Raw genomic sequence first — 213,976 nt, forward strand, 5'->3', positions numbered from 1 at the left:
GTTCCTGTTCAAAAAATGATAATAAAGATGCTTTAGATACTAGCAATCAATCAAAGGAGAAAAAAATTGTTACCGTTACAACTTCATTTTTATATGATATGGTATATAACTTAGTTGGGGATAAGGTTGATAGGGAACTTATAATTCCTGCTGGCGAGGACCCACACCTTTATACTGCAAAGCCACAAGATTTGGAAAAGATTAAGAAGGCTGACCTTCTTTTATATCATGGTTTACATTTTGAGGGAAAGATGGTTGATGTTTTAGAAAAGAGAGGCTCTGCAGTAGCTAGAAGCTTTAAAAAGGAAGATGTTGGGGAGATGGAGCAAGATGGAGAAGTTGTAGTTGATCCACATTTTTGGTTTAATATAAATCTTTATAAGGAAGCAACAAGAAATGCTGCAGAAGATTTAGAAAAACTTCTTCCTGAGGAAAAAGAGAACATTGAAAAAAATTTAAAAGACTATCTAGCTAAGCTTGATGACCTGGATAAAGAAAATAAAGAAAAAATAAATTCTATTCCAGAATCTAGTAGGTTTCTGATTACCCCACACGATGCCTTCAACTATTTCTCAAGAGCTTATAATATTCCTGTCAAGGCACCCCAAGGAGTTTCAACTGATAGTGAAGTTGCGAACAAAGATATAGAAGATACTGTAAACTTTATTGTAAAAAATAAAATTAAAGCTATTTTTGCAGAATCAACTACTGATCCAATGAGGATGGAAAAGTTAAAGGAAGCTGTTAACGCTAAAGGATTTGATGTTGAAGTTGTATCAGGCCAAGGCAAGGAATTATTTTCAGATTCTCTAGCACCAGAAGGTCAAGCAGGCGACTCTTATATAGATATGTACAAACACAACGTCGATTTAATTGTGGAAAACTTGAAATAGGTGGCTTATGAAAGATGTAATTATTAAAGTAGAGGATATGACAATTGCATATGCAGATAAGCCTGTTCTTTGGGATAATGATATTGAAATAGTCAATAATTCAATTACAGCAATAATTGGCCCTAATGGAGCAGGAAAGTCAACCTTAATAAAGGGAATTTTAAATTTACAAAAAAAGTTATCAGGTTCAGTTGCTATTATGGGCAAATCTTTTGAAGAAGTTAAGAAAAAAATTGCTTATATACCTCAAACAGCATCTGTAAATTGGGATTTTCCAACAACAGTTCTAGACGTTGTTCTTATGGGTAGGTATGTCCATCTTGGTTGGCTCAAAAGACCGAGTAAGCATGATTATGATCTTGCAAGATCCGCCCTTAAAAAAATTGGTATGCACGATTTTGAAAACAGACAAATTTCAGAATTATCAGGCGGACAAAGGCAAAGAGTTTTTATAGCAAGAGCTATTGCCCAAGATGCTGATATATATTTCATGGATGAGCCACTGGCTGGTGTTGATAAGGTGACAGAAAAAGTTATATTTGACTTTATGAAGGATTCTCAAATGAAGGGAAAGACATCCATAGTTGTTCATCACGATTTAAACACTATAGAAAAATACTTCGATCATATCATAATATTAAATAAAAAAGTAATAGCTCAAGGTAAAGTCTCTGAAGTTTTTACAAAAGAAAATGTTGACAAGGCCTTTGTGAGGTAAGGATATGGATATTTTAAGAAATTATTCATTTATAATAGTAGCTTTAGGCACAATAATTCTAGCCATGGCTACTGGTATAATTGGTTCAATAAGCGTTTTAAAGGGGAAGTCTTTAATAGGTGATGCTATAGGTCATAGTACCTATCCTGGCATTGTCATTGCCTTTATGCTATCAATGGAAAAATCCCCAATCATACTTTTGTTTGGGGCTGCCTTTGCAGGTGCTATATCATTTTTCTTAATTGATATTATTTCAAACAACTCAAAAATAGACCTTGATGCTACTTTAGCCATCGTATTATCAAGTTTTTTTGGACTAGGCATGGTTTTAAAAAGTTTTATCCAAGGCAATCCTGACTATGCTGGAGTTTCCCAATCTGGTCTTAAAAACTATATTTTTGGACAGGCTTCTTACATTATGAAAAACGATGTAAAGATAATATTTATAGTATCAATTTTTTCAATCTTAATGCTCATAGCCTTTTATAAGGAAATAAAAGTCTATGTATTTGATGAAGTTTATGCAAAAACAATTGGAATAAATCCAGGGTTGATGAATACTGTGATTTTAATTGCGACTATGCTTTTGATTACAACAGGACTTAAACTTGTTGGAGCAATATTGATTTCATCCATGCTTATAGTTCCTGCAATTACGGCCCTACAGTGGACAGATAGGTTTCATATTATGTTAATAATTGCAGGAGTATCTGGTGGAATTTCTGCATTTATAGGTACCTATATTTCCACAGCCTATGACGGTATGAGTACTGGATCTACAATTATTCTGATAATGAGCTTTATATCATTATTATCAATGCTAGTTGGTCCAAGGGGGATGAGAAAAATGATTGTGAGGAAAAAATATGATTGATTTTCTAAGATACTCATTTATATCGAATTACCAAACCTTATTAGTGCTCTTAGTCACAGCTATAGCTTGCAGTATTATTGGAGTTTTCTTGGTACTGAGGAGGCTATCAATGTTAGCTGATGCTATAAGCCACTCAATACTTCTTGGTATTGTAATTGCTTATTTTATCGTAAAGGATATTAGCTCAGTTTACCTAGTTTTTGGGGCGGCACTTTTTGGAATAATAACAGTATTTTCTATAGAATCTTTATCGAAGACAAAACTTGTAAAAAATGATGATGCTGTGGGTATTGTTTTTCCAATGTTTTTCGCCTTGGCAGTTATACTTATAACAAAGTATGCGAGAAATGTCCACCTTGATGTGGACGTCGTCCTCATGGGAGAGGTCATAATGGCACCTCTAAATACTATGAATTTCTTTGGTTATGAAATTCCAAAATCCCTTTTTGAAATGTCTGTGATAGGGATATTAAACTTAGCCTTTATTATAGTTTTCTTTAAAGAGCTAAAACTAACAACCTTTGATACAGAATTTGCAAAAATTGCAGGATTTTCAGAAGTTCTTTTATTCTACGCCCTAATGACCCTTGCTTCATTTACAACGGTGGTCGCCTTTGAGGCTGTGGGAGCTATTTTAGTAATATCATTTCTAATAGCACCTGCCGCAAGTGCATACTTGATAAGCAAAAATCTAAGGGTCATGATCCTAATATCAGTCCTTTACTCAATAATAAATTCTGTTTTAGGATTTTTATTAGCCATGTATTTCAACCTATCCATGTCTGGAATGTCAGCAACCATGGCAGGGATTACTTTTCTTCTTACATTTTTATTTAACAAAAATGGATTTTTGATGAAAATATTAAGGCGTAAGAAAAATCATGTGGAATTTAAAAAGGATACATTTGTGATTCACGTTGGCAACCATCAAGAAAGAGCAAATGCAAGTGATGAGTTAGGACTTACAACAATCGCTAAGCATCTATCATGGCGAAAAGAAGATATAGAAAAATATAGTGAAATTTTGATATCAGAAAAAAAGATAAAAGTTGATGGAGACATTTATAAACTAACTGAAAAGGGTAGAATCTTATATATAAATTTGTTAAAAGATTACGCACTATGAGGTAAACTATGAATTCTATCAGGCAAGATTACATCCAAGCCATATACAGGCTTTCAAAAGATAAGGGATATACAAATAATAAAAGCATATCTGATTATTTTTCAATAAGCAGGCCATCTGTTAGTGAAATGATTAAAAAACTAGTAGAAGATGGCTTAGTAATCCAAGATAAAAACAAGATATATCTAAGTGACCTAGGAGATAGGGCTGCTAAGGAAGTTTTATCAAAACACAGAATATGGGAATTTTTCCTTGTTAATGTCTTAGGTCTTGATGGGGAAGTTGTCCATGACCAATCAGATTTATTAGAGCATGTCACAAGTGATGAAATGTTTCTTGCTTTAAATAAGTTTCTAGACTACCCTAAAAAATCTCCCAAGGGAAAAAGAATCTACACAAACGAGAATAAATAAAAATGTTAGAGGCAAGTTAAAATTTATGAATATAAACCTCTTGATTAGGTAAAGAGAGACTAATCAGGAGGAATTTTTATGCCAAGTAAAAAAACAGAAACAAGAAGAAGCAAAAAGACCACAAGCTATGACTTGCGGTCTTTTTGCCTTGATGAAATAATCAAGTAAAAGCTACTTAGAAAAGTCGATAGATTTTACTATATGATATAACATAAACATGATAATCCCGTATTAAATTGTTTGGGATAAATATGATAAGTTGATTAGTTTAGAACAAACATAAAAAGCTATTCTTTAAGGTATATATGTTGATTCCTGGGGAATAACAAAGTAAAAAGTATAATTTTAGAAATTATTTAAAGATTTGTTCAGTTATTGGATGCGTAAATTAAGATGGTATGGAGGCTGTAAGCTAGTATATGAAATTTTTAGATGAATTAAAAAATGTTTTGAGCGCAGATGACAGATTTGTTGGAGAAAAGAATCAGATAATAAAAACAAAAGTAGGAGATGCTGCAAGAAGTAATGACGAAAATTTATTGAAAGCACTTCTCGGTAACAAATTGTTGAAAGATGTTTTCTTTACAAAAGTTGATGATATATATGTATTTGATAAGAATAAATTCGTTTGGGTCCTAGAATCAAAAGAATTTCTCCCGGATTCTTTTACTATGTATAAAAATAAGATAGGTCTTGTTGATTCTAATAATAATTTAATTAGTCAAAAACAAGATGTTTCCTTGGTATGGCCTTACAAAGATTGCGTCCTTGAAGGTGGACAAACCAAAGAAGATCAAAAAAGAGATGAGATTTTTTTAATGAAACATTAGCCCCAGACCAGGTTAATAGGCTTCTTGCTCCAAAAGTTTTAGGTAATGCTAAGAGATACACCAATGAAGGAATAGAAGAAAATATAGAATTTAAAGAAGATGATAATTTAATTATAAAAGGAAATAATTTGCTTGCTTTATCGTCTTTATTAGAAAGATATGAGGGACAAGTGAAGTGTATTTATATTGATCCCCCATATTTGTTTAGAAAGAAAATTCAAGAGGATGCTTTTAAATATAATTCTAATTATCATAAATCTACCTGGTTAACTTTTATAAAAAATAGATTAGAGATGTCATGGAAACTACTTAAGGATATTGGAACTATATGGATTCATACAGGGGATGATGGACTTCATTATTTAAAAATATTATGTGATGACATATTTGGCGCTGAACATTTTGTAGCAACACTACCAAGAAAATCAAGAGATGGAAAATCAGACGTACCATTTAACCTTTCTCAAGACTTTGACTGGATTTTATTATATTCTAAGGGATTTGAGCGTGATTCTGTAGTAGGACGAAAAGTAGATAGAAAATACTATGAAACTGATGATTTCCCGGGAAGACCTTGGAGAATTGCAGATTTAACAAAACAAACGACTCCAAAGGAACGCCCTAATTCAAATTTCACTATGATTAATCCAAGAACTGGAAAAGAATATCTAGTGAATCCTAAAAGATCCTGGGCAATAACTAAAGATACATTTGACTATTATTATAAGTGTGGTGGGATAGGATTCCCTGATGACTATGAATTTATGTCAGGAGAACTCCCATTCAGACGAATTTTTAAAGAAGAAGATGATAGAAGAGGAAAGCCAACATCTGTAAATAGTGATTTTTTAATTAGAAAACTTATTGAAGATTTAATGACAAATTCTAAAAATAAATCTGGCAATGATGAAATTGATGCTCTATTTTCAAGAGATGAGTTTGGATATGCAAAGCCAGAAAATTTAATTAAAAATATTCTTGAAGTAAGCACTATAGAAAATGATATTGTACTAGACTTTTTTATGGGGTTTCGTGTCATAATAGTGATAGAGGCAAATAGTTATGTAAATACAAGGAGTTCAAGACTTATACCAAAGTTTAAAACTCAAAAAATAAAGAGTTGGTGTGCTGCTTAGAGTATCCAATTTAATGATGTGAATGTGAAATAAAAAGAGATAAGGAAAGTGAATAAATACAAGGATGAGTATCAATAAAAATGCAATTTGTAGGAAAGGAGTATGGGCAAGAATTTATGTCAAAAATAGAATCTAAAATACAAGAAAAAGTCATGTCTTTTCTGTTTCGAGGAAAAGAATTATTTAAGCCATTAAATACAGGATACATTGATGAGAGAGTAAGTTGTGTTAGAGAATATGTTGCTAATATTTATTTTTATAAAAAAGACGATCACACGATTATGATAGACGCAGGCTATAATTATGATAGGTTAGAAGAAAAAATTAAGTGGCTTAATATCAATCCAAAAGATATTCAGGAAATTTTAATTACACACCAAGACACAGACCATGTCGGAGCTATTGAAAAAGGCAGCGATGGATTGTTTAGCGAATCCACTATATATATTGGAAAAATCGAAAATGAATATTTAGAAGGTCGTAAAAAGCGTAAAGTATTTGGCGGATTAGTTAAACTGCCACAAGTTCGCATAGAAAATAAAAAAGTATTAGTTGATGATGAGCAGGTCTTTTATATTGGGAACATTAAGATAGAAGCATTTCTTGTACCAGGGCATACTTGGGGACATCTTGTCTATCTGATTGATGACGCATATTTATTTACAGGTGACACGATTTGGTTTGGAGCAGATGGTGGCTACGCATTTTTGAACATTCTTGCAGAAGATAAAAAATTACAAGTTAAATCCCTTAAAAAGTTAGAGGAAACACTTAGAAAGAGAAATTTAAAGTTAAAAATTATAACAGGTCATACAGGTTGGACTGATGGTATAGATTTTGCTTTTTCTCACACAGATGAGATCTGCAATGGGTTAAAAAGAAAACCCAAGGTCCATGACCCCAAAGCACCCTATGATGGCTATGATGAAAAAGACGATACAGAAGAGAATGCAAGGAATGTTTTACTAGAAAAGTGTTAAACAGATATGCTTACGGAAAGCAAACTACTAATCTAAAAATTTTAGACGATAGAAAGCAATAATTCTGTCGTCTTTTTTTATTTCAGAGAAAGGAGGTAAGAATGACTTTTGATTATTTTTATAATAGGCAATCTGAGATGTATAACTTCATTAGGTTACCTATGGTATTAATGAAAGATGAAATTTTTGAGGGCATTTCTATCGAAGCTAAAGTTTTGTATTCATATATGCTTAATCGAATGGGTCTTTCATATAAAAATGGCTGGATAGATGAAGATGGAAAAGTTTTTATTTATTACACAATGGACTCTATTAAAGAACAATTCAACTGTGCAAATGATAAAGCCTTAAAAATTATGAATGAACTTGATACAAAATCAGAAATTGGATTAATAGAAAAGAAAAGACAAGGACTTGGAAAACCAAATAAAAAAGATATGACTAGGGAAATCTAAAGGGAGTACCGAATAGCCACGCCCTTGAATACCTAAAAAAATAAGACTTTCGAAAAGCAGAAGTCCAGAATTTCGAAAATCGGAAATCCAGAATTTCAATAATCGAAATTCTGGAAAATACCAATGTAGAGAGGATATAAAATTGAAAAATGCAATATTTATGATATAATTAAAGCAATTAAGAGGTCAACTAGGCGCTTGTATGAATAACAAAAATAACATAGATAGGGTCCGTGATTATGCTTTTAATAGCATAAAAACATTGATGGATAAGGCAAGGAATGAAGTTGCAAGAGAAGTCAATAACATTTTGGTGCAAACTTACTGGGAGATTGGACGCATTATCGTAGAAGATGAGCAAGGACATTCAGAAAGAGCGGAGTATGGCAAAGAGATTATAAACGACTTGTTAAGACAACTTATAAGAGAATATGGCGGAGAATTTTCAAGGTCTAATTTACAGAATATGAGAAACCTATATCTGGCAAATTGACCCGGCCCCATTATTGCGAGCTCTTATCCATTAGCGATGAGAAAAAGCGAGTATCAATGCAAACTGGTCGGTGAGAAAACTTAAAAGGCAAATTAAAAACCTCCCTTTTTGAAAGATTGCTCTTATCTTCTGGAGAAGAAAACAAAGAAAAAGTCCTAGACCTAGCCTTAAAAGGAAATGAAATAAATAAGGCATCTGACCTTGTAAAAGACCCTTATGTGTTTGAATTTTTAGGCTTACCGAAAGAAAAGCCAATGATGGAAAGTGATTTAGAAAAAGCACTGATAGACCATATTGAAAAATTTTTGCTTGAACTTTGTAAGGGTTTTATGTATGTAGGCAGCCAACAAAGAGCAACCCTAGGAAACACTCATTATTATGTTGACATGGTATTTTATAATAAAATATTAAGGCCTTATGTCTTAATCAAGCTTAAAAAGAGCTCTATAGAAGAGTCATACAACTATTTTTGCAACAAGGCGGAAGATGTATTGAGACTAGTCATTAATATATTGGAGAAGCAAAGCAGCCCTACATGGAGGGCACAGCATCTATCAATATAGATCTTGACAATAGGAATGGTTTGACGCTTGCCATAGTGAACGTTTGTACTAAAGTTATCACACAAAAACTATTGGAATACGAGCTTTTAAAAGCTAAGGAGGACAAATGAGTAAATTAGGATTAATTATAGATACGGCCTGTGATGTGCCAAAAGAAGCATATCAAAAATTAAATGTAGCTATGCTGCCTTTGTGGGTTAACTTTTCGGATAAATCATACAGGGATTTAATTGATATAGAAAAGGATGAGTTTTATGACTTGCTTGATAAGGAATTTCCTAAGACAAGTACACCATCGCTATCAGAAGTAAGAGAAACAATTGATAAAGAATTTGCATCCGGTGTCGATGAAGTTTTAATCATCACACTATCATCAGATCTAAGCGGTACGAATAATCTTTGCAATCTTGTAGCTGAAGATTATGACGGCAAGGTGAAAGTTTTTGACACAAAAAACATTGCCATAGGCGCAGGTTTTTACGGCTACAGAGCTGCAAGCCTTAGAGATGAAGGTGACAGTGCTGATGATATTATTAAAATAATGACAGATGATAGAGACAATATGAGGTCTAAGACATATTTTGCTATACCGGAATTAACTAACTTAATTAATGGCGGCAGGATAGGCAAAGTTCGAGGGGTCATAGGTCAATTTTTAGATATAAAACCAATAATCACATGCAATATGGACGGCATTTATTACGCTATCGACAAGGTGAGAGGTTTTGTAAAGGCGCAAAAAAAACTTATTGAAAGAGTTAAGAAGGAACTTAGCGGCACCAAAGATTATTACTTAGCTATATGCCATGGATCAAATCCACAAGCATTGATGCTAGCCAAGGAAGCGCTTAAAGATGAGGTTGCGAGAGCAAAGATTTATGTTGAAGAGCAGATAGCACCGACATTAGCGGTACACACAGGCAGGGGTCTGTTAGGCCTTGCATATTATAAATTATAAGATTATAAGCTTAGGAGATGGACTCTTAAACTTTTTTTTGGGATTATTGGAGGAGAATATTTGCTTTTTATTAAGCAGTCTTATTTTGCGGGTATAAATTAAAAAAGGAAATTGCGAACAATGAAAAATAAATTTATGATTATAATTTTAGTGCTTGCGATTTTATTTGTATCTTGTAGAAGAAATCCGACAGTAAGACAAGAAAAAATGCTGATATAAAAACCGAATCGACAGGAGCAAAAGAGGATATTAATCCTGAAGACTTGTCTGCAATTTATTTTGATAGCGGGTGTTTCTGGGACATTGAGGCCTTTATTGAGAAGATATACGGCATTTATGATGCTGTGAGCGGTTATGCAAACGGAAAGACCGCAAACCCGATTTACAAGGAAGTGTGCACTGGTGAGACTGGTCATGCTGAAACCGTAAAAGTTTTTTATGATCCAAATAAAATTTCCTTGAACAAGCTCATCCGTTATCTGCTGATGGTAATTGATCCTACATCTGTGGATAAACAGGGCTATGACATTGGCAGCCAATATAGGACTGGGATTTATTATGTAGATGAAAGCGACAGGCAGATTATCGAGGACAGGCTCAAAAAAGAGCAGAAAAAATATAACAAGGAGATTGTAGTCGAGGTTAAAAAATTAAATAATTTTTATGAAGCTGAGGACTACCACCAAGATTATCTGGCAAAAATCCTGGCGGCTATTGTCATATAGATTTGTCAAAGGCAGACCAAGTTTTAATTGACAAGGAAGATTACAAGAAGCCGTCAAAGGAAGAAATAAAAAAGACCTTGACTGATGAGTAGTACAAGGTTACCCAGGAAAGTGCAACTGAGCCGGCTTTTAACAATGAGTTTTGGGATAATTACAAAAAGGGAATTTACGTTGATATTGTTACGGGCGAGCCACTTTTTTCTTCCACGGATAAGTTTGATTTTGGTTGCGACTGGCCATCATTTTTAAAACCCATTTCAGAAGGTGTTTTGAAATACAATACTGATACTTCTTTTAATATGACGAGGACAGAAGTAAAAAGCAGGTCGGGCGATTTCCATTTGGGCCACGTTTTCGAAGATGGCCCAAGGAAAGGGGACTAAAGTATTGTATCAACAGTGTGTCTCTGAGATTTATTCCCTATGAAGATATGGACAAGAAAGGCTACGGATATTTAAAACATTCGGTCGAATAAAATTTGTATTAAAAAAGCTATCCCCACGTGTTCCTGTGAGAGCACTGGGAGATAGTTTTTTCGTTTTATAAAAAAGTTTGTATAATTTTGGAGCTTATAATAACATCATATATTATAAAAATTTAATTAGGTGTATAACTAAAGTTTAAATAGGTGGAACCTAGGATATTTTTCTAATCATAGGTAAAATTTCTTTCTATGTTATTATAACAATATAGATTGTTGGTGATAGGGTGTATAATTAAATATAAAAATGAATTTGAAATAGAATTTAAAGCTGATATTTAAAATGAATTTGAAGTAGTTTTGAAATTTTTATCAGAAATTTTATGCTTTATTAGTGATGGAAATATAATTAAAATAGGATATAAAATAAAGTAGGGTTGGAGTTTTATATCAGACATCTATGAATTATTATTGATGGAAAAAAATTTAATATAAAAAATATGGAGTAAATGCTTGTTCATCACACAGAATTGAAACTAGGGATCTATATAATATTGTTCTTGAAGATATACAATATCATGGAAGTATGCCACTATCTGCTAAAGAAGACTTTGTAGAAAAGATAATAGAAAAGATTGAAGTAGAAAAAATTGACGAGGAAAACTTCTATGATCCACTAGCAAAAGATCTTGATAATGACGGAATACCAGATAGGTATGACAATGATTTTAAAGATAGTGATTACCTTGAATCAACTCATGATGTAGAGGATAATCTTCACGCAAGAGAAGAGAAACCATCAATATTGGGACAAATATCAAAATTCAAAGCGGAAGAAGAAAAAGATAAAAATCAAGAAAAAAGTGAAAAAGGACAAGAACGATAGAGGAGGGCGAAAGGCTCTCCTTATTTAGTACAAGGAGGAAAATATGGAGTACAAAGATATTAGAGAAAATTTAGAAGAAATGATGAATGATAACTACAAGGATTTTATAAAAGCACTTGTGAGTATAGAAAAAGGTGTCAATGATGAAAAAGCACTTGAAGAAGTCTATGTTTTATATATGAACAATGACACAACAGGTTTACTAAGTGATGACTTTGACTATATGATTGATGATATGAAAGAACAAGGTAAGATTGTTGAAAATGCCAGTGATATTGAAGAAAAAGACGATCTTATAAATCTCGTGGGTAATATAGCTGGCAAAGTAGAAAATCTTGAAAGAGAAAATGCTAATGGAGAAAAGTTTAAAGTAAGCAACTTTTCAATTGTGTCAAAAGATGACGATGGAAATAAAGTTTATACCAATTGCTCAACATATGGAGATAAGACAAAAGATATAGAGAGCCTTAAACAAGGATATTTTGTTAAAATCTTCGGACAAGTAAAAACAAGTATTGATAACAACGGAAAGGAACATAAGAACGTTCGTATTTTGTCTTCTAAGCTCTTAAAAGCAAAAGAACAAGTAAAGAGTCAAGACAAGGGTAAAAGTCCATATTAGGACAAATAAAAAGCTTTAAGACAGATGACAAAGCTAAGTCAAATAAGAAAGACTATAGCAAAGGTGCAGAAAGATAAATATCGGCAGTCTTCGGACTGCCTTTATTTTTTTGCTAATTTTTTATCAAATTTATACACACCAACACAAATATCTATGCATATCCATTTAAACTAACACAAGATATGGGTGTATAAATAAAAAAATTAGTTTAATCACAACAATCACAATTTAAATTGTGGTGCTCGCAAGCTAAACCACGAACCTCGCTAGGAAGTTTCCCCTTGTACCTTTTGTAATAAATGGAAAATTTGCTATGGGATGTGTACCCAACAGATTCGGCTATTTCCTTTATAGGAAGTTCGGTATTTAACAGAAGAGTCTCAGCCACATTCATTCTTTTTCTTTGGGTGTATTCTGTAATGCTTTGACCATATTTTTCTTTGAACAAATTTTTTAATTTTGTGCCGCTCATTTTAGATATTTTTTCAAGGGTTTCCTGATTTACATTCATGGCGAAATGATCATCTAAAAATCTGGCTACAACTTCAAGTGCTTTACTATCATCAGACTCAATTTTATATTTTTTTCTATTCAAGTAGGTATCTATTACTATACTTATCCACTCATTTGCCTTGGCTTTAAAGAAAAAATCAGCGGCAGGAGCGTCCATCTTACAATTCAATATTTCCATTGCCACTTTTTCTAGGGACTTTGTAAGTATTATTTGATTTGTTTGAAGCAAGACCCTATAAAATGATTCTGAATCAATATTAATGTCTAATAGGTGCTTTTCTAAAAGTTCTCTTTTAAATCCAATAGAAACAGTGAGATAGTAACTGTTCTCGTGTAATAAAAAAAGAAAGTCGTCTCTTATATTGTCGAAATCAAGAGTATATAATGAGTTTGCGGTTAATGTTTGATAAGGATTAAATTTTTCGCCATTTGCACTGACAACATAACTTGAATATATTGAAAGGTAGTCCGAGATACTATAAGTACTTTCTTTAATTAATTCTTCTTTTATGTAAAAATCATGGATATCAATAATAAATCCATCTCCCTCATAAAACCAGTAAAGTCCCTCTGCTTCTTTTAGATCATTTTTACTCCAACAAAATGTATGACCTGCACTTGAATATTTCTTATTGTTTTTACATTCTTCTACCTTCATATATTCTTTTACAAAATCATAATATGTCATAGCACACTATCCCTTTTAGACAATATTCCAATTAGCCTTATTAATTTAAGACCATTGTATTAGTAATTATGCCAGATATATAATAGAAAAGCAATGATAATTATTATCAGCTAAGCGAATTTATATCTAAAAGGAACATCAAAGAAAGGAGATATCATTATGAAGATTTATAAAAAACTATTTGCTTATGTGCAGGATAAAAAATATCTTGGATTTTTCGCTATAGTTTTTTCTGCTATATCTGCTGTACTTACGGTATATGGATTTTATTTAATCTACAAATTTCTGGATAATTTAATAATTAATTCAAATTTATCTGGTGCAGAGAGTTTAGCATTAAAATCTGTTATTACACTAACAAGTGGAGCAATATTTTATTCTGTTTCAGGAACATGTTCTCACATACTAGGTTTTAGGCTTGAAACAAATTTAAGAAAAAGGGGGATTGACGGCTTAGAGAAAGCAAGTTTTAGGTTCTTTGACTTAAATCCATCTGGTCAAATAAGAAAGATCATAGATGACAACGCCGCGCAAACTCATCAGGTTGTAGCTCACATGATTCCCGATAGTTCTCAGGCAATAGTTACACCCGTACTTGTACTAGCACTCGGCTTTATAGTAAGTATAAGAGTTGGCATAACTTTGCTTGCTCTTACCATAATCGGTGGCTTAATTTTAGGTGCAATGATGGGCGAGCAAGAATTTATGAAGATATACCAAGAAGCCTTATCTAAACTAAGTGCTGAAACTGTTGAATACGTAAGAGGAATGCAAGTTGTAAAAATATTTAGAGCAAATGTCGAGTCATTTAAAAGCTTTTACAAGGCGATAAAAGATTATTCAAAGTATGCTTATGATTATTCACTATCTTGTAAAAAACCTTATGTTTTGTATCAATGGTTATTTTTTGGTTTAATTGCAATTTTAATTATTCCTATAGTTTATTTTATGACTAGCTTAGGCAGCGCCAAGGTGATTTTACTTGAACTTATCATGATTTTATTTTTATCGGGGGTTCTCTTTGTTTCATTCATGAGAATGATGTGGTACTCTATGTACATTTCTCAAGGCAATTATGCAGTAGATACCTTAGAGGCTCTATACAAGGATATGCAAAAAGACAAATTAGTGCATGGTGATGTCAATAATTTTAAAAACTACAATATAGAATTTGACAATGTAAGCTTTGCTTATAACGATAAAGCTGTCATTGAAAATTTATCCTTTAAATTAGAAGAAGGAAAGTCCTATGCGCTAGTCGGTTCATCGGGATCAGGCAAATCGACTGTAGCAAAACTTATATCGGGTTTTTACAATGTTAATGAAGGAAGGATAAAGATAGGCGGCGTAGCAATAAGCGAATATTCTGACGAAGCCTTAATTAAAGCTATTTCCTTTGTTTTTCAAGATTCGAAATTATTCAAGAAAACTATTTATGATAACGTCGCTTTGGCTAATAAAGATGCGACGAAAGATGACGTTATGAGAGCCTTAAAATTAGCAGGATGCGATTTGATACTAGACAAATTCCCAGAAAGAGAAAACACAATCATAGGCTCAAAAGGAGTTTATTTATCCGGAGGAGAAAAACAAAGAATTGCAATTGCCAGAGCAATTTTAAAGGATTCCAAAATTATTATTATGGATGAAGCGTCAGCATCTATTGACCCAGATAACGAGTTTGAACTACAAAAAGCTTTCAAAAATCTTATGAAGGATAAAACAGTTATCATGATTGCTCACAGGCTTTCTACAATTAAAGACCTTGATGAAATTCTTGTAATGGATAATGGCAAGATAATAGAAAGAGGATCAGATCAAGAGTTAATATCAAAAGATTCAAATTATAAGAGACTGCAAGAACTCTTTAACAGTGCGAATGAATGGAGGGTTTCAAATGAAGGAGTTTTATAAAAAAAGATTTGCTCTTACAGATAAAGGAGCAAGAAATTTAAGTAAAGCAACACTGGCTTCATTTTTCGTTTATTGTATAAACATGCTTCCTGCGATATTACTAATGATTTTTGCTCAGGAAGTTTTGGAAAATATTGGTAGAAGCAAGGGATTTTATATAGCATTCTCAGTTTTTACCTTGATAGTAATGTATATTTTGCTTTCTATCGAATACGATAAATTATATAGCACAACCTATCAAGAAAGTGCGGACTTAAGAATAAGGACAGCAGAGAATTTATCAAAACTACCTCTATCATACTTTTCTAAACACGATATTTCAGACCTAGCGCAGACAATCATGTCTGATATTGAAGGTATAGAGCATGCAATGAGCCACTCGATACCAAAAGTGGGCGGTATGGCACTCTTCTTCCCACTAATATCCATTATGATGCTAGTGAGCAATGTCAAGATGGGTTTAGCTGTAATTATTCCATCACTTTTAAGCTTTATATTTATACCTTTATCTAAAAAACATTCAGTTAAGGGACATAAAAGATATTATGATATTCTAAGAAAAAACTCAGAAAGTTTTCAGGAAAATATCGAAATGCAAATGGAGATTAAAGCCTATGGCTTATCAGAGGAAATGAAAGAAAAGCTGTATGAAAAAATGGATAAAAGTGAAAAAGTCCACTTAAAGACAGAAATAGGACTTATTTTAACTATGTCTATATCTTCAATATTTAGCTTTATTTCCCTTGCTGTCGTAATATTTGTTGGGGTAAATCTAATTATTAATAAAGAGATAAGCGCCCTCTACCTTATAGGATATTTACTAGCGGCTATGAAGATAAAAGACGCTCTTGATGCATCTAAAGAGGGAATGATGGAGATATTTTATTTATCGCCTAAAATTGAAAGACTAAAAGAAATTCAAAATCAAGATTTACAAGAAGGCGATGACTATAATTTGAAAAAATTTGACATTGATTTAAAAGATGTTGAATTTGCCTACAATAAATACACAAAAGTTTTAAATGGTGTAAGCTTTAAAGCTAAGCAGGGAGAGGTAACTGCTCTAGTAGGCGCAAGCGGCTGCGGTAAAACAACTATCTTGAAACTTATATCAAGACTTTATGATTATGACCAGGGCCAAATCTTAATCGATGGCAAAGATATAAAAGAAATATCAACAGAATCTCTTTTTGACAAGGTGTCTATTGTTTTCCAAGATGTAGTTCTCTTTAATCAAAGCGTTATGGAAAACATCAGACTCGGTAAGCAAGATGCAAGCGACGAAGAAGTTAAAAGAGCAGCAAAACTTGCAAATTGCACAGACTTTATAGATAACATGGATAAAGGTTTCGATACAGTTATTGGTGAGAACGGTGCTGAGCTATCAGGAGGAGAAAGACAAAGGTTATCAATAGCCAGAGCCTTCTTAAAAGATGCACCAATACTAATATTAGATGAGATAGCAGCAAGTCTTGATGTTGACAACGAGAAAAAGATTCAAGAGTCTTTAAATAATTTGATTAAAGATAAAACTGTTGTCATCATTTCACACAGAATGAAATCCATAGAAAATGCGGATAAGATAGTAGTTCTTGAAAACGGAAAAGTAGAAAGCGAAGGCAAACATGAAGAGCTTTTACAAAAATCAAAAATTTACAAGAATTTAATAGAAAAAACAAAAATGGCAGAAGAATTTATTTATTGAAGAAATTAAAAATGAAACAAAACATGAAAGAACAGTTATTGACCAAGAAGCCATTGTCTTTAATGTTTCAATTATCTATACCAGCAGTAATTGGCATGGTGGTTATAGGTCTATATCCACTTATGGATGGAATATTTGCTGGACAAATAATTGGTGAGAATGCTATGGCGGCTTGCTCAATAGCTATGCCACTTACATTTTTTAATAATGGGATTGCAACGCTTATAGGGATAGGTTCGGCATCAATTTTATCAAGAGCCATGGGAAAGGGTGATAAAGATACTATAGACAAGCTTATGGGAAATCTTATCTATTGGATTATATTTTTTTCAACGATCATAACAATAGGAGGAATACTTCTAGGACCATATTTTTTAGATTTAATTGGAGCAACAGGAGAAATAAAGGCATTAGGCATAAGGTATTTAAGAATAATATTTCTAGGCTCAATTTTTGTAAACTTTACCCAGTCAGCCAATATGGTTATGCGTGGTGAAGGACTTATGAAAAGAGCAATGAGTATCATGGGACTTGGTGCCTTTATCAATATAGCTCTTGATCCAATACTAATGAAATTAATGGGTGATTATGCCATTGAGGGAGCAGCTATAGCAACTGTAACAGCACAAATAATTCAAGCAGTTATTACTCTTTATTATTTTAAGAGTAAAAGTGAAAATGTAAAAATAAAGAAAATAAAAAAAGAAAAAGATATATCAAAGGAAATGTTTGGAGTAGGAGTATCAGCTATGATCATGCAAGTATTTTTCATGGTTCAACAAACATTGCTTTATAGACAAGCTTTTAGATATGGAGGAGATCCAAATGCAATATTAATGTCGGCAACTTTGAGATTTTATGGATTTTCATTTATACCAATTTGGGGAATGAGTCAGGCGTTACAGCCGATTATTGGTACAAACTTTGGAGCAAAACAATACGATAGAGTAAAGGAAACTATGAAGATATTTTCTATAGGAGGAACAGTACTTGCAGCAATTTTTTGGTTACCAGCACAAGTATTTTCAAAACAGTTACTTGGTTTATTTAAAGTAAGTCAGGATATAATTTCAAGTGGAGTTAATAATTTCAGAATGTTCTATTCAGTATTTATTCTTTATGGAATTATGATTATGACAATAACTTTTTTCCAAGCGATAGGGGATGGAAAAAAAGCTGGAATGATTGTAATGTTAAGACAGCTAATACTACTTGTTCCAGCCTTACTTATATTTCCAAGAGTATTTGGAGCAGGGGCTGTTTGGTGGACAGAACCAGTTGTAGATTTTACTATGATAATGGTAGGTTTAGCAATGCAAGCAAAGGCTCTTTCAAATATGAATGTAAATAAATAAAAATAAAATAAAGAGAAAAACAAAAATGACAGAAGAATTTATTTATCAGGAGGACAGAAGCAAAGACTTGCAATAGCATCTGTTATGTGCAAGGATTCTCCATTTAGCTATTTCGAAGAACCTGCAAGTGGTATGGATTATTCCAATATGATAAAAATTGGCAGTCTTTGGACTGCCTTTATTTTTTATTTACTTTAACACAGCAAATCTTATAGTTGAAAAGAATCAACCTTATATGCTATAACTAAATCAATAAATGATAATTAATATCATTTAAATGAAAGAGGTGTTTAATTTTGACTTTGTACAAGAGTATATTAATTGGTTTTTTTGGTTCATTCTTAATGTTCTTGGGTGACATGACCTTATATTATGACCCTAATGATTACGATGGCAAGGATGCCATAAACAGTGTTATTGGCATAATGAAAAATGTCAGCATAAAAAGATTATACATTGGCGGCCTTTTAGGTCCAATATCTGCCTTTATATATTGTCTTGGATTTTATCATATAGTTTTGGCCATGCAAGAAAAGTATTTAACTATCGGATGGTTTATATTTTTAGTGAAAGTTTTTGGCATAATATTAGGAGGCTCTTTTCACATTCAATGTGCCAACCTAGGTCTTTTGTCAAGGCATGAAAACAAGGGAGCCTTAGATGAGTCTTTAAAATTTTTAAAACTCCAAGGAAAAATAGTTTTTGTAATTGCGGCTTTAGCAAACCTAGCATTAACTTTGGTAATTTTATCTGGACTTACAGTATTTCCAAAATGGCAAGTCCTATTTACACCTATGTTTCTTTTAATTCTCACTCCTCTTACTGAGAGATTGCCAAAGGGACTGCATATGATTATCTGCGGCGGTTGGTTTAACTTAATATATTTTATTTACTACTTAACCTTATTGATAAACTATACTAATATGAATTTATAAGCTTATAAGTCAGAGATTAAAATTATTATTTTTGTAGACAAAGCAAATTTTATAAAATTAATTATTTACAGGAGAAAATTTATGAAACAATTAAATTTTATAGATGACAAGAAAATAAGAGCTGACTATAAAAACTGGGTTCCTGAAAGCTTGTTAAAGAATTTAATCTTTGCAAGCCTTGCAGCTTTCATCCTATTTATAGCCTTTGGTGTCAGTGATTTTGTATTTAGTGGAAGAACTCGTCTAATATGTGCCCTTATTCTTGGGCTTGCAACGTTGATACTTATTTTCTTTGCAAGCTGGATGAGATTTTTATATAGGGCTTTTGATTACAACGGAAAAAGAAAGCTTGCCAAAGTCATAATAGAGGGGACTGCCGACTATGTAAAGATCCCAGATGGTGGCGTGGGTTTAGATGTAGGATGTGGTAGCGGTGCACTTACAATTGCTTGCGCAAAGAAAAATCCAAAAGCAACCATGGTGGGCTGCGATATTTGGGGTGGCTCATACAAAAGTGAATTTTCTAAGGAACTCTGTAAAAATAATGCAAAATTAGAGGGAGTAGAAAATGTTAGATTTGAAAATGGTAATGCAGTGAATCTTCCTTTTGAAGATGAAAGTTTTGATGCAGTAACTAGCAACTATGTTTATCACAATATAACGGGGAAAAATAAACAAAAACTTTTACTGGAAACATTTCGTGTACTAAAAAAAGGTGGAGTTTTTGTTATTCATGATTTGATGAGCAAGTCAAGATACGGTGATATGAATAAATTTATGGAAAAGCTTAAACAAGATGGCTACGAAGATGTGCAATTAATTGATACAACAAAGGGTCTTTTTATGGGTCACAAAGAAGCTTTATTGTTAGGACTTTACGGCTCAACCCTTCTTATTGGCAAAAAATAAAATAGCATATGAATTACTATAAAAAATTTTAGAAAGTTGATGGGGTGTGCAAGATGAAATACAAAGGTTTTTATTTCTTATTATTTAAAGGTCCAATGAAGAAAGTTCTTATAGAAAAATATAATAAAGCATATGCTTCAGAAATTATTAAAAAGAGCAAAAAAGTTTATCGAGAACTTGTAAAAAATATGGACGATATCGGCGAGGATAATCCCATGGCATACAATGAGATGTTCGCCCTTGTTTTTGTTGCTCCATATATAGCAAGTGAGAAAAAAATTCCGCCGGAGACCGTCCAGGAAATGATGCGTCGATCTCTTTATACTTTCAAATGGTTTTTTTCCTGGATTAATCTCAATACTAAAAGGGGAAAAGAGGCCAATAAGAAAAATATTCTTAAGTATTACAAGTGGTATACAGAGGAAAAAGAAAAGCTCTATCCCACATCTTTTAAAGTCGACTTCGAAGGTCAGCCCTATGAGGGTGCTTGTTATTATAGAATTACTCGATGCCCAATATGTACCTACACCAAGAAACTTGGCGTGTTTGAACTGATGCCACTTTTCTGTGAACTTGATGAGCTTATGATAAGCTTTCAACATGGAGTTTTACACAGAAAAGAAACTATCGCCAAGGGAGGAGACTATTGTGATTACTTCATCTTGGGAAATAAAGAGTAAGAGATAATTTTATTATTAGAGAGGATATTTTTACTTGCTTTTGAAAAAAATTAAATAATGAGGAATTAAATGAAATTTATTAGCTACGGAAATAGAAATAATAAGACAATATTATTTATCCATGGGCTTGCCTCTACTGCAGACCTATGTTTCAAAGCTCTTCTTCCTTATTTGCAAGACTATTTTGTAATTTTCTGCGAATTGGACGAACATTATGGGACTAATCCCAAAGATTTAACTTCAATGAAAGAAACCATAAATTCCATCGAAAGCTATATATTAAATGAAATGGGCGGGAGTGTGTATGGAATATGCGGATTTTCTATGGGAGCGACTATAGGAGTTGAACTAATTGGAAGAGGAAATATTTCTGCTTCGAAAGTCCTCTTAGATGCGGCGATTACTGCCGAGTTGGGTTTGATGGCAGCGCCTCTTACTTTTGCTTTTATCATTGGGACAAGAAGGATTAAAAATAAAAAACCCATTCCTAAATTTTTATTAGATAAGATTATGGGCAAGGATAATCTAAGCATAATAGAAATGATGTATCCGCAAATTTCAAAAAATACGATTAAAAACGCCTGCAAGTTTATCTATCATTACAAGCCTCCAAAAAATTTAAACAAGTTTTCAAATCCAGTAAGATTTTGGAGGGGAAGCGAAGAGCCTATCCCTGCAAAAAGTGAAAAGATATTAAGAGAGTATCTTCCACAAATGAAAACAGAAGTATTTGAAGGAATGGGTCATGGACAATTTCTCCACGATCATCCCAAAGAATACGCGGAGAAACTAAAAATCTTTTTGGAAAATAAATAAGGAGAATATTATGGATATAACAAGAGCAATATTAGATGGAATTGCAATGGCCGCTATCTTTAACGGTGCAGTGGCAGCTTTTGTACTGATTAACCCGAGATTTTTCTTTGATTCCTATCCAAAGAAAATACAAAATTCGGCTCCAGAAAAGATGACAAAAAAAGAGAAAAGAATAAATTTAATACTTACATTTATAATTTCAGGAATCGTATTTATATATGGAATGACCTCTCTTTTACATACGGGAATAAGAGGACTTAGAGATCTTTTCTGGATGAGCTATATTCAGTGGATAATATTAAACTTGGGAGATTTCCTTCTATTGGATGTACTTTTGTTCCAAGGAAAGTACAAGGATAAGATAGTAATACCAGGTACAGAAGGACATGAGGACTACGAATTTAGAAATTGGATGAAGCATTTGGCTATTAAAGAACATTTTATCTTGATGCCATTTTTACTAATTCCAATAGTATCCATAGTCCAAGCCTGGCTAGTGCTGCTACTGGGATTATAAAATAAAATTGATATATGGCAAAAGTTGTGACACATAAGAAGTGCGAGAAAAATCCTTTAAAAAAATGCAACTAATATAAGATAATAATTTAGAACCAGATAAATTTAAGCAAAAACACGAGGAAAATAATTTGATAGTTAGAAACATATCAAAATCAGATTTAGAAGACTTAGCAAGACTAATGGTGGATGTCTATAATGCTCCACCTTGGAATGATAAGTAGACAGCAGAGACAGCCCTGGAATCCTTAACCGATATTTCAGATTTTCCAAATTTTTTTTGGCAATGTAATTGTTTATGGAAATAAAATAATTGGTGCAATAATTGATCATATAAGAAGATATGCTACTGAATCAACTTTTTATATAGATGAGTTTTTTATTTTTGAAGACTATAGGGGGACTGGTCTAGCAAAAAAATTTTTACCAAACAAGTATAAAACAATCACAGCAAAGAGGTATAAGTGGAGTATTTTTTACTACTTTAAAAAACTCTCAAGCCTATAATTTTTATGTAAAACAAGGTACTTGGGATTTGGAAGATTCTGCATGCTTCTACCATAAATTTTAGTAGCTTTCCATCAAGTCGATAGGTATTTTTCTTTAAAAAATTCTTAGATAAGAGTATTATTGTAATTATTAATTTAAAACGAGGAAGTAAATGAAAAAATTTAATTGTTAAAGTACAGTGTGATATCTATATCTGGATTTCTATTTTTAATTGCTTGGTGTGTTTGTTATGGAATAGGAGAGGGAAAAGACAATATTGTTTTGGTGGTATGCCTAATAACATTTTTAGATTGCTTGGTAATTAGTTCAGTTATGCCATTAAATATAGCTACACAAGTATTTTTTCAAAAAACATTAAAAATGAATTTAGAAGTAGAATTATGTCAGTTTTTAGCATGTTTGCATTATCATCAATACCTTTAGGAAATATGTTTTATGGATTTTTGGCAAATATTATGCCAGCATATATATATATTTATTGCAAGGTTAGCTGTACTAATCACCCACCCACTTATTTTGTATATATCGAAAGATAAAAGTGTTAGGTAATTCAAAAAATATAGATAGATAATTTAAGTTAAGAGACAAATCTAAAGACGTGGAGAGGATATCTTCATCGTCTTTTTTATTTGCGAAAACAATAGATGGCAGAAATGTCGACGAATTTACTACCATCCAAATGACAGCAGTTTGTTCATGTGTTAGAGTTTTTGTTGAAACCTTGGCAGGACTTCCCATTTATTTATATAAAATAGGTTTATTATTTAAATTAGATAGGATAATAAAGGATGAAAATTATTCTAAATATTCCCATATGCGAGATTTTTGGAAAAAATCAAACATTATCTATACTTAGCAATTCAAGTTTAATTTTTATTTATTACTTGTGTCCATTTTATTTTATAGCCTATTATAAAAATAAAATATAGAGCCTTTGTACAAATACATCATCTTATAACATTACAAAAAAGAGCTATTTGAAAGGCTTTGAAAGTTAAGCCTGGAGTTTTAAAATGGGGAAAATCTAGCATTTATAATAATTTTAGATCAGAAACTTAAGGATATTGAAATCAAAAAGTTAAAGACAGAAGAAAATTTTTAAGGGTAAAAGTCTAGGATAAAAAAACCAATGCAATATGGAGATTTGTTTATTGAAGAGCTAAAGATATCATTTGAGTTTAAAATGGGACCCGTATTCTCTTAGAACTGATTTTTTGTAATTTTTATTTATATTTAGTCAGTCCTATGAGTAATACTTTTATATTAATCCCTCTTTTTTCATAAGGGATAACTCTCTTGAAAGGGCAGGCCTATTACAAGCTAAAAATTTCGCCAAATCCTCCCTAGATAATTTATTGGAAAATAAGTAGTATTTACCATATTTATCTATGCATTTATTAATTTTTTCCCTAATCTTAGGCTTAGAATATATATCTAATTTGTAGGTTAAGTATGAAATTTGCTCATTATACAATTTTATAATATTTTCCATAAAAATCGGTCTACTTGAACAGGACCTTTTATTTTTTTTAAAGATTTTGCTAACATCAAGGGACAAAACTTTAGAATCTTTTTTTGCAACCATAAATCTATCAGTTAGGGAGGAAAAATTTAAAGAAAAAGAATCTGAGGCCTCGTAAATTCTATCTATAATTTCCTTATCATCATCTACTGCAGATAGATCAATTCTTCCCTTCAAAACTATACCTGCCTTAAAGCCCTTAGAAAAATCATATAGATATTCGCCTTTACTAAAAATTAAGGTTTTATGATCAATACAAGAAAGTATGTGACGTATAGTGCTTTCGTCTAAACCATAAAATAATTTACTTTTCACAATAATTTCTTCCATAAAATCCCCTCTTGTTGCTTTTGCAACTGCAATAAAAATTATCTATACTATAATTATAAACGTAATGATAATTATTATCAAGGAGGAAGAGAAAATGGAAAAAAGTAAAATTATTTTTGGACATGATTTTTTAAAGATGCTTGGAAGAACAAGACTCAGACCAGGCGGCGGTCTTATGACCGATTGGTTGTTTGATCAGGTAGAGATTGATAAAGATATGCAAGTTTTGGAAGTTGCTTGCAATAGAGGAGATAATCTTATAAGAGTTTATACTAAATATAAATGCAAAATAATAGGTATAGACAATGACCAAGTTGTCATAGACCAAGCCCTAGAGAATATAAAGCTTTTAGGCTTAGACAAAGAAATTGAAGTTATGAATATGGATGCCTTAAAGTTGGATTTTGAGGATGAAACATTTGATTTAATAATTAATGAGGCAATGCTCACCATGCTTCCAAATGAAGAAAAAGCAAAGGCTCTTAAAAATTATCACAGGGTTTTAAAAAAAAGCGGCTATTTATTAACTCATGATGTGGCAGTGGAAAATGAAAGTGAAGATATAAGAAGGCAACTTTCAAAATTTACAAACATGGATGTGTATCCTCTAACCGTAGAAAATTGGAACAAACTGTTTATAGAAAATTCTTTTAGACCTTTTTCACAAAGGACTGGTAGGATGATTCTCTTAGACAGGGATACAATCATAAAAGATGAGGGCCCAGTAGGGGCTGCAAATTTTTATAAAAATGCTTATTCACAAGAAAATAGAGCAAGGTTTACAAAAATGCTAGAAAGGTCTAAAAGTTCAAGCATTTCTTATATAGTTTTAGCGAGTATAAAGGAGAGTTAGATGAAAGCTATAAAAAATATCATTAATTTCATGTCTACTAGTACTTGTCCTGGCAAGCATAACTGCTTGTGGCCACTTAAAAAGCAATCAAAAGCCAGAAGGTAAGGAAGTGGCTCAAACTGAGACAAAAGAAGAAAAGCCAGAAGAAAGTAAGGATAAAAGTAAAAAAACAAGGACCATTACAGACCATGCAGGTAATGAGGTAGAAGTTCCAGAGAAAGTTGAAAGAATAGTAATAGATCAGATACCTATCTTATCTACTTATATGGCTTATCACCACGGAAAGGCACCGTATATAGTGGGATATGCCGGTTCACTTAAGCAAGTAATTTCAAATACAGTATTAAAGGATATAGCTCCAGAGCTTCTTGATAGCCAAAATACAGTCCAAGGTCAATCTGACCTAAATATTGAGGAAATAATGAAACTTAAACCAGATGTTATTTTCTATAATGCCTCAAATAAAGAACACTATGAAGCCTTATCTAAAACTGGCATACCATGTGTAGGTTTTGCTACAGTTGGTACAAATGGACCTGCTGACCCAATAGATAGATATACACAATGGTTAAAACTCTTAGAAGATGTATTTGGTGAAAGCGGAAAGACAGATGATTTCATAAAAGCAGGTCAAGACATTGTAAAAGATGTTGAAGATAGAATAGCAAAAATAGATGATAGTAAAAAACCAACCGGTATGATTTTGTGGAAGTATGTTCAAGGTGTACCAATGGTTGCTGGGAAAGGTGTTTTTGGAGATTTCTGGCTAAAGAGAATTGGTGTCAAAAATCTAGCTGATGAAACAAAAGGTTTTGCCAAAGTTTCTATTGAACAATTTTATCAATGGGATCCAGATATACTTTATCTTGATGGACCTGGTCTTCTTGATATTACAACAAAAGATGTATTTGCAAATTCTGTAGAAGGTATCGATTTTTCAAATATGAAAGCAGTAAAGGATAAGAAAGTTTATAATACTAAGCTTGGTATGTGGAATTGGTTTACACCAAATCCAGACGGCCCACTCGTATTGGCTTGGCTTGCAAAATCAACCTACCCAGATGAATTTAAAGACTATGACTTAAAAACAATGATTAAAGATTATTATAAAACTTGGTATAGTTATGAATTAACCGATGAACAAATTGAGGATATGTTTGATATATGATTAAAGGAATCTTTATCAAAGATAAAAAAATAAAATTAAGCTCATATATAATACTTATAAGTCTACCCATATTGATTAGTGTTTTGGCGCTTGCCATTGGTAGGATGCCTCTTAGTATAGGAGAGATTATCGATTTTTTCAACACTTATCTATGTGGGAGAGACTTTGATCCTATGCTTGAATCGGTAATAATAAATGTAAGACTGCCAAGAATTATTACAGGTCTAATAGTAGGATCTGGTCTTTCCACAACTGGTCTTGCCTTTCAAGGGGTTTTTTCAAACCCCTTGGCAACTCCAGATATACTAGGCGTAAGCTCAGCTGCAAGTCTTGGAGCTGTAATTGGAATACTTTTATCACTTTCAGCTCTATCTATTCAAGTTTTTGCTTTAGCTTTTGGATTAATTGGCGTAGTTTTGACCTTATATATTGGAAAGATTAGGACTAGGTCATCAACTATAATGCTTATATTAGCAGGTCTTGTAGTTTCCTCATTATCCAACGCCTTGGCATCTTTATTAAAATACACAGCTGATCCTACAGACAAGTTGCCAGCAATCAGCTATTGGCTTATGGGTTCTTTTGCAAGATCATCCTACAAAAACTTGATGCTTTCAGCACCCCTAATAATTTTTGGCATAATTTTAATAAGACTTTTGATATTTAGACTAAATATTATGAGCCTATCGGAAGATGAAGCAAAAAGTTTAGGAGTTAATGTCAAAAAAACCAGACTCGTTTTTATATTTGCTTCAACACTTATTACAGCATCATCCATATCAATGTGTGGCCAAGTTGGCTGGATTGGTTTGATAATTCCTCACATGGCAAGGATGATGGTGGGAGCTAACAATACCCACACCCTACCCTTTAGTATATCTTTAGGAGCAAGTTTAATGGTATTAATAGAAGCCTTATCAAGAACAGTTTCTGTAATAGAACTACCTATTTCAGTTCTTACGGCAATTATAGGTGCCCCAATTTTTATAAGCTTAATTAGGAAAACTGGGGGTGGTTTCAATTAAATTAGAAGTCAAAAATGCAGGGTTTTATCATGATGAAAATCATGTATTATTTAAAAATCTATCTTTTTGCCTTGATCAAGGCCAGGTATTATCTATTTTAGGACCTAATGGAGTTGGCAAGACAAGCCTTATAAGATGTATATGTGATTTTGAAAAATGGAAATCTGGTAAAAGTCATTTGGATGGTAAAGATATTGCAAGCTTTAACCGAAGAGAATTATGGTCTAATATATCATATGTTCCACAAAAAAGGTCGTTTTCTTTTGAATATTCTGGCATAGATATGGTAGTCTTAGGCCTTGCTAGCAAGCTTGGTCCTTTTGCAAAACCAGGCCCAAAAGAGTATGAAAAGGCAGAAAATCTCATGAAAAGCTTAGCTATAGAAAATCTTAAAGATAAGTCATGTTCTGTGATGAGTGGAGGAGAACTTCAGATGGTTCTCATAGCCAGAGCCTTAATTTCAGATCCAAGCTTAATCATATTAGATGAGCCGGAAAGTGGTCTTGATTTTAAAAATCAGCTTAAAATAATTTCATTAATCAAAAAACTATCCAAGGTAGACAATATTAGTGTTATTATAAATACTCATTACCCGGCCCACGCTCTTGAAATAGCAGATAAATGTTTGATGTTAATGCACAATGCTAGACATAAAATAGGCGAAACATCTGATATTATCTGTAAGGAAAATATGAAGGAAGCCTTTGGGGTAGAGGTTATACTTGAAAAAATAAAAAAAGATAAGAAAGAATATAATACTATAATACCCATTAGCATAGCAGGAGATTAAAATGAAAAATATCAGCAAAGGAAAAATATTGACACTAGAAGAAGTCATACCAATAAAAGATAATCAAACTATAAGCAAGAAACTCATAGATTTATGTGATCGTCATATTTTGCTTATGAGCCTTGATCAAAACACCAGCATTTCCCCTGAATTTTATGCTGAAGAAAGAATATATTTTGTTTTAAAAGGTGAGCTTAAATTTAATAATGAAAGACTTATAAATAATGAACTAATACTTTTTGAAAAAAATAGACTTTTTGGCATAGAGGCAAGGGAAAAAAGTATATTTTTAGAAATCGCAATTAACCTAGAGGAGGAAGAAATGAAAAACATTGACAAGGGGAAAAAAATTAAACTAGTTGACTATTTAGATTATGTAGATGGAGGAATCGCAAACATTGACCTTGTATCAAAAGACGGGTTTAGGCTTGTTCTAATGGCCTTTGATGCAGGGGAAGGGCTAAAGCCACATAAGGCTCCTGGAGATGCTCTAGTTCTAGCATTTGAAGGTAAAGCAAAGCTTCTTGTTGGAGACAAAGAGGTTGAGATTGAATCTGGAGAACAAATAGTATTTCCGGCGAATGTAATCCATAATGTAACTGCAATTACAAGATTTAAAATGTTATTAATCTTATCTATAGATAAATAAAAAAAGATCTTGAATAATTTTTCAATCATAAATCTGAAACCTAAAAATTGGACTCAATACCAGAGTTTTGGCATTAAAGCTTACTCTGGTATTTATTTGTTATAAAGATATTCTTATTTCCATATCAGATTCTTGGAAGTATTTGAAAATGCAACTTGCAAGTACAACTTTTGATTTTAATAAATAGAATAACGTTTATTACCATGATGCAGACAAAGGTTATAGCCCATATGCTCATTTAGGACTATACAAACAAAAGAGCTTAAGATTAATAGCAAGGTGTGTGCAATAATTACTGGCGTAAAAAAGGTTGAGAGATTGAATATAAGGCTGAATTAGGTTATGTAACCAATGAACGTAATGATACTATTGCTAAAGAAATAGGAGATGTTTTTTACTATGGTCATGATTTAAAAAATTATAAGCATAAATATTTTTTATTGATAAATTTTATAAAACAGTCCTTGAAAAGGTATCCAAAGGAAGTTCAATGGGTCCAAAAATATTCGATTTAACAGAAATATTAAAAAGCGACAGCTTACCAGAAGTTAACTAAATAACAAAAATTTTAAAGGATAAGACATGGGAACAATTAAAAGCACCTACAAAAGTAGGTGCTTTTCTTGTAATTAGAATACCCCAATTGGACCGGGGGTTCAATTTAGCTTTATCGATGAAAAACAAACAATAAAAAGACCTCCATGTTAAAATAAATTTGTGGTTTACCAGAACACAAAAATAACACGAGGTTTTTTATGAATTTAAATCATACACATAGGCTACCACACACAAAATGGAATTGTAAATACCATGTGGTGTTTGCTCCGAAATATAGAAGAAAAGTATTTTACGGAAGTAAAAGATTATGGGTTCGCCATTAAGAGAATTATGCAATTTGAAAAGAAATGATATAATAGGAGCAGAAATATGTTCGGATTATGTGCATATATTACGGAAATTGTATGAGTAAATCTATAAAAAACATAAGTTGAAAACTTGGAAAAGAGCTCTAACATACAGAGCAATCTCTTATGAATCAAAAATTCTTCGGCTTTATAAAAAAGTATTGAAAGAATTTTGGATTGAAGATATCGTTAAAATAAAGGGCTGGTAAGGATATTTACAAAACAGAAAGAAAATATGGTTATAAAATGGGAACAGTAGGTTAAAAAGACAAAAAATATTATTAGGTATAAATATAGCAAGAAATTCAGATTTTGATTATATGAAAAATATTTGTAATATATGAAAAATATTTGTAAATAGAAGAAATGAAGCAAAGCTATGAAATAATAAAATGTTTGAACACATGATTTAAGAAGAGATATATATGGCGAAAAACATTGATCCGGAATTAAAAAAGATTGGTAATTATTTAGACTTAGAAGATACATCTATATTTTCAATTCCTGAATATCAAAGAGCATATTCATGGGAGATTAAACAATGTGATAAGTTATGGTAAGATATAGAAAATTTTATTGATAGCGGTGGTACTGATTCTTACTTTTTTGGCACTATTATTATTAATTGTCAAGACAATGATACAAAACTAAGCTTAATTGATGGTCAGCAAAGAACAACGACTTTTATTCTTTTGTGCAAAGCTCTTTTATTAAGAATAATTCAAGCAATAAAGGAGACTAAAAAAGATGAAGAATCAGAAGATCTTACTTATGGACTTATGAAAAGAAGAGACAGGATTATACAAATTCTTTACAAAGTAAGCGATAGTCAGATTTTATCTGTATTAAAGGATCTTAATAGCGCTCCAATAGGACAAGTTTTAGAGAATAATTCTATAAATGAACTCTATAAGAATGAATTACAAACGATAATTGAGAGTCCGGATTTTGATCTAGCAGAACAAAGGGTTGAAAAAATTAAATATAAGCAAAAAGACAATAAATATACTAATTTCTTTAAAAATTTCAAGTTTTTCCATACAAAGCTTGAGGAATTATCTCCCTCTGAAGCAAATGTGTTTTCAGAATATATTTTAGATAAATCGAGATTATTGAAATACGAAGTTGGAATGTTGAACAGGCTATAACTATGTTTAACTCTCTGAATTCTGATGAAATGCCACTGTTAGATTCAGATATTATTTCTGCAAAGCTTTACTCTAACTCTGGAGAAGATCGAGAGGATTTTAATACAAAATGGTCTGAATTCAAGAAAATTATTTTGAAACTTGAAGAAAGTAAAATTACGGACATTGACAGTGTTTTAAAGCAGTACATGTATATTAAAAGATCACAAACCAAAGAATATATTTCAGAAAAAGGCTCTGTTAATGTTACAACTCCAGGTCTAAGAAGATATTATACAGAAACTAACCAACAACTTCTTCAAAGTCCACTAAAGCTTACAGCTCAACTATTAAAAGTTGCCAAAATATGGCTTGCAATAAAAGACTATTCAATTATCGAATTGTGCTCTAAATTTAATGAGAATATAAATCTTTACTTGATATCCTATTTATTTAGGTTCGATGTGGATGAAATTACAGAAAGTCTTGTAACAGATTATGTGGAGAATTTACTAAGATTGTTTTCGATTTTAGAATTAGTTGACATAGGTTATTCAAGTTCTAAGTTTAAAACTTTCTTATTTGGTTTAAACATAAAGCTTGTAGATAAAAATATAAGTTTATCTGAAATAAAAGAAGAAATAAGTCGTCATATAAATAAAGAATGGGATAAAGAAGAAATTGAAATAGAAGCTAGAAATTATACTAAAAATCCACTAGTATTCTTAAATGAATATTTAGCTTGTAAAGAAAGTGAGCAAAAATTTATTCTCCCTGCAAAATATGAAATTGAACATATTATGCCTAGAAGTGGGAAAAATATTGATCGAATAAGAGAAGATGCTGGAATTATTGACAAGGAAGAGTTCTCGGAAATTGTTAATAAACTTGGAAATAAAATTTTACTTGAAGAGGATATAAATCGTTCAATAGGAAATGCATGGTTTAGAAGCAAAATTCAAAACTCAGTTAAGGAAAGAAAAGGATATAAAGATAGCAATTTTACCTTAGCAAAACAAATTATTTCGGATTTTGGAAATCAAGAAAATCCACTTTGGACTGTTGAAAATATAGAAGAAAGGACTAATAGAGAAGCTAAGAGGATTACTGATTTTATTTTTGGATAATTGGTGATTGTAATCAGTGTTTGATACATCCGTATCGGGATCGAGGCGGAACTAAAAATCGACTGGATTATGCTACAAAATAAAACAGAGCCATTATATTTGACTCTGTTTTTTAATTTCTTAAATTTTTATTTCATTAGTTTATCGATTGCTTTTAGAAGTATGTCGCAGCCTTCTACTATATTTTCGTAGCTGCTGGCATAGCTCATTCTTATATAGCCTTCTCCTGATTCACCGAAACAATTTCCGGGGACAAGGGCGATTTTAGCTTCATCAAGTAGATAATCAACTACTTCTTGAGAGCTTTTTCCAGTCTTTTTTATATTTATATAAACGTAGAAAGCACCACCTGGCGTTTTGCAGCTTAGGTAGTCTGATGAATTAATTGTTTTAACTATATAGTCTCTGCGTCTTCTATATTCCTTAACCATATCTTCAACTTCATTTTGTTCATCTCTTAGGGCTATATAGCCTGCGTGTTGAACAAATGATGTTGCACAGGAAGTATTGTGTTGGTGGATTTTGTTAAAGCCCTTAATAAGCTCTTCCGGTGCCGCTATATATCCAAGTCTCCAACCTGTCATTGAATATGCCTTGGAAAAGCCGTTAAGGGTAATAGTTCTTTCTCTCATACCGGGAAGGGATCCTATACTTAGATGTTTTTCATCATAGATGATTCTTTCATAGATCTCGTCTGATATTATATAAAAGTCTTTTTCTTTTGCAAGCTCTGCAATTTCTTTAATGGTATTTTCTTTTAAAACGCTGCCTGTAGGGTTGTTAGGAGAAATAATAAGCATGGCTTTAGTTTTGTCTGTTATTTTTGACTTTAAGTCTTCTATATCGATTTGAAAGTCATTTTCTTCTGCCAGCTTATAGTTTTTTATATTTGCCTTTAGAAGCTTTGTCACATTTAAGTAGTTTGCCCAAACAGGATCAGGAAGAATTATTTCATCTCCTTCATCAATAATTGAATAGAGTATATCGAAAACCGCTTCGGACAAACCTGCTGTTACCAGAATTTCGCTTTCCTTATAGTCCAGGTTATTGTCTTTTTTTAATTTTTTTGCAATTTCTTGTCTAAGTACAGGAATACCGAAATTAGATGTGTAAAAAACATCTCCATTGTTAATGGAATCTATACAGGCTTTTTTTATATATTCAGGGGTATCAAAATCAGGTCTGCCTATTTCAAAGTGAAAGATTTTTTCTCCTTTACGCTCCATGGCAAGAGCCTTTTCATTCACCTTTCTTATTCCTGAAGGAGCAAGTTGATTAACTTTTTCGGACAGTAGTTTTTTCATAAGTCACCTCTTGTATTTATAAATTCTTAAGTCATATATGCATCTAGAACCTAAAGGCTTATTTAATAAAGCGCTTTGGTAATTTTTGCAAATAATTATACTACCACCAGTATAAGACAGCTTACCATCATAGTCAAAGATTTAGTTTATATTCTTATTTATTTTAACAAGATAAATAATTTAATTGGGAATATAGGCTTTTATAAAGTATAATAAATTTAATAAATAAAGTGCTTTTTAACAAAACATTTTATGAGGTTGATAAGAAGGGAGAAAGAATTTCGGGGGGACCTTGATGCTAAAGAACCTAATGACCCTAAAAACCCTGGAGGCAACGGAATAAGAGACAGGGAAAATAATGAGCATTGGTCAAGTAACATTCAATCTATGGGAGTGGACTGATTTTTCCTTTAAGAGAAGCAAACGGTCTTTTGGATCCTGATTGCAAAATAAACTGGGATGAAGAAAAAAGGCTTGTAACTATAGAATTTAATTATGAGGTGAATTATGAGAAAAATTGAAAGAAAAGATTTTAAAACATCAGATTGGGCAGGAGGACAAACAGACGAAATAATAATAAATCCTCAAGGGGTAGACTTTAAAGAAAGAAATTTCAACTACAGAATATCAAGTGCAACTTGTAATCTTGACAGCAGTGAGTTTAGTCCTTATGGTGGTTTTACAAGATTTATCACTCCTCTTGATTATGAGCTTAAGCTAATCCACAAGGGGGAAAAGGTAAACCTTAAACCTTTTGAAGTTTATAAATTTAGCGGTAGCGACCAAATGAGCTCCTACAGCAAGGTAAGGGATTTTAATCTTATAGTGAAAGATGGATTGAAAGCCGACTTATATAGCAAAGAAGTTAAGGGAAGCTTAAAAATAAAAAATGAAGCTGAAAAGCTTTTAATATTTAATTACAATTTTGATTTAACTGTAAACAGTGAAGAGTTCTTAAAAATGAGCTTAATTGAGCTTGATCATGGAGAGAGTATTGAAATAAAAGGTGAAGGGAAACTTCTTATATCAGAAATTAAGTAATTTTTATATAGAGGTGGACTATGAAGGAATATGAAATAGTATATGATCTTTTAAAGTCTTTAAATATAGATTACAAGGTAGTGGAACACCCTGCAACCTACACCGTTGAAGAGGCTGACAAATACATTGAGGATTATGAGGGTACAAGGACTAAGACTTTATTTTTAACTAATAAGAAAAAAACTTCCTTTTATCTTCTTGTTATGAGAGGAGAAGATAGACTTGATATAAAGGCCTTAGGAGAAAAGTTAGGGGCTAAGGGTCTGAAATTTGTTTCAGAGGATCTTCTTATGGACACGCTTGGACTTAAACCTGGATTTGTATCTATCTTTGGACTTATTAATAATAAGGATAAGGATGTAAAGGTTCTCTTTGATGATAGAGCCTTGGAAAATAATATTATTACCTTTCATCCTAATGATAATACAAGAACAATGTTTATAGCTATAGAGGATATATTTAAGTACCTGGCTTATTTAGGTTATGAATATGAAGTAGTGGATATAAAAAAGTAGACCTTTTAGGGTCTACTTTTTATTTTCTTTTAGATATTCAATAATGTCATCTGATTCGTACATAATTTTGTCATCAATTAAAAGAGCAGGGACTTGCTTTTTACCACCCTTTTTAATAAGGTCCTCTGCATTTTTTTCATCTTTTTTTATATCCAACAAGTTAAATTCAATGCCGTTTTCCCCGGCGTATTTAAGAACCTTTTGACAAAAAGGACACTCAGGGAAATAGTATAAAGTTAAATCTTTCATAATTCACCTCAATTATTTTCTTTTAAATATTTAATAATATCATTTGATTCGTAAAGGGCTTTGTCATCTATAAAAAGACAAGGAACTTGTTTTTTGCCGCCCTTTTCCACTAAATAATTCCTATCTTCTGGACTTTTATCTATGTTTACTATGTCTATATTTTGGATTTTATTTTCATCTATAAACCTTTCAACTTTTTTGCAATAGGGGCAAAAGGTTCCTACGAATAATTTTAAATTGCTCATGCAATCACCTCACATTAACTTATTTACCCTTAAGAATAGTCTTCAATCATTTAAAAGTGAATCTATATTTGATATAATACACCTGTTAGAGGTGATTATATGAGTTTATTTGATGATCTTACAGACAATTTAAAGGACCTTAAAAGCAATATAGATGTAATTACTAAAAAGATAAAAGAAAACTCACAGGAGATAAAAAATCAAACTTCACTTAAATTGGAAATAGCTTCTGAAAAAAGAAAACTTTCCAAAACTTACCAAGAGCTTGGCAGCAAGCTGTATGAAAACTATAAAGAAGGAAAGATTGCAGATTACAATGATTATGTAAGTGAAATTGATAAAATGCTTTCAAGGATTGAGGGGCTGAATCTTAAGCTTCGAAATCAAAGCTACAATAGAGAATTTAACAAGGAAGAAACCCTTGATAATAATCAAGATATTATCTACATAAACGAAGAGGATTTAAACAAATAATGGAAAAGAAGCATCTTAATATCTTATCTACAAAAATTGCTTATCTGGAGCAAGGTGAGGGAGACCCGGTAGTTATTCTTCACGGCTGGGGTGCAAATATAGAGTCGGTAATGCCTATAGTTAACCTTCTGTCTGAAAGCCATAAGGTCTATGCCTATGATGCACCAGGCTTTGGAGAAAGCGATGATCCTAAAGAAGTCCTTTCTACTGAAGACTATTCTTCTTACCTTGAAGAATTTTTAAAGGCAAAGGAAATAGACAGAGCTGTATTTATGGGGCACTCCTTTGGAGGCAAGACTCTTGGAATATTTGCAGCAAAAAACCCCGACCTTGTGGAAAAACTTGTTTTAATAGATGCCTCAGGAGTAAAGCCTAAAAGAGGACTTAATTATTATTTAAAGGTTTATTCTTTTAAGCTTTTAAGATTTATTTATACAAGGCTTAATTTTTTAAAAGGTAAGGAAAAGGCTCTGGAAAATTTTTATAAGAAGTTTGGCTCAGAGGACTATCAAAATGCACAGGGTATTATGAGAAAGACCTTTGTAAAGGTGGTAAATGAAAACACAGATAAGTACTTTTCAAAAATCAAGGCGCCGACGCTTTTAGTCTGGGGAGAAAACGACGAAGATACTCCCTTGTATATGGCTAAAGTCCATGAAGAAAAAATTAAGGATAGCGGTCTTGTTATTTTAAAAGGGGCAGGGCACTATAGTTATCTTGATGATTACTACACATTTTCAGCAGTTATAAAATCATTTTTAGGTTAGGAGTAATATATGTTTTTTTATATTTTTGCATTAATTTTAGGTTATTTAATATTTACATTTTGTTCAAAAAGGGTGGAATATCCTTTAAATATGCTTCAACTTTCTGAATATAAAAATGATAAATACAAGGAATGGATTCAAAAAAACAAGTCCAAGGTAAAAAGTTTAAATTATTATCAAAAAGAAGAAGAAAAGACTCCTCTTGTTTGGACAGACAGGGTAAAAAGGCTAAAAAAGAAACATGACAGTGTAAATATAGTTCTTTTTCTTTTGGTGGTTTTTGCATCAGGACGGATTATTTATCTAAGCGGAAACAGAATTCTTGCCTTTTTAGCTTTGATTCTGATGTACTTTTTGATTTATTACTTTCAGTATCTGATTTTAATTTTATCAAACAAGTTTGCACTTCCTGAAGAGGTTAAAATAAACCAAGGCTTTTACAGTCAGGCTCAAGCTAAAATAAGAGATAATAAGGAAAAATTCGGACTTAAAGTTTTAGGAATAACGGGATCTTTCGGCAAGACTTCAGTTAAATTCATATCAAATACTATACTTAAAGAATCACTTAGAGTTAAAAACACCCCTTCATCCTACAATACACCTATGGGTTTATCTAAGGTTATAAATAATGACCTTGAAGATGATGTTGAAGTTTTTATTGCAGAGCTTGGGGCTTATAAACCGGGAGAGATTAAAGAGGTGGCAGACCTTGTACAACCGGATATAGGTATAATTACAGCTATAGGTCCAACCCATATGCAAATGTATAAAACTATAGAAAATATTATGAAAACCAAGTATGAGCTTATTGAATCCTTACCTAAAGATGGAAGGGCTATTTTTAATTATGACAATGATTATGTAAAAAAGCTTTCAGATAAAACCGACTTAAAAAAGATAAATTATGGCTTAGAAGATATAGAAAAGCTTGATGTTTATGCTAAAGACCTTGAAGTAAATGAAAGAGGATCAAAGTTTACCTTGGGAATAAAAGATCTTGGAGAAGTCCACTGCAAAACCGTCCTTTTGGGAAGACATAATATTTCAAATTTATTGGCAGGGGCATCAGCAGCCTATGCTTTAGGCATGGGCCTTGAAGAAATAGCAAGGGGAATCTCAAAGGTAGAGGCTGTTGAACATAGACTTAATTTAATAGATCCGGGAACCGGAGTCTTAGTAATAGATGATGCTTTTAACTCAAATCCTGTAGGATTTAAAGCTGCACTTAGCGTTATAGATGAATTTAAAGACTATAGGAAGTTTATAGTTACTCCGGGCATGGTAGAGCTTGGAGATATGGAAGAGGAAGAAAACTACAAAATAGGCAAGGAAATAGCCAAGACCTGCGACAAGGTTCTATTGGTGGGAAGTCATAGAACAGAGCCTATTTATAAAGGACTTAAAGATGCAGGCTATAATATGGATAATGTTTACCAGCTTAAAAATTTAAAAGAGGCGACTGAACTCTTGGGGCAATTAAATAGACCGGGAGATGTAGTGCTTTTTGAAAATGATTTGCCGGATAGCTATAGTGAGGACTAGGGGGAAAAGATGAAAAATATTGCAGTAATATTTGGTGGAAGAAGTGTAGAGCACGAAGTATCTATTATAACAGGAATGCAAATTATAGAGAATATGGACAAGACAAAATATAATCCCATACCGGTTTACATAACGAAAGATGGAAGATTTTTGTCAGGAGAGTCTATTAAAACTATAGTTGCCTTTAAAAACAGCGATTTTTCTCAGGCTGAGGAAGTATTTTTTAAACCTTATGCAGGAGATCACAACCTTTACACCATAAGATCAAAAAAAGCTTCTATTTTATCTAAAGAGTCAGATCAAGTTGAAATATTTGCAAAAATTGATGCAGTTTTTCCGGCAGTTCATGGAACAAATGGAGAGGACGGAACTCTTCAGGGACTTCTTGAGATGGTTGGTATACCCTATGTAGGTTGTGGGGTAATGAGTGCCGCAGTTGGAATGGATAAGGTTACTATGAAGGATGTTTATAAATCCCATGGGATACCTATGACTCAATACACTTATTTTTATAGATCAGATTGGCAAAACAATAGAGAAGAGATTTTAAAAGAAGCTGAAAAAATAGGCTACAATTTATTTGTAAAGCCTGCAAATTTAGGTTCTTCAATTGGAATATCCAAGGCTTGCAATAGAGAAGAGCTGATTTCAGCAATAGATATAGCAGTTAGTTATGACAGCAAGGTTGTAATTGAAAAAGCAGTTGAAAATCCAAGAGAAATAAATATTTCCGTTTTAGGCTATGAAGACAATCTTTCAGTATCCGCCTGTGAAGAACCTGTAAGTATAGAAAAGCTCTTAACCTATGACGAAAAATATATTTCCGGCTCAAAGGGCGGATCAAAGGGCATGAAGGGACAAAAAAGAAAACTCCCTGCAGATTTAAAAGAGGAGGTTGAAGAAGAAATAGAAAGACTTGCCAAGGAAGGTTTTAAGTCTATAGGAGCTTCAGGAGTTGCAAGAATTGACTTTCTTCTTGATAAAGACAAGGTTTACTTAAATGAAATCAACACTCTGCCTGGATCAATTTCCTTTTATTTGTGGGAGCCCACAGGATTAAAATTCAGCGACTTAATTACAAGACTAATTGAAATTGCAGAGAAAAAATATGAAGCAAGAAAGAAAAATATTACATCCTATGATTCTCAACTTTTAAATAAAACAAGTTATGGAGCAAAATTACAATGATTAGGGAAAAAATACTGGAAGCTCTAAGGGGCAGAGCTCCCATGAAAAAAGAGGCAATAGCCCAAAAATTTGATATTAAGCCAAAGGAAAAGAAAGACTTTTATAAGGTCTTAGATAAGCTTGTTAAAGAAGGAGACTTATATGAGCATAAGTCCAAGTATCTTGTAATAGATGGAGAAAGATACAGAAGAGGAATTTTTCAGGGCAATGAAAAAGGTTTCGGCTTTTTACTCCAAGAAGGCGAAGACGTTTTTATACCGGCTCAAGGAACATCAGGTGCTATAAATGAAGATGAAGTTCTTGTTAAGGTATCTGAGGAAAGTTCAGGACACAGCCTTGAAGGAAAGGTTATAGAAATAATAAAAAGGGGCAGGGATAGACTTGTAGGCACTTACCAAGCTAACAAAAAGTTCGGTTTTGTTATCTCCGATGATAAAAAATTTGCCTATGATATATATGTAGCAAAAGAAGATTCCCTTGAAGCCAAGGACGGACAAAAGGTAGTAGTAAAAATTACCAAGTGGCCCAAAAAAGACAAAAAGCCTGAAGGAAAGATTATAAAAATTCTGGGCTTTCCTAAAGAAAAGGGCGTAGATATATTAAGTATAGCCGCTCAATTAGATATTCCTATGGAGTTCAGCAAGGGGGTACTTTCCCTTGCAGCAAAAATACCTCAGGAGGTCGAAGAAAAGGATCTTGAAGGAAGACTTGATTTAAGAGATAAGACAATTTTCACTATAGACGGACCGGACTCCAAGGACTTTGACGATGCAGTATCTATAGAGATATTAGATGACGGAGACTACCTTTTAGGCGTTCATATAGCAGATGTTGCTCATTATGTAAAAGACAGAGACCTTATAGACAAAGAGGCTTATAAGAGAGGCAACTCAGTTTATTTAGTGGATAAGGTTATACCTATGCTTCCTGTAGAACTGTCAAATGGTATTTGCTCCTTAAACGAAGGAGTTGATAGACTTTGCTTGTCCGTACTTATGACAATAAACAAAAAAGGAAAGGTTAAATCCCATAAAATTGCAGAAACTGTTATAAGATCATCAAAAAGATTAGTTTATGGAAATGTTTCAGACCTTTACGAGAAAAATATTGTAGATGAAAGCTTAAAGGGTTTGGAGAAAGACCTTTTAAATATGTTTGATTTGGCAAAAAAGCTTAGAGAAAACAGAATGACAAGGGGAGCAATTGACTTTGACTTTCCTGAAAGCCATATAGATCTTGATGAAAACGGCAGGCCTATAAATGTAACAAGGGAAGAAAGAAGAAGTGGCAATAAGCTTATAGAAGAATTTATGATTATCTGCAACGAAACTGTTGCCGAGCAGTTTTACTGGATGGAGGTTCCTTTCCTTTATAGAGTACACGAAGAGCCGGATGAAGAAAAAATCGAGTCTTTAAATAAAATGATTAGACCTCTTGACTTGAAGTTGCCTACGCAAAATCTAAGTCCAAGATCTGTACAGGAGCTTATAAACAAGGTAAAAGGAAAGGACTATGAACTTTTTGTTTCATCTTTAGCATTAAGAAGTTTAAAAAAAGCCAGATACTCAGAGGTAAATTCAATTCACTTCGGTCTTTGTTCAAAGTACTATTCACACTTTACCTCACCTATAAGGAGATACTCCGACCTTGCCATACATAGAGTTATAAAAGATTCTTTAAACAACTCCTTAACAGCTAAAAGGTTGGGCTATTACGAAGGTATTATGCCAGAAATTGCAAAGCAAACATCAAGAACAGAAAGACTTTCACAAGAAGCCGAAAGACAAGTTGAATCAGTTAAATTTGCAGAATATATGGAAAGTAAAATTGGAGAAGAATACCTGGGTATTATTTCATCCATTACAAGCTTCGGCATATTTGTGCAGCTTTACAATACAATTGAAGGCTTAGTATCCTATGTTAGCTTAAAGGAATACTTTGAATTTAACGAAGATGAGCTTACAGCACAAAGCAGAGACAGCAACAAGACCTATCATATAGGCGACAAGGTAAAAATAAAAGTAGTTGGAGCAGACAGTATTAGAGGAAACATAGATTTTGAGATTGTAGGAGATATTAATGGCTAAAGGTAAGGATAACTCCCTTGCCACAAATAGAAAGGCAAGGCATGATTACTTTATAGAAAGTACTATAGAAGCGGGAATAGAGCTTAGAGGAACAGAAGTAAAGTCTCTAAGACAGGGCAAAGCAAATATTTCAGATGCCTATGCCGAGATTGTCGGTGGAGAGGTTTATGTAGAAAATATGCACATATCCCCCTATAAGCAGGGGAATATATTTAACATGGACCCCCTTAGAAAAAGAAAACTCCTTCTTCACAAATCTGAAATAAGAAAGCTTGACAGGGATCTAACTCTAAAGGGCTACACTTTGATTCCTCTTAGACTCTATTTAAACAGAGGTAGAGTGAAGGTTGAGCTTGCACTTGCAAGAGGTAAAAAACTTTACGACAAAAGGCAAAGCCTTGCTCAAAAAGATGCAAACAGAAAAATTGAGCAAGCTATGAAAGAAAGATATATCTAAAAAATAAAAACTTTTGTAAAAAAATATTGACATTGCAGAAATTTAATAGTAAAATATTCAATTTGACTTATGGGCATTAATATTGTATAATAACAAATGTAATTGTTTATTCTCATAAGAGGTGATGTCCATGGATCAAATGAATTTAATTAAAAATGAGTTAGAAGAGAATCTAGGCAAGAAAGTAATAGTCAAGGCCAACAAGGGAAGGAAAAAGTACGTTACAAGAAGGGGAATACTAAAATCAGTTTATCCCAGTATTTTTTCTGTGGACGTGGAAAACGGAGACGAGCTTACAACTTCCACTTATACCTACTCCGATGTTCTAACCCATACCGTGAGGATTACTATTCTTGATGATGAAGTGGAATTTGCTGATGTAGAAAAAATATCATAAGCGGAAATAGTGAGAGTGAAAGCTCTCTTTTTTTCTGCCTTAAAAAGTAAATAAATAGATTCAATTAATAAGCATATATTAAAATAACACAAAAGCACAGGAAAAAGAGCTTAACCCAATCTGTGCTTTTTATTTTAAAAGTGGTCGGGGTGACAGGATTTGAACCTGCGACCTCATAGTCCCGAACCATGCGCGCTACCAAACTGCGCTACACCCCGATTACTAAACAATAATACCCCAAAGGCATGTATTATTCAAGTTAAATTTACATGGAGAGATCTCGATTTTATAATAGAGATTTCTCCGCTCACTTCGTTCGGTCGAAATGACTGGGAGAAAGATTGTATTCGCCCCAGTAGAAATTAAGAAAAGTTATATAAGCTTTAAAATATAAAATTAACCATCTATAATCTTATTATAACCACCTATCGAGAATTGGTAGAAATCAGTTTTCGATTTTTCTATAATAAAATTGTAGAAGGGAGTATGTGGATAAATGCAAATTGAAATAAAGATGGATGAAAAATATACAGAACCTAAAATCATAATTATGACTGATAAAATGACTGATCAAGTCAATAACATTATAAAAAAACTATCAGATGAACAGCCACAAGTAATTGCCGGCTTTAAGGAAGATTGTGTTGAAATTATTGAACCTTCAAGTATTTATAGAGTCTTTGCCCAATCGGGCAAGGTGATTGCTGAAACAAATCACGGAAATTATACCCTTCGTCTCAGGCTTTATGAGTTGGAAGAAAGACTTGAAAAGTTATCCTTTGTGAGGATATCAAATTCAGACATTATCAATCTGAAGAGAGTAAAAAGCTTTGATTTGAGTTTTACTGGAACAATTTGCATTACACTTTCAAACGGGACCGTTACTTACGTTTCAAGGCGAACAGTTGCTAAAGTCAAAAAAATGTTAGGAATATGAGGTGGTAAAAATGAAGAAAAAATTAATTCAACGTGGACTTTTAGGTTTTCCTCTAGGTATTGCAATTGGATATATTATAACAATTATTATTTCAATTTGTATTGGAGATGGATTCTTTTATCCTGTTAATCCTGAGCTTATCAACACAAGTGGAAACGAATTGAAGGCTATTCTGATTCAAACGGCATTGTGTGGATTAATGGGTACGGGCTTTGCAATGGCTTCTGTGATTTGGGATATTGATTCCTGGAGCTTGGCAAAACAAAGTGGGGTTTACTTTGCAATTGCTTGCTTAGTTATGTTTCCAATCTCTTATTTTGCAGATTGGATGCCTCATTCAATCGTCGGAGTTTTGTCATATATAGGCATCTTTTTACTTATATTTGTTGTTGTTTGGCTTATTGAATATTTTGTGTGGAAAATTAAAGTCAAAAAGATGAATGAAAAGATTAAAGATAGTGAAAATTAAGGTCGAGTAAAACAAGAAAGCTGAATACTAAAGATTTAAGGAGATAGAAATAAAAAATCTATCGCCTTTTTTATTTAATAGGTATTTTTTATTTAATAGGTAAAAAGGAAGGGATAGCATGAATCAAGCTACTTGTCTCCTGAATACTTGAATCTTTTTATTCTTTTGCTAAAATTGAAAAAGAGAAGAATATTAGAAGTCTGATGGAAGAGGAAGAGCTTAAGGAAAATTCTAGAAGGTTTATAGAGAAGGCTATAGGCAAAGGATATGTTGAATATGCAGGGGATGAGCTTGACGGCATTATCCCTCCTACATCAAGAAGACATGGAGCCAGAGAAAAGAAAAAGGAATCTGTTTTAGATAAGATAAGAAAAATAGTGGAGGTTTTTGTCGGGGTTTAAGGATCTCGACTAAGGTCTATGTAAATGGAGGTAGCTATGGATATATTTTTAGGTAAGGGTGATAATAAATTTTACTTAAAGGCAAGTAAGCTTAATCAACACGGAGTTATAGCTGGAGCCACAGGCAGCGGTAAAACCGTAACCCTAAAGGTGATTTGTGAAGAACTTTCGCAAATTGGGGTTCCAACCTTTTTGGCGGATGTTAAGGGAGATCTTGTTAACCTTTCAAAACCGGGAAGCCCTAATGAAAATATTAATGAAAGGCTTTCTAATATAGGCATAGAGGATTTTGAATATACAAGCTATCCTGTAAATCTTTGGGACGTATATGGAGAGGCAGGGCTTAATTTAAGGGTTTCAATTTCTGAAATGGGTCCCTTGCTTTTGTCACAGGTTTTGGAGCTTAATGACACTCAAGAAGGAATTTTAAATATAGTTTTTAGGCTAGCTGACGAAAAAGGACTTTTGCTTTTGGATTTAAAGGATTTAAAGTCTATGCTTACTTATCTTTATGACAATAGGAGTGAAGTGTCAAAGAACTACGGAAATATATCAGCAGCATCTGTAAGTGCTATTCAGAGAAAGCTTTTAGTTTTAGAAGAGGAAGGTGGAGATGATTTCTTCGGGGAACCTTCAATTGATATAAGGGATTTTTTAGATATTGATCAATCTGGAAGAGGATATATAAATATATTAAATAGTAAAAAACTTATTAATAAGCCGAGACTTTATTCTATATTTTTGCTTTATCTTTTTTCTGAACTTTTTGAAAATCTGCCTGAGATTGGCAACCCTGAAAAACCTGTAATGGTATTTTTCTTTGATGAAGCACATTTACTTTTTGATAATATTTCCAAGGCTTTATTGGAAAAGCTTACTATGGTAGTCAGACTTATAAGGTCAAAGGGAGTAGGGATTTTCTTTATCAGCCAAAACCCTTTGGATATACCGGATGTAATTTCCTCTCAACTTGCAACTAAAATTATTCATCAGTTAAGAGCCTTTTCACCTAAGGAAACAGCCCTTGTAAAAGAAATAGCATCAGGGCTAAGAGAAAATGAAAGCCTAAATACTTATGAAGAAATTTTAAACCTGGCAACGGGACAAGCTCTTATTCAAACTTTAGAGGAGAAAAATATTCCTACAAAGGTGGAAAAAGTTTTAATCAGACCGCCTCACTCTTCCTTTGACGCTTTAAATAGTTCTGATTTTGATTATCTTGTTAAAGGCAACAGGTCTTACAAAAAGTATGTGGACCTAATAGACAGAGAGTCAGCCTATGAAGTTCTTAAAGAAAAGTTTGAAGAGGAAGAACTTGAAAAAAAGAAGAAGGAAATGGAAGAAGAACTTTTAAAGAAGAAAATGGAAGAGGAAAAGGAAAGAAAAAAGAGAGAAAAGGAAGAAGAGAAAAGAATAAAAGAGGATAGGAAGTACTTGGACAAGGGTATTGATTCCGTTTTCGGAACAATCACCAGAACTATAGGTAGAGAAATAGCAAGAGGAATTTTAGGTTCCATTAAAAAACATAGATAATACCGGAGAGATCCGGTATTTTTTATTGCAAGCTATAGATATAAATCAGCTAAAGATTTCTTAAAGCTTTTTTAGCCCTTTTATGGGTATATAAACATCAGGAGCTTGCAGTGGAAAAATCAGCTATTTTCCACTCCTAGGAATTGTATAAATTTTATTAAAAATTTTCAATAAAAGTTAAAAAATACTCTTTAAAAAAATTTATTTAGTGCTAATATAGGGTGTATCTTTGAAAGAAGGGATAGTATGAAAGACAGTATAGACAGAGTTTTAGATATAGATGAAAAAACCTCTGAATTGGTTAAGAAGAACGAAGAGGAAATTGAAAGTTTAAAGAATAAGCTTAGAGATGAACTTGACCTTATGGAGAAGTCTGCAAGAGAAAAAGCAAAGGAAATCTCCGACAATAAGTATGACGAAATTATTAATCAGGCGGAGAAAGATAAAAAAGCAGGAGAAGAGGATATTGCAAGAAGACTTAAAAGCATAGATGAAGAATTTGAAAAGCAAAAGGCAGATCTTATTAACAAGGCCTTTAATAAATTTGTTTTAGGTGAGTAATATGAGCTTTACAAGTAAGTTTGATGCTATAGATGCAAAGCTTAGTGCAATGAATGCAAAGCTTCTTAAGGATGAGGACTTTATAGAGCTTGCTCATAAGGACAATCTTCAAGAAATTTTAAATTATTTGAAGGATAAAGATTATTATAAGGAACTTAACAGTTTTGATAGCATTTATGAAGCTGAAGAAAAACTTAACCTTTCAAGAATAAGTAAAATAAAAAAACTAATTCATTATTTATCGGGTCCCTATAAGGATTTTGCCAAAGCCTTGCTAAGGGAGTTTGAAATACGTGATTTGAAAAAAATTATAAGGACCATATACTTAAATGAAGATATAAAGGATTTAAAGAATAGACTTTTAATTTTAGAACCTGGAGACCTTTCGGAACTTAAAGGCGGAAGCCTTGAAAGTTTTGTAAATTCTCTCAATGACAGTCTTTATTACAAGACTCTTAATCCCTACAAGGATATTAAGGAAGATGTGGTTCTTTTTTATATGGAAATGAATTTAGATAGACTATTTTATAGTGAGCTTTACAATATATCTAAGGATTTTTCAAAAAGAGATAGGGAAAACTTCAGCTTAATTTATGGACAGAGGATAGATCTTTTAAATATAAGATGGATTTATAGAGGTCTTAAATATTATGATCTTTACAGGGAGGAATTAATAAATTTCTCCATGCTTGGTGGCTACTATTATAACTATGACGATTTAAGAGAACTTTGTTATAAGGAAACTACTGAAGATTTTATAAATGAAGTAAAAAAATCTCCTTACGGTTTTTTATTTGAAGGAGATAAGGTGGACATCTATATGGATAGAAGAGCAGGTAGGTATCTTTACTACCTGGCAAAAAGCAATTTTACAAAAAAAGAGGGCTTTATCAAGTTTATGACCTTTGTATTTTTGCTTGAGTATGAGGTAAAGGACATAGAGGCCATAATGGAGAGCATAAGATTTAACTTAACCTTTGCGCAAACTCTTCAATATCTTTTCAGAAGTTATAAGGAAGTGAAATAATGGCAGTTGAAAAAATGAAAGCGGTTGACCTTATTGGTGACCTTTCGGTAATGGACCAGGTAATAATAGATATATTAAAAACCGGCAGCATGGAGTTTGTCGATGCTCAAAGACAAATTGACAACAATGCCTTTAACTTTAACCTGGAGGATGAGGAAAATTTACAGAGAACCATAGAGCTTAACTATGTAGAAGGCTTTGAAAAGGACAAGAACAAGGCAGAAAACCCTGAAAAGGCGGAAGAGATCATGGATTTCTTCGGGATTAATAAGGTAGATAACAGATATCTTAATAATATCTCAAATGTTGACGGTTTTAAGGATTTGTTTGTTAAGGTTCAGGACCTTATTTCCCAGTCAAAGGAAGTTTCTCAAAACCTAAAAATGATAAAAAGCCTTAAGGAAAATTACCTAATGTTTAAAGATGTAAATGTAGATTTTGAAAAGCTTAGCAACTTGGAATATTTTGATGTACGTTTCGGAATTTTAGATAAGGAAGCAAGGTATAAATTAAGAAAGAATTATGAAAATATTCTGGCGGTAATATTTCACACCGGAACTATAGATAAAAATGAAATTTATTTGGCAATCTTTCCTAAAGAGGTTGCAAATGAAATTAACACTATTTTAAGATCCTTAAACTGGCAAGATGTAAATATTAAAGGTAAATATAAGGGAACAGGTCAGGAAATTATAGAAAAAATATCCCTTGAAGAAAAGGAGCTTGAAGAAAAAGCCAAGAGTATAGGAGAGGAAAAAGAAGAGCTATACAAAAATAAAAAATCTGAAATAGAAACCATGATTTTAAAAATGCTTTTGTCTGAAAAGGTAGATGAAGCTAAAGAAAAAATGGTAAAATCTAAAAATTATTTTTATCTTTCAGGCTTTATAGCTAAAAGGGACGAGGAAAATTTAAAGGAAGTCTTATCAAAATATAAGGGCTTAGGAATTAATTTTAAAGATTTAAAGGATGCCAGGCAAAGCATACCGACAAAACTTAAAAATGGAAGGCTTTTTAAACCATTTGAAACCCTTGTAAAAATGTACGGAGTTCCCTCCTATAATGAAATAGATCCGACACCTTTATTTGCTATATCTTATATGATTTTATTTGGATCCATGTTCGGGGACTTAGGTCAGGGAGCGGTATTTTTCCTTGGAGGCCTTTATCTTTCCAAGAAGACGAATCCGGACTTTGGAGGACTTCTTACAAGACTTGGAATTTCTTCTATGATTTTCGGACTACTTTACGGTTCAGTCTTTGGATCGGAAGAAATTATACCTGCACTGTTTTTAAGACCCTTTGACAATATTAACAAGGTACTGGTAATAGCTGTAGGCTTCGGAGTAATTTTAGTAAGTATATCCTTTGTCCTGGGGCTTATAAATAAATTTAAAAATAAAGAATATGAAGAAGCCTATTTCGGGAAGGAGGGATTGGCGGGTTTTCTTATTTATCTGTCAATGCTTATTTTAGGTCTGTCAGCTATGGCAAATATTAACATAATAAACAAGAAGATTATAGCTGCAGTAATGATAGCTTCCCTTATTTGCTTAGTTTTTAAGGGACCTCTTGGAAAGCTTGTAGATGAAAATTCAAAGAATAGAGAAATAGATGCTTCCTATTATATTGAGTCTGCGGCGTCCCTTCTTGAAGCATTAATGAGTCTTTTATCAAACCTTATCTCTTTTATAAGGGTTGGAGCTTTTGCAATTAATCATGTGGGCTTATTTATGGCTTTTCAGACTTTAGGAGCAATGATGACCAGCAAGGGGGCAAATATCCTTGTGCTTATAGTAGGTAACCTGGTAATTATAGGCCTTGAAGGGTTGATAGTTTTTATTCAAAGCTTAAGACTTGAATATTATGAAATGTTCAGCAAATTTTACACCGGTGACGGCTACGAATTTAAACCGTTGAAATTAAACTAAAATATAAAGGAGATTAAAAATGGAAAAAGTATTAATAGCATCAATTATAGTAGTTGCAACGACGATATTTTCAGGAGCTTATTTTTATCTTAAGGGCACTGAAGCAACAGAAGGAAAACTTAGAAAATTTATAAAGATTAATTTAGCGTTTTTTATTCCTATAATGACCTTTTTCGCCATAAGTCTTACAGGTCAAACTGTAGAAGCTGCATCAGCCGGCGGTGACGGTTCAGGCTTAGGATTTATAGCTGCAGGAATTTCAACCGGCCTTGCAGCCCTAGGAGCAGGTATTGCAGTTTCATCTGTAGGATCTTCAGCAATAGGAGCCGTATCTGAAGACCCTAAGATTCTAGGAAAGTCCATGATATTTTTAGGCTTGGCTGAAGGAATTGCAATTTATGGTCTTATTATCTCCATAATGATTTTAGGTAGATTATAATGAGGTCTCTTTTACTTTCAAGGAGCCTTGATGTCCTTGCAGGTTTAAGACTTGCAGGTATAGAGGGAATTTTTTGCAAGGATGAGGATATGCTTTATGAAAACTTTATAAGCGCCAAGAAAAGGTCTGATTTAGGAATTATTATTCTAACGGAGGACGACTTTAATTTAATTAAAGAAGAGGTCATAAAGCAAAAGCTTTCTTCAGAGCTTCCTCTAGTGGTAACCATACCGGGCAGAGGTGGACTAAAGGACAAAAATTTGATTTTAAAATATGTAAAGGAATCTGTAGGAATAAAAATTGATTAGAGGGATACTATGATATTACTTGAAGATAAACTTGCAATCTTTAATAAAATGGTTTATCAAAAGAAAAAGCAGGAGTGCGATGAAAGGCTTGAAAGGGCAAAAGAAAAGTATTCTCAGGATATAGAAAAGAAAAAAATAGAGCTTGAGGAGATGGAAAGAGACCTGGTAGAGAGAAGGATCGCTTTGGCTAAAAAGAAATCATTTGAAATGGAAGCAAGTATTAATGAAAACAGAAGGGTTTTAGGACTAAAAAAAGACAGGGAATTTTTACAAAAGCTTATTGAAGACTTATATAAGAGGGCAAAAGACTTTACCGATACTGATGAATATAAGGATTTCATGATTAAAAATTTTAAGGAAGTTATTGAGGAATTAGAGGGAGATTATTATCTTGCCCTTACTGAAAAAGACAGGCATTTTAAAGATGATTTTCTTAAAATAGCAAAGGATAAAAAGATAAACTTAGATTTTATAGAACTGGACAAGGAATTTATAGGAGGCTTTAATATTTACGACAAGGACAAAACTTATAGAATAAACAGTTCTTTAAAGGCTAAAATTGATAATGCTGAATATGAAATAGGCAAACTCCTACACTTTACCCTTAGAAAAGAGGAATATAAAATTGAGCAAGGCGAAAATTAAATCTATAAACGGCCCTGTAGTGGAAGGGCTTGGCATGTCACAATTTAAAATGAGGGAAATGGTAGTTGTAGGAGATAAGAAGCTAATAGGGGAAATAGTAAAAATAGAAGGAGACTTGGGCACAATCCAAGTTTATGAAGAAACTACCGGTTTAAAAGAAGGAGAAGATATTATATCTACCGGAAGACCTCTTAGTGTTAAACTTGGTCCCGGCATGATATCAAATATATTTGACGGTATCCAAAGACCTCTTGAAAAAATAAGGGAGGACTATGGAAACTTTATGCCTGAAGGAATAGGGCTTATATCAATTGATAAAGATAAACTTTGGGATGTAAAGATAAAGGTAAAGCCCGGAGATGAAATTAAAGAAGGCCAAATAGTAGCCGAGGTAAAGGAAACTGAAATTATTACCCACAAAATTTTAGCTCCTATAGGAATAAATGGAAGGGTTAAATCAAGACTTGATGACGGAAACTACAACATAGAAACTGAAATTATAAAGGTGGAAACTGAAGAGGGAGATGTGGGCATTAAGCTTTATCAAGAGTGGCCGGTAAGGATTCCAAGGCCTGTTAGAGAAAGAATGCCTATAAGCAAGTTGTTGGTTAGCGGTCAAAGAGTTTTTGATGTGTTTTTCCCTATTGCCAAGGGTGGCACTGCTGCAATTCCTGGAGGATTTGGAACCGGAAAGACCATGACCCAGCATCAAATCGCCAAGTATTGTGATGCCGACATAATAGTTTATATAGGATGCGGTGAGCGTGGAAATGAAATGACGGAAGTTTTGGAAGACTTTCCTAAACTTATAGATCCTAACACCGACAAACCTTTAATGGACAGAACTATACTAATAGCCAATACGTCAAATATGCCTGTAGCAGCTCGTGAAGCCTCAATATATACAGGAGTAACTATAGCCGAGTACTTTAGAGATCAAGGATACCACGTTGCTTTAATGGCTGACTCTACATCAAGATGGGCGGAAGCTCTTAGAGAGATTTCAGGAAGGCTTGAAGAAATGCCTGCAGAAGAAGGCTATCCTGCTTATTTGCCATCAAGAATAGCACAATTCTATGAAAGAGCAGGTTATGTAAAAAATTTTGCCGACACAGAAGGATCAGTTACTCTTATTGGAGCCGTATCACCTGCAGGCGGAGACTTCTCAGAGCCTGTTACTGAAAATACAAAAAGATTTGTAAATGTCTTTTTGGCATTGGATAAAGACCTCGCCTATGCAAGACACTACCCCGCAATAAACTGGATAAATTCTTATTCAGGTTATGTAAGTATGCTTAAAAACTATTATGATATGAATCTTGACGGAGATCTTATTGCTCTTAGAAGTAAGTTTTTAGATCTACTTAATAAGGAAGCCAAGCTTAATGAAATAGTAATGCTTGTTGGAGAGGACGTTCTTCCTGATTCTGAAAGGTTAATACTTGAAATAGCCAAGGTAGTAAAGGTGGGATTTTTGCAACAAAATGCTTTTAACCCTGTGGACACCTTTGTACCTTTAAAAAAACAATATGAAATGTTAAAGACTATAGATCTTTTATATACCTGTGGTAAAGCTGCAGTGGAAATGCAAATACCTATTTCTAAAATAAAGGATCAGGACCTTTATCAAGAGGTTGTAAATATGAAATATAGTATAGAAAACAATGATCTTTCAAAGTTTGTAAGCTTAAATAATAAAATTAAGAGTTATTATCTTGAGTTGGAAGACAGTTTTAAGGATGATGAAAAATGAAAAAAGAATATTTAAAGCTTGATAAAATTGATGGATCTTTAATTGAACTTTCAAACCTTAAAGACGTTGCCTTTGAAGAAGTGGTAAATATAAAAATTCCGGGCAAGAAGGAAATGGTAGGCCAGGTAGTAAAAATAGATGAAGATAGAGTCACTATACAAGTTTTCGGAGAAAGCTTAGGCCTGTCTCTTGAAAACACCAAGGTAAGTTTTAGAGCGCAACCTTTTGAGATTCCTCTATCAGTAGAAATATTGGGTAGGGTATTTAACGGACTGGCAAGACCTATAGATAAGGGTGGAGAAATTTACAGCAATAAATTTTACAATATAAACGGTAGACCCATTAACCCGGCTACAAGAAAGTACCCTAGAGATTTTATTCAAACAGGTATATCTTCAATAGATACCCTGATGACCTTAATCAGAGGACAAAAGCTTCCTATATTTTCAGGCTCAGGTCTTCCCCACAATGAACTTGCTGCTCAAATAGTTCGCCAGGCAAAACTTAAAAATGCAAGGGAAGAGGACTTTGCCATAGTTTTTGCGGCAATAGGTGTAAAACATGACGAGGCTGACTATTTTATAAATTCTTTTAGGGAAACAGGGGTCCTTGACAAGGTAGCCATGTATATAAATTATGCTGATGATCCCATTATGGAAAGATTAATTACTCCTAAGTGTGCTCTTACGGCAGCAGAGTATCTGGCCTATGAAGAGCACAAGGAGGTTCTTGTAATAATGACGGATATTACAAGCTATGGTGAAGCCTTAAGAGAGGTATCATCTTCAAGGGAAGAGGTACCTTCAAGAAAGGGCTACCCCGGACACTTATATTCCGATTTGGCAGGCCTTTATGAAAGAGCCGGTATGATTAAAGACCTTAAGGGATCAGTTACCTTAATACCTATACTGACTATGCCTAATGACGACATTACCCACCCTATAGCGGACTTAACGGGATTCATTACAGAGGGTCAAATAGTTTTGTCAAGGGATTTGGATCAAAAGGGAACCTATCCGCCTATAAATGTTTTGCCCTCTCTTTCAAGACTTATGAAGGACGGTATAGGAGAAGGTTATACCAGGGAAGATCACGGAGATCTTTCATCTCAGCTTTTCGCTTCCTACTCCCATGTAGAAGAAGTTAGAGCTTTGTCGCAAATTATCGGCTCAGAGGACCTTTCAGAAGTTGAAAGAGAATATTTAAAATTCGGTGATGAATTTGAAAATAAATTTTTAAAACAAGGTTTTGATGAAAATAGGAGTATTGAGCAGAGTCTTGATTTAGGTTGGGAACTGTTAAGGTTACTTCCGGAAACTGAACTTGACAGAATAGATCCTAAGTTAAAAGAAAAATATTTAAAAGATTCAAGGAGTTGATTAAATGCCTAGCAAACTTGCACCGACAAAGGCAAATCTTATTTGGGCAAAGTCATCTCTTAAAAGGGCCAAGAAAGGCTATGAACTTTTAGACAAAAAAAGGACTATCCTTATAAAGGAAATGATGGACCTAAATAAAAGAGCCGGAGAACTTCAAAAGGAGATAGAAGATTCTTTTAAGGAGTCTTATGAAGCCTTGGAGGAAGCAACAATTACCATGGGTTCAGAAACCATATATGAAATTGCTAAAACTGCCAAGAGGGAGGAGCCTTATAAGATACAATTCAGATCTGTAATGGGAGTTGAGCTTCCTGAAATAAAATACTATCAAAATAGGTTGAAGGTTGACCATTCAATTCACAAAACAACAACAGCCTTTGACTTAGCTGAGGCTGATATGCACAAGCTAAAGGAATTAATCTATGAACTTGCCGAAGTGGAAACTTCAGTTTTTAAACTTGCAAGGGAAATTAAAAAGACAGGTAAAAGAGCAAATGCTTTGGATAAGATCCAAATTCCAAAATTTGAAAGCATAAAGACCGAGATAGACAATACTCTTCAGGAAAAGGAAAGGGAAGACTTCTTCAGGTTAAAAAAGGTAAAAGATAAAAAAAGTAAAGACTAAATTAAGCCCCGAGTCTATAAGACAAGGGGCTTTTTATATTGTAGAATTAATTTTAATTGTTATGATTTTTTATCAATGGTATAATTTTAATGTATAGTGTTAATAGGGTGTACTTGATAAATTATTTTATAAGCAAAAAGAAAGGGGCAGATTATGAAAATAACAGTAATCGGTGCAGGCAACACAGGAAAGGCCATGGCTATATTTTTAACTACTAAAGGCTATGATGTTTGCCTTTATGATAGAAAACAGGACAAGGTGGATTTAATTAATAAGGAAGGAATTAAAGATTCAGGCTCCTTTAATACTGAATGTAAGGTTAAAGCAAGTTCAGATTTAAAGGAAGCTGTAAGTGGAAGCGAAATGATTTTTGTAACTACTACATCAGACGGACACCTCGACGTTGCAAAAAATCTAAGGGACTTATTGGAAAAGGATCAATCTATAGTTATCTTTAATGGAAATTGGGGAGCTTATGAATTCTACGAAGTTTTAAAGGATAAGATTGAAGAATTAAATCTTGGACTTGCTGAGACAGGAGGTATGATTTTTACCTCTAAGTATATTTCTGAGAGAGAGGTTCTTGCTGCAAAGAAAGAATCTGTTGATCTTGGTATTTTAAATGGAAACAATACTGAAAAAATCTTAAACTTTTTTAATGATAACATGAACAATGTAACTGTTTTTGAAAATCTTGTTGCAGCTTCTTTAAATGCTTCTAATCCGGTGATTCACGTACCTATTGTAGCTTTTAACCTGGCAAGAATTGAAGCAGGTGAGGACTTTGCTTTCTATGGTCCTGCAGCATCACCTCTTGCTATAGATTATGTTTTAAACATTGATAAGGAAAGATTGGCACTTTGCGATAAGCTTGGAATTAAAGCTAAGGGAATTTTAGATATAATTAACGGATCATGGAAGATTAAACATGAAAATCTTTATGATGCTCTACATTTAAATGAATCCTATAAGCTTGCCAAAGGACCTAAGAACCTGCATCATAGATATGTTTTTGAAGACATACCCTATGGAATTTATCCGGTGAAGGTTTTATCCAACCAAATGGGTCTAAAGACACCTTATCTTGATGGTATTATAGGCTTTATGGGCAAGGCTGTAGATTGGCTTAATCTTGAAGAAGAAGGAGTTTATAACCTGGACTATAAAAAAGTTTTAAATCACGTGTCAGGTTTAGATAAGTAAAATTTTAATTTATAAGGAGGAGCAATGAAAAAAGAAAATCCTATACCTCAAGGTAAATATATACCTGCAAAAAGAATAGGAGATATGATTTATACTGCCGGTATGACTCCAAGAGACAAGGGAGTTTTGATAAAAACAGGTAAGGTAATGATTAATGATCCTATAGAGGATTACAAGGAGTGTGTAACACTTGCTGCAAGTAATGCCTTAACAGCTGCTGAAAATACAATTAATGATGGAGAGAGCCTTGAGGTCTTATCTATTTATGTATTTGTAAATGCTGAAAGAGGTTTTACTAAACATGCAAAAATAGGAGACTTTGTATCTGATTACCTTTATGAAAACTTAAAGGAGAGAGGAATTGCTTCAAGGGCTGCAGTAGGTGTTGAAAGTTTACCGGGAGATGCACCTGTGGAAGTTCAACTTGTACTTGCAGTTGTTAAATAATAAAATTAAGTAAAATAAAAGCTCCGCCTTAAAAAGCGGAGTTTATTTTATTTAAAACCACTATGAAAAGATAGGTTTTTATTTTTTATAGAAATTCAAAGCGCCTTGTAAAAGCAAAAGGTTTGTGGTTCTACCTACACCACCGGGAACCGGAGAGTATGCTTCTATTTTTCCTTCAACAGATTTTTCGTTAAGGTCGCCGCACATTTTTCCTTCCTTGTTTTTAGAAAGGCCTATATCTATTACTGTTGCCTTTTCACTAAAGTAGGAATCATCAAGCATTTCGGGAACACCCATAGCTGTAAATACTATATCAGCATTTTTGGTGTAGGACCTTAAGTCCTTGGTTTCTATATGGCAAAGACTTACTGTAGCCCACTTGGCAAGAAGTATCATAGATAAAGGTTTGCCCACTACATCTGAGTGGTTAATTATAACACAATCCTTACCCTTAAGATCATATCCGTGATGTTCAAGAAGCATTACTGCAGATTTAGGAGCAAGAGGTATAAAACCGTCAATATTTCCGGAATATACCTTTGCACGATTAACCGGGTTCATACAATCTATGTCCTTTAAAGGGTTTATGGCATTGTTTATTTTGTCCGGGTCAATGTGTTGGGGGAGGGGTCTAAAAATAAGTATACCGCCTACTGTATCGTCATTATTAAGCTTGTCAATAAGACTTAAAACTTCTTCCTCTGAAGCCTTTATGTCAAGCTCGTTAATATTAAGATCAAAGCCTAAAAGGGAAGCTGTTTTTTTAATACCTTTTTCATAGGCAAGGGCGGGAGCATCTTCTCCAAGCCTTACAATGGCAAGCTTGGGAGTAATGCCTAAATTTTTAATTTCTTTTTTAACATCTTCAATTAGTTTTTCATATAAACTTTTTGATTCTAGTATTTTAGTCACTATATCACCTCTTAAATAAAGTTTTACTAAACTTATAATATTACATTAACATTTTACCATGGAATTACATAAATTTTAATACTATAAATTTTATGAGTTGTGAAAAAGATGTGTATTTATAAAACTTGTAAACAAACTATGCTTTATAATATAATGATCCAAAGATAAGGAGGTTAATATGACAGCGAGATTAAAATTATGGTATGCAAATCACAAAAATGTTATTAGTATGACTAAGTTCACCTTGGTTTCATTTATTCTTTTATTTATAGTATGGCTAGTTGATGTAAAATACCCTTTTGTAAAGAAACACATTCCTGAGTTCTTTTTACTATCTTCTGACTTATCCAATTCTTTTTTATCATCTCTTTCCGGAGTTTTCTTAACGGTCACTACTTTTACTTTCTCAACAATTTTAACTGTAATGACTACTCACATGTCTAATCTTGCCTCAAGTATAATTCAAAAATTTATTAATAAAAGGCATGTTTTAAGTCTAATTGGGATATTCATTGGAGGATTTTTTTATACAGTTCTAAGTCTTTTTATACTTGGAGATATAAAGTTTGAACAAAAGGTTTTGGCAGGATCTTTGGGAATAGTCTACGCTATGGCAAGTATGATTCACTTTATGATATTTATTATGGTGGTAATCAGATATATCAAGGCGTCTAATGTTATTCAGGATATTTATGATGAAGGTATTGAGCTTGTAAAAGAAGAAGCTAAACGTAGAAAGGAATCTACTAGAATGTTTGATAAGGGTAAGGGAGAACTTATCCAAATATATTCAAATCAAACAGGCTATTTTTATGGAGTAGATTACGCGGGACTTTTTAATATTTTAAAAGACTTTAAGGGAACTATAGTTATAAAGAGACAAATAGGTGAGTTTATATCAAAGGGAATTTATCTTGCCGATTTAAGTCTTGTAGGGGATAGACAACTTAGCTCTTTAGATAAGGAAGAGAAGGTTGAATATTTAAAATCAATGTCTGAGTGTTTTTTGTTTAATGACGAAAAAAATGAAGACTTGGATTATCACAATGAAATTACAAATCTTGTTGAAATTGCAACAACAGCCTTAAGTAGCGGTGTCAAGTCTCCCAATGATGCTATAAGCTGCATTGAAAAGGTATCTAATATGATAGGGCAGCTTTTTTCAACTGAAAATCATTATATAATTATGGAGCAAAATGAAAATATACAGATAATTTATACATCTTATTCTATTGAGCAGGAAATGTATCTGGCCTTTAATCAACTTATACCTAAAGCAAAGGCTGATCCTTCAGTTTATAATGCAATACTTGAAGGCATATCTCTTATAAGAATGATAGCTGATGACTCTGTAAGAGGCGAAGTGGAAAATTTCTTTGATTACGCCTATGATATTTTCCATAAGGGTATAGATAATAACTACGATAAGAAGCTAATTGAAAACATAAGAAGCAATTTTTACTTTAGTAAAAATACTGAAGCTGATGAGGAAGCCATGAGAGAGGAAGAAGAATAAACTAAAAGACTTAATAAAAGCTCATTGAATTTTTAAAAAAGATGTGTTACCATTTTAAGGATAAAAAATTGCACTTATAAAAAAGGAGAAAAAAATGGAAAAATATCTATTGTATGACGTACATGAAAGACCAGCTTTTATTAAGTCCATGTTTTTAAGCTTTCAACATGTTTTTGCAATGTTTGGGGCGACGATTTTAGTTCCTCTTGTAGTGGGCTTGCCGGTTTCCGTTGCTTTGTTTTGTAGCGGTATAGGCACTATAATTTATCTTTTAATTACAGGATTTAATGTACCTGTTTATTTAGGTTCATCCTTTGCTTATATAGCTGCCATGCAATATGCCATAAAGGCTATGGATGGAGATGTCAGCGCCTCTCAAACAGGATTGATCCTTATAGGTTTAGTATATGTAACTGTTGCGATTATTTTAAAATTTACCGGTACCTGGTGGTTGGATAAAATTTTACCTCCCATTGTAATAGGACCTATGATTATTGTTATAGGACTTGGACTTTCTTCTACCGCAGTAAGTCAGGCGGGCTTTGTAGAAGGAGGCGACATGGTAAATATGTTAGTTGCGACGGTTACTTTTTTAATTACATCCTTTATATCCGCCAGGGCAAAGGGAGTATTTAAAATAATTCCCTTCCTTGTAGGAATAGCAGGGGGTTATATTCTATCAATGGCTTTGGGTATTGTAGAATATTCAGGAATTATAGAGTCAGTAAAAGGTGGAATATTTCATGTTCCTGAGTTTTATCTGCCCTTTAAAACAGAGCACTTTAACAGTTACAGATTTTACTTTGGTCCTGAAACTCTTGCCATACTTCCTGTAGCCTTTGTAACCTTATCTGAACATATAGGAGACCACACCGCCTTAAGTAAAATATGCGGCAGGAACTTTTTAAAAGATCCGGGACTTCCAAGAACTATAACAGGCGATGGAGTTGCAACTTTAGTGTCAGCCCTTCTAGGAGGACCGGCAAATACAACCTATGGAGAGAATACAGGGGTAGTTGCACTTACAAGAATTGCCAGTACCAGCGTTATTTTCGGTGCGGCTGTTATAGCAATAATACTTAGTTTCTTGGCTCCGGTTCAGGCAGTTATTATGTCAATACCGGCTCCTGTACTTGGAGGTATGAGTCTACTTTTATACGGAGTTATAGCAAGTAACGGTTTAAGTGTACTTGTTGATAACAAGGTAAACTTTAGAGAACAGAGAAATTTAATTATAGCATCAGCTATGATGGTACTCGGTCTTGGCGGAGCTGTCTTTCCAATAAGTCAAATTGCAAATTTGTCAGGTACTGCACTTTCAGCAGTAGTGGGAATTGCACTTAACCTTATACTTCCTAAAAGCCAGACTGAAAAATAAAAAATCAATTATTAAAAGGGATATGATTCTTTTATAACCATATCCCTTTTTTATTTTAAAAAAATTCAAGATCTTAACAAAATCATCTTAAGATAATATTTTTTATGAGCTTTATTCATCTATTTTATCTTTAATAAAGCTTCCATCACGAAGTTCTCTAAAGGCTAATTGCAATTCTTCTTCAGTATTCATAACTATAGGTCCACCCCAGGCTACAGGCTCCTTAAGAGGCTTTGATGCCATCCAGACAAGCTCGCAATCAGATAAAGCCTCTATAGTAAGAGAGCCTGAGGATAAAAGCGCGTCTGTCTTTTCAGAAATGGTGTCTTCATTTACCTTAACCTCTCCCAAAAGAGTAAATAGATGGCTGGTGTAGCCCACCTTTGATTCAAATTGAAGCTTTTCGCCCTTCTTCATCTCTATAACAAAATAGTCAAGGGGATTATATTTAGGCTTAAAGCCTTCTTTGTCAGCAAGACTTCCGCTGTAGATTTTGATTTTTGTACTGCCCTCTTCTAAAATAGGTATGTCCTTATCGGATACCTCCTTGTAAAAGGGGTGAGTCATTTTGTTTTCTTTTGGAAGATTTAACCAAAGCTGAAGTCCCAGCAGCCTATCTTCTTCAGCAAACATTTCTGAATGCATAATACCAGAGCCTGCAGTCATCCACTGAATCATCTTAGGGCCTATGGTCTTTTCGTTGCCCATGGAATCCTTATGTGTTACCTGACCCTTTGACAGGTAGGTAATAGTTTCTATACCTCTATGAGGATGAGTGGGAAATCCAGCTTTATAGTCCTCGTAATTTGTCGAATCGAAGCTGTCAAGCATTAAGAAGGGGTCATGACTTTCTATAGTTGATGTGTTTAAAATTCTTATAAGCTTTACACCTGCACCGTCTTTTGTTTCCTGTCCCTTTAATTTTTTTAATATTTTAGCTTTCATAATCTCTCCTTTTTATATTTGTTATATTTATACCCTATTGGTGAATTATTTTATATGCTTTTTATGGTACAATATCCATAATAAAAAAAGAAAAAGAGAGGCTACAATGGGACTTTTATTTATTGCAATTATATTAATAATGGCACTTTTCGCCATTAACTTATCAGATAAATCGGGAATACCCTCATTACTTTTATTTTTAACACTGGGCATTATATGTAAGCTTTTAGGAATCAGTTTTGATAATTACGAACTTGCAGAAGGTGTTTCCACCTTTGCCCTAGTTGTAATTATGTTTTATGGGGGCTTTGGTACCAATTGGAAAATGGGTAAGCCTGTTGTAAGGGAGGCCGTGGTTTTAGCATCTTTAGGTGTAGTTTCAACTGCCCTTCTTACGGGAGCCTTTGTGCATTTTTTCTTTAAGCTGCCTTTAATTGAAAGTATGCTTTTAGGTTCAATAGTAGGCTCTACTGACTATGCCTCAGTTTCAAATATACTGGCTTCAAAAAACCTTAACCTTAAATATAATTCAGCATCTCTTCTTGAGCTTGAAAGTGGTTCCAATGACCCTACAGCTTATACAATGACAATGCTGTTTTTGTCCCTTGAAGCAGGCAGTGATGTTTCAGTACCTCTACTTATTCTTAAGCAGTTTATTTTAGGAGCGCTTATAGGATTTGCCTTTGCCTATATAGTTTCAAAAATTGTTCTTAAAATTAATATGCAAAAGGACGGTCTTGCAATAGTATTTATGGCATCGGTGGCACTTTTAACCTATTCCTTTACTAATGTAATAGGAGGTAACGGATTTCTTGCAGCCTATATTTTTGGCATCTTTATAGGCAACAAGCCTTTTGTGGGCAAAAAGGATATAGTATTTTTCTTTGACGGTTTTACAGAGCTTATGAGTATAGGACTTTTCTTTACCCTTGGACTTTTGGCAAATCCCGAAAATATTTTATTAACTCTTCCCATAGCCTTTATTATTATGATTTTTATGACCTTTGTAGCAAGACCTTTGTCAGTTGTAGCCTTGATGCTTCCCTTTAAACTTAAAAGGAATCAATTGACAGTTATATCATGGGCAGGACTTAGAGGAGCTGCAGCAATTGCCTTTGCTATTATGGCGGTAAACAGCACAAGTAATTTGACTATCGATATTTATCATATAGTTTTTGGAATATGCTTCCTGTCCTGTCTTGCACAAGGATCCTTTATGGCCTATGTGTCTAAAAAAACCGATATGATCGATCCTAATGATACAGTTCTTAAAACCTTTAACTTTTATGTAGATAAAAGCGATATTTCCTTTATGCAAACCTTAGTTACTGAGGGCAGCAGCCTTATAGGTAAGAAGGTAAAGGATCTTGATATGGCCTTAGGCTTTATCGTTGCAAAAATTGAAAGGGATGGAAATACTATTGTTCCCAAGGGTAATACGGAATTTAAAGAGGGAGATGTTGTAATAGTTGCAGGAGAGGAATACTTTGACTATCAGGGAGAAGAGATAGTTGAATTTTCAGCAACGGGTCTGCATCCATGGATAGGTAAGAGAATAGTAGACCTAAATCTTAAACATAACAAACTTATTTTAACTATAAACAGAAAGGGCAAGTTTATAAGAGCCTCAGGAGATACTGTAATAAGTGATGGAGACAGAATTCTTTTAATGACTGATGATCATATAAACTTTGATAAGTAAGTGATTAATGAGGAGAATAATTTATAATTTTTTGTTGACAAGTTTTAAAGATGTAGTATACTAGCTAGTATAAACCGAAAACGAAGAATAGTAGGCGGAGATGGAAGTGCTAAGAGAGTGATACATTTAGGTGTGAGTATCTGCATTTCTTCCGGTGAATGGACTTCAGAGGGTGGGAAGAAATTTTTTATAAAGAGTAATGCCCAACGGAACCCTACCGTTATATTGGGACCAATATGATAGTATTGATGAGAGTGCTTAAAGCAAATTTGGGTGGTACCGCAGAAGTTACGACTTTTGTCCCATAGGGGATGGAAGTCTTTTTTTTATTCCATCCTTCTCATTCTATTTGTCTATTAGGAGAAAAATAAAAGGAGAGAAGAAAATGAAATTTAGAAAGTTATTGTTGGTATTAGCGATTTTTGCCCTTGTTTTTACAGCTTGCGGCAAGAAAGAAAGTCAAGAAAGTAAAGAAAACTCAGAAACTGCTTCAACAGAGGCTACTAAAAATGTGAAGATAGGTATTTTACAGTTTGCTCAACATGGATCCCTTGATAATTGCAGAACAGGTTTTATAAAGGGACTTGCTGATAACGGTTTTGTAGAAGGAGAAAACCTTACTATAGACTATCAAAACGCTGAAGCTGATATGGGTATTACAAGTCAAATTGCAAATTCCTTTGTAGCTAATAAGTATGACATGATAGTTGCAATAGCAACTCCTGCAGCTATGAGTGCCTACAATGCCGCAAACGGTACAGACATTCCTGTAATTTATACTGCAATAAGCGACCCTGTTGCCGCTCAGCTTGCCAATGAAGATGGAAGCTCAGTAGGTAACATTACAGGAACTAGCGACAAGCTTCCAATAGATGCACAGCTTAAAATGATTAGAGAGGTTTTACCTGATGCTAAGAAAATAGGTGTACTTTATACAACAAGTGAAGCTAATTCAATTTCCATGATAGAAACCTATAAGGAGCTTGCACCTAAGTATGATTTTGAACTTGTAACTGAAAGTGTAACAACAACTGCTGATATACCTCTTGCAACTGACAGTATCTTATCCAAGGTAGATGCTCTTACTAACCTAACAGATAATACTGTTGTAAATTCACTTCCTACTATAATGGATAAGGCAAAGGCTAAAAATATTCCAATTTTCGGTTCTGAAATAGAACAGGTAAAAATAGGTTGCCTTGCATCAGAAGGTATAGAGTATGTTTCCTTGGGAGAACAAACAGGAGCCATGGCGGCAAAGGTATTAAAAGGTGAAGCGAAAGCTCAAGATATGCCTTTTGAACTTATAAGCAATTCAAGCTTGTACTTAAACAAGGAAGTTGCAAAGGAGCTAGGTATTGAATTTAGCGACTCTCTTATTAATAGAGCCAGCGAAGTATTTGAAACTATAGAAGAACCTAAGCAAAAATAAGGTGGTTAAATGGATATAATTATTGGAATTTTTGAACAGGGCATGACCTATGTCTTCCTTGCCTTGGGACTATATATTGCTTATATAATTTTAGATTTTCCGGACCTTACAGTAGACGGCAGCTTTCCTTTAGGAGCGGCGGTAAGTGTCTTTTTAATAGTAAGGGGAGTGGATCCCTTAGCGGTTTTATTTATAAGCTTCTTTGCTGGAGCTATGGCAGGTATGATTACAGGCCTTATTCATATAAAGCTTGGAGTTAAGGACCTGCTTTCAGGTCTTATTATGCAAACTGCCCTTTATACAATTAATTTATTTGTAGCAGGCAAGGCCAATGTGCCTATATTTAATAACGACACTATCTTTTCCAATAAGTTTATAAATGGGATTATTCCGGAATCTTTGGTTAAATACAAGGTTTTGATTATAATGATTCCAATAGTTTTAATACTTAAATTTGCCCTTGATGCCTTTTTAAAAACTAAGGCCGGTTTTCTTTTAAGAGCCACAGGGGACAATCCCGTTCTTGTAAGAACCATGGCTAAGGATCCGGGCATGATAAAAATTCAAGGCCTTGCCATATCCAACGGACTCGTTGCCTTAAGTGGTGCTCTAGTTGCTCAAGAGCAGAAGTTTTTTGAAATATCTATGGGTACAGGTTCAATGGTAATGGGCCTTGCCAGTGTGGTACTGGGAATGAAGCTTCTTGAAAGAGTTACCTATCTTAGAGGGACAAGTAAGGTTGTAATAGGGTCCATACTTTATAAGGCAAGTATTGCCCTTGCCATTAGCATAGGACTTACGGCAAATTCCATGAAGCTTATAACAGCTCTTATATTCCTTGCTATACTTGTACTTGGAGATGGGGGACTTAGAAGAAAGAGGGTTAAAAATGCTTGAACTTAAAAATATAAATAAATATTACAACTTCGGGACCATTAACCAATTTCAAATTTTTAATAACTTTAATTTAAAAATAGATGACGGAGACTTTGTAAGCATAGTTGGAAGTAACGGTTCAGGTAAAACCACCATGCTTAACTTAATTTGCGGGTCTTTACCTATAGATTCAGGCATTGTTGAAATAGACGGGGAAGACATAAGTCTTAGAAGGGAACATTTAAGGTATAAGGAAATGGGAAGAGTTTTCCAAAATCCCGCCATGGGAACATCACCCTCCATGACCCTCCTTGAAAATATGTCCATGGCAGACAACAAGGGCAAGCCTTGGAACCTAACCTGGGGCATTAACAAAAAGAGAAGAGATTACTACAGATCTCTACTGGCACCTATAGGTCTTGGACTTGAAAACAAACTTGATGAAAAGGTAAATTCTCTTTCAGGAGGACAAAGACAGGCTGTGGCACTTTTAATGGCCACTATGACACCTATTAAGTTTTTAATCCTAGATGAACATACTGCAGCCCTTGACCCTAAAACTGCAGATATAATAATGGACATTACAGAAAAGATAGTAAGGGAGAAAAACCTTACAGCCCTTATGGTAACTCACAATTTAAGATACAGTTTAAAATACGGAAACAGACTTCTTATGATGCATGAAGGAAAGGTCCTTATAGATAAAAAAAATGAGGAGAAAGCAAATCTTAACATAGATGATATCCTTGACAGATTTAATCAAATAAGTATTGAAGTTGGAAATTCCGTTTAAGTCGGTGCTTAGGCATCGGCTTTTTTATTTGCCTTCCAGATATAATATAAGACTTTTAAGAAAAGATGACTTAATGTAAAATATTTATAAAGTTTAAAATAAAGATAAAATTTGAGAGGTCTATATGAATAGAGAAGCTATAAGCAGAAAAGAAATGATTGACGCTGATAAAAGAGCTATAAATTTTTATAAAATTCCTTCTATAGTTCTAATGGAAAATGCAGCTATGGCGTTTTTTAGTGAAGTTAAAGATATGTATCATAAATTCGTAGTTGTATCTTCTTGCGGCAACAATGGAGGCGATGGACTTGCCATTGCAAGACATCTTTACATAAGCGGAAGAGAGGTTAAGGTCTATATAGCAGGAAACCCTGACAAAATGACTGAGGACTGCAGGATTAATTATGAAATATTAAAGAATTTGGAAGTGCCTATAAACTTTTTAGAAGAAGATAAATTGGATAAATTTTCGGAAGCTATAAGAGATTATTTCCTTGTAGATGCAATTTTCGGCACAGGACTGTCAAGAGAGGTTCAAGGCTTTTATAAAGAGCTTATAGAAAAAATCAACCTTTGCTCCAAGGCAACCCTATCTGTAGATATACCTTCAGGGATAAATGCCGATACGGGAGAAGTAATGGGAGCAGCTATTAAAGCTTCCGAAACAATAACCTTTCATAAAATAAAAAAGGGACTTCTTAAAGCTCCAAGATACACAGGTGTCCTTAAAGTAAAGTATATAGGAATACCTAATAAGTAGCTGAAGTCGCAGAAGGAAAATATTTTTTAGAAGACCTTATTGTGATATAATCCTTTAGAGAGGTTGACATGGAAGAATTTATAAAAATCAAAAATTTAAGCAGAATTTACAAAATGGGCAAGGAAAAGATATATGCCTTAAACGGTATAAACCTTGACATTTACAAGGGAGAGATTCTGTGCCTTTTAGGAACTTCAGGAAGCGGAAAATCCACTCTTCTTAATATGATGGCAGGACTTGACAAGCCAAGCTCCGGAGAAATAATTATAGGAGGAGTACATATTGAAAAGTTAAATGAAGTTCAGGTTACAAAGTTCAGACAATTAAATGTTGGATTCGTCTTTCAATCCTACAATCTTATTTCATCTCTAAATGCTCTTGACAATGTAAGTCTTGGGCTTATCTTTAAGGGGCTTAAAAAGAAGGAGAGGGATGAAATGAGTAAAAACATACTTGAAAAGGTAGGGTTAGGTGAGCGTATTTATCATAAGCCGTCGGAAATGAGTGGAGGTCAGCAGCAAAGGGTGTCAATAGCAAGAGCCTTTGTAGATGCTCCAAAAATAGTTTTTGCCGATGAGCCTACGGGAAACCTTGACACCAAAACCTCCATGGAGGTAATGGACTTAATGTGTTCCATGGCAAGAAGGAATAACCAAACACTTATAATTGTAACCCACGATATTGAAACCTCTGTTTATGCTGACAGAATTGTAGATATGAGGGATGGAAAAATTACAGGGATAGAAAATAACAAATCAAAAATCCTGCTTTCAGGAGAGGAGACTATATGAAGAAACTATATTTACTATTAGCATTTTTATTATTACTGCCCTTTAGTGCAAGAGTAGAAGCTGGAGGTGAAGGGGAAACATTTAATATGAAGCTTGCCGTTTCGGCGCCCCAAACCATTACCATAGGCGAGGGAGGGGGAGCTGTTGTAAAAGTAGGTATTACTAACAACTCCCCAAATTCAATAAATAGACTTACAGCTACCGCCAAAATAAAGGATCCCGATAAGGTTTACATAGACGGTAAGGGTGAAATAATACCTCCTGAAAATAATTCTATATCAAGTAACGAAACAAAATCAGGGTATTTTAAAATAAGAACTGACGCGGACTTTACTTCCAAAACCATAGCAGTTGAAATTAATATGAGATACTATATTAAGGACGAACGGTTTATGGAGCAGAGTGAAACTATCTATGTAAGAGTGGAAGCACCGGATAAGCCGATTAATCCGTCAATTGAAATAAAGAAAATGCAGCTTGGCTGGATAGATTCAATAGAAGCCGGAAAAACCTTTCAAGTTCCCTTTGAAGTTATTAATACAGGGGATGCTCCAGCAAAAAATATAAAGCTGTCCCTTGATGGACTTGAAAACAAGGGGATAACTTTAGCATCAGGTCTTTCCACTATAGATATTACAAGACTTGGACCGGGAGAAAGAGAGTATGTAATTTTCAACTTAAAAACCGACAGATCAACTGGAGCCGGATCCCATATGCTTAATTTAAAATACACCTTTGTAGGGGAAAAGGAGACCTCAGCGCCTATTGAAGGCTCTTACCAGTTTACCATTGATATTTTAAAATCAAATGAAACATTATCAATGCTTCAGTTTGAAAATATAACCTTTCCCACAGGCTCCATAGGCAGAAACAAAACTGCAAGTATATCCTTTGACCTTATAAATACAGGAAAGTATAAGGCTGAAAATATAATTGTAACTGCAGATAGTCAAGACCAATCAGGACTTGCATCAAAGTCTGTTTCCAAGGTAATGGCAAAGCCTTTGGCACCGGGAGAAAGCTCTCACTTTACCTTTGACTTTATTACAACTCCTGCAGCTGAAACAAAAAATTATCCTGTAGAAATTAAAGCAACCTATACTGATGAAACTACAACAGACGCTTCCAAGGAGGCTAGCCAAATAGTAGGGGTCTTTGTAAAGGCACCTAAGGAGAAGGATCCTAATGCGAAGCCTGATGAAGGACCTGTACCTAAGCTTATTATAGAAGAATATTCTTTTTCACCGGAAATAATTGAGGCGGGTAAGCCCTTTAATATGTATTTAACCTTCTATAATACCAATGCCAACAAGGCGGTAAAAAATATTAAGATATTTCTAACATCAGACACTCAGGAATCAGCAACGGGAAATGGCGAACAAAGTTCTCAAGGATCTCAGTCTACAGCATCAGTATTTACTCCTAAGGGTAGCTCCAATACTTTTTATGTAGCAAATATTAATCCGGGAGAAAGAATAGAAAAAGAAATTACCCTTACTACAGTACCTGATACTGCAGCTAAGACTTATACAATAGTGGCAAATTTTGAATATGAGGATGCCCAGGCAAATAAGTACACCGCAACGGAACAAATAGGAGTTCCCGTAGTGCAACAGGCAAAGCTTGATGTAGGGGAGATAATTCCTCAAGGCGATTTTATGATGGGTATGGAAACTCCTTTGTCAGTTGAATTTTATAACACAGGCAAGGCCACCCTATATAATGTAATGGTTAAAATTGCAGGAGAGGGACTTAAATTTGATACTCCCACCTACTTTAAGGGAAACTTTTCTCCAGGCAGCTCCGATCAGTTTTCAGTTAATATAACACCTGAAAGTGAAGGTAAAAAGAAAATAAGTATAACCTTCAGCTTTGAAGACTCTACAGGAGAAAGTAAGGAGGAAGTAAGAGAATATGAATTTGAAATAATGGATCAAGGACCTACGGATGCCGACATGCCTTCCGAAGAACCGGGGCCAGGAACAAGTCCCATTGTTAAAATTCTTGGAGCTCTTATAGCCTTACTTGGTATTATAGCTGCAGCCATAATTCTTATAAGAAGAAAGAGAAGGAAAAATGAAGAAGATGAGGATATGAAATTATAATGAGGTCTAAAGATTTAATTCAAATGGCCTTTAGAAACCTAAGCAACAGAAAAACCAGAACCTTCCTAACAGTTTTAGGAGTAATAATAGGTACCAGCTCCATTATAGTTATGCTTTCCATAGGATTCGGATTTTCGAGAATTAACAGGGCCCTTTTGGGAAATGTAAATCTGAATGTGCTTAATTTGCAGCTCTATGATTATGGTAATGTGGAAGGAGACTCAAATGCCCTACCGAAAAAATCAAAACCGAGAAATGATACTGCTGTCTCTGAGGTGAAAAAGGTCCCTCATGTTAAGGCGGTAATGCCTATGTATTCAGGAGACCTGCAATTAGTAAGTGGAAGGCTCTCCGGGGGAGCTCAGTTTAAGTCAGTTGATCCGTCAGCTATGGAGGACTTCGGATACGAGGTTGAAGAGGGAAGACTTTTAACAAATCAAGATAACAAGTCAGGTATGGTCTTAGGCTCCTATGTAACCAAGGGTTTTTACGATCCTAAAAGGGCAAATGTGGATTCAAGCAATAAGGTAAAGCCTATGACCAGTAGAATTGAAGTTAAGGGTATGCAGGTTTATGATGAATCAGAAATGCGTTACGGACCATCTTCTCAAGAATCGGAAAGCCCTGTGGAGGAGCAGAAGGAATATAAGGAAAAAATTAAGGTTGTTGGAGTTCTAAAAGAGGATCAAGGGGACTGGGAAAATTCAAATACGATTTTTATAACCAATGACTATTTAAAAAATCTTTATAAAAACTATGCCAAGCCCGGAAAAAGTATAAAGGATATGCTACCAAAGGAATACAATGAGATAAAGGTCTTGGTAGATAAGGTTGAAAATGTTGAACAGGTTCAAGAGGACATAAGTAATTTAGGATACTGTCCAATAAACTACAGGGCCGAAAGTATGAAGGCACAAAATCAACAGCTTATTGTAGTGCAATTAGTTTTCGGTGCAATAGGGGGAATAGCCTTTTTAGTAGCGGCAATAGGCATATCCAATACCATGATAATGTCCATTTATGAAAGGACTAAGGAAATAGGAGTAATGAAGGTTATAGGGGCCTCCATAAAAGATATAAAAAAACTTTTCCTTGTAGAGGCGGGCTTTATAGGTCTTATTGGAGGAACGGCGGGTATTATTTTATCCCTTATCATTTCTTTTGGAATTAACTTTTTTACCAAGGGTTACTTCAGTTATATGGAAGAGATGCATATAAACCCTAAGCTTTCTTACATACCTTGGTGGTTAATATTTATAGCCCTTATATTTTCAACTATGATAGGAGTTTTGTCAGGATACCTTCCTGCAAGAAAGGCCATGAAAATATCAGCTCTTGATGCCATAAGAAGCGAGTAAGAAAAAAGCTAAGTCTTAATTTGACTTAGCTTCTTTTTTATTATTAATTTTTCTTCTTAGAATCCTTATAACATCTCTAATTTCTCTAACACCAAGAAGGTACATACATACTATATAAACTATCATAGCCAGACTAACTACAAGAATAAGAATTAAAAGCTTTATGACCTTGCCGGGTAGATAGCTTGATAAAAATCCCAGAAGTAAAATTTCTAAAGGATAGTAGCAAAAGGCCACAAGACCCATGGCGACAGAAGCCATTAAAGTTTTAATAAGGGCTTTAATGTAAGACCTTGCTCCGAAATGACCGATTTTCTTTCTAAGAAGTACAAAGGAAGCAAGAACGGCAATGGTAGTTGCTATACTTACTGAAGCAGCAAGTCCTCTTGTTCCGAATCTATGTGCCACTGACAGGTTAAGCCCCACATTAATAAGGACGTTAATAAGTCCTATATAAAAAGGAGTTTTAGTGTCGGATATTGAGTAATAGACCCTGTTTAAAACATTGCTTAAGGACATGGAGATTAAGGCTATAGAATAAAACCTTAAGGTTGCCGTTGTGTCTATGGCATTTTGAGCGGTAAATCTTCCATGGAAGAAAGCTATATCAACTATAGGCTCCGCTAAAATAAGCATACCTATAGTAGCCGGCACAGTTAGAAAAAGCACTGTTTTAACAGAGGCATTCATAACTCTTTTGCCTTGGATAATATTTCCTGTACCAAAGGCTCTTGACATAGCGGGAAATATTATTGCAGTAATTGCTGTAATAAATACTCCCAAAACCATAATATTCATTTTACTTGCATAGTCTATAACAGATGTAGAGCTTACCTCCATACCCATGGCAAGTCTTTTGTTGACTATTATATTTATATCGTTAATGGCGGTACTTAATAAAATAGGCAGAGCAAGTACCATAGCTTCCTTAACATAAGAGTCTTTAAAATTTATAACAGGCATAAATTTAAAGCCGGCTTTAAAAGAATCAGGCAGCAAAAATATTACCTGAGTAACAACGGCAAGCACTGATACAATTGAAAGTCCTACTATCCCGCCTTTTTCACTAAAGAAGTTAAGATAGATAATGTAGGTAATATTAAGAGGGATGGCAATTGCTCCTGCTGCAGCAAATCTACCTTCATATTGCAAAAATCCGGTAAAGACACCGGCCATAGCTGAAAAAATAATTACCGGAAGACCTACCTTAATAAGCTTGGCAATAAGGTCAAGCATTTCAGGAGTTAGTTTGTTTTTAGGTGCCACAAGAGCAGCCAAGTATTCCGAAAAGAACATTCCCAATCCCACTACAAGAGTGGATATAAGGATTACTATAAAAAGCATATTATTGGTAAATTTGAGCTTCTCCTCATGACCTAAATCCCTTTCAGCCTTTTGAAGGGCAGGTATAAAAGTAGTGGCAATAGCTGCCGTAATAAGCATTGATATAATTGATGTGGCAGATTGACTGGCAACATAGGCATCCATTTCAGCAGTTGCTCCAAAACGAGCGGCCCTTAATATTTCTCTATATAAACCCAGTAATTTTCCAATTAAAGAAAAAATAACAATGGCCAAGGTTGACCTGGCGATTTTTTTAGTAGTTTCCATGATCTCCTCCCTGTAGAAGTATATATTTATTAAATTTTAAAGTCAATAAAATATCTTTAAACTCTTTTTAAGTTAAGGATTCTTAAACTTGCCTGTAATTTTATTTTAATATAAAATTAAATCGGTGATTAAATGAAAAATCTTGACCTTATAAAAAGAGTAATGCCCTATTTTAAAAGGTATAAAAATATTTTATTTATAGATTTAATATGTGCAGCCTTTACAACTGCAGCTGAAATGATTCTTCCCTTAATTTTAAGGACTCTTACCAACAAGGGGCTTTACGATTATGAAGGTCTAACAGGCTCCTTTGTAGTAAAGCTTGCAGCCTTGTTTGCATTATTAAAGGTTATAGAGATTATTGCCTACTACTATATGGCAAATATAGGACACATGATGGGAGCAAAAATAGAAACGGACATGAGGTCTGATTTATACTCTCACCTTCAAACTCTAAGCGACTCCTTCTATAATGAAACAAAAATAGGAGTTCTAATGAGTAGAATAACCAATGACCTGTCGGATATAACGGAGTTTTGTCACCACTGTCCTGAGGAATATTTTATAGGAAGTATAAAAATAATCTTTTCCTTTATAATACTGGCGGGAATAAATTTAAAGATGACTCTTTTAATTTATATCCTTATACCTATAATGATATACTTCGCATCAAAGTATAATAAGAGATTAAGAAAGGCACAAAAGGATCAGAGAGTTCATATAGGATATTTAAACTCTTCAATAGAGGAGTCCCTTTTAGGCATAAGAGTAGTTAAGAGCTTTGCCAATGAAGATGTGGAAGCTAAAAAATTCAACAGGCAAAATTCCAAGTTTTTATCCATTAAGGGAGAATTTTATAAATCTCTTGCCGGTTTTATGGTAGTAACAAGGACTTTTGACGGCCTTATGTATCTTTTACTTATATTGTCCGGCGGCTATTTTATGATAAAAAAACAAATAGAACCCTCAGACCTTATAGTTTATGTAATGTATATAAGCTCTCTTCTTAATACTGTAAGAAGGATAGTTGAATATACTGAGCAGTTCCAAAAGGGCATGACGGGGATAGAAAGATTTGCCGAAATTATGGATATAAAGTCTGATATAGTCGACAAGCCGACAGCCAAGGACCTTAAAGACATAAAGGGCTCAATAGAATTTAGAAATGTAGACTTTAAATACGAAGAAGATACGGACTATGTTCTTAAAAACTTTAATCTAAAAATAAATCCCGGAGACAACATTGCCATAGTAGGTCCCTCAGGGGCAGGCAAAACCACTATATGTAATTTGATTCCAAGGTTTTATGATGTAAGCCAGGGCGAGATTTTAGTTGACGGCAACAACATAAAAGACCTTAAATTAAGATCCCTTAGAGATAACATAGGAATTATGCAGCAGGACGTTTATTTATTTTCAGGGACGGTTATGGATAATATAAGATATGGGAGGACCGATGCCAGTGACAAAGAAGTAAGGGAGGCTGCAGACCTTGCCGGAGCCACTGAATTTATAGATAAGCTTCCCCAAGGATTTAATACCTATGTTGGAGAGAGAGGAATAAAGCTTTCAGGCGGACAAAAGCAAAGAATATCCATAGCAAGAGTATTTTTGAAAAACCCGAAAATTCTTATACTTGATGAAGCGACTTCAGCCCTTGACAACAGATCAGAACAGGTAGTACAGGAATCCTTAGAAAAGCTTGCCAAGGGAAGGACTACAATTACCATAGCCCATAGACTTACTACAGTGCAAAATGCAGATGAGATTTTGGTAATGGAAAACAGAAAGATAATTGAAAGAGGTAGCCATAAGGAGCTTATGGAAAAGAGGGGAGATTACTATAAGCTTTACACTAAGGGCGGACTAATTAATGCAAATTGACAGATGTTATATAAAACATCTGTTTTTTTATTTTTAATAGTTTTAATTAAAGCTTACCTAAACACTATTTTATAATCTATTAAATGTTTATAAAAACAATATACAAAACTTTTAAATGTGTTATAATCTAGGTATCTGAAATTTCATTGCTAGATATTTTAAAACAATTTTATTTTAAACAGAGGAAATTCTACCTCTCCCAAAATTTTGGGGGGGGGGGTATTTCTGTTTTATGAAAGGAGGAAAAGAATGAAAGGAAAAATCAGAGCAGTGATGTTGCTTTCCATGGCCTTGCTGCTACTTCCTGTAAATGTTTTTGCAGAAGACGAATCTGAAGATCCGGGAAGTGTTCCTGATAAGACTGTTTCTGTAGAGTCTAACTTATCTTCTGAAGACTCTTCGGAAGACACTTCTGAAGATAAAAAACCTGCAAAGGACATGGGAGAATCTGAAATTTTGGAAGAGAAAGAAGATAAAAGCGAAACTACAATAAGCGAAGAAGACGAAAAAGAATTTTCAGCTGAAGTTGAATCTTCCGAAACAAATGATACTGATACTAAAAGCACAGAAAATATCCAAACTGAAGCTCCTGTTAAAGAATCTGAAAAAGAAACAGAGGTTTACGAAGACAAAGAGCCTGAAAAAAGCGAGAAAGAAAGTGAAGCTAAGGCAAAAGACCCTACAATTGCTAATGAAGCCGACCTTGAAATAGGAGAAGAATTTAATAGTGGACCTGTAAGAGATGGCGGTGGCAGCGGTGGCAGCATCCTTAACTTTTCACCAAGGGAATTGGAACCTAATAAGTTTGTTATAGTTAAGAAAGACGAAAATGGCAATCCCATGAGAGTCGCTTTTAAAATTACAGATGTGGACACGGGAGAAAGCCATATAGTTGTAACAGATGCTGACGGTGTATCCAATCCTGTTTTTCTTAATAGTGATACTTTAAAGCCTTGGGGTGGAGACGCTAACTTTTACTTATACGAAAATAGAATAAAGAATCTTATTGAGTCAGGAGATCCCCTTCCTAATGGAGAGAAGCCTGAAAAATCTGAATTATTCGGATCCCATGAGTCATTGGAACCTAATAGCGGATCCGGAAGCCCATCTAATGTAAATGACGGCTTTCTTACTCAACCGGAAAAACCTAATCCCTATAAATATAGCGATTTTTACAAAGACCAAGGAGCTTATTTTAAAAGCGCAGTAAACAAGGGCTATGTAAAAGTTGTAATTAGATATGGATATCGTAGTAAGAGCGAAAATAAAGATATTTGGGTGCATAAAGATGCCTTTGAGTATAAGGATCTACCTATAGATGAGGTACCTAAAATTTCTACTTATTTGGATAAAAATGGACAGTTTACTGAAGAGCTTAGGAAATTTGAAAAAACAGTAGAAAGCTTTTCAGAAAAACGCTATGCGGCTCTTGTTAAGGAAGGAAAATTAAAGCTTCCGGAAGGATTCGACTATGCGAGATCTGATATAAGTCTTGTTTGTTATCAGGACTTTAGTGAGCATACCTACACGGTGGAAGAATTACGTACAGATACAAATTTAAATCATGAACTTAAAAGCTTTTATATAAAAAGCACTCCAAGACCTATGTTATTAAGTGACTTAGAACCTCCTTCTCCGGAGGATATGCCTGACCCAAATCATCCACCAATTATACGTTTTAGTCCAGCAGGCTATGAATTGAAAATGGGTCCTAACATTAACAATATAAACACTCCCAGTATGACAATTGTAAGAGAAATAGAAAAAAAGGTTTATGTAGAACCCGGAGTTGTGATTACACCTGAGGGACCTATTAAGGAAGAAGGCGGATATAAGACTATAAAGGTTAAAGTTTATGATCCGGCCTTTGGATGTATAAACAAGAAATTTGTATTTAAAACCGAAGCATCTCACCCTGAAAAATCTGAAGAGAAGGTTGTAACTAGGGGAGAGAAAACTGAAGTTATAGATAAGATTACTTTTGACAAGCTAACTGAGGGTAAAGAATATAAATTTGTCGGTAGACTTATTAATAAGAGAACTGGTGAAGAAGTAAAGACAGAAGAACCTATAGTTTATGAAACGGGAAAACTTGAAAGCTCAAAGGGAGAAACTACTATAAAGGTAACTTTTGATTCAAGCATATATAATGACGGAGATGAATTTGTTTTTCTTTATAAGATTTATGAAGATGGAGTATATGCAGGTTATGAAGATGATTTAAATAACGCCGCACAAACCTTTAAAATTAAAGGCGAAGTTAAACCGCCAGAAGAAGAAACACCTCCACCGAAGGAAGAGACACCACCACCAGAAGAAGAAACACCTCCACCTAAGGAGGAGACACCACCACCGGTAGAGGAAACCCCTCCACCTTTAGTGGAAGAACCAAAGGAAGAAGTTTTTGTTCCTGAAAAACCGGCAGAACCTACACCTGCATATATGGCACCTAAGACCTACGATCCAGGCATGGGACTAAGTATGTTAACTGCCATACTAAGTGGTGCTGCTCTTGGATTCTTAAAGAAAAGAAAATAGTAATTAAAAAGGAACCTATCATAATTGACAGGACCTTTTCTTTTAGATTTATAACAATTATTAATTAAGTCTTTATATAAAAAAGGATTAGATATATTATCTAATCCTTTTTTTTACTTAGTAAGAAGCTCAATAAGCTTTGAGTTTCTAATAGGAGTTGTAAACTCATATTCACCTGGCTTAAAGCTGTAGTATAATTTCATTTCGCCTATCTTGTTTATAAGAGTATCTACAGATTCTATAACACCCATTTCTTTTAGTTTTGTTGCCACACTGTATCCGTCATCTCCATCTACAATTGTAATTGTATGTACCTCCTGCTTTTCTCCGGTTAATTTTAAAACTGTGTCCAGGATTTTAGTTCCTCCGGCAATTTCGTAACTTCCCGGTGCAAATTTGTTGTCAAGGCCCATATTGTAAACCATAAGCTTAAAGGCTTCCCTATCTGTCATAAGCTTCTTTTTTAGAAGCTCGTCTGCTATTTCATCTATACTTGCATCCTGAGGAATCCTTACAGTTATATAACTTTGTTCAATTACCTCAAGCTCGGAGGTTTTAGGTGTATCCTCTTTTTTATAATAGGCAATAAAATCCTTTTTAGTTTTTTCAAGCTCGTCAATCATAGTAAATTCAATTTCACCATCTGATACACTTTCCAGGTAGAGTGTGTCTGACTTCCATTTAATTATCATAAAAAGCAGACCTATTATTAAAACCACAAGAAGAAACCTAAAAAGCTTAAAGGTAAAATCAATTAATCCATAAAAAAATTTCAAGTAAAATCCTCATTCCTTTCATTTATAGAAACATTATAACACAATCTTAAGCTTATGTTTATTTATAAAAGAAAAGACAAGTTTACCTATTAAAAATTAAAATATGTTATTATCAAGATAGATTAAAAAAAAGAGATGATTTTATGAAAGAGATAAGTATAGAAATTAATGACGCGGGACAAAGAGTAGACAGATTTTTAAAAAAGTATTTAAAAAATGCCTCCCTGTCCTTTATATATAAAAGCTTAAGGAAGAAAAATATTCTTGTAAATGACAAGAAGGCAAAGCCTGAGGATATATTAAAGGAAAAGGATAAGATAAAAATATTTTTCAGTGATGAGACTTTAACTAAATTTATAGGAAAAGAGCCTGATTTAAGGTCAGGGAAATTCCCCAGGGTAATATATGAAGATGACAATATTATTTTGCTGGATAAGCCGGCGGGAATTTTATCTCACAATGACTCATCAGCCTATGTAAGAAATATGGTTGATATGATGGTGGACTATCTTATTGCCAAGGGGGACTACAATCCGAGACTTGAGAAAACTTTCAGACCCTCTATATGTAACAGACTTGATAGAAATACTTCGGGAATTTTAATAGCCGGCAAAAACGCTGCAAGTTTAAGAGAGATAAATGATTTGATTAGAAGAAATATCCTTGAAAAATATTATTTGGTCCTTGTTAAGGGAGAAGTTAAGGAGGATTTTAAAGACAGATCCTATTTAGTAAAGGATAGTAAAAACAACAAGGTCAGTGCTTTAGAATCAGGGGAGGAAGGAAAGCTTTCTTTAACGGAATTTAAAGTTGTGGAATCAAGCAAGGGCTATAGCCTTCTTGAGGTTAAGCTTATAACGGGAAGGACCCATCAAATAAGGACTGTCCTTAAATCAAGAGGACTTCCTATTTTGGGAGATATAAAGTATGGAAGAAAAGATTTAAACAAGGAGTTTGAATCTAAATACGGCTATAGGAATCAATTTTTGCATAATTATAAAATAAAATTTGCTGATGCTGATAACGACCTTGCTTATTTAAAGGGCAGGGAGTTTTACAGTGAACTACCTAAAAAAGAGCAGGATATTTTAAGAGATATTTTTCAAAAGGAGCTTTGGAGATAAAAATGAAAGTAGTCTATAAAACAGACCTTAATAAAGATAATCCGGACCTTAAAGAAATAATTATTAACTATTTAAAGGAAGATAAAAAGATTTTATATATTTGCCCCTCCATTGAATCGGCAGACCAAATGAGGGACCTTTATATTGAGGGCCTGAAGGGATTATCAGGTATAGATTTTTCCACCTTTGATTCTTTAAGGTACAGGACAAGAGATAAGCTGCCAATAGACAATAATATTATTAAGCAGTTTATCTTTGAAACCCTGTCTATGGATGGTTACAGTTACCTGTCAAAGAACAGAGGAAGCATAAATATGATTCTTGAATTTTTAAGAAGGGCCAGGGAGGATATGGTTGACCCTCTAAGTGAGCCTCAAGATCCTCTTCTTAATGAACTTTTTTTAGTTTATAGAAAGTATTTGGATTTCCTTAAAAATTATAATGTCACTGATTTATTGGAAAACTTTAAACTTAATGATAAGGCTTTTGATTTAATAATAATTGATGAGTTTTATTCAATAAAAAATTTGGACCTTGATTATATTTTAAATCTTGGAAATACTTGTGATGTCTTAATAAACATCCCCTATTTTCTAAAGGACCTTAATTATTCTGATAACTTATCGGATTTTTTTGCCAAAAAGGGTTTCCGGATAATTGATAAGAGAGAAAGCTCCTTTAATGAAATTAAAAGCCTTTATGAGAAGAAGATGTACTATCTTAAAGACTCAAACAGCTTTTATAAGAACAAGTCTGTTTTTAAGCTTTTAAAGCTTAATCCTACATCAACAGATATAATTAATCTTTCGGGAGAGGATCTGAATTATAATGGCCAGATGGCAGTGGAGGCTATTCATATTAATAATATTGAATCAACAGAGTCTAACGGACCTTTGATTCATGAATTCAGCATTTTTTTAGATTATTTAATTGACGATAGTAAAGGCAGGCTTATAAATAGGCTTAAGCTTAAATATTTTCCAATAACTGAAAAAATCGATGAGGCTGTGGCGGATTTTTCAAATATAGATTTTAAGGATTACTATGATCTTTATAATTCCACCAGAAGAGAGGTGGAGCTGGAGCATTTAAGCTTAAGTGAATTTTATGATATAGTTTCTGCCTTAAAGGTAGATGTTAAAGGAGCTTCAGATTTTACAGGTTATTCGGATTTTTTACTTAAAGAGCTTGAAAGTGCAAGGTCTTACATAGAAGACCATTATAAAAAGACAGCAAATGGTGAAATCTATGTTAGAGATAAGAATATCTATAATTCAATTAAAAATATACTTGATTTTTTTAAAAGCTATGACAGATATTTTGAAACAATAAGCTTTAAGCAATATGTTTCTCTCCTAAAGGACTACATGGGAAATATTACCTATAGGTTTAAGGATTACTATGCTCCAAATCTATATAATGCCAACAACTTTATAGGCTTAAAATTTAAAAATCTTGTAATTGAAGGACTTAATATAAACTATCCCAACTATGGAAAGGAAGATCCGGTTTTTAATTTTGAAAGGGAAAATGAACTTAGAAGCCTGGGCTTTAATCTTATTTCTTTTGAAGATACTTATCAAAGAGAGCTGTTAAAGTTTTTAAGACTTATAGGAAAATCAGAGAGGATTTATATAATAGGTCTTAAAAGTGAAGAGGATGATTCTTCGGTTTTTCTTAATTTATTTAAAAATATAGGAGAAATTAAAGTTAGGGACATATCTTCAGAAACTGAACTTCTTATAAATATTATAGATGATTTGGAGGAAGGAATTTTAAGGGAAGATATGATAAAAAAATATAAGAGCCTTGGGGATTATAAATCCATAAACAAAAGAAGTCTTTATGAAAATTTAAAAGGTATAAGACCTATGATTCTTTTAACAGACAAGGCACTTAATAAGCTCACTATGCTTTTAAAGGTAAGGGACTTTTACGCTACGGACTTTGATAAATATATGGAATCTCCCTATGAATTTCTTTATGAGACTCTAGTGGGTATAGGAGAGCTTATAGAAGATCGTGATACTTACTATATGGATTTGGGTAAACTTTACCACAAAATTTTAGAAAACTATATAAAGACTTACACAAAATTAAACAGAGATCTTTTAAAGGATATGATTGCCCGTGAGATGAGGATTAATGATCCTAACAAGGTAAGCTTTAATGCTGTTGACAAGGCCAAGCTTAACAATCTTACAGATACTCTTTTTAATTTTATTAAAATGGATATTGAAAATAGAAATGGTTATAGACCTGTTGAATTTGAATTACCCTTTAGTTTAGACCTTGGAGAATTTAAAATCAAGGGAAGAATTGACAGGATAGATGATTTTGAGGGCTTTAAAATTATTACCGACTATAAAAGCTCAAAAAGTGATTCGATAAAGGATATTAAAAATCTTACATCACTACAAATGCCCATTTACATGCTAAGTCAGGATAGCGTAGTTGAGTTAAGATATGGTCTTATAAATAAGGGAGAATATAAAATTGTTTTGTCAAATTCAGATATAAGGCCTGAGACTAAAGCATCAATGACAGGAGAGGAAATTAACGATTTAATGAAAGGTGCTTATAGAGTTTTAATTGAAATTTATGCAGATATAGCTTCAGGAAATTTCACCGGTGGAAACCTTACTAAGGAGATATATAGAGATTTATTCAGGGAGGCAAGGGACTAATGGAAGAGCTTAATGAGATACAAAAAATTGCTGCGGAAAACCTTCTGGACAATATTTCTTTAAGTGCCGGAGCAGGTACGGGAAAAACAAAAGTTTTAACAAGGCGTTATATTAATATTTTAAAAAATGCAAAGCTGACAAAGGGTAGAGAGATTGATGAAATTTTAGCAATAACCTTTACCAATAAAGCTACCGAGGAAATGAAGGCTAAAATAAAAAACGCCTTGCTTGCTGAAGATAATAAAGATTTAAGAGAAATTGGAAAATATTTTTCAAGATCACAAATATTTACTATACATGGTTTTTGTTCACAGCTAATAAGAAGGAGGGCCATTAGCATAGGAGTATCTCCGGATTTTGAAATATGCGAACCTGAAATAGCCAAAGCCATGATTTCAAAGGTAATGGATCAGGTTTTAGATGAGTATAAAAACGATCAGGAGGTCTACGATTATCTCAGAGAGACAGGAGAGTATTCTTTAAGAGGTCTGAAGAAAGAGCTTATAAATTTATATGATGTTATTAGAAATAAATCCATGACCATTGAAATGGTATCGGAATTAAATGACAGCTTTAATGGAACCTTAAGCTTTAAGGGCTTTGAAGACTTAATAAACCTTTTACATGAGTATGCAGCTTTAAATCCGGGCCCCACTTTTAAGAAATTTTATGTAAGTGAAGAATTTATTTTATTTTTAAATAATCCCTACTATGATTATCTTGGCACAATAGAAAACAACCTAGGTAAATCACAATCTGAAAAGGTAGTTGAAAAAAGAGAGGAAATTTTAAAGGAGATAATTTACTTAAAGGATAACCTGGAGATTCACAATTTAAAATACTATAAACTGATTCTTAATATTTTAAAAAGAGCGGATCAAGTTTATAGCTCTTTAAAAAATGAAAGAGAGCTTTTAGATTATAATGACCTTGAAGACTACTGTCTTAAAATTTTAAGCTTAGGCGTAAAGACGGACTATAAATATATATTGGTGGATGAATTTCAAGACACTAACCCAACTCAAATAGAAATTTTAAAAAGACTGACAAACAACCTATCGAAGGATACAAATCTTTTTGTAGTAGGAGATCCTAAGCAAAGTATTTACGGTTTTAGGGGAGGAAGTTTAAAGTCCTATAAGGAATTTACAAAGGACATGAAATACTTAGGAGCCTTGGATCTTCAAATGAAGGAGAATTACAGATCGTCAGCAAAGCTTGTGGAAAGTTATAATTTTATATTTTCCAAGCTTTTAAAGGAAGACTATAATCCTATTAATGCCAATGTTAAGGGAAATGAGAAAATTAAAATTCTCCATTATAATTCAGATGAGGAGCTTGCCGTTGCAAGTTATATTAAGGACCTAATAGATGGCGGAGCTAAAATGAAGGACATAGCAGTTATTTTCAGAAGGAAAAAAGACATAGATAAACTTGAAAATGCCCTAATAGAAAGGGGAATAAGGGTTAATAATACTTCTAAAAAGTTCAGTGATTTAAAAGAGGTAAGAGATCTATTAGTTTTAAAGGCTGCCGCTTCAAATAAAAAAGATATAATAAATATTTTGTCTTATTTAAAATCACCTATGGTGGGACTTGATGAAAATTCCATTTTTCTTTTGGCTTTAAAATTTAAGGAAAATGGAGATATTTCCTATAATGACAAAGATGAACTTGAAGAGGACATGAAGCAACTTTATGTTGAAGGTCTTGAAAGATTAAACAAGCTTAGAGAAATAATAAACTATTATAGCTTATCAGATTTTTATATAAAGGCCATTGAGCTTTTAAGCTACTATGAAATTGCAAGGCTCTGCTATGGGAAAAACGCCCCTATAAATATAGACAAGTTTTTAAGACTTGTAAGGGATTTTGAAAAGAAGGATATAAGATTTGATTTGGATTTTAAAGACTACTTGGAAGCCGGAGAAGTTGAGGAGGAGTTTGCAGAAGACGGTGTAAATCTAATGACTATACACAAGTCAAAGGGACTGGAGTTTAATCATGTAATTATTTGCGACTTTAATCTAAGAACTCCTATAAGTGCAGACACCAATAAGTTTCAAGTTGGAGAAATAGGCCTTGGTATAAATCTTGAAGGTAGAGATGCCAAGTATAAAATTATTAGAGAGTCCACTACTAAAGAGGAAATTGAAGAGGAAAAAAGAATTTTTTATGTGGCGGCAACAAGGGCCAAAGAAACCTTAACCTTCAGCATTTTCATTGAGGATAAGGATAAGCCGGAGCCTAAGCTTAAGAAAAACAGCTATGCAATGATGCTGAAGAGTACAGGATTTTCAGATTTGGACTATATCTTTAAAGAATCAGTTGAAAGTGGCAGGGCAAAGCTTATACTTATACCTGACCTTGATGATATTAAGAAGGACGACTGGGAGTGTCTTGAAGATGAATCTTCTTATCTTTTGGACAAGATCTTCTCTAAAAAGAGAATCTTAAAATATTATTCAGCTACTTCCTTTTTGCTTTATTTAAAAGATCCCGACCTATTTATAAAAAGATACCTTCTTGGAGATGAAGACGAACTATCCTATGAGGACGGAATGGATTCCAAGGCTTTTATTATTGATCCCAGGACCAGAGGACTTATTGTTCATAAGTATGCCGAGCTTGAGCCTTACGATACGGATGAATTTTTAAATAAAATGCTGAAAGTTTATGATTTAAGTAAGACAGAGGAGCTTGTAAAAGTTTTAAAAGACCACATTAATGCTTACAATAAAATAAAAAAGGGTAGCTTGTTATATAGTGAGTTTAATTTTCATTATAAGTTTGAAGATATAATTATTACCGGATCCATTGATCAAATAAGGGAGGTGGACGGAAAAATCGAACTTATAGATATAAAGACAGGCTCCTTAAATGAAGACCCGATTAAGTATTATTCTCACCAGCTTCATATCTATATAAGGGCCTTTGAGGCAATAAAGGGAGTAAAGGTAGATAGGGCGAAGCTTTTATCTACTGCAGATAAAAAAGAATATGACATAGATATAGGTGAGGATAAAATAAATGCAACTATGGAAAAATTTAAGGATTTTGTAATAGATGTAGAGAAAAATCTTATTAATATTAATTAAAGGAGCGTTATATGAAGGAAAAATATTCAATTACCGGCATGACTTGTTCAGCTTGTCAGTCTGCAATTGAAAAAAGTGTAAATAAGCTAGATATAAATGAAGTTTCAGTAAATCTTTTAACTAACAGCATGATTGTAGACTACGATGAATTAAAAACAAGGTCTGAGGATATAATAAAAGCTGTTAAGGATGCAGGATATGGAGCAAGTTTAAAGGGAGATAAGACAGAAGCTGAGGCAAAAAACTATGAGGATCCATTTGAAGAAGATTTAAAGATATTAAAGGCTAGGTTGACAAGGTCCTTAATATTTATGATTCCACTATTTTATATAGCTATGGGGCCTATGTTTAAGCTTCCTCAGCCGGAATTTTTATCGGGTAAGGAAAATGTCCTTATACTTGCTTTAAGTCAAATGCTTTTAACTATTCCCATAATGATAATCAATTCAAAATTTTTTACAGGAGGCTTTAAATCTTTATTAAAGGCATCACCTAATATGGATTCTTTAATAGCCTTAGGGTCATCAGCGGCATTTATTTATGGAATTTATGTAATTTATAAGCTTGCCTGCGGTTTATCCCATGGAGATATGAGTGTTCTTGATAGGTTCAGCCACGACCTCTATTTTGAATCGGCAGGTATGATCTTAGTTCTTATTAGTCTCGGAAAATACTTTGAAGCTAAAGCAAAAAAAAGAACTTCAGGAGCTATTAAGGCTCTTATGGATCTTACTCCTAAATTTGTTAACATTGAAGAAAATGGAATAGAAAGGTCCATACCTATAGAAGAGGTAAAAGCGGGGGATCTTATAATTATAAGGCCGGGAGAAAATATACCTGTTGACGGAGAAATTATTAACGGATCCACTACTATAGATGAATCGGCCCTTACGGGAGAAAGTGTTCCTGTAGAAAAAAATAAAGGTGATAAGGTAATGTCCGCCACTACAAATAAAACAGGATCTATAAAGTTTAAAGCAACAAGTGATTCAAAAAACTCAACTATTGCAAAAATAATAGAGCTTGTGGAAGAGGCCAATGCAGGCAAGCCTCCTATAGCTAAGCTTGCGGATAAAATTTCTTCTGTTTTTGTCCCGACAGTTATAGGTATATCCCTTATTACCTTTACAGCTTGGTTAATAACCTCCAAGAATCTTGAAATATCTTTAACAATGGCTATTTCGGTTCTTGTTATATCCTGTCCATGTGCCTTGGGACTTGCCACACCTGTAGCAATTATGGTAGGGACAGGTGTAGGCGCAAAAAACGGTATACTTTTTAAATCTGCTGAAGCTCTGGAAAACCTTCACGAGACGGACAAGATATTACTTGATAAAACAGGCACAGTAACTACAGGAGAGTTTTCAGTAAGGGACATAATTACAAGGGACATGAGCGAAGAGGAATTTTTAAAAATAGCCGCCGCTATAGAGTTAAAGTCCGAGCATCCTCTGGCTAAATCTATAGTAAAGTATGCAAGACAGAAGTCAATAGAAATAGAGGAACCTGAATCTTTTACAAGCCTATCAGGAATGGGTCTTATAGCAAGATTTAAGGGGAAAAGCTATTTAACAGGAAACATTAAACTTTTAAGGGAAGAAGAAATAGAAACCTTTGACTTTGAAAAAAAGGCACAGGAATTTTCCAAGGAGGCAAAGACTCCAATTTACTTTGCAGACGGAGAAGGAGTAATAGGCTTAATAGCTCTGTCAGATACCTTAAAGGATGATGCAAGGGAAACTGTCAGTGAACTTCAAAAAATGAATATAGATGTAAGTCTTGTAACGGGAGACAATAAAAATACTGCAGAAACCCTCGGAAAGCTTTTGGGAATAGATAAAATTTATTCAGAGGTTTTACCTCAGGACAAGGAAAAAATTCTAAGGGATGAAATAAACAAAAATAATAAAGTGGCTTTTGTTGGAGATGGAATAAACGATGCTCCGGCTCTTGCTGCTGCTCATGTAGGAATAGCCATAGGATCAGGAACAGATATAGCTATAGAGTCTGCCGATGCTGTTTTAATAAAATCAAATATGAAGGATCTTTTAACTGCTATAAAGCTTTCTAATGCTACAATTAAAAATATTAAAGAAAATCTTTTTTGGGCATTTTTTTACAACGTTATATGTATACCTGTTGCAGCAGGTGTATTTTACAAGAACTTTGGCTTAAAATTAAATCCTATGCTTGCTGCACTTGCCATGAGCTTTTCTTCCCTTTTTGTTGTAACAAATGCTCTAAGATTAAACAAGTTTAAAGCTTAAAGTCTCTTAAATAAAGGAGAAAAACAGACAGGTTATGTGATATAATCAGAAGGAATTTGTATTAATGTAAGGATAGGAGAGAAAATGGATTATAAAGAAAAATATCAAGAGAAATTAGTCAGTGCTGAATTTGCAGCAGGCTTAGTTAAAAGCGGCGACTATGTAGACTATGCATGGGCAGGACAAACTCCTGTAGCTATAGATGCCGCTCTTGCAAAAAGAGCCGGAGAATTGAAGGATGTTGTAGTTAGAGGAGGAGTAATTCTTAAAGCTCCTGAAATATTTGCAGCAGATCCAAATGGAGATGCCTTTATTTGGAATTCATGGCACTCAGGCGGATCTGAGAGAAAAAGAGTTAATGCAGGGGACGGGGGATTTTACAGTCCTTTAAGATATTCAGAGCTTCCAAGATACTATAGAGAAAATATCAAGGTTGATATAGCCTTTTTAGTAGTTACACCTATGGATGAACATGGTTATTTTAACATGGGACTTAACGCATCTCATTTAATGGCTGCCATTGAAAGAGCCGATAAGGTTGTAGTTGAAGTTAATGAAAAGATGCCTGTTGCCCTTGGCGGATTTGAAAATGTAGTCCATATAGATCAAGTTGATTATATAGTTGAAGGGGACAACAATGACATTTATACCTTGCCTGCAGGCTCCTTCGGAGATGTGGACAAGAAGGTTGCTGAACTTATAGTTCCTGAAATTAGAGACGGTTCATGTATTCAATTAGGTATAGGTGGTATGCCTAATGCTGTAGGCTCTCTAATAGCTGAATCAGATCTAAAGGACCTTGGAGTTCATACTGAAATGCTGGTAGATGCTTTTGTCGATTTACATGATAACGGAAAAATTACAGGGGCAAGAAAAAATATAGATAGATTCAGACAAACCTATGCTTTTGCAGCAGGAACTAAAAAGTTATATGATTTTGTAGACAACAACCCTCAATGTATGGCAGTACCTGTAAATTACACCAACGATGCCAGAGTCATTGCTCAACTTGATAACTTTGTATCTATTAACAATGCGGTAAATGTTGACCTTTTCGGACAAGTGTCATCAGAATCAAGTGGATTTAAACACATATCAGGAGCCGGAGGACAACTTGACTTTGTACTTGGTGCTTATTTATCCAAGGGAGGAAAGAGTTTCATTTGCTTGTCATCAAAATTCTATAACAAGAAGAAGGATAGAGAAGAATCAAGAATTGTGCTTAACTTCCCAACAGGATCTGCAATTACAGTTGCAAGACCTAACACCCATTATGTAGTTACTGAAAACGGAATCTTTAACTGCAAGGGTAAGTCAACTTGGGAAAGAGCGGAAGGTCTTATAGGACTTGCAGCTCCGGAATTTAGAGATGATTTAATTAAACAAGCTGAAGAAGCGGGACTTTGGAGAAATTCAAACAGAAGATAAAAATATATAAAGTAAAACCTCTGACACTTTAAAAGGTCAGAGGTTTTTTAATGCCTATTAATTTTTAGAAGGCAGGTATTACAGCGCCATCATATTTTTCTTCAATAAATTTTTTGCAAGCATCTGAGTTTAAAACTTCCATTAATTTTTTAAATTTAGGAAGATCCTTGTCCTCAGTTTTTACAGCAACTATATTTGCATAAGGAGAATCCTCATCTTCAATTAAAATAGAATCTGTAAGAGGGTTAAGGCCTGCTCCAATGGCAAAGTTTGAGTTAATAACTCCTGCAGCTGCATCCTTGTAAGTATTTGGAATGTTTTGAGCATCCATAGGTACGAATTTTAGATTCTTTGGATTTTCAGCTATATCATTTTCTGTAGATAGAAGGTTAGTGCTATCTTTAAGTTTAATAATTCCAGCCTTCTCTAAAAGAAGAAGTGCTCTTCCACCATTTGAAGGATCGTTTGGAATAATTATTTCATCTCCATCTTTAAGATCATCAAGAGAAGTTAAAGAGTCTGAATAAACTGCTATAGGTTCAATGTGAACATTTCCTATTGAAGTAAGGTCAAGTTTATTTTGTTCTTTAAATTCGTCAAGATAGGGTTTGTGTTGAAAATAGTTTGCATCAAGGTCTCCTGCTGCAAGTTGTTTGTTAGGTTGAATGTAGTCATCAAATTCAACTATTTCCACATCAAGTCCTGCCGCTTCAAGTTCAGGAAGCACACCCTTTATAATTTCACCATGGGGTACAGGGCTTACGCCTATTACAATTTTATTGTCTTCTTCCGGAGCTTGATCTGCATCTTTAGTATTAGCAGTTTGGGATTTACCACAACCTACAAGAAGAAAACACAAAGCTAATAATGTTAATAATGTTTTTTTCATTTTATCCTCCCTTATTTTTTATCGGTTTTCTTTTCTAGAAAGTTGCCGATAAATTGTATTAATTGTACGAGTGCTACAATTAGTATTACCGCTACCCAGAGTATATCGGTACGATTATAGGTATAGCCGTATCTTACCGCAACTTCTCCAAGGCCTCCGCCGCCTATTGCACCCGCCATAGCGGAGTAACCGATAATATTTATAATAACCATAGTTATGCCGTTAATTATTTGAGGCATAGCTTCGGGTATTAAAACATAAAATATAATTTGATTGTCATTTGAACCCATAGACTTTGCAGCTTCAAGGATTCCTTTATCAATTTGTGCAAGGTAGCCTTCCATAAGTCTTGCAAAAAAGGGAATAGCTGCAACACTAAGAGGAATTACAGTAGCTGCCGTTCCATAAGATTTACCTACAGCCATTCTCATAAAGGGTATTAATATAAGCATTAAGATAATAAAAGGTACAGATCTGAAAAAATTAACAAGAGAATCTAGAACAGAATAAATTTTAGAGTTCTCCTTAAGTCCTCCAGGTCTTGTAAGAGTCAGTATAATTCCCAAAGGCATACCTAAAGCTACAGCAAAAAAAGATGATGCAAACACCAGTATCAAAGTTTGGGGAATGGCAGGTAAAACTATTTCTAAAATCTCATTCATGTTCTACCACCTCCACTGAAATATTTTGACTTTTTAAGTAGTCAATGGCTTTTTCTCTTTCCTTTTCTTCTCCTATAATCTCAACGACAAGGTAACCGACTGAACGCTCTTTAAGTTGATTTATATTTCCGGCAATTAAATTAATATCAACATCAAATTTTCTAATACATTTTGAAAGTATAGGTTCATTATAGTTGGCATCAAGATATGCTAACCTGTAAACTGGATTTTTAAAATCAGTAAACATAGGGCCTGATTCATAGTCTGGTCCTGACAGATTTTTAATAAAGGATCTAGTCATAGCGTGTTTAGGATTTTTAAAAAGTTCACTTGCCGTATTTTCCTCTATAATCTTTCCCTTTTCCATTACTGCAATTCTGTCACAAATATCCTTTGCAACTTCCATTTGGTGAGTAATCATAATAATAGTCATTTTATATTCTTCTACTATCTTCTTTAAAAGACTTAAAATAGATTGAGTATTTGCCGGGTCAAGGGCTGAAGTACCTTCGTCTGACAAAAGAATTTTGGGATTTGTAGCAATGGCTCTTGCAATGGCAACTCTTTGCTTTTGTCCCCCTGAAAGTTGAGAAGGGTAGGAATCTTTTTTATCCTCAAGTCCTATAAAATTTAAAAGTTCCATAACTCTTTTATTAATATCTGCCTTAGACATTTTATTTATTTTTAAAGGATAGGCAATATTGTCATAAACAGTTTTTTGCATGAAAAGATTAAATGACTGAAATATCATGCCTATATCTTTTCTTTCTCTAAGCAAATCCTCCTGTTTAAGGTCAAGTATTGACACTCCATCAATAATTATTTCTCCTGACGTAGGTTCTTCAAGCTTATTTAAGCATCTTACAAGAGTTGACTTACCTGCTCCCGAAAGGCCTATAATTCCATAGATTTCAGAATTATTTACCTTAAAGGAAACATCATCAACAGCTCTAAAGACTCCCTCATCAGAAGTAAATTCTTTTACTAAATTTTTTACTTCTATCATAATGCCTCCATATAAAAAAACACTCTCTTTGATAAGAGAGCACAATCCCTTATCTCCAGTTAACACTCAGGAATTGGCACCTTGCATCGCAGGTTGCCGGGCTTCATCGGGCCAGTCCCTCCACCTCTCTTGATAAGATGTTGACTATTATATATCTTTTACTATAGTCAGTCAAGAAAAAAGTGACCTTTGAGGTCACTTTTTATTAATATTAATCCACATCATAGGTAACATCGACTTCTTCAGCCTTGGAGTTTTTAAGTTCAATTTCTATTTTGCAAACTCCATTTTCAATGTCCATTTCCCAACTGTCTACTTTAAAGTCCGGCCCTTTTTCTTTTATTGCTTTACTAATAAGGTCTTCGGCTTTAGCAACTTGGTCTGCACTTATAAAATCTTTTTCAATTTCCTTTTCGGCTTCTTCTTTTATTATTTCTCCGCTTTCAGGATTTATTTCGATTTCATAAGAACTGTCAATATTATAAAGCTTAATTTCATAAACAAAGTCCTCTGCATCATATCCAACACTTTCTATTTGAGCACCGGAATGATTTTCAAGAGCAAGGTGCAATGCATCAGATCCCTTAAGCATAGTAGATGGATTGGCGTAAATGCTGTCATTTGAGTTTGATTTTCTTTCTTTACCATCATCTGCCTTTGAATTTAAGTTTTGATTATTTTTTATATTTTCCTGACTGCTATTAATGTTTTCGTTAGCTTTATTATTTACATTGTTATTTGTATTTTGATTTTTACTTTGGCATGAGATTAATGCTAAAGATATTGTTGCTATTAGTAATATTTTCTTAAATTTCATCTTAGCTCCTTTAATTTATATACTTACAATCACCCGCAAGGTCATTCTACGATAAAAGCGTCATATATTCGTCTGATTGCTTTTTCGTAGTCGGATTCTTTTATTCCAACGATTATATTAAGCTCACTTGAACCCTGGATAATCATTTGAATGTTGATTTTGGCTTCTGCAAGAGCTGCGAAAAGTTTAGCCGCAACTCCTATATTATTTTTCATAGCTCGTCCCACTACAGTAATTAAAGCAATATTTTGTTCTACTGAAACCTTATCAGGACTACAGAAGGTTTTTATCTCGTTGATTATAGTATCGTAGTTTGATGCAAGTTGGTTTTCTTTAACAATTAAGGATATTGAGTCTATTGAAGTAGGCATGTGTTCAAGATCAATATGGTTTACTTCAAGAACACTCATAAGCTTTCTGTAAAAGGACTTGTCCAACTTCATTTGAATTTTTTCTATATTAATTACAGAAAAATGTTTTTTGCCGCTTATGCCTGTAATTTCAGATTCATCTTCGGTTTCTGCATCAGCAACTATAAGAGTTCCTTTATCCTCAGGACTGAAAGTATTTTTAACCTGAATTTTTATACCTTGATCTGCAAGGGGAAGTATAGCCTCTTCATGAAGGACTGACGCCCCTGCGTAGGAAAGCTCTCTAAGCTCACTATAGGTAATTGTGTTGATTTGCCTTGGATTTTTAACTATACGAGGATCCGCACTTAAAAATCCCGATACATCTGTCCAGTTTTCATAAAGATCTGCAGACACACCTCTTGATATAATTGACCCGGTTAAATCACCGCCACCTCTTGAAAAAGTTTTTATATTTCCCTTAGGATCAACACCATAAAATCCCGGTATAACTGCACATTTATGATCTTTTATCATTTGCGCAATGGCCTTATAAGATTTATCTTCAAGAAACTTTCCGGACTCATCAAAAAAAATAAGTTCTTCTGCATCTATAAAGTCATAATCTAACAGTTTGGATAAAATAAGGGCATTTAAGTATTCTCCACGACTGGCAATGTATTCTTTGCTGGCCCCTTCTTCCAAATTTTTACTTATACTATTAAAGTAATCGGTAAGGTCCATATCCAACTTGCAGCCTTCTATAATCTCCCTATACTTGTTTATTATTTTATCTAAGATATCATTAAAGTTTATTTTATGTTTTGCCAAGTCGTAGGTTAAATACAAAAGATCTGTTACCTTAGTATCTTCACTTTTAGTTTTACCCGGGGCAGATGCTACAATATATCTCCTTGCCTTATCAGATTTTATTATATTTGACACCTTTAAAAAAGTTTGAGAACTTGCAAGGGAAGTTCCTCCGAATTTTGAAACGATTAAACTCATAACTACCTCCATTAAAGTGATTGTATAGAATTTGAAAACTTTAGTCAATAAAGTCGTTGATAAAATAATTATAAATATAATGCAAATTTTTTGTAATTTAGTATATAATTAAAATGAAAATGAGGCGGTGTTTATGATGTTTGCAAATAAAGAATCTTTGTCTAGCTTTGTCTATAAAGAATTAAAAAATAAAATTCTTAACAACGAACTTTTACCGGGGGATAAACTTGTAGAAATGGAAATAGCAAGAGAGCTTGGAGTTTCAAGGACTCCTGTAAGGGAAGCCCTTTTTAAATTGGAGAAAGACGATCTTGCACAAAGCTTTCCAAGAAAATCGTTTATAGTTTCAAAACTTTCCCTTGCAGATGCAAAGGACCTTTATGTAGTAAGGTCCGCCCTTGAGCCAATTGCTGTTAGAGAAATAGCAAGAGAGGGGATAACGGAGAGGACAAAGATATTAAAAGAAATTATTAATGACATGAAAATTGCCTATGAGAAAAAAGACCTAAAGGAATCAAAGGAGCTTTCAATTAAGTGGGGAAAGGCGATAATGAATCTTACAAAGAATCAGATATTAAAAAACACCCTTATTGAAATTAATGATAGGCTATATAGATTTGCAAACTTTATATTTAGAGAAGAGGAAAACATTAGGAGAGTATATAGTACAATAGTTAAAATTTATGATGCTATAGAGAATAAGGAAATTGAAAAATCATATAAAATAAGTTACGAATACGTATCAAGTATATATCCTATGATTGAAAGTCAAAATGATTACAGATCATTTAAGTATGAATAGTATAAAAAATTGTAAAAAAGACTTGACCAAAATTAAAATCAGGTGTAAGATATACATCGTTGCTAAACTTAATTGCACCTTTAGCTCAGATGGTAGAGCAACTGACTCTTAATCAGTGGGCCCACGGTTCGAGTCCGTGAAGGTGCACCAGGAATCTAGACATCTCCATAGTTTTCTATGGAGGTGTTTTTTGTATTTTATAATTATTTATTGTATAAGACTAAAAAATGATTCCTCAAATATAGAGGAATCATTTTTTATTTTGTTACTATTAAATTCGTAAATATAAAAAATAGTTTTGAAGCTAATTCAAATATTAAAAATATTATTAAATACCAAGCTATAAAATCTATTTTGCCTTCTTTTTTTAGTTGATTCCAATAGAGTCCTGAGGCTATTGATACAGAAAGAATAGCCACCACTATCATGGCAATAGGTAGGGCTGTAAGGGCACTTAGTAAGTCAAGCTTAAGTCCGTCCCATGGTGAAATCAAAAATCCTACAAGCAATACAAATTCACAAATCATATAGTTAACAGTTGAAAAGGACCTTACCTCTTCAGGGCTTGACTCTATCCAAACCTTGTCTGTTGTTAGATTAAGAGCTGTATAAAATTGCACTATTTTAAATAAAACTTTAGCAAGAATTAAAAATAAAATTGCAAAAGATACTTTTCTTTCTGCCAAAATAATAGGTAAAGCTGAAAGAAAGGCAGCAAAAGCGAGGATAGTCTTATCTGACTTTTTACCCAAGAAGTCCTTTAAGAGTTTGTAGAATTTTGTAATATGTTGACTGAATTTATTCATTAAATGAGCTTTTTTGTCTTTATAAGATATAACTTGCTCAGACTTATCTTTACTAGGCTCACTGCTTTTATTTATAACTTCTTTTTTATAATCTTCTTTTGCTTTTAAATCGTCAATTTCAGTCTTATCTTCATCTTTTTCATTAGAAATTTTGTCTTCAACTAAAGAATTTTTTACAGGTTTTGAAATTTCAACTTCTGAATTTTTGAAGTCACCGGCTTTAATTTCTTTTTTTGAATCTTTTTCTTTTTCCTTTTTAGCTTTCGCTTTCTCTTCTTCTAAAGGCTTTGGTTTGTCTAATTCTTCATTTACCAATTTTACAAATTCTTTATAATTAAGAGACTTGTCATATTTTTTAGGCTGGAAAGTTTTTGCTTCTTCTTCAGCAACCTTATAGTTTTTGTTGTTTTCATCAAAAATAATATTGGTGTTTAAGTCCTCAATTACTTCATCTTTTTTGCCATTAGATTTATTTTCAAATTCAGATTTTTTATCAGCATCATTAGTTCCGCGAAGGGCCTCTTCTATTTTATCTTTAGGTATGTCCATGGTTGTTTCCATGCTTTCCGGAGTATAAGTGGTAGATGCAATTTTTACACTTTTGTCTTTTTTCTTGTCCTTGTCAAATTGTGAAAAGATGGAATATTCATCATCATCTTCATTTATAAAATCTTTCCAAATTTGTTTTAAAGATTTTTTTTCTTTGGGATTTGACGAAAGAGTTTTTTTATCGTCTTTTTTAATGTTAGCTAAAAAATTTGTTAAAGCACTTGGATTTTCAGATAACTTGTTTTCAGAATTCTCCTTGACAAATTCATCTTCTATAATAGCTCCTTTATAAGGAGTTTCTTCATCAAGCTTTAATGAATCTAAATCCTTTTTTGAAAAAGTATTTATTCCGGCACCTTTTATTTTTTTAGGACCGGGCAAATCTATTGGTGTTTGTAAATTAGCTTCATAATCATTTATATTTTTGGAAATTTTTTTATCGACTTCTTCGATTATGTCTTTTATTCTGTTAGTTGTATCTATACCGTCTATTTTAACAGGTCTAAAAACTCTTGTTGCCTCATTAGTTTTAGTTTCTTTGTGGTCTTTTTCCCCGATGTCTTGGGTGATGGTTACCTTTACATTTTTAAGGTTTTTGCCGCAGACCTTACAGTAGTTATCTGCAGGGGATACCTCGTTACCGCAGTTTGGACAAAACAATTTTCTCACCTTCTTTTATGAAACAATTATAACATAAAATAATAGATCTCTGTATATTAAAAAGGGAAAGCCTAGCCTTCCCTTTTAATTTAAATTCTATTTTTTTAATAAAACAGATTATTTAGATGCTGGTTCTTCAGTTGAAGATTCTTCTGAAGTAGATTCTTCAGTTGCAGCTTCTTCTGCATCCTTAGCATTTTCAGCAGCCTTGTTAGCTTCTTCTTGAGCTGCGTTAGCTTCAGCTTGTTCTTTGTTAGCATTTTCTTGAGTTTCAATTGCGTTTTCTGTAGCGCTGTTAGCTTTTTCTTCAGCGTTCTTAGGTTGTCCACATGCTACTAAACCAAACATTAAAGCTCCAACAGTTGCTACACTTGCTAATTTTCTTAATTTCATTTTATACCTCCCAGTATTTTGTAAATTATCTTTTACGAGTATTAATATAATTAAATTTTGTGATAAGTTTGTGTAAATATTGTTAAAATTAAAAGAAGATTATATGAATCCGAGTTAACATTTATTATCTTAAACTAGTCCTTCATGTTATAATTAGCCTGAGGTGAAATAATGTACCAAGCATTATATAGAAAGTACAGATCTAAAACCTTTGATGAGTTAGTAGGTCAGGACAGTATAAGAGAGTCTTTGAAGAATCAAATAAAAAGAGGAGATATATCCCACGCTTATATTTTTTCCGGGACTAGAGGAACCGGAAAAACTTCTGCCGCAAAAATTTTTGCCAAGGCGGTTAATTGTCTTAATATGAAAGATGGGGAGCCTTGTAATGAGTGTGAAAATTGCAAAGCAATTTCAGAAGATAGGGCATTAGATGTTGTTGAAATGGATGCAGCTTCCAATAACGGTGTGGATGATATAAGGGAATTAAAGGAAAAGGCAGTGTATCCTCCTCAAAATTTAAAGTACAAGGTATATATTATAGATGAGGTTCATATGTTGTCTAAGGGAGCCTTTAATGCTCTTCTTAAAATATTGGAGGAACCACCTTCTCATTTGATTTTTATACTTGCAACCACTGAACTTGAAAAAATACCTGCAACTATACTTTCAAGAACTCAAAAATTTAATTTTAAGAGAATAGACAAGGAAATAATTTTTAATAATTTAAAGAGAATTTCCAGGTTGGAAAATAGATCTTGTGATGACGAAGTTTTAAAACTTATTGCATCAAATAGTGATGGAGCAATGAGAGATGCTCTTTCTATTTTAGACCAGCTTTTTTCTCTCAATGAAGAACATATTACTTACGATCTTGCTATAGAGAGTCTTGGTATATCTTCCGACGGACTTTTGTTTTCTCTTACTGAAGCTCTTATTAACAGAAATACGAAGGATGCTATAGCCTATATGAATCAAGTTTACAGTTCAGGTAAGGACATTATGATTCTTGTATCAGATCTTATTTCAAAATTCAGGGACCTTATGATTTTAAAGGTAATAGAAAGCCCTGAAGACTTAGTGGATCTTAGGGAGCCTAAAAAATATAAGGATCTTGCAGATAAAACCAGCCTTGACTTTATTATAGAGACAATAAAGATTTTAAATGAGTCTTTGGTTAATATAAAGTATGCTCAGGATAAAAGAGTTCTTTTTGAAATGAGCCTTATTAAAATAACTGTTTCAGATCAGGTAAATGATTTGTCAAAAAGACTTGAGGATATTGAAGAAAAATTATCAGCTAATAGTTTTTTAGAAAATAAAAAACCTCAAGACCATAAGAATTTGAAAGAAAAAGCAAATGAAAGTAGCGATATCCAAACTATTTTAAATGATAAAAGAGAAGAAAAAAATATAAAAGATGATTTAAAGCCTGAAGAGGTATCAGGGGAAGGTTCTACATCAACTAATTTCAATGTAGAAAATGAAGATGATTATTTAAATATTGATGAAATAAAATCCAACTGGAATAAAATTTTACTTGAAATTAGAAAAAGAGACAGGATAAATGTGGTGATACTTTTAAGTGCAGGAAGGCCTGTTGATTTTAATAACAATACCCTTATAATTGAGTATGAAAGCTCTGATAAATTTAAGTATACTGCAATATCTGATAAGGATAATGTGGGATTTATAGAGGACTTTTTAGGAAATTATTATAATAGGAAAATATCTATAAGATTTAAACTTGCAGATAACAAAGACCTGGAAGAGTCAATTGAAAAATTGGAAAATCTTTTTGGTAAAGAAAATATAAATAGAATATAGGAGGAATTATGGCAAAAGGATACCCTAAGTTTCCCGGTGGAGGAAACATGAACAATATGATGAAACAAGTGCAAAAGCTTCAAAAGCAAATGGAAGAGATGCAGGAGAATTTAAAGACTCAGGAGGTTGAAGCAAATGCAGGGGGAGGAGCAGTTAAAGCTGTAGTAAATGGCAGCAAGGAGCTTGTAAGAATAGAAATAGATCCTGATGTGGTAGACCCTGATGATGTGGAGATGCTTGAGGATTTAGTTGTTGCCGCAGTTAATGAGGCTTTAAGATCAGCTGAGGAGAAGGCTAACAAGGAAATGGGCAAGCTTACAGGCGGTCTTAATATACCGGGGTTATAAAATGACAAAGAGAGCTAAATCTATTGAAAATTTAATAAGAGAACTTAATAAACTTCCGGGAATAGGTAGAAAAACTGCTCAAAGGTTGGCTTATTATATTATAGATTTAGACAAAGTTGAGGTTAAAACTCTTGCAGAATCTATAGTTGCGGCAAAGGAAAATGTTAAGCGTTGCAAAATATGCGACAATCTTACAGACAGTGATATTTGCGAAATATGTTCCAATAACAAAAGAGATGAAAGTCTTATATGTGTAGTGGAGTACCCAAAAGATGTTGAAGCTATGGAAAGAGCAAACTGTTATAAGGGTCTTTATCATGTTCTTCACGGAGTTATATCTCCAATAAGAGGACTTAATGCTGATGACATAAGCCTTAGAAAACTTTTACAAAGATTAAGTACAAATAAGGTGGAGGAAGTTATTATAGCAACAGGACCTAATGTAGATGGAGAAACTACAGCTATATATATTTCAAATATTTTATCAAAACTAGGGGTCAAGGTAAGTAGAATTGCTTATGGGCTTCCTGTAGGTGGAGATTTGGAATATTATGATGAATTGACTATATCAACAGCAATGGAAAACAGAACAGTTATGGGAGAAAAGTAGTCCTTATAATCTTTAATCACAAATTTTATTATTTTAAAATTTAATCGGCATAAATAATTTATAATTTTGTGCCGATTTTTATATACTATTGTTTATTGGCTCAACGTGTATATGTTTTCCAATTATAAACCTTTAAAAATTTATTTTTATTTATAGGTTATATTTTAATCATAGGCAAGAGAATTTAAAAAAAGCTTTGAAAAGAGGTGATTCTGTGGCAAAACAATATACTAAGAATTTGATTAAAAGGGAATTTCTTAAACTCCTTGAAGAAGAAAATTTTAATAATATTACAATTGCCATGCTTGCAGAGCGGTGTGAAATCAGTCGAAACACATTTTATTACCACTATGAAGATATTTATATGCTGGTAAGGGAAATTCTTAGGGACGAACTGGAAAAAGTTGATGAAGAATTCAATGAAACATTCTCCTGGGAAGAAAGTCTACTTCATGCTGTATCTTTTCTTTTAAAAAATAAAAAGGCTGCACAGAATCTTTTCCGATCAATCGATAAAAAAGAAATAGATTCTTATTTATATAAAATTTGTGAATCTGTAATGAGTAGATATGTGGATAATGAATGTCAATCTAAGACTATTGATGCAAAAGAATACGACAAGAGACTTGTAACGGATTTTTATAGGGCGGCTCTTGTGGGTTTACTTGATAAATGGATTCAGGACGGCATGAAGGAATCTCCGGATAAGGTTATTTTTCGCATAGGAAAACTTTTTGATGGTAATATAGAAAGATCCTTACGCATTAGCGAAAACTTGGACGAGGCTTAAACCTTGTCCTTAAAATATAGACATTTAATTAAATAATATCAGCTTATGAGAAATAGTTTAGAGATTTAGTTTTTGATTTCTAAACTGTTTTTTATTTATAAACACAAGTGATGCAGAATGCTTTTAATCTTAAAATCCATATAGCTGTAATGACAGAAAGTTTTTATATCTTTAAAAATAAAATTTTGTACAATTTTATTCTTTTGTCCAAATGTTTGTCAGTTCCTTTTTAATGACTAAAATTTTAACAAAAGCCTTGATTTAACCTTTGTAAAGAATTTTATCTACGAATAAGATAAAGCTATAGAAAAACCAAAGGGAGGTAAGGTTATGGAAATTAAAACATTTGATGAAAGACTTAAGCTTGGTAACGGAGATTATGATAGACTTGTTAACTCAAGAAAGCCTAAGGGAATTGATGATAAGAAATCTTATATAGTAGGAACAGGTATTGCGGGCCTATCAACGGCGGGATTTTTAATCAAAGATGCAAAGATGGATCCTTCTAAGATAGTTTTTTTAGAAAAGGATGATATAGCTGGAGGTGCACTAGACGGAAAATTACTTGCTGATGTAGGCTATGTGGCAAGAGGAGGACGTGAGACAGGACATCACTTTGAAGCATTGTGGGATCTTTTAAGTGTTATACCATCAAGGGAAGATCCGAGTATGTCAATTTTAGATGATTTGTATTATACAAACCTTGACGACCCTAACTTTAGTAACTGTCGTATAACAAAAAATAAGGGACAACGCTATGATAACGGTAAGTTTAACCTTTCAAAGGATGTAATTGAAGAAATTCTTCATTTACTTCTAACACCTGATGAAAAACTGCAAGGAGTATCTGTGGAAGAAGTATTTTCAGATGAATTTTTAGAAAGTGATTTTTGGACATTTTATAGAACGATGTTTGCTTTTGAAAACTGGCACTCAGTTCTTGAATTAAAGCTTTATATAAATCGTTTTATTCATCATGTTGGAGGGTTGCCGGATCTTTCAGCATTACAATTTACAAGATATGACCAATATGAATCTATAGTTGTTCCAATAATGAACTGGCTAAAGGATAAGGGCGTTCAAACAGAATACAATTGTGAAGTAGAAGATATAGAATTTGAAATTACAAAGGATAAAAAAGTAGCTACTAAAATTGTCGCTTCTGATGCAAAGACCGGCAAGGATAAATCAATTACCTTAACAGAAAATGATCTTGTCTTTGTAACAACCGGATCACTTGTAGAATCTTCATCCTATGGAGATAATAAAACAGCACCTAGCTTGGATATTTCTACAGAAGAAAGCTTTAAACTATGGAAAAATATTGCTAAAAAATCTTCTGAATTTGGAAAACCTGAAGTTTTTACATCAAACATTGAAAAAACAAATTGGGAATCAGCTACTGTTACTGTTAAGAGCAAAGAAATTGCATCCTATATAGAAAAAATAACCAAACGTAGTCCCTATACGGGAAAAGTTGTAACAGGAGGAATTGTAACAGCCCTTGATTCCAACTGGTTAATGAGTTGGACCATTAACCGCCAAGGACAATATATAGGACAACCTGATGATGAAATAGCAGTTTGGGTCTATGCACTCTTTACTGATAAAGAGGGAGATTATATTAAAAAGCCTATGAAATTGTGCACAGGAGAAGAAATTGCAAAAGAATGGTTATACCATATAGGTGTGGATGAAAGCGATATAGAAAGATTAGCTGACAAAACTTCAACTATTCCTGTATTTATGCCATATATAACGGCACAGTTTATGCCTAGAAACTTTGGAGATAGACCCTATGTAGTACCTAAAAATTCACTTAACTTTGCATTCTTGGGACAATTTGTAGAAACGCTTGATGATCCGGGTCGTGATACGGTATTTACTACTGAGTATTCAGCAAGATGTGCAATGGAGGCAGTCTATGTACTGACAGGCGTGGAAAAGAAAGTGCCAGAAGTATTTGCATCACGTTATGACATTAGGTACATGTTGGCAGGCCTAAGTGCATTAAATGATGGCGAAAAACCGAGCTTAGATTTACCTATTGGATTAAAGGCAGTAGTAGATAAGAAAATCAAAGGAACTGAAATAGAGGCCATGTTAAAAGAATATAATATACTTTAAAGGGAAAAATAAAAAGACCGTCTTTTAATAAGATCGGTCTTTTTTCTGCACAAGCACCTATTTATAGAGCAATTAAATTTTATATAATTGTCATCTAAGACTTTTGGGTATATAGTATTTATACATAATTATTAAGTGGTGTTAATTTAAAGTGGAAGGATGTTTTAAATGTTTTTTGACGAAGACAGAGACAATAACGATATAAAAGACAATCAAAAATCGCCTAAAAATTTTAATAATAGGCCTATGATGATTTATTATATAATGGCTATTATTTTAATGTTTTCAGTACCTTATCTTACAAGACAAAGGATTATGAATCCCAACGATGTAAAAGTTGTGGATTATAGCACATTTTTAAACCTTGCGGAGGAGGGACCGGACACAGTTAAAAAAGTCCATGTTCTTGAAAAGGAAATTCTATTTGAAGTTAAAAAGGGTGAAGAGAATCAAAAATATAAAACTTCAAGTTTTAACGATCCGGACCTGCCAAGCTTTTTACACGAAAAGGGAATTGAGTTTGACAGAGAGTATCCGGCAGAGCTTAACCCTATAGTGGGAATGCTTATATCATTCGGCTCAACAGTATTAATGTTGGTCTTAGTTTGGTATATTTTCTCTAAAATTGTAACAAAGAAGTTTGGCGGTGGCGGAGTAGGTCCTATGAGTTTTGGTAAAAGCAATGCCAAGATTTATGTACAATCAACAGATGGAATTACCTTTAAAAATGTAGCCGGTCAAGACGAAGCTAAAGAGGCTTTAACTGAAATAGTAAACTTTCTGCACAATCCCAAAAAGTACACACAAATAGGAGCAAAGCTTCCAAAGGGAGCTCTTTTAGTAGGTCCTCCGGGAACAGGAAAAACTCTTCTTGCTCAAGCAGTTGCCGGGGAGGCTAATGTACCCTTCTTTTCAATTTCAGGTTCTGAATTTGTAGAGATGTTTGTTGGTCTTGGAGCGGCTAAGGTTAGAGATTTATTTAAGCAAGCTCAGGAAAAAGCTCCATGTATAGTTTTTATAGATGAAATTGATACTATAGGTAAAAAACGTGATGGAGCTGGACTTTCAGGCAACGATGAAAGAGAGCAGACTCTTAATCAGCTTTTATCTGAGATGGATGGATTTGAAGGTAAATCAGGAGTTGTTATTCTTGCGGCAACTAACAGACCGGAATCTCTTGACCCGGCACTACTTAGACCGGGAAGATTTGACAGGAGGATACCTGTAGAGCTTCCGGATTTGGCGGGAAGAACGGCAATACTTAAGGTTCATGCCAAGAATATAAAAAAAGAGGACAATATTGACTATGAACAAGTGGCAAAAGCAACTGCAGGTGCATCAGGAGCGGATCTTGCCAATATGATTAATGAAGCTGCCCTTAGAGCTGTAAGGGAAGGCAGAGACAAAATGAGTCAAAGGGATATTGAAGAGTCCGTTGAGGTTGTAATAGCCGGATATGAAAGGAAAAATGCAGTAATATCCCCTAAGGAAAAGGAAATAATAGCCTATCACGAAGTAGGTCATGCTCTTGTCGCAGCTAAACAAAAAGGTTCGGCACCTGTTCATAAAATAACTATAGTTCCAAGAACTTCAGGGGCTTTAGGTTATACCATGCAGGTAGATGAAGAAGAAAAGTTTCTAATGAGTAAGGAAGATCTTTTTAATAATATAGTAACCCTTACCGGTGGACGATCTGCAGAGGAACTTATTTTCAATATAAAGACATCAGGTGCATCAAATGATATAGAAAAGGCTACAAGAATTGCCAAGGCTATGATTACAAGATTCGGCATGACTGATGAATTCGGTTTTGTAGCTTTAGGATCTGAAACTAACAGATATCTTGGAGGAGATATGACCCTTGATGTATCAAGTGATACGGAGGCTAAAATCGACAGGGAGGTTCATAAAATAATTGAATCCGCTCACGAGAAAGCTATAAATATCCTAAAGGAAAACATTAATGCACTTCATGAAATAGCAGCTTTTCTTTTAAGGAAGGAAACAATTACTGGTGAAGAGTTTATGGATATTTTAAAAAATTATGAGGAAGACAATATTTCGGAATCTCAAAAAGAACAATCTTTAACAGATGAAGAAAGTAAAAAAGAATCTCCGGAAGCTGGTGACAGTTCAGAAGAGCAAAGAGAAGAAGATTAAATTTTAAAGTATATATTTAAAATAAAGTAGCCACCATATGGTGGCTATTATGCTTTTAACTTTTGATTTCTGTATTTTATTCTACTTGAATAAAATAAAATCTTTCCCATTCTTCTAAGACCGGGCTTGAATTTTTTATTATTTTTAGCAAATCGCGGTTTCCTTAAAACTCTTTTAACCAACATGGTAAAAAATAATTTTCTTAACACAAAGGCACCTCTTTTCATTTAAGTTAAATTTAATTTAAAGACTGGGCTTTATTGAATCTCTTATGGGATATTTTAAGGCCTCATCATAGTTTTCAAGGTCTATATACCCTAATTCATATAATCTTAATAAAACTGTTTTTTGCCTTTTAAAGGCCGGTTCATTGTAAAATATTTTGTAATTTATGCCATCTATCATTTTTTCACCTAAGGGAGCCCCTTGATCAGTATCTGATTTTACCAACTTAATGGGACTGTAAGAAGCAGGGGATTTTGTAATTGATGCAATGAGAGCACTTTCAGGAAGATTTATATCCTCTACATTTTTGCTAAAATATTTTTTGCAAGCCGATGCAACGCCATTGCAACTATGACCAAGATAGATTGTATTTAAATAAAGCTCCATAATCTCATCTTTATCAAATCTTTTTTCAAGCTTAATAGCAAGATAGGCTTCTTGAAATTTTCTTTTAAGGGTTTTGTCGGGACTTAGGTAAGCATTTTTTATAAATTGTTGGCTTATAGTTGACCCGCCTCTTACTAATTTTTTACTCTTTATATTATCTCTAATTGAGCCTAAAATAGCTAAAGGATCTATTCCCTTGTGTCTATAAAAACGGTGGTCCTCAATTGCTATAAAGGAGTTTATCAAGTCCTTAGGCATATTTTTTATTTCAACATATTCATAGCCTGAGCTTATGACTTGGTTTTTATAGTAGTCCTTATCTTTAATTTCTATATCTCCAAGAGAAGCTACAGAATAGATTCCATAGATTAATAAAAGAAAAAAGCCTATAAATAAAACTAAAAAAGCTTTTGATAAAAGTCTTCTTGAAAATCCTTTTTTATTATAAGTCATAGAAACCTCCTGAAAAAATTATAACATGTAAAGCCAAGAATTTTTCTAAATTTAATAAAGAGAGTGATTATGATTAAAGTTAGAGAATTTGCTATAATGTAAATATGGAAAAAATAAAAGATGGAGAAATAGAAAAGGCAATAGTAGTTGCAACAGATATAGGCGCTAAACCCTACAGTCTTAAAACGTCACTTGAAGAGTTGGAGGATCTTACCATAGCGGCAGGAGCGGAGGTTCGAGGTGTTGTCGCTCAAAACATTGAAAAGTTTTCTCCTAAATACTTAATAGGGACAGGCAAGGTCAAGGAAATAAAAGATATGCTGGAGAAGCTTGACATAGATCTTGTAATATTTAACGATGAACTTTCAGGTATTCAGGTAAGAAACTTGGAGAAAAATTTTAATGAAGGTAGAGATTTTTTTGATAAAAAAGTAAGGGTAATAGACAGAACAAACTTAATACTTGACATATTTGCTCAAAGAGCATCTACCTATGAAGGAAAGCTTCAGGTGGAACTTGCGCAACTTGAATATCAACTACCAAGACTTTTGGGAATTGACGGTTGGTCAAGAACTGGTGGTGGAATAGGCACAAGGGGACCTGGAGAACAAATAATAGAAACTGATAGGAGAAGACTTTTAAAAGAAATAGATAGCATCAAGGCAAAGCTTAAAAAGCTTGATAAAACAAGAGACACTATGAGAAACAGAAGAACTGAAAATCATATTCATACAGTTTCTCTTGTAGGTTATACTAATGCAGGCAAGTCTACTATCTTAAATAGACTTAAGCTTGAATCTTCCAAGGAAGTTTATGTAAAAGATATGCTTTTTGCCACCCTTGATCCCAATTCAAGAAGGGCTAAACTTTTAAACGGATCGGAGTTTATTATATCTGATACAGTAGGTTTTGTATCAAAACTTCCCACTAAATTGGTGGAAGCCTTTAAGTCAACCCTGGAGGAAATAAAATATTCAGATTTAATACTTCATGTGATAGATGCGTCCAGCGAGGATTTGGAGATTCAGTATAAAATAACTGTTGATATTTTAAAGGACTTGGGAATTGAAAATAAAAAAATTCTAACAGTTTTTAATAAAATGGATAGAGTTGAAACTGATCAGCTTGCAATTAATCCCAGCTATGGAGAAAACAGAATATATATTTCAGCTAAAAAAGATGAAAACATGGATATTCTTTTAAGGGCAATAGAAGAAAGTTTTAAAGATGATTTTAACAAGGTCAATATGCTTATAGCTTATGACAAGGCGGATGTTTTGTCGAATATCTTAGATAGCTACAAGTATGAAAATTTAGAATATAAAGCTGAAGGGGTAAGTTTTACAACGGTCCTTAACAGTATTGACTATGAAAAATATAAAAAGTTTGTGATAGAAGATGTATAGAAGTGTTTTAAAAAATGGACAGGACAGTTTTATAGAAAGGAAATCTCAATTTATAGGTTATGCTTTTCCCGTTACAAGTGAAGAGGAAGCTCTTGATAAAATTGCACAAATTAAGGCAAAAAATAAAGATGCCACGCACAACTGCAGTGCCTATATAATAGGAGAGGACAAACTTATACAAAGGTATAATGATGACGGAGAGCCTTCAGGTACTGCAGGTATTCCAATGCTTGAAGTTTTAAAGAGAGAGAATCTTACTAATGTGTGTCTTGTGGTTACAAGATACTTCGGAGGGATTCTTTTAGGAGCGGGAGGATTGGTTCGTGCCTACTCTCATGGAGCAAAAATAGCTTTAGATGCAAGTCATATAGTTGAAATGCGAGAGTTTGAACGCTTGTCCTTAACCTATGATTACTCATTTCATGGAGAGATTACCAATAGACTTATTAAAGCGGGCTATAAGATTTTAAAAGAGACTTATACTGACAAGGTTTCTCTTGAAATTCACAGTGAGCTTGGTGATAATTCTATAAAAAAAGAACTTACAAATCTTACATCAGCTAAAATAGATATAAAGGTTTTAAAGAATGAAAGGTTACCTTGTAATAAAGGTAAAATAATATATAAATCATAAAACAAGATAACTGATAAAGGTATTAAAATATAAATATAAGGGAGCAAAAATGAAAGAAGAAATAAAAGACTTAGTAGCATGGTTACAAGATAAGGTTAAAGAAGCAGGAGCAAAAGGAGTAGTTTTCGGACTTAGCGGCGGAGTAGATTCATCAGTAGTAGCAGCTGTATCAAAGCTTGCCTTCGGGGAGGATGCACTTGGAATAATAATGCCTTGCGAAAGCAATCCTAAAGATGAAGAGGACGCAAGACTTGTTGCAGAAGCTATAGATCTTAATATAGAAAAAGTTGATTTAACAAATACTTTTAAATATTATTTGAAGGACAGCTTTATCTCAGACAATTTAATGGCAAAATCAAACATTAAACCTAGACTTAGAATGCTAACCCTTTATTATTATGCTCAAGACCGCAACTATTTGGTCCTGGGATGTTCAAATGCATCTGAATTTTACTTGGGTTACTATACCAAGTATGGAGATAGTGGAGCTGATTTAATACCTCTGGCAGAATTTTTAAAGGATGAAGTTTATGATTTAGCAAAAGAACTTAATATCCCATCAGCTATAATAGAAAAAGCACCGAGTGCAGGACTCTTTGAAGATCAAAGCGATGAAAAGGAAATGGGATTTACCTATAAGGACTTAAATGATTATATAAGAGGGAAGAAGATAGATGACTCTATTGCAAGAAAAATAGAAAAGATGCACAAAAATTCAGAACATAAGAGAAAGTTTGCTCCTATATACAAAAGAAGAATTAAATAAAAAAGACCTGAAGGTTTATCTTCAGATCTTTTTTTAGTTGGTGCGGGAAAGAGGACTTGAACCCCCACTCCAAAGGAACTAGATCCTAAGTCTAGCGCGTCTGCCAATTCCGCCATTCCCGCAAGCAGTTAACAAGAGAGATTGTATAATAAAAAAGTGTTTTTGTCAACAAGTTTTTATTTTTTATATACAGTCCCTAAGCACAAAAGTAATTATACATTGTTTTTACAAATCATGCAACTATTTTCTAAGAAAGGATAAAATATTTTTTTAAGGTGTTATAATAGTTTAGAGGTGTTTAAATGAAAGACTGGTTTATAAGAGTTATGAGAGGAAGATATGGATCTGTATATGGTGCTGATTCTCTTACTAAATTTCTTCTTGTTTTAGCTGTTGTTGTCTCTATTGTTAGTGCAGTGGGTTTTTTGCCCGGTGATTTCAGATATCTAAGTTATTTTTTGATACTTATTTTATATTTTAGATTTTTTTCTAGAAACTTAGATAAAAGACTTGCTGAAAACAAAAAATTTTTAGAAATAACTTCTCCCTTCATAAGATTCTTCTCCAGAACATCAAGAAACTTAAAGGATAGGAAAAATAAATATTTTAAATGTCCTAATTGCGGACAGGAACTTCGTGCTCCAAGGAAAAAGGGAAAGATTAGTATTACTTGTAACAGTTGTAAGCAAAAGTTTCAAATTAGAACTTAAAAATAATTTAATTTTGAGGTGTAGATAATGGACTTATATGAAAAAATCAGAAGTATTAAGGATTATCCTGTAGAAGGAATTATTTTCAGGGATATTACTACTTTATTAAAGGATCCTGAAAGTTTTAAAACAGCTATAGATCAGATGTGTGACCTTAATGATACTAAGGTTGACCTTGTAGTTGGAGTTGAGGCAAGGGGATTTATAGTAGGTGCTCCCATTGCTTATAAATTGGGCTGTGGATTTGTACCTGTAAGGAAAAAGGGTAAGCTTCCCTATAATAAAATTTCAGCGGACTATAAACTTGAGTACGGCACCGACTCCATTGAAATACACTCTGATGCTATTAAAAAGGGTCAAAATGTTCTTATTGTTGATGACCTTCTTGCTACAGGTGGAACCTCTCAAGTAGCTGCTGAACTTGTTGAAAGACTTGGAGGCAATATAGTAGGCCTTGATTTTCTAATTGAGCTTGTAGACCTTAAAGGTAGGGAAAAGTTATCTAAGTATAAGGTAAATTCTATATTAAAATATTAATCCGGATTAGTCCGGATTTTTTATATCTTTAAAGCTTAGCTGTATCGTGTCAAGGTCCACTAGGTTTGATGCTGATATTCCCATAAGTCTTAGTTTTTTTTCTGTGTAGTTCTCTTTAAAAAGAGCTTTAGATTTTTCTAAAATATCTTCATAGCTTTTAATAGTTGTTGAATAAGTTTTTGAATGGGTGCTTGTCTTAAAGTCGTGAGTTTTTAGTTTCAGTGTTAGGGTTTTAAAGCCTAAGTTGTATTTTTTTAAGTCTTCTGCAAGTTCTTTTGAATATTTATCTAAATAGCTGTTAAGTTCTTTTTTGTTATTAGTTTCAAGAAAAGTTCTCTCCACTCCCATGCTTTTTCTTGTTCTATCAGGTATTACTTCTCTTCTGTCTATACCTCTTATTCTTTCATATATTTCTATTCCCATTTTGCCGAAAAGATCAAATAGAAAGTCCTCCTTTAAGCCCATAAGGTCTTCTATAGTGTTGATACCTATTTTTCTAAGTTTTTCTTGGGACATTTCACCTAGACCGTGGACTTTGTTAATGTCAAGCTTGTATAAAATTTCCGGCATATCTGAGTCTGAAATTATCATAAAACCGTCAGGTTTTTTCCAATCGCTGGCTATTTTGGCAAGAAACTTATTATAGGACAGGCCCATACTTACAGTAAGACCCGTTTCTTTTAATATTCTTCTTTTTAAGTCCATGGCAAGATTAACAGGTTCATTTGAATGGGAAAGGTCAATGTAGCATTCATCAATTGAAACTTTTTCCATATTTCGTGAGTAGTCAGCAATTATATTAAAAACTTCTTTGGATTTTTTTAAATATTTTTCTCTATTGGATTTTACTACAATTAAACTGGGGCATAGAGCCCTTGCCATAAATATAGGCATGGCAGAATGAATTCCATACCTTCTTGCAGGATAGTTTACAGTTGCAACAATGCCCCTGTCACTTAGACCGCCAACAGCTAGAGGTTTACCTTTAAGTGAAGGATTATCAAGTTCTTCAACAGATGCATAAAAAGCATCTATATCTATATGAATAATTTTGTTTTTCAACTTAATCACCTAAGTTAATATTAACAAAAGGCGAAAATTCATCAAGCTTTAAAAATATTTTATATGATGTATAATTGCTTTGAGGTGAAGTATGAAGAGAATCATTGCCATATTCGACTTTGATAAGACTCTAACAGACAAGGATACAATAATACTTCTTTGGGAATATGCTATTAAAAATAAAAAGGTAAGTAAATTTATATTTTATAGGTCTATTATACAGGGAAGTCTAAATTATTTAGCCGGATTTAAAATTAAGCATTTTAAGTCAAGTATATGCAGAGTGTTTCGATACTTAAGTGAAGAAGACTTGGAAGACTTTGTAAACTATGTTTATGAGAGTCATATGTTGGAAGACGGTCTCGAATACCTTGAGAACATTGAGGCGGACTATTTTATGTTGGTATCAGCATCTCCTATAAATTATCTTAAATATTTCAAAAGTTTTTTAAAATTTGATGTAATTATTGGAACGGAGTTGGATGAATCTTTTAACATAAAGGGAGAAAATAACAGATCAACTGAAAAGGTTGAGAGAATTTTAAACCATCTTAGTAGCAAGGGTATAGAAATAGACTATGACAATTCCAGTGCTTTTTCTGATTCCTATAATCATGACAGGCCCATGATGGAGTTGGTAAAAAACAGGTATCTCATTAATTCAAATAAATCTGTAGAAGGTTATAAAAATTTATATTGGAAGTAAAATATCTATAATAAAACTCCGAGTCCATTAAGACTTCGGAGTTTCTATTTTTTATTAAAAATAATGGTAAGAAGAATAAAATTTTGTAACAGAAAAAGATTTTACTTGCGCATAATTATTATGCCTAAAATACAAACTATTACTCCTAAAATCTTTCTCGGTGTTATAGGTTCATTGTAGAGAATAAGACCTACAAAAAGTAAAGTTATGGATAAAATTATACTTACAATTAAATAACCTGAGTTAATATTCCAACCGGACTTATAAAGATACATATAACCTGCCTCAAGACCTACTATGGCCACACCTAGAACAAATGGAGCCCAGTTAAGTTTATGGTACTCTTCTATTAGGCTTGCACCGGGATTAGTTATAAAAAACACAAGAGCCGAGCACACAGTACCTATTAAGTAAGTGATTGTAAGGGCCGCTAAGGGATTTAGTTTTTCAGGAGAGGACTTGGAGCAAATATGATAAAAAACATTTGAAAATACTATTAAGAAAATCGGCCAATAATTAACCATAGGACACCTCCGTTTTCAATTTACTTTATAGTAGCATAAGGGCAGTTTATTTTCAAAGCTTTTAAAGAGATCACAAGATCTTGTAGTTTTTATTTAATACTGACACAAGATACATAAACACTTTACAAATAAGCTTTATATTGTAATTGATAGATTTGTAATTAAATATTTGGAGGGAATTATGGTATTGGAGATAAGATATTTAAAAAACTTAGAGAGACCCTGGTTAATTAAAAGAGCTGATGGCGACTATTCTCAACATTCTCACATGAAAAGGAAGAAAGATGTGGAAAAAGTTAAGCACCTTATTGAAATAAAAAAATATCCTGACAATAAAGATCAAAGAATTGCAATGGAAAGATTATTAACTGAAGATGAATTTAGAAGTCTTAACAAAAGGCAAAGGTACATAAATATAAACAAAGGATTAAGATAAAATCTATTATATATGAAAGAGTTTATATAAGGTTGACTTATTAAATGTAAGTCGACCTTATAATTTTAATAAGGAGATTTAACTTTATTAAAAAGCCCAAGTGTATTAGAATGTAAATGGTGAAACAAATGAAGAAATTTTTTAGAGCATCTATAGTTTTAATAGTTTTATTATTGGCAACTGTATACCTATCCGGTTTTTATTTTTTTGCTTACCACTTCTTTCCAAAGACCACTATAAATGGAAAAGATTTCGGATTTACAAGAAGATCAGACTTATATGAAAACTATAAATCTTACTATGACAATTACAATTTAAAATTGATAAAAAAAGATGGAAGTTTAAAAATAAATCCTAAAGATATTGACTATGTAGACACATTAGACCAGGGACAATTTGTAGATCAGAATCCATTTTATTGGTTTTTGTATATTTTAGTGCCAAGAGATGAGAGCCTTCAAGCAAGGATAAATTACAATGAGGATAAACTTGAGGAAATTATAGATAAGAACTTTGTTAATATAGATAATTTAATTGAGCCAGAAGATGCTCAAATAGTTTATGAGAAGGACAAGTATAAGATAAAAAAGGAAGTTGAAGGAAACAAGGTTAACATTAAAAAACTCAAGGAAGAGATTATTAAGAGTTTTAAAAGTGCTGATAAGAAATTAAAGCTTGAGGAGAAGGACCTTTATATAAAACCCTATATACTTTCAGACGATAAGAGGTTAAACTCTATTCTTGAACAAAAAAACAAACTAAATGGTTTTAAAATAACTTATGATTTTAAAGACAGGCAAGAAGTTCTTGAGAAAGACGAATTGGTAAGCCTTTATGTTGATAATGGAGAGGGCCTTTTAGTTCCGGATCCGGTTAAGGCTGAGGATTATATTAGAATGCTTGCCTCAAAGTATGATACCTTTAAGGGAGAAAGAGTATTTAATGCTACAGATATAGGTCCTGTAACTGTTAGGGGAGGAATATATGGATGGAGCACCGATATATTAAAATCTACTGAGGAGCTTATTAAAGCATTGGAAAACACTGAGGATGTAACATTGACTCCAAGTTACAGACTTGAAGCGGTTGATAGAGGACTTAACGATTTAGGTAACTCTTATGTTGAAATTGATTTAGGCAGACAACATATGTGGCTTTATAAAGATTCCAAGCTTGTAGTTGATACTCCTATAGTATCTGGAAATCCCAGTCAAGGAAATGGGACTCCTACAGGGACAGGAAAAATTTGGTCAAGAGAAAGAGACAGGTATCTTACAGGTGATGGTTGGAGATCTTTTGTAGGTTATTGGTTACCCTTTAACTGGTCAGGCTGCGGCATTCATGATTCTTCCTGGAGGTCTGATTACGGTAAGGACATTTATCTTACTAATGGATCTCATGGCTGTGTAAATACTCCTCCTAATCTCATGAGTGTTTTTTATAACAACACTTTTCACGGTATGCCTGTTGTGGTCTATGACTCCAATTCAAAATAGAATTCTTGCTTTTTTTAAGATAAATATGGTAAAGTATAGTCGTTAAATATCTTCAGGGTTTGGTGAAATTCCTTACCGGCGGTAAAGTCCGCGAGTCCTTAGGGACTGAACTTGTGAAATTCAAGTACCGACGGTATAGTCCGGATGAAAGAAGATTGTATTTTTATGCAATTCCCTGAGAAATCATGGGATTTTTTTAATCCCTAAATTCTTGGAGGTTTAAATGAATAGAGTTAATTCAAAAACAGGAGCAAGTACAAGGCAGTTAATAAGGATTACAATGTTGTCTGCAATTTCTTTTTTGCTTATGGCATACCAAATCCCTCTACCTTTTATAGCTCCAAGCTTTATACAAATGGATGTATCGGATTTACCTATTGTAGTAGGCTCATTTGCTATGGGACCTGTTGCGGGGATTTTAATTTCCGCTCTCAAAAATATACTTCACATAGTAATAAAAGGAACAACTACAGGTGGAGTAGGGGAGTTGTCAAACTTTATAATAGGCTCCGTCTTTGCTTTTACTGCCGGATTTGTCTACAGTAGAAATAAAAGCTTTAAAAGTGCCTTTTTAGGTTTATTTTTAGGAAGCCTTGCTATGACAGGAGTGTCTATAATATCAAATTATTACTTTATATTTCCCCTATACAGCAAGCTTATGCCGATGGATGCCATAATAGAGGCCGGTTCAATTGTAACATCAAAGATAACTGACCTTTGGTCTATGATGATGTATTCAATACTACCTTTTAATTTAATTAAGGGTTTTAGCGTTTCAGCCTTGGCTATGCTTATTTATAAAAGAGTTTCCCCTATACTTAAAGGATAAAGGAGAAGATGGCAGGATTGTTACTTTAAAAGTGGCAATTCTGTTTTTGTTTTAAGAAAAGTATTTAAACAGGATATAAAAAATTGACCTTAGCCTGATATTAAATCAAGTTAAGGTCAATTTATTTGTAAGTATTATATTAATTACTCTTCTTCTTCCTTAGGAGCTTCAGTTTCTGAAACGGTAGGAACGTCTGCTGAAACCTCTTCTACTTCTTCTCCTATTTCTTCTTCTCTAGGCTCTTGAAGGCTTGCAACTATTTCATCAGTATCTGTTAAGATTTCAACTTTATCATTAGATGCTATATCAAGATCACCTATAGTGTAGGAATCACCTATTTGCATATCTATTACATCAATACTTGCTTCTGATGGTAGGTCTGATGGTAGACATTCAATTTCAACCTCATCAATTGTTTGAAGAAGTACTGAAGGTTGAACTCTTATATCATCTCTATTAATTAATACAATAGGAACAGTAACTCTAAGTTTTTCAGACATATCTACAAGGAATAAATCAAAGTGTAAAATTTGATTTTTAAAAGGATGGTTTTGAACATCTTTAAATAATGCCTTTTGTTCTTCTCCATCGATATTTATTGTAATAATATTTGATGTACCGGCTTTTGAATATAGTTTTTTAAGTTCCTTTTCAACTGCCTTAACATGTGAAGCTTCTTTACCCTTTGAATAGATTACTCCTGGGATTTTTTGATCCTGTCTTAATTTAATTACCTTATTTTTTCCTATCTCTTCTCTTTTTTCAAGATTTAAAACCATTTCTGACATTTTATACCTCCAAATTAAAATTTCCTTATTTTATAATTCCTGAACCAAGACACACCTCATCCTTATATAGAACAAGGACCTGTCCCGGGGTTACCCCTTTAAGTGGATTATCAAATACCGCTTTAAGATTATTACCATCTTTATATATAGTCATAGCTTCGTCTTTTGCCCTGTATCTTATCTTTCCGGAACACCTTAATGGAAAGCCCGGGGCTTGAGTAATAAAGAAAGGATCTTCCAAAATTGTTTCTGTCTTGTATAGAGCCTTATTTTTTACCCCTTGAGCAACAATAAGTCTATTGTTTTTAAGATCCTTATCAGCTACAAAAAACGGTTCACCATTGCCCATACCTCCAAGTCCGATACCTCTTCTTTGACCGATGGTATAATGTATAAGTCCTGAATGTTTACCTAAGTACTCTCCTGTTACAGAATATATATCTCCAGGTTTTGTATAAAGGAACTTGTCCAAAAAACTGTTAAAGTCTCTTTCACCTATAAAACATATACCCGTTGAGTCTTTTTTATGCGCTGTTGCCAAGTTATTTTTAATTGCAATATCTCTAACCTGATCTTTAGTGAGATCTCCGACTGGGAATAGAGTTTTTGCAAGAGCTTCCTGATTTACTCTGGACAAAAAATAAGATTGGTCTTTGTTGCTATCAACGCCTCTTAGTAAATACGTCTTACCATTTTCCTTTTTAGTTCTTGCATAATGACCCATAGCTATATAATCGCTTTCAAAGGTCATGGCAAAATTCAGGAACGCTTTAAATTTAATTTCGGTATTGCACATTACATCGGGGTTTGGAGTTCGCCCTTTTTTATATTCATTTAAAAAATAGGAAAAAACTCGATCCTTATATTGTTTTTCAAAATTTACCGTGTAATACTTAATACCCAACTGGCTGGCCACTCTAGTAACATCAAGGTAATCTTCAGTAGCGGTGCATATACCATCTTCATCTTCTTCGTCCCAGTTTTTCATAAACACTCCGGTAACATCGTAACCCTCCTCTTTTAAAAGAAGAGCTGCAACAGAAGAATCGACTCCACCACTCATTCCAAGAACTACGCTTTTACCCTTAGTCATTGAAATTACCTCCTGTGGTTCTAACCATTAAAACATTATACATTAGAAGTAAGTAAAAATCTACAAAAATCGACAATTACCATATTTTATATTAAAATTACATATAAATTTTAATATTTTATTTACAAAGTTTATTTGATAATATATAGAAGGTGATTTTATGAAAAGATTGTTGCCTATATTGGCACTTTCATTTTTGCTTGTAGCCTGTGGGACAAGGGTTAAAGAAAAATCCTATGATATATCGTTTTTTGACGCCTTTGACACCTATACAGTCATAAGTATATATGACAAGGACGATAAGTCCGCTCCTGAAAAACTTAATAAGCTAAAAGATAAATTTTTTTACTATCATAGACTTTATGACAGATTTAATTCTTATGATAATAACAATTTAAAAACGATTAATGATAATGCAGGTAAGACCGGAGTAAAAGTTGAAGAAGATTTATATGATTTAATAAAAAGAAGCCTGGAAATTGACAGCAATATTCAAAAGGTTAATATAGCCATAGGACCTGTTACAGATTTATGGAATGAGTATTCACAGCTTTACCAAGATGGTAAAACTCCTGAAGAAGTTAAAAATATTATGGGAAGTGAGCTTCCTAAAAAAGAGGACCTTGAAGCTTTAAGGCCTTTAATAGATGAGAATAATATTGAGTTAAATGATAAAGAGAGATCCGTCTACTTAAAAAAAGAGGGGATGGCTTTAGACTTAGGATCAGTTGCAAAAGGTTATGCGGTGGAGAAGCTTGCCCAATATGCAGAAAAAGAGCTTGGAGTTAAAGCAGGAGTTATATCAGCAGGAGGCAATGTAAGGACAATAGGAAGTCCACCAGATAAAAAGAGTTTTAAAATTGCTATAACCATGCCTGATGATATAATTGAAAGAGGAGGCTCTGAATATCTGGCTGTCTTAGATGTAAACGATAAGTCAGTAGTAACCAGTGGAGATTATAGAAGATTTTTTATTTATAAGGGAGCAAGATACCCACATATAATAGATGAAGAAACTCTTGCTCCTTCAAATGACTATAGATCCGTTTCAATTATAGTAAAGGATTCCTTTGTTGCGGATTATTTATCTACAGCCATGTACTTGTCGGACTATCAAAGCATATTAGATACAGTCAAGGAATACGATGCTGAGGTCATAATTCTTATGCCTGACTTAAAAGTATTAACATCTCCTGGACTTGAAGCCATAGGTGAAGTAAATGAAAAATAATGTTAGGGGACTTATATTTCACATATTTATTATTTTAATCATGTTTTTGTTAAATATTCTAATAGGTTTAAACAAAACTATATCTAACTTTATATATGGAAATGTAATTTTTAAGCTGCTACTTGCCCTTTTGCCAATAATTTTATATTATAATTTTGCCAAGGCAATGAGTAAAAGAGCAAGTAAAAGATTGGACTTTTTAACCGGAAATATTATAGTTCTTGTTTCAATAATATTTTTTATACCGCCTATAATTATGGAAGGAAGAGGAATGTTTTCAACAGGGGTAGCAGAAAGCATTTGGAAGTTTCCCCTTGATTTATTTCTAATGCCCGGAATTTTTATATTTGAAATTTTAGGATTGGGCTATAATCTGTTAAGTCTTATATTTGCAAGCCTTCTTCCGGGAATAATTTATGGCATATCAATAAAAAAGGCCAGAGCAAAAATAAACAGAAGAAGAAAAATTCAGAGAATGAGAGCAAGAAGATGAAAAAATATTATTTTCCTATAATACTTTTAATAGCTTTCTTTGTATTTAATGAGTTCTTCTTATCAACAGACTCCAATACGGAGATAAGAACCATTACAAAGGTTGTAGATGGAGATACAGTGTACACTAATAAGGGAGAAAAAATAAGGATAATAGGAATAAATGCACCTGAACTTGGTGAAAAAGAAGCTTATGGAACTGAGTCCTGTGAGTTTGCACAAAAGCTCTTATTTAATAAAAAAGTATATCTTGAAAAAGATAAAGAAGATGAGGACCGATACGGTAGAAAGCTTAGATATATTTGGATAAAAGAACCTAAGAATCCTATGAAAGATGCTTATGATTATAATTTTTCGGCTCTAAGTCTAAAGGAGGGACTTTCTAGAACCTATACCTTTGAGCCTAATACAAAATATGTAAAAATATTTAAAAAAGTTGAAAAGACAGCAAGAAAATCCAAGGTTGGAATGTGGTCAATATCAGAAGATGGCACAACAAGAGGAAATGAATTGAGGTAATTATGAAAAATACAAATGAATTATATAAAAGTACATTAGCTGCTTTAGAGTCTATAGATGTAAAAATTGAAGACATTGCAAAAATAGTTTACGATTTGCAAATAGAGTATAACGATAAAATAACCTTGCAAGAGTGTATTGATAATGTAACCAAGGTTCTTGAAAAAAGAGAAGTAATGCACGCTGTGTTAACAGGTCTTGCTATAGATAAGGCTGTAGAGAAGGGAGAGTTTCCTGAACCGATTCAGTCTATTATAAAAAAAGATGCCGGACTTTACGGAGTTGATGAGATACTTCCCCTTGGAATAGTAAATCTTTATGGAACTATAGGACTTACAAATTTCGGATACCTAGATAAAAAGAAAGTTGGCATAATAAAAGAAATAGATATGCGAAAGAGAGATCTTAAAAATGTTAATACCTTTGCAGATGATATAGTTGCAGCTATAGCAGCAGCAGCTGCTGCAAGAATAGCTCATGGATATGGTGATGAAGATTAAACTGATGTAAATGCATCAGTTTTTTTATGCTTAATAGTCTATTAATTAAGGTTAAATAAAATTTCATAAAGATAAATTAATTAATGAATAAATTTACAAAATGCTTTAAAGATACAAATAGATTTATAAATATCTCATAAGGACAATTAAATAATAAAATTAAAAATCACCGGGGAAAAATCAATATTAGACAGTTAAAATTAAGTGATTAAAAAATTTGACGTTTTTTTGATAAAGCTATTGAATAAAGATTAATAAGTGTTATAATGTGGATAGTTGTTATTTAATTAACATAACATTAAATAGATGTAACTCGAGGGAGGTTATTACGTGGATTTTACTATTAATAAGGAGCATGAGCTTCTTCAAGAAATGTATCGTTCCTTTGCAGAAAACGAAATAAAACCATTTGCAAAAGATATCGATAGTACGGAAGAATTTCCAAGGGAAAATCTTGAAAAATTGGCAAGATACGGATTTTTCGGAATACCTTTTCCAAAGAAATATGGCGGTCAAGGTGGAGACTACTTGGCTTACTCAATGGCAGTTGAAGAATTGGCAAAAAAATGTGCGACAACAGCTGTAATAATTTCAGCACATACTTCATTATGTAGCGGCACAATTTATGAAAATGGAAATGAAGATCAAAAAATGAAGTATTTGCCGGATTTATTAAGTGGTAAAAAACTTGGCGCATTTGGCCTTACAGAACCTAATGCAGGAACTGATGCTTCAGGTCAACAAACTGTTGCAAAGCTTGACGGAGACTATTATATATTAGATGGAACAAAGGTATTTATAACTAATGCTGAATTTGCAGATATATTTATTGTATTTGCCATGACAGACAAGTCAAAAGGTAACCACGGAATATCAGCGTTTATAGTAGAAAGAGGTACTGAAGGATTTTCAATAGGAGAGCCTGAAGAAAAGATGGGTATTAGGGGATCATCTACCTGCGAACTTATTTTTGAAAACTGCAGAATACCTAAAGAAAATCTTCTTAGAAGAGAAGGACAAGGTTTTAAAATCGCTCTTGGTACTTTAGATAGAGGTAGAATAGGTATAGCTTCTCAAGCTCTTGGTATTGCTGAGGGAGCTATTGATGAAACTGTAGAATATGTTAAAGAGAGAAAACAATTTGGAAAGAGACTTTCTGAATTTCAAAATACTCAGTTTGAACTTGCAAATATGAAAACGGCAACAGATGCAGCGCAATTATTAGTTTATAGAGCAGCATGGGCTAAGGACAACTTAGAAGAATTTGGACATCTTGCAGCTATGGCAAAATTATTTGCATCAGGAAATGCATCAGATGTTACAAGACGTTGTTTACAATTATTTGGAGGATACGGCTATACAAGAGACTATCCTATCGAAAGAATGATGAGAGACGCAAAAATTACTGAAATCTATGAAGGAACTTCCGAAGTAATGAGAATGGTAGTTTCCAGATGGATGGGCGTAAAGTAGGAGGTATTAGATGAATATAATTGTTTGTATAAAACAAGTGCCTGATACTAATGAAGTTAAGCTGGATCCCGTAACTAACACCCTTATTAGAAAAGGGGTACCAAGTATTATTAACCCAGATGATAAAGCTGGACTTGAAGCGGCACTTAGAATAAAAGATAAAGATCCTGACAATGTTAAAGTTACAGTACTTAGTATGGGACCTCCACAGGCTGAAATAGCTTTAAGAGAAGCCTTGGCAATGGGCGCTGATGATGCTATTTTATTATCAGACAGAGCATTTGGAGGAGCTGACACCTGGGCAACTTCATGTACAATATCCGGTGCCATTGAAAAACTTGACTATGATCTTATTATAGCAGGACGTCAAGCAATTGACGGGGATACTGCACAAGTAGGACCTCAAATAGCAGAACACATAGGGGTACCTCAAATATCTTATGCAGAAGATATTGAAGTTCATGGAGATAAGGTAAGAGTTAAAAGACAATTTGAAGACAGGTATCATGTACTTGAAGTAAAGATGCCTTGCCTAATTACTGTGCTTAGCGAAATTGCAGAAGCAAGATATATGTCAGTAAGCGGAGTTTACGAAGCGTTTGAAAAAGAAATTACAGTTTGGGGTCTTGAAGACATTAAGGATCATTTAGACCTTTCAAATATAGGTCTTAAAGGATCACCTACAAAGGTAAGAAAATCCTTCCCTAAACAAGCAAAGGGCAAGGGCATAGTACTGAAAGATTTAACTGCTGATGAAGCAGCTCAAGCAATTGTAGCTAAACTTCAAGAAAAATATATTATCTAAAGGAGTTTGAGAAATGTCAAAAGATGTATATGTATTTGTAGAACAAAGAGATAATAAAATTCAGAAGGTAGGCATTGAGCTGTTAGGTATAGCCAGAAAGCTTGCAGATTCATTAGGACAAGAAGTAGTTGGAATGCTTATTGGGGAATCAGTAAGAAGCGAAGCTGAAATACTTTTCAGACATGGTGCCGATAAGGTTATAGTAGTTGAAGATCCTTTACTAAAGGAATATACAACTGAACCTTACACAAAAACAATAGATTATATAATTAAAAAGTATGATCCTGAAATTGTACTTTATGGTGCAACATCAATAGGTAGAGATCTTGCACCTAGACTTGCGGCAAGAATACACACAGGTCTTACAGCGGACTGCACTAAGCTTGAAATAGATGAGGAATCCAAAAATCTTCTAATGACAAGACCTGCCTTTGGTGGAAACTTAATGGCTACTATCCTTTGTGAAGACTTTAGACCGCAAATGGCAACAGTAAGGCCGGGAGTAATGCAATCAGTAACGATAGAAAAAAAAGACGGCGAAATAATAGATGAAAAAATTGAGTTCACCGACGCAGATAAAACTGTTAAAATTATAGATATTTTAAAACATGAAAACAAGAAAAAAGATATTACAGAAGCTGACATTTTAGTGTCAGGAGGACGTGGAGTCGGAGCACCTGAAAACTTTAAAGAACTTGAAGAGCTTGCAGCAGAACTTGAAGCGGAAGTATCAGCATCAAGAGCTGCAGTAGACGCAGGCTGGATGCCTAAAGATCGTCAAGTAGGTCAAACAGGTAAAACAGTAAGACCTGAAGTTTATTTTGCAATGGGAATTTCAGGAGCAATCCAACACTTGGCAGGAATGGAAGAGTCAGATCTTATAATAGCTGTAAATAAGGCTGAAGATGCACCTATTTACGGAGTGGCAGATCTTGGAGTAGTTGGAAACATCCATGCTATAATACCAAAGCTTACGGAACTTATTAAACAAGAAAAAGCTATTAAGGCTGAGATAAATTAAAATCTTTCCCCGAAGAAAAAGCTTCGGGGATTTTTTATTTTTTATAAAATCCTGACAAAGCTCTAAAATACTTAAAAATATTATTGACAATGAGACAGTTCTATATTAAAATAGCTAAAGTGTTTAAAAAGCCCCGGAAAACTTTTAAATACAGGAGGATAAGACCCAAATGAAAAGCTATATGGCTAAGGCCAATGAAGTAGATAGAAAATGGTATGTAGTAGATGCAGAGGATAAAGTTCTAGGTAGATTAGCAAGTGAAGTTGCCAACATTTTAAGCGGTAAAAAGAAGCCTATCTATACCCCACATGTAGATACAGGTGACTATGTTATCGTTATAAATGCAGATAAGGTAAGACTTACCGGCAATAAATGGCAACAAAAGTTACATGTTAAGCACACCGGTTATCCAGGCGGTAGAAAAGAAATTGTATACTCTCAATTAAGAGAAAAACATCCTGAAAGAGTTATTGAGTATGCCGTAAAAGGTATGCTTCCAAAAAGCAGACTTGGCAGACAGATGTATACTAAACTTAAGGTATATGCAGGGGAAGAACATCCTCATGCAGCTCAAAAGCCTGAAGTTTACGAATTTTAATTGAGGAGGTAAGGTTAATGGAAAAAGTACAATATAGAGGAACCGGAAGAAGAAAAACTTCTGTTGCACAAGTTAGACTGCTACCCGGAAACGGTAAATTTCTTGTTAACGGAATCGATTTAGACGAATATTTTGATTATGATACATTAAAAACTGTAGCTAAATCTCCACTTGAACTTACTGAAACATTAGATCAATATGATGTTATAGTAAAAGTTAAGGGTGGCGGATATACAGGACAAGCAGGAGCAATAAGACATGGTTTGGCAAGAGCCCTTATTGAAGCTGATGCTGAACATAGACCTATCCTTAAAAAAGCCGGATTTTTAACAAGAGATCCGAGAATGAAGGAAAGAAAGAAATACGGCTTGAAAAAAGCGAGAAAAGCTCCTCAATTCTCAAAACGTTAATATTTATACTATGGAACAAAGAACCTTGGAAAACACCAACTTTTCAAGGTTTTATTTTTTTTATATACGAAAAATAAAAACTTTGTTATGTTATACTTTAAGTGATTATAAAATTAATTGTTTGTGAAGTAGATAATATATAAAAAGGGGATTTCAATGGATTTATACAAAATAGTGGAAGATAAACTTAAAGCACTAGGAATAAGGGTCCAGATAATGGAACATGAACCGGCTCTAACTACCGAGCAGGCTGATAAATTTATTGAAGGAATTGAAGGAGTTCGTACAAAAACTATGTTTTTGACAAATAGGAAAAAAAGAAATTTCTATCTTGTTATTATGGATGATAAGAAACGCCTTGACATGGATTCTTTTAAGGAGATAGTTGGAGAAAAACAAATAAAAATGGCATCTGAAGAAAGCCTAATGGAAAAAATGAAATTACCTGCAGGAGTTGTATCACCATTTGGTCTTTTAAATAACTATGATAAAGACATTAAAGTTTATTTTGATAGAGAAATTATGGATGAAGAGAGAATGAGCTTTCACCCTAATACAAATGAAAAAACTATATTTATAAATACAGAAGATTTAATGACCTTTTTAAAAAGCATTGGTTATGAGGCTAATGTAGTTGAATTATAATCGGTACTAATTGATTCATATAGATGGCTTTAATTAATTTATAAAATACAATGAAACAGCAGTTTATAAAATATAAGACTGCTGTTTTTTATTTAAGGCTTTAAAATCTTTATTATGTTATACTGTGAAAAGGAGGGATTTTATTGAAAATATTAAAAGAAAATATAATCTTTGCCATGGACAAAAATAATAAACCGGCAATGAAGGCAAAAAGTGGAGATGAGGTAATTTTTGAAACTTGTGATTGCTTTACTGATGCGATAAAAACTGAAGAGGACTTAGTAAGCGGAATTGATTTTTCAAGAGTTAATCCGGCGACAGGACCCTTATATGTGGAGGATGCAAAGCCGGGAGATGTGCTTAAGGTTGATATTATAAAAATAGATCTTATGAATAAAGGAGTCTCTGTTGCTACACCAGGTCTTGGAAGGATAGGACAGGATGTAAAAGCAGAAACCACAATGATTTTTAACATAAAGGATAATACAACTGAATTTAAAGGTAAAAGGTTGCCTTTAAATAAAATGATAGGGGTAATAGGAACTGCACCAAAGGATGAACCTATAGCCACAGGAGTTCCTTATGACCATGGTGGAAATATGGACTGCACCATGATTAAAGAAGGCGTATCTCTTTATCTGCCTGTCAATGTTGATGGGGCATTATTGGCAATAGGGGATTTACACGCAGCTATGGGTGATGGAGAAATTATGGGAGCAGGACTTGAAATAGCAGGTGAGGTAAGGGTTAAGGTCGAAGTTTTAAAAGATTTTGATTATAAAACTCCCCTTATAGAAGCTGATGATAAGTGGATTACTCTTGGGTCAAGACCTACTATGGAGGAAGCAAGTGATCTTGCAATAAATAATATGGTAGATTTAATTATGAAAAACACTGATTTGACTTTAAATGAATCGGGAATATTATTATCTCTTGCAGGTAATTTAAAGGTATGCCAGGTAGTTGACCCTAACTTCACCATGAGAATGGAGCTTGATAAGAAATATTTGTTAAAATAATTTTTATATTGATAATATAAGGTGCCTATGAAATTTAGAAAAGCAAGTGAAAAAGATAAAGACTCAATTAATGCATTATACCTTGACGGATCAAAGAGCCTTGAGAGACTTGGTGTCAATCAATGGCAAAATGATGAGCTTCCAAAGGTTGAGGATATTTCAAAAATTTATCTTATAGAAGATAATAAGGAAGTAGTAGCTACGGCTCTTCTTATAGACTATGATAAGGACTATGATAAAATTTACGAGGGTAGTTGGATTTCTTCAGGAAAATATTTTGCAGTCCATAGATTTGTTACAAGTTCTCTACACAGACAAAAAGGACTGGCCTCCTATCTTTTAGAGGAAATTGAAAAAATTGCCCTTAAAGATTCTGTTAAAAGCATAAGAATCGACACTCACGAGGACAATATTCCTATGCAAAAATTTCTTTTAAAAAGTGGCTTTATAAAATGCGGAATAGTTTACTTAAGGAAAAGTGGAAAGCGTATAGCTTTTGAAAAAGAATTGTAATGGCCCGAGAATTTCTCGGGTTATTTTATTTTTGACCTTAGTCAGTTGAGTAGGGAAGATTTGAAAAATAAAAGTAAGTACCTTGGAATGAGGGTTTGATAATGAAACAACTATAAAAAAAGAATATATTAAAAAGTTTTGGGTATTAATAGTTAAACGGAAGGGCTTAATATACTTTTGCTAAAAGGAAAGTAATTTGTTTTATAGCTATAAAGGAGGAAAGCATGAAATTTAAAAAAGTTGTACTTTTAGGCGGAGGCGTCCTTGGCACGCAAATCGCCCTTATGTCTGCTTACACCGGTCATGACACTACTATTTGGTTAAGGAGTGAAGGCTCTATCGGTAGAACTGAACCGAAAATCCAATACTACACCAAAAGCATTCTTGACGCCTTGGAAGAAGCAAAGAAATTTGTAGGTAATCCCTTGGGAGCTTACGTTTACCCTAAAGCTTTAATTAGCGATTGGAAGGGTATTACCGTAGAAAAAATTGATGAGCTTATAAGAGAAGGCGAGAAAAACATGAAAGAGAATCTGCATCTAGAGTTAGATAAAGAAAAAGCTCTAAAGAATGCGGATATTGCCATTGAAGCCATGGCGGAAAATACTGAAGAAAAAATCGAATTTTACAAAAATATTAGTGAAATTCTTGAGGACAAGACTATTCTTTGTACCAACTCTTCTACACTATTGCCCTCCACCTTTGCACAATATACAGGTCGTCCGGAAAAATACATGGCACTTCACTTTGCCAATTCCATATGGAGTCATAACACGGCGGAATGTATGGGACATGAAGGAACAGATCCCGAAATTTATAAAGAAGTGGTTGAATTTGCAAAAGAGATAAACATGGTGCCTATTGAGCTTCATAAAGAGCAGCCTGGCTATGTTTTAAACTCATTGCTTGTACCTCTTCTAGATGCCGGACAAAGTCTTTGGGCGAGAGGTATAGCAGATCCAGAAACCATAGACAATGCTTGGCGCATAGGAACCGGTGCACCTGTGGGTCCCTTCCAAATGATGGACGTAATTGGTCTAAAAACTGTAAGTAATGTATTAAAAATGAAACCCGATGCAAAAGATCCCGAATCAATAACCTGTCGACTAATCAAAATGATTGACGAAAAAATCGATAAAGGTGAGTTGGGTATTGTTTCCGGCAAGGGATTCTATAGCTACACTAAATAAAAAGAAATTGAAATCCACGACGGGAAACCTTCGTGGATTTTTTATTAGAGAGAATTATTTAAAAAAAGCTATCAAAAGAATTGCCTATGTTGGAATAAACAAATTGCTATACTTGCAGATGTTTATTTAACCTGTGATATTTCTTCAAGAAAGCTGCTCATAGCTACAGATTTTGAATTAAAGGTTTTAGGATAGAGTAAATAAAGGTGATTTTTTGCTCTTGTCATTGCGACATAAAATAGTCTTCTATCCTCTTCAAGGGTTTCTACATTGTCTGAGATTGAAGGCAAAATACCCTCTACCATATCAAGAACATACACACAGTCATATTCAAGTCCCTTAGCTGAATGAATAGTTGAAAGACTTATATTTGAGTCTTGAAAAGATTTTGTTTTTATTAGATAGTCTAAATATTTAAGTCGACCTATGAAATCATCCAAAGTCCTTTCTGACTTAGCTATGTAGCTAAGGTGTATGTAGAACTCTTTTAAGCTTTCATAATTGTATCCAAACTTTTCTGACATATCCCTTAAATAAAAATCATAACCCAGTTCATTAATCACATAGTTAATTTGGTCTGATATATTTAAGGCTTTTAAAATTTTAAAATCCTTACGAAGCTTTAAAATGTTTTCCTTGTAGTAATTGGGTAGGTTTGGGTAATTAACCAAAGATATAAATAGATCTCCCCTTAAATTATTTTTAAGGTATTTTAAATGAGCTTTTGAAATATAACCCTTTACCTTGTAGTATATTCTTGAAAAGGTATCTATATCTGTAGTATTATTGGAAAATTTGATTATATCTAAAATATCTTTAACTATAAAATGATTTAAGATTTTAACTCCTGATCCCTTAAGATTAAATTCAACATTTCTTCTTTCCAGGTACTCCATAAGACCTAGACTGCTTAGATTATTCCTGTATAAAATTCCATGACTTTTATCAGGATATTTTTTTATATTTTCGTAGATAAATCTATATTGATCTCTTATTCTTTCAACTTTAACAATATTTACCGGGTCGATGTAATCATTAAGAGTGGAGATTTTTTTGTTAAATCGATTTGTATTCTTTTTTATAAATAATTTTGATGTATTAACTATATTCTTAGATGATCTGAAATTATTTTCAAGATAGTAGAATTTTAAATTTTTATATATTTCTTTAAGCTTTAAAAGGTAGTCAGGACTTGCCCCTCTGAAACCGTAAATTGATTGATCATCATCTGCAACTATAAGTAGATTGTTTTTAGGAGAAGCAAGAAGCTTTATAACTTCAAATTGTGCTATGGATGTGTCCTGTCCTTCGTCAAGTTGTAAATAGTCATAGGCTGATCTTTTTTTATTAAGTATGTAATTTTCTTTTTTTAAGATTTCAAGGCTAAGAAGAATCATATCATCAAAGTCTATAAGACCTTTGGATTTTTTATAGTATTCGTAATTTAAGTATATTTGCATAAAATTGGGTATATTTGTCTTTTCATCTTGAGGATTTTTCATTGAATTTTTAAAGTAAGATATTTTGTTTAAAATTTCTTCAATATTTTCTTCAGATAGGTACTTTCTATTAAGGGAGTAATAAATATCGCTGATTATTTTAAATTTAGAGCTACTCCCGGATTCAATGAGAGTATATTTTTTTCCTCTAAGGCGAGCATAATCTAAAACTATTCCGTAGCAAAGAGCATGAATTGTTGAAAAAACAGGTTTATTAAAGTTATCCTTATATATGTGTTGAAATCTTCTGTTTATATCTAAGCTTGCAGCCTTGGAAAAGGTAATTGTAAGTATTCTTTTAGGGTCTGTGCCTGACTTAATAAGCTTTAAGGTTCTATAAAGAAGTATTGAAGTCTTGCCGGCTCCCGGAACTGCAAGTATAAGAGCGGGACCCTGATCATGATCTATGGCTTTAAGTTGTTGTTTCGATAAATTCATAGTTGCCTCCCAATAAGAGTTTAATTTGAAGGGAAGAATTTTTCAAATGAAATAAATTTATTTGGAATAAATACTTTAATTAAAGAACACATTACTATATAATAGAAACGAGGTGTTTATGAAGAATCCGTTTAAGTCATTTGACAATTTTTTTATAAATCTTATAAATAGAAAGATGAATAATAAGTTTTTTAACTTTATGTTTTATTATATAACACATTTGGGCGGTTTGGTTTTTTTAAGTCTGTTGACCTTGAGTCTTCTGTTTATTAAAGGACAGCCGAGAAAGTTAGGACTTGAAATTTTGCTAGGCCAAGTGCTTACATCCGCTATAGTCCAAATTTTAAAAAGAATTTTTTTAAGAAACAGACCTTACTGGATATTGGATAATTTAAACACATATGGAATAGATTTAAGTGACTATTCATTTCCGTCGGGCCATTCAGCCGCAAGCTTTTCTGTTGCCACAATAGTGGCATGTAATTACTCTAATCTTGCCCTTATAGTTTTTATTCTGGCAGGACTTGTAGCTATATCAAGAATATACTTGGCGGTTCACTATCCTACCGATGTTTTGGCCGGGATAATTATAGGAGTAGCTTCCAGCTTGGCGGTTCATTATTTTATTTTTTCAGCACTATATGTATATCTTGAAAACAAATTTACTTGGGAGGGTAACTATACATGTTAATGATGGATTTTTTACAAAAAAGAAAGTCAGTTAGAAATTTTAAATCAGCAGGTGTTCCTAAGGAAGAACTTGAAAAAATCAGAACCCATTGCAAAGAACTTGAAAAGGAGATTGGAGACGTAAAATTTATAATTGTAGAGAATGGGGAAATTGTCCAAAAGGCCCTCAAAGGTAAAGCAGGCTACTCAGGTGTTATGATTGATGCACCTCACTATTTAGGTCTTGGAATAGATAAAGATGACAACAGAACTATGCTTGCTATTGGTTATATAATTGAAAAAATTAATACCATGATAGTTGAAGAAGGTTATGATACTTGTTGGATTACAATAGATAGAGTAGATGAAAATACAAGAAAGGATGTTTTTGGAGAAATAGGTTCAAGTCTTAAATATCTTATAGCAATAGGTCAAGGCAAGGAAAAGAAGTTTTTTGAAATAGAAAAGGCTAGTGTTAGATATCCTCTAAATGAAATCGTATATAAGGATGACTTATCCAACCCTGTTACTATTGATTACTTGGAAGAAAGAGGACTTTTAGACATCTTATATTCAATAAGATATGCACCTTCACATAAAAATTTACAACCTTGGAGATTTGTAATATCAGGTAGCGATGTAGTTTTATACATGAAAAAATCAAGTGAAGATTTTGAAAATAAAAGATCTCTTGTGGATATGGGAGTAGTTATGATGTACTTTGAAGAAATGGCAAAAAGCTACAACATTAACAACAAGTGGGAAGTAGTTATGGAAGATGAAGGAGAATACCTAAAAATCGGAAAATTTACAATGTAAAAAGAGAACCCTCTCTCAATGAGAGGGTTTATTTTTTTCTATTGAAAAATAATTTTCAATATCCATATAGGTTTGTTTTATTTCATACTCAAGGATTTCTATAAACTTATTAATATATTCAGGTGGATTAAAGTATTTATGCTTAACAAATTCTATACTTAAGCTGTCCTCTAAACCGTAAATTCTAAAAGCTAAAAGTTTTTCCTTTTCAGATAGGCAGCATTTGTTTCTTTCAATTACTCTTGAAAGAATAAGGGTAGGCGAAAAAGTCGCAGCAAACTCTTTGCTGCATATATCAAATTGAGTATCATAGTCGCTTATAAATATTGTGCTATTTAAGTTTATGGATTTTTCATTAAAAAATTCATTTACTCTTGATGTAGTTGTACTTTGACCCAGGCTTAAAATAAATTTAAGTTTACTTAAATCCCTTAGATTAATTTTCTTGAGGGGATTTTTTAAATAAGTATCTGCGGAATTTCCAAAAGTTTTTTCTAAAGTATTTTTAGATAATACGACAAAAATATTATCGAAGAATACTTTTTTTATATTTAAAAGCTTATTAGCAGGAGTATTGACACCTAAAAACATATCAAGCTCTCCATTTATAATTCTTTCGCTATGTTTTACAGTATCATCAAGAACAGAAGACACCTTTATATTAGGGTAGATTTCCATATAATTGCTTAGAGTTTCAGGTAAAAGTATTCTGGCTCTTGAAGCGTTAATGCCGAAGCTGAATTCTCCCCTTGTTTTTTTATTATACTCTTCAATTTTTTTATTTAGATCTTTTTCCATAACCAGGACTTTTTTAGCATAGTCAAGTAAAAGTTCCCCTTGTCTAGTAAGTTTAAGCTTGGGTTTTCTTTCAAAAAGGCAGGTGTCATAAGTTTCCTCAAGTCTTTTAATATGGTCGCTAAGACCCTGTTGAGTTATAAAGCACCTTTTGGCAGTTTTAGTAAAGTTCATTTCCTTTGAAGCTTCAATAAAATAAAACAAAGATTTTTCCATTTAATCACCAAGAAAAAGATATATCACAAGTTAAAGCTTGTCAAGTACCTTGTCTTTTTCTGTTTTATACAGATAAAGTATTAATATAAAATATAAATAACAAAGAAAGGAGGAGCTATGAACAAAGAACAAAATTACGAAGGATATTATTACGGTTTAATGAGCTCACTGGGATTTAGGGAAAAGGATCTTAATAAGCCGGTAATAGGAATAGTAAACTCTTGGACCGAAGCAAACCCGGGTCATAAACCCTTAAAAGATTTAGCTGCAAGTGTTAAAGAAGGAGTATGGAGCGGTGGAGGTACACCTGTTGAGTTTAATGTACCAGCTCCATGTGACGGAATGGCACAGCTAAGAGGCATGGACTATGTTCTTATGCAAAGAGATCTTATAGCAACATCAATTGAAGCTATGGTTAAGGCTCACGGCTTTGACGGTTTAGTATTTTTGTGTTCCTGTGACAAAATAGTTCCGGGAATGCTTATGGCTGCTGCTTCCTTGGATCTTCCCTCTTTAATGCTTACGGCAGGATCAATGGTACCATATAGCGACGGAAAGAGAAGCTATGTAACTCCGGATTTAAAAGAGTCGATAGGAGCATGGAACAATGGGACTATATCAGATGATGATTTTGGCAAGCTAAGAGAAAATATTTGTCATTCTTGTGGTACTTGTTCAATGTACGGGACTGCAAACACTATGGGAGTCTTTGCTGAAGTACTGGGTCTATGTCCTTTTAACTCCACTACTGAATTATTTTGCTCATCAGCAAAATACAAACAGGCTCGTGATGTAGGAGAAAGAATAATAGAGCTGGTAAAAAACAAAATTACCGCAAGAAGCTTTATGACAAAAGAAAGTATAGAAAACGGAATAATGCATATTTCAGCAACAGGTGGATCTACAAATGCCGCACTACATTGTGTAGCTATAGCGAGAGTGGCAGGTTATGATTTCAACCTTAAAAAATTTGATGAGATTCAATCAAGAGTACCTTTAATTGCCAAGTGGAAACCATCTTCATCATATAATCTTTACGATTATCATTTGGCAGGAGGAGTGTTAGCTACCTTAAACTCAATTAAATCTCATTTACACTTAGATGTGCCTATAGCAATGGGACAAAGCCTTGGAGAAATTTTAGAAAGATTTAATTTTACACCTGACAATGAAAGAATATTCTCAGAGGACAAGGCACTTTTAGAAGATGGTTGTTTTACAGTTTTATACGGAAACCTTGCACCTAATGGATCAATAATTAAAAAAAGCGGAGTAGATCCTGAAATGTATGTACATAGAGGACCGGCCGTTGTGTTTGATTCTGAAGAAGAAGTAATGGAATCTCTAAAAAATTCTTCAATAAAGCCGGGAGATGTTTTAGTAGTAAGATATGAGGGGCCGAAAGGTGGTCCGGGAATGAGAGAAATGTCAATACCGGCAGCAATGTTGGTAGGTATGGGACTTCACAAATCCGTTGCAATGATAACAGACGGAAGATTTTCAGGAGCAAGTAGAGGACCATGCGTTGGCCATATATCACCTGAAGCCTGGGACGGAGGACCTATAGCTTTAATTAAAAATGGAGACTATATTAATATAGACCTTAATAAAAAAACTATAGATGTTGAGCTAAGTGATGAAGAACTTGAAAAAAGAAAAAAAGAAGTAAAAAGACCTGAAAAAGAAATTTCAAAATTACTTAAAAAATATAGAAAATTAGTGGGACCGTCAGAAGAAGGCGCCCTATGGTTAAATGATTAAAGGAGGAATAATATGATAATAATAATACCTATTATGATAGTTATTTTTAGTCTATTAGCATACAAAAAATGGAATCCAATTTTATTGGCTCCATTTGTTGCGGTAATAACTTGCTTAATTGGAAACATACCAGTTTTAGAAACTATGTTGGATGTATATATGCCAAGTGTAGCATCATTTATTTCGACTAATTTCTTTATATTTTTTTTAGGAGCATTATTTGGAAGTGTTATGGAGCTTTCGGGAGCTGCACAGGCGATAGCATTATATCTGTCTAAGATTACCAAAGGTAAGTATATCATACCTTTGATAATGACAATATCTGGAATACTTGCGTATGGAGGAGTAATAGGGTTTGTAGTATATTTTTCTGTTTATCCAATATCACTTTATTTATGTAAAAATAATAATATTTCCAGAGCTCTTATACCAGGAGCAATAAGTGCAGGATGTTGGACCTGGGCAATGTCGATGCCTGGTGCTCCTTCTATTCCAAATGTGTTACCTACAAAGTATTTGGGAACCTCTCCTATGTCGGATGCATTGCCGGGATTTTTATTTTCTGGAGTTTTATTATATATAATGTGCTTTGTTTACTTAGAGTGGCAAACAAAAAAATATAGAGATAAAAGTATGGGATTTGTGGATGATGAACATACAAAAACCGTTATAAATTCTACTAGTTTAAATTCCGAATTTCTACCAAATATTTTTGCATCATTTTTGCCGCTTGTAATATTATTAGTTATGTTTAATATCTTAAAAATTAAGATAGAGTATGCACTTTTAGCAGGGGTTTTATCTGGATTGTTACTTTTTTTCAAAAGAAGCAATCCTTCTGAATGGTTAGAAAAATTAAACGAAGGAGCAAAAAACTCTGCAATTACAATAATGAATACCTCCATGGTTATAGGATTTGCTGGAGTTATTAAAGAAACGGATGCCTTTGCAAATTTGATAGACGGTTTAAGTAATTTATCACTTCCCCCATTAATATTTGTTGCGGTAACGGTTTCCTTATCAGCCGCAGCTGCAGCTTCTGCATCTGGAGGAATAGGAGTTGCATTAACAACTTTTGGAGATATGTATTCTAAAATGGGTATCGCCCCTGAAATAGTTCACAGAATTAGTACAGTTGCATGTGGAACGCTTGATTCATTGCCACATACTGGGGGACAAGTATCTTTGTTAAATATAACGCACCAAACTCATAAAGAAGCCTATATACACATGTTTGTTACATGCACATTGTTTCCTATAGTTTCAGTAGTTTGCATCATACTATGGCATACTATTTTAGGTTAGGAGGATATTATGACTATAAAAGGTGGTTATGATTTACATGTTCATTCAGGGCCTGATGTTGTAGAAAGGGTAGTGAATGATATTGAGTTAGCTGAAAGATATAAAAAAATAGGAATGGACGGGTTTGTTATAAAAGCGCATCAATTTTTATCGGTATATAGAGCAAACTTAGTTAATAGCTTAGTTGATCAGTTCAAAGTAATAGGATCGATTACTTTGAACAATGCAGTTGGGGGAATTAATCCTTTCGCTGTTGAAAAAGCAGCAATGTTAGGAGCTAAAATTGTGTGGTTTCCAACAGTAGATTCTTTGCATCAAAAACAATTTCTTGAAGAAACGGGAGCTCCAAGACCTTATGGAGCTGGAAAGCCTAATGGACGTTCGGGTGAATACTTAACTGTTTTAGAAAATGGTAAGATCTCTAAAAAAACTGATTCTGTTTTAGAAGTAATAAAAGAAAATAATATTGCTTTAGCCACTGGGCATCTTTCTCCTTTAGAATCAATAAAGCTAGTGAGAAGGGCTAAGGAAGTCGGAATCAATAAAATTATAATTACTCATGCATCATTTAAGATGACATATTTTAGTGATGAATTGCTAAAGGAAGCGGTGAGATGTGGTGCATATATAGAACAGTGTTATTACACTGCATGTACAAAAAATAATACTTTTGAAGACATTATACGACAAATTAAATATGTCGGATGTAAGAATACAATTATATCAACAGATTTAGGACAGAGTGGAAATGACTACCCAGATATAGGTATACAAAAATTTGTTGAGGTTTTAAGCAATTACGGAAAATTTAGCGAAAAAAGTATAGAAGAAATGTTAATTAATAATCCTAAATATTTAATCGATTAAAAATAAAATTAAAACTAGTCCGTATTGATAAAATAAAAAAATCTTCGACTTATCTAGATCGAAGATTTTTTTTAATTTTATCAATTAATTTATCTAATTGCGTTGACAAGGAAAAATATGGTTGTATAATGTATGAAGAATCATTCATATGAAGATATATTCATATATTAAATTTATATTATACACAAGGGGTGAAACCATGATAGGATTAAAAGGACTTGATTGTCAGATTTGTATTGATGATTTAAAGAAACATAAAGATCAAATTAAAGGTTTAAAGAGTTTAAATGTATTTGACTCAGTACTAACTGTTGAAGGGTCAGGGGAAGTTGATGATTTAACTTTAGTAAACAATATATCCGATCACTTAAAGCACGTAGGTCATAATCATAAAATAGCCATGGCATCTAATGAGATTATTTATTTGAGAGGGCTTACTTGTCCTAACTGTACTGCAAAAATTATATCAGGAATAGAAAGCATGGATAATGTTGAACTTGCGGAATTTAACATTGCAACTGAAAAATTGTCAGTCTGGTATGATGAAAATTTAGATTCTGATAAATTATACAATAGTGTAAAGAAAATAGTAGATAAGTACGAACCGGATGTGGTTGTAGAAAAAGATGAAGATTTTACAAGACCTGAAGTGTTTGAAGATAAGAAGTCGGATATTATAAAAATGGCTCTTGTATTTTTAGCACTTATTGTTTCTCAGTTTGTACCAATGGCTAAAGAACTATCATTTGCTATTTTAATAGTAGCTTACTTAGTTATAGGAAAGGAAGTTCTTATAGAGGCTTTTGAAAATATTAAAGAAGGAGAGATATTTGATGAAAATTTCTTAATGTCTCTAGCTTCTATAGGAGCCATTGCTATTGGGCAAGCAGCTGAAGGTGTGGCTGTAATGTTGTTTTATTCCTTAGGGGAATTTTTTGAAGATCTAGCACTTGAGAACTCAAGAACTTCTATTAAAAACGCTTTGGATTTAAAGGCACAGTACGCCAATTTAAAGTCCGGTGACGATGTAAAAGAAGTTGATCCAAATGATGTAAAAGTCGGAGATATAATAGTTATTAAACCGGGAGAAAAGGTTCCTCTTGACGGAGTGGTTGTATCAGGTGAAAGCTTAATGGATACATCCAACATAACTGGTGAATCTATTCCTGTATTTGTTAAAGAGAATGATGAAGTAAGCTCAGGTTATATTAATAAAAATTCTCTTGTTGAGCTAAGGGTAACTAAAGAATTTTCAGACAGTACAGTTGCAAAAATTATTGATCTTGTTGAAAATGCATCTTCAAGAAAAGCTAAAACCGAAAAAATAATTACTAAGTTTGCAAAAATCTATACACCTATAGTTGTTTTTTCGGCAATTGCTATAGTTATTATAAGTCAGGCTTTTAATCTTTTAACTATTAGTCAAGGAATTTATAGGGCATTAACCTTCCTTGTTATTTCCTGTCCTTGCGCCTTTGTTATATCAGTACCTTTAACGGTTTTTGCAGGTATAGGTGCAGCTTCTAAATCAGGGATTTTTGTTAAGGGTGGAAATTATCTCGAATCACTATCAAAGGTTGATCATGTTTTAATGGATAAAACTGGAACCATTACAAAAGGTGTTTTTGAAGTAGTAAGTGTAGAACCGGTTGGAGTAGATGAAGATAAATTTTTAAAATATGCTTACCTTGGTGAGAAAAATTCAACTCATCCTATAGCAAGATCTATTGTAGCCTATGCTGAGTCTAAAGGCTTCAAGGGAAACCTGTCTGATTTCCAAGAAATCCAAGGTAAGGGAATTAAGTACAACTTAGATGGCAACACTATTTTTGTAGGCAATAAAGGACTTCTTGAAGGAGAAGGAATTGAAATTCCTAAAAAGAATTTTTATGGTGTTAATGTTCATTTGGCTGAAAATGATAAGTATATAGGAACTATCAGTCTTAATGACAGTTTAAAGGAAAATGTAATACCTGTAATTAAAAAACTTAAAAAATTTGGAATTAAAATTACTCTTTTATCAGGAGATAAAAGTGAAAATGTTAAAGAGGTTGCAGAAAGAATAGAGGTTGACAGTTATTTTGGTGGACTTCTTCCTCAGGATAAGGTTGCAAAACTTGAAGAGGCAAAGAAATCTAATGTCGGTAATGTAGTTTTTGTAGGCGACGGTGTAAATGATGCTCCGGTTCTTGCGGGGGCTGATATCGGTGTTGCCATGGGAGCACTTGGATCAGATAGTGCCATAGAAGCGGCGGATATAGTTCTAATGACTGATGACATAGGAAAACTCTATGAGGGTATTCAAATATCTAAAAGGACTAATAAAATAGTTTTTCAAAATATAGGATTTGCCCTTGGAGTAAAGGTATTGTTTTTAATTCTCGGATCTTTAGGTATAGCAGGTATGTGGAGCGCAGTATTTGCTGATGTAGGTGTAACACTTCTTGCAGTATTAAACTCTATGAGAGCTTTAAAATATAGAAAATAAAAGAGGGGTCTAGACCACAAGGTCCAGACCTCTATTTTTTAATTCTTTATCTATAGATGAAATAACAGAAAGTTTATCAGCAGCCCAAAGGGGAGCGATAAGCTTCTTTTTATCTGCGTCTCCTGTAAGCCTGTGGATGACAATATCTTTAGGCAGAATTTCTATTGCATCACATACTAAATTTACATATTCATCCTTTGAAAGAAGCCTAAAGGGCTTATTTTTATAATAGGCGTAAAGGGGTGAGTCTGTTTGAATATAAAGACAGTGAAACTTTACACCGAAGGGATGAATATCTTTAATATAATTAACTGATTTAAGGATATCTCCTTTATCTTCACAGGGAAGCCCGAAAATCAAATGAGTTAAAAATTTTATTTTATTCTTCTTTAGTATCTTTATATTCTCATCAAAGGTTTCGTGGGAGTAGCCTCTATTAATAAATTTTATAGTATTTTCATTAACACTTTGCATGCCCAATTCAAGAAATAAAAAAGTTTTTTTATTTAGTTCTAAAAGCATTTCCATAACCTTATCATCGAGACAGTCCGCCCTTGTTGCCAGAGAAAGACCCACTATGTCCTCTTTAGATACAACATAGTTATAAAGATCTCTTAATTTATTAATATCTCCATAGGTATTGGTAAAGCTTTGAAAGTAGGCAATATAATACTTAGCCTTCCATTTTTTACTTAAAAGATTCTTTTGCTCGTATATTTGTTTATCTATATCCTTGTAGTCGGAAGTAAAATCTCCGCTACCACGTTCAGAACAAAAAATACAACCGCCCTTTGACAAGGTTCCATCTCTATTGGGGCAGCTTGCACCGGAATTAAGAGACAGCTTTGCAACCTTAGCCTTAAATTTATTTGTAAAAAATGTATTAAAGTCAAGAAATCTTCTCATCTAATCACCAAGGAGATTATACCATTTTAATTGAAAGAGGAACAAAGATTTAAAGTTAACAGTCTTTATATAATTTTATAAATTGATATAATTATCATTAACGAGGTTTTATCTATGGTTTATGGAAAAAGTAAATTAAAAAATTATATAATAATCGCTGAAGATTTTTTCAACAAGGAAGAATACACTGAAGCTATAAGGTTTTATAAAAAAGCTTTAGAATTTGCAAATGAATATGAAAAAGAAAATATTCTTTTTGAATTGGCGGATATTTATTTAATTATTAAAGATTATAAGCAGGCGGAATGTATATATAAAAATATATTAAAAGAAAATAAAAGTTCTGCTGGAGCTTACTATGGCTTAGGCATGATAAATGATTTAATCGGAGGAGAAACGGAATTTTCTATAAGCTACTATGAAAAGGCAATAGAAAATGATCCAAACTATGACAGAGCCTACTACTATTTGGCTCACTGCTTTTATAATAAGGGACAGTTTAATAAGGCTATAGATTTATTTGAAAAGACCATAGCTTTAGATGAACTTGATTATATTTCTTATAATGATTTGGGCTCTATCTATGAAGAGAGAAAAGACTACAAAAAAGCCCTTTACTATGTTAAAAAAAGCTTAGATATAAATTCTTATTACTTTAGAGCTCTTTATAATATGGGGGTAATTTATAAGGCCCTTGGATATAATAATAAGGCACTACACTATTATAAGCTTGCCAAGGAAGAAAGCTCCTTTGAAAATATTTATCTTAATATGTCAGCTATTTATATTGAAAAAGAGGATTATGAGGCTGCCATAAATATTTTAAATGAAGGTATAAAGCTTAATCCAAATAGTGTAAACTTGTATTATAATAGGGCTTGCAGTTATTCTAAATTAAAAGAAGAGGCTAATGCTGTTAATGATTATTTAAAAGCCTTATCAATAAATAAAGATGTAGAAGTTTGGTCTAAAAGGGACCCAGATCTTAAAAATTTAATTATAAAGGAAAGATGAAATGATAATAATAAAGACACCTGAAGAAATTGAAAAAATGAAAGTGGCAGGACGTGTTTTAGCAGATGTTCACCACGAACTTAGAAAAATAATTAAGCCCGGAGTTAGGACTATTGACTTGGATACCTTTGTTGAGAAGTATTTAAAAGAAAGAGGAGCCTACCCTGAACAAAAGGGCTACGAAGGTTACCCCTACTCAATTTGCACCAGTGTAAATGATGAAATATGCCATGGCTTTCCAACAGAATATATTTTAAAAGACGGTGATATTGTTACTGTTGATATGGTTGTAAATGTGGATGGTTGGTTAGCTGATTCAGCTTGGTCTTATGAAGTGGGTCAGGTTTCAAAAGAGGCTCATGATCTTCTTGAAGTAACAAGACAGGCTATGTATAAAGGCATAGAGGTTGCAAAAATAGGAAACAGGTTAGGCGATATAGGTTATGCCATTCAATCCTATGTTGAACCTAAGGGCTACAGTGTTGTAAGGGAATTTGTAGGACACGGTATAGGAAGAGATATGCATGAGGATCCTCAGGTTGCTCATTACGGCATCCCCGGTAGAGGGCCAAGGATAGTTGAAGGCATGGTTTTTACCATTGAACCTATGATTAATTTAGGAAAGAAAGAATTATATATAGACAAAAATGGCTGGACGGCTAAAACTAAAGATGGTTCTCTTTCTGCTCAATATGAGCATCAAATTGCCATTACTAAGGAGGGACCTATAATTATTACTGATCAGGGAGACTGTTAGTTATGAAAAATAAGAATATTGACCTTTTAGAGGGCAATATTACAGATGTAATGATTAGGCTGTCTTTACCTCTTATGGGAACCGCTTTTATACAAATGGCATACACCCTGGTGGATTTAATGTGGCTTGGAAAGCTTTCAACAAATGCAGTTGCCGCCGTAGGTTGTATAGGTTTTTTTGTTTGGATTGTTATGGCCCTTACCTTGATTTCAAAGACGGGAATTTCCGTAGGCATGAGTCAGGCTTATGGTAAAGGGGATCATAAAAGTCTTGTAAGTGTTTTGCGTAGCGGTTTTCAGGTAAATACAGCTATCTTTATAATAATCACTATCTTGTATATTGTATTTAAAAAAGAATTAGTGGGATTTTATAAATTAGATAAAGATGTTGAAAAGCTTGCCCTTGATTATTTTAATATAGTAATTACAGGACTTGTTTTTATATTTTTAACGGCAGCTTTTTCGGCTGTTTTTTATGCAGGTGGGGATTCGAAAACTCCCTTTAAAATATCTACTATATCCTTAATTATAAATATAATATTGGACCCGATTTTAATTTTCGGTTGGTGGATTTTCCCAAGACTTGGCATAAAGGGAGCAGCCATAGCCACTGTATTTGCTCAAGGGGTTCAAGTAGCAGTTTATCTTTATTTAGGTATAAAATATAAGGAAATTTACATCCAGGTTAACTATTTTGAAAACTTTGATGGAAAATTTGCCGTGGATATTTTGAAATTAGGTGTACCTACTTGCTTAACCTCAATTGTTCATGCCCTTGTAAGTATGAAACTAAACAGTTACATAGCAGGATTTGGAGCAGCATCTATTGCCGCTTTCACCATAGGTTCGCAAATAGAATCTATATCCTGGATGAGTGCCGAAGGTTTTTCGACAGCCTTCAGTACATTCTTCGGGCAAAATTATGGAGCAAATAGATTTGAAAGGCTTAAGGAAGCAAGAAGAAAGGGTATGATTATTCTTTCTTGCATCGGAGCTTTTGCATCAGTGGTTTTGTTTGTTTATGGAGAGAACATATTCAGACTTTTTATACCTGTTGATGAAGAAGTAATAAAAATCGGTGGAGAATATCTTAAAATAAATGCAATATCAGAACTTTTTATGGCTTATGAAATAGGAACGACAGGTATGCTTAATGGCTTGGGACTCACTAGGTATCCTTCAATTAATTCAGTAATATTAAATGTTCTAAGGATACCCTTGGCAATTATTCTTATGCCTGGATTAATGGTTAACGGCCTATGGGCAGCAATATCAATATCAAGCTGCCTAAAGGGATTAGTAATACTTTTTGTATATTTTCTACTTAATAGAAAAACTGACGGATTTAGAATTAATATGGATAAATATGTAAGTAGAGTTAAAAACTTAGTATAGGAGGAAATATGTTAGAACAAGTAAAAACACCGGAAAAGGGAGAAGAAGTCGCAATATTAAAAACCAATCATGGGGATATAAAGATTAGACTTTTTCCTCAAGCAGCACCAAAGGCTGTGGAAAATTTTAAGGGACTTATTAGTAAGGGCTACTATGACGGAGTTATATTTCATAGGGTAATTGATAACTTTATGATTCAGGGTGGAGACCCTCAAGGCACAGGAATGGGGGGAGAAAGCATTTGGCAAAAACCCTTTGAAGATGAATTTAATCTTAACTTCAGAAACTTTAGAGGAGCTGTTTCCATGGCAAATGCAGGCCCCAATACTAACGGATCTCAGTTTTTTATAGTACAAATGGGGACTATAGAAGATGAAATCATCAGCAAAATGAGATCAGCAGGCCCTGAAGAAGGCTATCCTGATGAAATAGTTGACCTTTATGAAAACTTAGGAGGCACCTATTGGCTTGACGGTATGCATACAGTTTTTGGACAAGTATTTGAGGGAATGGAAGTAGTAGATGAAATAGCATCTCTGGAAGTGGACTTTAATAACAGACCGATAAAAGATGTAGTAATTGAAAAGGCAATTATAGAAGAATTTTAGTAATGAGACCTCCCTTAAGGGGAGGTTTTTTCAATTTAGTGAAAATTATAGGGAATAATGTTATAATCAGCCTGGTGATATTATGAAAAAGCTACTTTATATACTTACTGTTTTAATTTTATTAACTGCAACTTTTATAAGCTCTACACTTTTAAAATCATATTATGGCAACAACGAAACCAAGCCTCTTAGTAAATCAAAGGTTGAAGAAGAAATTAAAGAAGAGCCTAAAACCTATACAAGTAAAATTTGGGCAACTGGAGACATAATGTACCATATGCCTTTATATAAAAATAATTTTAATGCAGAAAAGTCTGAATATGACTTTAGCAACTATTATAAAAAAGTTGAAGAATATTTAAATGGGGCGGATTTAGTCCTAGGCAACTTTGAGACAACAGTCAATCCCAATAGACCATTAAGCGGCCATCCTATGTTTAATAGTCCCGAGGAATCTTTAAAATATTTAAAAGCCTCAGGCTTTGACATACTTTCAACTGCCAATAATCACTGTTTAGATACGGGAGTTGAAGGAGTCTTCACCACAATAGATGCTATGGACAAGGCGGGAATTAAACACTTTGGAACCTATAAAGAAAGAAGAGAACCCTTAATAGTTGAGTCCAATAACATAAAAATAGGATTTTTATCCTATGCAGAAATCTTTAACGGTTTGGAATCCCTTGTTAGTCAGGACAAGTCCTATGCTATATCCCCATTAAAGGAGGATCTTATACTTAATGATATTAGTGAAATGAAAAACCTTGGAGTTGATTATATAATCTGTTATCCTCACTGGGGCATAGAATATAGTAGGGTCCCAAGTGAAAACCAAAAGCACTTTGAAGATTTTCTTTTGTCAAATGGAGTAGATGCAATTTTAGGGTCCCATCCCCATGTAGTTCAAGGTATAAATGAAAGAGAAATTAATGGAGAAAAGAAGTTTACAATCTATTCCATGGGAAATTCAATTTCAAATCAAAGAGAGTTGTGGTTACACAGAAAAGGCGTGGAGTCAGGAGTCTTTGTAGAACTTAATTTGGAAAAGACAGGAGACAAGACGGTTTTAAAATCATATAATCTCTTTCCCACCTATGTAAACAGGTATAGGGATGAAAGAGGATGGCAGTCTGAAGTAATTCTATATTATGATTTAATTGAGGGCGGCAAGTATAGAGACCTTCTAACAGAAAAGGATAAGGATTTTGTAGATAAGAGTTATAATGAAACTATGGACATTTTATATAATAAAGAAGATAAAAAAGAAGAAGCCGCAGCATAAAATAAACCCGGAAATACCGGGTTTTTATTTTTCACTATAGTTTAACATAAGCCTATTTTAAAATTTCATTAATTTCAGAAACCAAATCAACCTTAGACTTAAAGTCCATATAATCCTTTCCGCAAACAAAGGTATAATAGTACTCTCCATTATAATCATTATCTTTAATTAAAAGGATATAATCAGAATCCATCTTAACTATTAGAGAGCCTGATTCAGGAGCGGAATCAAGAGCTTCTTCTTTAGGAATTTCGGTATAGTTTTCTTCTAAAAGCTTTATTATCTTTTTAACTTTTTCCTTATTATCAATATTTCTATATTCAGGAGTGTTATCATTTAAATAAGTCCCTACTTGCATATCTTGAAACTTTAGACTGAGGTTTCCTAAATTTATTTCGTATTTACTTGTGCATCCAAGTAGAATAAATGTTAAAAGAATTATTAAATATTTTTTCATATTATCACCTGGAAAGATTTTATCATGGTATACTTGTTTAAACAAGGAGAGTGTCTAATGGCAAGAAAGAAGAAAAAAATCACCATAAAAGAAAAACTTGAAAGAATGAATCTTACTGAAGAGGAAAAGACTCTAGCAGAAAGAAAGGCATTAGTTAATATTCTTATGTGTATTCTTTGGCCTCTAACTTTATTTATCCTTTGGGCTGATGCCAAGGAGAAGCTTGGGGTTTTCTATTACCTTATTATTTTAATATCCTTTATAAATGTTATACTGACCTATTATTACACTAAGCTTGACATAGATAAGGACAAGTTCCTTTCCCATATGCTTAAGTCTAAAATAGGAAAGGTCGAAAGATTCGGAACAGTTTTTTTAGTAGTGGAGATTGTTTTAATACTAAGTTATATATTTATATTGAATAAATAGCCGACATTTAATACTTCTTTACAAGGGAAGTATTAAATGTTATTATAATAGAACAGATGTATATTTTTTTAACTTAAAAGACAAAGATGGTCAAAGGTGATACTATGGCAAAACTTTCAAATTCAATAGAAGACTTTTTAAATTCCCTCTTGGAAGATGCTGATGGAATTTTAGAAATTCAAAGATCAAAAATATCAGACAGGTTTAACTGTGCACCTTCACAAATAAATTATGTTTTAACCACCAGGTTCACTCCCTATAAGGGATATTATGTGGAGTCAAGACGAGGTGGCGGAGGCTATATAAGAATTGTAAGGGTTGAAATAAAAAATAAGAACAGAATGGAAAAAATATTTAATGATGAAATAGGAGATTCCATTACTAAAGACAAGGCAGATCAACTTATAGATGAGCTTATTAATCTTGAATATTTAAGTGAGAGAGAAGGAGAGATAATTAAGATTCTCATAAGTGACAGGTCACTTAATAAGGCCATGGAAAGTAAAAATCAAATTAGAGCGGATATATTAAAAAATATTTTGCTTGTGATTTTACAATAGGAGGATACTATGCTTTGTGATAATTGTAAAAAAAATGAAGCGATGATTTCTTATACAAAGATGATTGGTAATGAAATAGAAGAAATTCATTTATGTGCAGATTGTGCAGAAAAGAAGATGAGAGAAGACTTGGTATTTAACAGTGCCGTTACAGATAGAGTTGAAAGTTTTTTAAAGGAATTGTTTAAACTTACAGGTAATGACAGAAGTGCAGTTACCGATAAAAAGTGTAAAACCTGCAATACAAGTTTTAAGGAGCTTGAAGAAAATAGACTTGGATGTGAAAATTGCTATGAAAACTTTAAAGATGAAATTCAAAGTATGCTAACAAGCTTAAAATTTTCATCTAAGCACAAGGGTAAGATTCCAAAGTCTGCAGGAAATAATATTATCTATAGAAGAGATGAACAGGACCTTATGGATAAGCTTTCAAAGGCAATAGAACTTGAAAATTACGAGGATGCCGCAGTCTTTAGAGATAAGCTGAAGGAGTTAAGGGAGAAAAATGAGTATCATACTTTATAATGAATTGGAATTAAGAAGAAATATTTCAGGATTTAATTTCCCCGGAAAGCTTGATCAGGAGTCCTCAATAAAAATTTTAGAAAGATTAAAATCAATTTTGGAGCCTCAAGGCTTTATAGATTACAGAACTAAAAATATGACTTCCCTTGATAAGCTTAAATTTTATGAAGAAGGCTTCGTAACAGCAGAAATTTTTAGAAATGAAGGGAAAAGTGCAATTTTTAAAAGAAATGATGACCTTATAAGGGTAAATGGAGAAGACCATATAGAAATTTATAGATATACTAAGGGTCAGGATCTTAAAGGTCCCTATGAAAAAATAAATAGCCTTGATGACTTTTTAGATTCCAAGTTGGATTATGCCTTTAGGGAAGATTTCGGTTATTTAACATCTAATCCTAACATTTGCGGCAATGCTTTTATAGCCAAGGTTTACATGCATCTGCCGGCAACGGGATATTTCGGTGACATGTCTCTTGTAAGTACCTTAAACAGATTAGGGTATAAAGTAAGTGCTCTAGGTTCACCTGAAAGGAACAACAGAGGGGTTATATATAAAATATCACTGGACAGAACCATAGGCATAGGGGAAGAAGAATATCTTGATAAAATTTCCAATATAGTAAGAGAAGTTGCTGATATGGAAGAACAAAATAGAAGAAAATTGTATTTAGACAAAATAATTGACCTTGAAGACTTAGTAAATAGAGCCTATGGAATTTTAAGAAACTGTAGGGTAATCAAGGAAGATGAAATGATTTATAGAATGAGTGACCTTTTTTTGGGTATAGAACTAAGTATACTAAAGCCTAAGGTTAATTTGGACCTTATGGATTCTATAAAAAGATTAAAAAACGGCTACCTTCAAGTAGAAAGAGGTGCCTTGCTGGATGAAAAATCGAGAGATATATTAAGAGCAAACAAAGTTAGAAAGATGATGAAGGAGGTCTTTTAAATGAATATTTTTGAAAGATTCACGCAGAGGGCTCAAAAGGCGATACTTTATGCGCAAAATGAAGCCAGAGAAGCAAGAGTTAATTACGTGGGCTCCGAGCATTTGGTGTTGGGAATATTAAAAGAGGGCAGCGGAACCGGTGCTAAAGTTTTAGAATCTTTAGGACTTGACTACAACAGTGTTAAGCTTGCCACCTATGAAATTGTATCAAAAGGCAATATAATTGCAAATTCTAATTTAATATATACGCCTAGGACAAATAGAATTTTTGAACTTGCCTATGAGGCGGCAAAGGAAGACGGACTTGACTATATAGGAACTGAGCATATACTTTTAGGAATTATAAGAGAGGGACAAGGCATAGCTCTTTTAGTTTTAAAAAGAGTTGGAATAGATGCTTCGACACTTGAAAATGCCATTATGAATACTGAAATTGAAGAAGAAGATTCAGAAAGCTCAGACAGGAAAGGAACAGCCCTTGAAAAATATACCATTAACCTAAATAAAAAAGCTGAGGATAAAAAAATTGATCCTATAATCGGTCGTTCCGCTGAAATAGAGAGGGTAGTACAAATACTATCAAGAAGAAGAAAAAATAATCCCGTTTTAATTGGGGAGCCGGGAGTAGGAAAGACAGCTATAGCTGAAGGACTTGCCATGAGAATAGTAAACAAGGAAGTCCCTGAAATTATGTCGGATAAAATCATAAGGACTCTTGATGTGTCAGGTCTTATAGCAGGAGCTAAATACAGAGGAGACTTTGAAGAGAGATTAAAGGCTGTAATTAACGAAGTTACCGCAAGTAAAAATATTATTTTATTTATAGACGAAATGCACGTAATAATAGGTGCAGGTGCGGCAGAAGGTGCAATTGACGCTTCAAACATTTTAAAGCCTGTTCTTACAAGGGGAGAGCTTCAAATTATAGGAGCAACAACTATAAATGAGTATAGGTCTAAAATTGAAAAGGATCCTGCCTTTGAAAGAAGATTAATGCCTATTATCGTTGAAGAGCCAACAGTTGAAGATTCAATTTCAATTGTTAAAGGCCTTAAGGAAAAATATGAAGAATATCACAATGTAACAATTACCGATGAAGCTATAGAAGCTGCTGTAAAGTTGTCTGACAGGTATATATCAGATAGATTTTTACCTGACAAGGCCATAGATCTTATAGATGAGGCTTGCTCTAAGGTAAAGGTTAAAAATTTTGAAAACCCGGACTTTAAAAACAAGTATGAAGAGGAGCTTGCAGAGCTTGATTTAAAAAAGAAGGAAGCAATTAAAAATCAAGATTATGAATTTGCTGCATCTATAAGAGATGAAGAGAGACTTCTTAAAGAAAACTACGAGAAGGATTTAAAAGAGTATAAGGAAGAGCAAAAAAGCGAAAAAATTTCCTATGACAATATTTCTGAAATAGTTTCAAAGTGGAGTAAGGTACCTGTAAATAAACTTAATGAAGAAGAAAAGGGAAAACTTGTAGATCTTGAAAAGAAGCTAAAAGACAGAGTTAAGGGACAAGATGAGGCCGTGGATACTCTTGCCAAGGCAATAAAAAGGGCAAGGGTAGGGCTTAAAGATCCTGAAAAACCTATGGGATCCTTTATTTTTGTCGGACCTACAGGAGTCGGAAAAACCTATCTTGCAAAGACCCTTGCCTATGAACTTTTCGGTAGCGAAAATAATATGCTTAGAATAGATATGTCAGAATATATGGAAAAGCATACCGTTGCAAAGCTTATAGGTTCTCCACCGGGATATGTAGGCTATGACGAAGGCGGACAGCTTACAGATGCGGTAAGAACAAATCCTTATAGTGTTGTTCTTTTCGATGAAATAGAAAAAGCTCACCCAGATGTGTTTAATGTACTTTTACAGGTTCTTGATGACGGAAGACTTACGGACTCCAAGGGAAGGACGGTAAGTTTTAAAGATACTGTAATTATTATGACCTCAAATGCAGGAGCAAGCAGACTTAAAAACAGAAGTGTAATAGGTTTTTCCACAGAAGAGGATAATAAAAAAGAGTACGACAAAATGAAGGACATTATAAGCGAATCTTTAAAGCAAACTTTTAAGCCTGAATTTTTAAACAGACTTGATGATGTAATTGTATTTAAGGAATTAGGTCATAAGGAAATCCAAGCTATAACAGCAATTATGCTTGACAAGTTAAGACAAAGACTTGCCGCTATAGGAGTAAAGGTAAGTTTTACTAAAAAGCTTGAGAAGTATATTTCGGAAAAAGGCTTTGATAAAAACTTCGGAGCAAGACCGCTTGAAAGAGCTATTAGAACCAATATTGAAGATGAGCTTGCACAAAAAATGTTGGAAGGCGAGTTTGATAAGGGTGACAGTATAGAAATTGACTTTAATAGAAAATTAATAATAAGAAAACTTGACGGAGTTAAGAAAAATGAAGAAAGAGACAAGGTACAAGTGTAAGGAGTGCGGTTATATTTCCTATGGCTACTTCGGAAGATGTTCCTCCTGTGGAGCATGGGATAGTTTTGAAGAGCTTGTGGAGGTAAAAGAATCAACTACAAAAAAATCTATCAATAAGCAGACCTCATCTAAAAAACTTAAAAATGTGGAAACAGGCACATCCTATAGAATAAAAACCAGCATAGAGGAATTTAATAGAGTAATGGGAGGTGGAATCGTAAAGGATTCCATCTCTATTATTACAGCTAAGCCCGGAGCCGGCAAATCTACACTTTTGCTTCAGGTGGCAAATGATATAGCTTCTAATGGCAAAAAGGTTCTCTATGCTTCAGGAGAAGAGTCTGAAAGTCAAATAAAAAGTCGCGCCAACAGAATAGAAGAAAAAATTTCAGACAATATTTATGTATATTCAGATAATATTTTAGATAATGTTCTTGAGGAAATAGATAAGCTTGATCCCGATTTAATAATTATAGACTCAATTCAAACCTTCACCTTAGCCGAAATTCAATCAAGGGCGGGAACTCCCACTCAAGTAATGGAATGCGCCCATAGGTTAGTTGATATAGCTAAGGATCCTATAAGACCGAGAATTGTATTTTTAGTGGGACAAATGACTAAGGAAGACGAGCTTGCAGGAGTAAGGGCCTTGGAACATTTAGTAGATACTGTTCTTATAATAGAAAATGAAGGCAATGAGGAACTTAGATATTTACTTACCAGCAAAAATAGATACGGCTCTACAGGAGAGATGGGATTTTTTATTATGACTGATAAGGGACTAAAGTCCTTAGATAATCCATCAGAGTATTTTATGACTTATAGAGAAAGGGGCAAAGAACTTCCCGGATCAACACTTGCAGTTATAAGAGAGGGAACAAGGCCAGTTATTCTTGAAATAGAATCCTTGTGTTCACATAGTTTTTTACCCTATCCGTCAAGAATTTCAGAAAATATGAAAAGAGATCAGCTTAATACCCTTATATCTATTTTAGAGCAAAGAGCTTCTTTAAAGCTGCTTGATAAAAATGTTGTTGTAAAAACTACAGGAGGAATAAGACTTAAAGAAACAGCATCAAACTTAGCTGTAATTATGTCCATATATTCTGCGGCAAAGGACATTGCCATTGATACTGCTACAGTTTTTATAGGAGATGTTGGACTTACAGGAGAGATAAAAAGTGTTCCATCCTTGGAACTAAGACTTAGAGAGGTTCAAAGGATGGGATTTAAGAGAGCTTTTATTCCTCAGGTAAAAATAGATGAGAAATCCTTTAAAGATTTAAAATTATATAAGTGCAAAACCATATTAGATGTAATTGAAAAAATAGTGAGCTCATAAGCTCATTATTTTTTTGCCTATTATAAAAATCACTAAGCTTGACTGAAAAATTTTAACAGTTTAAAATATAGACGTTGATAAAAAGGAGAGGTTGTTATGGAAACTGATATAAGAACTAATATAAAAATAAAGAAAACTTCTGAAAGCAGAGTATCATTTACCCATGCAACTTTACCTACTGACTTAAACGAAGGCGGAAGTTTGTACGGAGCAAGGTTATTAGAATGGGCTGATAATCTTTCTGCAGTAGTTGCAATAAAACACAGAAGAGGATGGGTAACAACAGTTGGCTTTAACAACTTTAACTTTATAAAGGCAATTCACTTGGGAGATTTTATTTATGGAAAAGCTTTTATAAGTGGAGTAGGAAAATCCTCCATGGAAATTTTCGTTAAATTTGTGGGAGAAGACTCTGTTTCAGGAGAAAGATATTTAGCAGCTACAGGTTTTATTACCTATGCAGCTCTTAAGCTTAAGGAAGGAGAAAGCCTTCCTCAGATAGAAGGGGAAACAGAGGAAGAAATAAAAATAATTAGCGGATATAGTGATAGGAAAAAAGAAGACCTTAAAAGAATTAGTGAAAATAGAAGGCTTATAAGCAGAATAGACTTGTATGAGATCTAATGAGTCGGTATGGTATAATTATGACAATAGGAAGATGTGTAATTGAACTTAGGCTATATTCACCAAACAGCCTAAAGGAAAAAAGAAGAATATTAAAATCTCTAATTGAGAAGTTAAAAAACAGGTTTAACATTTCCATTGCAGAGGTTGGCAAAAATGATCTTTGGCAGTCAGCTTTAATAGGTATAGCAATTGTCTCAAAGGACAAGACCTTTGCAAATGAAGTTATAAATAAGGTAATAGACTTTATAGATAATTTTGATTCTGTAGAGATAGTAGATATAGATATAGAAATGATTGATTAAATGAGAAAGATTTTAAATAAAAAAGAAGTTGCAGAGGTTTTAAACCTTCTTGAAAAAGATTATCCTGATGCAGGTTGTGAACTTAAACATACCACAGCCTTTGAACTTTTGGTGGCTACAATTTTATCAGCTCAGTGTACAGATGTAAGAGTTAATATAGTTACTGAAGAAATGTTTAAAACCTATAATAAACCTGAAGATTTTGTGAATTTAGGAATAAAAAATATAGAACCCTTAATCAAAACCTGTGGACTCTATAAAACCAAGGCTAAGAATATTTACCTTGCATCAAAACAACTTGTTAATGACTATGACAGTAAGGTTCCTTCTACAATAGAGGAACTTTTAAGTTTGCCGGGTGTAGGACAAAAAACTGCAAATGTTGTAGCATCTACTGCCTTTGGAGTACCTGCTATAGCGGTGGATACTCATGTGTTCAGACTGGCAAACAGAATAGGTCTTGTAAATGAGAAAAATGTAAAAAACACAGAGCTAAGCTTGGAAAAAAAGATAGATAAGGATAGGTGGATAAAGGCACACCACCTTTTAATTTTCCATGGAAGAAGAGTATGTAAAGCACAAAATCCCGATTGTGAAAACTGCAGCATAAACCACTACTGTAAATATTATAAGGAGAAGTTTAATGAAAAAGGTAATATTTAAAAATAAAAACTTTTTAAGCATAACTATTCTTTGCCTTATAATTTTTATATCCTTGGGATACTATCTCGGCGTAAAGGACAGTAATACTATTCATAGGGGAATTAAAATTTCAGGGATAAATGTAGGTAAGCTTACTAAAAAGGAAGCGGTCAAAAAAGTAAATCAGGAAAAATTCCAGGAAATTAAAGATAGAAGCTTTGATTTTAAGGATGGGGATATGGAATATTCCTTTGGCTATGATGATGTGGGATATAAACTTGATATTGAGGGAGCTGTTGAAGAAGCCTATTCTATAGGTAGATCAGATTCCTTTTTCAAAAATTTTATAGACATTGTAAAAAACCCCTTAATTAATAAAAATATAAATCTTTCCAGCAGCTTAGATGATGATAAATTAAATAGTGTAGTTGAGAATTTGGCACTTAATGTTTACAAGGAACCTATAAATGCTGAGATTGAATACAATAAGTCTTCAGGCTTTAGACTTGTAAGCTCTCAAAATGGGAGATATGTAGATTCTAATGAATTAAAAAATCTTATTATTAACAATAAAGAAGATGGAGAGCCTATCGATATACCTATTATCGTGTCATATCCCGACATTAAAGAGGAAGATTTTAATGGCATTGATATTTTGTATGCGGAGTTTTCGACAGATTATTCTAAGTCTATAGAAAACAGAAAGGATAATATTTCTCTTGGAGCAGGGCATTTTAACAATCTTTTAATAAAACCTGGAGAAGAAATTTCCTTTAACGAAACAGTAGGAGATATTTCTGAAAAAACAGGATTTAAAAATGCAGCTGTAATAATCAATGGGGAGTTTGACCAAGGAATAGGAGGAGGTATCTGCCAAGTATCTACAACCTTATATAATGCACTTATAAGATCGGATCTTAATATAGTTGAAAGACACAACCATACAAGGCCTATTTCCTATGTACCTTTAGGAACTGATGCTGCTGTAGCCGAGGGCTATAAAGATTTAAAATTTATTAATAGCACTAATCATAATATTTATATAAAGTCTTTTGCCGACGGAAAGGATTTAACCTTTCAAATATTCGGCAACTCTAATGATAAGGACTATGAAGTAAAAATAGTACCTAAGCTTTTAAACGTAAGTGAACCAAAAACCATAGAAAAATATTCAAAAGATATGGATGAGGGAGAAAGTAAGGTTGAAAAAAAAGGCAGCAAGGGCTATAGCTATGAAACCTATAAGGAAATAATAAAAGATAATGAGGTAGTTAAAACTGAAAGGATTTCTAATTCTAATTACCAAGCCCAAGATAGAGTAGTTATTATTGGAGAAAGGCATAAAGAGGATAAGACTGATAAAAAAGACAGTAACAAGAAAAATGGCAATAAGAAGGACAGCAGCAAAAAAGAAAGTAATAAGAAGGATAGTAATAAAAAGTCCGATAAGTCTAAATCCAAAAGCAAATAAGATGCAATATAAAAAATACTGACAAAACTGTCAGTATTTTATTTTAAAGTTTTTTTCTCCATTATAAACAAAGGTGTTGTTCGGAAGATTTTCAAAGTAGCTCTCTGCCAATTCCCTTATAGTTCCATGAAAAGGAAAATCCTTTAAAATTAAATTGGAAGAAGCAATTTGAGGAAAGTTTTTTTTACTTAAGGGACCCTTATCCGAAGTAAGGTAATTCATTCTATATTCATTCATCCCTATAATAAGCTCGTCATCATCTTTAATATCACTTCCATCAAGTCTTTTTAGCTCCGTGATTCGATTTTCCTTGCCATAGTCCAGACAATAATTTATATTACCGAAAATATCAAAGGTTTTATATTTAAAGCTTTGTCTTTTAGGACTTAATCTTAAGCCTCCATCATAAATATAGTAGTTGCTGCTCCAATTAATGTAAGCCTTCAGGTCTTCTCCTTTTATTTTATATAGGCTGACTTCTCCTCCTGAATAGGTATATAGTCTAGCTATATCAGATCTTCTAATAGGTCCGTCCTCTAAATCCGTATTTATACTATCTATCTGAAAAGCCACTACATCAGCCTTATAATAATGAAGCATAATTTCAGTTAAAAGATGAATTAAAGGTCCATCATCAAGATCATAGTTGTAATCACCGGAAACATTTTTTAAATATCCTATTACCTTATTTGTATAAGATAAAATTTTTTTGTTATATGGTTCAAAAAATTCAACTATAGTCGGATCAGGTTCATAAAGAGAAGAAGAAATAGCTTGAGCTTTTTTAGACACCAATTTATCTTCAAATTCCAAGCTGATTTTATTAATAGATCTGCCATAGGATTGAGGCTGAGTAATAAGGACGTTTTTATAAACTATTTCCTGAAATCCGTCATGAGTGTGCCCCGAAATTACAAGATCAAGAAGATCTATATTTTTTAAATCATCAAGAATTGATTTAATGCCGGCATGCTTCACCCCATTTTCATCACTAATTCCTAGATGAAAAAGCCCTACTATAGCGTGGGTCCTCCCACTTAAGCTTTCTAAAATATCGTCTATTATATTAACGGGATCAAGGACCTTAAAATCACCAAGATATTCACCTTCAAATTCATTAACAAGCAAGGTGTTTATACCTATAAAGCCTATTTTATATCCAGATCTTTCAATAATGGTATAGGGAGTGAAATTGCCGTTGGAGTTGGCAAAAAGAGTTTGCCCCTTAAAGTTATCAACTAATCTATATATGTTATCCAAGCCGTAATTAAACTCGTGATTACCCAAATTCCATATATCATAACCCATATAGTTCATAAGCTCTATTGCGGGATTTTTATCATCATATACAAATCTTTCCAAAAAAGACCCTTTAATAACATCCCCATTGTCTATAAGGATAGAATTTTCATCCTTTAAAAGCTTATAACAGGTGCTTAAATTAGCCAAAGAATTTTTAGTTTTTTTATTACTGCCATAGTCATAGGGAATAATTCTCCCATGTAGGTCAGATGTTGCAAAAATATTTATTTTCATATATACCTCAATAGTAATTTATCACATAAATGTTATAAAATAAAGCTGATAAAGGACACTTGAATATGATAAAATAGCACAAGTTAAATTTATCTTTAAAAGGAGAAAAATGTTTAAAATTTTTAAAAGTAAAAGTGTAAATAAAAGTGAAGAACAAGAATCCATCTATAAAATGATTCTTAGGGCTGAAGAAGAAAATAAAATAGAAAATCTAAAGCTTAGACATGTGGAAAGTAAAGATGAAGATATTTTAAAACTGGAGAAGGCTCTTCTGGATTACTATAATAAGGACAGACTCGCTATAGAGGAATTTGAAAGATATTTCAAAAATCATAGACTGGAAGACATAAAAGAAAAATTTGAAAGATTTATCTTTTCTATGGACACCTTAAAAGAAGATAAGCTTGTGGGACTTTCAATTCTTCTAATGAGAGACACAACTGAGCCTGAGGCGGTAAAGTTCGGAATATTTTTGGCGAATTTTTATCCCTTGGTTAATGTAAGGGGAGCTATAAAAATTATTACTGACTTAGGAGCCCATGAAGACTTTACAAAATATAGTCTTTCAACTCTCAAGCAGCTTGAGATTTACCCGGTAGTTAGAGATAATATACTGAGAAGAGGCAATGATAAGGTCAAAGATATTGAGGAGAAATTAAATGAAACTTGGAAGAAGTAAATTAAAAGTAAAAAAGGTTTTAAATAATAAAATTATACTTACTGACAATAAAGAAGAAATAAAATTAAAAGAGTTCGAAAAAAACCTAAATCCTGGAGATGAAATTGAAGTTTTCGTATATGATTCGTCAAATGAAAGAATTGCCACACTAAAGAAACCCTATGTAGAAGTAGGAGAAATAGGAAAGCTTAAGGTAATTTCAAAAACCAAATATGGTTACTTTGTAGATATTGGACTTGATAAAGATATTTTTCTGCCCTTTCAAGAGAGAAAGGGAAGAATAATTGTCGGAGAAAAATACCTTATGCAGTTATACATAGATAGGTCCGACAGATTCTGTGTAACTATGGATATTAAAAATAAGCTGGCATTAAATAACAAATTTAAGGTAAATGATGAAGTAAAGGGAATAATCTACGATATAGATGAATTAGGTGCCAAGGTTGCTATTAATGGCAAGTATGACGGCCTCATTTTAAAAGAAGAATTAAAGGGAATTTACAGAGTAGGGGAAGAAATTGAGGCAAGAGTTCAAAGAATTTTAAAAAACGGGAAAATCACCCTTACCGTTAGAGAAAAATCCTATAAACAAATGCATATAGATGCAGATTTTTTATTGGAGCTTTTAGAAGACAATAACGGAATACTTGAGCTTGGAGACAAATCAGACCCTGAACTTGTAAAAAATATTACAGGTTTATCAAAAAAAGCCTTTAAAAAGGCGGAAGGTGCCCTTTATAAGAGAAAGCTTATAGAAATATATCCGGAAAAGATAGTGTTAATAAAAAAATGAAATTAGAAATAAAAGATTTTGACTACAAGGGAAGAGGATTTGCTAAAAAAGACGGTAAAATATATTTTGTTCCCGGAGGTATTATAGGAGATAGTGTTGAAGTCCAAATTACAGAAAAAAAAAGCAAATACTCCCTGGCAAAAATAAATAAAATAATAGAAAAATCACCTGACAGAGTAAAGGCAAAATGTCCCTATTTTAAAAGTTGCGGAGCTTGTGATTTTCAAAACTATAATTATCAAAAGCAAATTAATTGGAAAAAAGACAAGGTTAAACAAGACCTATTTAGAATAGGCGACATTGATATAGAAGTAGAAGATACCCTGGCAATGAAAGATCCATACTTTTATCGAAACAACATTCAGTTAAAGGTAGTAAATGGAAAAATCGGCTACTATGAAAAAACCTCTGACAAGCTTGTGGAAATAGACAAGTGCCTTGTAGCTGAGAATGAAATAAATAAAACTATAGCATTTCTAAAAACCTATAAAGAATTAAAGTCCCTTGATGAAATTGTAATAAGGCAAAACTATTTGGGAGAAATTCTTGTGGTTTTAATAGGAAAATCCAAGTTGAAATATGCTGCAGACCTTATTGACCAACCTAAAAATTTAAAAATCAAATCAATTTATCAAAACATAAGACAAAATCCAAAATTCAGATTTGGAAAAGAATTTATAAAAGTTTATGGAGATGATGTTCTTATAGATAAATTAGCAGATTACGAATTTGAAATTTCTCCATCATCATTTTTCCAGGTTAATAGAAGCCAAACAGAGAGACTATACCAACTTGCCATTGATAACTTGGATCTAAAAAAGGAAGACAAGGTTTTGGACCTTTATTGCGGAATAGGAACCATATCCATAGCCGTGGCGAAATTTGTAAATCAGGTAGTGGGAGTGGAAATTTCAAAACAGGCAGTAGAAAATGCCAGAAAAAATGCACAAAGAAATGAAATTTCAAATGCAAGATTTATTGCCGGCAAGTCTGAAGAAATAATAGATAGACTTATAGAAGAAGGATATAAGGCAAATAAAATAATTCTCGATCCACCAAGAGCGGGATTAGATAAAAAATTAATAACAAGCCTTGAAAAACTTGGAGCCGAAAAAATAAGCTATATCTCCTGCAACCCATCAAGCCAGGCAAGAGACATAAAACTTTTAAAAAAGACTTATAAAGTTGAGAGAGTAAGTCCTGTGGACCTGTTTTGTCATAGTGTCCACGTTGAAGCCCTAGCCCTACTTGTCAAGGAGCGAAGCGATGCTGAGAAGTAGAGGCAGGTCTCATGCAAAGATTTCCCGAGAGAAGCGACCGATTAGGAAGCTTCGATTGGCAGAAATCGACTGCTGAAGCAATAGCGTTGATACAAAAGATGTAAACTTAGAAATCCTGCATTTTAATGAGTTTATAATCATTATTGTCGTTTAGTGTAATTAATACATTATTAAAGATGATATAATACTGCAAACAGATTTTTTACTAAATATTAGTAGAATCTGCACACTATTTAAAAAAAAGGACATAAAATGAAGAAAATATTTTTTAGAATTTTTACGGTTGTCATTATTATATTAGCTTTGGTTTTTATTATTAGAATATATAATGACCATAAGTATAAAGATACCAATACTTTTAAATTTCCTGAATATTATAAAGATGTAACTGATATAAGTCTATATCCTATAGACATTGACGGAGTTGATGTAACTTATGTAGATGAGGGTAGGATGCAAGGATTTAGATTTGTGCCTAAGGAAAAATCACATAAGGGCCTTGTAATTTGTTTTGGAGGTTCTGATGGAGGTCCAAATTTTGAAACTGCTAAAAGATTGGCAGAAGAGGGTTATGAAACTTTTGCCCTATTTATGTTTGGCATGAAGAACCAAGAACAAACTCTGACAAAAATTCCTTTAGAACAATTTGAAGACGTTATAAGTTATATAAATAAAAATATAAAAGACAATAAACCGATAAGTGTTTTGGGAGCGTCAAAAGGTGCAGAATATGCCCTTAATTTAGCTAGCAAATATCCTGAAATAGATAATCTGATTTTAATGGCGCCTGCATCTTATAATTTTGCCGGCCTAGATTTTAAAGATTATGGTTCATCATGGACATATAAAGGCGAGGAGCTTCCATATATAGATATTAAAAAATCATCACTTAACTCATTTTTTAAAAATATTATTGGCCCAGCCATCATTAAAAGTCCTATTAGTTTTAAAGAAACTTATAACAGTGCAATAGAAGAAGACTCAACAAGCCAAGAAAAACTAATACCAATAAAAGATGTTAAGGCAAATATATTGATGATTGTAGGCGAGGATGATTTGATGTGGGATAGCCTTGCTATGGCAAATAAAATAAAGGAACAAACCCCTAATGCAAAGATCTACTCTTATAAAGGAGCAGGGCATATATTTGCAGGCAATGGTATTTTAGATTTAGGAAAAATTAGAGTTGCAACAGGTGGAACAGCTGAAGGTAATGAAAAAGCAAAAAGTGAATCAAGAAAAACTATTTATGATTTTTTAAAAGAAAATCATAAATAGAAAATTATATGAAAATCTAAGGACGGTAGAAAATTAAAATCTATCGTCTTTTTTAGTGAAAAAAATGGAAAGGGGATAAAATGTTAATAACTAATATCAACAATATATTTGGTATAATATTATCAAGAGCAGATGAATAATAAAGTTTATATAAATATCGGTAAAGTAGTTTATTTAGAGGGAGTGGTGAAAGTGAATGATAAAAGCAATAAAAAATTTTGGGATAGATTTGCGAAGCTGTATGCTCCTTTTATGAAAAAAGATAAAGGAGCTTATGATAGAGTTTGCGAATACATAAGTCCTCATTTGGATAAAAATATGGATGTGCTTGAACTAGCGTGTGGATCAGGGCAACTTTCTTTTAGTCTTTCAAAACATACTAAAACATGGATAGGTACAGACTTTTCCGAAAAAATGATTCTAGAAGCGAAAAAGCGTGGGGAATACGAAAACCTTACATTTGAAGTAGCCGATGCAACAGCGTTATCTTTTGCGGATGAAGAATTTGATTGTGTGCTGATCGCTAATGCACTTCATATTATGCCAAATCCAGACCGTGCAATGAAAGAAATACATAGGATTTTAAAACCTAACGGGACTTTGTTTGCGCCTACCTTTCTATGGAAAGAGGGAAAACAAAGAAATATTATAAAGAGTTTGATGTCCATTTCGGGATTTAAAATGTATCAAGAATGGAATAAAAAACAATTTGAAGATTTCATTGAGGAATACGGATTTTCAGTAGTTGAAATGAAGTTGGTGCATGGAGGACTTGCGCCGATTGGTGTTCTGATTGCGAAAAAAGTATCTTAACAGATTATTTTTGCGAATAAAAATTTCGCCAAAATGTACAAGATGCAATAAAAAATAGAAAAAACGAAAGGTATTAGAAGTTAATAGATAAAATTATGATAATAGACAGTTATGATAAAGACACAGAGCCAGTTATAAGTCTAAAAAACTTTTACGGAGAAAAGAAAAATATTGCAGAAAAATGCTTGATAATATTTTCGAAAAGCATACTAGAATATTTGCTTAATAATTTTGAGTGCGAAGAAATTGGAAATATAGGCTCTGTAAATGGCTCAATGCCAATATATAAAAGCCATTTTGAAGGTCAAGAATTTGCCTTCTATCTTAGTATGATGGGTTCAGCCCTTGCTTCAGGAGGTTGTGTAGAAGTTAATTGGATTACAGGAGCAAATAAATTTATAATGTTTGGCTCTTGCGGCAGCCTCGATAAAGAAAAGACTTTTGGAAAGTACATTATACCAACAGAGGCTTATAGAGGTGAGGGGGCATCTTATTATTATGCACCTCCTTCAGATTATCTCAATATTAAAAATCATGAAAAAGTTGAAGAATTTTTTATCAGAGAAAGAGCTCCATATACTAAGGGAAAAGTCTGGACCACAGATGTGATGCTTCGTGAGACAAGTGGACTCGTTTCAAAGAGAAAGTCGGAAGGATGCATAGCAGTAGAAATGGAACTTGCAGGAGTTCAAGCGGCTTGTGATTTTTACGGATTTGAACTGTATAACTTCCTTGAAGCAGGAGATGTATTAAATGAGAGTTCTTATGAAGTTGAGGAACTCCATAGCGCAAACCATGATCTTGGAAAATTGTACTTGGCTTTAAAATTTTTAAAAGAAATATAATGAGACTTTAAAAAAATATAAGAGGATAATACTTACAGAATTCTTAACTTATAAATTAAGAAGACTTACTTAGGAGCAAAAAATAATGAAAACTTTGACCACAAAAGAAGAGCTCGGACAAGTTGCCAAAGATGTTTTCTATGAAGCGGGCGATGACGAAGAAAAAGATGGACCACTGGCACTGGGACTGCATAAAAAAGGATACTTCCACGAAGTCGTAGACATGGATAAATGTCTAATCGTCCATCCAGACTTCGACAAAGTGAGAATAAAAACTAGAGAATATTTCCAAGGAATACCATTTTACAATAGAAGAACCCACGAAGGAGTCCTAAGACATCTAGCCATAAGACGCACCGCATCGGGGGGAAATGCTTATCAACCTAGTCACATCGTCCCAAGAAGAAATAGACACAGAAAACTATGTAAAAGCTATGCTAGAATTGGACCTCGAAAGCGAAATCAAAGGAATCCTCCACACCATAAACGACAGGATGTCTGATGCAGTAGTAAAAGACGAACTCCACATCCTCTACGGAAGAGACTACGTAGTAGAAAAATTAATAGACATGGAATTTAAAATCGGACCATTTTCATTTTTCCAAACCAACACCTACTCAGCAGAAGTACTGTATACAGAAGCAGAAAAAATCTTAAAAGACAAAGGCGACTACCTCTTGGACCTATTTTGCGGCACAGGAACCATCACATCCATCCTCGGCAAAAATAGAAAAGAAGCCCTAGGAGTAGAAATCGTAGAAGAAGCAGTGGACTCAGCAAGAGAAAACGTAGAACTAAACGGACTAAAAAATATAAAATTCATCTCAGGAGACGTCTACGAAGTAGTAAAAGAATTGGAAAATAAATACGACATCATCGTAGTAGACCCACCAAGAGCAGGAATAGGGAGAAAAGCAATCGAAAAAATCATAGAATTCGGCGTAGAAAATATCCTCTACATCTCCTGTAACCCAGTGACATTTGTAGAAGATATCAAAACATTTAGAGAATGTGGATATAGGGAAAGATCAGTCCACGGCGTCGACCAATTCCCAAGGACAAACCATGTCGAGACGGTAGCACTTTTGTCCAAACTCGATGTCGATAAGTATATAGACGTTGAAATTGAGCTGGATGAGCTGGATTTGACAAGTGCTGAAAGTAAGGCAACATATGCTCAGATCAAAGAATATGTTTGGAATAAATTTGAATTAAAAGTTTCGACATTATATATTGCACAGATAAAAAAGAAATGTGGAATAGAATTACGAGAACATTACAACAAGTCTAAAAAGGAGAAACAAATTATTCCACAGTGTACACCTGAAAAAGAAGAAGCCATCATGGATGCCTTGAGACACTTCAAAATGATTGAATAGAAAGGAAGACTGCCTATGACTCTTAGCATTTAAGACATTCATGCTCGGTATAGGAACAGCTATTATTCCTTTCTTGCAAGGTATCAATTAGAAAATAGGCTCAATATAAAGATTGATAGGATCATTTTTATATTTAAAGGAGCGTTGAAATGATTGATAAAAGCAACAAAAAATTTTGGGATAAATTTGCTAAGTAGTATGCCCATTATATGAAAAAAGATAAAGAGGTTTATGATAAAGTTTGTGAATATCTTAGTCCTCATTTGAATAAAGATATGTAGGTGCTTGAACTTGCTTGTGGAGTAAGACCTTTCTTATATGATAAATTTGATGTTACAAAATATAAGAATTACAAGTTGTTGGAAGATTATGATAATGAAAACTTGTTTGATGTGGAAGAGTATTTAAAGCAAAAAGGGAGGGCGAAGTTGACACCAAATACAAGGATATTTAGGGTATTATATATATGATATAAATTAAGAAAGAGGAGAAAAAACATTGGTTGATTATTTATTCAATTCATCTGGAGAATGGATCTGTTTCAAAGTTAATAAATTTATTTGGGACAAAAATGGAAAATTGATAGGATGGCTTCCGTGGGGAGATAATGAAGTTGTTACAATGAAAGGAGATTATTTAGGGACTATTGTAGATAAGGATAGAATTTATTATTTTACAAATCATCCTTATAGAGGCTATCCAGGTTATCCAGGTTATCCGGGTTATCCAGGCTATCCAGGTTATCCAGGATTTGCTGGATATAAGCCTTTACCATCGGGTGCAAAAGATATAGTTATAAAAAAATAAAAGGATTTGTTTATTTGAAATTGAGAAAGCAGTAAGTCTAATATGATTTGCTGCTTTTTATATCCAACAATTTGAAGGAGGTAAAAATGGTAAGGATAAGAAGTCCTACTTTAAACAATTTAATGTATAAGATATTTAGCGATTGAAATATAAGTTCAGTCGCTTTTTTAATTGAAATTTTTAGATTAAGGAGAAGAAATTAATGGATAGAAAAATGATAAATATTAATGCAAATTTAGTTAAGGAATCTGAATTTTCAGAATTTGAAAAAGATGGAGAAAGTGTTCAAGTAGCAAATTTTGCTCTTGTAAAAAAATATGGAAAGGGCAAAGAATATACAAATTGCTCAGTATATGGAGAAAAGGTAGAAATTGTAAAAGAATTTGGAAAAGGAGATCTAATCCATGTCTTTGGATATTTCAAAGAAAATAAAAAAGGAGATAAGGTCTACAAGAACTTTATTGTTAAATCACTAAACAAAATAGAAAATAAGAAAGAAAACGAGGAGGAATAATATGGAATTTTTTACAGCTGGAGTTGGAGTTTTAAAGACACTTGTAACTGCAATTGGTGCAGGTTTAGGAGCATGGGGAGTTATTAACTTGATGGAAGGTTATGGTAATGATAACCCTGGTGCTAAATCTCAAGGTATTAAGCAATTTATGGCAAAATAGGGACGGAATAACACAACAAATTCTCTAAAACAAAACATTAAATCAATGTAAGATTGAATGAAATCAATATTCATGCTATAATTGAATAAATTTAATGAAGAGAAAAAGAGGGATATTATGGCACTTAACTATAAACCATTATGGATACAGTTAGCGAAAAAAGGATTAAAGAAAACAGATGTAATAGCTATGGCAGGACTAACAACAAATGTTATGGCACAAATGGGCAAGGATAAACCAATTACATTTAAGAATTTAGAAAGAATATGTAAGGCTCTATCTTGCACTCCTAATGATATTATTAGTTTTGAAGATGAATTTGAAAAAGAGATTTAAATTCTTATAGTTCTTTACACTTGATTTACAAGGGATCAAAGAAAATCTTAATAAGGGTTTCTAAAATTTTATTGAAATAATGTATAATTTGTGATAGCTTATTTACAATTTTAGAATTGTAATCTTTATATAGGGTGTTTTTATATCTTGTCAATGATTTTGTAAATATCTTTTAGATTGGAATCCAAAGTTTTGTGAGTAATTTATTTGAGAATTTACAAAACTTCTTAATACATGACCTGTATGTGTATAATGACATTGACAAGAAGACATCTGTGATTATAGATTTTAAATAACTATATAAATTGTAAAAAAGTATAGCACTAATACTAGCAAGAAAATTTATACGAATTTAGTTGACACAACTAAGAAAAATTGCTCCCATTTACGAAATGGTTTATACTTCAAGAGAGGAGGTGAACTAAATTGATGAAAACACTTGGTATGTTAACAATCATCTGCTTAACAGCATCAATTATGATGGTGAATTTTATACTTATTATACCGAAATTTGGCTCGAAGCATTTCGGTGCACCCGATGATATCAAAGCTATGATGAGTAAGTTGCCAGATAAACCGATTTGGGTCAATATATTCGGCGGACTTATCATGGTACTTGGATTGCTAACCATTGCAGCCGTCCTAGTCTGGGCAATTGTTGATACAGTAAAATTTAGTTTAACTTTTCAGCAAGCCTTTGTTAGATTTTTAATACTATTTGAAGGATATAAGCTTTTTGATATTATCTTTTTTGATTATCTCATGCTTACCAAGTTAAAATTGCCGACTAAAGTTTACCCAGAGACGGTTGGTGCTAAGGGGTATGATAATTTTGGATTTAATGCGAAAAGTCAGGTTGCAAAAATTATAATCTTCTTTTTCGTGAGCCTAATTTTGGCATATTTACTGACCGTTTTGGTTTAACTAAAAATTCATAACTTGTAATGTTCAATTCAACTTCTTGGCTATTTATTTTAAGGGTCTGTAGCTTAAAAAGAACCAATTATCAGAAATAGATAGAAGCCATGAACAGTTGTATGAAGATGGGTTAGAGTGAAATATAAACGAAAGAAACTTCAATCTAATGAATGTGAGCATATCTTAAAAACAAGACAAGAACCATTCCTATACAAATATCTATACATGCAAATTCATATAAGATAAAGGCGTATAAAAAAATTAGTTTAATCACTGCAATCACAATTTAAATTGTGGTGGTCGCAAGTCAAATTACGAACTTCACTAGGAAGTTTTCCCTTGTATCTTTTGTAATAAATGGAAAATTTGCTATGGGATGAGTATCCAACAGATTGAGCTATTTCTTTTATAGGAAGTTTGGTATTTAAGAGCAGAGTCTCAGCCACATTCATTCTTTTTCTTTGAGTATATTCTGTAATGCTTTGACCATATTTTTCTTTGAATAGATTTTTTAATTTAGTCCCGCTCATTGTAGATATTTTTTCAAGAGTTTCTTGGTTTACATTCATGGCGAAATGATCATCTAAGAATCTGGCTACATCTTCAAGTGCTTTATTATCATCAGATTCAATTTTATATTTTTTCCTATTTAAGTAGGTATCTATTACTATACTTACCCATTCATTTGCTTTGGCTTTAAAGAAAAAATCACTGAAATGGGCTTTAAAATTGAGTGGGGCTCTAATAATATAAATAAAAATGGCAGAAGAATTTATCTACTAATAGCCTACATCTTTTATCTTTGTGAGAAAAATATGATAAAAAAGATAAACAAAAAGTTATAACATTCCAGATTGGGATTACATGGAAAGAAATATAGAAAACATAAAATTAAAATGGAATATAGCAAATTATAATATTTAAAACGAAAACGATTAGAAATAAAAATCTAGTCGTTTTTTTATTACAAGAAAGGATATAAGTATGAAAAAATTAGAACAAATAAGACAAGAGTCAAAAGAAATAAAAGATAAAATTGATGATACAGAGGAAAGATTAAGGCAACTAAAAAATCAAGAAAAGAAGATATTAAAACAAGACATAGAAAAAAGAAGAAAAGAAAGAACTCATAGGCTAATAACAAGAGGAGCAATTTTAGAAAGCCTTATAGAAAATGCAGAAGAACTAACAGATGAAGAAATAAAAATCCTACTAGAAGAAGCAACAAAGACAAAAGAATTTAAAGAAACACTAAAAATAATGAGAGAAAATTAAGAAAAATAAAATAACCAAATCTCCCTTAGATTTCTAAGGGCGCAATTATACACCCTAAAGGGTGCTTGCGTCCTGCGGAGCCAAACCCTTGCAGAGACCAATAACCATTCGCTTTTTAAAAGTCAAGGGTAAATAAACTCGCTAACGCTCGCCCTTGACTTTTAAAATTTGAAATGAAAGTAACAATTAAGCCGACTAACTGCCTGTACCCGTAAGGGTGAAACAACAAAAATTAATTCAGTAGTCGGCTTTTTTTAATTCTATCATTTCAAAACGCTCATTCACAAAGAGGATATAAAAAATCTATTAAGCCTCCACCTAAAACAACAAAAAAAGAAAGGAAGTGATAAAAATGGCAGACAGTCTTCATTTTTCAGTAAACATAATATCAAGAGGAAAAGGAAAAAGTGCAGTAGCAAGTGCAGCATATATAAGTGGAGAAAAAATAAAAAATGAATGGGACGGAGTAACCCATGACTATACAAAAAAACAAGGAGTAATAAGCAAAGAAATATATTTACCAGATCACGCACCAGAAGAATATAAAGACCGAAAAACCTTGTGGAACTCGGTAGAACTATTTGAGAAAAACTCTAATGCCCAACTTGCAAGAAACTTTATCATATCTTTACCAAAAGAATTAAGCATAGAAGAAAATAAAAAGATGATAGAAGAATATATTCAAAACAATTTTGTAAAAGAGGGAATGATAGTAGACCTAGCAATTCATGATGAAAGTAAAGAGGGAAATCAAAACATTCACGCTCATATAATGACCATAGTAAGACCAATAAATGAAGATGGAACATGGGGGCAAAAAAGTAAAAAAGAATATATCCTAGATGAAAAAGGAGAAAAAGTATTAAACAAAAATGGAAAACCAAAGACAAGAAAAGTAGAACTAACAAGCTGGAATGATAAAGGCAATGTAGAAAAATGGAGAGAAAGTTTTTCTAATCTTTGCAATGAATATCTAGCAAAGAATGATATAGAAAAAAGAGTAGACCATAGGAGTTTTAAAAGACAAGGCATAAAACAAATACCGACAATACATCTAGGAGCAAGTGCTAGTGCAATGGAAAGAAAGGGAATAAGAACTGAAAAAGGAGATATAAATCGTGAAATAAAAAAACAGAATGAACTATTAAAAAACATAGGCAATGAAATAAAGAAAATAACATCATGGTTAGCAGGCTTCAGAGATAAGCTAAAAGAATCATACAAGGAATATAAAGATCAAAGTAAAAAGCAAATTGAAAATGAATCAGGACTCTTTAACCTCTATGAATATTTAAGCTTTTATCAAGAAATGCAAGAAAATAATAGAGCTGACTTATCATTTTATGGTAAAAGAAACAAGGCAATCTATGATCTAAAAAGATATGCAAGTGGAATAAATTATCTAAGAGAAAACAAAATAAAAACCATATCAGACCTACAAGGGCATATAAATAGCCTAAGAAGTAAAAACTCTGAAATATATAAGACCATAAAAGAAAACAGTCAAAAGATAGAAGACCTTAATAAGTGCTTAGCCTATGCAAAGACTGTAAGAAAAACAAAGGCAACCTACCAAGAATATGAAAGCAAGAAAATATTCAAAGAAAGCTTCTACAAGAATAATCAAAAGGAAATAGACCAACATATAAGGGCAAGAACCTTAATTGAAAAAATCAGTGGAAAGAAAAATTTAAGAGAAAAAGAATGGTTAGGAGAAATTAAAAGCTTAGAAGATGAAATCAGTAAATTAAATACAGAGTCAGAAAAGATAAGGGAAAGATACAAGGAAATAAATCATATTAAATATGCAGTAGAAGTAGTAAATAAAGAATATGATATTGACCTATCAATAGAAATTGACAAGGCAATCAAGAGGGGAGAGAAAGAAAGTATCATAGAAAAGATAAAAGAGTATAAGCAAGATAGTGATAAATTTAATGAAAAAAGGAAGACAATTAAAGACTATTACAAAAATCAAGAAAGATAAGACCTGGTAAAAATATCTTATCCAAGCTATAATATGACCAAGAAAATAAAGGCAGATCTAGGAGGTAATAGAGATGAATAAAAGGCAAGAGCTAATAGATGAACTCATAAAAGCAGATCAAGATGGAACATACAAAACCTATAAAAGCACAGAAGAAATAAAAGCAATGAACAATGAAGAAGTGCAGATATTATATTCCAACATGAAAAACTATCTATCAGACAAAAGAACACACATAAACTACTAAAGGTGGAAAGGTATTGTAAGCTATTTAAAAGTATAAAAGGTATAAAGACCTAAGAAATATATAAAAACATCTAAAATAAGCATTCCACCACCAACAACAATAAAATAAAAACAATCAAAGGGAAGTATAGAAAAATTAAAGCCTATACTTCCCTTTTTTAATTCAAACGAAGGAGATAAAACATGATAAACGAAGAAATAAGCAAAGAAGCTGGTCAAGCAGCACAAACCATAATAACATACACAATAAAAGCAGCAAAAGAATCAATCAACTTAGAAAAAGAAATAAGAAAAAAGATGAATGATACTTTAGAAAAAGCAAACGGAAACTTAAAAAGTCTTATGGGCGATGAAATGAAAATGAAAGACCTCTACAAAAGAGGACAACTAGAAAATATAAGCATAGATCAAAGCGACCTCAAAGACTTAAAAAAAGAACTAAACAAACTTGGAATAAATTTTTCAGTAATGAAAAACAAAGAAACCCAAAACTATGAAATATTCTTCCAAGTCAAAGACATAAAAGTAATGGAATATGCCTTTAAGCAAGTCATAGCCAAAGAAAATAAAAAAGAAAAAGAAAGCATCCTAAAACAAATAAAGAAATACAAAGACCAATTCAAGAACAAGGATAAGACAAAAGAGAAAGTCAAAAGAAAAGTAAAAGATAAAGTAAAACCAAGAAAAAAAGATATGACCAGAGAAATCTAAGGGAGTAACGAAAAGTTACACCCTTAAATACCTATAATAACAAGAATTCCGAAAATCGGAAATCAAGAATTTCGATTATCGAAAATCAAGAAAGGAGCAGATATGGCAACAAACAAAAGATATTATTGGATAAAATTAAAAGAAGAATTTTTCACAGACAAAAGGATAAAAAGATTAAGGAGAATATCGGGAGGAGATACCTACACGATAATCTACCTCAAACTTCTACTACTAAGCCTAAAAGATGAGGGCAAACTCTATTATGACGGAGTAGAAAGTGATTTTATAAAAGAGTTAGCACTAACCATAGATGAAACAGACGATGATGTAATGGTTACAGTTAATTATTTAATCAATCAAGGCTTACTAGAAGTTGTAACAGAAAATGATGAATACTATTTAACTGAAATACCAAACTTAATCGGATCAGAAACAGCCTGGGCAGAGAAAAAAAGAAGATACAGACAAAATAAACAGAGGACATTGTCCTTGATGAGTCCAACCCATGTCCGACAAGAGATAGAGATAGAGAAAGATATAGATATAGAGATAGATAAAGAGAGAGAGGGAGAGATAGAAAAAGATAAAAAGTCCACCCCCATTTTTTATGGAGAATTCAAAAATGTAAGGTTAAGCAAAGAAGAATATAAAAACCTTAAAGAAAAATTAAACTCACACACAGAAATAATGATAAATAAACTATCCAGATACATGGAAAGCAGTGGTAAGACCTATCAAAACCACTATGTGACAATCTTAAAATGGTATGAAGAAGATAAAGACAAACTAAGACATCAAGGAGGAAATAAAAAAATGAACTATGATGTAGGAGAATCTTTATAGATAAAAAGAGGTGGAAAGGCATTATTAAAGACTTTAAGTATAAAAAGGTATAAAAGTATGCTAGAGATAATAAAAATGTAAATATGACACTTAAAAGGCGATTAGAAAATTAAAGAAATGCTGGAAGACTTTTAGATGACAGATACCAAGAGGGTCTAATTTTTACTGCTACTTATGCAGTGGGAATTGGACCTTTTTACATAAGCAAATTCTATACAAAATTAGTTACCAAGAAAGACTTCTTTTCACTGTTAAGAATAAGAGGGTAATTTATAGAATTTTGTTTCATCAAGATAAATATTTTCTGATGATCAAATTTTAAAAAGATTAATAACTCTCGATAAATTTAGAACCTTAACAATTGAATAGACCAAGACAAGACGTTAATTATTTTTGGAGCGTAATAACCTATCCGCCAAGATCTTTCTGCTGAATAATTTGGCATAACAAGTATTGCTAAGATAAAAGCAAATGAAGTAGAAAGTGAGCGATAAGTAAGAGTTTGAATATAGGGAGGGATACCCTATCCGCTATGAAGAAAATGAGGATAATGATACTTCTAAGGTTGAAGCCGGCTCATCCGGAATAGAGGCGGAGGTGAGATTCCTATGTTGCTAATCCAAAGCACTTGTCAATGTCGTAAAACTTAATTAAACAAATAATTATTAGATATAAAACTTTAGAGGAGGTATATATTGGACAATGACTGGAATGGATTGGCTGATTTAATAGCAAATCTGATTGCAAAATATGCTGGTGATTTAGATTTAGATAATCTGCCCGATCCAACGCCAGCAAGAAATCAAGAGATGAAAAATAGTTTTGACATGGCAAAAACACAAATTGAGACGGACTAATAAAAGTGTTATAATATACTTGAAATGATAGTCCAAACTTAAATTCAAAAATCAAAGTTTATATATGATATAGAAAAGTTATATTGAGGTTAATGCTATGTCAAAAGAAAAAATAAAAGTATACCTCTATACACGAGTATCTACGTCAATACAGATAGAGGGGTATTCGTTAGAGGCACAAAAATCACGAATGAAAGCTTTTGCTATTTACAACGATTATGAAATTGTTGGAGAGTATGAAGATGCCGGAAAGTCTGGCAAGTCTATTGAAGGTAGAAAACAGTTCAATCGAATGATGGAAGATATAAAATCTGGAAAGGATGGAGTATCTTTTGTTCTTGTGTTTAAGTTATCAAGATTTGCAAGAAATGCCGCTGATGTTCTTTCTACACTTCAGATAATGCAGGATTATGGAGTTAATCTTATCTGCGTTGAAGATGGCATTGATTCATCTAAAGATGCTGGAAAACTAATGATTTCTGTTTTATCAGCTGTGGCTGAAATAGAAAGAGAAAACATCCGTATTCAAACAATGGAAGGTCGCATTCAAAAAGCAAGGGAAGGAAAATGGAATGGTGGCTTTGCTCCATATGGATATAAACTTGAAGATGGCAAGCTGTTTATAAATGAGGAAGAGGCAGTTGCCATAAGAACGATTTTCGACCAGTATGTAAATACTACGATAGGAGCTAATGGGCTATCTAAATACTTAGAGAATCATGGAATTAGAAAAATCCCAAGACAGAATGGTAAGAATCCTTTGTTTGATGCAGGTCTTATAAGAAAGATATTAAAGAATCCCGTATATAATGGGAAAATAGCATTTGGAAGAAGAACTTTAGAAAAAGTTCATGGTACAAGAAATGAATATAAGCAGGTTGAACAAGATGAGTATCTAATATCTGAAGGGATACATGAAGCTATAGTTTCCGATGAAGTTTGGCAAGCTGCTCAGGTTAAGCTAAAATCTCAATCAAAGAAATATGAGCATGTGAATAAAGGAAAAGATACACGCACGCACTTGCTTTCTGGAATTGTAAAATGCCCTATATGTGGAGCGGGAATGTTTGGAAACAAGTGTACCAAGAAAAAGAAAGATGGCACAAAGTATAAAGATTTTTATTACTATGGTTGTAAACATAGGCAGATGATAAGAGGTCATAAGTGTACATTCCGTAAGCAAATTAGAGAAGAATTGTTAGATGATGCTGTTGCAGAGGTAATTGTCAAGATTGTAAGTAATCCGAAATTTGCTTCTATGATGCAAGAAAAAATCAACATGAAGGTGGACACCTCTGAAATAGAAAAAGAAATAGATAATTACCAAAAGGAATTGAGGAAGAGTCATTCTACAAAGTTTAAGCTAATTGAGGAAATAGATAATTTAGATGTTGAAGATAAGCATTATAAGAGAAGAAAACAGGATTTAGACGATAGACTTTATCGCATGTATGACAAAATAGATGAATTAGAATCATCACTAATTGATGCGAAAGCAAAGAAACAGACTATTGAAGCTGAAAAACTCACAGGAGATAACATATATAAGGTTCTGATCTATTTTGATAAACTCTATAAAGTCATGAATGATGTAGAGCGTAGGCAGTTAATTACAGCTTTGATTTCTGAAATTCAAGTTTATGAAGAAAAACAACCTAACGGACAATGGCTAAAATCAATTACTTTCAAGCTCCCAATTATAGATGATGACTTGAATATAAGTTTGGACAATAATGAACAAGTTGAGACGGTAGTGTTGATACAAAAGATGTAAACTTAGAAATCCTGCATTTTAAGCAGTTTTATAAGTATTTTGTCTTTGATAAAGATGAAGAAGGATATGTAAAAAAGATTCAAAAAAACTACATGGACGTAAGAGTAGTTCTGCAACTAGTATGAGGAAACACAAAAAATATAATTAACTCATTTTGTACTTTCTATAAGAGTAGCTTAAAAGGCTGCTCTTTTTTATTGAAGGGAGTAAGGATTCGTTACATCCTTCTCAAAATATAAATTACTCATAGCCCAGCTTTACATATTCGCTTTTATAACATATAATAAAAGCGTAAACGAGAGGAGGCGGACTATGGATACACTTAAAAATTATATACAAGAAAATTTAGTAATCACCAACAAAGAAGCAGAAGAACTTGGATATACTAGGCATAATCTATCAGAATTAACAAAAATCGGACAATTGGAAAGATTAAGACCAGGTCTATATCAATTAAAAGGAAAAGTAATAGACGATTTTATTCTAATATCATCCAATAGTAATCGAATTATATTTTCCCATCAAACAGCCCTATACCTCCACGACCTATCCGATAGGACTCCAAATGTATTTCATATATCTGTACCCCAAGGCTACAATGCCAGCCATATCAAAAAGAGGTACGAAGATCTACAAGTTCACTATGTAAAAAAAGATTTATACGAAATAGGAAAGACAGAAATAAAATCACCGCAAGGCAATCTCATACCAGTTTATGATATAGATCGAACAATTTGTGACATCATAATCGACAGAGAAAAAATAGATAAGCAAATTTTTACAGAAGCTGTTAAAAGATACTTTAAATCACCAAATAAAAATCTAAGACGACTCATAAAATACAGTAGACTATTTAAAATAGAAGATGAAATTAGAAAATATATGGAGGTATTATTGTGATTAATATCGAGAGTATAAAGGGCAAGATAAGAAGCATGGCAGAGAAGAAAAATCTAAAGTCGCAAGAAGTTTTGCAAATATATTTTTTCGAAAGATTTTTAGAAAGGCTATCTAAATCACCATACAAAAATAATTTTGTAATAAAGGGAGGCTTCCTAATATCATCTCTAATTGGCATTGAAAATAGAACAACTATGGACATGGACACAACCATTAAAGGCATAGCCCTAAAAGAAGAGAAAATAAAAGAAATCGTAGAAGAAATTATAAATATCAATGTAGAAGATGGAATAATATTTGAAATAAAAGACATCTCTTATATTAGAGAAGATGACGAGTACGAGAACTTTAGAATTTCACTAATAGCAAATGTTGGAAAGACCAAAAACCCGATGAAACTAGACCTAACAACAGGAGATGCAATAACACCAAGGGAAATAGAATATACCTATCCCTGTATTTTTAGCAAAGAAAATATAAAAATAATGGCATATCCATTAGAAACAATTGTAGCTGAAAAATATGAAACCATAATCAGAAGAAATATAACAACAACACGAATGAGAGACTTTTACGACCTCTACACCCTCTACAAACTAAAAAAAGATGATATAGACTATAAAATTTTAAAAGAAGCAATAGAGAGAACCTCAAAGAAAAGAGGAAGCCAGGAGATGATGAAAGACTATAAGGAAATAATCGAGGACATAAAAGAAGATTCATACCTAAGATCCTTGTGGGAAGTATATCTCAGTGAAAATAAATACATTGGAGATTTGACCTTTGATAAAGTGGCTGATGTAGTGACAACTTTATCAAATAGGATTAATGAGATGTAATTTAACAGACACTGTCTGGCAATCATAGACAAGAAAATATTAAGTATGAGAAGTGGAATTAATCTAATTCTTTTTTACCTTTTGATCAGAGTATTTAAAACTAAAAAATTGTATGTCAATTGTTTAGCCTAAGTAGATAATAAAAAAGTGTAAACAATAAGGAGGTAGTATGGAAGTATTAAGAGCTCGCTGTTTATATGATTATATTAAAATTCTTAAAGAAAAAAATTTATTGGATGCATATTTTAGGGGAGAATCTAGGAAATATACAAATATTGCAGCATCATGTTATAGAGATAATTTTAATGACTCAGATAGATCTATAATTGATGAGATGATAGATGAATATTTCTATGAGGTTAGTGCACAATTAAGTGATATTGAAAAGTCAAATTTTATATCTTATTCACAACACCATGGATTGCCTACAAATTTAATAGATATTACAAGTTCAGCTTTAGTAGCTTTATACTTTTCATGTTGTGATAACTTTGAATACACAGGATATATCCATGTATTTAAGAAAAATAATTTCATAAAATTTAGTGATGAAATTTCAGGAAGAAAAATACAATACTTTTATAATGATTTAATCGAACAAAATGAAACAAAAGTTATGTTTTATAATAAATTATTAAAATTTTATAAGAATAATAGAAAAGGATTCATAATTTCATTATCTAATAATTTAAATATGATCAAAGTTTTATTAAAAAAAAGTAAACATAATGCATATACGTCTGAAATAATAAAAGCTGTAGATTGGTATGATAAGGGAATTAAAGAAGGATATATTATGGATAGGCCAAATGAATTAAATCGAAGGCTACTTCAAGTATTTCTTAAAAACAAAAATGAAGAGTTGAATATGTGGAGGGATATTTTTTTCCAATTATCAAAATTAACAAATTATTCATTTGAACTAAAAATACAGAAATTAGAAGATTATGTAATAATATATTTAACAACTTTTATATATTTGTTAATTAAAAAGTATGGTAATAATATTTATGAAGTACCTGATTTTCCAATGATATTATATTACCCTAATATTAATTTTGATAGAATGACATTACAATCTGGTAGATTTATTTATCAAAATATTTTATATTCACCATTTAATATTTTGAATAAACAAGAAAAGAGAGACTATATACAGAAAATAATTCCTGATATTTCCATAGAAATTGAAAATAAAATAGAAATTGTAAAAGATTTAGATTTATTGGGGATAAATAGAAAAAAATTATTTAACGATCCTGATAACATAGCAAAATATGTGTATAAAAAGAGTAAAGTAAGAAAATCAAAATTTGAATTACTAGAAGATTTTTATATAGAAGAGGTATAAGAAATTATTATTTTATATAAATTCTATATTAAACAAAGAAAATATTTAAAATTAAATCAATGTTGGAGTCGAAAACTATACTATAGAAAACTTTAAAGTAAGTAATTTTCAATTATTTATAAAGATGACGATGGAAATTTATATCAATTGTTAATCATATTGCGATAAGATTAAAGACTTAGAAAACCAAAATAGGGAGATTTTGTAACAATCGTCGGAAAGTAAAAACAAGCATTGATAACAACTGGAAGGAACATAAAAATGTTCGTATTTTGTCTTCTAAGCTCTTAAAAGCAAAAGAACAAGTAAAGAGTCAAGACAAGGATAAAAAGTCCATATTAGGGCAAATAAAAAGCTTTAAGACATATGATAAAGCTAAATCAAACAAGAAAGACAATAGCAAAGGTGCAGAGAGATAAATATCGGCAGTCTTCGGACTGTCATTATTTTTTTGTTCATTTAAAGTGATTTATCAAATGATTGAAAATAACCGATAGTTAATGTTATAATTAATTAGTACGCAATAACAAACATAAGTATATTTTAAATGTATATATGTACGAGATTAGCTATCAAAAAAAATCTTGGAGGTTATATGGAATTAAGTTATAAAAGGTTGTTTAAAAAACTTATTGATTTAGATATGCAACATAATGAGCTTATGGAAAAAGCAAATGTAAGTAGGAGTACATTTTATAAATTAAAGAATGGTGAGAATGTAACTACTGATGTTTTGCTCAGAATTTGTGATGCATTGGATTGCGACATATCAGAAATTATGGAGTGTATTAAAAATGATTGAAATAATAAACGGAGATTGAAAATTGATAAAAAAAGTTAGGATTAAAAATTTTAAATGTTTTAAAGATTGGTTTGAATTAGACTTAAATGGTGGCATAAATATTTTGGTAGGAAATAATGAAGAAGGTAAATCAACTATACTTGAAGCTATACATTTAGCATTAACTGGTTTTTATAGAGGTAATTATATTAATCGTGAATTATCTCAATATTTATTCAATAGAGAAGCTGTAGATGAATATTTAACAAATATAAATTCCAACAGTCCTTGTGCATTGCCAGAAATTATAATAGAAATATATTTCTCTGATTTAGACGATGCAAATTTGGAGGGTAGTGGTAACGACTTAGGATTAAAAGAGGAAATAGGTTTTACATTTAAAGTATTATTTGATAATTTGTATGAAGATGAATATAAACTATTTATGGAAAAAGGGGAATTAAGCAGTTTACCTATAGAATATTATAAAAGTGAATGGATAGGTTTTAATAGAGAAAATATTACTACTAGAAGCATTCCTTCAAAATCATTTTTAATAGATAATTCATCTTATAAATATAAGGATGGTTCAGATCAATATATTTCTAATATGATAAGAGGAACATTAGATAACGAAGATTTAATTTCAATATCAAAAGCTTTTAGAGAAACAAAAGATGATTTTAGTAAGAATGAAAGTGTAAAAAATATTAATGAAAAATTAAGTAGTTCCAAGTCAAATTTGGGAAAAAAAGTTAGCTTAGGTGTTAATTTAGGAAGTAATTTCAACTGGGAATCAAGTATGATAACAGAATTTGATAGTATTCCATATTCAAATGCTGGTAGAGGACTACAATGCTTATTAAAAACTGAGCTTGCATTAAATAATATTAACACAAATAAAGATAAAATAATTTTAATTGAAGAACCAGAAAACCATTTGTCATATTCTAACATGAATAATTTAATAGATATACTACAAGAAAATAGTACTAAGGAATCTAGTCAAATAATTATTTCAACTCATAGTAGTTTTGTTTTGAATAAATTGGGGTTAGAAAATTTAATACTTTTATCAAACAAAAAAAGCTCTAAAATTACAAATTTAAGTAGTGATACAGAAAAATATTTTAAAGCTATTTCAGGATACGACACATTACGAGTATTATTATGTGATAAAGCTATATTAGTTGAAGGTCCTTCAGACGAACTAATTATACAAAGAGCATATAAAGATAAGTATGGCAAATTACCAATTTTTAATGGTATCGATATAATTTCTGTTGGAACATCTTTTTTAAGATTTTTGGAATTGGGCGAAAAATTAGACTTAAATCTCTATGCAGTTACAGATAATGACGGAAATATAGAAGCTTTAATGAAAAAATACAAAGATTATGAATCAAATGAAAAGATAAAAATATATTATGATGAACAGGTTTATAGTGGAGATATAGATGATTTTAACTACAATACTTTAGAGCCATGTATTTTAAGAGCAAATGATCTAGATACTCTAAATAATATATTTAATACCAAAAAAAAAGATAACGACTCGCTATTAAAGTATATGAAGGAAAATAAAACAAATTGTGCCGTAAGTATATTCGAATCAGAATCGAAAATTCAATATCCAGAATATATAAACAGAGTAATAGAAGATGTTGAATAAATTATATATAGCTGCTGCTGGAGCAGGTAAGACAACATTAATTGTGAAGGATGCTTTAAAAAATAAAGATAAGAAGATTTTGATAACAACATATACAAATGCAAACTGTGATTCTATAAAAAAGAAAATAATTAAAATAAATGGCACAATTCCTAAAAATATTGAAGTTTTAACATGGTTTTCATTTTTACTCAAACATGGATTAAGACCATATCAAGATATAATGTTTAGTCAGAGAATTAATGGAATACTACCTGTCAATGGTAAGAGTACTAAATATATAAAAAGAAATGATCCTAAATATTTTATTAATAAAGAAAATTTAATTTACACAGATAAAATATCTGATGCGATTATATTCATGGAAGAAAAAAACCCGGGTTATATTTTTACTAGGATTTCAAGAATATATAATTTAATATATATTGATGAAGTCCAAGATTTAGCAGGATATGATTTAGATGTTTTAAAATATTTAATTGAGGTTGGTATAAATTTGATTATGGTTGGAGACTATAGACAAGCAACTTATAGTACTCATAATACATCAAAATATAAAAAATATAATAGTGGAAAAATAGTGAACTTCTTTAAGAATGAAAACTCACATTTAAATGTTGAAATTGACGACTCAACTTTAAATTGTTCGCATAGATCTAATCAGAAAATATGTGATTTTGCCTCAAAAATAGCTGATGATAATCTAATAATAAAATCAGCTAGTAAATTCAAAGATAACCATGAAGGAATATTTTTTATACCTAAAGAAGAAGTAGACTTGTACCTTGAAATATATAAGCCTATTCAACTTAGACCTAATAAAAAAACAAAGGTTAATGAAAATTATAGTGTATATAATTTTGGTGACTCTAAAGGTTTGCAATTTGAAAGGGTATTAATTTACCCTACAAATCCAATATTAAAGTGGATAGAAAATCCCGAAAATAAATTGGTTGATTTAAGCAGAGCGGGTTTTTATGTTGCAGTTACAAGAGCTAAACACAGTGTAGCTATTGTGTGTGATAAAAAATTTCTTAATAGAGATAAGATCAAGCCATTTTTATTACCAGAAGATTTCTTTTATAAATTATAAATTAGATATTGGAAACTTAAAAATTACATTAATGTTATCATATTAGCCAATAGTGTTTTTTAATAAAAGTAACAATCTTATAGTGTATTTAAAACTGTAAGCAAGGGAGAGCATTTCATTGAAAAAGATATTAATAATTGAAGATGATAAAAATTTAAATAAAGGACTTTCCATAGCCTTAAATAAAGAATATGAAATTTTTTCTGTAAACACAATTAGTGAAGCTAAAAATTTTATTGATGATGCGGATTTGATTTTACTTGATATGAACTTACCAGATGGAGATGGTCTTGAAATAATAAAATATACCAGAGAAAGTTCATCAATTCCCATTATAGTTTTATCAGCCATAGATCTAGAAGCATATATCATTTCAGCCATAAATTTAGGTGCAGATGATTATTTAACCAAGCCTTTTTCTTTAGGAATATTAGAAGCAAAGATAAAAAGAGCTTTTGAAAAAATAGTTTCTAGTGATTTAAATCTTTATAAGAAAGATGGCATAGACTTCAATTTCAATGAAAATACTTTCTTTGTAGACAATAAAAATATAGATCTCACAAGGACAGAGACAAAAATTTTATACTATCTGATAAAAAATAAGTCTCAAGTTATTACTAAGGAACTACTTTTTGATTTTGTTTGGGGAATAGATGATGAATTTATTGACCAAAATACTCTTAGTGTCAATATTTCCAGAATAAGAAACAAATTAAAACCCTATGACCCAATAGAAACAGTCTTTGGAGTTGGATATAAATGGAATTTTTAATAGGTATTTTAGTAATTATAATTGGAATTCTTTTATATAAATACATAGTCTTGAGAAATGAAATGCGTGAACTCTCAGACTATATTGATAAGGCTTTGGATGGAAATTTAGAAATTAATGAATTTGATGAAAAGGAATTATCTAAAATAAAATCAAAACTTATTAAATTTTTATATGCAAGCCAAGTAAAAGAAGCAAAAATAAATACAGAAAAAAATAAAACAAAAGATTTAATAGCAGATATATCACACCAAACCAAGACACCCATTACCAACCTTTCTTTATACATTAGTCTTTTAGAAGATGATCCGAAAGATGAGTATCTTGAAATTATAAAGTATGAGCTTAATAAACTAGAATTTTTAATTCAAAACCTAGTAAAATCTTCTAGGCTCGAATCCGATATTATTTCCTTGCAAAAACATCAAGTAAATTTAAAAGACATAGTAGATGATGTTTTGAGAGAATTTAAAGCTACATTAGATGAAAAAGACGTAAGCATTAATTTAAAAGACGAAGACTTAATTTTCAAATTGGACGAAAGATGGCTAAAAGAAGCTATCCACAATCTAGTAGATAATGCTATAAAATACTCGCCAAAGGGATCTACTATTAATATTAGGGTTTATAAATCTTACCTAAACTATAATCTAGACATAGAAAATGAGTGCAAAGACTTATCAGAAGAAACTTTGCCAAAGATATTTGAAAGATTTTATAGAGGAAAAAATTCCGTTTCAAAGGATGGTTTGGGTTTAGGCCTTTTTATAGCCAGAGAAATTATAGAAAAGCATGGCGGAAATATAAGAGCGTCTTTGGATAATAATAGAATAAAATTTTCAGTAGATTTCCCCTTGTGAGAAGTCTTTTTTCTTACAAAACTGTAAGAAGTCTTGCAAGTACTTTGTAAGATATGAATGTTATATTAAATGTAAAGAGGTGATAGATATGTTAAAAGTAGAAAATTTAAAAAGATATTATAAAACAAATGACGTGGAAGTAAGAGCTCTTGATGGAGTATCTTTCGATGTGGAAAAAGGAGAATTTATTTCTATAATAGGAGCATCTGGATCCGGTAAATCAACCCTATTACATTTATTAGGAGGACTTGATTATCCTACAAGCGGAAAAGTTTTAATTGATGATACCGACATTTATGCATTGAAAGATGATGAGAGAACTATTTTTAGAAGAAGAAATATTGGTTTTGTCTTTCAAGCATATAATCTCTTGCCCATGCTAAATGTATATGAGAATATAATTATTCCCTTTGGTCTTGATGGGGACAAAGTAGATAAGAAATATGTTGATTCCGTAATAGACATTTTAGAAATAAGTGATCAAAAATATAAAATGCCTAATGAATTATCTGGTGGACAGCAACAAAGAGTTGCTATAGCAAGAGCCTTGGTTACTAAACCCTCTTTAATTCTAGCTGATGAACCCACAGGAAATTTAGATTCAAAATCTTCTTCCCAAGTTGTTTACTTACTAAAAAAGATTAATAAAGAGCTTGGAAATACTATTCTTATGATTACTCACGATGATGCCGTCGCTCAAGCTGCAGAAAAAACTATAAGGATAGAAGATGGAAAGCTGGTGGGAAAAAATGAAAGTCAAAAATAAAGCTTATATAAGGCGTCTTGCAAAAAGTATTTTAAATGCAAATAAAAGTAGGAGAAATATTCTCTTATTAGCAATTGCTTTGACTTCTATACTATTTACAAGTCTGTTTTCCGTAGCCTTAGGTTTAGGAAAAAGCATGGAAACCCAAACGATGAAAACTGTTGGAACAATAAGCCATGGTTCTTTTAAAGATATTTCCGACGAAGATATAGAAATATTAACCCAGGATAAGGATATAAAGGATTTTTCAGTAAGAGAAAAAGTTGGAATTCTTGATGATGAAAAAGTTATGGCAGAACTATCTTATATGGATAAGAAAGGATTTGAATGGTCTCTAATAGAAAAAGTTAAGGGGAAGTTTCCAGAAAAAGAAAACCAAGTATTTATAGATATAGCTACTGCTAAAAAATTAGGTTATAAGGGTGAAATAGGAGAAGAAATAGAAGTTCCTTTTAAAATAGAAAAAGCTTACACAGGAGAGATTATCGAAAAGAAAAGTGATAAATTTATTATATCTGGAACTTTTCAAAATCCTATTGACTCTAATGTCGGTGTAGGTCAAATCTATTTATCAAAAGCTTATGTAGATAAATTATCGATTCCAAAAAATAATAGCGATTTGGGAGTAATGTTAAATAATTCTTTTAAGATAGGAGATAAGCTTTTAAAAATTGCAGAGAGAAATGGTTATAAAGTGGTAGATGAGCCTGGAAATCTATCCGACAAAGAAATAAGAATTGGTGTTAACTTTGCATATATTCTTTCTGGTGATAGTAGTTTTGATTTTAAAACATTTTTACCTTTCTTAGCTTTTTTGATTTTAGTAATTGTAGCGGGATACTTAATAATAAATAATATTTTTAAGATATCCGTAAATGAAGATATTAAACTTCTAGGACTTTTAAAAACAATTGGAATGACAAAGCCACAAATCAAAAGGCTTATTCATCTTGAGTCTTTAGCAGTCGCACTTCCTTCAATAATAATTGGAGATATAATTGGAATTTCTATCGGAAAAATCATTTTAAACAAAATATTTGCAAGTAATGAGATGTTAACGGATGTAAAATTATCACTAACGGTAATGGTCTTAATTATCTTATTTTCGACAGCCTTTACTTTGCTTACAGTATTTTTATCGGTTATGAGACCTGCAAGATATGCAGCAAAAGTTTCTCCAATAGATGCCAGCAGATACAATGAAATCGAGATAAAAAAGAAATATAAAAGCGAGAATATTTCTCTGGGCAAGCTTGCTAGAAGACAAGTGTTTTCCAATAAATTTAGATTCACTTCCATAATTCTTTCTATGAGTTTATCTGCTGTTATTTTGAACAGTGTTTTAACTTATACTGGTAATATTGATCTTGAAAAAGGGATTTCTGATATAATCGTAACGGATTATAATATAGCAAGTCCAAAATATTTCAGATATATGTACTCAGGAAGTGAAGACGGTATTAATGAAAAGTATATCGGTGAAATAGAAAACCATAAAGGATTTAAAAGTGGAGGTGCCTTATATTCATACGGTTATGAGTACACATACCCGGATATAAAAATAGAAGACAATAAAGTTGCTCCAATTCTATTTGGAATAGATGACTATCTAATAAACAAATACAAGATTACAGATGGAGATTTTGATAAAGATAAATGGCAAACTGGAAATTATGTTATTATAGGGGAAAAAATAAGAAATGATTCTGACTATAAAATCGGTGATAATATAAAGATAAATGTAAATAATAAAATTAAAGAAGTCCAAGTTATGGGCAAAGTTGAGCATAATTTTTCAAATGGTCTTAGATACTTTCCTGTGGTTAAGGAAGATAAAAACAATGAGTTAAGTCCTACTTTAGGTTTGGAATATATTTATATGAATCCAAATGAGTACAAAGAACTCATAGGAGATAAAAGTATAATGTCCTATGGATTTGATGTAGAAGATAGTGAAAATGAAAATTTTGATAAGTTATTAAAATCTTTTGAAAATAACCCAGACTTTTCCTACGACTCAAGAGATCTTCAAATAAAGTCTTTTAAAGATTTCAAAAATCTTATAGAGTTTGTTGGTTATAGTTTATCCATAGTACTGTTCTTAATATCAGTACTAAACTTTATAAATATTATTGCTACAGAAATTCTAAGAAATATGGTTAATCTATCAATCCTTGAAGCTATCGGAATGACCAAGCAAAATATTAAGAAATATTTAATCAAAAAGAATTTGATATATTCAATTTCAAGCTTAGTATTTTCTTTTATAGTAATGCTACTTGTAAATAAATTTATTTTGATAGATTTTATGGCAGAAACTAAGTGGACTTCCTATAAATTTGTGATCATGCCACTTATTATTGTAAACTTAGTAAATATAATCATTGGGATAATATTTACAGGTAGGTTCTATGAAAAGCATAGCCAAAACAGTCTTGTAGATAGAATAAGAAGTTTAGAATAAAAATTTATAAATAATTTAAAAAAGCTATAAGTTTATCCGCTTATAGCTTTTTATCTTTCCACTTCTTTTCCATAATAATTTTCATAGTTTTTCCTATAATGAACAAGGTCTGAAAATTGCTCTTTATTCAAAGAATACTCTTGCTTAAGGGTATTCTTTTTTGTAATTGCCATACTAATTACTTTAACTTTTTTTGATCTATTAAGCAGTAGAGAATGGATCTGCCATATTTCTTTTGATAATTTTTCTATCTGTTTATTCATTGATTCAATTTCATTTTTGTAAATAACACCAGTTGTATTAGTAGCTTTTGCAATCTGGTTTATGTTATTTGTTGCATTTGAAAGTAACCATTGAAGATCTCTAAATGGTTCTAGGTCTACAATATAAATTTCTTTTTCTAATACACATTTTCTAAGAAAGTGGGACATTGTTTTGCAATTTGCAAGTTTCATTTTCTTTTCAAATATTTCTTTTTCTTCGTCTGTTAAATATATTTTTAGTTGATTTTTTCTTGTTCTATTATCCATATATTTCTCCTTTATATTTGTATTTTGGGGTCTTAGGGTTCTCCCTAACAAGGTAAAAATCATAAAATTATATAGCCTTATAAGCTATTGATTTTTTGATTTTTTCGTAAGTGGGTACTCACTTACTGTGCTTGCTCATTAAAATTATAAGCTTAAATATATACTAAGCAACTCATCTATTTTTTTACTTTAAGGATTAAAGATTGTATTAAATCACTTATATAGATTTTTTTATTAATCATATACTACAAAATGGTATAAGACTTTTTCAATTCTTCATGATTAATTTTAAAGCATAATACAATAATTTACTGTATGTTTTAATTTTTCGTTTCTTTTATAGTTTAGCTTGAACTATTAAGTAATTCTTAATAGTTGCTTCTTGTTGTATAAATCAGATAGTATTTAGAGAAAGCAGGAATTAAATTAGTAATTTTTAGTAGGTTGAAAATATATTAAATAGTTTATGTAATTGCTATGTATTATTTTAATATCTATTGGTAATTATAATAAAAGAACTAATTTAAAATATAGGATATGAACAAATTTATATCAGTTAAGAGGATTTATGCCTAATAGCATAAGTCCTCTTTTTATGTTCAAATTAATCATTAAAACTCAAAAATACTATGGAAAAATAAAAATTCTGGTTACCAAAGAGGGCAAATTTCACTTTATAAAGTGAGGGGTATTTTGTCATCTTTCTATACAAATCCAAATACTTTGAAGTGTGAAGATTCTTGAAATTGATTATGTGAGATTAGTATATTTCAAATTTAACCCACTAACCAAGATAAAAAAATCAACTTACATAGGAGGTAAAAATGCAAGCAATAAAGATTTATAGTATAAGACTTGCTATGTTATGTAGACTTTATGATCTTAAATTAATTAATGATAAGGAATATACAAAAATTATGAACAGGTTAGAAAATGATTATAAGAAGATGGATAGAAAGTAGTTAACCTTGTGATATAATAACACTGTAGAAAGATACAAAATGGGAAGGAGGTAAAATGAATACTAAAGTAAAATTAATAAAAGCTTCAAATACAGGAGCTAGAAATAGAAATGTACTACATTTAGATTTAAAACGTGTTGCAGCATATTGTCGAGTTAGCACTGATAGTAAAGACCAACTTGAATCATATAAATCGCAAGTTGATTATTATACAAATCTAATAAAAAATAATAAGAATTGGACTCTGGCTGGTATATATGCAGATGAAGCAACAACAGGGACAACTGCTACTAAAAGAGTAGATTTCATGAGGCTAATAAGTGATTGTCAAAATGGAGATATAGACATGATAATTACTAAATCTATATCAAGATTTGCAAGAAATACATTAGATACTTTGAAATATGTAAGGCTTCTAAAGGAAAATAACGTTTGTGTAGTATTTGAAGAAGAAAATATAGATACTTTGACAATGGATGGAGAGTTACTATTAACAATATTAAGTTCAGTAGCTCAACAAGAAGTAGAAAATACCTCAGCCCATGTAAAAAAAGGACTAAAAATGAAAATGGAAAAAGGGGAACTTATTGGTTTTCAAGGTTGCCTTGGATACGATTATGACCCTACAACAAAAAGTATCTCTATAAATGAAGAAGAAGCCAAAATTGTCAGATACATCTTTAAAAGATATTTAGAGGGTAATGGTGGTTCAGTCATTGGCAGGGAATTAGAAGAACAAGGATATCTCACTCCTAGAGGTAAAACGAAATGGTCTGACACTACAGTGTTAGGAATAATTAAAAATGAAAAGTATATTGGAGATATACTAATGGGAAAGACATTCACAGTTGATCCCATAACAAAAAGAAGACTAGCAAACTTTGGTGAATCTGATAAATATCACATTGAAAATCATCACGAGCCAATTATATCAAGAGAAGACTTTGAAAAGGCACAGGAGATTAGACTCAGGAGAGCACAAAACAGAAACACAATTGCTAATAAGGATAGAAAAAGAGAAAAACTATCAAGGCAATATGCTTTTTCAAGTATGCTGGAATGTGGATTTTGTGGAGAAATACTTTCAAGAAGAACTTGGCACACTAGTTCAATTTACAAAAAAATTAATTGGCAATGTGTAAGGTCAACAAAAAAAGGTAAGAAATATTGTCCTCATTCAAAAGGAATACAAGAAGCAGCAATAGAAAAAGCATTTGTTGAAAGCTATAGGCAATTATGCCATGCAGATTCAACAGTAATAGATGACTTTTTAAAAATTGTTGAAGAAGAAATAAATGATAATACTTTAGTCAAAGATTTGAAAAAGTTAGAAAACCAATTAAACAGAATCATTAGTCAAGAAAGAAAGTTAGTTGATCTTCATTTAGAAGATAGTATAGACGAAGAAGTTTATGCTAAAAAGTATAAAAAACTTACAAAACAAAAAGAAGAATTACTTGATGAAAAGAAAACACTAGAGCTAACTATCAAAGATGAAAACTCTATTAAAGAAAGATTAAAGCAATTTAAAAAAGTCTTAGAGAATAGAGAAATTATAGAGGAATTTAACAGAACAGTATTTGAAAGCATAGTTGATAAAGTCGTGGTGGGTAGAATTGACAAAGACGGAACAGTTCATCCTTATGACTTAACATTCTACTTCAAAACAGGATTTAAAGATAGTCAAAATTCTAATAATTTCAAAGATAAAAGAAAAAATGCCAAAGACAATGACATTAATAAATTGTGCTCCCACAAGAATGACGAGGATAAAAATTTATGTTCCCAAGCAAAAGACAACGCATGTGGAGTGCGTTGTATTGATGTCAAAAGTGGGCATAGCAAAGGCATAAAAACCTTTATTTCAAAGGCTTATTTAGGTTCTATCGTTAAATGCTCAGATTAGGTCCGAATATGACATTAATTTTTATCTTTGAATTTGACTTTGTGAGAACTGGTCTATTTGATAGGGTTGACACTAAGGTTTTGATGTCAGATAAAAGTGAACCCTACTGCAAGGGTGGGTTCACTTTTAATGCTAAGAATTACAAAGAACTACGATGTTCTAGTAATACGGTTAAGGGGATATACTAAAATATAAGATAAGCTAAGTTGCTGAAAGAAAGTTATTATTCTTTATAGTTTAGAGCTTGTGCTTTTATACTACATAGTACAAAGGCTTTTTTAGATATTAGAGGAGGAAAAAGATGAATTTTAAAGCAGACTGGAGTTTTCTGGAAAAAATAAGTATGGGGGCTGTTTCGTCTAAAGAGGTTGTACGCCAGCTCAATAGCTGTGGACATAATGTTATTGAGCTTGAGAGATACAGTACATCTAATAAGATTTGGTCAACAAAAATTAAAAGATTAAGATTACCAGATCTTATCTGTCTAAAATGCGGTTGTCGTATTGAATCAAGAGCAAAATCGAAACTGGATGTGAGAATGTCTGATAACGAAAATAATCCTGACAGAAGATGGGATGCGGGCTTGGGTGACCACGATGTTGTTGCATTTATACAGTGTTCTCATGAAGGTGATAATTGGTTCCCTGGAAGCGAAACAAATTATTTCGAAGCAAGAAACATGAGAGCAAGTGTAGGATTTAGTAAATTAGGACCAGCAAAATCTGCCGGAGAAGGTGCCGAAAGGGATCGAATTTGGCCAACTTGCATACCTAAAAAGAATGGTACTGTTAAGGACATTATTGAATCAGATGAAAAATATCAAATTAAGTTAGAGTATGAAGATGGATCAAAATATACATATTCATTGAAAAAAGAAAAGGGCTATCACGTTTATTGTAGTGTAGGGGATATCTTTAAGGCAAACGAGTACATGATAGCTGGTGCTCCAGATGAAAAAAAGGATATGCACACTTGTAGCATTACTTATAATTTTTTGAATGATTTAAGTAGTGATTCGAAAGAAGTTCGTTATGCAGGCGTTAAAGCATTGGGTTATCTTGAAAAGAAGCAAGAATATGTTGATGCATTGTATGATTTAAAAAACCATGAGCAAGATGACAGAATTAAACTGGAAATTTATTCTTCTTTAATTCGATTGGGTGAAGATTTATGGGATGAATTCTATAATTATGCAATGGATTTGGAAGAGCAGATGTATCGATTTGAATATGTCTTAATTTTAGGTGAATTATCCGATGCAGATGTTGCTTCAGATATGTTATGCCGATTGGCATTAGATTCAAGTCTGGATACAGAATTAAGATCTGCTGCTGCATGGGGGATAGCAGTAAAAAACGATTATGTAAAAAAGATAATTGAAATCTCGTCTTGTGACGATGACAATGTGGCGGCTCATGCAATGGCTCATATAATTGAAAATTATGATAACGATCTGATGGAATATTTAGTAGAGAGTATCACTGATGATATTTCTGGTGGTATTGTCTTAAAGATATTAACAGAATCTGAGATGGTAGCTCCGGATAAACTCGTAAATCTATATTCTAATTGTACATCAGAAGATCAAAAAAAATGGTGTTCGATGATTATAGGCTTGCGAGGAAAAGATATGTTTGCCAGTCTGGAGAATGCAATAGAATTGGTTTCAACTGAACGATTTTTGATGATAAAAGACTTGTGGAATTATAGTGAATCATCAGTGGATCAATATAGGAGTGGAGCTATAGATTTTTTGAGAAAACAAAGCTTATAAAGTTGACTTTAGACTAATGTTAGACTATAATTAGTCTGGGAGGTGAAGCTATGCAGAATAGAATATACTTAGATAGTTATGTCCTACAGCAAGATATGAGAGTAAGAATGCCTAAGGCAATACTTGAAAATGTAAAAGCTGAGAAAGGAAAAACTATTTTTGATGTTTTTTATGATTCTGAAGCGGATGAAATTATATTAAAAAAGAAAAAGGAAGGTAATCAGTGATGAGTGGATATTCTACGAATCTTGGTCAGTGCATATGCGGAGATTCATTAGATGAACTCGCAAAGTTTGAAGATGAAAGTATTAACTTAGTAGTAACAAGTCCGCCGTTTGCACTACAAAGAAAAAAAGCATACGGTAATGAGGAACAAGAGAAATATGTTGATTGGCTATGCCAGTTTGCAAGTTTGGTATATAAAAAGCTACGAGAAGACGGAAGTTTTGTTATTGACATAGGTGGTGCGTATGAAAAAGGGGAGCCATCATATAGCTTGTATCAATTTAGAACTCTCATCAAAATGGTTGATGAAATTGGATTCAAATTGGCTCAACCGTTTTATTGGCATAATCCATCGGCTTTACCAGCACCGATTGAATGGGTAAATAAAAGAAAACTTAGAGCAAAGACATCTGTTAATACAGTGTGGTGGCTTTGTAAGAATCCTAGAGAATGTAAGGCGGATGTAAGAAAGGTTTTAACCCCTTATTCAAGCAGGATGCAAAACCTCATAGATCATCCAGAAAATTATATAAAGGGTTCAAGTGTTGAACGTCCATCAGGGCATGTTTTAACTATTGATTCTTGGGCTAAGGATAATGGTGGAGCTATTCCGCCTAATATGCTGCAGTTTCCTAATAGTGAGAGTAATAGCCAATATCTTAGATATTGTAAAAAGTGTGGTGTAAAAGGACACCCAGCAAGATTTCCTATGGCATTACCTGAATTTTTTATAAAATTTTTAACTGACGAGGGTGACTTAGTTGTAGATATATTTGGGGGAAGCAATACAACAGGAATGACAGCTCAGGGATTAGGAAGACGCTGGATGAGTTTTGAATTATCACAAGAATATGTTGCTGCATCGGTGTTTAGATTTGCTCAGAATGAAGATGAAGCAAAGAGAATGTATGATGAAATTTTAAATGGAAATGATGTAACCATATAAAAAAACTCGGTTCAAGATATTTATTGTGAACCGAGGCTTTTTTTATGAGTTAATTGAATCAGGATCAAAGGGATTATTTTCGTTGATTGGAAACACCTTTATTCCGTTTTCGCGCACGTATTTTACAGGGATTTTTGGATTATTTAGGTGTGCCATTGTTTGTAGCTTTTCTTCCCAATGCTGATATAATGGTTCAAGCATAGATGGAGTCATGACATACATTTAAGTAAGTGTTATGCCATGATAGATCGCAAAAGTCCAAGGAACTTGTCTATATTTAGCAATAATGTCGTGTGTGGTATGATGGTTTGTACTAAAGCCGGAGGCTGAAGTCTCTAAATTTATAGATTTCATTTCCCATTCTGTACCGCTTGCTGAAATATAGTCATTACCTTCTCTACCTGGAAGTATAGACATGTTTAGATAAATTAATTGTTGCAGAACTTTTGCTCCATTATCCTGAAATATGTCAGGAATACCATAGGTTTTTGCAAGCTTGTTTAGCTCTGTTAAATTCGCCCATAATCTGTTGATTTTGGCTATTTCGTTTTTGTGATTATCATCGTAAAATGACATAATCGTCCTCCTTATATCTTTATATTAGTTTTGATACAGTATTACTTTTCATCTATCGTTTCAAGAATATCTTCTATATGACAATCTAGGGTTTTACAAATTTTCAGAAGAATATCTGTGGTAATATTGCTGCCTTTTCCAAGTTTGGCAATAGAAGCTGAGTTGATTCCGGCAAATTCCTGTAAATCTTTGCGATACATATTCTTGTCAATTAATAACTTCCATAACTTGTTATAGCTAATTTTTTTATAGTTTATTTAAATTATCTATGTTTAAATTATCTATGTTTAAATTATCTATTCATCATCATATCAAAGTGTTGTCCTTGCCCTATATGACAGAAAATGTTTTCAAAGACCCGAAAGCAATGAATTAAAAGAAATAATAAGAGAAAATATAGAAAAAGCCATCACAGGTGATGGAAGTAGGCAGATAGAAGAAATAGACAAAGAAATGCTGGCGGTTCAAGAAGAACTTTTAAAAGTTGCTAATGCCAAAAAAGACTACACAGACCTTACAGACAGGGTGGAAGAATTAAGAAATAAAAAAGAAAAGATACTACTAGATATGGCAGAAGAGAAGAATGAACAAAGCAGGCTAAAGGAATTAGAAGAGTTTTTAGACAATCAAGAATTAGAAATAGAAAGATACGATGAAGACTTGGTAAGGAAACTTATAGAGAAGATTATAGTTTATGAAGAAATGTTTAAAGTAATTTTTAAATCTGGACTTGAAGTAGAGATTAATCAGTAAACAGCTCCTATTATTGGGCTGTTTTTTCTTTGCCTACAAATGATATAATATAAATAATAAATATTTGTGGAGAAGGTATATGGTTGAACTAGAAGAAATATTGGAATTGATGAATCTTAGGCAGGAAGGTGGGCACTGGGATTTTAAGAAAGAATGGTATAAATCTGATAATAAAGGAAAGCAAGACTTACTTCATGATATTATTTGCATGTCTAATAATTTAGATAGTAGAGATGCTTTTATAATAATAGGTGTCAACGAAGATGATAATTATAATCTTAGAGATGTGAGTGAAGACAATGGAAGAAAAAACACTCAAAACATAGTTGATTTTCTAAAAGACAAAAAATTCGCAGGTGGTTTAAGGCCAACGGTATATGTAAAAAGCTATCAAATATCAGGTAAAACAATTGATGTAATTGTGATATTGAATGACAATAACACGCCATATTATTTGACAGATAACTTTCAGGGAATTAGGGCAAATTATATTTACACTAGAATTCAAGATACTAACACACCTATAGATAGATCAGCAGATATAGATAAAGTTGAATTCTTATGGAGAAAAAGACTCGGATTAACTCAAACAGTTTTAGAAAGATTTGAGATTTATCTTGAGGACTATGAAAATTGGAATGATGGTCCATATGGTGAAATGCAAAAGTATTATAAATATTTTCCTGAGTTTACGATAGAATACATGTCTGCAAAAGATGGTAGAGATGGTTATGAATACTATTTATTTTCCCAAACAGATTCAAGTCCACATTGGTATGACATACAATTTAAATATCATCAGACTCTTTTAAAAGAGTTACTTGGAGTCGCCTTAGATGGAGGAAGATATTTTACACCATGTCCGGAAATAGCTGGTATTACTCTAGATAAAACAAAAAATTATAATTGGGACTTTTCCTATAGGTACTTTACAAAAGGAACTTTTAAATACAAGTTAAATGAGTTTTTCTACTTGCAAGAAAGTTTTAGTGAGGAGTACTCTAGAATGGAATTTTTCGAGGTTGTTCTTTTGTTTGAAACAGAAAACGAACGTATGGAATTTGAGAAATTTGTAAGGAGAAATTGGGATAAAAGAGATATGTATTTGAATAATGTATATATGCCGCATATTCCTAATTTACCTAATTACAAAGAGGGAGCTTTTATAGAAGAGTATGAAAACGCATTAGTTTTAAATAAAATGTTAAGTGAGTTTAGAAATAACCAAAACTAGATATGTTCCCACATACGAGGATTTTGAAAAATTTCAAAATTTATCCATACTGTACTCTCAAGCCATATGGAGACGGTGGCATTATTGTCCAAACTAAATACAAAATACCATTTAGATATAGAAATAGGTGAAGATGAATTATCTGAAATTGACTTTTCAAAAGATGCAACGTACGGAGAAATTAAAAAATTTGTATTAGATAAATATGGACTAAAAGTTTCAAGCCTATATATTGCACAAGTAAAAAGGAAACATGGTCTAATAGAAAGAGAAAACTACAATATTAGCAAGAAAGAAAATCAAAGAGTACCAAATTGCCCAGAAGAGAAAGAAAAAGCAATAGAAGATGCTCTTAAGTATTTTGGAATGATTTAAATAATATTTAAGATTGAGAATTTTAAAATTAAGATATTAAAAACTTTAAGATTAAAAAGATATGTACTTCTTATACCACCTAAGAAGATTAATTTAAAAGTAGGGGAACTATGACGATAAAATGTAAAATTTTAACAACTAAAGAAGAATTGGGCATTATTACCAAAGAGGTTTTTATGAAGTTAAAGATGAAGAATGCTACAAGCCTGTGGTTGTTAAGATAGATGAAGGATTAAAGAACTTTTTAGAAGAAATCGAAATGAGGGATGGAATTGATAAACAATTTATAATCCCAGACAGTTCAACCTTAAACAATCTTTTAGTTGTGAGGGTTGAAGATATAAAAAACAAAGGCGATTATTATGAATGTGAGCTTTTAGCTCAACTCTTTGCAGAGAAGTACCTTTTTAAGGAATTAATGGAAATGGAAGAGAAGATAAAAGAACAAACAAAAAGCTTAACCGAATTAGAAAAGTTAAAATACCTGCATGCTTTCATTACTGACAACATAAGTTATGACAAGGAGCATAGGTCAAGATCAGCTTTAGCTGCTGCCATTACCTATAAAGGAACCTGCACCGCCTTTGCCCAACTATTTCTAATCTTAGGAGAAGCTATAGGATTAAAAGTTGGTTGTATAAATAGCAAAATTTTAAAACACAGATGGAATTATGTGGTTATTGAAGATACCACCTATTACATTGACGAGACTTTTAATGTTATAAACAATGAATCAAAGAGACTATTCTTTCAAACCACCCCAATCCATTTAGAAAAAGCACCAAACCAAGGGATTGCGGTAGCACACAATGCGTATAGATAGATTTTATGTTTATAAGTGATGAGTTTTCAAGGAATATAAAAATTTATACTAAGGCAAATAGAAAGATTAAAGGCATATTGTAAATCTCATTAAAACCAGAATGAGCATAGCAGAAGTAAAGAGAGATAAAGATGGGCGGTCCACGTACTGCCTTTATTTTTTTGCTTAAAAATATTATATTAATACATGAATTTGAAACAAAGTATGAACATATAGTATAATAAAATAAATGAAAAATTCATAAAAGCGTAAGTTTGATATATATAATAAAAGTAAATTTGGTTAAGGATGGTAATGATGAAAATTAATTATAACGGTTTGTGGAAAGCCTTGATAGATAAGAATATGAATAAAAAAGACTTAATGGAAAAAGTAGATCTATCGCCTGCAACAGTAGCGAAAATGACCAAAGGCGAATTTGTTAGCATGCAGGTGCTATACAGAATCTGCAAAAATTTAGATGTGGATTTTAAGGATATTATTGCAATGGAAAAGAAAGAAAGTATGTAATGAACAATCAAAGATTAAATGCATCAGAATACACAAAATTTGTTAATTTTATTTGGTCAATTGCGGATGATTGTCTAAGAGATGTATTTGTAAGAGGTAAATACAGAGATATCATTTTGCCGATGACAGCAATTAGAAGGTTTGATTCTGTAATAGAACCAAAGAAAAAAGCAAATTATCGCTTGAATTTAATTTGACATATATAATTCATTAATTGTATAGAGAGGTTGACATGAATTTTTTAGATATAAATAACGAAAATAAAAATGTTGTACTTCTTATCCATCCCATATCTTTTACTCCACAAGGGATGAAGGAAATGGTGGCAGATCAAATGTCAAAAGACTACAGGTACATTATTCCGGAGTTATCCAGCCATGGAGACTCCACAGAAATATTTGAATCAGCAGAATCTGAGGCGGAGAAAATAGCAGAACTTCTGATAAGAAACAATATAGTAGAAATGGATCTTGCATTTGCAGCATCCCTTGGAGGAGCATTGCTTCTACATCTTTTAAATGACAAGAGAATAAAGATTAAGAAATGTGTCTTTGAAGGTTGTAGCCTTACGCAGAAGGCGAGATTCTTAGAGATGATCGCCAGAAAAACTATTCTTGGATACCATAAAAGATCTAAGGTGGATAGAAACTATCCTCTTCATTTAATAGCAGAAAAGACAGGAGAAGAATTGGCAGAGATAATTGCAGATACATTTATCGGATTAGACGATGAAAGCATCAAAAATATCATTCGTAGCTGCGCCTTTGTAAATGTGCCTAATCTATCTCATGAAGATCAAGAGAAGTGCATATTTTGCTACGGATCTGAGGATAATAATTTAAAATACGCAAAAAAACTCATAAAAAAAAGACTTCCTGGATCCAAACTAAAAATCTGGGAAGGATACAACCACTGCGAAAAGATTGAAAAAGATAACGAAGCTTACGGCAGATTTTTGGAAAACGAAATATAGATTAGATTAAAATAATTTTTGATTAAAAGCATCTACACTGTAGATCCTTTTTATTTTTATAAATCAAATTTTAATCTGTCTCATTAAAAATTATTAGAAGTAAAATTATAATATTTGACATATTTTTATAATATTTTTTCTAACTATTATGTAAAAAGAACAAAATGTTATGAATATCCCTTTGTAAAATAATTTTGATAATGTGCAAACTCCATTAAAAGATAATTACATTATCAAAAATATATTTTGAGAGTGATTTTTTTTAAATTAGGGTATACAATATAGTATGGAGTAGGATAGTTAAAAATATTGAAAGTACAAATTTAAAATAAAAAGGAGAGATTATATTGAAAAGAAGATTATTAAATTTAGGAGTAGGCTTTGTAGTAGGAGCAATAGGTGGCAAAGTTTTAGCCTCACAAACAGTTAAGAAGTTAGCAGTAAACACAGTAGCCGGAGGACTTAAAATAAAAGACGAAATCGACAAGACTGTTGAAAATGTAAAAGTATCTACTGAAGATATCATCGCTGAAGCTAAAGTTAAAAAAGCTGAAGCTGAAAAGAAAGAAGCTGAAAAGAAAGCTACTTTAGATATCGAAAAAGTAGCTGAAGAAGTTAAATAATTTAAGCAAAGTAAGATGATAGCAAGTATTGTTAGTAGAACCCATGGCAGATGCCGTTTCAATTACGAAGGCGTGCTAAGGGATTCTGATGTAAACAAAATTAAATACAAAGTCGAAAAATTGGCAGGGGTTAAATTTTGTAAAGTTTCACCCCTTGCAAATTCCATTATTGTAAACTACGAAGAAGAATATCTACCCAATATTGCAAGATTTATTATGAATCTTGACTTAGAAGAGTTAGCGGATTTTGAAATAGATGATGCGGACTTCGTGCCTCAAGATGGAAGAGAACTATTCCATATCTTGCGTGATGCAATGTATAGAAGAATATTCTTTGCTCATATTTTGCCAATGCCACTTAGACCAATATGGGTTGTAATGAAGGCTGTTCCATACATCAAGGCTGGACTCAAGAGTCTAAGAGAAGGCAAGTTAAACGTAAATGTTCTAGATGCAACAGCAATCGGAGTATCAATTCTAGATTGTGAATTTGCAGATTCAGGCAACATCATGTTCCTACTTGGGCTCGGCGAAGAACTTGAAGAATACACCCTTAAAAAATCAAAAGAAAATCTAGCCCAATCACTTAAACTAAACGTAGATAAAGTATTAGTAGTAGATGGAAATAAGAAGTATTTAAAAAATCTTGAAGAGATAGAAATAGGCGATCTTGTAGAAGTTAGTATGGGATACACGATCCCTGTTGACGGCGAAATCATAAGAGGATTTGGAATGGTAAATGAAGCTTCTCTTACAGGAGAGTCATTGCCGGTTAAGAAGACTGAAGGCAGCACAGTATTCGCAGGAACAGTATTAGAAGAAGGAGTCATCCTTGTAAAGACAATTAAAAAGTACGATGACTCAAGGATTAACCATATAATAGAACTAATTGGTGAAAGTGAAAAGAATAAATCACTAGCTGAAAAGAAAGCAGAATCCATGGCAGACTCTATGGTTAAGTATTCATTCTTAGGAGCTGTAGCAACCTACCTACTAACCAGGAACTTTATAAAGGCAAAATCATTCTTGATGGTAGACTTTTCATGTGCCCTTAAGTTGACTATACCAATAGCGACCATGAAGGCGATATCATCCGCATCGGAAAGAGGCATCCTTGTAAAAGGCGGAAGATATTTAGAAAAGTTAGCCCAAGCAGATTCAATAATATTTGACAAGACAGGTACTATTACCAAGTCACAACCAACGGTAGAAAAGGTAATTGCATTCTATGACTACGACGAAGATGAGTGTCTAAGAATAGCAGCTTGTCTAGAAGAACATTTCCCACATTCTATTGCAAATGCGGTAGTAAAAGCAGCTAAAGACAAAAATTTAAATCATGATGAAATGCACTCAAAACCAGAATATATAATTGCCCACGGAATAAGATCTAAGATAGAAGACAAAGAAGCTCTCATAGGATCAGCTCACTTTATATTAGAAGATGAAAAGATTGAGATAGACGAAGAACAAAAGAAGAAAATCGAAAAGCTAAAAGAAGACTATTCACTTCTATACCTAGCCTACGATGAAAAACTAATCGCTGTCATCTGTATAGACGACCCAATACGTGAAGATGCAAAATATACAATAGAAGCACTTAGAGCATTAGGAATCAAGAGAATAGCTATGCTTACAGGAGATGCAGAAAACTCAGCAAGAGCAGTGGCAGAAAAATTAGAACTAGATTATTATGAGTCACAAGTTCTTCCAGAAGACAAGAAAAACTATGTAGACAAAGAAAAAGCTATGGGAAGAACAGTAGTTATGATTGGAGATGGCATCAACGACTCCATCGCTCTATCTTCAGCAGACGTAGGAATTTCTATGCATGCTGGATCAGATATAGCCAAAGAAATTGCAGACACCTCAATCAAATCAGACTCACTAAAGGAATTAATAGACGTTATAAAGATAGCCAAAGCACTAGAAAAGAGAGTACACAAGAATTACAGAGAAATAATCAGTTTCAATGGAGCGCTTGTAATTTTAGGAGTGTTTGGATATTTGACCAACACAAAATCAGCATTCTTACACAATGCTTCTACTGTTGCAATAGCAGGAAGAAGTATGAGGGATTATAGAATCTAAGAAAAAATGGCTCTATGTCATCAAATATTGGGGAGGCTCGTTCATTTGAGTCTCTCTTTTAATGTAAAAATCAACCACTTACACATAAAAAACCAAAAACATAAAATAACAAAAAAATAACTAAAAATAAACATAGCAAATAAAACCCCAGGGGTTTTGCAAATTTTCCCGTTTTCCTAATCGCTATTTACAAGAAAACATAATTCTCTTTCTAAACAAGTTAAAACTTCTAATACCGAAACAATTTCTCTTTAATGTTTTTATCTTAGTATGAGTTCCTTCTAGAGGACAATTGGTCCAAGGATAATCAAATGAATTATACATCTCTAAAAACCAGTTGTTAAAGGCTGTTATACATGAATTAAATTCTTTTAAATTAGATTCTTTTGCTCTTCTTATCCACTCTCTTAAAGCTTTAGATGCTCTAATTTTGTTAGGCTGAGTAAGTACATATTGATAAAACAGTTCCTTTGACCTATATGCTAGTTTTAAATCGTCGTTTAATTCTAACATTAAAGATACTTCATTAGCTTGTTCAGAGGTTAGCTTAAATGCGGGCTTTGTGAGTAAACTCTTGCTTCTTTTAAAATACTTTCTTAGCTTTGATGAGATATTCTTTTGAATTCTTTTTCTAATATTTTCTAATGACCACGATAAATGTATATGGAGATAGATATATATCGGCAGTCTTCGGACTGCCTTTATTTTTTTGCTTAGTTTAACGCAGTAAATCATATAATTGAAAGGAATTTGTGTTATTTGCTATAATTAGGTAGTTAATTTATACATTTAGAAAGGTAAAATATAGAATTGGAGAATGATATGGGATTTTCATATAATAAGTTATGGAAGTTATTAATAGATAAAAATATGAAAAAAACAGACTTACAATGTGCAATCGCAACTACACCAAGACAATAGCAAAAATGGAAGCTTGGAAACATTAGGGAAGATTTGTGAGTATTTTCAATGTGATATTGGAGATATTATTGGATATAAGAATGAGGTCAAGTTAAATGATAAATAATGTTCTTACTTATATATTATTATTTTCATCAGCGGGAGTAGGATGCTATGGATTTAAACAAGAGGGATTTGAATGTTTAGCAACGAATGAAATTATTGATAGACGTTTAGAAATTCAAAGAATAAATAAAAAATGTAAATTCGATAGTGGTTATATAAGTGGAGATATTCAGAGACAGGAAACTAAAGATAAGATTTCAAATGAAATCAAGCTTTGGGAAAAACTTGGTAATGATAATATTGATATTATTATTGCGACTCCCCCTTGCCAGGGAATGAGTGTAGCTAATCACAAGAAAAACAAGAGCGATTTACAAAGGAATAGTTTAATAGTTGATATGTTGACCTGTCCATACGTTTTCGATCCAGAACAAGCTAGAGCCATGGCAGAAGCGGGAGCAGATATTCTTGTTGCTCACATGGGTCTTACAACAAAAGGACCAATTGGAGCTGAAACAGCAGTTACATTAGATGATTGTTGCGTAAAAATCCGTGAAATTATTGCAGCAGGTAGAGAAGTAAATCCAGACATATTAGTAATTTGTCATGGTGGTCCAATTGCAGATCCAGAAGATGCAGAATATGTAATTAAAAATGTTCCAGAAATTGATGGATTCTTCGGAGCATCATCAATTGAAAGACTTGCATCAGAAAGAGGAATGACAGCTCAAGCTTCAGCATTTAAAGCAATTGAAAAAGAAAAAAGCGTATGTATATACTAGGGTGTCAACATCTATGCAAATTGACGGCTATTCACTTGATGCCCAGGAAGAACGAATAAAGCAGTATGCAAAAGCTTATGATATAGAAATAATACAAACCTATAAAGATGCTGGAAAATCAGGAACATCTATTACAGGTAGAAATGAATTCATAGCTATGCTTAATGATATAGAAGCTGAAAAAGATAAAGTTGATTATGTAATGGTTTTTAAATTATCTAGATTTGGAAGAAATGCAGCGGATGTATTGCAGTCATTGCAAGTCATGGAAAATCATAATGTAAATCTGATTTGTGTTGATGATAGTTTAGACAGCTCTAAAGATTCTGGAAAACTTGTTATAACAATTCTATCGGCAGTAGCAGAAATGGAACGTGAAAATATACTTTCTCAAACTATGGAAGGAAGGAAACAAAAGGCAAGAGAAGGAAAATGGAATGGTGGTTTTGCTCCAATTGGCTATTCATTAGATAATGGAGAATTAGTTGTTAATGAAGATGAAGCTAAAGCAGTAAGGATGATTTTTGATTTATATGCTAATTCAGATATGGGAGCCAATGGAGTATCTAAGTATTTAGTTTCTTTAGGTATTAATAAACCTATAAGACAAAATGGCAAGAATCCATATTTTTCAGCTAGTTTAATAAGACAAATATTGGATAATCCCGTATATAATGGGAAAATTGCATATGGAAGAAGAAAAACGATTAAAGATAAAAATACTGGTAAAATTAAATTAGAAAAATCTGATCATTATATTATAGCTCAAGGAAATCATGAACCTTTAATTGACGATGAGTTATGGAATACAGTTCAGGAAAAAAGAAAATCTCAAGCTAAAAAGTATGAGAAGATAAATAGAGGAAAAGATGAGAGAGTTCATATCTTATCAAATCTAATAAAATGCCCATATTGTAGTGCTGGTTTATATGGAAATAAAAGCCGTAAACGTAATAAAAACAAAGAAGGAGAGCATTACAAAGATTATTACTATTACGGATGTAAACATCGACAAATGATGAATGGACATAAATGTACTTTTAATAAACAAATTAGGGCTGAATTAATTGAAAAAGAAGTGGAAACAATAATTACTCAAATAGTTAGTAATCCTACTTTTGCCAAAAAAATTGAAGAAAAAATCAATATTCAAATAGACACAAAAGAAATTGATGAAGTTATTAATAAACACTTAGCGAAGATTAGGCAATTAACAGGTACAAAAGCATCACTAATTAATCAAATAGACTCTTTAAATTTTGAAGATAAACATTATGATAGAAAATACACTGATTTAAATCTTAGACTTGATGCTATATATGACCAGTTAGAATATGCAGAAATGCAGTTAAATGATAGTGGAAAAAGGAAAGAGGCGATCCTTGAAGAAAAAATAACCTCTGATAATATTTATAAAATTATTGTTAATTTTAATAGCCTTTATACAGTCCTTTCAGATATCGACAAAAAGAGATTACTTAATGAATTGATAGAAGAAATTCAAATCTATGACGAAAAAACAGAAAAAGACACTTGGATAAAGTCGGTTGTTTTCAAGCTTCCGCTTATAGATTATGACCTTGATTATAGTTTGGACAAAATAGGTAATGTCGAGAGTGTAGCATTGATGTCAAAAGTAGAAGGAAAATAGCCGCGAAAACCTAAGTATACTGTATAATAGAAAAAAGGATAGAATACGAAAAATCATTTTGATAAATTAGAAATTAAAAGGATACTGATATGATTGAGAAATTAAAAAAGAACATGGTTTTCTATTTACTTTTGTTAATAGATTTTTATATAATTCCTTTTCTTATAAAAGACACAGGAAGCGCAATGATTGTTATGTTAGTAATTATTCCTCTAATATGTTTGATTACTTCTATTTTTTATGGAAGAAAAAATGGGTTTGATTTTTGCTATATTTTGAGCGTAGCAATTATATTCACCCCATCTATATTTATATTTTATAACTCAAGTGCATGGGTTTATTCAGTTGGATATGCTGTTATTGCATTGTTTGGAAATTTAATAGCATTACCATTAAGAAAAAGATAAATTTCACTTTGTAGGTTTAATATATTTTAGACTAGATGGTAGTAAATTTTTTATTCAAAAAGACCAGGGTTAAAATATAGAGTTGATAAAGAAAAATTAATAGAAAAGATTTATGGAGTTCTTGCTGCAATTATGACTCTTGATAAGTCTATAAGTTGTGGTAATGATACAAGTGAATTTGCTTATGATTATAGAGAATTGATTGTTTTTTAAACTAGGGATATCTTATTAAAGGGAGATATAATATGGAAATTTTAAGAATAATATTACCTATAATTTTAATATGTATACTTGCTGTTTATGTTGTTCATAGTGCTAAGAAAAAATCAGAATATGAATCTAATGAAGATGAAGAAGTTGAAAATAATATGCCTGAAGGCATGGCCATTGGTATGGGTATAGGAACTGCAGTAGGAATAGCATTGGGTGCAGAAAATATAGTCGTTGAAATGTCTATTGGGATGTTATTAGGTATGATAATAGGAATGAATATAAAAAAATATAAATAAATAATTATAAAATAGCTTTATTATTTGAAGTAGTTATAGTAAAGAATTAAAAATTAATCGAGTTATTCCTAATTGCTAGGTCTTTGAAGAATCTTAATTTTTATTCATACTTACCATTAAACTTTTTAATATTTGTGATAAGAAAGATTTAGAATAAAATTAAGGGGCTTTTATTATTAATTATTGCCTAAGTTTTAGGGATTTTAATTTTATAAACTAGAATTTTTTTTGTTATTTTAAGAAAATTTAAAGATAAGTTGAAATTTTTTATAGCCCCTTTTAAAAATTACTTGTTTTCGTATTTTAAAAATTTGTTAGAAAGATATAAGCATGTTATTAATTCTCCTATCGCAAAAAGAATCAATAATCCTAAATCATGCACATTTATATATCTGAAGTTGTTAGATTCAATTGCTAAAAAGCTTATGCCTATTATTTTTAGGGCTTTATAAGCTGTTGCAAATCCTAGCATTGTAAACATACTAGATAGGAGAACTATTATTCCAAAAGACTTTATTTTTATAGCAAGAGATCCAAAAATTCCTATAATTGGGAGTGCTAAAAATATGCTAATTATTATATAGTAAAAATACATATTGAAGTTTATGCTTGAAAAATTTCCTATAAATTTTCCACCTAGATAAAATAAGAGCAAAAAATATATTTGACAAAGGCTTATTATTATAAAAGCTAAAATTAACTTGGCTATTATAAATGACATATTTTTCTTAGGACTTAATCTTATAAATTTAAGTCCGGCCTTGTGTTCTACTGACCATAGACTAGCTATTACAATCGCAATTAAAGGTATATAGAAAAAGGAAAAGTAAAATAAACTTACTTGTGTCCATAGACTTTGCCACTCATTGGTTAATGTTTCTCTGTTTCCCATATAGTTTATAAGTCCAAAAGCATTGGCTAATAATGGTATTATAAGGCTCACTATTAAAATATTTATAAACTTTATTTTTTTAAATTCTAATTTTAACATTTTTCCTCCTAGTCTTTCCATAACTTGTAAGATTTCATTGATTTTAAATAGACAATACTTAGTATTAAAAATATAAGTGCAATGATTACTGTATAAAAATTTATTGGGTTTAATACTTGGACAAATTTGTTTCCTTCATTTACATAAGAAATATTCAAAAGGCTTGCCATCCAAGCAAAGGGATTGATGTAAGCTAAAACTTTAGATGTTAGCATAGTAATTATTCCGGTAAGTCCTCCTATTATAGAAATAAATGATAGGGTGTAGACTTTTTTTGTTTTCATCTCTATTATCATGAATAATCCTAAGAAAAATAAATTTATTATTAAAGCTGAAAGGTTTACTAAGCCAAATCTTAAAATCATTTGGCCATTAATACTAAAATAATCTGAATTCATTGCTAGTTTAAGAAAGACAATAGCTTCAATTATTTGTAATAAAATTAGCTTAAAAGATAAATTTTTAAATTTATTAAGGAGAATAGAATTAACTTTTTCTCCAAGGATTATTTGAATTTGCCACATATTGTTTTTTTCTTCAATTTCAATTACTTTTTTTACAAGTGATGATATTAATATTGGATTTATCAATAAAGATATAAATAAATATGTGTCTAGGATGTAAGCTAGTGGATACTTGCTTTCTGAAAAAGATTTTGAAAGTCCAACACCCACAACCATTAGTATTTGAGCAATAAATACTGTTATTATTAAGAAATTTATCCCTAGTCTTTTGTATTTTTTTCTTTCTAAGTTTTTCATATTAGGACCTGCTTTCTTCAATAAATAGCTTTTCTAAACTTTCTTTTTCTTCCTCTATCCTGTATATATCTACTTTACCATTTAAAAAATTTACTATATCTGCAATATCTTGATTAGACATCTTACCTAAAATTATTTTTTTCCCTTTTATCCTATCTTCACCAAGGCCTAAAAGACTTAGAGCTTTTTCATTGTCTGATGTAAGCAAGGATATAAATGGTGGATGGAGTTTTCTATATTCTTCTAAGCTTCCATTGTAGGTCAATTTCCCATCTTTAAGTATGCCTATATGACTAGAAATTTTTTCTATTTCATCAAGAATGTGTGAAGATATCAAGATGCTTGTAGAAGTATTTTTTACAATACTTTTAAATAAATTTCTCATTTCCTCGATTCCTTGAGGGTCTAATCCATTTATAGGTTCATCTAAAATTAAAAGATTGGGATTACCGATTAATGCCATGGCTATGCCAAGTCTTTGCTTCATACCCAATGAATATTCTCTAGCTTTCTTTTTATCTACATTCCTAAGACCTACAAGGTCTAAAGTTTTTAAGATTTCTTCTTTTTTTATTCCCTTTAGCTTACATATTATTTCCAGATTTTCATATCCAGTTAGGTGATCATAAAATGAAGGATTTTCAATTAAAGCACCAAGATTTTTATTCAAATCTTTTTGATTTTTTGAATTTACTTCTTGTCCAAAAACTTTAATTGTGCCGCCATCTTTTTTTACAAGACCAAGTATAAGTTTCATGAGAGTGGACTTGCCAGCTCCGTTTTTACCTATTAAGCCATAAATAGAAGCCTCTTCAATTTCTAAAGAGTCAATATCTAAAACTCTTTTATTGTTATATGATTTTTTTAAATTATTTATTTCCAGTATTTTTTTCATGTATATTCCTCCTAAAAATAGGATACTAGGCGCAGATAAAAATAAAGTTTAAACAAGATCACTTTTACATCACAAAGACAGATAAATTAAAAGAGTGTTGTATAATAAGGTTAATGAGGGGGATTAAATGGATTTTAGAAGTAATTTTTCTATATTGCTAGTTGATGATGAGAAAAACTTATTAGAAAATTTATATAATTTTTTAAAGAATAAGGGATTTAAAAAAGTTTATACTGCTAAAAATTTAAAGGAATCTAGATTTAAATTAGAAAACTTTAAAATTGATTTAATAGTTTTAGACTTAATGCTTCCAGATGGAAGTGGTTTTGACTTATTAAAGGAAGTTAGACAGACTTCTAATATGGCCGTTATAATTTTATCTGCTCTTGATGGAATAGATGATAGGAGAGAAGGCTTTGAAAACAAGGCAGATGATTATTTAGTCAAACCTTTCTTTCCAGATGAACTTCTTTGGAGAATTGATGCAGTTTTAAGAAGAAGCAAAAAAATTAAAAGTGAAGAAAAGATAAGTTTGGGAAATGTGATTTTCGATAAATCGAAGGGAATACTTGAAAAAAATGGAGAAGAAATTGCATTAACTGCCACACAATTTAAAATCCTAGATTACTTATCTGAAAATATAAACATGATAGTTTCAATTGATAGAATTTTAGAAAATATTTGGAAAGATTCTTATGGCTATGAAAACACGCTAATAACTCACATATATAGGTTGCGTGAGAAACTAGAGGATAATCCAAGAGATCCTAAAATCTTAGTCACCATAAAAGGACTTGGTTATAAACTTGTTAAAGAGGATTAATAATGTTTAATTATATTTTAAAAAGGTTTAAAAAAATTGTTATTAGAATACTATCTTTAATGTTTTTTTTAATATTTTTACTTATGATTTTTCTCTACTTAAATTACAGATTAAATAATGAATATCCAAAACCTAATGATGTTTATTCTTATGTAGAAAATAATAAAAGTAAGGTTTATCTAAATGAAAAAAACAAAGAATTTTTAAAAGAAAAAGATATTTGGGCGATAAGACTCGATAAAAATGGAAGAGTAATCGAAAGTTTTAATAAGCCAAAAAATCTTAAAGATAAATTTGAAATTACAGATGTTGCAAGATTCACAAGATTTTATTTGGCTGATTATCCTGTATTTACATACATTGTAGGGGATGGTTTGCTTCTATTTGCATATCCCAAAAATTCTTTGGATAAATTACCCTTTAATTATTATAATTACAAAAACCTTGTTTTTAACTTAGAATTGGTTCTAATATTCTTAATTTTGTTTTTATTATTTGTCTATATAATTTATAAGATTGATATTAAAGAAATCTTTAAAAACATATTACCATTTCAAAGAGCAATAGATAAGCTCTATGAAGATGACTATGAAAAGTTAGATGAATATGGAGAATTAAAAGACCTAGCTTTTAGCATAAATAAGGCAAATGAAAAATTTAATAATTTAAAAGAATCTCAAGGCAAGTGGATCAGAGGTGTGAGCCATGATGTTAGAACACCACTTGCAAAAATTTCATGGGAACTAAGTAAAGATAATAAAGAGGATCTTGACGCAGAAAATATACAAGAACAAGTTTTAAAAATTTCAAATATCCTAGAGAGTTTAAATCTTACTTTGTCGCTTTCTAACATAGATAAAGAAAATTTCAGTGAAGAAAACCCATTAAAAGTAATCCGAAAACTTATAGTAGATAAGCTAAATGAAAATTCAGACAGAGAAATTATTTTTGAAAATAATATAAAAAATCAAAATATAAAAATAAAAATGGATCCAAATTTATTTTATAGGATGCTTGAAAATATTTTAAAAAACTCACTAATTTATACAGACGGGGAAATTAAAGTTACAATTTCAGATTATGAAAATATTCTAATTATTACTATATTAGATGAAGGAGAAGGAGTAGCTGAAGATATTATAAGAAAAATTAAGGAAGAAGATTTGACTAATATTACAAGACATGGTTTGGGTATTTTTATATCTAAACAAATAGCCGAATTACACGATGGAACTTTTACTATAAAAAATAAGCATCCTGGTTTAGAAGTATCTTTTATCTTTGACAATATGAATTAAATTTTATTTTCATATCGAACCATGTCAAAAGTATTTGACATACAATTTAAAAAAGCATATACTTATGTCAAAAGTATTTGACATGGGAGGTTAATATGAAGAGTATAAATTTTTTTGAATCAAATCAAATTCTGTTTTTAAGTTTTCTATGGCTATTTCTTCTTGCATCATTAATATGTACTTTAGTTATGATAGTTACTTTAGTTAAAAAAGGTGATGAAAGGAAAGGATATATTGTAAAAAAATCAAGTTTAACTGCATTAATAGTGGGGATAATATTTTTAATTATAAATATAATTTGGAATATTTTCTTTGAGCAAAATTCTAGGATTGGATTTGAAGATAGCCCGATAATTTATATCGGAATAATATCTATCGCTTTTAATATTTCACAACTAATTAACATGAAAAAATATAGGTGATCAAAAGTGAAGAATCACATAAAAGAAATTAGAACAGAAAAGGGATTATTTCAACAAGAATTGGCTGATATCTGCGAAGTAAGTAGGCAAACAGTTAATGCTATTGAAAATAATAAGTACGATCCGACGCTTGAACTTGCTTTTAAGCTGGCAGCAGCACTAGATACCACAGTAGACAATCTATTTATATATGAATAAAAAATATCAACTTAAATTTTTATGAAAGCATCTAAATTGTAGGTGCTTTTTTATTTCAAAATTATATATAGTTAATTATTTATAAATTTATTATGTGGGTAAGGTGATAATATATTATATATTATAAGAAATTTTGTGCTATTCTAAATTAGAAGATAGAAAGCTTTGAGATTTTAGCATAAACGAGATTTTTTAAAAAAATAATAATGTTATCTATACTTTTTTATTAAGAGGCCAAGAATAAGGATGCTCATCATTAATGAATAAAATAAAGTAGTGAAATAGAATTTAATAAAAAAGGAACCCATTAAGAAATCGAAGAGTATGTTTTTGAAGAACATGGTTTAAAGGTTTCGAATCTTTAAACCGCTTAGGTAAAGTCAAAATATTACTTGAAAGAAAGATTAAATTACAATATAAGTAAAAAAAGCAATAACAGAAACTTGATACGCTTAGAAGAAAAAGAAATGGCAATAGAAGATGTCTTTAAGTTTTTTTGGAATGATTTAAGAAATATTTAAGCTATAAGGCTCTAAAAAGAAAATACCCCTTGCTTTAATACTTATAAGATTATTATCTTATATAAAAGAAGAAAACCTTAGGAGTAAAACAATGCTTGAAGAAAAAATTTTAACAAGCTTAGAAGAACTGGGATTAGTTGTCAAAGAGACTTTTTTTAACGCTTCGGACCAAGAGTTCTATAAGTGTATAACCATAAAAGTGGATGAAGGATTAAAAAACTATCTATCGGAAAATAGGCAAAGAGATGGAGTAGATAGACCATATTGCATTCCTGATATTGCAACTCTAAATTACTATTTAGCCGTAAGAGTGGAGGATATAAGGGATAAGGAAACATATTATGAATGCGACTTAAGGGTTATATTCTTTGCAGAAAAAAAGGCTTTTAAAGAATTGATAGCTTTAGAAAAATATGTAAAAGAGCGAACAGAAAGCTTAACCGACTTTGAAAAAGTTAAGTATCTTAATAACTTCATCATAGATAAAATAACCTATGATAAGGAACTTAAAGCTAGATCCGCCCTTTACGCAATAGTAAGAGGAAAAGGAACTTGTACTGCATTTTCAGAACTATTCTTAATTTTAGGAGAGGCATCTGGCCTAAATGTTGGTTCTATAAGTAGTATTTTAATGAAACACAGATGGAATTATGTAGTGATTAATGAAGAAACTTACTACATTGACGTAACCTTTAACGAGGCGATAAAAGATAGAGACTGGTGGTTCTTTCAAAATATACCACTACATTTAGAAAAAGCACCAGATCAAAAAGTTGTGATAAAACATAGAGAATAATAGACATGGTATATTTTTAAAGTGATGAGCTATTTTTATTAGGAGACAATAAGAAAAACGATCTCGAATGAAGTTTTTGGATTTGTAAATAAAGATGAAGTTAAAAGAAAAATCAAATAAAGCCGATGGTTTTATAGTAGAAAATGCAACAGAAGAAGACATATAAGATTACAATAAACAATTATGCTTATTGAATAAAGTTTAAAATAAATAGCAATATAAGTAATAATTTAAAATCTATATAATTTCAGAGTATGCTGAAATTATATGGATTTTTGTATTTATTCGTATAAAGAACATACAGATATAAAAACAAAGAAGTTAAAAGGTTTTATATTATTGCAGTAAGAATTTTTAAGTTTGAAAATTAAATTGCAGTAGCAGTAAATATAGCTACCAACATTTTAGGATTTATCCTAAGCCTGATATTTTTTATACCAGTAGTCCTTGAAGCGTACAGTGGTAAAGATGTTATTGGATTTTTGACGTGGTTAATTTATTTTATAAGCATAGTAGCCGTAATGTTTTTATCACAAAGCCGCTATCATGATATACCAATCTCTCAGCAAGGACAATCTTTAAGGCAATTGATCATGGTCTAATCTATCTAACAATTGCAGGTTCATATATTCCAATTATCCTAATTGGTCTAAGGTATACTTTTCCATAGTTATATTTGTTCTAATCTGGATTTTTGCATTAATAGGAATAGCGATGAACATAATAGCCTTTACCATAGGTAAAGAAAATAGGATAAGTAAGGCTTCCATGATTATACATACGGCAATGGGATGGATATCTCTTCTTCTTATCTATCAGATTTATATGTATATAGGCATATATTATATTTTATTTTTGATACTTGGCAGATTTTTATACCCGAGGAGCTATTTTTTATTCAATAAAGAAGATCCTCTCCAATCATGCCATTTGGCATATTTTTATACTTGTAGCAACCTTTGTCATGTTTTATGGCAACTATAGATTTTTAGGATAATTGCAAATAAAGAAGAGAGCAAGAATAAAATCAGCAGTTGAGCAAGAAAACTATAAGATTTATTTTTAAAGTGTATAATATAAGTGCAATTAAGATTGATATAATTTAAAATCAGGAGGTAAAAATGTTTAGTTGCAAATTTATTGAAGTTCCAGTAAAGGATGGAATTAAATACTAGAAAATGAGATGGATAAATATTAAATTACATTTATAAAATCGGTAAATATAGAGGTAGATAAATTTTATTGAGTGAAGACCAAAAATCTTGTAAAAATTTAAAAGGACACAAGGTAATTAAATTTTCTATATAGTTGATAGTTAATTAGAATTTAAATATGTCTTTAACTATTCACTTTTAACTTAGCATGCCATATACTTGTTTTGCAAGTGATCAAATGTTTTGTACTGCTTGTATAATTTTTGAAGGATATTTAAATTGGATAATAGTATTAACTTCAAAAAATAAACTGGAGTAGTGTAGCTTATGAGTACAAAAGAAGTTTTGAAAAAATACAATTTAACAGAAGGAACAGTTTGGAAAATCATGTTACAATTTGCACTGCCGATTTTCCTTGGAACTTTTTTCCAATCACTTTATACAACTACAGATGCAATCATTATCGGTAAATTTGCTGGAAAAGAAGCACTAGCTGCAGTAGAATCTGTAACTGCATTGACAAGGCTCCCAATCAATTTTTTTACTGGCCTTGCATCAGGTGCGACGATTATTATTTCTCAATATTATGGAGCAGGGAAGAATAGAGAGGTTTCAGATGCAAGTCATAATGCTATTTTATTTGCCTTTGCGGGAGGAATAGCATTTACTATAATAGGATGTATTTTGTCGCCTTTTGCTATAAAAATTATTCGTGTTCCAGAGGAAATTGTAAATGATGCTCAGTGGTACGCCTTTATTTATTTTTCAGGGATAGTTGTATCTATGCTCTACAATGTAGGCTCAGGTATATTACGAGCACTTGGAGATTCAAAGACACCTTTTTATTTTTTAATCGTAGCTAATATTTTTAATGTAATTTTAGATTTTATTTTTGTAGTATTTCTTAAATTAGGTGTTGCTGGAGCAGCCATTGCTACTGTTTTATCTCAATCTATAAGTGCTATTTTAATTATAATATCTTTGACTAAAACAGAACTGCCTTGCAGAATAAGATTTAAAAAGCTAAGATTTTATAAAAAACATATATTAGAAATTTTTAAATTAGGTTTACCTATTGGAACACATTCTGCTTTGTATCCGATTTCCAACACAATAGTTCAAAGCAGTATAAATAGCATAGGTGTTGACAGCATTGCTGCTTGGGCAGTTTGTGGAAAATTAGATTTTCTTGTATGGGCTATATCTGATGCTTTTTGTGTTGCTGCATCAACTTTTGTTGCTCAAAATTATGGTGCACAAAAGTACGATCGAGCAAAAAATGGTGTAAAAGCCGGTTTAATTATGGCTCTGTCATCAATAGCAGTAGTGAGTTGTACTTTATATTTCTTTAGTGGAGTTTTCGCAAAATTTATTATTGATGATGAAAATGTAATTTCAATCACTTCTCAAATTATGCATTTCATTGCTCCTTTATATCTTATTTATGTTGTTTACGATGTCTTGATAGGAGCGATCCGAGGAATAGGAGATACGTTCGGACCTATGACCATAACTTTTTTAGGGACCTGTGTCTCAAGAATTTTGTGGATTTTATTCATCGTTCCATATAATCATAACCTTATAACCGTACTAACTTGCTATCCAGTGTCATGGGTAATAACAGCACTTATATTTGTAACATATTATATAAAGAGATTTTCGAACTTGGGCAAAGAAGTTAAAAGTATTTAAATAAAACAATTTAAAAAATGATTTAGACATATGAAAATAGCTTCTGTATTAAAATAGAGGCTCTTTGTTAAATGTTGGAGCGAGGTAAATTCTCGCCCCTTATTTATGCCTGAAAGATCATTAAAACATGACTCTTAAAGTTTTCAAAATTTCTATACTCATAGGAAATCTATGCTCACAGTTACTAATTTAAGTTTAATATTATAGAGAAATAGTATTTGTAAATTTATTTTAACAAAGTCACTAAAGATAATTTTATATCACTAAATAGTTTTTATAAAAAATAAATAAAAAGAAACTCATTTATTAAAAAATTTATAATATAATAAGTTTACGAGTTTAATTATAATTTTATGTTTAGAAAGGGGATATAGATGAAAACAATTGCAATTGTGGGAACATTTGATACAAAAGGTGCTGAGTTTAAATATGTAAAATCTTTGATTGAAGAGCAAGGTTGTAAAACTCTAACAATTCACACAGGTACATTTGAACCAACATTTACACCTGATGTTTCAAATGAGGAAGTAGCTGCTGCAGCTGGCTATAATATAAAAGAAATTGTAGATAAAAAGGATCGTTCGCTTGCTACAGAAATTTTATCCAACGGTGTGAAATCTATAATACTAAAACTTTATACTGAAGGAAAATTTGATGGAATTATATCTTGTGGTGGTTCAGGCGGAACGGCTCTTGCTACGGCTGCTATGAGAACGCTTCCAATTGGGCTACCAAAGGTTATGGTATCGACAATGGCTTCAGGAAATGTATCTCAGTATGTTGGAACAAGTGATATTATTATGATTCCTTCTATAGTTGATGTTGCTGGTTTAAATCAGATTTCAAAAACAATTTTTAAAAATGCCGTTTTAGCCGTAGTTGGAATGGTAAAACTTCAAGAAAAATATGAACCTGATGAAAAAGATGAACATCCTTTAGTTGCTGCAACTATGTTTGGAGTTACAACTCCGTGTATAGATCAAGCTAAGGCTTATCTTGAAGAACAAGGATATGAAGTATTAGTATTCCACGCAACAGGAGCGGGTGGAAAAACAATGGAATCTTTAATTGACGCAGGATTCTTTAAAGGTGTGCTTGATCTTACAACAACAGAATGGTGCGATCAGCTTGTAGGAGGAGTTTTAGCGGCAGGAACAGACAGGTGTGGAGCAGCTATTCGTAAGAAAGTTCCACAAGTAGTATCTGTTGGAGCTTGCGACATGGTAAACTTTGGTCCTATAGAGTCAGTTCCATCTCAATTTAGTGGAAGAAATTTATATAAACACAATCCAAGCGTAACATTAATGAGAACAACTGAACTTGAAAACTCAAAAGTTGGTGCGGCTCTTTCAGAAAAGTGGAATAAGGCTGAAACAGATATGTTAGTACTTCTTCCTGGCAAGGGAGTATCTATGATTGATGCAGAAGGACAACCTTTTGAAGGAGAAAAAGAAAGACAAATTCTTTTTGATTCAATTAGAAACGGCATAGATAATCCAAAAGTTGAAATCAGAGTTATGGATAATAATATTAATGATGCCGATTTTGCTATAACAGCAGCAAAAGAACTTATTAGACTTATGAATAAATAAAATAGAAAATAAAAAGAAAGGGGTAAAGCAATGTTAAATAAATCAAGAGCAGAAATTATGGAGGACTTTAAGAAAGAAATAGCAGAAGGTAAAATTCTTGTAGGAGTTGGAGCTGGTACAGGTATTACTGCAAAATGCTCAGAAAAAGCAGATGTTGATATGCTGATCATTTACAACTCAGGTCGTTTTAGAATGGCTGGACGTGGATCATTATCTGGACTTCTTCCTTATGGAGATGCTAACAAAATCGTTCAAGAAATGGGACAAGAAGTTCTTCCAATTGTTAAAAAGACACCAGTATTAGCAGGAGTTTGCGGAACAGATCCTTTCCGCATTATGGATATTTTCTTAAAACAATTAAAAGATCAAGGATTTAATGGAGTTCAAAACTTCCCAACAGTTGGACTAATTGATGGAAAATTCCGTGCAAACCTTGAAGAAACAGGAATGGGATATGAACTTGAAGTAGACATGATTCGTAAGGCACATGAACTTGATATGTTGACATGTCCATACGTTTTCGATCCAGAACAAGCTAGAGCCATGGCAGAAGCGGGAGCAGATATTCTTGTTGCTCACATGGGTCTTACAACAAAAGGATCAATTGGAGCTGAAACAGCCGTTACATTAGATGATTGTTGCGTAAAAATCCGTGAAATTATTGCAGCAGGTAGAGAAGTAAATCCAGACATATTAGTAATTTGTCATGGTGGTCCAATTGCAGATCCAGAAGATGCAGAATATGTAATTAAAAATGTTCCAGAAATTGATGGATTCTTTGGAGCATCATCAATTGAAAGACTTGC

The 213,976-nt window shown here is 32.4% G+C and carries 208 protein-coding genes, 3 tRNA genes, 12 pseudogenes, 2 riboswitches and 1 other annotated feature (1 of these 226 running past the window's edge); of the genes and pseudogenes, 185 read left to right on the forward strand and 38 right to left on the reverse strand.

From position 1 onward, the window contains the following. From PEPCATONIAE_RS03110 to PEPCATONIAE_RS03170, 16 genes and pseudogenes are all read left to right on the forward strand, one after another. Positions 1 to 893 carry the 3' portion of a metal ABC transporter solute-binding protein, Zn/Mn family gene (locus tag PEPCATONIAE_RS03110; RefSeq protein WP_138159523.1) on the forward strand. Its footprint begins 49 nt before the window's first position, so the window shows 893 of its 942 coding nt (coding positions 50-942); its start codon lies off the left edge, out of view; it ends in the stop codon at positions 891 to 893. Positions 894 to 900: 7 nt separating this feature from the next. After that, a complete protein-coding gene (locus PEPCATONIAE_RS03115) occupies positions 901 to 1,611 on the forward strand; it encodes a metal ABC transporter ATP-binding protein (RefSeq protein WP_138159524.1) in 711 nt (236 codons plus the stop codon). A gap of 4 nt (positions 1,612 to 1,615) precedes the next feature. Continuing rightward, positions 1,616 to 2,485, forward strand: coding sequence for a metal ABC transporter permease (locus tag PEPCATONIAE_RS03120; RefSeq protein WP_138159525.1), 870 nt, complete (start codon positions 1,616 to 1,618; stop codon positions 2,483 to 2,485). After that, complete coding sequence (locus tag PEPCATONIAE_RS03125) at positions 2,478 to 3,611, forward strand: metal ABC transporter permease (protein ID WP_138159526.1); 1,134 nt, start codon at positions 2,478 to 2,480, stop codon at positions 3,609 to 3,611. The genes PEPCATONIAE_RS03120 and PEPCATONIAE_RS03125 overlap by 8 nt, the downstream gene beginning before the upstream one ends. An 8-nt stretch (positions 3,612 to 3,619) precedes the next feature. Then, positions 3,620 to 4,024, forward strand: coding sequence for a metal-dependent transcriptional regulator (locus PEPCATONIAE_RS03130; protein ID WP_019116601.1), 405 nt, complete (start codon positions 3,620 to 3,622; stop codon positions 4,022 to 4,024). Positions 4,025 to 4,443: 419 nt separating this feature from the next. Continuing rightward, positions 4,444 to 4,854 carry a site-specific DNA-methyltransferase gene (locus tag PEPCATONIAE_RS08635; protein WP_246060418.1) on the forward strand — a complete coding sequence of 137 codons (411 nt, stop codon included), beginning with the start codon at positions 4,444 to 4,446 and terminating at the stop codon, positions 4,852 to 4,854. A 170-nt stretch (positions 4,855 to 5,024) separates the two neighbouring features. Then, complete coding sequence (locus tag PEPCATONIAE_RS08640; RefSeq protein WP_246060419.1) at positions 5,025 to 5,990, forward strand: DNA methyltransferase; 966 nt, start codon at positions 5,025 to 5,027, stop codon at positions 5,988 to 5,990. 116 nt (positions 5,991 to 6,106) lie between these two features. After that, positions 6,107 to 6,970 carry an MBL fold metallo-hydrolase gene (locus PEPCATONIAE_RS03140; protein ID WP_138159527.1) on the forward strand — a complete coding sequence of 288 codons (864 nt, stop codon included), beginning with the start codon at positions 6,107 to 6,109 and terminating at the stop codon, positions 6,968 to 6,970. 101 nt (positions 6,971 to 7,071) lie between these two features. Then, positions 7,072 to 7,401, forward strand: a pseudogene (locus tag PEPCATONIAE_RS03145) (replication initiator protein A); the annotation flags it as partial. A 226-nt stretch (positions 7,402 to 7,627) separates the two neighbouring features. Beyond that, a complete protein-coding gene (locus PEPCATONIAE_RS08755) occupies positions 7,628 to 7,918 on the forward strand; it encodes a DUF1016 N-terminal domain-containing protein (protein ID WP_246060420.1) in 291 nt (96 codons plus the stop codon). 116 nt (positions 7,919 to 8,034) lie between these two features. Then, the gene (locus tag PEPCATONIAE_RS08760) at positions 8,035 to 8,481 is read left to right on the forward strand and encodes a PDDEXK nuclease domain-containing protein (protein ID WP_246060421.1); all 447 of its coding nucleotides are present in this window, start codon (positions 8,035 to 8,037) and stop codon (positions 8,479 to 8,481) included. A 106-nt stretch (positions 8,482 to 8,587) separates the two neighbouring features. Next, positions 8,588 to 9,439, forward strand: coding sequence for a DegV family protein (locus tag PEPCATONIAE_RS03155; RefSeq protein ID WP_138159529.1), 852 nt, complete (start codon positions 8,588 to 8,590; stop codon positions 9,437 to 9,439). 263 nt (positions 9,440 to 9,702) lie between these two features. Continuing rightward, on the forward strand, positions 9,703 to 10,164 hold the full coding sequence (gene msrA / locus PEPCATONIAE_RS08655; protein WP_246060422.1) for a peptide-methionine (S)-S-oxide reductase MsrA: 462 nt from the start codon (positions 9,703 to 9,705) through the stop codon (positions 10,162 to 10,164). Positions 10,165 to 10,316: 152 nt separating this feature from the next. Beyond that, positions 10,317 to 10,547: pseudogene (gene msrB, locus PEPCATONIAE_RS08660) on the forward strand (peptide-methionine (R)-S-oxide reductase MsrB); the annotation flags it as partial. Positions 10,548 to 11,237: 690 nt separating this feature from the next. Further along, positions 11,238 to 11,471 (forward strand): annotated as a pseudogene (locus tag PEPCATONIAE_RS03165) (helicase); the annotation flags it as partial. A 43-nt stretch (positions 11,472 to 11,514) separates the two neighbouring features. Continuing rightward, positions 11,515 to 12,170: pseudogene (locus tag PEPCATONIAE_RS03170) on the forward strand (DNA-binding protein). A gap of 131 nt (positions 12,171 to 12,301) precedes the next feature. Here PEPCATONIAE_RS03170 and PEPCATONIAE_RS03175 read toward each other — a convergent pair. Continuing rightward, positions 12,302 to 13,294: a helix-turn-helix domain-containing protein gene (locus PEPCATONIAE_RS03175; RefSeq protein ID WP_138159530.1), complete on the reverse strand. Its 993-nt coding sequence runs from the start codon at positions 13,292 to 13,294 to the stop codon at positions 12,302 to 12,304. A gap of 159 nt (positions 13,295 to 13,453) precedes the next feature. Here PEPCATONIAE_RS03175 and PEPCATONIAE_RS03180 point away from each other — a divergent pair, with 159 nt between their 5' ends. From PEPCATONIAE_RS03180 to PEPCATONIAE_RS03220, 9 genes and pseudogenes are all read left to right on the forward strand, one after another. Then, entirely contained in the window at positions 13,454 to 15,208 is a 1,755-nt protein-coding gene (locus PEPCATONIAE_RS03180; RefSeq protein WP_138159531.1) for an ABC transporter ATP-binding protein, read from the forward strand. Then, positions 15,192 to 16,913, forward strand: coding sequence for an ABC transporter ATP-binding protein (locus PEPCATONIAE_RS03185; RefSeq protein WP_138159532.1), 1,722 nt, complete (start codon positions 15,192 to 15,194; stop codon positions 16,911 to 16,913). The genes PEPCATONIAE_RS03180 and PEPCATONIAE_RS03185 overlap by 17 nt, the downstream gene beginning before the upstream one ends. 11 nt (positions 16,914 to 16,924) lie before the next feature. Beyond that, positions 16,925 to 18,268, forward strand: coding sequence for an MATE family efflux transporter (locus PEPCATONIAE_RS03190; RefSeq protein WP_138159707.1), 1,344 nt, complete (start codon positions 16,925 to 16,927; stop codon positions 18,266 to 18,268). A gap of 42 nt (positions 18,269 to 18,310) precedes the next feature. After that, positions 18,311 to 18,436, forward strand: a pseudogene (locus PEPCATONIAE_RS03195) (ABC transporter ATP-binding protein); the annotation flags it as partial. A gap of 128 nt (positions 18,437 to 18,564) precedes the next feature. Continuing rightward, a complete protein-coding gene (locus tag PEPCATONIAE_RS03200) occupies positions 18,565 to 19,203 on the forward strand; it encodes a DUF6796 family protein (RefSeq protein WP_138159533.1) in 639 nt (212 codons plus the stop codon). An 81-nt stretch (positions 19,204 to 19,284) separates the two neighbouring features. Beyond that, positions 19,285 to 20,112, forward strand: coding sequence for a class I SAM-dependent methyltransferase (locus PEPCATONIAE_RS03205; RefSeq protein WP_138159534.1), 828 nt, complete (start codon positions 19,285 to 19,287; stop codon positions 20,110 to 20,112). A 53-nt stretch (positions 20,113 to 20,165) separates the two neighbouring features. Continuing rightward, positions 20,166 to 20,792, forward strand: coding sequence for an L-2-amino-thiazoline-4-carboxylic acid hydrolase (locus PEPCATONIAE_RS03210; protein ID WP_138159535.1), 627 nt, complete (start codon positions 20,166 to 20,168; stop codon positions 20,790 to 20,792). A 69-nt stretch (positions 20,793 to 20,861) separates the two neighbouring features. Then, positions 20,862 to 21,608, forward strand: a complete 747-nt coding sequence (locus PEPCATONIAE_RS03215; RefSeq protein WP_138159536.1) for an alpha/beta fold hydrolase — start codon at positions 20,862 to 20,864, stop codon at positions 21,606 to 21,608. 10 nt (positions 21,609 to 21,618) lie between these two features. Continuing rightward, complete coding sequence (locus tag PEPCATONIAE_RS03220) at positions 21,619 to 22,125, forward strand: hypothetical protein (RefSeq protein WP_138159537.1); 507 nt, start codon at positions 21,619 to 21,621, stop codon at positions 22,123 to 22,125. Positions 22,126 to 23,892: 1,767 nt separating this feature from the next. Here the strand turns inward: PEPCATONIAE_RS03220 and PEPCATONIAE_RS03230 are convergent. Continuing rightward, complete coding sequence (locus PEPCATONIAE_RS03230; RefSeq protein WP_138159539.1) at positions 23,893 to 24,486, reverse strand: Crp/Fnr family transcriptional regulator; 594 nt, start codon at positions 24,484 to 24,486, stop codon at positions 23,893 to 23,895. A gap of 94 nt (positions 24,487 to 24,580) precedes the next feature. Here PEPCATONIAE_RS03230 and PEPCATONIAE_RS03235 point away from each other — a divergent pair, with 94 nt between their 5' ends. The 9 genes and pseudogenes from PEPCATONIAE_RS03235 to PEPCATONIAE_RS08575 all read left to right on the forward strand — a co-directional run bounded on the left by PEPCATONIAE_RS03235 (position 24,581) and on the right by PEPCATONIAE_RS08575 (position 32,130). Beyond that, complete coding sequence (locus PEPCATONIAE_RS03235) at positions 24,581 to 25,339, forward strand: class I SAM-dependent methyltransferase (RefSeq protein WP_138159540.1); 759 nt, start codon at positions 24,581 to 24,583, stop codon at positions 25,337 to 25,339. A 109-nt stretch (positions 25,340 to 25,448) separates the two neighbouring features. After that, a complete protein-coding gene (locus tag PEPCATONIAE_RS03240; protein ID WP_246060424.1) occupies positions 25,449 to 26,507 on the forward strand; it encodes an ABC transporter substrate-binding protein in 1,059 nt (352 codons plus the stop codon). Then, the gene (locus tag PEPCATONIAE_RS03245; RefSeq protein WP_138159542.1) at positions 26,504 to 27,532 is read left to right on the forward strand and encodes a FecCD family ABC transporter permease; all 1,029 of its coding nucleotides are present in this window, start codon (positions 26,504 to 26,506) and stop codon (positions 27,530 to 27,532) included. Before PEPCATONIAE_RS03240 ends, PEPCATONIAE_RS03245 begins: the two co-directional genes overlap by 4 nt. Beyond that, positions 27,519 to 28,322, forward strand: a complete 804-nt coding sequence (locus tag PEPCATONIAE_RS03250; RefSeq protein WP_138159543.1) for an ABC transporter ATP-binding protein — start codon at positions 27,519 to 27,521, stop codon at positions 28,320 to 28,322. Before PEPCATONIAE_RS03245 ends, PEPCATONIAE_RS03250 begins: the two co-directional genes overlap by 14 nt. Position 28,323: 1 nt before the next feature. Continuing rightward, entirely contained in the window at positions 28,324 to 28,971 is a 648-nt protein-coding gene (locus tag PEPCATONIAE_RS03255; protein ID WP_138159544.1) for a cupin domain-containing protein, read from the forward strand. A 755-nt stretch (positions 28,972 to 29,726) separates the two neighbouring features. After that, positions 29,727 to 29,923: pseudogene (locus tag PEPCATONIAE_RS03260) on the forward strand (transposase); the annotation flags it as partial. 378 nt (positions 29,924 to 30,301) lie between these two features. Continuing rightward, the gene (locus PEPCATONIAE_RS08565) at positions 30,302 to 30,436 is read left to right on the forward strand and encodes a DUF262 domain-containing protein (protein ID WP_218975506.1); all 135 of its coding nucleotides are present in this window, start codon (positions 30,302 to 30,304) and stop codon (positions 30,434 to 30,436) included. Positions 30,437 to 30,451: 15 nt separating this feature from the next. Next, positions 30,452 to 31,024 (forward strand): DUF262 domain-containing protein, encoded by a 573-nt coding sequence (locus PEPCATONIAE_RS08570; RefSeq protein WP_282957731.1) that lies wholly within the window; start codon positions 30,452 to 30,454, stop codon positions 31,022 to 31,024. Between the two features lie 2 nt (positions 31,025 to 31,026). Continuing rightward, positions 31,027 to 32,130, forward strand: coding sequence for an HNH endonuclease family protein (locus PEPCATONIAE_RS08575; protein ID WP_218975507.1), 1,104 nt, complete (start codon positions 31,027 to 31,029; stop codon positions 32,128 to 32,130). A 128-nt stretch (positions 32,131 to 32,258) separates the two neighbouring features. Here PEPCATONIAE_RS08575 and PEPCATONIAE_RS03270 read toward each other — a convergent pair whose 3' ends face one another. Further along, the gene (locus PEPCATONIAE_RS03270) at positions 32,259 to 33,434 is read right to left on the reverse strand and encodes a pyridoxal phosphate-dependent aminotransferase (RefSeq protein WP_138159545.1); all 1,176 of its coding nucleotides are present in this window, start codon (positions 33,432 to 33,434) and stop codon (positions 32,259 to 32,261) included. 252 nt (positions 33,435 to 33,686) lie between these two features. Between PEPCATONIAE_RS03270 and PEPCATONIAE_RS03275 the strand changes: the two genes are divergently transcribed. The 3 genes from PEPCATONIAE_RS03275 (at position 33,687) to PEPCATONIAE_RS03285 (ending at position 34,990) form a co-directional block, all read left to right on the forward strand. Then, entirely contained in the window at positions 33,687 to 33,836 is a 150-nt protein-coding gene (locus PEPCATONIAE_RS03275) for a hypothetical protein (protein ID WP_180339344.1), read from the forward strand. 105 nt (positions 33,837 to 33,941) lie between these two features. Beyond that, positions 33,942 to 34,475, forward strand: a complete 534-nt coding sequence (locus PEPCATONIAE_RS03280) for a HutD family protein (RefSeq protein WP_246060425.1) — start codon at positions 33,942 to 33,944, stop codon at positions 34,473 to 34,475. Positions 34,476 to 34,495: 20 nt separating this feature from the next. Then, positions 34,496 to 34,990 (forward strand): prolyl-tRNA synthetase associated domain-containing protein, encoded by a 495-nt coding sequence (locus PEPCATONIAE_RS03285; RefSeq protein ID WP_138159547.1) that lies wholly within the window; start codon positions 34,496 to 34,498, stop codon positions 34,988 to 34,990. Between the two features lie 12 nt (positions 34,991 to 35,002). Here PEPCATONIAE_RS03285 and PEPCATONIAE_RS03290 read toward each other — a convergent pair whose 3' ends face one another. Together PEPCATONIAE_RS03290 and PEPCATONIAE_RS03295 are read right to left on the reverse strand one after the other, a co-directional pair. Continuing rightward, positions 35,003 to 35,239 carry a glutathione S-transferase N-terminal domain-containing protein gene (locus tag PEPCATONIAE_RS03290; RefSeq protein WP_138159548.1) on the reverse strand — a complete coding sequence of 79 codons (237 nt, stop codon included), beginning with the start codon at positions 35,237 to 35,239 and terminating at the stop codon, positions 35,003 to 35,005. A gap of 8 nt (positions 35,240 to 35,247) precedes the next feature. Further along, a complete protein-coding gene (locus PEPCATONIAE_RS03295) occupies positions 35,248 to 35,484 on the reverse strand; it encodes a glutaredoxin family protein (protein WP_138159549.1) in 237 nt (78 codons plus the stop codon). Positions 35,485 to 35,583: 99 nt separating this feature from the next. Here PEPCATONIAE_RS03295 and PEPCATONIAE_RS03300 point away from each other — a divergent pair, with 99 nt between their 5' ends. From PEPCATONIAE_RS03300 to PEPCATONIAE_RS03330, 7 genes are all read left to right on the forward strand, one after another. Further along, positions 35,584 to 35,958, forward strand: coding sequence for a coiled-coil domain-containing protein (locus PEPCATONIAE_RS03300; RefSeq protein WP_138159550.1), 375 nt, complete (start codon positions 35,584 to 35,586; stop codon positions 35,956 to 35,958). Beyond that, positions 35,958 to 36,725, forward strand: a complete 768-nt coding sequence (locus PEPCATONIAE_RS03305) for an alpha/beta fold hydrolase (RefSeq protein ID WP_138159551.1) — start codon at positions 35,958 to 35,960, stop codon at positions 36,723 to 36,725. The genes PEPCATONIAE_RS03300 and PEPCATONIAE_RS03305 overlap by 1 nt, the downstream gene beginning before the upstream one ends. Positions 36,726 to 36,734: 9 nt before the next feature. Continuing rightward, positions 36,735 to 38,267, forward strand: coding sequence for a UDP-N-acetylmuramoyl-tripeptide--D-alanyl-D-alanine ligase (locus PEPCATONIAE_RS03310; RefSeq protein WP_138159552.1), 1,533 nt, complete (start codon positions 36,735 to 36,737; stop codon positions 38,265 to 38,267). Between the two features lie 9 nt (positions 38,268 to 38,276). Further along, complete coding sequence (locus PEPCATONIAE_RS03315) at positions 38,277 to 39,455, forward strand: D-alanine--D-alanine ligase family protein (protein ID WP_138159553.1); 1,179 nt, start codon at positions 38,277 to 38,279, stop codon at positions 39,453 to 39,455. Continuing rightward, positions 39,452 to 41,542 (forward strand): ribonuclease R, encoded by a 2,091-nt coding sequence (gene rnr / locus PEPCATONIAE_RS03320; protein ID WP_138159554.1) that lies wholly within the window; start codon positions 39,452 to 39,454, stop codon positions 41,540 to 41,542. The genes PEPCATONIAE_RS03315 and rnr overlap by 4 nt, the downstream gene beginning before the upstream one ends. Continuing rightward, positions 41,535 to 41,999, forward strand: coding sequence for an SsrA-binding protein SmpB (gene smpB / locus PEPCATONIAE_RS03325; RefSeq protein ID WP_138159555.1), 465 nt, complete (start codon positions 41,535 to 41,537; stop codon positions 41,997 to 41,999). The genes rnr and smpB overlap by 8 nt, the downstream gene beginning before the upstream one ends. Before the next feature lie 130 nt (positions 42,000 to 42,129). Then, positions 42,130 to 42,396, forward strand: a complete 267-nt coding sequence (locus PEPCATONIAE_RS03330) for a Veg family protein (RefSeq protein WP_138159556.1) — start codon at positions 42,130 to 42,132, stop codon at positions 42,394 to 42,396. 141 nt (positions 42,397 to 42,537) lie between these two features. Here PEPCATONIAE_RS03330 and PEPCATONIAE_RS03335 read toward each other — a convergent pair. Continuing rightward, a tRNA-Pro gene (locus tag PEPCATONIAE_RS03335) sits at positions 42,538 to 42,614 on the reverse strand. A gap of 278 nt (positions 42,615 to 42,892) precedes the next feature. On the opposite strand from PEPCATONIAE_RS03335, the gene PEPCATONIAE_RS03340 reads away from it, so the two are divergent. From PEPCATONIAE_RS03340 to PEPCATONIAE_RS03410, 15 genes are all read left to right on the forward strand, one after another. Beyond that, positions 42,893 to 43,333 (forward strand): LytTR family DNA-binding domain-containing protein, encoded by a 441-nt coding sequence (locus tag PEPCATONIAE_RS03340; protein WP_138159557.1) that lies wholly within the window; start codon positions 42,893 to 42,895, stop codon positions 43,331 to 43,333. A gap of 10 nt (positions 43,334 to 43,343) precedes the next feature. Further along, positions 43,344 to 43,802 (forward strand): DUF3021 domain-containing protein, encoded by a 459-nt coding sequence (locus tag PEPCATONIAE_RS03345; protein ID WP_138159558.1) that lies wholly within the window; start codon positions 43,344 to 43,346, stop codon positions 43,800 to 43,802. Between the two features lie 143 nt (positions 43,803 to 43,945). Then, positions 43,946 to 44,203, forward strand: a complete 258-nt coding sequence (locus PEPCATONIAE_RS03350; protein WP_218975515.1) for a type I restriction endonuclease subunit R, EcoR124 family — start codon at positions 43,946 to 43,948, stop codon at positions 44,201 to 44,203. Between the two features lie 36 nt (positions 44,204 to 44,239). After that, complete coding sequence (locus PEPCATONIAE_RS03355) at positions 44,240 to 45,736, forward strand: helicase HerA-like domain-containing protein (protein WP_138159559.1); 1,497 nt, start codon at positions 44,240 to 44,242, stop codon at positions 45,734 to 45,736. Between the two features lie 246 nt (positions 45,737 to 45,982). Next, complete coding sequence (locus PEPCATONIAE_RS03360) at positions 45,983 to 46,297, forward strand: hypothetical protein (RefSeq protein WP_138159560.1); 315 nt, start codon at positions 45,983 to 45,985, stop codon at positions 46,295 to 46,297. Between the two features lies 1 nt (position 46,298). After that, entirely contained in the window at positions 46,299 to 47,324 is a 1,026-nt protein-coding gene (locus PEPCATONIAE_RS03365; protein WP_138159561.1) for a V-type ATPase subunit, read from the forward strand. Next, a complete protein-coding gene (locus tag PEPCATONIAE_RS03370; RefSeq protein ID WP_138159562.1) occupies positions 47,324 to 49,255 on the forward strand; it encodes a V-type ATP synthase subunit I in 1,932 nt (643 codons plus the stop codon). Before PEPCATONIAE_RS03365 ends, PEPCATONIAE_RS03370 begins: the two co-directional genes overlap by 1 nt. 19 nt (positions 49,256 to 49,274) lie before the next feature. Next, entirely contained in the window at positions 49,275 to 49,694 is a 420-nt protein-coding gene (locus PEPCATONIAE_RS03375; RefSeq protein WP_138159563.1) for an ATP synthase subunit C, read from the forward strand. Beyond that, positions 49,694 to 50,002: a V-type ATP synthase subunit F gene (locus PEPCATONIAE_RS03380; RefSeq protein WP_138159564.1), complete on the forward strand. Its 309-nt coding sequence runs from the start codon at positions 49,694 to 49,696 to the stop codon at positions 50,000 to 50,002. Before PEPCATONIAE_RS03375 ends, PEPCATONIAE_RS03380 begins: the two co-directional genes overlap by 1 nt. A gap of 9 nt (positions 50,003 to 50,011) precedes the next feature. Continuing rightward, positions 50,012 to 50,647 carry a hypothetical protein gene (locus PEPCATONIAE_RS03385; protein WP_138159565.1) on the forward strand — a complete coding sequence of 212 codons (636 nt, stop codon included), beginning with the start codon at positions 50,012 to 50,014 and terminating at the stop codon, positions 50,645 to 50,647. Next, positions 50,628 to 52,400, forward strand: a complete 1,773-nt coding sequence (locus tag PEPCATONIAE_RS03390; RefSeq protein WP_138159566.1) for a V-type ATP synthase subunit A — start codon at positions 50,628 to 50,630, stop codon at positions 52,398 to 52,400. Before PEPCATONIAE_RS03385 ends, PEPCATONIAE_RS03390 begins: the two co-directional genes overlap by 20 nt. Then, positions 52,397 to 53,779 carry a V-type ATP synthase subunit B gene (locus PEPCATONIAE_RS03395; RefSeq protein ID WP_138159567.1) on the forward strand — a complete coding sequence of 461 codons (1,383 nt, stop codon included), beginning with the start codon at positions 52,397 to 52,399 and terminating at the stop codon, positions 53,777 to 53,779. Before PEPCATONIAE_RS03390 ends, PEPCATONIAE_RS03395 begins: the two co-directional genes overlap by 4 nt. A gap of 4 nt (positions 53,780 to 53,783) precedes the next feature. Further along, a complete protein-coding gene (locus PEPCATONIAE_RS03400) occupies positions 53,784 to 54,404 on the forward strand; it encodes a V-type ATP synthase subunit D (protein WP_138159568.1) in 621 nt (206 codons plus the stop codon). Between the two features lie 153 nt (positions 54,405 to 54,557). Beyond that, positions 54,558 to 55,607 (forward strand): NAD/NADP-dependent octopine/nopaline dehydrogenase family protein, encoded by a 1,050-nt coding sequence (locus PEPCATONIAE_RS03405; RefSeq protein WP_138159569.1) that lies wholly within the window; start codon positions 54,558 to 54,560, stop codon positions 55,605 to 55,607. A gap of 24 nt (positions 55,608 to 55,631) precedes the next feature. Then, positions 55,632 to 56,054, forward strand: coding sequence for a RidA family protein (locus PEPCATONIAE_RS03410; protein ID WP_138159570.1), 423 nt, complete (start codon positions 55,632 to 55,634; stop codon positions 56,052 to 56,054). Between the two features lie 78 nt (positions 56,055 to 56,132). Here the strand turns inward: PEPCATONIAE_RS03410 and PEPCATONIAE_RS03415 are convergent, their stop codons facing one another. Beyond that, entirely contained in the window at positions 56,133 to 56,966 is an 834-nt protein-coding gene (locus PEPCATONIAE_RS03415) for a bifunctional 5,10-methylenetetrahydrofolate dehydrogenase/5,10-methenyltetrahydrofolate cyclohydrolase (protein ID WP_138159571.1), read from the reverse strand. Positions 56,967 to 57,144: 178 nt separating this feature from the next. Here PEPCATONIAE_RS03415 and PEPCATONIAE_RS03420 point away from each other — a divergent pair, with 178 nt between their 5' ends. Then, entirely contained in the window at positions 57,145 to 58,482 is a 1,338-nt protein-coding gene (locus PEPCATONIAE_RS03420; protein WP_138159572.1) for a DUF2254 family protein, read from the forward strand. Positions 58,483 to 58,576: 94 nt separating this feature from the next. Next, positions 58,577 to 59,860 carry a uracil-xanthine permease family protein gene (locus PEPCATONIAE_RS03425; RefSeq protein ID WP_138159573.1) on the forward strand — a complete coding sequence of 428 codons (1,284 nt, stop codon included), beginning with the start codon at positions 58,577 to 58,579 and terminating at the stop codon, positions 59,858 to 59,860. A 111-nt stretch (positions 59,861 to 59,971) separates the two neighbouring features. Here PEPCATONIAE_RS03425 and PEPCATONIAE_RS03430 read toward each other — a convergent pair whose 3' ends face one another. Further along, positions 59,972 to 60,805, reverse strand: coding sequence for a pirin family protein (locus PEPCATONIAE_RS03430; protein ID WP_138159574.1), 834 nt, complete (start codon positions 60,803 to 60,805; stop codon positions 59,972 to 59,974). A 106-nt stretch (positions 60,806 to 60,911) separates the two neighbouring features. Here PEPCATONIAE_RS03430 and PEPCATONIAE_RS03435 point away from each other — a divergent pair, with 106 nt between their 5' ends. The 8 genes from PEPCATONIAE_RS03435 to PEPCATONIAE_RS03470 all read left to right on the forward strand — a co-directional run bounded on the left by PEPCATONIAE_RS03435 (position 60,912) and on the right by PEPCATONIAE_RS03470 (position 70,622). After that, positions 60,912 to 62,507 carry a potassium/proton antiporter gene (locus tag PEPCATONIAE_RS03435; RefSeq protein ID WP_138159575.1) on the forward strand — a complete coding sequence of 532 codons (1,596 nt, stop codon included), beginning with the start codon at positions 60,912 to 60,914 and terminating at the stop codon, positions 62,505 to 62,507. A 68-nt stretch (positions 62,508 to 62,575) separates the two neighbouring features. After that, positions 62,576 to 62,815 (forward strand) — a binding site (T-box leader). A gap of 77 nt (positions 62,816 to 62,892) precedes the next feature. Then, positions 62,893 to 63,939 (forward strand): ABC transporter substrate-binding protein, encoded by a 1,047-nt coding sequence (locus PEPCATONIAE_RS03440; RefSeq protein ID WP_138159576.1) that lies wholly within the window; start codon positions 62,893 to 62,895, stop codon positions 63,937 to 63,939. A 9-nt stretch (positions 63,940 to 63,948) separates the two neighbouring features. Beyond that, positions 63,949 to 64,836 (forward strand): ABC transporter permease, encoded by an 888-nt coding sequence (locus PEPCATONIAE_RS03445; protein ID WP_138159577.1) that lies wholly within the window; start codon positions 63,949 to 63,951, stop codon positions 64,834 to 64,836. Then, positions 64,829 to 65,608, forward strand: coding sequence for an ABC transporter ATP-binding protein (locus PEPCATONIAE_RS03450; RefSeq protein ID WP_138159578.1), 780 nt, complete (start codon positions 64,829 to 64,831; stop codon positions 65,606 to 65,608). The genes PEPCATONIAE_RS03445 and PEPCATONIAE_RS03450 overlap by 8 nt, the downstream gene beginning before the upstream one ends. 124 nt (positions 65,609 to 65,732) lie before the next feature. Beyond that, entirely contained in the window at positions 65,733 to 66,368 is a 636-nt protein-coding gene (locus tag PEPCATONIAE_RS03455; RefSeq protein ID WP_138159579.1) for an NAD(P)H-hydrate epimerase, read from the forward strand. Positions 66,369 to 66,436: 68 nt separating this feature from the next. Further along, positions 66,437 to 67,159, forward strand: coding sequence for an ABC transporter ATP-binding protein (locus PEPCATONIAE_RS03460; RefSeq protein ID WP_138159580.1), 723 nt, complete (start codon positions 66,437 to 66,439; stop codon positions 67,157 to 67,159). Continuing rightward, entirely contained in the window at positions 67,156 to 69,264 is a 2,109-nt protein-coding gene (locus tag PEPCATONIAE_RS03465) for a COG1361 S-layer family protein (protein ID WP_138159581.1), read from the forward strand. Before PEPCATONIAE_RS03460 ends, PEPCATONIAE_RS03465 begins: the two co-directional genes overlap by 4 nt. After that, positions 69,264 to 70,622: an ABC transporter permease gene (locus PEPCATONIAE_RS03470; protein WP_138159582.1), complete on the forward strand. Its 1,359-nt coding sequence runs from the start codon at positions 69,264 to 69,266 to the stop codon at positions 70,620 to 70,622. Before PEPCATONIAE_RS03465 ends, PEPCATONIAE_RS03470 begins: the two co-directional genes overlap by 1 nt. Before the next feature lie 15 nt (positions 70,623 to 70,637). Here the strand turns inward: PEPCATONIAE_RS03470 and murJ are convergent, their stop codons facing one another. Next, a complete protein-coding gene (gene murJ / locus PEPCATONIAE_RS03475) occupies positions 70,638 to 72,233 on the reverse strand; it encodes a murein biosynthesis integral membrane protein MurJ (protein WP_138159583.1) in 1,596 nt (531 codons plus the stop codon). Positions 72,234 to 72,365: 132 nt separating this feature from the next. Between murJ and PEPCATONIAE_RS03480 the strand changes: the two genes are divergently transcribed. Then, the gene (locus tag PEPCATONIAE_RS03480) at positions 72,366 to 74,117 is read left to right on the forward strand and encodes an ABC transporter ATP-binding protein (RefSeq protein WP_138159584.1); all 1,752 of its coding nucleotides are present in this window, start codon (positions 72,366 to 72,368) and stop codon (positions 74,115 to 74,117) included. 249 nt (positions 74,118 to 74,366) lie between these two features. Continuing rightward, positions 74,367 to 76,655: a VaFE repeat-containing surface-anchored protein gene (locus tag PEPCATONIAE_RS03485; protein ID WP_138159585.1), complete on the forward strand. Its 2,289-nt coding sequence runs from the start codon at positions 74,367 to 74,369 to the stop codon at positions 76,653 to 76,655. Positions 76,656 to 76,768: 113 nt separating this feature from the next. Here the strand turns inward: PEPCATONIAE_RS03485 and PEPCATONIAE_RS03490 are convergent, their stop codons facing one another. After that, the gene (locus tag PEPCATONIAE_RS03490; RefSeq protein WP_138159586.1) at positions 76,769 to 77,431 is read right to left on the reverse strand and encodes an endolytic transglycosylase MltG; all 663 of its coding nucleotides are present in this window, start codon (positions 77,429 to 77,431) and stop codon (positions 76,769 to 76,771) included. Positions 77,432 to 77,574: 143 nt separating this feature from the next. Between PEPCATONIAE_RS03490 and PEPCATONIAE_RS03495 the strand changes: the two genes are divergently transcribed. The 5 genes from PEPCATONIAE_RS03495 (at position 77,575) to PEPCATONIAE_RS03515 (ending at position 88,035) form a co-directional block, all read left to right on the forward strand. Beyond that, a complete protein-coding gene (locus PEPCATONIAE_RS03495; RefSeq protein WP_138159587.1) occupies positions 77,575 to 78,555 on the forward strand; it encodes an RluA family pseudouridine synthase in 981 nt (326 codons plus the stop codon). 2 nt (positions 78,556 to 78,557) lie between these two features. Continuing rightward, positions 78,558 to 81,242, forward strand: coding sequence for a PD-(D/E)XK nuclease family protein (locus tag PEPCATONIAE_RS03500; protein ID WP_138159588.1), 2,685 nt, complete (start codon positions 78,558 to 78,560; stop codon positions 81,240 to 81,242). Beyond that, positions 81,242 to 84,340, forward strand: coding sequence for a UvrD-helicase domain-containing protein (locus tag PEPCATONIAE_RS03505; protein ID WP_138159589.1), 3,099 nt, complete (start codon positions 81,242 to 81,244; stop codon positions 84,338 to 84,340). Before PEPCATONIAE_RS03500 ends, PEPCATONIAE_RS03505 begins: the two co-directional genes overlap by 1 nt. Before the next feature lie 11 nt (positions 84,341 to 84,351). Further along, the gene (locus tag PEPCATONIAE_RS03510) at positions 84,352 to 86,607 is read left to right on the forward strand and encodes a heavy metal translocating P-type ATPase (protein ID WP_138159590.1); all 2,256 of its coding nucleotides are present in this window, start codon (positions 84,352 to 84,354) and stop codon (positions 86,605 to 86,607) included. A gap of 84 nt (positions 86,608 to 86,691) precedes the next feature. Further along, positions 86,692 to 88,035 (forward strand): butyryl-CoA:acetate CoA-transferase, encoded by a 1,344-nt coding sequence (locus tag PEPCATONIAE_RS03515; protein ID WP_138159591.1) that lies wholly within the window; start codon positions 86,692 to 86,694, stop codon positions 88,033 to 88,035. A gap of 64 nt (positions 88,036 to 88,099) precedes the next feature. On the opposite strand, the gene PEPCATONIAE_RS03520 is transcribed toward PEPCATONIAE_RS03515, so the two are convergent. From PEPCATONIAE_RS03520 to PEPCATONIAE_RS03540, 5 genes are all read right to left on the reverse strand, one after another. Further along, positions 88,100 to 88,924, reverse strand: a complete 825-nt coding sequence (locus tag PEPCATONIAE_RS03520; protein ID WP_138159592.1) for a MetQ/NlpA family ABC transporter substrate-binding protein — start codon at positions 88,922 to 88,924, stop codon at positions 88,100 to 88,102. Between the two features lie 11 nt (positions 88,925 to 88,935). Continuing rightward, on the reverse strand, positions 88,936 to 89,586 hold the full coding sequence (locus PEPCATONIAE_RS03525; protein WP_138159593.1) for a methionine ABC transporter permease: 651 nt from the start codon (positions 89,584 to 89,586) through the stop codon (positions 88,936 to 88,938). Beyond that, positions 89,579 to 90,592 (reverse strand): methionine ABC transporter ATP-binding protein, encoded by a 1,014-nt coding sequence (locus PEPCATONIAE_RS03530; protein ID WP_138159594.1) that lies wholly within the window; start codon positions 90,590 to 90,592, stop codon positions 89,579 to 89,581. Before PEPCATONIAE_RS03530 ends, PEPCATONIAE_RS03525 begins: the two co-directional genes overlap by 8 nt. 46 nt (positions 90,593 to 90,638) lie before the next feature. Continuing rightward, positions 90,639 to 90,731: riboswitch (SAM riboswitch) on the reverse strand. A gap of 72 nt (positions 90,732 to 90,803) precedes the next feature. Then, positions 90,804 to 91,409 (reverse strand): PepSY domain-containing protein, encoded by a 606-nt coding sequence (locus PEPCATONIAE_RS03535; RefSeq protein WP_138159595.1) that lies wholly within the window; start codon positions 91,407 to 91,409, stop codon positions 90,804 to 90,806. 41 nt (positions 91,410 to 91,450) lie between these two features. Next, on the reverse strand, positions 91,451 to 92,767 hold the full coding sequence (locus PEPCATONIAE_RS03540) for an aspartate kinase (RefSeq protein WP_138159596.1): 1,317 nt from the start codon (positions 92,765 to 92,767) through the stop codon (positions 91,451 to 91,453). A 133-nt stretch (positions 92,768 to 92,900) separates the two neighbouring features. On the opposite strand from PEPCATONIAE_RS03540, the gene PEPCATONIAE_RS03545 reads away from it, so the two are divergent. Both PEPCATONIAE_RS03545 and PEPCATONIAE_RS03550 read left to right on the forward strand, forming a co-directional pair. Continuing rightward, complete coding sequence (locus PEPCATONIAE_RS03545; RefSeq protein WP_138159597.1) at positions 92,901 to 93,569, forward strand: GntR family transcriptional regulator; 669 nt, start codon at positions 92,901 to 92,903, stop codon at positions 93,567 to 93,569. 74 nt (positions 93,570 to 93,643) lie between these two features. Continuing rightward, positions 93,644 to 93,719: transfer RNA gene (locus PEPCATONIAE_RS03550), tRNA-Lys, on the forward strand. Positions 93,720 to 93,826: 107 nt separating this feature from the next. Here PEPCATONIAE_RS03550 and PEPCATONIAE_RS03555 read toward each other — a convergent pair. Together PEPCATONIAE_RS03555 and PEPCATONIAE_RS03560 are read right to left on the reverse strand one after the other, a co-directional pair. After that, positions 93,827 to 95,584: a zinc ribbon domain-containing protein gene (locus tag PEPCATONIAE_RS03555; protein ID WP_138159598.1), complete on the reverse strand. Its 1,758-nt coding sequence runs from the start codon at positions 95,582 to 95,584 to the stop codon at positions 93,827 to 93,829. Between the two features lie 117 nt (positions 95,585 to 95,701). Continuing rightward, positions 95,702 to 95,977, reverse strand: coding sequence for a hypothetical protein (locus PEPCATONIAE_RS03560; protein WP_138159599.1), 276 nt, complete (start codon positions 95,975 to 95,977; stop codon positions 95,702 to 95,704). 171 nt (positions 95,978 to 96,148) lie between these two features. Between PEPCATONIAE_RS03560 and dnaX the strand changes: the two genes are divergently transcribed. The 6 genes from dnaX (at position 96,149) to ftsH (ending at position 103,838) form a co-directional block, all read left to right on the forward strand. Continuing rightward, positions 96,149 to 97,804 (forward strand): DNA polymerase III subunit gamma/tau, encoded by a 1,656-nt coding sequence (dnaX, locus tag PEPCATONIAE_RS03565; RefSeq protein WP_138159600.1) that lies wholly within the window; start codon positions 96,149 to 96,151, stop codon positions 97,802 to 97,804. Positions 97,805 to 97,812: 8 nt separating this feature from the next. Continuing rightward, the gene (locus PEPCATONIAE_RS03570; RefSeq protein ID WP_138159601.1) at positions 97,813 to 98,151 is read left to right on the forward strand and encodes a YbaB/EbfC family nucleoid-associated protein; all 339 of its coding nucleotides are present in this window, start codon (positions 97,813 to 97,815) and stop codon (positions 98,149 to 98,151) included. Between the two features lies 1 nt (position 98,152). Then, the gene (gene recR, locus PEPCATONIAE_RS03575) at positions 98,153 to 98,761 is read left to right on the forward strand and encodes a recombination mediator RecR (RefSeq protein WP_138159602.1); all 609 of its coding nucleotides are present in this window, start codon (positions 98,153 to 98,155) and stop codon (positions 98,759 to 98,761) included. 214 nt (positions 98,762 to 98,975) lie between these two features. Further along, positions 98,976 to 99,551 (forward strand): TetR/AcrR family transcriptional regulator, encoded by a 576-nt coding sequence (locus tag PEPCATONIAE_RS03580; RefSeq protein ID WP_138159603.1) that lies wholly within the window; start codon positions 98,976 to 98,978, stop codon positions 99,549 to 99,551. A gap of 330 nt (positions 99,552 to 99,881) precedes the next feature. Further along, on the forward strand, positions 99,882 to 101,678 hold the full coding sequence (locus PEPCATONIAE_RS03585; protein WP_138159604.1) for an oleate hydratase: 1,797 nt from the start codon (positions 99,882 to 99,884) through the stop codon (positions 101,676 to 101,678). Positions 101,679 to 101,846: 168 nt separating this feature from the next. Continuing rightward, positions 101,847 to 103,838 carry an ATP-dependent zinc metalloprotease FtsH gene (gene ftsH / locus PEPCATONIAE_RS03590; protein ID WP_138159605.1) on the forward strand — a complete coding sequence of 664 codons (1,992 nt, stop codon included), beginning with the start codon at positions 101,847 to 101,849 and terminating at the stop codon, positions 103,836 to 103,838. Positions 103,839 to 103,885: 47 nt separating this feature from the next. Here the strand turns inward: ftsH and PEPCATONIAE_RS03595 are convergent, their stop codons facing one another. Continuing rightward, the gene (locus tag PEPCATONIAE_RS03595) at positions 103,886 to 104,047 is read right to left on the reverse strand and encodes a hypothetical protein (RefSeq protein WP_180339345.1); all 162 of its coding nucleotides are present in this window, start codon (positions 104,045 to 104,047) and stop codon (positions 103,886 to 103,888) included. A gap of 34 nt (positions 104,048 to 104,081) precedes the next feature. Next, a complete protein-coding gene (locus tag PEPCATONIAE_RS03600; RefSeq protein WP_138159606.1) occupies positions 104,082 to 104,903 on the reverse strand; it encodes a transglycosylase domain-containing protein in 822 nt (273 codons plus the stop codon). A 104-nt stretch (positions 104,904 to 105,007) separates the two neighbouring features. Here PEPCATONIAE_RS03600 and hflX point away from each other — a divergent pair, with 104 nt between their 5' ends. Genes hflX through nadE form a run of 3 tightly spaced genes read left to right on the forward strand, consistent with a single transcriptional unit; the run spans position 105,008 to position 107,709 of the window. Further along, positions 105,008 to 106,309, forward strand: a complete 1,302-nt coding sequence (hflX, locus tag PEPCATONIAE_RS03605) for a GTPase HflX (RefSeq protein WP_138159607.1) — start codon at positions 105,008 to 105,010, stop codon at positions 106,307 to 106,309. Continuing rightward, positions 106,302 to 106,943: a YigZ family protein gene (locus PEPCATONIAE_RS03610; RefSeq protein ID WP_138159608.1), complete on the forward strand. Its 642-nt coding sequence runs from the start codon at positions 106,302 to 106,304 to the stop codon at positions 106,941 to 106,943. The genes hflX and PEPCATONIAE_RS03610 overlap by 8 nt, the downstream gene beginning before the upstream one ends. A gap of 49 nt (positions 106,944 to 106,992) precedes the next feature. After that, positions 106,993 to 107,709 (forward strand): NAD(+) synthase, encoded by a 717-nt coding sequence (gene nadE / locus PEPCATONIAE_RS03615; protein WP_138159609.1) that lies wholly within the window; start codon positions 106,993 to 106,995, stop codon positions 107,707 to 107,709. 38 nt (positions 107,710 to 107,747) lie between these two features. Here the strand turns inward: nadE and PEPCATONIAE_RS03620 are convergent. Further along, a tRNA-Leu gene (locus PEPCATONIAE_RS03620) sits at positions 107,748 to 107,831 on the reverse strand. A gap of 180 nt (positions 107,832 to 108,011) precedes the next feature. On the opposite strand from PEPCATONIAE_RS03620, the gene PEPCATONIAE_RS03625 reads away from it, so the two are divergent. Then, positions 108,012 to 108,419 (forward strand): hypothetical protein, encoded by a 408-nt coding sequence (locus PEPCATONIAE_RS03625; protein ID WP_138159610.1) that lies wholly within the window; start codon positions 108,012 to 108,014, stop codon positions 108,417 to 108,419. A gap of 27 nt (positions 108,420 to 108,446) precedes the next feature. Next, positions 108,447 to 108,956, forward strand: a complete 510-nt coding sequence (locus tag PEPCATONIAE_RS03630; RefSeq protein WP_138159611.1) for an adenine phosphoribosyltransferase — start codon at positions 108,447 to 108,449, stop codon at positions 108,954 to 108,956. A gap of 6 nt (positions 108,957 to 108,962) precedes the next feature. Here the strand turns inward: PEPCATONIAE_RS03630 and PEPCATONIAE_RS03635 are convergent, their stop codons facing one another. Next, positions 108,963 to 110,018 (reverse strand): DNA polymerase IV, encoded by a 1,056-nt coding sequence (locus PEPCATONIAE_RS03635; protein WP_138159612.1) that lies wholly within the window; start codon positions 110,016 to 110,018, stop codon positions 108,963 to 108,965. 91 nt (positions 110,019 to 110,109) lie between these two features. Between PEPCATONIAE_RS03635 and PEPCATONIAE_RS03640 the strand changes: the two genes are divergently transcribed. Further along, entirely contained in the window at positions 110,110 to 110,724 is a 615-nt protein-coding gene (locus PEPCATONIAE_RS03640) for an HAD family hydrolase (RefSeq protein WP_138159613.1), read from the forward strand. Between the two features lie 101 nt (positions 110,725 to 110,825). On the opposite strand, the gene PEPCATONIAE_RS03645 is transcribed toward PEPCATONIAE_RS03640, so the two are convergent. Then, the gene (locus PEPCATONIAE_RS03645; protein ID WP_138159614.1) at positions 110,826 to 111,248 is read right to left on the reverse strand and encodes an EamA family transporter; all 423 of its coding nucleotides are present in this window, start codon (positions 111,246 to 111,248) and stop codon (positions 110,826 to 110,828) included. A gap of 181 nt (positions 111,249 to 111,429) precedes the next feature. Between PEPCATONIAE_RS03645 and PEPCATONIAE_RS03650 the strand changes: the two genes are divergently transcribed. From PEPCATONIAE_RS03650 to PEPCATONIAE_RS03660, 3 genes are all read left to right on the forward strand, one after another. Further along, on the forward strand, positions 111,430 to 111,684 hold the full coding sequence (locus PEPCATONIAE_RS03650; protein ID WP_138159615.1) for a hypothetical protein: 255 nt from the start codon (positions 111,430 to 111,432) through the stop codon (positions 111,682 to 111,684). Between the two features lie 128 nt (positions 111,685 to 111,812). Further along, complete coding sequence (locus PEPCATONIAE_RS03655; RefSeq protein WP_138159616.1) at positions 111,813 to 113,180, forward strand: L,D-transpeptidase family protein; 1,368 nt, start codon at positions 111,813 to 111,815, stop codon at positions 113,178 to 113,180. A 44-nt stretch (positions 113,181 to 113,224) separates the two neighbouring features. Beyond that, positions 113,225 to 113,340, forward strand: a riboswitch (FMN riboswitch). A 63-nt stretch (positions 113,341 to 113,403) separates the two neighbouring features. Next, positions 113,404 to 114,009 (forward strand): ECF transporter S component, encoded by a 606-nt coding sequence (locus PEPCATONIAE_RS03660; RefSeq protein ID WP_138159617.1) that lies wholly within the window; start codon positions 113,404 to 113,406, stop codon positions 114,007 to 114,009. A 143-nt stretch (positions 114,010 to 114,152) separates the two neighbouring features. Here the strand turns inward: PEPCATONIAE_RS03660 and PEPCATONIAE_RS03665 are convergent, their stop codons facing one another. Continuing rightward, positions 114,153 to 114,797, reverse strand: a complete 645-nt coding sequence (locus PEPCATONIAE_RS03665) for a 50S ribosomal protein L25 (protein ID WP_138159618.1) — start codon at positions 114,795 to 114,797, stop codon at positions 114,153 to 114,155. Between the two features lie 25 nt (positions 114,798 to 114,822). Then, the gene (mnmA, locus tag PEPCATONIAE_RS03670; RefSeq protein ID WP_138159619.1) at positions 114,823 to 115,890 is read right to left on the reverse strand and encodes a tRNA 2-thiouridine(34) synthase MnmA; all 1,068 of its coding nucleotides are present in this window, start codon (positions 115,888 to 115,890) and stop codon (positions 114,823 to 114,825) included. A gap of 160 nt (positions 115,891 to 116,050) precedes the next feature. Between mnmA and PEPCATONIAE_RS03675 the strand changes: the two genes are divergently transcribed. The 13 genes from PEPCATONIAE_RS03675 (at position 116,051) to PEPCATONIAE_RS03735 (ending at position 126,306) form a co-directional block, all read left to right on the forward strand. Then, positions 116,051 to 117,121, forward strand: a complete 1,071-nt coding sequence (locus PEPCATONIAE_RS03675; protein WP_138159620.1) for an FAD:protein FMN transferase — start codon at positions 116,051 to 116,053, stop codon at positions 117,119 to 117,121. Further along, positions 117,111 to 117,614, forward strand: a complete 504-nt coding sequence (locus PEPCATONIAE_RS03680; protein WP_138159621.1) for a hypothetical protein — start codon at positions 117,111 to 117,113, stop codon at positions 117,612 to 117,614. The genes PEPCATONIAE_RS03675 and PEPCATONIAE_RS03680 overlap by 11 nt, the downstream gene beginning before the upstream one ends. Next, entirely contained in the window at positions 117,611 to 118,132 is a 522-nt protein-coding gene (locus PEPCATONIAE_RS03685) for a thermonuclease family protein (RefSeq protein WP_138159622.1), read from the forward strand. The genes PEPCATONIAE_RS03680 and PEPCATONIAE_RS03685 overlap by 4 nt, the downstream gene beginning before the upstream one ends. A 2-nt stretch (positions 118,133 to 118,134) precedes the next feature. Continuing rightward, positions 118,135 to 118,632: a phosphatidylglycerophosphatase A gene (locus PEPCATONIAE_RS03690; protein WP_138159623.1), complete on the forward strand. Its 498-nt coding sequence runs from the start codon at positions 118,135 to 118,137 to the stop codon at positions 118,630 to 118,632. Between the two features lie 330 nt (positions 118,633 to 118,962). Further along, on the forward strand, positions 118,963 to 120,105 hold the full coding sequence (locus tag PEPCATONIAE_RS03695) for an acyl-CoA dehydrogenase (RefSeq protein WP_138159624.1): 1,143 nt from the start codon (positions 118,963 to 118,965) through the stop codon (positions 120,103 to 120,105). A 10-nt stretch (positions 120,106 to 120,115) separates the two neighbouring features. After that, positions 120,116 to 120,910 carry an electron transfer flavoprotein subunit beta/FixA family protein gene (locus PEPCATONIAE_RS03700; protein ID WP_138159625.1) on the forward strand — a complete coding sequence of 265 codons (795 nt, stop codon included), beginning with the start codon at positions 120,116 to 120,118 and terminating at the stop codon, positions 120,908 to 120,910. A gap of 13 nt (positions 120,911 to 120,923) precedes the next feature. After that, positions 120,924 to 121,931 carry an electron transfer flavoprotein subunit alpha/FixB family protein gene (locus PEPCATONIAE_RS03705; protein WP_138159626.1) on the forward strand — a complete coding sequence of 336 codons (1,008 nt, stop codon included), beginning with the start codon at positions 120,924 to 120,926 and terminating at the stop codon, positions 121,929 to 121,931. A 169-nt stretch (positions 121,932 to 122,100) separates the two neighbouring features. After that, entirely contained in the window at positions 122,101 to 122,529 is a 429-nt protein-coding gene (gene rplM / locus PEPCATONIAE_RS03710) for a 50S ribosomal protein L13 (protein WP_138159627.1), read from the forward strand. Positions 122,530 to 122,546: 17 nt separating this feature from the next. After that, positions 122,547 to 122,939 carry a 30S ribosomal protein S9 gene (gene rpsI, locus PEPCATONIAE_RS03715; RefSeq protein WP_138159628.1) on the forward strand — a complete coding sequence of 131 codons (393 nt, stop codon included), beginning with the start codon at positions 122,547 to 122,549 and terminating at the stop codon, positions 122,937 to 122,939. Positions 122,940 to 123,095: 156 nt separating this feature from the next. Then, entirely contained in the window at positions 123,096 to 123,584 is a 489-nt protein-coding gene (locus PEPCATONIAE_RS03720; RefSeq protein WP_138159629.1) for a prolyl-tRNA synthetase associated domain-containing protein, read from the forward strand. 143 nt (positions 123,585 to 123,727) lie between these two features. After that, positions 123,728 to 124,603: an acetamidase/formamidase family protein gene (locus tag PEPCATONIAE_RS03725; protein WP_218975508.1), complete on the forward strand. Its 876-nt coding sequence runs from the start codon at positions 123,728 to 123,730 to the stop codon at positions 124,601 to 124,603. 27 nt (positions 124,604 to 124,630) lie between these two features. Further along, positions 124,631 to 125,116: a GNAT family N-acetyltransferase gene (locus PEPCATONIAE_RS03730; protein ID WP_138159630.1), complete on the forward strand. Its 486-nt coding sequence runs from the start codon at positions 124,631 to 124,633 to the stop codon at positions 125,114 to 125,116. A 224-nt stretch (positions 125,117 to 125,340) separates the two neighbouring features. Then, a complete protein-coding gene (locus tag PEPCATONIAE_RS03735; protein WP_138159631.1) occupies positions 125,341 to 126,306 on the forward strand; it encodes a 3-hydroxyacyl-CoA dehydrogenase in 966 nt (321 codons plus the stop codon). Between the two features lie 122 nt (positions 126,307 to 126,428). On the opposite strand, the gene PEPCATONIAE_RS03740 is transcribed toward PEPCATONIAE_RS03735, so the two are convergent. Further along, positions 126,429 to 128,243, reverse strand: a complete 1,815-nt coding sequence (locus PEPCATONIAE_RS03740; RefSeq protein ID WP_138159632.1) for an ATP-dependent helicase — start codon at positions 128,241 to 128,243, stop codon at positions 126,429 to 126,431. Between the two features lie 118 nt (positions 128,244 to 128,361). On the opposite strand from PEPCATONIAE_RS03740, the gene PEPCATONIAE_RS03745 reads away from it, so the two are divergent. Further along, positions 128,362 to 128,934 carry a phosphatase PAP2 family protein gene (locus PEPCATONIAE_RS03745; RefSeq protein ID WP_138159633.1) on the forward strand — a complete coding sequence of 191 codons (573 nt, stop codon included), beginning with the start codon at positions 128,362 to 128,364 and terminating at the stop codon, positions 128,932 to 128,934. Further along, positions 128,928 to 129,731, forward strand: coding sequence for a nitroreductase family protein (locus tag PEPCATONIAE_RS03750; protein ID WP_138159634.1), 804 nt, complete (start codon positions 128,928 to 128,930; stop codon positions 129,729 to 129,731). Before PEPCATONIAE_RS03745 ends, PEPCATONIAE_RS03750 begins: the two co-directional genes overlap by 7 nt. 15 nt (positions 129,732 to 129,746) lie before the next feature. On the opposite strand, the gene PEPCATONIAE_RS03755 is transcribed toward PEPCATONIAE_RS03750, so the two are convergent. Continuing rightward, positions 129,747 to 130,742, reverse strand: coding sequence for a LysR family transcriptional regulator (locus tag PEPCATONIAE_RS03755; protein ID WP_138159635.1), 996 nt, complete (start codon positions 130,740 to 130,742; stop codon positions 129,747 to 129,749). 117 nt (positions 130,743 to 130,859) lie between these two features. Here PEPCATONIAE_RS03755 and ilvD point away from each other — a divergent pair, with 117 nt between their 5' ends. From ilvD to PEPCATONIAE_RS03775, 4 genes are all read left to right on the forward strand, one after another. Next, positions 130,860 to 132,503, forward strand: coding sequence for a dihydroxy-acid dehydratase (ilvD, locus tag PEPCATONIAE_RS03760; protein WP_138159636.1), 1,644 nt, complete (start codon positions 130,860 to 130,862; stop codon positions 132,501 to 132,503). A 12-nt stretch (positions 132,504 to 132,515) separates the two neighbouring features. Continuing rightward, positions 132,516 to 133,808 carry a GntP family permease gene (locus PEPCATONIAE_RS03765; RefSeq protein WP_138159637.1) on the forward strand — a complete coding sequence of 431 codons (1,293 nt, stop codon included), beginning with the start codon at positions 132,516 to 132,518 and terminating at the stop codon, positions 133,806 to 133,808. 9 nt (positions 133,809 to 133,817) lie between these two features. After that, complete coding sequence (locus PEPCATONIAE_RS03770) at positions 133,818 to 134,675, forward strand: DUF6282 family protein (protein ID WP_138159638.1); 858 nt, start codon at positions 133,818 to 133,820, stop codon at positions 134,673 to 134,675. A 199-nt stretch (positions 134,676 to 134,874) separates the two neighbouring features. After that, positions 134,875 to 137,163: a heavy metal translocating P-type ATPase gene (locus tag PEPCATONIAE_RS03775; RefSeq protein WP_138159639.1), complete on the forward strand. Its 2,289-nt coding sequence runs from the start codon at positions 134,875 to 134,877 to the stop codon at positions 137,161 to 137,163. Between the two features lie 9 nt (positions 137,164 to 137,172). Here PEPCATONIAE_RS03775 and mnmL read toward each other — a convergent pair whose 3' ends face one another. Beyond that, positions 137,173 to 138,069 carry a tRNA modification radical SAM protein MnmL/YtqA gene (gene mnmL / locus PEPCATONIAE_RS03780; protein WP_138159640.1) on the reverse strand — a complete coding sequence of 299 codons (897 nt, stop codon included), beginning with the start codon at positions 138,067 to 138,069 and terminating at the stop codon, positions 137,173 to 137,175. 114 nt (positions 138,070 to 138,183) lie between these two features. Here mnmL and PEPCATONIAE_RS03785 point away from each other — a divergent pair, with 114 nt between their 5' ends. The 5 genes from PEPCATONIAE_RS03785 (at position 138,184) to PEPCATONIAE_RS03805 (ending at position 143,124) form a co-directional block, all read left to right on the forward strand. Next, complete coding sequence (locus PEPCATONIAE_RS03785; RefSeq protein WP_138159641.1) at positions 138,184 to 139,083, forward strand: tetratricopeptide repeat protein; 900 nt, start codon at positions 138,184 to 138,186, stop codon at positions 139,081 to 139,083. Position 139,084: 1 nt separating this feature from the next. Next, positions 139,085 to 139,840, forward strand: coding sequence for a type I methionyl aminopeptidase (map, locus tag PEPCATONIAE_RS03790; protein ID WP_138159642.1), 756 nt, complete (start codon positions 139,085 to 139,087; stop codon positions 139,838 to 139,840). A 2-nt stretch (positions 139,841 to 139,842) separates the two neighbouring features. After that, positions 139,843 to 141,234 (forward strand): MATE family efflux transporter, encoded by a 1,392-nt coding sequence (locus PEPCATONIAE_RS03795; RefSeq protein ID WP_138159643.1) that lies wholly within the window; start codon positions 139,843 to 139,845, stop codon positions 141,232 to 141,234. Positions 141,235 to 141,242: 8 nt separating this feature from the next. Continuing rightward, positions 141,243 to 141,842, forward strand: a complete 600-nt coding sequence (locus tag PEPCATONIAE_RS03800) for a peptidylprolyl isomerase (RefSeq protein WP_138159644.1) — start codon at positions 141,243 to 141,245, stop codon at positions 141,840 to 141,842. Between the two features lie 82 nt (positions 141,843 to 141,924). Continuing rightward, positions 141,925 to 143,124, forward strand: coding sequence for a CapA family protein (locus PEPCATONIAE_RS03805; RefSeq protein WP_138159645.1), 1,200 nt, complete (start codon positions 141,925 to 141,927; stop codon positions 143,122 to 143,124). A 52-nt stretch (positions 143,125 to 143,176) separates the two neighbouring features. Here the strand turns inward: PEPCATONIAE_RS03805 and PEPCATONIAE_RS03810 are convergent, their stop codons facing one another. Beyond that, a complete protein-coding gene (locus PEPCATONIAE_RS03810; RefSeq protein ID WP_138159646.1) occupies positions 143,177 to 143,581 on the reverse strand; it encodes a hypothetical protein in 405 nt (134 codons plus the stop codon). Between the two features lie 57 nt (positions 143,582 to 143,638). Here PEPCATONIAE_RS03810 and PEPCATONIAE_RS03815 point away from each other — a divergent pair, with 57 nt between their 5' ends. The 10 genes from PEPCATONIAE_RS03815 to PEPCATONIAE_RS03860 all read left to right on the forward strand — a co-directional run bounded on the left by PEPCATONIAE_RS03815 (position 143,639) and on the right by PEPCATONIAE_RS03860 (position 152,882). After that, a complete protein-coding gene (locus tag PEPCATONIAE_RS03815; protein ID WP_138159647.1) occupies positions 143,639 to 144,010 on the forward strand; it encodes a hypothetical protein in 372 nt (123 codons plus the stop codon). A gap of 104 nt (positions 144,011 to 144,114) precedes the next feature. Next, positions 144,115 to 144,570: a CtsR family transcriptional regulator gene (locus tag PEPCATONIAE_RS03820; protein WP_138159648.1), complete on the forward strand. Its 456-nt coding sequence runs from the start codon at positions 144,115 to 144,117 to the stop codon at positions 144,568 to 144,570. Positions 144,571 to 144,579: 9 nt separating this feature from the next. Further along, complete coding sequence (locus tag PEPCATONIAE_RS03825) at positions 144,580 to 145,095, forward strand: UvrB/UvrC motif-containing protein (protein ID WP_138159649.1); 516 nt, start codon at positions 144,580 to 144,582, stop codon at positions 145,093 to 145,095. Next, positions 145,076 to 146,050, forward strand: a complete 975-nt coding sequence (locus PEPCATONIAE_RS03830) for an ATP--guanido phosphotransferase (protein ID WP_138159650.1) — start codon at positions 145,076 to 145,078, stop codon at positions 146,048 to 146,050. Before PEPCATONIAE_RS03825 ends, PEPCATONIAE_RS03830 begins: the two co-directional genes overlap by 20 nt. Continuing rightward, positions 146,051 to 148,498, forward strand: a complete 2,448-nt coding sequence (locus PEPCATONIAE_RS03835; protein WP_138159651.1) for an ATP-dependent Clp protease ATP-binding subunit — start codon at positions 146,051 to 146,053, stop codon at positions 148,496 to 148,498. After that, on the forward strand, positions 148,470 to 149,840 hold the full coding sequence (gene radA, locus PEPCATONIAE_RS03840; RefSeq protein WP_138159652.1) for a DNA repair protein RadA: 1,371 nt from the start codon (positions 148,470 to 148,472) through the stop codon (positions 149,838 to 149,840). The genes PEPCATONIAE_RS03835 and radA overlap by 29 nt, the downstream gene beginning before the upstream one ends. Positions 149,841 to 149,936: 96 nt before the next feature. Continuing rightward, on the forward strand, positions 149,937 to 150,464 hold the full coding sequence (locus PEPCATONIAE_RS03845) for an acyl-CoA thioesterase (protein ID WP_138159653.1): 528 nt from the start codon (positions 149,937 to 149,939) through the stop codon (positions 150,462 to 150,464). Continuing rightward, positions 150,464 to 150,769, forward strand: coding sequence for a DUF503 domain-containing protein (locus PEPCATONIAE_RS03850; protein WP_246060427.1), 306 nt, complete (start codon positions 150,464 to 150,466; stop codon positions 150,767 to 150,769). Before PEPCATONIAE_RS03845 ends, PEPCATONIAE_RS03850 begins: the two co-directional genes overlap by 1 nt. Further along, the gene (nth, locus tag PEPCATONIAE_RS03855) at positions 150,770 to 151,432 is read left to right on the forward strand and encodes an endonuclease III (RefSeq protein ID WP_138159654.1); all 663 of its coding nucleotides are present in this window, start codon (positions 150,770 to 150,772) and stop codon (positions 151,430 to 151,432) included. Further along, a complete protein-coding gene (locus tag PEPCATONIAE_RS03860) occupies positions 151,413 to 152,882 on the forward strand; it encodes a VanW family protein (RefSeq protein ID WP_138159655.1) in 1,470 nt (489 codons plus the stop codon). Before nth ends, PEPCATONIAE_RS03860 begins: the two co-directional genes overlap by 20 nt. A gap of 30 nt (positions 152,883 to 152,912) precedes the next feature. Here PEPCATONIAE_RS03860 and PEPCATONIAE_RS03865 read toward each other — a convergent pair whose 3' ends face one another. After that, positions 152,913 to 154,418: a bifunctional metallophosphatase/5'-nucleotidase gene (locus tag PEPCATONIAE_RS03865; RefSeq protein ID WP_138159656.1), complete on the reverse strand. Its 1,506-nt coding sequence runs from the start codon at positions 154,416 to 154,418 to the stop codon at positions 152,913 to 152,915. A gap of 109 nt (positions 154,419 to 154,527) precedes the next feature. Between PEPCATONIAE_RS03865 and PEPCATONIAE_RS03870 the strand changes: the two genes are divergently transcribed. From PEPCATONIAE_RS03870 to PEPCATONIAE_RS03925, 13 genes and pseudogenes are all read left to right on the forward strand, one after another. Beyond that, positions 154,528 to 155,097, forward strand: coding sequence for a hypothetical protein (locus PEPCATONIAE_RS03870; RefSeq protein WP_138159657.1), 570 nt, complete (start codon positions 154,528 to 154,530; stop codon positions 155,095 to 155,097). Beyond that, a complete protein-coding gene (locus PEPCATONIAE_RS03875; protein WP_138159658.1) occupies positions 155,078 to 155,890 on the forward strand; it encodes a CvfB family protein in 813 nt (270 codons plus the stop codon). Before PEPCATONIAE_RS03870 ends, PEPCATONIAE_RS03875 begins: the two co-directional genes overlap by 20 nt. Continuing rightward, positions 155,887 to 157,170, forward strand: coding sequence for a 23S rRNA (uracil(1939)-C(5))-methyltransferase RlmD (rlmD, locus tag PEPCATONIAE_RS03880; protein ID WP_138159659.1), 1,284 nt, complete (start codon positions 155,887 to 155,889; stop codon positions 157,168 to 157,170). The genes PEPCATONIAE_RS03875 and rlmD (PEPCATONIAE_RS03880) overlap by 4 nt, the downstream gene beginning before the upstream one ends. A gap of 252 nt (positions 157,171 to 157,422) precedes the next feature. Then, the gene (locus tag PEPCATONIAE_RS03885) at positions 157,423 to 158,448 is read left to right on the forward strand and encodes an alpha/beta fold hydrolase (RefSeq protein WP_138159660.1); all 1,026 of its coding nucleotides are present in this window, start codon (positions 157,423 to 157,425) and stop codon (positions 158,446 to 158,448) included. A 132-nt stretch (positions 158,449 to 158,580) separates the two neighbouring features. Next, on the forward strand, positions 158,581 to 159,261 hold the full coding sequence (locus PEPCATONIAE_RS03890) for a class I SAM-dependent methyltransferase (protein WP_428842294.1): 681 nt from the start codon (positions 158,581 to 158,583) through the stop codon (positions 159,259 to 159,261). 95 nt (positions 159,262 to 159,356) lie between these two features. Then, complete coding sequence (locus tag PEPCATONIAE_RS03895; RefSeq protein WP_138159661.1) at positions 159,357 to 160,106, forward strand: nucleoside phosphorylase; 750 nt, start codon at positions 159,357 to 159,359, stop codon at positions 160,104 to 160,106. A 371-nt stretch (positions 160,107 to 160,477) separates the two neighbouring features. Beyond that, complete coding sequence (gene rlmD / locus PEPCATONIAE_RS03900) at positions 160,478 to 161,485, forward strand: 23S rRNA (uracil(1939)-C(5))-methyltransferase RlmD (protein WP_246060428.1); 1,008 nt, start codon at positions 160,478 to 160,480, stop codon at positions 161,483 to 161,485. Between the two features lie 299 nt (positions 161,486 to 161,784). Continuing rightward, positions 161,785 to 161,955, forward strand: a pseudogene (locus tag PEPCATONIAE_RS08765) (conjugal transfer protein); the annotation flags it as partial. A 28-nt stretch (positions 161,956 to 161,983) separates the two neighbouring features. After that, positions 161,984 to 162,292 carry a hypothetical protein gene (locus PEPCATONIAE_RS03905; protein ID WP_004817326.1) on the forward strand — a complete coding sequence of 103 codons (309 nt, stop codon included), beginning with the start codon at positions 161,984 to 161,986 and terminating at the stop codon, positions 162,290 to 162,292. Positions 162,293 to 162,494: 202 nt separating this feature from the next. After that, positions 162,495 to 162,806, forward strand: coding sequence for a single-stranded DNA-binding protein (locus PEPCATONIAE_RS03910; protein WP_094225980.1), 312 nt, complete (start codon positions 162,495 to 162,497; stop codon positions 162,804 to 162,806). Position 162,807: 1 nt separating this feature from the next. Then, on the forward strand, positions 162,808 to 162,966 hold the full coding sequence (locus PEPCATONIAE_RS03915) for a Maff2 family mobile element protein (RefSeq protein ID WP_004825242.1): 159 nt from the start codon (positions 162,808 to 162,810) through the stop codon (positions 162,964 to 162,966). 117 nt (positions 162,967 to 163,083) lie between these two features. Further along, positions 163,084 to 163,302 carry a helix-turn-helix domain-containing protein gene (locus tag PEPCATONIAE_RS03920; RefSeq protein ID WP_002839984.1) on the forward strand — a complete coding sequence of 73 codons (219 nt, stop codon included), beginning with the start codon at positions 163,084 to 163,086 and terminating at the stop codon, positions 163,300 to 163,302. 429 nt (positions 163,303 to 163,731) lie between these two features. Continuing rightward, complete coding sequence (locus PEPCATONIAE_RS03925) at positions 163,732 to 164,226, forward strand: hypothetical protein (RefSeq protein WP_138159663.1); 495 nt, start codon at positions 163,732 to 163,734, stop codon at positions 164,224 to 164,226. Between the two features lie 260 nt (positions 164,227 to 164,486). Here the strand turns inward: PEPCATONIAE_RS03925 and PEPCATONIAE_RS03930 are convergent. After that, positions 164,487 to 164,942: pseudogene (locus PEPCATONIAE_RS03930) on the reverse strand (helix-turn-helix domain-containing protein); the annotation flags it as partial. A 262-nt stretch (positions 164,943 to 165,204) separates the two neighbouring features. On the opposite strand from PEPCATONIAE_RS03930, the gene PEPCATONIAE_RS03935 reads away from it, so the two are divergent. The 17 genes from PEPCATONIAE_RS03935 to PEPCATONIAE_RS04020 all read left to right on the forward strand — a co-directional run bounded on the left by PEPCATONIAE_RS03935 (position 165,205) and on the right by PEPCATONIAE_RS04020 (position 183,411). Further along, positions 165,205 to 165,495, forward strand: coding sequence for a DUF3847 domain-containing protein (locus PEPCATONIAE_RS03935; protein WP_138159665.1), 291 nt, complete (start codon positions 165,205 to 165,207; stop codon positions 165,493 to 165,495). A 352-nt stretch (positions 165,496 to 165,847) separates the two neighbouring features. Then, positions 165,848 to 167,482 carry a MobQ family relaxase gene (gene mobQ, locus PEPCATONIAE_RS03940; protein WP_138159666.1) on the forward strand — a complete coding sequence of 545 codons (1,635 nt, stop codon included), beginning with the start codon at positions 165,848 to 165,850 and terminating at the stop codon, positions 167,480 to 167,482. 73 nt (positions 167,483 to 167,555) lie between these two features. Then, the gene (locus PEPCATONIAE_RS03945; RefSeq protein ID WP_180339346.1) at positions 167,556 to 167,729 is read left to right on the forward strand and encodes a hypothetical protein; all 174 of its coding nucleotides are present in this window, start codon (positions 167,556 to 167,558) and stop codon (positions 167,727 to 167,729) included. A 182-nt stretch (positions 167,730 to 167,911) separates the two neighbouring features. Next, positions 167,912 to 168,439, forward strand: coding sequence for a PcfB family protein (locus tag PEPCATONIAE_RS03950; protein WP_138159667.1), 528 nt, complete (start codon positions 167,912 to 167,914; stop codon positions 168,437 to 168,439). A gap of 102 nt (positions 168,440 to 168,541) precedes the next feature. Further along, entirely contained in the window at positions 168,542 to 169,282 is a 741-nt protein-coding gene (locus PEPCATONIAE_RS03955) for a phage replisome organizer N-terminal domain-containing protein (protein ID WP_138159668.1), read from the forward strand. 695 nt (positions 169,283 to 169,977) lie between these two features. Further along, entirely contained in the window at positions 169,978 to 170,139 is a 162-nt protein-coding gene (locus PEPCATONIAE_RS03960) for a hypothetical protein (protein ID WP_138159669.1), read from the forward strand. Between the two features lie 97 nt (positions 170,140 to 170,236). Next, entirely contained in the window at positions 170,237 to 171,913 is a 1,677-nt protein-coding gene (locus PEPCATONIAE_RS03965; RefSeq protein WP_138159670.1) for a recombinase family protein, read from the forward strand. A gap of 312 nt (positions 171,914 to 172,225) precedes the next feature. After that, the gene (locus tag PEPCATONIAE_RS03970) at positions 172,226 to 172,813 is read left to right on the forward strand and encodes a type IV toxin-antitoxin system AbiEi family antitoxin domain-containing protein (protein ID WP_138159671.1); all 588 of its coding nucleotides are present in this window, start codon (positions 172,226 to 172,228) and stop codon (positions 172,811 to 172,813) included. Continuing rightward, a complete protein-coding gene (locus PEPCATONIAE_RS03975) occupies positions 172,810 to 173,652 on the forward strand; it encodes a nucleotidyl transferase AbiEii/AbiGii toxin family protein (protein WP_138159672.1) in 843 nt (280 codons plus the stop codon). The genes PEPCATONIAE_RS03970 and PEPCATONIAE_RS03975 overlap by 4 nt, the downstream gene beginning before the upstream one ends. Positions 173,653 to 173,821: 169 nt before the next feature. After that, the gene (locus PEPCATONIAE_RS08665) at positions 173,822 to 175,003 is read left to right on the forward strand and encodes an FRG domain-containing protein (RefSeq protein WP_246060429.1); all 1,182 of its coding nucleotides are present in this window, start codon (positions 173,822 to 173,824) and stop codon (positions 175,001 to 175,003) included. A 595-nt stretch (positions 175,004 to 175,598) separates the two neighbouring features. Then, positions 175,599 to 175,805: a helix-turn-helix domain-containing protein gene (locus PEPCATONIAE_RS03990; RefSeq protein WP_138159674.1), complete on the forward strand. Its 207-nt coding sequence runs from the start codon at positions 175,599 to 175,601 to the stop codon at positions 175,803 to 175,805. Positions 175,806 to 175,827: 22 nt separating this feature from the next. Further along, positions 175,828 to 177,456, forward strand: a complete 1,629-nt coding sequence (locus PEPCATONIAE_RS03995; RefSeq protein ID WP_138159675.1) for an ATP-dependent nuclease — start codon at positions 175,828 to 175,830, stop codon at positions 177,454 to 177,456. Continuing rightward, positions 177,446 to 178,549 carry a UvrD-helicase domain-containing protein gene (locus PEPCATONIAE_RS04000; protein ID WP_138159676.1) on the forward strand — a complete coding sequence of 368 codons (1,104 nt, stop codon included), beginning with the start codon at positions 177,446 to 177,448 and terminating at the stop codon, positions 178,547 to 178,549. Before PEPCATONIAE_RS03995 ends, PEPCATONIAE_RS04000 begins: the two co-directional genes overlap by 11 nt. A gap of 118 nt (positions 178,550 to 178,667) precedes the next feature. Next, a complete protein-coding gene (locus PEPCATONIAE_RS04005; RefSeq protein ID WP_138159677.1) occupies positions 178,668 to 179,321 on the forward strand; it encodes a response regulator transcription factor in 654 nt (217 codons plus the stop codon). Next, on the forward strand, positions 179,309 to 180,181 hold the full coding sequence (locus tag PEPCATONIAE_RS04010; RefSeq protein WP_138159678.1) for a sensor histidine kinase: 873 nt from the start codon (positions 179,309 to 179,311) through the stop codon (positions 180,179 to 180,181). Before PEPCATONIAE_RS04005 ends, PEPCATONIAE_RS04010 begins: the two co-directional genes overlap by 13 nt. Positions 180,182 to 180,269: 88 nt before the next feature. Then, positions 180,270 to 180,947, forward strand: coding sequence for an ABC transporter ATP-binding protein (locus PEPCATONIAE_RS04015; RefSeq protein WP_138159679.1), 678 nt, complete (start codon positions 180,270 to 180,272; stop codon positions 180,945 to 180,947). After that, positions 180,910 to 183,411 carry an FtsX-like permease family protein gene (locus tag PEPCATONIAE_RS04020; RefSeq protein WP_138159680.1) on the forward strand — a complete coding sequence of 834 codons (2,502 nt, stop codon included), beginning with the start codon at positions 180,910 to 180,912 and terminating at the stop codon, positions 183,409 to 183,411. The genes PEPCATONIAE_RS04015 and PEPCATONIAE_RS04020 overlap by 38 nt, the downstream gene beginning before the upstream one ends. 50 nt (positions 183,412 to 183,461) lie before the next feature. On the opposite strand, the pseudogene PEPCATONIAE_RS08580 reads toward PEPCATONIAE_RS04020, so the two are convergent. Together PEPCATONIAE_RS08580 and PEPCATONIAE_RS04025 are read right to left on the reverse strand one after the other, a co-directional pair. Beyond that, positions 183,462 to 183,575 (reverse strand): annotated as a pseudogene (locus tag PEPCATONIAE_RS08580) (relaxase); the annotation flags it as partial. Between the two features lie 24 nt (positions 183,576 to 183,599). Then, positions 183,600 to 183,941, reverse strand: a pseudogene (locus PEPCATONIAE_RS04025) (plasmid mobilization protein); the annotation flags it as partial. A gap of 824 nt (positions 183,942 to 184,765) precedes the next feature. On the opposite strand from PEPCATONIAE_RS04025, the gene PEPCATONIAE_RS04030 reads away from it, so the two are divergent. From PEPCATONIAE_RS04030 to PEPCATONIAE_RS04050, 5 genes are all read left to right on the forward strand, one after another. Next, complete coding sequence (locus PEPCATONIAE_RS04030) at positions 184,766 to 184,903, forward strand: hypothetical protein (protein ID WP_180339347.1); 138 nt, start codon at positions 184,766 to 184,768, stop codon at positions 184,901 to 184,903. Between the two features lie 55 nt (positions 184,904 to 184,958). Beyond that, a complete protein-coding gene (locus tag PEPCATONIAE_RS04035) occupies positions 184,959 to 186,809 on the forward strand; it encodes a recombinase family protein (RefSeq protein WP_246060431.1) in 1,851 nt (616 codons plus the stop codon). Positions 186,810 to 187,110: 301 nt separating this feature from the next. Next, positions 187,111 to 188,583, forward strand: a complete 1,473-nt coding sequence (locus tag PEPCATONIAE_RS04040) for a HEAT repeat domain-containing protein (RefSeq protein ID WP_138159681.1) — start codon at positions 187,111 to 187,113, stop codon at positions 188,581 to 188,583. Positions 188,584 to 188,633: 50 nt separating this feature from the next. Further along, positions 188,634 to 188,810, forward strand: a complete 177-nt coding sequence (locus PEPCATONIAE_RS04045) for a sucrose-6-phosphate hydrolase (RefSeq protein WP_066130585.1) — start codon at positions 188,634 to 188,636, stop codon at positions 188,808 to 188,810. Continuing rightward, positions 188,810 to 189,754, forward strand: coding sequence for a DNA-methyltransferase (locus PEPCATONIAE_RS04050; RefSeq protein WP_138159682.1), 945 nt, complete (start codon positions 188,810 to 188,812; stop codon positions 189,752 to 189,754). Before PEPCATONIAE_RS04045 ends, PEPCATONIAE_RS04050 begins: the two co-directional genes overlap by 1 nt. 42 nt (positions 189,755 to 189,796) lie before the next feature. Here PEPCATONIAE_RS04050 and PEPCATONIAE_RS04055 read toward each other — a convergent pair. Beyond that, a pseudogene (locus tag PEPCATONIAE_RS04055) lies at positions 189,797 to 190,330 on the reverse strand (hypothetical protein). Positions 190,331 to 190,371: 41 nt separating this feature from the next. After that, positions 190,372 to 190,587, reverse strand: coding sequence for a helix-turn-helix domain-containing protein (locus PEPCATONIAE_RS04060; RefSeq protein WP_282957732.1), 216 nt, complete (start codon positions 190,585 to 190,587; stop codon positions 190,372 to 190,374). A gap of 196 nt (positions 190,588 to 190,783) precedes the next feature. Between PEPCATONIAE_RS04060 and PEPCATONIAE_RS04065 the strand changes: the two genes are divergently transcribed. The 9 genes from PEPCATONIAE_RS04065 to PEPCATONIAE_RS04100 all read left to right on the forward strand — a co-directional run bounded on the left by PEPCATONIAE_RS04065 (position 190,784) and on the right by PEPCATONIAE_RS04100 (position 197,712). Next, complete coding sequence (locus tag PEPCATONIAE_RS04065; RefSeq protein ID WP_246060432.1) at positions 190,784 to 191,083, forward strand: hypothetical protein; 300 nt, start codon at positions 190,784 to 190,786, stop codon at positions 191,081 to 191,083. 79 nt (positions 191,084 to 191,162) lie between these two features. Continuing rightward, complete coding sequence (locus tag PEPCATONIAE_RS04070) at positions 191,163 to 192,317, forward strand: AlbA family DNA-binding domain-containing protein (protein ID WP_138159684.1); 1,155 nt, start codon at positions 191,163 to 191,165, stop codon at positions 192,315 to 192,317. Positions 192,318 to 192,392: 75 nt separating this feature from the next. After that, a complete protein-coding gene (locus PEPCATONIAE_RS04075) occupies positions 192,393 to 192,692 on the forward strand; it encodes an RNA methyltransferase (RefSeq protein ID WP_246060433.1) in 300 nt (99 codons plus the stop codon). Positions 192,693 to 192,900: 208 nt separating this feature from the next. Beyond that, positions 192,901 to 193,515, forward strand: coding sequence for a transglutaminase domain-containing protein (locus PEPCATONIAE_RS04080; RefSeq protein ID WP_138159686.1), 615 nt, complete (start codon positions 192,901 to 192,903; stop codon positions 193,513 to 193,515). 297 nt (positions 193,516 to 193,812) lie between these two features. After that, a complete protein-coding gene (locus tag PEPCATONIAE_RS04085) occupies positions 193,813 to 194,025 on the forward strand; it encodes a helix-turn-helix domain-containing protein (protein ID WP_138159687.1) in 213 nt (70 codons plus the stop codon). Then, entirely contained in the window at positions 194,025 to 194,222 is a 198-nt protein-coding gene (locus PEPCATONIAE_RS08730; RefSeq protein WP_346265071.1) for a type I restriction-modification system subunit M N-terminal domain-containing protein, read from the forward strand. Before PEPCATONIAE_RS04085 ends, PEPCATONIAE_RS08730 begins: the two co-directional genes overlap by 1 nt. A 35-nt stretch (positions 194,223 to 194,257) precedes the next feature. After that, positions 194,258 to 194,998 carry an alpha/beta hydrolase gene (locus tag PEPCATONIAE_RS04090; RefSeq protein ID WP_138159688.1) on the forward strand — a complete coding sequence of 247 codons (741 nt, stop codon included), beginning with the start codon at positions 194,258 to 194,260 and terminating at the stop codon, positions 194,996 to 194,998. Positions 194,999 to 195,345: 347 nt separating this feature from the next. Further along, the gene (locus PEPCATONIAE_RS04095; protein WP_428842295.1) at positions 195,346 to 195,621 is read left to right on the forward strand and encodes a DUF6110 family protein; all 276 of its coding nucleotides are present in this window, start codon (positions 195,346 to 195,348) and stop codon (positions 195,619 to 195,621) included. Positions 195,622 to 195,636: 15 nt separating this feature from the next. Next, positions 195,637 to 197,712, forward strand: a complete 2,076-nt coding sequence (locus tag PEPCATONIAE_RS04100; protein WP_138159690.1) for a heavy metal translocating P-type ATPase — start codon at positions 195,637 to 195,639, stop codon at positions 197,710 to 197,712. A 183-nt stretch (positions 197,713 to 197,895) separates the two neighbouring features. On the opposite strand, the gene PEPCATONIAE_RS04105 is transcribed toward PEPCATONIAE_RS04100, so the two are convergent. Beyond that, entirely contained in the window at positions 197,896 to 198,447 is a 552-nt protein-coding gene (locus PEPCATONIAE_RS04105; RefSeq protein ID WP_138159691.1) for a transposase, read from the reverse strand. A gap of 87 nt (positions 198,448 to 198,534) precedes the next feature. On the opposite strand from PEPCATONIAE_RS04105, the pseudogene PEPCATONIAE_RS04110 reads away from it, so the two are divergent. The 5 genes and pseudogenes from PEPCATONIAE_RS04110 to PEPCATONIAE_RS04135 all read left to right on the forward strand — a co-directional run bounded on the left by PEPCATONIAE_RS04110 (position 198,535) and on the right by PEPCATONIAE_RS04135 (position 202,027). Next, positions 198,535 to 198,739: pseudogene (locus PEPCATONIAE_RS04110) on the forward strand (helix-turn-helix domain-containing protein). Next, a complete protein-coding gene (locus tag PEPCATONIAE_RS08590) occupies positions 198,729 to 199,460 on the forward strand; it encodes a phosphoenolpyruvate hydrolase family protein (protein WP_138159692.1) in 732 nt (243 codons plus the stop codon). The pseudogene PEPCATONIAE_RS04110 and the gene PEPCATONIAE_RS08590 overlap by 11 nt, the downstream one beginning before the upstream one ends. 13 nt (positions 199,461 to 199,473) lie before the next feature. Further along, entirely contained in the window at positions 199,474 to 201,111 is a 1,638-nt protein-coding gene (locus PEPCATONIAE_RS04125; protein WP_246060434.1) for a recombinase family protein, read from the forward strand. Positions 201,112 to 201,200: 89 nt separating this feature from the next. Next, complete coding sequence (locus PEPCATONIAE_RS04130) at positions 201,201 to 201,518, forward strand: DUF2651 family protein (protein WP_138159694.1); 318 nt, start codon at positions 201,201 to 201,203, stop codon at positions 201,516 to 201,518. A 245-nt stretch (positions 201,519 to 201,763) separates the two neighbouring features. Then, positions 201,764 to 202,027 carry a glycine zipper domain-containing protein gene (locus PEPCATONIAE_RS04135; RefSeq protein WP_138159695.1) on the forward strand — a complete coding sequence of 88 codons (264 nt, stop codon included), beginning with the start codon at positions 201,764 to 201,766 and terminating at the stop codon, positions 202,025 to 202,027. Between the two features lie 286 nt (positions 202,028 to 202,313). Here PEPCATONIAE_RS04135 and PEPCATONIAE_RS04140 read toward each other — a convergent pair whose 3' ends face one another. From PEPCATONIAE_RS04140 to PEPCATONIAE_RS04150, 3 genes are read right to left on the reverse strand one after another with little or no spacing between them, the layout of a single operon-like run. Further along, complete coding sequence (locus tag PEPCATONIAE_RS04140; protein WP_138159696.1) at positions 202,314 to 203,018, reverse strand: ABC transporter permease; 705 nt, start codon at positions 203,016 to 203,018, stop codon at positions 202,314 to 202,316. Positions 203,019 to 203,026: 8 nt separating this feature from the next. Next, positions 203,027 to 203,779, reverse strand: coding sequence for a hypothetical protein (locus PEPCATONIAE_RS04145; protein ID WP_138159697.1), 753 nt, complete (start codon positions 203,777 to 203,779; stop codon positions 203,027 to 203,029). Position 203,780: 1 nt separating this feature from the next. Then, positions 203,781 to 204,674, reverse strand: coding sequence for an ABC transporter ATP-binding protein (locus tag PEPCATONIAE_RS04150; protein ID WP_138159698.1), 894 nt, complete (start codon positions 204,672 to 204,674; stop codon positions 203,781 to 203,783). 127 nt (positions 204,675 to 204,801) lie between these two features. On the opposite strand from PEPCATONIAE_RS04150, the gene PEPCATONIAE_RS04155 reads away from it, so the two are divergent. From PEPCATONIAE_RS04155 to PEPCATONIAE_RS04195, 9 genes are all read left to right on the forward strand, one after another. Next, the gene (locus PEPCATONIAE_RS04155) at positions 204,802 to 205,497 is read left to right on the forward strand and encodes a response regulator transcription factor (protein WP_138159699.1); all 696 of its coding nucleotides are present in this window, start codon (positions 204,802 to 204,804) and stop codon (positions 205,495 to 205,497) included. Positions 205,498 to 205,499: 2 nt separating this feature from the next. Continuing rightward, on the forward strand, positions 205,500 to 206,795 hold the full coding sequence (locus tag PEPCATONIAE_RS04160; protein ID WP_138159700.1) for a sensor histidine kinase: 1,296 nt from the start codon (positions 205,500 to 205,502) through the stop codon (positions 206,793 to 206,795). Positions 206,796 to 206,890: 95 nt separating this feature from the next. Further along, complete coding sequence (locus PEPCATONIAE_RS04165) at positions 206,891 to 207,217, forward strand: hypothetical protein (protein WP_138159701.1); 327 nt, start codon at positions 206,891 to 206,893, stop codon at positions 207,215 to 207,217. 6 nt (positions 207,218 to 207,223) lie between these two features. Next, a complete protein-coding gene (locus PEPCATONIAE_RS04170) occupies positions 207,224 to 207,415 on the forward strand; it encodes a helix-turn-helix transcriptional regulator (protein ID WP_019131768.1) in 192 nt (63 codons plus the stop codon). Positions 207,416 to 207,807: 392 nt separating this feature from the next. Next, entirely contained in the window at positions 207,808 to 207,936 is a 129-nt protein-coding gene (locus tag PEPCATONIAE_RS08690) for a hypothetical protein (RefSeq protein ID WP_282957729.1), read from the forward strand. 91 nt (positions 207,937 to 208,027) lie between these two features. Continuing rightward, complete coding sequence (locus PEPCATONIAE_RS04180) at positions 208,028 to 208,732, forward strand: transglutaminase-like domain-containing protein (protein WP_138159702.1); 705 nt, start codon at positions 208,028 to 208,030, stop codon at positions 208,730 to 208,732. Between the two features lie 1,481 nt (positions 208,733 to 210,213). Continuing rightward, positions 210,214 to 211,578: an MATE family efflux transporter gene (locus PEPCATONIAE_RS04185; protein WP_138159703.1), complete on the forward strand. Its 1,365-nt coding sequence runs from the start codon at positions 210,214 to 210,216 to the stop codon at positions 211,576 to 211,578. A gap of 374 nt (positions 211,579 to 211,952) precedes the next feature. Next, positions 211,953 to 213,170 (forward strand): Tm-1-like ATP-binding domain-containing protein, encoded by a 1,218-nt coding sequence (locus PEPCATONIAE_RS04190; protein ID WP_138159704.1) that lies wholly within the window; start codon positions 211,953 to 211,955, stop codon positions 213,168 to 213,170. A 57-nt stretch (positions 213,171 to 213,227) separates the two neighbouring features. Beyond that, a partial coding sequence (locus PEPCATONIAE_RS04195; protein WP_246060441.1) for a phosphoenolpyruvate hydrolase family protein occupies positions 213,228 to 213,976 on the forward strand: 749 nt, incomplete at its 3' end.

Origin of the sequence: Peptoniphilus catoniae (assembly GCF_901447155.2) — a bacterium.
Lineage (GTDB): Bacteria > Bacillota > Clostridia > Tissierellales > Peptoniphilaceae > Peptoniphilus_E > Peptoniphilus_E catoniae.

What these genes read in the sequence shown, in the direction of transcription:
- PEPCATONIAE_RS03115 (WP_138159524.1), top strand. Translation starts at nt 901, where the DNA reads ATGAAAGATGTAATTATTAAAGTAGAGGATATGACAATTGCATATGCA.
- PEPCATONIAE_RS03120 (WP_138159525.1), top strand. Translation starts at nt 1,616, where the DNA reads ATGGATATTTTAAGAAATTATTCATTTATAATAGTAGCTTTAGGCACA.
- PEPCATONIAE_RS03125 (WP_138159526.1), top strand. Translation starts at nt 2,478, where the DNA reads ATGATTGATTTTCTAAGATACTCATTTATATCGAATTACCAAACCTTA.
- PEPCATONIAE_RS03130 (WP_019116601.1), top strand. Translation starts at nt 3,620, where the DNA reads ATGAATTCTATCAGGCAAGATTACATCCAAGCCATATACAGGCTTTCA.
- PEPCATONIAE_RS08635 (WP_246060418.1), top strand. Translation starts at nt 4,444, where the DNA reads ATGAAATTTTTAGATGAATTAAAAAATGTTTTGAGCGCAGATGACAGA.
- PEPCATONIAE_RS03140 (WP_138159527.1), top strand. Translation starts at nt 6,107, where the DNA reads ATGTCAAAAATAGAATCTAAAATACAAGAAAAAGTCATGTCTTTTCTG.
- PEPCATONIAE_RS08755 (WP_246060420.1), top strand. Translation starts at nt 7,628, where the DNA reads ATGAATAACAAAAATAACATAGATAGGGTCCGTGATTATGCTTTTAAT.
- PEPCATONIAE_RS03155 (WP_138159529.1), top strand. Translation starts at nt 8,588, where the DNA reads ATGAGTAAATTAGGATTAATTATAGATACGGCCTGTGATGTGCCAAAA.
- PEPCATONIAE_RS03175 (WP_138159530.1), bottom strand. Translation starts at nt 13,294, where the DNA reads ATGACATATTATGATTTTGTAAAAGAATATATGAAGGTAGAAGAATGT.
- PEPCATONIAE_RS03180 (WP_138159531.1), top strand. Translation starts at nt 13,454, where the DNA reads ATGAAGATTTATAAAAAACTATTTGCTTATGTGCAGGATAAAAAATAT.
- PEPCATONIAE_RS03185 (WP_138159532.1), top strand. Translation starts at nt 15,192, where the DNA reads ATGAAGGAGTTTTATAAAAAAAGATTTGCTCTTACAGATAAAGGAGCA.
- PEPCATONIAE_RS03190 (WP_138159707.1), top strand. Translation starts at nt 16,925, where the DNA reads ATGAAACAAAACATGAAAGAACAGTTATTGACCAAGAAGCCATTGTCT.
- PEPCATONIAE_RS03205 (WP_138159534.1), top strand. Translation starts at nt 19,285, where the DNA reads ATGAAACAATTAAATTTTATAGATGACAAGAAAATAAGAGCTGACTAT.
- PEPCATONIAE_RS03210 (WP_138159535.1), top strand. Translation starts at nt 20,166, where the DNA reads ATGAAATACAAAGGTTTTTATTTCTTATTATTTAAAGGTCCAATGAAG.
- PEPCATONIAE_RS03215 (WP_138159536.1), top strand. Translation starts at nt 20,862, where the DNA reads ATGAAATTTATTAGCTACGGAAATAGAAATAATAAGACAATATTATTT.
- PEPCATONIAE_RS03220 (WP_138159537.1), top strand. Translation starts at nt 21,619, where the DNA reads ATGGATATAACAAGAGCAATATTAGATGGAATTGCAATGGCCGCTATC.
- PEPCATONIAE_RS03230 (WP_138159539.1), bottom strand. Translation starts at nt 24,486, where the DNA reads ATGGAAGAAATTATTGTGAAAAGTAAATTATTTTATGGTTTAGACGAA.
- PEPCATONIAE_RS03235 (WP_138159540.1), top strand. Translation starts at nt 24,581, where the DNA reads ATGGAAAAAAGTAAAATTATTTTTGGACATGATTTTTTAAAGATGCTT.
- PEPCATONIAE_RS03245 (WP_138159542.1), top strand. Translation starts at nt 26,504, where the DNA reads ATGATTAAAGGAATCTTTATCAAAGATAAAAAAATAAAATTAAGCTCA.
- PEPCATONIAE_RS03255 (WP_138159544.1), top strand. Translation starts at nt 28,324, where the DNA reads ATGAAAAATATCAGCAAAGGAAAAATATTGACACTAGAAGAAGTCATA.
- PEPCATONIAE_RS08565 (WP_218975506.1), top strand. Translation starts at nt 30,302, where the DNA reads ATGGCGAAAAACATTGATCCGGAATTAAAAAAGATTGGTAATTATTTA.
- PEPCATONIAE_RS08575 (WP_218975507.1), top strand. Translation starts at nt 31,027, where the DNA reads ATGTTTAACTCTCTGAATTCTGATGAAATGCCACTGTTAGATTCAGAT.
- PEPCATONIAE_RS03270 (WP_138159545.1), bottom strand. Translation starts at nt 33,434, where the DNA reads ATGAAAAAACTACTGTCCGAAAAAGTTAATCAACTTGCTCCTTCAGGA.
- PEPCATONIAE_RS03275 (WP_180339344.1), top strand. Translation starts at nt 33,687, where the DNA reads ATGAGGTTGATAAGAAGGGAGAAAGAATTTCGGGGGGACCTTGATGCT.
- PEPCATONIAE_RS03280 (WP_246060425.1), top strand. Translation starts at nt 33,942, where the DNA reads ATGAGAAAAATTGAAAGAAAAGATTTTAAAACATCAGATTGGGCAGGA.
- PEPCATONIAE_RS03285 (WP_138159547.1), top strand. Translation starts at nt 34,496, where the DNA reads ATGAAGGAATATGAAATAGTATATGATCTTTTAAAGTCTTTAAATATA.
- PEPCATONIAE_RS03290 (WP_138159548.1), bottom strand. Translation starts at nt 35,239, where the DNA reads ATGAAAGATTTAACTTTATACTATTTCCCTGAGTGTCCTTTTTGTCAA.
- PEPCATONIAE_RS03295 (WP_138159549.1), bottom strand. Translation starts at nt 35,484, where the DNA reads ATGAGCAATTTAAAATTATTCGTAGGAACCTTTTGCCCCTATTGCAAA.
- PEPCATONIAE_RS03300 (WP_138159550.1), top strand. Translation starts at nt 35,584, where the DNA reads ATGAGTTTATTTGATGATCTTACAGACAATTTAAAGGACCTTAAAAGC.
- PEPCATONIAE_RS03305 (WP_138159551.1), top strand. Translation starts at nt 35,958, where the DNA reads ATGGAAAAGAAGCATCTTAATATCTTATCTACAAAAATTGCTTATCTG.
- PEPCATONIAE_RS03310 (WP_138159552.1), top strand. Translation starts at nt 36,735, where the DNA reads ATGTTTTTTTATATTTTTGCATTAATTTTAGGTTATTTAATATTTACA.
- PEPCATONIAE_RS03315 (WP_138159553.1), top strand. Translation starts at nt 38,277, where the DNA reads ATGAAAAATATTGCAGTAATATTTGGTGGAAGAAGTGTAGAGCACGAA.
- rnr (WP_138159554.1), top strand. Translation starts at nt 39,452, where the DNA reads ATGATTAGGGAAAAAATACTGGAAGCTCTAAGGGGCAGAGCTCCCATG.
- smpB (WP_138159555.1), top strand. Translation starts at nt 41,535, where the DNA reads ATGGCTAAAGGTAAGGATAACTCCCTTGCCACAAATAGAAAGGCAAGG.
- PEPCATONIAE_RS03330 (WP_138159556.1), top strand. Translation starts at nt 42,130, where the DNA reads ATGGATCAAATGAATTTAATTAAAAATGAGTTAGAAGAGAATCTAGGC.
- PEPCATONIAE_RS03340 (WP_138159557.1), top strand. Translation starts at nt 42,893, where the DNA reads ATGCAAATTGAAATAAAGATGGATGAAAAATATACAGAACCTAAAATC.
- PEPCATONIAE_RS03345 (WP_138159558.1), top strand. Translation starts at nt 43,344, where the DNA reads ATGAAGAAAAAATTAATTCAACGTGGACTTTTAGGTTTTCCTCTAGGT.
- PEPCATONIAE_RS03355 (WP_138159559.1), top strand. Translation starts at nt 44,240, where the DNA reads ATGGATATATTTTTAGGTAAGGGTGATAATAAATTTTACTTAAAGGCA.
- PEPCATONIAE_RS03360 (WP_138159560.1), top strand. Translation starts at nt 45,983, where the DNA reads ATGAAAGACAGTATAGACAGAGTTTTAGATATAGATGAAAAAACCTCT.
- PEPCATONIAE_RS03365 (WP_138159561.1), top strand. Translation starts at nt 46,299, where the DNA reads ATGAGCTTTACAAGTAAGTTTGATGCTATAGATGCAAAGCTTAGTGCA.
- PEPCATONIAE_RS03370 (WP_138159562.1), top strand. Translation starts at nt 47,324, where the DNA reads ATGGCAGTTGAAAAAATGAAAGCGGTTGACCTTATTGGTGACCTTTCG.
- PEPCATONIAE_RS03375 (WP_138159563.1), top strand. Translation starts at nt 49,275, where the DNA reads ATGGAAAAAGTATTAATAGCATCAATTATAGTAGTTGCAACGACGATA.
- PEPCATONIAE_RS03380 (WP_138159564.1), top strand. Translation starts at nt 49,694, where the DNA reads ATGAGGTCTCTTTTACTTTCAAGGAGCCTTGATGTCCTTGCAGGTTTA.
- PEPCATONIAE_RS03385 (WP_138159565.1), top strand. Translation starts at nt 50,012, where the DNA reads ATGATATTACTTGAAGATAAACTTGCAATCTTTAATAAAATGGTTTAT.
- PEPCATONIAE_RS03395 (WP_138159567.1), top strand. Translation starts at nt 52,397, where the DNA reads ATGAAAAAAGAATATTTAAAGCTTGATAAAATTGATGGATCTTTAATT.
- PEPCATONIAE_RS03400 (WP_138159568.1), top strand. Translation starts at nt 53,784, where the DNA reads ATGCCTAGCAAACTTGCACCGACAAAGGCAAATCTTATTTGGGCAAAG.
- PEPCATONIAE_RS03405 (WP_138159569.1), top strand. Translation starts at nt 54,558, where the DNA reads ATGAAAATAACAGTAATCGGTGCAGGCAACACAGGAAAGGCCATGGCT.
- PEPCATONIAE_RS03410 (WP_138159570.1), top strand. Translation starts at nt 55,632, where the DNA reads ATGAAAAAAGAAAATCCTATACCTCAAGGTAAATATATACCTGCAAAA.
- PEPCATONIAE_RS03420 (WP_138159572.1), top strand. Translation starts at nt 57,145, where the DNA reads ATGACAGCGAGATTAAAATTATGGTATGCAAATCACAAAAATGTTATT.
- PEPCATONIAE_RS03425 (WP_138159573.1), top strand. Translation starts at nt 58,577, where the DNA reads ATGGAAAAATATCTATTGTATGACGTACATGAAAGACCAGCTTTTATT.
- PEPCATONIAE_RS03430 (WP_138159574.1), bottom strand. Translation starts at nt 60,805, where the DNA reads ATGAAAGCTAAAATATTAAAAAAATTAAAGGGACAGGAAACAAAAGAC.
- PEPCATONIAE_RS03435 (WP_138159575.1), top strand. Translation starts at nt 60,912, where the DNA reads ATGGGACTTTTATTTATTGCAATTATATTAATAATGGCACTTTTCGCC.
- PEPCATONIAE_RS03440 (WP_138159576.1), top strand. Translation starts at nt 62,893, where the DNA reads ATGAAATTTAGAAAGTTATTGTTGGTATTAGCGATTTTTGCCCTTGTT.
- PEPCATONIAE_RS03445 (WP_138159577.1), top strand. Translation starts at nt 63,949, where the DNA reads ATGGATATAATTATTGGAATTTTTGAACAGGGCATGACCTATGTCTTC.
- PEPCATONIAE_RS03450 (WP_138159578.1), top strand. Translation starts at nt 64,829, where the DNA reads ATGCTTGAACTTAAAAATATAAATAAATATTACAACTTCGGGACCATT.
- PEPCATONIAE_RS03455 (WP_138159579.1), top strand. Translation starts at nt 65,733, where the DNA reads ATGAATAGAGAAGCTATAAGCAGAAAAGAAATGATTGACGCTGATAAA.
- PEPCATONIAE_RS03460 (WP_138159580.1), top strand. Translation starts at nt 66,437, where the DNA reads ATGGAAGAATTTATAAAAATCAAAAATTTAAGCAGAATTTACAAAATG.
- PEPCATONIAE_RS03465 (WP_138159581.1), top strand. Translation starts at nt 67,156, where the DNA reads ATGAAGAAACTATATTTACTATTAGCATTTTTATTATTACTGCCCTTT.
- PEPCATONIAE_RS03470 (WP_138159582.1), top strand. Translation starts at nt 69,264, where the DNA reads ATGAGGTCTAAAGATTTAATTCAAATGGCCTTTAGAAACCTAAGCAAC.
- murJ (WP_138159583.1), bottom strand. Translation starts at nt 72,233, where the DNA reads ATGGAAACTACTAAAAAAATCGCCAGGTCAACCTTGGCCATTGTTATT.
- PEPCATONIAE_RS03480 (WP_138159584.1), top strand. Translation starts at nt 72,366, where the DNA reads ATGAAAAATCTTGACCTTATAAAAAGAGTAATGCCCTATTTTAAAAGG.
- PEPCATONIAE_RS03485 (WP_138159585.1), top strand. Translation starts at nt 74,367, where the DNA reads ATGAAAGGAAAAATCAGAGCAGTGATGTTGCTTTCCATGGCCTTGCTG.
- PEPCATONIAE_RS03495 (WP_138159587.1), top strand. Translation starts at nt 77,575, where the DNA reads ATGAAAGAGATAAGTATAGAAATTAATGACGCGGGACAAAGAGTAGAC.
- PEPCATONIAE_RS03500 (WP_138159588.1), top strand. Translation starts at nt 78,558, where the DNA reads ATGAAAGTAGTCTATAAAACAGACCTTAATAAAGATAATCCGGACCTT.
- PEPCATONIAE_RS03505 (WP_138159589.1), top strand. Translation starts at nt 81,242, where the DNA reads ATGGAAGAGCTTAATGAGATACAAAAAATTGCTGCGGAAAACCTTCTG.
- PEPCATONIAE_RS03510 (WP_138159590.1), top strand. Translation starts at nt 84,352, where the DNA reads ATGAAGGAAAAATATTCAATTACCGGCATGACTTGTTCAGCTTGTCAG.
- PEPCATONIAE_RS03515 (WP_138159591.1), top strand. Translation starts at nt 86,692, where the DNA reads ATGGATTATAAAGAAAAATATCAAGAGAAATTAGTCAGTGCTGAATTT.
- PEPCATONIAE_RS03520 (WP_138159592.1), bottom strand. Translation starts at nt 88,924, where the DNA reads ATGAAAAAAACATTATTAACATTATTAGCTTTGTGTTTTCTTCTTGTA.
- PEPCATONIAE_RS03525 (WP_138159593.1), bottom strand. Translation starts at nt 89,586, where the DNA reads ATGAATGAGATTTTAGAAATAGTTTTACCTGCCATTCCCCAAACTTTG.
- PEPCATONIAE_RS03530 (WP_138159594.1), bottom strand. Translation starts at nt 90,592, where the DNA reads ATGATAGAAGTAAAAAATTTAGTAAAAGAATTTACTTCTGATGAGGGA.
- PEPCATONIAE_RS03535 (WP_138159595.1), bottom strand. Translation starts at nt 91,409, where the DNA reads ATGAAATTTAAGAAAATATTACTAATAGCAACAATATCTTTAGCATTA.
- PEPCATONIAE_RS03540 (WP_138159596.1), bottom strand. Translation starts at nt 92,767, where the DNA reads ATGAGTTTAATCGTTTCAAAATTCGGAGGAACTTCCCTTGCAAGTTCT.
- PEPCATONIAE_RS03545 (WP_138159597.1), top strand. Translation starts at nt 92,901, where the DNA reads ATGATGTTTGCAAATAAAGAATCTTTGTCTAGCTTTGTCTATAAAGAA.
- PEPCATONIAE_RS03560 (WP_138159599.1), bottom strand. Translation starts at nt 95,977, where the DNA reads ATGAAATTAAGAAAATTAGCAAGTGTAGCAACTGTTGGAGCTTTAATG.
- dnaX (WP_138159600.1), top strand. Translation starts at nt 96,149, where the DNA reads ATGTACCAAGCATTATATAGAAAGTACAGATCTAAAACCTTTGATGAG.
- PEPCATONIAE_RS03570 (WP_138159601.1), top strand. Translation starts at nt 97,813, where the DNA reads ATGGCAAAAGGATACCCTAAGTTTCCCGGTGGAGGAAACATGAACAAT.
- recR (WP_138159602.1), top strand. Translation starts at nt 98,153, where the DNA reads ATGACAAAGAGAGCTAAATCTATTGAAAATTTAATAAGAGAACTTAAT.
- PEPCATONIAE_RS03585 (WP_138159604.1), top strand. Translation starts at nt 99,882, where the DNA reads ATGGAAATTAAAACATTTGATGAAAGACTTAAGCTTGGTAACGGAGAT.
- ftsH (WP_138159605.1), top strand. Translation starts at nt 101,847, where the DNA reads ATGTTTTTTGACGAAGACAGAGACAATAACGATATAAAAGACAATCAA.
- PEPCATONIAE_RS03600 (WP_138159606.1), bottom strand. Translation starts at nt 104,903, where the DNA reads ATGACTTATAATAAAAAAGGATTTTCAAGAAGACTTTTATCAAAAGCT.
- hflX (WP_138159607.1), top strand. Translation starts at nt 105,008, where the DNA reads ATGGAAAAAATAAAAGATGGAGAAATAGAAAAGGCAATAGTAGTTGCA.
- PEPCATONIAE_RS03610 (WP_138159608.1), top strand. Translation starts at nt 106,302, where the DNA reads ATGTATAGAAGTGTTTTAAAAAATGGACAGGACAGTTTTATAGAAAGG.
- nadE (WP_138159609.1), top strand. Translation starts at nt 106,993, where the DNA reads ATGAAAGAAGAAATAAAAGACTTAGTAGCATGGTTACAAGATAAGGTT.
- PEPCATONIAE_RS03625 (WP_138159610.1), top strand. Translation starts at nt 108,012, where the DNA reads ATGAAAGACTGGTTTATAAGAGTTATGAGAGGAAGATATGGATCTGTA.
- PEPCATONIAE_RS03630 (WP_138159611.1), top strand. Translation starts at nt 108,447, where the DNA reads ATGGACTTATATGAAAAAATCAGAAGTATTAAGGATTATCCTGTAGAA.
- PEPCATONIAE_RS03640 (WP_138159613.1), top strand. Translation starts at nt 110,110, where the DNA reads ATGAAGAGAATCATTGCCATATTCGACTTTGATAAGACTCTAACAGAC.
- PEPCATONIAE_RS03645 (WP_138159614.1), bottom strand. Translation starts at nt 111,248, where the DNA reads ATGGTTAATTATTGGCCGATTTTCTTAATAGTATTTTCAAATGTTTTT.
- PEPCATONIAE_RS03650 (WP_138159615.1), top strand. Translation starts at nt 111,430, where the DNA reads ATGGTATTGGAGATAAGATATTTAAAAAACTTAGAGAGACCCTGGTTA.
- PEPCATONIAE_RS03655 (WP_138159616.1), top strand. Translation starts at nt 111,813, where the DNA reads ATGAAGAAATTTTTTAGAGCATCTATAGTTTTAATAGTTTTATTATTG.
- PEPCATONIAE_RS03660 (WP_138159617.1), top strand. Translation starts at nt 113,404, where the DNA reads ATGAATAGAGTTAATTCAAAAACAGGAGCAAGTACAAGGCAGTTAATA.
- PEPCATONIAE_RS03665 (WP_138159618.1), bottom strand. Translation starts at nt 114,797, where the DNA reads ATGTCAGAAATGGTTTTAAATCTTGAAAAAAGAGAAGAGATAGGAAAA.
- mnmA (WP_138159619.1), bottom strand. Translation starts at nt 115,890, where the DNA reads ATGACTAAGGGTAAAAGCGTAGTTCTTGGAATGAGTGGTGGAGTCGAT.
- PEPCATONIAE_RS03675 (WP_138159620.1), top strand. Translation starts at nt 116,051, where the DNA reads ATGAAAAGATTGTTGCCTATATTGGCACTTTCATTTTTGCTTGTAGCC.
- PEPCATONIAE_RS03680 (WP_138159621.1), top strand. Translation starts at nt 117,111, where the DNA reads ATGAAAAATAATGTTAGGGGACTTATATTTCACATATTTATTATTTTA.
- PEPCATONIAE_RS03685 (WP_138159622.1), top strand. Translation starts at nt 117,611, where the DNA reads ATGAAAAAATATTATTTTCCTATAATACTTTTAATAGCTTTCTTTGTA.
- PEPCATONIAE_RS03690 (WP_138159623.1), top strand. Translation starts at nt 118,135, where the DNA reads ATGAAAAATACAAATGAATTATATAAAAGTACATTAGCTGCTTTAGAG.
- PEPCATONIAE_RS03700 (WP_138159625.1), top strand. Translation starts at nt 120,116, where the DNA reads ATGAATATAATTGTTTGTATAAAACAAGTGCCTGATACTAATGAAGTT.
- PEPCATONIAE_RS03705 (WP_138159626.1), top strand. Translation starts at nt 120,924, where the DNA reads ATGTCAAAAGATGTATATGTATTTGTAGAACAAAGAGATAATAAAATT.
- rplM (WP_138159627.1), top strand. Translation starts at nt 122,101, where the DNA reads ATGAAAAGCTATATGGCTAAGGCCAATGAAGTAGATAGAAAATGGTAT.
- rpsI (WP_138159628.1), top strand. Translation starts at nt 122,547, where the DNA reads ATGGAAAAAGTACAATATAGAGGAACCGGAAGAAGAAAAACTTCTGTT.
- PEPCATONIAE_RS03720 (WP_138159629.1), top strand. Translation starts at nt 123,096, where the DNA reads ATGGATTTATACAAAATAGTGGAAGATAAACTTAAAGCACTAGGAATA.
- PEPCATONIAE_RS03730 (WP_138159630.1), top strand. Translation starts at nt 124,631, where the DNA reads ATGAAATTTAGAAAAGCAAGTGAAAAAGATAAAGACTCAATTAATGCA.
- PEPCATONIAE_RS03735 (WP_138159631.1), top strand. Translation starts at nt 125,341, where the DNA reads ATGAAATTTAAAAAAGTTGTACTTTTAGGCGGAGGCGTCCTTGGCACG.
- PEPCATONIAE_RS03740 (WP_138159632.1), bottom strand. Translation starts at nt 128,243, where the DNA reads ATGAATTTATCGAAACAACAACTTAAAGCCATAGATCATGATCAGGGT.
- PEPCATONIAE_RS03745 (WP_138159633.1), top strand. Translation starts at nt 128,362, where the DNA reads ATGAAGAATCCGTTTAAGTCATTTGACAATTTTTTTATAAATCTTATA.
- PEPCATONIAE_RS03750 (WP_138159634.1), top strand. Translation starts at nt 128,928, where the DNA reads ATGTTAATGATGGATTTTTTACAAAAAAGAAAGTCAGTTAGAAATTTT.
- PEPCATONIAE_RS03755 (WP_138159635.1), bottom strand. Translation starts at nt 130,742, where the DNA reads ATGGAAAAATCTTTGTTTTATTTTATTGAAGCTTCAAAGGAAATGAAC.
- ilvD (WP_138159636.1), top strand. Translation starts at nt 130,860, where the DNA reads ATGAACAAAGAACAAAATTACGAAGGATATTATTACGGTTTAATGAGC.
- PEPCATONIAE_RS03765 (WP_138159637.1), top strand. Translation starts at nt 132,516, where the DNA reads ATGATAATAATAATACCTATTATGATAGTTATTTTTAGTCTATTAGCA.
- PEPCATONIAE_RS03770 (WP_138159638.1), top strand. Translation starts at nt 133,818, where the DNA reads ATGACTATAAAAGGTGGTTATGATTTACATGTTCATTCAGGGCCTGAT.
- PEPCATONIAE_RS03775 (WP_138159639.1), top strand. Translation starts at nt 134,875, where the DNA reads ATGATAGGATTAAAAGGACTTGATTGTCAGATTTGTATTGATGATTTA.
- mnmL (WP_138159640.1), bottom strand. Translation starts at nt 138,069, where the DNA reads ATGAGAAGATTTCTTGACTTTAATACATTTTTTACAAATAAATTTAAG.
- PEPCATONIAE_RS03785 (WP_138159641.1), top strand. Translation starts at nt 138,184, where the DNA reads ATGGTTTATGGAAAAAGTAAATTAAAAAATTATATAATAATCGCTGAA.
- map (WP_138159642.1), top strand. Translation starts at nt 139,085, where the DNA reads ATGATAATAATAAAGACACCTGAAGAAATTGAAAAAATGAAAGTGGCA.
- PEPCATONIAE_RS03795 (WP_138159643.1), top strand. Translation starts at nt 139,843, where the DNA reads ATGAAAAATAAGAATATTGACCTTTTAGAGGGCAATATTACAGATGTA.
- PEPCATONIAE_RS03800 (WP_138159644.1), top strand. Translation starts at nt 141,243, where the DNA reads ATGTTAGAACAAGTAAAAACACCGGAAAAGGGAGAAGAAGTCGCAATA.
- PEPCATONIAE_RS03805 (WP_138159645.1), top strand. Translation starts at nt 141,925, where the DNA reads ATGAAAAAGCTACTTTATATACTTACTGTTTTAATTTTATTAACTGCA.
- PEPCATONIAE_RS03810 (WP_138159646.1), bottom strand. Translation starts at nt 143,581, where the DNA reads ATGAAAAAATATTTAATAATTCTTTTAACATTTATTCTACTTGGATGC.
- PEPCATONIAE_RS03815 (WP_138159647.1), top strand. Translation starts at nt 143,639, where the DNA reads ATGGCAAGAAAGAAGAAAAAAATCACCATAAAAGAAAAACTTGAAAGA.
- PEPCATONIAE_RS03820 (WP_138159648.1), top strand. Translation starts at nt 144,115, where the DNA reads ATGGCAAAACTTTCAAATTCAATAGAAGACTTTTTAAATTCCCTCTTG.
- PEPCATONIAE_RS03825 (WP_138159649.1), top strand. Translation starts at nt 144,580, where the DNA reads ATGCTTTGTGATAATTGTAAAAAAAATGAAGCGATGATTTCTTATACA.
- PEPCATONIAE_RS03830 (WP_138159650.1), top strand. Translation starts at nt 145,076, where the DNA reads ATGAGTATCATACTTTATAATGAATTGGAATTAAGAAGAAATATTTCA.
- PEPCATONIAE_RS03835 (WP_138159651.1), top strand. Translation starts at nt 146,051, where the DNA reads ATGAATATTTTTGAAAGATTCACGCAGAGGGCTCAAAAGGCGATACTT.
- radA (WP_138159652.1), top strand. Translation starts at nt 148,470, where the DNA reads ATGAAGAAAGAGACAAGGTACAAGTGTAAGGAGTGCGGTTATATTTCC.
- PEPCATONIAE_RS03845 (WP_138159653.1), top strand. Translation starts at nt 149,937, where the DNA reads ATGGAAACTGATATAAGAACTAATATAAAAATAAAGAAAACTTCTGAA.
- PEPCATONIAE_RS03850 (WP_246060427.1), top strand. Translation starts at nt 150,464, where the DNA reads ATGAGTCGGTATGGTATAATTATGACAATAGGAAGATGTGTAATTGAA.
- nth (WP_138159654.1), top strand. Translation starts at nt 150,770, where the DNA reads ATGAGAAAGATTTTAAATAAAAAAGAAGTTGCAGAGGTTTTAAACCTT.
- PEPCATONIAE_RS03860 (WP_138159655.1), top strand. Translation starts at nt 151,413, where the DNA reads ATGAAAAAGGTAATATTTAAAAATAAAAACTTTTTAAGCATAACTATT.
- PEPCATONIAE_RS03865 (WP_138159656.1), bottom strand. Translation starts at nt 154,418, where the DNA reads ATGAAAATAAATATTTTTGCAACATCTGACCTACATGGGAGAATTATT.
- PEPCATONIAE_RS03870 (WP_138159657.1), top strand. Translation starts at nt 154,528, where the DNA reads ATGTTTAAAATTTTTAAAAGTAAAAGTGTAAATAAAAGTGAAGAACAA.
- PEPCATONIAE_RS03875 (WP_138159658.1), top strand. Translation starts at nt 155,078, where the DNA reads ATGAAACTTGGAAGAAGTAAATTAAAAGTAAAAAAGGTTTTAAATAAT.
- rlmD (WP_138159659.1), top strand. Translation starts at nt 155,887, where the DNA reads ATGAAATTAGAAATAAAAGATTTTGACTACAAGGGAAGAGGATTTGCT.
- PEPCATONIAE_RS03885 (WP_138159660.1), top strand. Translation starts at nt 157,423, where the DNA reads ATGAAGAAAATATTTTTTAGAATTTTTACGGTTGTCATTATTATATTA.
- PEPCATONIAE_RS03890 (WP_428842294.1), top strand. Translation starts at nt 158,581, where the DNA reads ATGAATAATAAAGTTTATATAAATATCGGTAAAGTAGTTTATTTAGAG.
- PEPCATONIAE_RS03895 (WP_138159661.1), top strand. Translation starts at nt 159,357, where the DNA reads ATGATAATAGACAGTTATGATAAAGACACAGAGCCAGTTATAAGTCTA.
- rlmD (WP_246060428.1), top strand. Translation starts at nt 160,478, where the DNA reads ATGCTTATCAACCTAGTCACATCGTCCCAAGAAGAAATAGACACAGAA.
- PEPCATONIAE_RS03910 (WP_094225980.1), top strand. Translation starts at nt 162,495, where the DNA reads ATGGATAGAAAAATGATAAATATTAATGCAAATTTAGTTAAGGAATCT.
- PEPCATONIAE_RS03915 (WP_004825242.1), top strand. Translation starts at nt 162,808, where the DNA reads ATGGAATTTTTTACAGCTGGAGTTGGAGTTTTAAAGACACTTGTAACT.
- PEPCATONIAE_RS03920 (WP_002839984.1), top strand. Translation starts at nt 163,084, where the DNA reads ATGGCACTTAACTATAAACCATTATGGATACAGTTAGCGAAAAAAGGA.
- PEPCATONIAE_RS03925 (WP_138159663.1), top strand. Translation starts at nt 163,732, where the DNA reads ATGAAAACACTTGGTATGTTAACAATCATCTGCTTAACAGCATCAATT.
- PEPCATONIAE_RS03935 (WP_138159665.1), top strand. Translation starts at nt 165,205, where the DNA reads ATGAAAAAATTAGAACAAATAAGACAAGAGTCAAAAGAAATAAAAGAT.
- mobQ (WP_138159666.1), top strand. Translation starts at nt 165,848, where the DNA reads ATGGCAGACAGTCTTCATTTTTCAGTAAACATAATATCAAGAGGAAAA.
- PEPCATONIAE_RS03945 (WP_180339346.1), top strand. Translation starts at nt 167,556, where the DNA reads ATGAATAAAAGGCAAGAGCTAATAGATGAACTCATAAAAGCAGATCAA.
- PEPCATONIAE_RS03950 (WP_138159667.1), top strand. Translation starts at nt 167,912, where the DNA reads ATGATAAACGAAGAAATAAGCAAAGAAGCTGGTCAAGCAGCACAAACC.
- PEPCATONIAE_RS03955 (WP_138159668.1), top strand. Translation starts at nt 168,542, where the DNA reads ATGGCAACAAACAAAAGATATTATTGGATAAAATTAAAAGAAGAATTT.
- PEPCATONIAE_RS03965 (WP_138159670.1), top strand. Translation starts at nt 170,237, where the DNA reads ATGTCAAAAGAAAAAATAAAAGTATACCTCTATACACGAGTATCTACG.
- PEPCATONIAE_RS03970 (WP_138159671.1), top strand. Translation starts at nt 172,226, where the DNA reads ATGGATACACTTAAAAATTATATACAAGAAAATTTAGTAATCACCAAC.
- PEPCATONIAE_RS08665 (WP_246060429.1), top strand. Translation starts at nt 173,822, where the DNA reads ATGGAAGTATTAAGAGCTCGCTGTTTATATGATTATATTAAAATTCTT.
- PEPCATONIAE_RS03990 (WP_138159674.1), top strand. Translation starts at nt 175,599, where the DNA reads ATGGAATTAAGTTATAAAAGGTTGTTTAAAAAACTTATTGATTTAGAT.
- PEPCATONIAE_RS04000 (WP_138159676.1), top strand. Translation starts at nt 177,446, where the DNA reads ATGTTGAATAAATTATATATAGCTGCTGCTGGAGCAGGTAAGACAACA.
- PEPCATONIAE_RS04010 (WP_138159678.1), top strand. Translation starts at nt 179,309, where the DNA reads ATGGAATTTTTAATAGGTATTTTAGTAATTATAATTGGAATTCTTTTA.
- PEPCATONIAE_RS04015 (WP_138159679.1), top strand. Translation starts at nt 180,270, where the DNA reads ATGTTAAAAGTAGAAAATTTAAAAAGATATTATAAAACAAATGACGTG.
- PEPCATONIAE_RS04020 (WP_138159680.1), top strand. Translation starts at nt 180,910, where the DNA reads ATGGAAAGCTGGTGGGAAAAAATGAAAGTCAAAAATAAAGCTTATATA.
- PEPCATONIAE_RS04030 (WP_180339347.1), top strand. Translation starts at nt 184,766, where the DNA reads ATGCAAGCAATAAAGATTTATAGTATAAGACTTGCTATGTTATGTAGA.
- PEPCATONIAE_RS04035 (WP_246060431.1), top strand. Translation starts at nt 184,959, where the DNA reads ATGAATACTAAAGTAAAATTAATAAAAGCTTCAAATACAGGAGCTAGA.
- PEPCATONIAE_RS04040 (WP_138159681.1), top strand. Translation starts at nt 187,111, where the DNA reads ATGAATTTTAAAGCAGACTGGAGTTTTCTGGAAAAAATAAGTATGGGG.
- PEPCATONIAE_RS04045 (WP_066130585.1), top strand. Translation starts at nt 188,634, where the DNA reads ATGCAGAATAGAATATACTTAGATAGTTATGTCCTACAGCAAGATATG.
- PEPCATONIAE_RS04050 (WP_138159682.1), top strand. Translation starts at nt 188,810, where the DNA reads ATGAGTGGATATTCTACGAATCTTGGTCAGTGCATATGCGGAGATTCA.
- PEPCATONIAE_RS04065 (WP_246060432.1), top strand. Translation starts at nt 190,784, where the DNA reads ATGCTGGCGGTTCAAGAAGAACTTTTAAAAGTTGCTAATGCCAAAAAA.
- PEPCATONIAE_RS04070 (WP_138159684.1), top strand. Translation starts at nt 191,163, where the DNA reads ATGGTTGAACTAGAAGAAATATTGGAATTGATGAATCTTAGGCAGGAA.
- PEPCATONIAE_RS04085 (WP_138159687.1), top strand. Translation starts at nt 193,813, where the DNA reads ATGAAAATTAATTATAACGGTTTGTGGAAAGCCTTGATAGATAAGAAT.
- PEPCATONIAE_RS08730 (WP_346265071.1), top strand. Translation starts at nt 194,025, where the DNA reads ATGAACAATCAAAGATTAAATGCATCAGAATACACAAAATTTGTTAAT.
- PEPCATONIAE_RS04090 (WP_138159688.1), top strand. Translation starts at nt 194,258, where the DNA reads ATGAATTTTTTAGATATAAATAACGAAAATAAAAATGTTGTACTTCTT.
- PEPCATONIAE_RS04100 (WP_138159690.1), top strand. Translation starts at nt 195,637, where the DNA reads ATGATAGCAAGTATTGTTAGTAGAACCCATGGCAGATGCCGTTTCAAT.
- PEPCATONIAE_RS04105 (WP_138159691.1), bottom strand. Translation starts at nt 198,447, where the DNA reads ATGATTTACTGCGTTAAACTAAGCAAAAAAATAAAGGCAGTCCGAAGA.
- PEPCATONIAE_RS08590 (WP_138159692.1), top strand. Translation starts at nt 198,729, where the DNA reads ATGATAAATAATGTTCTTACTTATATATTATTATTTTCATCAGCGGGA.
- PEPCATONIAE_RS04125 (WP_246060434.1), top strand. Translation starts at nt 199,474, where the DNA reads ATGCAAATTGACGGCTATTCACTTGATGCCCAGGAAGAACGAATAAAG.
- PEPCATONIAE_RS04130 (WP_138159694.1), top strand. Translation starts at nt 201,201, where the DNA reads ATGATTGAGAAATTAAAAAAGAACATGGTTTTCTATTTACTTTTGTTA.
- PEPCATONIAE_RS04135 (WP_138159695.1), top strand. Translation starts at nt 201,764, where the DNA reads ATGGAAATTTTAAGAATAATATTACCTATAATTTTAATATGTATACTT.
- PEPCATONIAE_RS04140 (WP_138159696.1), bottom strand. Translation starts at nt 203,018, where the DNA reads ATGTTAAAATTAGAATTTAAAAAAATAAAGTTTATAAATATTTTAATA.
- PEPCATONIAE_RS04145 (WP_138159697.1), bottom strand. Translation starts at nt 203,779, where the DNA reads ATGAAAAACTTAGAAAGAAAAAAATACAAAAGACTAGGGATAAATTTC.
- PEPCATONIAE_RS04150 (WP_138159698.1), bottom strand. Translation starts at nt 204,674, where the DNA reads ATGAAAAAAATACTGGAAATAAATAATTTAAAAAAATCATATAACAAT.
- PEPCATONIAE_RS04155 (WP_138159699.1), top strand. Translation starts at nt 204,802, where the DNA reads ATGGATTTTAGAAGTAATTTTTCTATATTGCTAGTTGATGATGAGAAA.
- PEPCATONIAE_RS04160 (WP_138159700.1), top strand. Translation starts at nt 205,500, where the DNA reads ATGTTTAATTATATTTTAAAAAGGTTTAAAAAAATTGTTATTAGAATA.
- PEPCATONIAE_RS04165 (WP_138159701.1), top strand. Translation starts at nt 206,891, where the DNA reads ATGAAGAGTATAAATTTTTTTGAATCAAATCAAATTCTGTTTTTAAGT.
- PEPCATONIAE_RS04180 (WP_138159702.1), top strand. Translation starts at nt 208,028, where the DNA reads ATGCTTGAAGAAAAAATTTTAACAAGCTTAGAAGAACTGGGATTAGTT.
- PEPCATONIAE_RS04185 (WP_138159703.1), top strand. Translation starts at nt 210,214, where the DNA reads ATGAGTACAAAAGAAGTTTTGAAAAAATACAATTTAACAGAAGGAACA.
- PEPCATONIAE_RS04190 (WP_138159704.1), top strand. Translation starts at nt 211,953, where the DNA reads ATGAAAACAATTGCAATTGTGGGAACATTTGATACAAAAGGTGCTGAG.